The 229,639-nt window shown below is 72.4% G+C and carries 198 protein-coding genes, 3 tRNA genes and 1 riboswitch (2 of these 202 only partly in view); of the genes, 75 read left to right on the forward strand and 126 right to left on the reverse strand.

Annotated features, from left to right (window positions below):
* Nucleotides 1-594: the 5' portion of a stage II sporulation protein M gene (locus BSL84_RS12930; protein ID WP_030036193.1), read on the reverse strand. Its footprint begins 414 nt before the window's first position; only the first 594 of its 1,008 coding nucleotides appear in the window; its start codon is at nt 592-594; its stop codon lies beyond the left edge, outside the window.
* A 110-nt stretch (nt 595-704) separates the two neighbouring features.
* Here BSL84_RS12930 and BSL84_RS12935 point away from each other — a divergent pair, with 110 nt between their 5' ends.
* The gene (locus tag BSL84_RS12935; RefSeq protein ID WP_234363456.1) at nt 705-1,646 is read left to right on the forward strand and encodes an RDD family protein; all 942 of its coding nucleotides are present in this window, start codon (nt 705-707) and stop codon (nt 1,644-1,646) included.
* Nucleotides 1,647-1,650: 4 nt separating this feature from the next.
* Here the strand turns inward: BSL84_RS12935 and BSL84_RS12940 are convergent, their stop codons facing one another.
* Nucleotides 1,651-2,271: a hypothetical protein gene (locus tag BSL84_RS12940; protein ID WP_030029721.1), complete on the reverse strand. Its 621-nt coding sequence runs from the start codon at nt 2,269-2,271 to the stop codon at nt 1,651-1,653.
* 99 nt (nt 2,272-2,370) lie between these two features.
* Complete coding sequence (gene ahcY / locus BSL84_RS12945) at nt 2,371-3,807, reverse strand: adenosylhomocysteinase (protein WP_030029718.1); 1,437 nt, start codon at nt 3,805-3,807, stop codon at nt 2,371-2,373.
* A 302-nt stretch (nt 3,808-4,109) separates the two neighbouring features.
* Here ahcY and lepB point away from each other — a divergent pair, with 302 nt between their 5' ends.
* A complete protein-coding gene (lepB, locus tag BSL84_RS12950; protein ID WP_079273181.1) occupies nt 4,110-4,787 on the forward strand; it encodes a signal peptidase I in 678 nt (225 codons plus the stop codon).
* A gap of 68 nt (nt 4,788-4,855) precedes the next feature.
* Here the strand turns inward: lepB and BSL84_RS12955 are convergent, their stop codons facing one another.
* The 6 genes from BSL84_RS12955 to BSL84_RS12980 all read right to left on the reverse strand — a co-directional run bounded on the left by BSL84_RS12955 (nt 4,856) and on the right by BSL84_RS12980 (nt 10,482).
* The gene (locus BSL84_RS12955) at nt 4,856-5,779 is read right to left on the reverse strand and encodes a cation diffusion facilitator family transporter (protein ID WP_030029716.1); all 924 of its coding nucleotides are present in this window, start codon (nt 5,777-5,779) and stop codon (nt 4,856-4,858) included.
* 73 nt (nt 5,780-5,852) lie between these two features.
* The gene (manA, locus tag BSL84_RS12960) at nt 5,853-7,013 is read right to left on the reverse strand and encodes a mannose-6-phosphate isomerase, class I (protein ID WP_030029714.1); all 1,161 of its coding nucleotides are present in this window, start codon (nt 7,011-7,013) and stop codon (nt 5,853-5,855) included.
* 39 nt (nt 7,014-7,052) lie between these two features.
* Nucleotides 7,053-8,186, reverse strand: a complete 1,134-nt coding sequence (locus BSL84_RS12965; protein WP_075970384.1) for an SIS domain-containing protein — start codon at nt 8,184-8,186, stop codon at nt 7,053-7,055.
* Nucleotides 8,187-8,254: 68 nt separating this feature from the next.
* Nucleotides 8,255-8,437, reverse strand: coding sequence for a Trm112 family protein (locus BSL84_RS12970; protein WP_030032543.1), 183 nt, complete (start codon nt 8,435-8,437; stop codon nt 8,255-8,257).
* 219 nt (nt 8,438-8,656) lie between these two features.
* A complete protein-coding gene (locus BSL84_RS12975; protein ID WP_030032541.1) occupies nt 8,657-10,030 on the reverse strand; it encodes a phosphomannomutase/phosphoglucomutase in 1,374 nt (457 codons plus the stop codon).
* A 77-nt stretch (nt 10,031-10,107) separates the two neighbouring features.
* A complete protein-coding gene (locus BSL84_RS12980) occupies nt 10,108-10,482 on the reverse strand; it encodes a DUF3499 domain-containing protein (RefSeq protein ID WP_075970385.1) in 375 nt (124 codons plus the stop codon).
* Between the two features lie 90 nt (nt 10,483-10,572).
* On the opposite strand from BSL84_RS12980, the gene BSL84_RS12985 reads away from it, so the two are divergent.
* Nucleotides 10,573-11,052, forward strand: a complete 480-nt coding sequence (locus tag BSL84_RS12985; RefSeq protein ID WP_376506614.1) for a metallopeptidase family protein — start codon at nt 10,573-10,575, stop codon at nt 11,050-11,052.
* Nucleotides 11,053-11,077: 25 nt separating this feature from the next.
* Here BSL84_RS12985 and BSL84_RS12990 read toward each other — a convergent pair whose 3' ends face one another.
* From BSL84_RS12990 to BSL84_RS13000, 3 genes are all read right to left on the reverse strand, one after another.
* Complete coding sequence (locus BSL84_RS12990; RefSeq protein ID WP_075970386.1) at nt 11,078-12,562, reverse strand: DUF5719 family protein; 1,485 nt, start codon at nt 12,560-12,562, stop codon at nt 11,078-11,080.
* Nucleotides 12,559-16,224 (reverse strand): glycosyltransferase family 2 protein, encoded by a 3,666-nt coding sequence (locus BSL84_RS12995; RefSeq protein WP_075970387.1) that lies wholly within the window; start codon nt 16,222-16,224, stop codon nt 12,559-12,561. Before BSL84_RS12995 ends, BSL84_RS12990 begins: the two co-directional genes overlap by 4 nt.
* A gap of 238 nt (nt 16,225-16,462) precedes the next feature.
* Complete coding sequence (locus BSL84_RS13000; RefSeq protein ID WP_003983763.1) at nt 16,463-16,726, reverse strand: WhiB family transcriptional regulator; 264 nt, start codon at nt 16,724-16,726, stop codon at nt 16,463-16,465.
* A gap of 627 nt (nt 16,727-17,353) precedes the next feature.
* Between BSL84_RS13000 and BSL84_RS13005 the strand changes: the two genes are divergently transcribed.
* Genes BSL84_RS13005 through BSL84_RS13015 form a run of 3 tightly spaced genes read left to right on the forward strand, consistent with a single transcriptional unit; the run spans nt 17,354 to nt 20,206 of the window.
* Nucleotides 17,354-17,893, forward strand: a complete 540-nt coding sequence (locus tag BSL84_RS13005; RefSeq protein ID WP_075970388.1) for a cysteine dioxygenase — start codon at nt 17,354-17,356, stop codon at nt 17,891-17,893.
* A gap of 58 nt (nt 17,894-17,951) precedes the next feature.
* On the forward strand, nt 17,952-18,911 hold the full coding sequence (cofD, locus tag BSL84_RS13010) for a 2-phospho-L-lactate transferase (protein WP_030030374.1): 960 nt from the start codon (nt 17,952-17,954) through the stop codon (nt 18,909-18,911).
* On the forward strand, nt 18,908-20,206 hold the full coding sequence (locus BSL84_RS13015; RefSeq protein ID WP_045323787.1) for a coenzyme F420-0:L-glutamate ligase: 1,299 nt from the start codon (nt 18,908-18,910) through the stop codon (nt 20,204-20,206). The genes cofD and BSL84_RS13015 overlap by 4 nt, the downstream gene beginning before the upstream one ends.
* 781 nt (nt 20,207-20,987) lie before the next feature.
* On the opposite strand, the gene BSL84_RS13020 is transcribed toward BSL84_RS13015, so the two are convergent.
* Together BSL84_RS13020 and BSL84_RS13025 are read right to left on the reverse strand one after the other, a co-directional pair.
* Nucleotides 20,988-21,995 (reverse strand): DNA-3-methyladenine glycosylase family protein, encoded by a 1,008-nt coding sequence (locus BSL84_RS13020; protein ID WP_075970389.1) that lies wholly within the window; start codon nt 21,993-21,995, stop codon nt 20,988-20,990.
* Between the two features lie 114 nt (nt 21,996-22,109).
* A complete protein-coding gene (locus BSL84_RS13025) occupies nt 22,110-23,489 on the reverse strand; it encodes a peptidoglycan recognition protein (RefSeq protein ID WP_045324254.1) in 1,380 nt (459 codons plus the stop codon).
* A 140-nt stretch (nt 23,490-23,629) separates the two neighbouring features.
* On the opposite strand from BSL84_RS13025, the gene BSL84_RS13030 reads away from it, so the two are divergent.
* From BSL84_RS13030 to BSL84_RS13045, 4 genes are all read left to right on the forward strand, one after another.
* Nucleotides 23,630-24,379 carry a TIGR03089 family protein gene (locus tag BSL84_RS13030; RefSeq protein WP_075970390.1) on the forward strand — a complete coding sequence of 250 codons (750 nt, stop codon included), beginning with the start codon at nt 23,630-23,632 and terminating at the stop codon, nt 24,377-24,379.
* Nucleotides 24,380-24,554: 175 nt separating this feature from the next.
* Nucleotides 24,555-25,793, forward strand: a complete 1,239-nt coding sequence (locus BSL84_RS13035; RefSeq protein WP_030029537.1) for an LCP family protein — start codon at nt 24,555-24,557, stop codon at nt 25,791-25,793.
* A gap of 222 nt (nt 25,794-26,015) precedes the next feature.
* A complete protein-coding gene (locus BSL84_RS13040; protein WP_075970391.1) occupies nt 26,016-27,752 on the forward strand; it encodes an LCP family protein in 1,737 nt (578 codons plus the stop codon).
* Between the two features lie 61 nt (nt 27,753-27,813).
* Nucleotides 27,814-29,529: an LCP family protein gene (locus tag BSL84_RS13045; RefSeq protein ID WP_234363457.1), complete on the forward strand. Its 1,716-nt coding sequence runs from the start codon at nt 27,814-27,816 to the stop codon at nt 29,527-29,529.
* A 254-nt stretch (nt 29,530-29,783) separates the two neighbouring features.
* Here BSL84_RS13045 and BSL84_RS13050 read toward each other — a convergent pair whose 3' ends face one another.
* Entirely contained in the window at nt 29,784-30,809 is a 1,026-nt protein-coding gene (locus BSL84_RS13050; protein WP_045324255.1) for a glycosyltransferase family 2 protein, read from the reverse strand.
* Between the two features lie 301 nt (nt 30,810-31,110).
* Between BSL84_RS13050 and BSL84_RS13055 the strand changes: the two genes are divergently transcribed.
* Nucleotides 31,111-32,490 (forward strand): LCP family protein, encoded by a 1,380-nt coding sequence (locus BSL84_RS13055; protein WP_075970393.1) that lies wholly within the window; start codon nt 31,111-31,113, stop codon nt 32,488-32,490.
* An 81-nt stretch (nt 32,491-32,571) separates the two neighbouring features.
* Here BSL84_RS13055 and BSL84_RS13060 read toward each other — a convergent pair whose 3' ends face one another.
* Nucleotides 32,572-33,108: an acyl-CoA thioesterase gene (locus BSL84_RS13060; RefSeq protein ID WP_030034027.1), complete on the reverse strand. Its 537-nt coding sequence runs from the start codon at nt 33,106-33,108 to the stop codon at nt 32,572-32,574.
* A 214-nt stretch (nt 33,109-33,322) separates the two neighbouring features.
* On the opposite strand from BSL84_RS13060, the gene BSL84_RS13065 reads away from it, so the two are divergent.
* Nucleotides 33,323-34,645: an LCP family protein gene (locus BSL84_RS13065; RefSeq protein ID WP_075970394.1), complete on the forward strand. Its 1,323-nt coding sequence runs from the start codon at nt 33,323-33,325 to the stop codon at nt 34,643-34,645.
* A gap of 35 nt (nt 34,646-34,680) precedes the next feature.
* Here the strand turns inward: BSL84_RS13065 and BSL84_RS13070 are convergent, their stop codons facing one another.
* Nucleotides 34,681-35,763 (reverse strand): sugar phosphate nucleotidyltransferase, encoded by a 1,083-nt coding sequence (locus BSL84_RS13070; RefSeq protein ID WP_075970395.1) that lies wholly within the window; start codon nt 35,761-35,763, stop codon nt 34,681-34,683.
* 613 nt (nt 35,764-36,376) lie between these two features.
* Between BSL84_RS13070 and BSL84_RS36970 the strand changes: the two genes are divergently transcribed.
* The 5 genes from BSL84_RS36970 to BSL84_RS13110 all read left to right on the forward strand — a co-directional run bounded on the left by BSL84_RS36970 (nt 36,377) and on the right by BSL84_RS13110 (nt 39,579).
* Complete coding sequence (locus tag BSL84_RS36970) at nt 36,377-36,634, forward strand: hypothetical protein (protein ID WP_045324259.1); 258 nt, start codon at nt 36,377-36,379, stop codon at nt 36,632-36,634.
* Nucleotides 36,609-37,139, forward strand: coding sequence for a DUF6879 family protein (locus BSL84_RS13085; protein ID WP_075970397.1), 531 nt, complete (start codon nt 36,609-36,611; stop codon nt 37,137-37,139). The genes BSL84_RS36970 and BSL84_RS13085 overlap by 26 nt, the downstream gene beginning before the upstream one ends.
* Before the next feature lie 26 nt (nt 37,140-37,165).
* Nucleotides 37,166-38,014 carry a helix-turn-helix domain-containing protein gene (locus BSL84_RS13090; RefSeq protein WP_075970398.1) on the forward strand — a complete coding sequence of 283 codons (849 nt, stop codon included), beginning with the start codon at nt 37,166-37,168 and terminating at the stop codon, nt 38,012-38,014.
* Between the two features lie 792 nt (nt 38,015-38,806).
* Nucleotides 38,807-39,031, forward strand: a complete 225-nt coding sequence (locus BSL84_RS13105; protein ID WP_075970399.1) for a DUF397 domain-containing protein — start codon at nt 38,807-38,809, stop codon at nt 39,029-39,031.
* Between the two features lie 80 nt (nt 39,032-39,111).
* Nucleotides 39,112-39,579, forward strand: a complete 468-nt coding sequence (locus BSL84_RS13110; protein ID WP_075970400.1) for a hypothetical protein — start codon at nt 39,112-39,114, stop codon at nt 39,577-39,579.
* Nucleotides 39,580-39,639: 60 nt separating this feature from the next.
* On the opposite strand, the gene BSL84_RS13115 is transcribed toward BSL84_RS13110, so the two are convergent.
* The 7 genes from BSL84_RS13115 to BSL84_RS13140 form a co-directional block, all read right to left on the reverse strand.
* Entirely contained in the window at nt 39,640-40,992 is a 1,353-nt protein-coding gene (locus BSL84_RS13115; RefSeq protein WP_075970401.1) for a DUF3987 domain-containing protein, read from the reverse strand.
* 88 nt (nt 40,993-41,080) lie between these two features.
* Complete coding sequence (locus BSL84_RS13120; RefSeq protein WP_075970402.1) at nt 41,081-41,815, reverse strand: Lsr2 family protein; 735 nt, start codon at nt 41,813-41,815, stop codon at nt 41,081-41,083.
* A gap of 480 nt (nt 41,816-42,295) precedes the next feature.
* Nucleotides 42,296-42,646 (reverse strand): hypothetical protein, encoded by a 351-nt coding sequence (locus BSL84_RS36050; RefSeq protein WP_159393517.1) that lies wholly within the window; start codon nt 42,644-42,646, stop codon nt 42,296-42,298.
* Nucleotides 42,647-42,740: 94 nt separating this feature from the next.
* Nucleotides 42,741-43,655, reverse strand: coding sequence for a hypothetical protein (locus tag BSL84_RS13130; RefSeq protein WP_075970403.1), 915 nt, complete (start codon nt 43,653-43,655; stop codon nt 42,741-42,743).
* Between the two features lie 14 nt (nt 43,656-43,669).
* On the reverse strand, nt 43,670-44,020 hold the full coding sequence (locus BSL84_RS36055; RefSeq protein WP_158880237.1) for a hypothetical protein: 351 nt from the start codon (nt 44,018-44,020) through the stop codon (nt 43,670-43,672).
* Nucleotides 44,021-45,021: 1,001 nt separating this feature from the next.
* Nucleotides 45,022-45,186 (reverse strand): helix-turn-helix domain-containing protein, encoded by a 165-nt coding sequence (locus BSL84_RS13135; RefSeq protein WP_324616525.1) that lies wholly within the window; start codon nt 45,184-45,186, stop codon nt 45,022-45,024.
* 79 nt (nt 45,187-45,265) lie between these two features.
* Nucleotides 45,266-45,808, reverse strand: coding sequence for a hypothetical protein (locus tag BSL84_RS13140; RefSeq protein WP_075970405.1), 543 nt, complete (start codon nt 45,806-45,808; stop codon nt 45,266-45,268).
* 138 nt (nt 45,809-45,946) lie between these two features.
* Here BSL84_RS13140 and BSL84_RS13145 point away from each other — a divergent pair, with 138 nt between their 5' ends.
* Entirely contained in the window at nt 45,947-47,122 is a 1,176-nt protein-coding gene (locus tag BSL84_RS13145) for a tyrosine-type recombinase/integrase (RefSeq protein ID WP_075970406.1), read from the forward strand.
* Nucleotides 47,123-47,322: 200 nt separating this feature from the next.
* On the opposite strand, the gene BSL84_RS13150 is transcribed toward BSL84_RS13145, so the two are convergent.
* A complete protein-coding gene (locus tag BSL84_RS13150; protein WP_030031571.1) occupies nt 47,323-48,480 on the reverse strand; it encodes an acyl-CoA dehydrogenase family protein in 1,158 nt (385 codons plus the stop codon).
* 214 nt (nt 48,481-48,694) lie between these two features.
* Here BSL84_RS13150 and BSL84_RS13155 point away from each other — a divergent pair, with 214 nt between their 5' ends.
* A complete protein-coding gene (locus tag BSL84_RS13155) occupies nt 48,695-50,038 on the forward strand; it encodes a UDP-glucose dehydrogenase family protein (RefSeq protein ID WP_030031572.1) in 1,344 nt (447 codons plus the stop codon).
* Between the two features lie 59 nt (nt 50,039-50,097).
* Here the strand turns inward: BSL84_RS13155 and BSL84_RS13160 are convergent, their stop codons facing one another.
* The 4 genes from BSL84_RS13160 to BSL84_RS13175 all read right to left on the reverse strand — a co-directional run bounded on the left by BSL84_RS13160 (nt 50,098) and on the right by BSL84_RS13175 (nt 54,191).
* Nucleotides 50,098-51,177: a membrane dipeptidase gene (locus tag BSL84_RS13160; protein ID WP_079273183.1), complete on the reverse strand. Its 1,080-nt coding sequence runs from the start codon at nt 51,175-51,177 to the stop codon at nt 50,098-50,100.
* Between the two features lie 142 nt (nt 51,178-51,319).
* A complete protein-coding gene (locus BSL84_RS13165; protein ID WP_075970408.1) occupies nt 51,320-52,522 on the reverse strand; it encodes a dipeptidase in 1,203 nt (400 codons plus the stop codon).
* Nucleotides 52,519-53,055, reverse strand: coding sequence for a 5-(carboxyamino)imidazole ribonucleotide mutase (gene purE / locus BSL84_RS13170; protein ID WP_030030490.1), 537 nt, complete (start codon nt 53,053-53,055; stop codon nt 52,519-52,521). The genes BSL84_RS13165 and purE overlap by 4 nt, the downstream gene beginning before the upstream one ends.
* Nucleotides 53,052-54,191: a 5-(carboxyamino)imidazole ribonucleotide synthase gene (locus BSL84_RS13175; protein WP_075970409.1), complete on the reverse strand. Its 1,140-nt coding sequence runs from the start codon at nt 54,189-54,191 to the stop codon at nt 53,052-53,054. Before BSL84_RS13175 ends, purE begins: the two co-directional genes overlap by 4 nt.
* A gap of 200 nt (nt 54,192-54,391) precedes the next feature.
* On the opposite strand from BSL84_RS13175, the gene BSL84_RS13180 reads away from it, so the two are divergent.
* Nucleotides 54,392-54,928: a GtrA family protein gene (locus BSL84_RS13180; protein ID WP_078849300.1), complete on the forward strand. Its 537-nt coding sequence runs from the start codon at nt 54,392-54,394 to the stop codon at nt 54,926-54,928.
* 3 nt (nt 54,929-54,931) lie between these two features.
* Here the strand turns inward: BSL84_RS13180 and BSL84_RS13185 are convergent, their stop codons facing one another.
* Together BSL84_RS13185 and BSL84_RS13190 are read right to left on the reverse strand one after the other, a co-directional pair.
* A complete protein-coding gene (locus tag BSL84_RS13185; RefSeq protein WP_075970410.1) occupies nt 54,932-56,197 on the reverse strand; it encodes an ATP-binding protein in 1,266 nt (421 codons plus the stop codon).
* A gap of 53 nt (nt 56,198-56,250) precedes the next feature.
* On the reverse strand, nt 56,251-56,928 hold the full coding sequence (locus tag BSL84_RS13190) for a response regulator transcription factor (protein WP_030030859.1): 678 nt from the start codon (nt 56,926-56,928) through the stop codon (nt 56,251-56,253).
* 361 nt (nt 56,929-57,289) lie between these two features.
* Here BSL84_RS13190 and BSL84_RS13195 point away from each other — a divergent pair, with 361 nt between their 5' ends.
* Nucleotides 57,290-58,810 (forward strand): peptide MFS transporter, encoded by a 1,521-nt coding sequence (locus tag BSL84_RS13195; RefSeq protein WP_030030860.1) that lies wholly within the window; start codon nt 57,290-57,292, stop codon nt 58,808-58,810.
* A gap of 64 nt (nt 58,811-58,874) precedes the next feature.
* Here the strand turns inward: BSL84_RS13195 and BSL84_RS36060 are convergent, their stop codons facing one another.
* The 8 genes from BSL84_RS36060 to hutU form a co-directional block, all read right to left on the reverse strand.
* The gene (locus BSL84_RS36060) at nt 58,875-60,194 is read right to left on the reverse strand and encodes a hypothetical protein (RefSeq protein WP_159393518.1); all 1,320 of its coding nucleotides are present in this window, start codon (nt 60,192-60,194) and stop codon (nt 58,875-58,877) included.
* Nucleotides 60,191-61,285 (reverse strand): hypothetical protein, encoded by a 1,095-nt coding sequence (locus tag BSL84_RS13205; protein ID WP_075972076.1) that lies wholly within the window; start codon nt 61,283-61,285, stop codon nt 60,191-60,193. Before BSL84_RS13205 ends, BSL84_RS36060 begins: the two co-directional genes overlap by 4 nt.
* A gap of 68 nt (nt 61,286-61,353) precedes the next feature.
* A complete protein-coding gene (locus tag BSL84_RS13210) occupies nt 61,354-62,418 on the reverse strand; it encodes a hypothetical protein (protein ID WP_075970412.1) in 1,065 nt (354 codons plus the stop codon).
* 16 nt (nt 62,419-62,434) lie between these two features.
* Nucleotides 62,435-63,121 (reverse strand): LPXTG cell wall anchor domain-containing protein, encoded by a 687-nt coding sequence (locus tag BSL84_RS13215; protein ID WP_045324278.1) that lies wholly within the window; start codon nt 63,119-63,121, stop codon nt 62,435-62,437.
* 113 nt (nt 63,122-63,234) lie between these two features.
* On the reverse strand, nt 63,235-64,413 hold the full coding sequence (gene hutI / locus BSL84_RS13220) for an imidazolonepropionase (protein ID WP_075970413.1): 1,179 nt from the start codon (nt 64,411-64,413) through the stop codon (nt 63,235-63,237).
* 161 nt (nt 64,414-64,574) lie between these two features.
* Nucleotides 64,575-65,915, reverse strand: a complete 1,341-nt coding sequence (locus tag BSL84_RS13225) for a formimidoylglutamate deiminase (protein ID WP_045324282.1) — start codon at nt 65,913-65,915, stop codon at nt 64,575-64,577.
* A complete protein-coding gene (locus BSL84_RS13230) occupies nt 65,906-67,096 on the reverse strand; it encodes an allantoate amidohydrolase (protein ID WP_030029123.1) in 1,191 nt (396 codons plus the stop codon). Before BSL84_RS13230 ends, BSL84_RS13225 begins: the two co-directional genes overlap by 10 nt.
* A gap of 68 nt (nt 67,097-67,164) precedes the next feature.
* Complete coding sequence (gene hutU / locus BSL84_RS13235) at nt 67,165-68,829, reverse strand: urocanate hydratase (protein ID WP_030029125.1); 1,665 nt, start codon at nt 68,827-68,829, stop codon at nt 67,165-67,167.
* Nucleotides 68,830-68,935: 106 nt separating this feature from the next.
* Here hutU and BSL84_RS13240 point away from each other — a divergent pair, with 106 nt between their 5' ends.
* A complete protein-coding gene (locus BSL84_RS13240; RefSeq protein WP_075972077.1) occupies nt 68,936-70,288 on the forward strand; it encodes a diaminopimelate decarboxylase in 1,353 nt (450 codons plus the stop codon).
* A 14-nt stretch (nt 70,289-70,302) separates the two neighbouring features.
* Here the strand turns inward: BSL84_RS13240 and BSL84_RS13245 are convergent, their stop codons facing one another.
* Complete coding sequence (locus BSL84_RS13245; RefSeq protein WP_030030759.1) at nt 70,303-70,860, reverse strand: TetR family transcriptional regulator; 558 nt, start codon at nt 70,858-70,860, stop codon at nt 70,303-70,305.
* Between the two features lie 119 nt (nt 70,861-70,979).
* Between BSL84_RS13245 and BSL84_RS13250 the strand changes: the two genes are divergently transcribed.
* The gene (locus BSL84_RS13250) at nt 70,980-72,134 is read left to right on the forward strand and encodes an FAD-dependent monooxygenase (RefSeq protein WP_075970414.1); all 1,155 of its coding nucleotides are present in this window, start codon (nt 70,980-70,982) and stop codon (nt 72,132-72,134) included.
* Nucleotides 72,135-72,137: 3 nt separating this feature from the next.
* Here the strand turns inward: BSL84_RS13250 and BSL84_RS13255 are convergent, their stop codons facing one another.
* Nucleotides 72,138-72,980: a MurR/RpiR family transcriptional regulator gene (locus tag BSL84_RS13255; protein WP_030030761.1), complete on the reverse strand. Its 843-nt coding sequence runs from the start codon at nt 72,978-72,980 to the stop codon at nt 72,138-72,140.
* Between the two features lie 142 nt (nt 72,981-73,122).
* Between BSL84_RS13255 and BSL84_RS13260 the strand changes: the two genes are divergently transcribed.
* The gene (locus BSL84_RS13260) at nt 73,123-73,512 is read left to right on the forward strand and encodes a hypothetical protein (RefSeq protein WP_075970415.1); all 390 of its coding nucleotides are present in this window, start codon (nt 73,123-73,125) and stop codon (nt 73,510-73,512) included.
* 676 nt (nt 73,513-74,188) lie between these two features.
* Here BSL84_RS13260 and BSL84_RS13265 read toward each other — a convergent pair.
* The gene (locus BSL84_RS13265; protein WP_030036959.1) at nt 74,189-75,574 is read right to left on the reverse strand and encodes a cystathionine beta-synthase; all 1,386 of its coding nucleotides are present in this window, start codon (nt 75,572-75,574) and stop codon (nt 74,189-74,191) included.
* A 128-nt stretch (nt 75,575-75,702) separates the two neighbouring features.
* On the opposite strand from BSL84_RS13265, the gene BSL84_RS13270 reads away from it, so the two are divergent.
* The 3 genes from BSL84_RS13270 to BSL84_RS13280 all read left to right on the forward strand — a co-directional run bounded on the left by BSL84_RS13270 (nt 75,703) and on the right by BSL84_RS13280 (nt 79,354).
* Nucleotides 75,703-76,719 carry an SGNH/GDSL hydrolase family protein gene (locus BSL84_RS13270; RefSeq protein WP_030036961.1) on the forward strand — a complete coding sequence of 339 codons (1,017 nt, stop codon included), beginning with the start codon at nt 75,703-75,705 and terminating at the stop codon, nt 76,717-76,719.
* A gap of 167 nt (nt 76,720-76,886) precedes the next feature.
* Nucleotides 76,887-78,107 carry an acetyl-CoA C-acetyltransferase gene (locus BSL84_RS13275; RefSeq protein WP_030036963.1) on the forward strand — a complete coding sequence of 407 codons (1,221 nt, stop codon included), beginning with the start codon at nt 76,887-76,889 and terminating at the stop codon, nt 78,105-78,107.
* 431 nt (nt 78,108-78,538) lie between these two features.
* Nucleotides 78,539-79,354, forward strand: a complete 816-nt coding sequence (locus BSL84_RS13280; RefSeq protein WP_030036965.1) for a hypothetical protein — start codon at nt 78,539-78,541, stop codon at nt 79,352-79,354.
* Here the strand turns inward: BSL84_RS13280 and BSL84_RS13285 are convergent.
* On the reverse strand, nt 79,338-79,691 hold the full coding sequence (locus tag BSL84_RS13285) for a hypothetical protein (protein ID WP_030036967.1): 354 nt from the start codon (nt 79,689-79,691) through the stop codon (nt 79,338-79,340). The two genes, BSL84_RS13280 and BSL84_RS13285, sit on opposite strands and share 17 nt — an antisense overlap.
* Before the next feature lie 102 nt (nt 79,692-79,793).
* On the opposite strand from BSL84_RS13285, the gene BSL84_RS13290 reads away from it, so the two are divergent.
* Nucleotides 79,794-80,024 carry a DUF4287 domain-containing protein gene (locus BSL84_RS13290; protein ID WP_030036969.1) on the forward strand — a complete coding sequence of 77 codons (231 nt, stop codon included), beginning with the start codon at nt 79,794-79,796 and terminating at the stop codon, nt 80,022-80,024.
* Nucleotides 80,025-80,139: 115 nt separating this feature from the next.
* Here the strand turns inward: BSL84_RS13290 and BSL84_RS13295 are convergent, their stop codons facing one another.
* Together BSL84_RS13295 and BSL84_RS13300 are read right to left on the reverse strand one after the other, a co-directional pair.
* Nucleotides 80,140-80,988, reverse strand: coding sequence for a Bax inhibitor-1/YccA family membrane protein (locus BSL84_RS13295; RefSeq protein ID WP_030036971.1), 849 nt, complete (start codon nt 80,986-80,988; stop codon nt 80,140-80,142).
* A 209-nt stretch (nt 80,989-81,197) separates the two neighbouring features.
* A tRNA-Leu gene (locus BSL84_RS13300) sits at nt 81,198-81,279 on the reverse strand.
* Between the two features lie 444 nt (nt 81,280-81,723).
* Here BSL84_RS13300 and BSL84_RS13305 point away from each other — a divergent pair.
* Both BSL84_RS13305 and BSL84_RS13310 read left to right on the forward strand, forming a co-directional pair.
* Complete coding sequence (locus tag BSL84_RS13305) at nt 81,724-82,488, forward strand: ABC transporter ATP-binding protein (RefSeq protein WP_107484905.1); 765 nt, start codon at nt 81,724-81,726, stop codon at nt 82,486-82,488.
* Between the two features lie 58 nt (nt 82,489-82,546).
* Nucleotides 82,547-85,099, forward strand: coding sequence for an ABC transporter permease (locus BSL84_RS13310; RefSeq protein ID WP_075970417.1), 2,553 nt, complete (start codon nt 82,547-82,549; stop codon nt 85,097-85,099).
* 80 nt (nt 85,100-85,179) lie between these two features.
* On the opposite strand, the gene BSL84_RS13315 is transcribed toward BSL84_RS13310, so the two are convergent.
* The 9 genes from BSL84_RS13315 to BSL84_RS13355 all read right to left on the reverse strand — a co-directional run bounded on the left by BSL84_RS13315 (nt 85,180) and on the right by BSL84_RS13355 (nt 95,978).
* A complete protein-coding gene (locus tag BSL84_RS13315) occupies nt 85,180-86,568 on the reverse strand; it encodes an SAM-dependent methyltransferase (protein WP_075970418.1) in 1,389 nt (462 codons plus the stop codon).
* Nucleotides 86,569-86,714: 146 nt separating this feature from the next.
* The gene (locus tag BSL84_RS13320) at nt 86,715-88,100 is read right to left on the reverse strand and encodes an NAD(P)/FAD-dependent oxidoreductase (RefSeq protein WP_075970419.1); all 1,386 of its coding nucleotides are present in this window, start codon (nt 88,098-88,100) and stop codon (nt 86,715-86,717) included.
* Between the two features lie 611 nt (nt 88,101-88,711).
* Nucleotides 88,712-89,683 (reverse strand): Ppx/GppA phosphatase family protein, encoded by a 972-nt coding sequence (locus BSL84_RS13325; protein ID WP_030028497.1) that lies wholly within the window; start codon nt 89,681-89,683, stop codon nt 88,712-88,714.
* Nucleotides 89,680-90,222, reverse strand: a complete 543-nt coding sequence (locus BSL84_RS13330) for a DUF501 domain-containing protein (protein ID WP_030028496.1) — start codon at nt 90,220-90,222, stop codon at nt 89,680-89,682. Before BSL84_RS13330 ends, BSL84_RS13325 begins: the two co-directional genes overlap by 4 nt.
* 53 nt (nt 90,223-90,275) lie before the next feature.
* A complete protein-coding gene (locus BSL84_RS13335) occupies nt 90,276-90,764 on the reverse strand; it encodes an FtsB family cell division protein (protein ID WP_030028494.1) in 489 nt (162 codons plus the stop codon).
* An 89-nt stretch (nt 90,765-90,853) separates the two neighbouring features.
* Entirely contained in the window at nt 90,854-92,140 is a 1,287-nt protein-coding gene (gene eno, locus BSL84_RS13340; protein ID WP_030028493.1) for a phosphopyruvate hydratase, read from the reverse strand.
* Nucleotides 92,141-92,412: 272 nt separating this feature from the next.
* On the reverse strand, nt 92,413-93,117 hold the full coding sequence (locus BSL84_RS13345; protein WP_030028492.1) for a transglycosylase family protein: 705 nt from the start codon (nt 93,115-93,117) through the stop codon (nt 92,413-92,415).
* A gap of 3 nt (nt 93,118-93,120) precedes the next feature.
* A riboswitch (cyclic di-AMP (ydaO/yuaA leader) is annotated at nt 93,121-93,291 on the reverse strand.
* 280 nt (nt 93,292-93,571) lie between these two features.
* Nucleotides 93,572-94,525: a transglycosylase family protein gene (locus BSL84_RS13350; protein WP_324616526.1), complete on the reverse strand. Its 954-nt coding sequence runs from the start codon at nt 94,523-94,525 to the stop codon at nt 93,572-93,574.
* A 175-nt stretch (nt 94,526-94,700) separates the two neighbouring features.
* Nucleotides 94,701-95,978, reverse strand: a complete 1,278-nt coding sequence (locus BSL84_RS13355; RefSeq protein WP_030029758.1) for a cytochrome P450 family protein — start codon at nt 95,976-95,978, stop codon at nt 94,701-94,703.
* A 172-nt stretch (nt 95,979-96,150) separates the two neighbouring features.
* On the opposite strand from BSL84_RS13355, the gene BSL84_RS13360 reads away from it, so the two are divergent.
* Nucleotides 96,151-97,338: a globin domain-containing protein gene (locus tag BSL84_RS13360; RefSeq protein ID WP_234363459.1), complete on the forward strand. Its 1,188-nt coding sequence runs from the start codon at nt 96,151-96,153 to the stop codon at nt 97,336-97,338.
* 43 nt (nt 97,339-97,381) lie between these two features.
* Here BSL84_RS13360 and BSL84_RS13365 read toward each other — a convergent pair whose 3' ends face one another.
* The 5 genes from BSL84_RS13365 to mfd form a co-directional block, all read right to left on the reverse strand.
* Nucleotides 97,382-98,446, reverse strand: coding sequence for a MazG family protein (locus BSL84_RS13365; RefSeq protein WP_045323278.1), 1,065 nt, complete (start codon nt 98,444-98,446; stop codon nt 97,382-97,384).
* Nucleotides 98,447-98,474: 28 nt separating this feature from the next.
* Complete coding sequence (locus tag BSL84_RS13370; protein ID WP_030029761.1) at nt 98,475-99,095, reverse strand: SurA N-terminal domain-containing protein; 621 nt, start codon at nt 99,093-99,095, stop codon at nt 98,475-98,477.
* 168 nt (nt 99,096-99,263) lie between these two features.
* Complete coding sequence (locus BSL84_RS13375) at nt 99,264-100,871, reverse strand: protein kinase domain-containing protein (RefSeq protein ID WP_045323279.1); 1,608 nt, start codon at nt 100,869-100,871, stop codon at nt 99,264-99,266.
* Nucleotides 100,868-101,497, reverse strand: a complete 630-nt coding sequence (locus BSL84_RS13380; protein WP_030027795.1) for a hypothetical protein — start codon at nt 101,495-101,497, stop codon at nt 100,868-100,870. The genes BSL84_RS13375 and BSL84_RS13380 overlap by 4 nt, the downstream gene beginning before the upstream one ends.
* Nucleotides 101,498-101,666: 169 nt before the next feature.
* Entirely contained in the window at nt 101,667-105,200 is a 3,534-nt protein-coding gene (gene mfd, locus BSL84_RS13385) for a transcription-repair coupling factor (RefSeq protein WP_030027794.1), read from the reverse strand.
* Between the two features lie 252 nt (nt 105,201-105,452).
* Here mfd and BSL84_RS13390 point away from each other — a divergent pair, with 252 nt between their 5' ends.
* Complete coding sequence (locus BSL84_RS13390) at nt 105,453-106,904, forward strand: DUF2079 domain-containing protein (RefSeq protein WP_079273184.1); 1,452 nt, start codon at nt 105,453-105,455, stop codon at nt 106,902-106,904.
* Nucleotides 106,905-107,008: 104 nt separating this feature from the next.
* Here BSL84_RS13390 and BSL84_RS13395 read toward each other — a convergent pair whose 3' ends face one another.
* Together BSL84_RS13395 and BSL84_RS13400 are read right to left on the reverse strand one after the other, a co-directional pair.
* A complete protein-coding gene (locus BSL84_RS13395) occupies nt 107,009-109,594 on the reverse strand; it encodes an ABC transporter permease (protein ID WP_075970421.1) in 2,586 nt (861 codons plus the stop codon).
* Nucleotides 109,591-110,367: an ABC transporter ATP-binding protein gene (locus BSL84_RS13400; RefSeq protein WP_376500927.1), complete on the reverse strand. Its 777-nt coding sequence runs from the start codon at nt 110,365-110,367 to the stop codon at nt 109,591-109,593. Before BSL84_RS13400 ends, BSL84_RS13395 begins: the two co-directional genes overlap by 4 nt.
* 339 nt (nt 110,368-110,706) lie before the next feature.
* On the opposite strand from BSL84_RS13400, the gene BSL84_RS13405 reads away from it, so the two are divergent.
* Together BSL84_RS13405 and BSL84_RS13410 are read left to right on the forward strand one after the other, a co-directional pair.
* Nucleotides 110,707-112,320, forward strand: coding sequence for an MFS transporter (locus tag BSL84_RS13405; protein WP_234363460.1), 1,614 nt, complete (start codon nt 110,707-110,709; stop codon nt 112,318-112,320).
* Between the two features lie 76 nt (nt 112,321-112,396).
* On the forward strand, nt 112,397-113,233 hold the full coding sequence (locus BSL84_RS13410) for a hypothetical protein (RefSeq protein WP_234363461.1): 837 nt from the start codon (nt 112,397-112,399) through the stop codon (nt 113,231-113,233).
* 283 nt (nt 113,234-113,516) lie between these two features.
* Here the strand turns inward: BSL84_RS13410 and BSL84_RS13415 are convergent, their stop codons facing one another.
* From BSL84_RS13415 to BSL84_RS13425, 3 genes are all read right to left on the reverse strand, one after another.
* Complete coding sequence (locus BSL84_RS13415; RefSeq protein WP_075970424.1) at nt 113,517-114,389, reverse strand: cellulose-binding protein; 873 nt, start codon at nt 114,387-114,389, stop codon at nt 113,517-113,519.
* Between the two features lie 141 nt (nt 114,390-114,530).
* A complete protein-coding gene (locus BSL84_RS13420; protein WP_075970425.1) occupies nt 114,531-117,173 on the reverse strand; it encodes an SUKH-4 family immunity protein in 2,643 nt (880 codons plus the stop codon).
* A gap of 7 nt (nt 117,174-117,180) precedes the next feature.
* A complete protein-coding gene (locus BSL84_RS13425; protein WP_075970426.1) occupies nt 117,181-118,176 on the reverse strand; it encodes an SMI1/KNR4 family protein in 996 nt (331 codons plus the stop codon).
* Between the two features lie 230 nt (nt 118,177-118,406).
* Between BSL84_RS13425 and BSL84_RS13430 the strand changes: the two genes are divergently transcribed.
* Together BSL84_RS13430 and BSL84_RS13435 are read left to right on the forward strand one after the other, a co-directional pair.
* On the forward strand, nt 118,407-118,967 hold the full coding sequence (locus tag BSL84_RS13430; RefSeq protein ID WP_030031719.1) for a YwqJ-related putative deaminase: 561 nt from the start codon (nt 118,407-118,409) through the stop codon (nt 118,965-118,967).
* Nucleotides 118,968-118,969: 2 nt separating this feature from the next.
* On the forward strand, nt 118,970-119,500 hold the full coding sequence (locus BSL84_RS13435; protein ID WP_030031718.1) for an SUKH-3 domain-containing protein: 531 nt from the start codon (nt 118,970-118,972) through the stop codon (nt 119,498-119,500).
* A 792-nt stretch (nt 119,501-120,292) separates the two neighbouring features.
* Here the strand turns inward: BSL84_RS13435 and BSL84_RS13440 are convergent.
* Nucleotides 120,293-121,564, reverse strand: coding sequence for a sensor histidine kinase (locus BSL84_RS13440; protein ID WP_045321772.1), 1,272 nt, complete (start codon nt 121,562-121,564; stop codon nt 120,293-120,295).
* 168 nt (nt 121,565-121,732) lie between these two features.
* Between BSL84_RS13440 and BSL84_RS13445 the strand changes: the two genes are divergently transcribed.
* The 6 genes from BSL84_RS13445 (at nt 121,733) to BSL84_RS13470 (ending at nt 126,854) form a co-directional block, all read left to right on the forward strand.
* Nucleotides 121,733-121,804, forward strand: a tRNA-Gln gene (locus BSL84_RS13445).
* Between the two features lie 110 nt (nt 121,805-121,914).
* Nucleotides 121,915-123,360 (forward strand): bifunctional UDP-N-acetylglucosamine diphosphorylase/glucosamine-1-phosphate N-acetyltransferase GlmU, encoded by a 1,446-nt coding sequence (glmU, locus tag BSL84_RS13450; protein WP_030027112.1) that lies wholly within the window; start codon nt 121,915-121,917, stop codon nt 123,358-123,360.
* A 133-nt stretch (nt 123,361-123,493) separates the two neighbouring features.
* Nucleotides 123,494-124,471 carry a ribose-phosphate diphosphokinase gene (locus BSL84_RS13455; protein ID WP_030027111.1) on the forward strand — a complete coding sequence of 326 codons (978 nt, stop codon included), beginning with the start codon at nt 123,494-123,496 and terminating at the stop codon, nt 124,469-124,471.
* Nucleotides 124,472-124,648: 177 nt separating this feature from the next.
* A complete protein-coding gene (locus tag BSL84_RS13460; RefSeq protein WP_030027109.1) occupies nt 124,649-125,236 on the forward strand; it encodes a 50S ribosomal protein L25/general stress protein Ctc in 588 nt (195 codons plus the stop codon).
* Between the two features lie 105 nt (nt 125,237-125,341).
* A complete protein-coding gene (gene pth / locus BSL84_RS13465) occupies nt 125,342-125,932 on the forward strand; it encodes an aminoacyl-tRNA hydrolase (RefSeq protein ID WP_030027108.1) in 591 nt (196 codons plus the stop codon).
* A 157-nt stretch (nt 125,933-126,089) separates the two neighbouring features.
* On the forward strand, nt 126,090-126,854 hold the full coding sequence (locus tag BSL84_RS13470) for an LPXTG cell wall anchor domain-containing protein (protein WP_030027106.1): 765 nt from the start codon (nt 126,090-126,092) through the stop codon (nt 126,852-126,854).
* Between the two features lie 76 nt (nt 126,855-126,930).
* Here the strand turns inward: BSL84_RS13470 and ppc are convergent, their stop codons facing one another.
* Nucleotides 126,931-129,699 (reverse strand): phosphoenolpyruvate carboxylase, encoded by a 2,769-nt coding sequence (gene ppc, locus BSL84_RS13475; protein WP_030027105.1) that lies wholly within the window; start codon nt 129,697-129,699, stop codon nt 126,931-126,933.
* Nucleotides 129,700-130,068: 369 nt separating this feature from the next.
* On the opposite strand from ppc, the gene BSL84_RS13480 reads away from it, so the two are divergent.
* Nucleotides 130,069-131,049, forward strand: coding sequence for an acyl-CoA desaturase (locus BSL84_RS13480; RefSeq protein ID WP_030027103.1), 981 nt, complete (start codon nt 130,069-130,071; stop codon nt 131,047-131,049).
* Nucleotides 131,049-131,717 carry a TetR/AcrR family transcriptional regulator gene (locus BSL84_RS13485; protein WP_030027101.1) on the forward strand — a complete coding sequence of 223 codons (669 nt, stop codon included), beginning with the start codon at nt 131,049-131,051 and terminating at the stop codon, nt 131,715-131,717. The genes BSL84_RS13480 and BSL84_RS13485 overlap by 1 nt, the downstream gene beginning before the upstream one ends.
* Before the next feature lie 67 nt (nt 131,718-131,784).
* Here BSL84_RS13485 and BSL84_RS13490 read toward each other — a convergent pair whose 3' ends face one another.
* Nucleotides 131,785-132,162 (reverse strand): VOC family protein, encoded by a 378-nt coding sequence (locus tag BSL84_RS13490; protein ID WP_030027100.1) that lies wholly within the window; start codon nt 132,160-132,162, stop codon nt 131,785-131,787.
* A gap of 2 nt (nt 132,163-132,164) precedes the next feature.
* Entirely contained in the window at nt 132,165-133,022 is an 858-nt protein-coding gene (locus tag BSL84_RS13495; protein ID WP_030027099.1) for a trans-aconitate 2-methyltransferase, read from the reverse strand.
* A 161-nt stretch (nt 133,023-133,183) separates the two neighbouring features.
* On the opposite strand from BSL84_RS13495, the gene BSL84_RS13500 reads away from it, so the two are divergent.
* Nucleotides 133,184-133,681, forward strand: coding sequence for a MarR family winged helix-turn-helix transcriptional regulator (locus BSL84_RS13500; RefSeq protein WP_030027098.1), 498 nt, complete (start codon nt 133,184-133,186; stop codon nt 133,679-133,681).
* Here BSL84_RS13500 and BSL84_RS13505 read toward each other — a convergent pair.
* The 13 genes from BSL84_RS13505 to rsmI form a co-directional block, all read right to left on the reverse strand.
* A complete protein-coding gene (locus tag BSL84_RS13505; RefSeq protein ID WP_045321777.1) occupies nt 133,640-134,407 on the reverse strand; it encodes a response regulator transcription factor in 768 nt (255 codons plus the stop codon). The two genes, BSL84_RS13500 and BSL84_RS13505, sit on opposite strands and share 42 nt — an antisense overlap.
* A gap of 736 nt (nt 134,408-135,143) precedes the next feature.
* The gene (gene galE / locus BSL84_RS13510; protein WP_075970427.1) at nt 135,144-136,100 is read right to left on the reverse strand and encodes a UDP-glucose 4-epimerase GalE; all 957 of its coding nucleotides are present in this window, start codon (nt 136,098-136,100) and stop codon (nt 135,144-135,146) included.
* Nucleotides 136,101-136,248: 148 nt separating this feature from the next.
* Nucleotides 136,249-136,941, reverse strand: a complete 693-nt coding sequence (locus BSL84_RS13515; RefSeq protein ID WP_030037382.1) for a response regulator transcription factor — start codon at nt 136,939-136,941, stop codon at nt 136,249-136,251.
* Between the two features lie 125 nt (nt 136,942-137,066).
* Complete coding sequence (locus BSL84_RS13520) at nt 137,067-138,788, reverse strand: PQQ-binding-like beta-propeller repeat protein (protein WP_075970428.1); 1,722 nt, start codon at nt 138,786-138,788, stop codon at nt 137,067-137,069.
* 67 nt (nt 138,789-138,855) lie between these two features.
* Nucleotides 138,856-140,490, reverse strand: a complete 1,635-nt coding sequence (locus BSL84_RS13525) for a PQQ-binding-like beta-propeller repeat protein (RefSeq protein ID WP_030030900.1) — start codon at nt 140,488-140,490, stop codon at nt 138,856-138,858.
* Nucleotides 140,491-140,643: 153 nt separating this feature from the next.
* Entirely contained in the window at nt 140,644-142,446 is a 1,803-nt protein-coding gene (locus BSL84_RS13530) for an ABC-F family ATP-binding cassette domain-containing protein (protein ID WP_030030899.1), read from the reverse strand.
* A gap of 28 nt (nt 142,447-142,474) precedes the next feature.
* Nucleotides 142,475-143,806 (reverse strand): acyltransferase family protein, encoded by a 1,332-nt coding sequence (locus BSL84_RS13535; RefSeq protein ID WP_075970429.1) that lies wholly within the window; start codon nt 143,804-143,806, stop codon nt 142,475-142,477.
* Between the two features lie 185 nt (nt 143,807-143,991).
* Nucleotides 143,992-144,933, reverse strand: a complete 942-nt coding sequence (locus BSL84_RS13540) for a 4-(cytidine 5'-diphospho)-2-C-methyl-D-erythritol kinase (protein ID WP_075970430.1) — start codon at nt 144,931-144,933, stop codon at nt 143,992-143,994.
* Nucleotides 144,930-145,841, reverse strand: coding sequence for a 16S rRNA (adenine(1518)-N(6)/adenine(1519)-N(6))-dimethyltransferase RsmA (gene rsmA / locus BSL84_RS13545; RefSeq protein WP_075970431.1), 912 nt, complete (start codon nt 145,839-145,841; stop codon nt 144,930-144,932). Before rsmA ends, BSL84_RS13540 begins: the two co-directional genes overlap by 4 nt.
* Nucleotides 145,842-145,916: 75 nt before the next feature.
* Nucleotides 145,917-147,365, reverse strand: coding sequence for a resuscitation-promoting factor (locus BSL84_RS13550; protein ID WP_079273444.1), 1,449 nt, complete (start codon nt 147,363-147,365; stop codon nt 145,917-145,919).
* Nucleotides 147,366-147,810: 445 nt separating this feature from the next.
* Nucleotides 147,811-148,692, reverse strand: coding sequence for a TatD family hydrolase (locus BSL84_RS13555; protein WP_075970432.1), 882 nt, complete (start codon nt 148,690-148,692; stop codon nt 147,811-147,813).
* A gap of 10 nt (nt 148,693-148,702) precedes the next feature.
* On the reverse strand, nt 148,703-149,197 hold the full coding sequence (locus BSL84_RS36495) for a hypothetical protein (RefSeq protein WP_030037232.1): 495 nt from the start codon (nt 149,195-149,197) through the stop codon (nt 148,703-148,705).
* Nucleotides 149,198-149,357: 160 nt separating this feature from the next.
* Nucleotides 149,358-150,254, reverse strand: a complete 897-nt coding sequence (gene rsmI / locus BSL84_RS13565) for a 16S rRNA (cytidine(1402)-2'-O)-methyltransferase (protein WP_030037231.1) — start codon at nt 150,252-150,254, stop codon at nt 149,358-149,360.
* Between the two features lie 78 nt (nt 150,255-150,332).
* Between rsmI and BSL84_RS13570 the strand changes: the two genes are divergently transcribed.
* Entirely contained in the window at nt 150,333-152,099 is a 1,767-nt protein-coding gene (locus BSL84_RS13570; RefSeq protein WP_030037229.1) for a phospholipid carrier-dependent glycosyltransferase, read from the forward strand.
* Nucleotides 152,100-152,160: 61 nt separating this feature from the next.
* On the opposite strand, the gene BSL84_RS13575 is transcribed toward BSL84_RS13570, so the two are convergent.
* A complete protein-coding gene (locus BSL84_RS13575; protein ID WP_037666373.1) occupies nt 152,161-152,424 on the reverse strand; it encodes a hypothetical protein in 264 nt (87 codons plus the stop codon).
* Between the two features lie 299 nt (nt 152,425-152,723).
* Here BSL84_RS13575 and BSL84_RS13580 point away from each other — a divergent pair, with 299 nt between their 5' ends.
* Nucleotides 152,724-154,355, forward strand: coding sequence for a penicillin-binding transpeptidase domain-containing protein (locus BSL84_RS13580; protein ID WP_107069587.1), 1,632 nt, complete (start codon nt 152,724-152,726; stop codon nt 154,353-154,355).
* Between the two features lie 21 nt (nt 154,356-154,376).
* Here the strand turns inward: BSL84_RS13580 and BSL84_RS13585 are convergent, their stop codons facing one another.
* Genes BSL84_RS13585 through BSL84_RS13600 form a run of 4 tightly spaced genes read right to left on the reverse strand, consistent with a single transcriptional unit; the run spans nt 154,377 to nt 158,157 of the window.
* Nucleotides 154,377-155,534: a serine hydrolase domain-containing protein gene (locus tag BSL84_RS13585; protein WP_045321786.1), complete on the reverse strand. Its 1,158-nt coding sequence runs from the start codon at nt 155,532-155,534 to the stop codon at nt 154,377-154,379.
* A gap of 28 nt (nt 155,535-155,562) precedes the next feature.
* Nucleotides 155,563-156,336 (reverse strand): energy-coupling factor ABC transporter ATP-binding protein, encoded by a 774-nt coding sequence (locus BSL84_RS13590; protein WP_199838721.1) that lies wholly within the window; start codon nt 156,334-156,336, stop codon nt 155,563-155,565.
* Complete coding sequence (cbiQ, locus tag BSL84_RS13595; RefSeq protein ID WP_030037219.1) at nt 156,324-157,085, reverse strand: cobalt ECF transporter T component CbiQ; 762 nt, start codon at nt 157,083-157,085, stop codon at nt 156,324-156,326. Before cbiQ ends, BSL84_RS13590 begins: the two co-directional genes overlap by 13 nt.
* A gap of 1 nt (nt 157,086) precedes the next feature.
* Nucleotides 157,087-158,157 (reverse strand): energy-coupling factor ABC transporter permease, encoded by a 1,071-nt coding sequence (locus tag BSL84_RS13600; protein WP_075970433.1) that lies wholly within the window; start codon nt 158,155-158,157, stop codon nt 157,087-157,089.
* A 171-nt stretch (nt 158,158-158,328) separates the two neighbouring features.
* Here BSL84_RS13600 and BSL84_RS13605 point away from each other — a divergent pair, with 171 nt between their 5' ends.
* Nucleotides 158,329-158,736, forward strand: a complete 408-nt coding sequence (locus tag BSL84_RS13605) for an SsgA family sporulation/cell division regulator (RefSeq protein WP_030027814.1) — start codon at nt 158,329-158,331, stop codon at nt 158,734-158,736.
* 73 nt (nt 158,737-158,809) lie between these two features.
* Here BSL84_RS13605 and BSL84_RS13610 read toward each other — a convergent pair whose 3' ends face one another.
* Together BSL84_RS13610 and BSL84_RS13615 are read right to left on the reverse strand one after the other, a co-directional pair.
* Complete coding sequence (locus BSL84_RS13610; protein WP_045321789.1) at nt 158,810-161,011, reverse strand: MMPL family transporter; 2,202 nt, start codon at nt 161,009-161,011, stop codon at nt 158,810-158,812.
* Nucleotides 161,012-161,141: 130 nt separating this feature from the next.
* The gene (locus tag BSL84_RS13615) at nt 161,142-161,732 is read right to left on the reverse strand and encodes a TetR/AcrR family transcriptional regulator (protein ID WP_030027812.1); all 591 of its coding nucleotides are present in this window, start codon (nt 161,730-161,732) and stop codon (nt 161,142-161,144) included.
* Between the two features lie 151 nt (nt 161,733-161,883).
* Here BSL84_RS13615 and BSL84_RS13620 point away from each other — a divergent pair, with 151 nt between their 5' ends.
* Entirely contained in the window at nt 161,884-165,153 is a 3,270-nt protein-coding gene (locus BSL84_RS13620; RefSeq protein ID WP_030027811.1) for a S41 family peptidase, read from the forward strand.
* 88 nt (nt 165,154-165,241) lie between these two features.
* On the opposite strand, the gene BSL84_RS13625 is transcribed toward BSL84_RS13620, so the two are convergent.
* Genes BSL84_RS13625 through BSL84_RS13635 form a run of 3 tightly spaced genes read right to left on the reverse strand, consistent with a single transcriptional unit; the run spans nt 165,242 to nt 168,659 of the window.
* Nucleotides 165,242-166,126: an SDR family oxidoreductase gene (locus BSL84_RS13625; RefSeq protein WP_030027810.1), complete on the reverse strand. Its 885-nt coding sequence runs from the start codon at nt 166,124-166,126 to the stop codon at nt 165,242-165,244.
* Nucleotides 166,123-167,049, reverse strand: a complete 927-nt coding sequence (locus tag BSL84_RS13630) for an alpha/beta fold hydrolase (protein ID WP_045321791.1) — start codon at nt 167,047-167,049, stop codon at nt 166,123-166,125. Before BSL84_RS13630 ends, BSL84_RS13625 begins: the two co-directional genes overlap by 4 nt.
* The gene (locus BSL84_RS13635) at nt 167,046-168,659 is read right to left on the reverse strand and encodes a flavin-containing monooxygenase (RefSeq protein ID WP_075970434.1); all 1,614 of its coding nucleotides are present in this window, start codon (nt 168,657-168,659) and stop codon (nt 167,046-167,048) included. The genes BSL84_RS13630 and BSL84_RS13635 overlap by 4 nt, the downstream gene beginning before the upstream one ends.
* Nucleotides 168,660-168,864: 205 nt before the next feature.
* Between BSL84_RS13635 and BSL84_RS13640 the strand changes: the two genes are divergently transcribed.
* Nucleotides 168,865-169,539 carry a MerR family transcriptional regulator gene (locus BSL84_RS13640; RefSeq protein WP_045321807.1) on the forward strand — a complete coding sequence of 225 codons (675 nt, stop codon included), beginning with the start codon at nt 168,865-168,867 and terminating at the stop codon, nt 169,537-169,539.
* Here BSL84_RS13640 and BSL84_RS13645 read toward each other — a convergent pair.
* Nucleotides 169,521-170,324, reverse strand: a complete 804-nt coding sequence (locus BSL84_RS13645; RefSeq protein ID WP_030030993.1) for an exodeoxyribonuclease III — start codon at nt 170,322-170,324, stop codon at nt 169,521-169,523. The genes BSL84_RS13640 and BSL84_RS13645 overlap by 19 nt on opposite strands.
* A 38-nt stretch (nt 170,325-170,362) precedes the next feature.
* Here BSL84_RS13645 and BSL84_RS13650 point away from each other — a divergent pair, with 38 nt between their 5' ends.
* Nucleotides 170,363-170,893: a GNAT family N-acetyltransferase gene (locus BSL84_RS13650; RefSeq protein WP_107069588.1), complete on the forward strand. Its 531-nt coding sequence runs from the start codon at nt 170,363-170,365 to the stop codon at nt 170,891-170,893.
* A gap of 48 nt (nt 170,894-170,941) precedes the next feature.
* Here BSL84_RS13650 and BSL84_RS13655 read toward each other — a convergent pair whose 3' ends face one another.
* From BSL84_RS13655 to galU, 8 genes are all read right to left on the reverse strand, one after another.
* Nucleotides 170,942-172,300 carry a CoA transferase gene (locus tag BSL84_RS13655; RefSeq protein ID WP_075970435.1) on the reverse strand — a complete coding sequence of 453 codons (1,359 nt, stop codon included), beginning with the start codon at nt 172,298-172,300 and terminating at the stop codon, nt 170,942-170,944.
* Nucleotides 172,301-172,409: 109 nt separating this feature from the next.
* Nucleotides 172,410-172,483 (reverse strand) — tRNA-Ala (locus BSL84_RS13660).
* 78 nt (nt 172,484-172,561) lie between these two features.
* Nucleotides 172,562-173,599: a hypothetical protein gene (locus BSL84_RS13665; RefSeq protein WP_075970436.1), complete on the reverse strand. Its 1,038-nt coding sequence runs from the start codon at nt 173,597-173,599 to the stop codon at nt 172,562-172,564.
* 155 nt (nt 173,600-173,754) lie between these two features.
* Nucleotides 173,755-174,366, reverse strand: coding sequence for a GNAT family N-acetyltransferase (locus BSL84_RS13670; RefSeq protein WP_030028541.1), 612 nt, complete (start codon nt 174,364-174,366; stop codon nt 173,755-173,757).
* A 17-nt stretch (nt 174,367-174,383) separates the two neighbouring features.
* The gene (locus tag BSL84_RS13675; RefSeq protein WP_075972081.1) at nt 174,384-174,944 is read right to left on the reverse strand and encodes a MogA/MoaB family molybdenum cofactor biosynthesis protein; all 561 of its coding nucleotides are present in this window, start codon (nt 174,942-174,944) and stop codon (nt 174,384-174,386) included.
* Nucleotides 174,945-174,964: 20 nt separating this feature from the next.
* Nucleotides 174,965-175,444: a cyclic pyranopterin monophosphate synthase MoaC gene (gene moaC / locus BSL84_RS13680; RefSeq protein WP_045321795.1), complete on the reverse strand. Its 480-nt coding sequence runs from the start codon at nt 175,442-175,444 to the stop codon at nt 174,965-174,967.
* Between the two features lie 123 nt (nt 175,445-175,567).
* The gene (gene glp / locus BSL84_RS13685; protein WP_045321796.1) at nt 175,568-176,974 is read right to left on the reverse strand and encodes a gephyrin-like molybdotransferase Glp; all 1,407 of its coding nucleotides are present in this window, start codon (nt 176,972-176,974) and stop codon (nt 175,568-175,570) included.
* A gap of 4 nt (nt 176,975-176,978) precedes the next feature.
* A complete protein-coding gene (gene galU, locus BSL84_RS13690; protein ID WP_030028537.1) occupies nt 176,979-177,881 on the reverse strand; it encodes a UTP--glucose-1-phosphate uridylyltransferase GalU in 903 nt (300 codons plus the stop codon).
* A 91-nt stretch (nt 177,882-177,972) separates the two neighbouring features.
* Here galU and BSL84_RS13695 point away from each other — a divergent pair, with 91 nt between their 5' ends.
* Entirely contained in the window at nt 177,973-178,587 is a 615-nt protein-coding gene (locus BSL84_RS13695; RefSeq protein WP_030028536.1) for a 5-formyltetrahydrofolate cyclo-ligase, read from the forward strand.
* On the opposite strand, the gene BSL84_RS13700 is transcribed toward BSL84_RS13695, so the two are convergent.
* Nucleotides 178,582-181,443, reverse strand: a complete 2,862-nt coding sequence (locus BSL84_RS13700) for a penicillin acylase family protein (protein WP_075970437.1) — start codon at nt 181,441-181,443, stop codon at nt 178,582-178,584. The genes BSL84_RS13695 and BSL84_RS13700 overlap by 6 nt on opposite strands.
* Nucleotides 181,444-181,684: 241 nt before the next feature.
* Between BSL84_RS13700 and BSL84_RS13710 the strand changes: the two genes are divergently transcribed.
* From BSL84_RS13710 to mscL, 7 genes are all read left to right on the forward strand, one after another.
* Nucleotides 181,685-183,256: a potassium/proton antiporter gene (locus BSL84_RS13710; RefSeq protein ID WP_420711147.1), complete on the forward strand. Its 1,572-nt coding sequence runs from the start codon at nt 181,685-181,687 to the stop codon at nt 183,254-183,256.
* Between the two features lie 468 nt (nt 183,257-183,724).
* Nucleotides 183,725-185,158 carry an MFS transporter gene (locus BSL84_RS13715; RefSeq protein WP_079273186.1) on the forward strand — a complete coding sequence of 478 codons (1,434 nt, stop codon included), beginning with the start codon at nt 183,725-183,727 and terminating at the stop codon, nt 185,156-185,158.
* Nucleotides 185,159-185,225: 67 nt separating this feature from the next.
* Nucleotides 185,226-185,540, forward strand: coding sequence for an FmdB family zinc ribbon protein (locus BSL84_RS13720; protein ID WP_030028909.1), 315 nt, complete (start codon nt 185,226-185,228; stop codon nt 185,538-185,540).
* A 76-nt stretch (nt 185,541-185,616) separates the two neighbouring features.
* A complete protein-coding gene (locus tag BSL84_RS13725) occupies nt 185,617-186,450 on the forward strand; it encodes an S-methyl-5'-thioadenosine phosphorylase (protein ID WP_075970438.1) in 834 nt (277 codons plus the stop codon).
* 136 nt (nt 186,451-186,586) lie between these two features.
* The gene (locus tag BSL84_RS13730; RefSeq protein ID WP_324610017.1) at nt 186,587-187,177 is read left to right on the forward strand and encodes a carboxymuconolactone decarboxylase family protein; all 591 of its coding nucleotides are present in this window, start codon (nt 186,587-186,589) and stop codon (nt 187,175-187,177) included.
* 554 nt (nt 187,178-187,731) lie between these two features.
* Nucleotides 187,732-188,139, forward strand: a complete 408-nt coding sequence (locus BSL84_RS13735; protein ID WP_324610018.1) for a hypothetical protein — start codon at nt 187,732-187,734, stop codon at nt 188,137-188,139.
* Between the two features lie 123 nt (nt 188,140-188,262).
* On the forward strand, nt 188,263-188,760 hold the full coding sequence (gene mscL, locus BSL84_RS13740; protein ID WP_030032757.1) for a large conductance mechanosensitive channel protein MscL: 498 nt from the start codon (nt 188,263-188,265) through the stop codon (nt 188,758-188,760).
* Nucleotides 188,761-188,782: 22 nt separating this feature from the next.
* On the opposite strand, the gene BSL84_RS13745 is transcribed toward mscL, so the two are convergent.
* Together BSL84_RS13745 and BSL84_RS13750 are read right to left on the reverse strand one after the other, a co-directional pair.
* A complete protein-coding gene (locus BSL84_RS13745; protein ID WP_030032756.1) occupies nt 188,783-188,995 on the reverse strand; it encodes a hypothetical protein in 213 nt (70 codons plus the stop codon).
* Nucleotides 188,996-189,201: 206 nt separating this feature from the next.
* Nucleotides 189,202-189,948: a helix-turn-helix domain-containing protein gene (locus BSL84_RS13750; protein WP_045321802.1), complete on the reverse strand. Its 747-nt coding sequence runs from the start codon at nt 189,946-189,948 to the stop codon at nt 189,202-189,204.
* A 242-nt stretch (nt 189,949-190,190) separates the two neighbouring features.
* Here BSL84_RS13750 and BSL84_RS13755 point away from each other — a divergent pair, with 242 nt between their 5' ends.
* From BSL84_RS13755 to BSL84_RS13775, 5 genes are all read left to right on the forward strand, one after another.
* The gene (locus BSL84_RS13755) at nt 190,191-190,859 is read left to right on the forward strand and encodes a DUF4097 family beta strand repeat-containing protein (RefSeq protein WP_030031502.1); all 669 of its coding nucleotides are present in this window, start codon (nt 190,191-190,193) and stop codon (nt 190,857-190,859) included.
* A gap of 78 nt (nt 190,860-190,937) precedes the next feature.
* On the forward strand, nt 190,938-191,897 hold the full coding sequence (locus BSL84_RS13760) for an ATP-binding cassette domain-containing protein (protein WP_045321803.1): 960 nt from the start codon (nt 190,938-190,940) through the stop codon (nt 191,895-191,897).
* On the forward strand, nt 191,894-192,679 hold the full coding sequence (locus BSL84_RS13765; RefSeq protein ID WP_030031504.1) for an ABC transporter permease: 786 nt from the start codon (nt 191,894-191,896) through the stop codon (nt 192,677-192,679). The genes BSL84_RS13760 and BSL84_RS13765 overlap by 4 nt, the downstream gene beginning before the upstream one ends.
* 260 nt (nt 192,680-192,939) lie before the next feature.
* Entirely contained in the window at nt 192,940-194,097 is a 1,158-nt protein-coding gene (locus BSL84_RS13770; protein WP_079273187.1) for a low temperature requirement protein A, read from the forward strand.
* A gap of 122 nt (nt 194,098-194,219) precedes the next feature.
* Nucleotides 194,220-195,467, forward strand: a complete 1,248-nt coding sequence (locus BSL84_RS13775; protein ID WP_075970439.1) for a cytochrome P450 — start codon at nt 194,220-194,222, stop codon at nt 195,465-195,467.
* Between the two features lie 144 nt (nt 195,468-195,611).
* Here BSL84_RS13775 and BSL84_RS13780 read toward each other — a convergent pair whose 3' ends face one another.
* Nucleotides 195,612-196,106 (reverse strand): DUF5949 family protein, encoded by a 495-nt coding sequence (locus tag BSL84_RS13780; protein WP_030026603.1) that lies wholly within the window; start codon nt 196,104-196,106, stop codon nt 195,612-195,614.
* A 57-nt stretch (nt 196,107-196,163) separates the two neighbouring features.
* Complete coding sequence (locus tag BSL84_RS13785; RefSeq protein WP_052680525.1) at nt 196,164-196,766, reverse strand: DUF4352 domain-containing protein; 603 nt, start codon at nt 196,764-196,766, stop codon at nt 196,164-196,166.
* 156 nt (nt 196,767-196,922) lie between these two features.
* Between BSL84_RS13785 and BSL84_RS36065 the strand changes: the two genes are divergently transcribed.
* Nucleotides 196,923-197,360, forward strand: coding sequence for a DUF6299 family protein (locus tag BSL84_RS36065; protein WP_159393519.1), 438 nt, complete (start codon nt 196,923-196,925; stop codon nt 197,358-197,360).
* 32 nt (nt 197,361-197,392) lie between these two features.
* Here the strand turns inward: BSL84_RS36065 and BSL84_RS36500 are convergent, their stop codons facing one another.
* The 5 genes from BSL84_RS36500 to BSL84_RS13810 form a co-directional block, all read right to left on the reverse strand.
* Nucleotides 197,393-197,566: a hypothetical protein gene (locus tag BSL84_RS36500; protein WP_199816143.1), complete on the reverse strand. Its 174-nt coding sequence runs from the start codon at nt 197,564-197,566 to the stop codon at nt 197,393-197,395.
* Nucleotides 197,567-197,637: 71 nt separating this feature from the next.
* Nucleotides 197,638-199,725: a SpoIIE family protein phosphatase gene (locus BSL84_RS13795; protein WP_030026600.1), complete on the reverse strand. Its 2,088-nt coding sequence runs from the start codon at nt 199,723-199,725 to the stop codon at nt 197,638-197,640.
* Nucleotides 199,726-199,737: 12 nt separating this feature from the next.
* Nucleotides 199,738-199,995: a hypothetical protein gene (locus BSL84_RS13800; RefSeq protein ID WP_045321813.1), complete on the reverse strand. Its 258-nt coding sequence runs from the start codon at nt 199,993-199,995 to the stop codon at nt 199,738-199,740.
* Nucleotides 199,996-200,020: 25 nt separating this feature from the next.
* A complete protein-coding gene (locus BSL84_RS13805; RefSeq protein ID WP_075972085.1) occupies nt 200,021-201,325 on the reverse strand; it encodes an NAD(P)-binding domain-containing protein in 1,305 nt (434 codons plus the stop codon).
* A 78-nt stretch (nt 201,326-201,403) separates the two neighbouring features.
* A complete protein-coding gene (locus BSL84_RS13810) occupies nt 201,404-202,810 on the reverse strand; it encodes a hypothetical protein (RefSeq protein WP_045321814.1) in 1,407 nt (468 codons plus the stop codon).
* A 150-nt stretch (nt 202,811-202,960) separates the two neighbouring features.
* On the opposite strand from BSL84_RS13810, the gene BSL84_RS37765 reads away from it, so the two are divergent.
* Entirely contained in the window at nt 202,961-204,598 is a 1,638-nt protein-coding gene (locus BSL84_RS37765; protein ID WP_075970440.1) for a glycosyl hydrolase, read from the forward strand.
* Between the two features lie 35 nt (nt 204,599-204,633).
* Here the strand turns inward: BSL84_RS37765 and BSL84_RS13820 are convergent, their stop codons facing one another.
* The 9 genes from BSL84_RS13820 to BSL84_RS13860 all read right to left on the reverse strand — a co-directional run bounded on the left by BSL84_RS13820 (nt 204,634) and on the right by BSL84_RS13860 (nt 216,053).
* Nucleotides 204,634-205,776 (reverse strand): GNAT family N-acetyltransferase, encoded by a 1,143-nt coding sequence (locus tag BSL84_RS13820; RefSeq protein WP_075970441.1) that lies wholly within the window; start codon nt 205,774-205,776, stop codon nt 204,634-204,636.
* Entirely contained in the window at nt 205,773-206,576 is an 804-nt protein-coding gene (locus BSL84_RS13825; protein ID WP_075970442.1) for a lipopolysaccharide biosynthesis protein, read from the reverse strand. Before BSL84_RS13825 ends, BSL84_RS13820 begins: the two co-directional genes overlap by 4 nt.
* Nucleotides 206,577-206,650: 74 nt before the next feature.
* The gene (locus BSL84_RS13830) at nt 206,651-207,934 is read right to left on the reverse strand and encodes a glycosyltransferase (RefSeq protein ID WP_045321485.1); all 1,284 of its coding nucleotides are present in this window, start codon (nt 207,932-207,934) and stop codon (nt 206,651-206,653) included.
* Nucleotides 207,935-207,939: 5 nt separating this feature from the next.
* A complete protein-coding gene (locus BSL84_RS13835) occupies nt 207,940-208,716 on the reverse strand; it encodes a polysaccharide deacetylase family protein (RefSeq protein WP_030031196.1) in 777 nt (258 codons plus the stop codon).
* Nucleotides 208,706-210,850 carry a murein biosynthesis integral membrane protein MurJ gene (locus tag BSL84_RS13840; protein WP_234363462.1) on the reverse strand — a complete coding sequence of 715 codons (2,145 nt, stop codon included), beginning with the start codon at nt 210,848-210,850 and terminating at the stop codon, nt 208,706-208,708. Before BSL84_RS13840 ends, BSL84_RS13835 begins: the two co-directional genes overlap by 11 nt.
* Complete coding sequence (locus tag BSL84_RS13845) at nt 210,847-212,229, reverse strand: O-antigen ligase family protein (protein ID WP_234363463.1); 1,383 nt, start codon at nt 212,227-212,229, stop codon at nt 210,847-210,849. The genes BSL84_RS13840 and BSL84_RS13845 overlap by 4 nt, the downstream gene beginning before the upstream one ends.
* The gene (locus BSL84_RS13850) at nt 212,229-213,764 is read right to left on the reverse strand and encodes an exopolysaccharide biosynthesis polyprenyl glycosylphosphotransferase (RefSeq protein ID WP_420711137.1); all 1,536 of its coding nucleotides are present in this window, start codon (nt 213,762-213,764) and stop codon (nt 212,229-212,231) included. Before BSL84_RS13850 ends, BSL84_RS13845 begins: the two co-directional genes overlap by 1 nt.
* Entirely contained in the window at nt 213,761-214,948 is a 1,188-nt protein-coding gene (locus BSL84_RS13855) for a glycosyltransferase (RefSeq protein WP_045321477.1), read from the reverse strand. Before BSL84_RS13855 ends, BSL84_RS13850 begins: the two co-directional genes overlap by 4 nt.
* Nucleotides 214,949-214,967: 19 nt before the next feature.
* Entirely contained in the window at nt 214,968-216,053 is a 1,086-nt protein-coding gene (locus tag BSL84_RS13860; RefSeq protein ID WP_045321476.1) for a DUF3344 domain-containing protein, read from the reverse strand.
* A 173-nt stretch (nt 216,054-216,226) separates the two neighbouring features.
* Between BSL84_RS13860 and BSL84_RS13865 the strand changes: the two genes are divergently transcribed.
* From BSL84_RS13865 to BSL84_RS13885, 5 genes are all read left to right on the forward strand, one after another.
* A complete protein-coding gene (locus BSL84_RS13865; RefSeq protein WP_030031072.1) occupies nt 216,227-216,475 on the forward strand; it encodes a chaplin in 249 nt (82 codons plus the stop codon).
* A 118-nt stretch (nt 216,476-216,593) separates the two neighbouring features.
* Nucleotides 216,594-217,004, forward strand: a complete 411-nt coding sequence (locus BSL84_RS13870; protein ID WP_030031071.1) for a rodlin — start codon at nt 216,594-216,596, stop codon at nt 217,002-217,004.
* 236 nt (nt 217,005-217,240) lie between these two features.
* Nucleotides 217,241-217,474 (forward strand): chaplin, encoded by a 234-nt coding sequence (locus BSL84_RS13875; RefSeq protein WP_030031070.1) that lies wholly within the window; start codon nt 217,241-217,243, stop codon nt 217,472-217,474.
* Between the two features lie 124 nt (nt 217,475-217,598).
* Nucleotides 217,599-218,783 carry a chaplin gene (locus BSL84_RS13880; protein WP_075970443.1) on the forward strand — a complete coding sequence of 395 codons (1,185 nt, stop codon included), beginning with the start codon at nt 217,599-217,601 and terminating at the stop codon, nt 218,781-218,783.
* 193 nt (nt 218,784-218,976) lie between these two features.
* Entirely contained in the window at nt 218,977-219,324 is a 348-nt protein-coding gene (locus tag BSL84_RS13885; protein ID WP_030029296.1) for a hypothetical protein, read from the forward strand.
* Nucleotides 219,325-219,434: 110 nt separating this feature from the next.
* Here BSL84_RS13885 and BSL84_RS13890 read toward each other — a convergent pair whose 3' ends face one another.
* Nucleotides 219,435-219,674: a chaplin gene (locus BSL84_RS13890; protein WP_030029295.1), complete on the reverse strand. Its 240-nt coding sequence runs from the start codon at nt 219,672-219,674 to the stop codon at nt 219,435-219,437.
* Nucleotides 219,675-219,819: 145 nt separating this feature from the next.
* Complete coding sequence (locus BSL84_RS13895) at nt 219,820-220,269, reverse strand: hypothetical protein (RefSeq protein ID WP_030029294.1); 450 nt, start codon at nt 220,267-220,269, stop codon at nt 219,820-219,822.
* Between the two features lie 276 nt (nt 220,270-220,545).
* Here BSL84_RS13895 and BSL84_RS13900 point away from each other — a divergent pair, with 276 nt between their 5' ends.
* Complete coding sequence (locus BSL84_RS13900) at nt 220,546-220,956, forward strand: rodlin (protein ID WP_030029293.1); 411 nt, start codon at nt 220,546-220,548, stop codon at nt 220,954-220,956.
* A gap of 111 nt (nt 220,957-221,067) precedes the next feature.
* Here the strand turns inward: BSL84_RS13900 and BSL84_RS13905 are convergent, their stop codons facing one another.
* Complete coding sequence (locus BSL84_RS13905; protein WP_075972088.1) at nt 221,068-221,709, reverse strand: vitamin K epoxide reductase family protein; 642 nt, start codon at nt 221,707-221,709, stop codon at nt 221,068-221,070.
* 192 nt (nt 221,710-221,901) lie between these two features.
* Between BSL84_RS13905 and BSL84_RS13910 the strand changes: the two genes are divergently transcribed.
* Nucleotides 221,902-222,669, forward strand: a complete 768-nt coding sequence (locus BSL84_RS13910) for a DUF6227 family protein (protein ID WP_030029290.1) — start codon at nt 221,902-221,904, stop codon at nt 222,667-222,669.
* Between the two features lie 63 nt (nt 222,670-222,732).
* On the opposite strand, the gene BSL84_RS13915 is transcribed toward BSL84_RS13910, so the two are convergent.
* Nucleotides 222,733-224,298, reverse strand: coding sequence for an MFS transporter (locus tag BSL84_RS13915; RefSeq protein ID WP_045321467.1), 1,566 nt, complete (start codon nt 224,296-224,298; stop codon nt 222,733-222,735).
* Nucleotides 224,299-224,361: 63 nt separating this feature from the next.
* Here BSL84_RS13915 and BSL84_RS13920 point away from each other — a divergent pair, with 63 nt between their 5' ends.
* Nucleotides 224,362-225,387, forward strand: a complete 1,026-nt coding sequence (locus BSL84_RS13920; RefSeq protein ID WP_075970444.1) for a helix-turn-helix transcriptional regulator — start codon at nt 224,362-224,364, stop codon at nt 225,385-225,387.
* Here BSL84_RS13920 and BSL84_RS13925 read toward each other — a convergent pair.
* Nucleotides 225,384-226,361 carry a sigma-70 family RNA polymerase sigma factor gene (locus BSL84_RS13925; RefSeq protein WP_075970445.1) on the reverse strand — a complete coding sequence of 326 codons (978 nt, stop codon included), beginning with the start codon at nt 226,359-226,361 and terminating at the stop codon, nt 225,384-225,386. The two genes, BSL84_RS13920 and BSL84_RS13925, sit on opposite strands and share 4 nt — an antisense overlap.
* Before the next feature lie 502 nt (nt 226,362-226,863).
* Here BSL84_RS13925 and BSL84_RS13930 point away from each other — a divergent pair.
* Nucleotides 226,864-227,505 (forward strand): Uma2 family endonuclease, encoded by a 642-nt coding sequence (locus BSL84_RS13930; RefSeq protein WP_045321450.1) that lies wholly within the window; start codon nt 226,864-226,866, stop codon nt 227,503-227,505.
* On the opposite strand, the gene BSL84_RS13935 is transcribed toward BSL84_RS13930, so the two are convergent.
* Complete coding sequence (locus BSL84_RS13935) at nt 227,502-228,320, reverse strand: dioxygenase (RefSeq protein WP_037666333.1); 819 nt, start codon at nt 228,318-228,320, stop codon at nt 227,502-227,504. The two genes, BSL84_RS13930 and BSL84_RS13935, sit on opposite strands and share 4 nt — an antisense overlap.
* 112 nt (nt 228,321-228,432) lie before the next feature.
* Nucleotides 228,433-229,639 carry the 3' portion of an MFS transporter gene (locus tag BSL84_RS13940; protein WP_075970446.1) on the reverse strand. The gene runs 332 nt beyond the window's last position, so 1,207 of the gene's 1,539 nt are visible here — the last part of the coding sequence; its start codon lies beyond the right edge, outside the window; it ends in the stop codon at nt 228,433-228,435.

Here is a 229,639-nt window from a genome sequence, read left to right on the forward strand (position 1 = left end):
GACTCCGAGGTTCGCCATGTTCAGGAAGAGGATCCACAGCACCGGGATCCCCAGGAAGACGCCCAGGACCAGGCACATCGCAGCCGCTTGGGCGTTGTTCGTCCACACCTGGGCGGCGAAGGATCCCGCGGGGTTGCTGGAGTAGTACGTCTCGTACTCGCCGCCCGGCTTCGTGAGCTCCTTCAGCTGTTCCGGGGCGGCGATGGCGCCCTGGACCTCGGGATGCGTCGCTATCCACCAGCCGATGAGCACGCCGAGGGCCGTGGAGATCAGGGCCGTCGGTATCCACCAGCGGCGGCTCCGGTAGACCGCGGCCGGGAAGCCGACGGCGAAGAAGAGCGCCGCGTCGCGCCAGCCGGAGCGGCGGGTGCCCGTGACGGTGGCGCGGGCGCGGGCCACCAGCTGGGTCAGCCGGCCGGTGAGCATGGGGTCGGGGGCGCTGGACTGGACGAGGGAGAGGTGGGTCGAGGTGCGCTGGTAGAGCGCGACGAGTTCGTCGGCTTCCTCGCCGGTCAGCTTGCGGCCCCGGCCCAGGAGCTGCTCCAGGCGGTCCCATTCCGCGCGGTGTGCCGTGACGAAGACGTCGAGATCCATCCGGTGCGCTCCCCTGCCCAGGTCCCCTGGCCGCTGTCTGTTCCTAGTGTGGTCAGCTTGGCAGACTGGATGACGTTGGGGCGGGGGCAGGTCACGTGAGAGGTGCCGTGGTGAGCGATCTGGTGACGGGGGACGCGGTCGTCCTGGGGCTGCGGCCGGCGAGGCTGCCGAGCCGGGCGTTGGCGATCGTGCTGGACCTCGCCGTCTACGTCACCGTCTACGTGCTCCTCACGGTCGGGCTGGCCCTCGCGACCGCGTCGCTGGACCCGGCCGCCCAGGCCGCCGTGGCGGTGGCGAGTTTCCTGCTGCTGCTGGTCGGCATTCCGATCGCGGTGGAGACGCTGTCCCACGGGCGCTCGCTGGGCAAGCTCGCCTGCGGGCTGCGGGTGGTGCGCGACGACGGCGGTCCGATCCGGTTCCGCCACGCGCTGGTGCGCGGGGCCCTCGGTGTGGTGGAGCTGCTGTTGACCTTCGGCACGGTGGCGGCCATCGCCTCGCTGGTGTCGGCGCGCGGGCGGCGGCTCGGGGACGTCTTCGCGGGGACCCTGGTGGTCCGGGAGCGGGTGCCGGGGGCGCGGGTGATGCCGGTACCTCCGCCGCCGCCGTGGCTGGCCGGGCGGTTCACCCAGCTGGACCTGTCGGCCGTACCGGACGGGCTGTGGCTGGCGATCCGCCAGTACCTGACCCGTATGAACCAGCTGGATCCGCAGGTGGGTGCGGCGATGGCGGCGCGGCTCGCGGACGATCTCGTGGCGCGTACGGGGGCGCCGCCGCCGGCGGGGGTGCCGGCCGCGGCCTTCCTGATGGCGGTGGTCCACGAGCGTCAGTCGCGCGATGCCGCGCGGGCTTTCCACACGGCGGCCCCGGCGTCGGCCGCTGCCGTGGCGCCCGGTACGCACCCGGCATCCGTCGCGCCCGTCGCGTACGCCCCACCCGTCGCGTACGCCGCGCCCGCCCCCGCGCCGTCGGCGCCCGTCGCGCCGGCGGCGCCCGTCGCGCCGGCGGCGCCCGTGGAGGTGCCGCACGCCGGCGGGTTCGCTCCGCCGGCCTGAGGGGTCAGCTGTCCTCGAAGGCCGAGGGCGGGGTCTCCAGGTGTTCCAGTTCGACGCCGGGGGCCGAGAGGACGACGTCGCCGGCGATGTGGACCGTGTGGACCTCGCCCGTGTCCAGGGCGGTGACGCGGTATTCGTCCACCAGGAGCGGGCCGCTGTCCGTGGGGTGTTCCTGTCGGGCCGCCAGCGCCCAGGCCTGGTCGACGGTGCGCGGGGCGAGGACCGGATCGGTGAGGGCGAGGAGCCGGACGCGGGTGGCGGGGGCGCCGGGGGTCAGGCGCAGCAGGCGGGCGGTGGCGACGAGGAAGGCCGGGGAGGTGCCGGTGAAGCCGGGGGCGGCGATGTTGCCTTCGGTGGCCTCGGTGCCGGTGGGGTCGGTGCGGACCCAGGTGACGCCGTCGAGGGCGGCCCCGCGGACCTGCCAGCTCGCGGCGTTGACCTCCAGGCGGATGGGGCGGCCGAGTTCGTCGATCGCCAGGTCGACGGAGCCGCGGTGGTCGCCGTCCGGGGTGGTCAGCTGGGAGACGTAGCGCCAGCCGGAGGGCCCGGGGGCGCAGTGGAAGTGCTCCTCGCCGAGGGGGGTGTGGTCGTGCGGGTCGTGGAGCGAGTAGCGGCCGCGGGGCATGGTGCGCACTCTTCTTCGGATCGGGGGGATACGGGGCAGGCCCCCGGCACGTGTGCCGGGGGCCTGCTTCAGGTCCGTCCGCGGTCGATCAGGCGGTGATCAGTAGCGGTAGTGGTCCGGCTTGTACGGGCCCTCGACCTTGACGCCGATGTAGTCGGCCTGCTCGGGGCGGAGGGTGGTGAGCTTGACGCCGAGGGCGTCGAGGTGGAGGCGGGCGACCTTCTCGTCGAGGTGCTTGGGGAGCACGTAGACGTCGGTCGGGTACTCCTCCGGCTTCGTGAAGAGCTCGATCTGGGCCAGGGTCTGGTCCGCGAAGGAGTTCGACATGACGAAGGACGGGTGGCCGGTCGCGTTGCCGAGGTTCAGCAGGCGGCCCTCGGAGAGGACGATCAGGACCTTGCCGTCGGGGAACGTCCAGGTGTGGACCTGGGGCTTGACCTCGTCCTTGACGATGCCGTCGACCTTGGCCAGGCCGGCCATGTCGATCTCGTTGTCGAAGTGGCCGATGTTGCCGACGATCGCCTGGTGCTTCATCTTGGCCATGTCGGAGGCCATGATGATGTCCTTGTTGCCGGTGGTCGTGATGAAGATGTCCGCGATCTCCACGACGTCGTCCAGCGTGGCGACCTGGTAGCCGTCCATGGCGGCCTGCAGGGCGCAGATCGGGTCGATCTCGGTGACGATGACGCGCGCGCCCTGGCCGCGGAGGGACTCGGCGCAGCCCTTGCCGACGTCGCCGTAGCCGCAGACGACCGCGACCTTGCCGCCGATGAGGACGTCGGTGGCGCGGTTGATGCCGTCGATCAGGGAGTGGCGGCAGCCGTACTTGTTGTCGAACTTCGACTTGGTGACGGCGTCGTTCACGTTGATCGCCGGGAAGAGCAGGTCGCCGGACTGCATCATCTCGTAGAGACGGTGCACGCCGGTGGTGGTCTCCTCGGTGACGCCGCGGATCTCGGACGCGAGCTGCGTCCACTTCTGCGGGTTCTCGGAGAGGGTGCGGTTGAGCAGCGTGAGGATGTACGCGTACTCCTCGGAGTCCGCGGTGGACGGGTCCGGGGCCTCGCCGGCCTTCTCGAACTCGACGCCCTTGTGGACGAGGAGGGTGGCGTCACCACCGTCGTCGAGGATCATGTTCGGGCCGCCGGTGGAGGTGTTCGGCCAGGTGAGCGCCTGCTCGGTGCACCACCAGTACTCCTCCAGCGTCTCGCCCTTCCAGGCGAAGACGGGGACGCCCTGCGGGTTCTCCGGGGTGCCGTTCGGGCCCACCGCGATGGCGGCGGCAGCGTGGTCCTGGGTGGAGAAGATGTTGCAGGAGGCCCAGCGGACGTCGGCGCCGAGGGCGACGAGGGTCTCGATGAGCACGGCGGTCTGCACGGTCATGTGAAGCGAGCCGGTGATGCGGGCGCCGGCGAGGGGCTGGGCCTCGGCGTACTCACGGCGGATCGACATCAGGCCCGGCATCTCGTGCTCGGCCAGGGTGATCTCCTTGCGGCCGAACGCGGCAAGGGAGAGGTCTGCGACCTTGAAGTCCATGGGTGCTGCTCCTCATGGTTCGAGAGGTGGGTACGGCTGGTCCGTGCGCCGTCCTGGGGACGGGACACCGAGCACAGTCCGTCGGGGGTCCTCTCTCCCCTCGGCCGGTCGCAGGGACCGCCCGACCCGCCATCAGCAGCGACGCCTGACACTGATGACGAATCTACACCGATCGGCGGCGGCGGCCCCAGTGGACGGAGAACTGATCAGGTGCGGATTGCGGGTCGGGCGGCCCGAGGGCGCCGCGTTTTCGGCCTGCCCGTAGCCTTTCAGCCATTCGTAACGGTGGAGGGGCGGGATTCATGGCGCGCAGGCCTGGGCGGAGACGAGGAATCTGGGCGATCGCCCTGCTGGTGCTGGGGGTGGCACTGATCGGCGGACCGATCGCGGTCACGCTGAGCCGGTTCACGGCGACCCATCAGGCCAGTGACAACATGCGGCCGACGTTCGTGCCCGGGGACCTCATCGTCATGCGCAAGGACACGTCCGGCGTGCGGCGCGGTGACGTGGCCACCTACGACCCCGGCGAGTGGGGGATGCAGGGCCCGTTCCTCGGACGTGTGGTGGCGGTCGGAGGTGACCGCATCTCCTACGCGCCGGGCGACAGCACCCTGACCCTGAACGGCCGGCCCCTCGACGAGGCCTATGTGCAGGCCGGCCCCGGGGACGGCGGGGTGCCGTTCGACGTGACGGTGCCGGACGGCCGGGTGTTCGTCCTCGGTGACAACCGCGGCAACTCCGCGGACTCACGCTTCCACCCGGAGCACGCCGACGGCACGCTGCCCGTCTCTGCCCTGGTCGCGATCGAGGAGGACCAGGAGAGCCCCCTGGTCGTCGCCCTGGGCCTGTCCATGCTCGCCGGGGCCTGTCTGCTGCCCGTGGCGCTCGGGCTGGGGATCGCCTCGCTCGTCGCGCGGCGGCGCAGGCCGGTCGAGGTGCAGGGGCCGGTATGGGGGGCCACGCGGGTGGACGCGCCGTAGGTCCCGTACGTACGCCGAAGGCCCCCGCGGGCTGCTGCTCGCGGGGGCCTTCGGCGTACGTACTACGACTACTCGGTGGCTTCGGGACGGTAGATGTCCGGCTCCAGGTAGATCACGCGGGCGATCGGGACTGCCTCGCGGATGCGGGCCTCGGCGGCGTCGATGGCGTTCGCGACCTCGGTCGCGGTGTCGTTGCCCTCGACGGCGATCTTGGCGGCGACCAGCAGTTCCTCGGGGCCGAGGTGCAGGGTGCGCATGTGGATGACGCGGGTGACGACGTCCCCGTCGACGGCCGCGGCCTTGATCTTCTCGACCTCTTCGACGCCGGCGGACTCACCGAGCAGCAGCGACTTGGTCTCCGCTGCCAGGACGATCGCGATGACGATGAGGAGGACGCCGATGCACAGGGTGCCGATGCCGTCCCAGACGCCGTTGCCGGTCAGCAGGGCGAGGCCGACGCCGACGAGGGCCAGGACCAGGCCGACGAGGGCGCCGAGGTCCTCCAGCAGCACCACGGGCAGTTCGGGGGCCTTGGCCCGCTTGACGAACTGGCTCCAGGTGAGCTTGCCGCGGACCTCGTTCGACTCCTTGATCGCGGTACGGAAGGAGAAGGACTCGGCGATGATCGCGAAGACCAGGACGCCGACGGGCCAGTACCAGGCCTCGATCGGGTGCGGCTCGTGGATCTTCTCGTAGCCCTCGTAGATGGCGAACATGCCACCGACGGTGAAGAGCACGATGGAGACGAGGAAGGCGTAGATGTAGCGCTCGCGCCCGTACCCGAAGGGGTGCTGGGGCGTCGCCTCTCGCTGGGCCTTCTTCCCGCCGAGGAGCAGCAGGCCCTGGTTCCCGGAGTCCGCCAGGGAGTGGACGCTCTCCGCGAGCATCGACGAGGAGCCACTGAAGAGGAACGCCACGAATTTGGCTACAGCGATGGCGAGGTTGGCGGCGAGTGCCGCCACGATCGCCTTGGTTCCGCCCGACGCGCTCATGGGTGCAGGGTGTCCTTCCTGGGGCCGGTGACTACGGCGGCACATTGTTGCAGCCCCTGGGACGGACGCCGCGTCAGACCACCACGGTGGCCCTGAAGACCGTTCCGTTTCCGGACAGTTCGACCTTTTCGCCCGCCGGTACGAAAGCCGATCCGCCGGGTGTGAGCGCCAGTTCGCCGACCTGCACGGAGCCCGCGGTGCACAGCAGGATCTGCGGGGTGCCGTCCGGGAGCACGTGCGGGGCGCCGCCCGGCGCCAGGAGGAAGCGGGAGAGCCTGAACTCGTCGATGGGGGCCTCGTAGACCTCCTCGCCGCCGTCGCCCTCGGGCCGCAGGACGCGAGGGTCGCTCGGCTCGAACCTGACGATCTTCAGCAGTTCGGGTACGTCCACGTGCTTGGGGGTCAGTCCGGCGCGCAGGACGTTGTCCGAGTTGGCCAGCAGCTCGACGCCGAGGCCGTCGAAGTAGGCGTGCGGGACCCCCGCGCCGAGGAACAGCGCCTCGCCGGGCTGGAGTCGGACGTGGTTGAGGAGCATCGCCGCGAGCACGCCCGGGTCCCCCGGGTACTCGTGGGCGAGGGCCGCGTACGTGGCGTACTCGCCGCCCAGGTGTGCGGCGGCGGCAGCGGTCTCGGCGACCGTGACCTCCATCTGCTCGCGGTCCGCGGTCAGTACGGCCGTCAGCACCTCGCGCAGCGCGGCCTCCTCGGGGTGGGCGCGCAGCAGGTCGGCGTACGGCTTGAGGGAGCCCACGCCGAGCCCTTCGAAGAGGTCCGCGGACGCCTGCGGGGAGCGGAAACCGCAGAGCCCGTCGAACGTCGTGATCGCGCAGATCATCTCGGGCTTGTGGTTGGGGTCCTTGTAGTTGCGGTGGGCCGCGTCGATCGGGATCCCGCGCCGCTCCTCGTCCTCGAAGCCCGCCTTCGCCTGCGCGAGGTCGGGGTGGACCTGGAGGGAGAGCGGGGCGCCCGCGGCGAGGATCTTGAAGAGGAAGGGCAGCCCTGGACCGAACTTGGCCACGGTGGAGGCGCCGAGCTCCCCCTCGGGGTCGGCGGCGATGACCTCCGCGAGCGACCTCTCGCCGGCGCCGCGGTCGACGCGCGAGGGGGCGCTCGGGTGGGCTCCCATCCACAGCTCCGCCTGCGGCTCACCGGTGGGTTCGACACCGAGGAGCGCGGGCAGGGCCGTGGTGGATCCCCAGGCGTAGGGGCGGATCGTGTTGGTCAGGCGGTCCATCGTCGTCTTCCTGGATAGATCCGGGCACGTGCGCGGGTCTCAGCTGTGTCCCCCGGAGGCCAACGCCAGGTAGGCGGTGGCGAAATCCGTGACGGCGAGCAGTTCGGCGAGCTGCTCCAGCTCGGCGCCTTCCTCCGGTTCGAGCTCGCTGATGGCCGTGTCGTGGCTGAGGGCGAGCTCGCGTGCGGCGGGTGCCGCGGTGAGGCCGCCGGCCGGCCGGTCGCGCAGCAGGACGACGCGGGCGCGAAGGGCCTGCGGCTCTTCGACGCGGTCGCGGAAGAAGTCGTCGGGGTCGGCTCCGGCGGCGAAGGCGCCGGCGAGCAGGATGCCGTGGGCGGGCAGGGCCTCGGGGAGCGCGGCGGCCAGTGCGGGGCGGCCGGCGAGCTCGGCGAGGGTGGCGGCGAAGCGGCGGCCCGCGGGGCCGGCGCCGGTGCCCTCGCTCCAGATGAGCGGCAGTGAGTCCGCCAGCTCGGCGGCGAGGGTCTTGGCCGGGTTGGAGTAGGTGGCGATGGCGGGCCCGCAGCGTTCGGCCGTCCGGTCGAGGCGGTCCGCGACCAGTTGGAGGGTGTCGGGGGCCGCGGCGATCAGGCCGACCTTGTCGAGGAGCAGCAGCAGGGGCGTCAGCAGGGCCCACAGGGCGCCCGGGCCCGCGGCGGCCGACTCGTCGAACTCCTGGTACGGAGCCTTGGCCATGGGTACGAGGAGCCCGTGCGCGCCGTCCACCGCCTCGCTCAGCGGTGAGCGTTCGGGGGCGACCGCGACGACGGTGCAGCCGCGCCGGTAGGCCTGTTCGGCGAGCAGGGCGAGCCCGGGCTCGGTGCCGTCGGTGGTGGCCACGAGCAGCAGGTCGACGGAGCCGGCCCAGCCGGGCAGGGCCCAGCGCAGGGCACCGGCGGCGTGGGCGACGCCGGTGGGGTCGAGCCGGATCACCGGGGCGGAGGCGCCCGCGAGGGCGCCGAGCAGGTCGGCGACGCCGGTGGCGGCGGTGCCGGGTCCGGCGATCAGGACCGCGCGCGGGCGGCCGTCGGGGCGCAGGCTGGCGATGCCCGCCTCGCTCGCGTGCCGGGCCGCGGTGCGGACTCTGGCTCCGGCCTCGGCCGCGCCGCGGAGCAGGCCCCGCCGGTCGACGCGGGCGAGATCGTCCGGTGCGTCGAGGAGCGACTCGTCGAGCATGGGCGGCCTCCGGCTGTTGGGTGACGGGAACCTGTCTGCGTGTGCTTGCTGTGGGGCGGCCGGCCGGGTCAGGCGGGGCGGCGGGCCTCGTCCACGAGGAGGACGGGGATGCCGTCGCGGACCGGGTACGCGAGGGCGCAGTCCTGGCCGGTGCAGAGCAGCTCGGGGGTCTCGTCGGCCGACTTGTCCTCAAGCGGTGCGTGGCAGGCGGGGCAGGCGAGGATCTGCAGGAGGCCGGCTTCGAGCGGCATGGGGCGGGTTCCCTTCGGGGATGCGGGTGGGGCGTGGTCAGCGTACCGCCGGGGCCGCGCCGGTGCGGCCTGGGGCGGGCCGGCTGCGCAGGGGCTTCGTGGGGCTCCGCCCCCCGCACCCCGCGCCTCAAGCGCCGGCGGGGCTGGAGTTGCCCGCCCGTGGCGCGAGAGCGCGGGCCGAGGGGGCGGGAAGGGCCCGGCCCCCTCGGAAGCAGACGCTCAGGCGCGGATGAGGGCCAGGGCCTCGTCGCGGACGCGGGCGAGGGTGTCCGCGTCACGGGCCTCGACGTTCAGACGCAGCAGCGGCTCGGTGTTGGAGGCGCGGACGTTGAACCACCAGTCCGCGCCCGTGACGGTGAGGCCGTCCAGCTCGTCCAGGCTCACACCCTCGCGGCCGCCGAAGGTCTCCTTCACCGCCGCGAGCCGGCCCGCCTGGTCCGCGACCGTGGAGTTGATCTCCCCGGAGCCCTCGTACCGGTCGTAGGAGGCCACCAGCTCCGACAGCGGGCCGTCCTGGCCGCCGAGGGCGGCGAGGACGTGGAGGGCGGCCAGCATGCCCGTGTCCGCGTTCCAGAAGTCCTTGAAGTAGTAGTGCGCCGAGTGCTCGCCGCCGAAGATGGCGCCCGTCTTCGCCATCTCCTCCTTGATGAAGGAGTGGCCGACGCGCGTACGGACCGGCGTGCCGCCGTTCTCGCGGACGACCTCGGGGACGGACCAGGAGGTGATCAGGTTGTGGATCACCGTGCCGGAGCCGCCGTTGCGGGCCAGCTCGCGGGCCGCGACCAGGGCGGTGATCGCCGACGGGGACACTCCCGCGCCGCGCTCGTCGACGATGAAGCAGCGGTCCGCGTCCCCGTCGAAGGCGATGCCCAGGTCCGCGCCCTCCGCCAGCACCCGCGCCTGCAGGTCGACGATGTTCTTCGGGTCCAGCGGGTTCGCCTCGTGGTTGGGGAAGGTGCCGTCCAGCTCGAAGTACATTTCGGTCACATCGAGCGGAAGGCCCTCGAACACGGTCGGTACGGTGTGGCCGCCCATGCCGTTGCCCGCGTCGACGACGACCTTCAGCGGGCGGATCGACGACAGGTCCACCAGGGACCGCAGGTGGTCCGCGTACCCCTTCAGGGAGTCCTGCTCCGTCACCGTGCCGGGCACGGTGCCCGCCGGGGCCTGCGGGGCGCCGCCCGCGTCCAGCCAGCCCTCGACCAGGGAGCGGATCTGCGACAGGCCCGTGTCCTGACCCACCGGGGCGGCACCGGCCCGGCACATCTTGATCCCGTTGTACCGGGCGGGGTTGTGCGAGGCCGTGAACATCGCGCCCGGCAGGCCGGTCGACCCGGACGCGTAGTACAGCTGGTCCGTGGAGCACAGGCCGATCAGCGTCACGTCCACGCCGCGCGCCGCGGCGCCCCGTGCGAACGCCGCCGACAGGCCGGGCGACGAAGGGCGCATGTCGTGGCCCACCACGATCGCCGATCCGCCCACGACCTCGACGAAAGCAGCACCGAACAGCTCCGCCAGGGACTCGTCCCACTCGTCCGGCACGACGCCACGCACGTCGTACGCCTTGACGATGTTCGAAAGATCTGCGGCCACTGCCTGCCCTCCTGAGGTTCCGTACGGTTCGGCAAACCTACCCTGAACCGGTGGCGGCACCCCAGATGACCCGAGCGTCAGGAATCGGGCGATCTGAGGACGCGCAGGTGCCCGCGACGGGTCTCCCCGGCGGTCTGGCCGCCCCTGCCGGCCCCGCCGGCCCCGGCCGCCCGGCCCGGAGGGCGCGCGGCTTCGCGGACGGCGTTGGCCAGTGCTTCGAGGTCGTCGCCGCTTGGGCGCGACGGACCGGACCCGTCGGACAGGCGGACGACCTCCCAGCCCCGCGGGGCGGTCAGGCGCTCCGAGTGCTCGGCGCACAGGTCGTAGCAGTGGGGTTCGGCGTATGTGGCGAGCGGGCCGAGGACTGCGGTCGAATCGGCGTAGACGTACGTCAGTGTCGCGACGGCAGGGCGGCCGCACGCGGTGCGAGAACAGCGACGTACAAGGCTCACGACGTTGGACGGTACCGCACTCTTGACCGGGCCGCGACGACTCCGCCCGTGCTCGCTCCCCCGTGTCGTGCTCGGAGCTACCCTGCGGGGGTGACGGACACCCCTCTGCCCCCCTGCCCCGCCGAGCCCCCCGCGGGGGGTCGCGCCGAGCCCAGAACGCGCCGGCGGGACCGGCACGGGCGCGGGATGCGCGGTCCGCTGGCGCCTCCGCAGGTGCCGCTGGCGGCGAGCCGGGCGGAGCTGTTCGGGGACCTCGTACGGGACTCGGTGGAGCGGTTGGAGCGGCGCTGGCCGCAGCTGTCGGACGTGGAGTTCCTCGTCGGTGACGTGCCGGGGCCGCCGGGCGGTCCGGACGGCGGGTGGAACGACGAGGCGGTGCCGCTCGGTGCGGTGTCGGAGCCCCGCCAGGGGCGGCCGGCCCGGATCGTGGTGTTCCGCCGGCCGGTGGAGATCCGTACCAAGACGCGCGACGAGAAGGCGGTGCTCGTCCACGAGATCGTGGTGGAGCAGGTCGCGGAACTGCTCGGGCTGACCCCGGAGACGGTGGACCCCCGCTACGGCCAGGACTGATCCGGGCCGTGGCGGGGCCGGCCCGTCACCTGGTCAGGACGGTGAGGTCTTGGGTGGCCTTGGGGACGGACACCGTGGAGTGGTCGTCGGAGAGGCCCTGGACGGTGAACATGGTGATGCCGTCGTTCGGGAGCGACAGGGTGCGGGCCGCGTGGACCGGGCCGCCCGAGAGGGTCTCGACGGTGAGGGCGTAGGAGCCCTTCCCGCCGGCGGGGGCCAGGGTCAGCGTCTGGGTGGTGCCCGCCTTGACCGTGACCTCCTGGGAGGCCGGCTCGCCGCCGCCGGTGCCCGGTGACGCCGTCACCTTGACCTTCGCCTCGGCGCTCGGGGCGGTGAGCGACAGCAGGGTGGTGTTCTCCTCGGGCCGGTTGTCGGCGACGGTGGCGCGGGTGCCGACCGGCGGGGTGGCGGGGATGAACCCGAGTTCCTGCTTGGCACCGCTGCCGCGGACCACGCGTACGGCGGCGACCAGCGGTGCGGCCTTCTTGGCGTCGGTGGGGGTGAGCACCAGCGAGCCGGGCTCGCCGCGGGTGAGGTCCTTGAGGTCCGTCACCGCCGTCATCCCGGCCTTGACGTGCAGTTGCTCGCTGCCGGCCGGGCTGATGGAGCCGCCCGGTCCGGCCAGGCGCACCTTGAGGTCCGCGTCCTCCTCGCCGGGCACGAAGGCGACCAGCCGTACGGAGGCGGCGTCCGCCGGGATGCCGGGCAGCACCAGGGAGCCCGTCGGGTCGGTGGAGGCGGGCAGCCAGTCGGCGCCCACGCCCTCCTCGCCGACCTGCACGGAGGCGCCGACCCGGCCGGCGCGGGTCGTCACGTGGGCGGTGGCGTCGGCGAGCTGGGTCGCGGGGAGGAGGGAGGAGAGCAGGACGGTCTTGGTGGACCTGGGGTCGACGCGGATGTTCTCGCCGGTGCCCGCGTCGAGCTTGGCCATGCCGTCGGGGCCGAAGAGGCTGATGTCGACGACGGCCGCGGCGTCGTCGGGGTTGGTGAGGTGGAGGTAGTCCTCGCGGCCCTTGGCGGTGCTGACCGCGGGGAACCAGAAGTCGGTGCCGGGCGCCGTGCAGCCGACACCGAGGACACCCCTGGCCCGGCCGACCGGGACCTTCGTGGTCAGCTGCGCCGTCCAGCCGGGGGCGAGGACCCCGTCGGCGCTGCCGGTGAGGGCGGGGGCGTCGGCTCCGTTGGCGGTGGCGCCGACGGGCTTGCCGGCTTCCTTGGGTTCCAGGACGGGTTTGGCGTCCTTGGTGGCGCCGAGCAGCCGGGCCGAGCCCTTGCCCTCTCCGGCGGGGGCGCCGGGCGTGAAGGAGGTGTACGTGGTCTCCGCGACGTCCGAGGAACTGGGCCCGGGGCAGACCAGCAGGGACCGCTCGACCGGCATCCGGGCGGAGGCGGCGGCCTTGCCGTCGGAGGCCGTGCCCGCGGGGGCGGGCGCGGTGAGGGCGGCGACGCCGGTGAGGGCGGCCAGCGCCGCGGTCACGGCCGCCAGCGTCAGGGGTGCGCGCTGCTTCACTGCTGGTGGCTCCCGTCAGGACGCTGGTCGTGCCGTGCGTGGACGTCGTGGGGTGGGTACTGCTCGTAGGGCTCGTACGGGTACGGGTACTGCTGCCCGTCCTGGCCGGGGGCCGGCTGGTGCTGCTGCTGGGGGTGCTGCGGGTGCTGCGGGTACGGGGTGTCGTAGGCCGCGCCGCCCTGCTGCTGGTCGTACCCGGTGTGCTGCTGCTCGTACGGGTAGTGCTGCTGGGGCTGCTGGGGTTCGTACGCGTAGCCGCCCTGGTCGTCGTAGGCCTGGTACGCGTAGGAGTCCTCCCCGTACACCGGCTGCGCCGGGATCTGCGCGTACGGGTCGGCGGCGGCGGCGGTCTCCACCGGGCCGGGGGCGGCGTCCGCCTCGGCCTCGGAGCGGAGCCGGCGGGCGCGGCGGCCCTCGCCGGCTTCGCCCGGGCCGGGGCGGGAGGCGGGCTCGGCCTCCTCCTCGGGCAGGTCGTCGTCGAGCTGGGCGCGCCGGCCGGGCAGGGCCATGACCAGCAGGACCAGGGCGAGGAGGCCCTGGGTCCAGTTCCAGGCGGTGCGCAGCAGGGAGTCCTCGTGGACGAGGTCGAGGCGGCCTCCGCCGGCGGGGAGTTCGAAGCCCTGGGCCCAGCCGTCGAGGGTCTTGGCCTTGAGCGGCTTGCCGTCGAGGGTGGCCTTCCAGTCGGCGTCGGCGCGGTCGGCGATGCGCAGCACGCGGCCGGTCTCACCGGCGGGGATCTTGCCGTGGGCCTCGACGGGGCCCGCTGCGACGGGGATCGGGGCCTCGCCCTGCTTGGCGGAGACGATGACGGCGCGCGGCAGCCAGGGCTCGACGCCCCACAGGGCGGTGCCGTCCTGCTGGTGGCGCCGGCTGAGGCCGGGGGTCGCGTCGAGGACGCGGCGGATGTCCTCGGGTCCGCCGGGGCGGAACATCACGAAGCGGATGGCGTAGGCGCTGAGCTGGCTGGACTGGTCGGCTCCGGAGCCGGCGACGAGGTTGGAGACGACCTTGTCGAGGCGGGGGTCGTCGCCGGTCCGGGCGGTGATCTCGGCGTCGCCGATGCGGCCGCCGGGGCCGCGGACGAGGCTGTAGGAGACGGCGGCGGGCCCGTCGACGTCGAGGAGGAGGGTGCGGGTCTGGTTGTCGTCGCCGCCGGCGTCCGCGACGAACGCCGGTACCTGTACGGGGTCGCGGCGCTGGAGGGGGCCGTCGGCGCCGGCGACCATCCAGGTGGCCGCGGCGATGAGCGGGCCCGCGGCGGCGGCGAGGGCGACGAGGGCGGCGAGCGGCTGGCGCCAGCCGAAGTTGCGGGCGGCGACCCGGTGCTTGGCGCCGTCCGCGCCGACGGTGGCGGCGGCGAGGAGGGCGAGGCCGTAGACGAGGGTGGCGGGGCCGGCCCAGGCGGTGCGGTTGGCGAGGACGGCGAGGAGGAGCGCGGCCAGGGCGGTGGCCCAGGCGGTGCGGACGGCGAACTGCCGGTCGGCGCGGAGCAGGGCGGCCAGGGCGGCGAGGACGATGCCGGCGAGCAGCAGGCGGGCGCCGGTGCCGGGACCGCCGGGGCTGATGCCGAGCAGGTCCAGGGCGCCCGCGGAGCCGGCTCCGTAGGGCAGTCCGGCCTCCTGGAGGAAGCGGCCGGGGTGGGTGAGCAGGCCCAGCGACCAGGGGGCGAGGACGAGGAGGGGGACGGTGAGGGTGGCGAGCAGCCGCAGGCCGTAGGTCTTCCACTGCGCGCGGCGCAGGACGAGCGCGGCGGTGCCGAGGAGGAGGGCGAGCGGCCAGACGACCGGGGTGAAGGCGGTGGCCACGGTCAGCAGGAGGGTGTACGTCCACACGGCGCGCCAGCCGCCCCGCTGTTCGGCGGCGGCGGGCTCGCCGAGGCCGAAGGCGGCGACGGCGGAGCGGGCGGTGAGGGGGAGTACGACGGCGAGGACGGCGGTGCCGATGCGGCCGCCGGCCAGGGCGCCGGTGACGGCGGGGAGGAAGGCGTAGGCGGTGGCGGCCCAGGCGCGCAGCAGCCGGGATTCGACGAGGGGCCGGGAGGCGAAGTAGGCGGTGAGGCCGGCCAGCGGCACGGATCCGACGAGCAGGAGGGTCAAGGCGGCGTGGGTGGAGCCGAACAGCAGGGTGGAGAGGGCGCCGAGGGCGGCCAGGTAGGGCGGTGCGGCTGCGGTGGAGCCGGTGCCCACGGGGTGCCAGGCGTCGGTGTGGATGCTCCACAGGTCGAGGCCGCTGCCGGGGGCGGGCAGCAGGGCGCCGCCCATGAGGGAGCCGCCGCCGATCAGGGCGCGGCAGGCGGCGAGGGAGACCAGAAGGAGCAGTCCGAAGAGGAAGGGGCCGGGGTTGCGGGCGATCCGCTTGAGGCGTGCGAAGCGCTCGGTCTCCTGGTAGTCGCCGTCCTCGCCGGGGGCGTTGAGGATGCTGCCTCCGCCGTGGCGGCCGGCGGGGGCGGAGTCGGTGTGGCGGTCGCCGGCGAAGTATCCGGCGAGCTGGTCGGCGTTGGCCCGCAGGGAGGCTCCCGGCGGCGGGAAGAGCGGGCGCAGCTCGGAGGCGGGAACGGCGGGGCGGCGGCGGGCCCTGCGGGCGGCGAGGAGGCGGCCGGGGCGCAGCAGGGTGGCGAGGAGGCCGGTGATCTCGTCGACGGCCTGGCCGGGGGCCTTGCCGATCAGGTAGGCGAGGGTGCGCAGGACGGTGCCGAGGACGACGCGCAGCAGTACGTAGGGCAGGGCCCGGCCGGAGCTGTTGGCGAGGACGGTGTAGACGGCGCCGGCCTTGTCGACGCGGTGCGGGCCGGCGGTGGTGCGGCCGGCGCAGTCGACGGTGCGGCGTTCGCGGGCGGAGGCCTCGGCGTGGCGCATGACGGCGTCGGGTGCGACGAGGACGGTGTGGCCGGCGCTCTGGGCGCGCCAGCACAGGTCGGCGTCGTCGCGCATGAGGGGCAGGCGCCGGTCGAAGCCGCCGAGCTCGTCGTAGACGTCGCGGCGTACGAGCATGCCGGCGGTGGAGACGGAGAGGACGGGGCGGACCTGGTCGTGCTGGCCCTGGTCCTGTTCGCGGCGGTCGAGGCCGGTCCAGCGGCGGCCGCTGCGGGTGATGGTGACGCCGGCTTCGAGGAGCTGCTTCTTGTCGTACCAGCCGCGGAGCTTGGGGCCGATGATCGCGGCGTCGGGGTTCTCGTCGGCGACGCGGAGCAGTTCGGTGAGGGCGTCGGGTTCGGGGGCGCTGTCGTCGTGCAGGAGCCAGAGCCACTGGACGGGTTCGCCGTGGGGGAGCTCGGGGAGGTCGTAGGCGTCGTCGCGCCAGGTGCGGCTGACGGGGTCCCAGCCGCTGGGGCGCTTGAGGTACGGGAGGTCTTCGGGGCTCAGGGTGCCTGCGGTGCGGGCGGATTCGTCGACGGCGGTGCCGAATCCGGTGCGGCGGGCGAGGTGGAGGACGCGTTCGTCGCCGAGGGCTTCGGTGAGGAGTCGCGCGGACTCGTCGGAGCTGCCGGTGTCGGCGGCGACGTGGTTCTGCGCGGGGCGTTCCTGGCCGAGGAGGCCGGCGAGCGTGCGGGGCAGCCAGCGGGCGCCGTCGTGGGCGACGAGGACCGCGGTGACGACGTGCCGGGGGAACTGTGGTGCGTCGGGGGCCTGGTAGGAGGCCGTCGACTGGCTGTGCAGGGACATCGCGGTACGGGCCCTCCGGCCGGGGGTCCGGGGGTGGTGTGCCCTCGGAGGCTGCTGGACAGCGCCTTACCCTAACGGCTGCCAAAGCAGCGGTCCGCCTCCTGCGGGGAAGGTGCAGGAGGCGGACCGTGTGTGGTGCTCGTTGTTCGGCTGTGCGTGGTGCTCGACGGCTTGCCCGGATGTTCGGATATGTCGTGCGGGGTGCTGCGGTGCCGGGCCGGCGGTGCTGCCGGCGGCGTCAGACGGCCGCCTTTTTCAGGCGTCGGCGCTCACGCTCGGACAGGCCGCCCCAGATGCCGAATCGCTCGTCGTTGGCGAGGGCGTACTCAAGGCATTCGGAGCGGACCTCGCAGGCGAGGCAGACCTTCTTGGCCTCACGGGTGGAGCCGCCCTTCTCGGGAAAGAAGGATTCGGGGTCGGTCTGGGCGCACAGGGCGCGCTCCTGCCATCCGAGCTCCTCGTCCGCTTCCTCGACCAGCAGTTCCTGAAACAGCTCGGTCATGTGCGCCCCTCGCTCTGTTGGTGCGTCCCCGTGGTCACGTCGTCACTCATAGCTACGTAACGACACGAGTGAAATTACAAGTGCGTGGCTCCGGGGCAGTCAAGCCGGGATCTGCTATTGGGCCCCTTATTCACTCTGCGGAACCAAGCGTATGCAGAAAGTGTTCATATCGCCAAAAATCGTGACACATGCCATTGGCGTCCTCGGATGTCACCTTCACCCGTTATCCACGCGTCACCTCGAAGCGGGGTTGCGATCGGTTCCGAAGAGCGGCGCAGATCACATTCAGGTCACGACATGGCGGGATCAGGTTTAGCCTCGGCGCAGCGCAGATGCCCCGCCGCGGGTTGCACAAACCTTTCTCCGATCACAGTAACCGGATGAGGTGAAACTTTTACCCCCAAACCGGACATCGGGTTGACAGCCGGACCCCGGACCCGGTCTCCTTGTCCGCATGTCAGCGCCCGCAGCCACCACCCGGACCCCCATTCGTGGGTTCCTGTGCGCTGCCCAGGTTCGCTGTTGCTGTTGCTGCTGTTGATGCCCGTGGAGCCCCGGCTCCACAGAGCTCCGGCCCTCCCCCACAGCGACCGCCAGCACGACTGACATCCGTCGAGGTACATCCCGATGAACAGCACCACCGCCGCCACCGCTCCCGCCGCGACCGCCTCCGCGACCGTCGAGAGCGACCTCCAGATCGCCGGCGACATCCTCTCCGTCCAGCACCTCCTCCAGCCCGCCCGCGAACACCCGGCCACCGTCGCCGAGTTCGTCGGCCTGGCCCGCTCCATCGCCGAGGACCGCGCCTCCTGGGAGCACCTCGTCCGGTACGACGCCACCACGCGCTGGTACCACCGGCTGCGCACCGGCCCCGGCTACGAGGTCTGGCTGCTCAGCTGGGTCCCCGGACAGGGCAGCGGCCTGCACGACCACGGCGCCTCCTCGGGCGTCCTGACGGTCCTGGAGGGCGAGCTCACCGAGCACACCTCCCGCGGGCGGCTCACCCACCGCGCCGGGGGCCAGCGCCTCTTCGCCCCCGGCTACGCCCACGAGGTCGTCAACGACACCCTCGACGGCGCGGTCAGCCTGCACGTCTACTTCCCCGGACTGACCGAGATGCCGATGCACAACTGCTCCCCGGCCGACACCGAGTCCCTCCCCGCCTGACGGCCCGTCGCCCGACCGCCACCCCTCACCGACAGCCTTCGGCTGACACACTGTCCGTATGCGCATTGTTGTTCTGGCCGGCGGTATAGGCGGCGCCCGGTTCCTTCGCGGACTCAAGTCGGCGGTGCCCGACGCGGACATCACGGTCATCGGCAACACCGGTGACGACATTCACCTCTTCGGGCTCAAGGTCTGCCCCGACCTGGACACGGTGATGTACACCCTCGGCGGTGGCATCAACGAGGACCAGGGCTGGGGCCGCACCGACGAGTCCTTCACCGTCAAGGAGGAGCTCGCCGCCTACGGGGTCGGACCCACGTGGTTCGGCCTCGGGGACCGCGACTTCGCCACCCACATCGTCCGCACGCAGATGCTCGGCGCCGGGTACCCGCTGAGCGCCGTCACCGAAGCCCTCTGCGACCGCTGGCAGCCCGGCGTGCGACTGCTGCCCATGTCCGACGACCGGGTCGAGACCCACGTCGCGATCACCGAGACCGGCACCGGCGAGCGCCGCGTCGTCCACTTCCAGGAGTACTGGGTCCGGCTGCGCGCCTCGGTCGACGCCGAGGCCGTCGTACCCGTGGGGGCCGAGCAGGCCAAGCCCGCGCCCGGCGTACTGGAGGCCATCGCCGCGGCCGACGTGATCGTCTTCCCGCCGTCCAACCCCGTGGTGTCGGTGGGCACCATCCTCGCCGTGCCCGGGATCCGCGAAGCCGTCGCCGCCGCGGACGCCCCCGTCGTGGGCCTCTCCCCCATCGTCGGCGGCGCGCCCGTACGCGGCATGGCCGACAAGGTGCTCGCCGCGGTCGGCGTCGAGGCCACCGCCGCCGCGGTCGCCCTGCACTACGGCACCGAGCTGCTCGACGGCTGGCTGGTCGACACCGCCGACGCGGACGCGGTCGCCGCGGTGGAGGCCGCCGGGATCAACTGCCGCGCGGTGCCGCTGATGATGACCGACCTGGAGGCCACCGCCGAGATGGCCCGGGCCGCGCTGGAGCTGGCGGAGGCCTCTCGGTGACGGGCGCGCCCTCGTACGAGGTGCGGGCCGTCGAAGGGATTCCGGAGGTCAGGCCGGGCGACGACCTGGCGAAGCTGATCACGACGGCCGCGCCCGACCTGCGCGACGGCGACGTCCTCCTCGTCACCTCGAAGATCGTCTCCAAGGCCGAGGGGCGGATCGTACGGGCCGACTCGCGCGAGGCGGCCATCGACGCGGAGACCGTACGGGTCGTCGCGCGCCGGGGCCCGCTGCGGATCGTCGAGAACCGGCAGGGCCTGGTCATGGCCGCGGCCGGCGTGGACGCCTCCAACACCGCCCCCGGCACCGTACTGCTGCTGCCCGAGGACCCGGACGCCTCCGCCGCCGCGATCCGCGCCGGGGTGCGCGACGCGCTCCGCGTGGACGTGGGCGTTGTCGTGACCGACACCTTCGGGCGGCCGTGGCGCAACGGGCTGACCGACGTGGCCGTCGGCTCGGCCGGGGTGCGGGTCCTGGACGACCTGCGCGGCGCCGCCGACACCCACGGCAATCCGCTGAGCGCGACGGTCGTGGCGACGGCGGACGAGCTCGCGGCCGCCGGCGACCTGGTCAAGGGCAAGGCCGCCGGACTGCCCGTGGCCGTCGTACGGGGGCTGGCGCACGTCATGGGCGAGGGCGGCTCGGCGCGGGACCTGGTCCGCGCCCCCGCCGACGACATGTTCCGGCTCGGCACTTCGGAGGCGGTACGGGAGGCCGTGACGCAGCGCCGGACCGTACGGGCCTTCACGGCGGAGCCGGTGGACCCGGGCGCGGTACGGCGGGCGGTGGCGGCGGCCGTGACGGCGCCGGCCCCGCACCACACGACGCCGTGGCGGTTCGTCCTGCTGGAGTCCGAGTCCGCGCGGGTGCGGCTGCTGGACGCGATGCGGGACGCGTGGATCGCGGACCTGCGCTCGGACGGCAAGTCCGAGGAGTCCATCGCGAAGCGGGTACGGCGCGGGGACGTGCTGCGGGCCGCCCCGTACCTGGTGGTGCCGTGTCTGGTGACGGACGGTGCGCACCACTACGGGCACGCCCGGCGGGACGCCGCCGAGCGGGAGATGTTCGTGGTGGCGATGGGCGCGGGCGTGCAGAACCTGCTGGTGGCGCTGGCCGGGGAGCGGCTGGGGTCGGCGTGGGTGTCCTCGACGATGTTCTGCCGGGACGTGGTGCGGGAGGTGCTGGAGCTGCCGCCGGACTGGGACCCGATGGGGACGGTGGCGGTCGGCCACCCGGCGGCGGCCCCGCCGCAGCGGCCGGGTCGGGCGGCGGAGGACTTCGTCGAGGTCCGCTGACGCCGTACGCCTGCGGCGGGCCCAGCGGAGCGAACCCGGCCCGCCGCGGGTCTGGACGGGCGGGATCGTGGCGACCTGGGTCCTGTCTGGAGTTCCGGCGCGGCAGGAGGAGCGGCGTCTGGTGGCGTCGAATCCAAGGCGGAGGAGGGAGTCGACGCGGAGCGTCGGCGACTGACGACAACGCCGGAAGCGGCGGTGCCAGACGCCGCAACGCCGCGGGGGGACTCCAGACAGGACCTACGGGGGTGCGGCGAGCCGGCCGCGCCCGGCGCTGCGGGGTGGCGTCGCCGGGCGGGCGGGGCCCGGCCCCGGGCCGCCCGTCACAGCGCGAGGGTCCGAGGGGGTGTCGTCGAAGTGGCGTCGGCCCCCCGTGAGGGCGGGGGTGGCGGGGTCCGGTGCGTGCGCTCGCAAGGCGGAGGAGGGAGCCGACGCGGGCACCCCCTGGGGCGTGTTGCGAAAGTGGCGTCGTCCGCCCGCAGGGCGGTGCTCGCGGTGTCTGGTGCGGTGCCTCGCAAGGCGGAGGGTCGTCCGCGTACCGGTCGTACGCGGGCGACCCCGACAACGCGGCGAGGTGCCGTGCCAGGCGCCGCGAGCCAGACGAGACTTTCGCAACACGCCTAGGCCGTCTCTTCCGGATCTTGCCGGTCAAGCCCGTGTCGTTCGGTGCCGTGCATCGCAAGGCGGAGAGGCTCCCGCGTACTGGACGTACTCGGGTGCCTCGACAACGCGGCGAGGTGCGGTGCCGGGCGGCACGGGTCAGGCAAGATCCGGAAGAGACGGCCTAGAAGCGGCCGATGTCGCTGCGGTACATGCGGGGGGCGCGGCGGGGCGGGGTGCGGCCCGCGAGCAGGATGAGGCGGGCCGCGCGGTGGCGCTGGCCGGCGTAGGGGGCGAGGAGTTCCAGCATGGCGGCGTCGTCGGCGTCCCGGTCGCCGGCGAGGGCGTAGCCGATGATGCCGGGCAGGTGCAGGTCGCCGGTGGTGACGGCGTCGGGGTGGCCGTTGCTGCGCTGAAGGGTCTCGGCGGAGGTCCAGGGGCCGATGCCGGGGACGGCCTCCAGCCGTCGTGCGGCCTCGGGCAGGTCCATCGCCGCCGCCTCCTCCAGGCGGTTCGCGACGCGTACGGCCCGGACGATGGTGTCGGAGCGCTTGGCGTCGACCCCGGCCCTGTGCCAGTCCCAGGAGGGGATCAGCGCCCAGGTGCGGGGGTCGGGCATGACGTACAGGTCCTGCCCGTGGGGGCCGGGGGCGGGCTCGCCGTACTGGCGTACGAGGCGGCGCCAGGCGCGGTAGGCCTCGTCGGCGGTGACCTTCTGCTCCAGGACCGTGGGGATCAGGGACTCCAGCACCAGGCCGGTGCGGGTCAGGCGCAGGCCGGGACGGCTGCGGTGGCTGGCGTGCACGAGGCGGTGGCGGGGGACGAAGACCGTCGGGTCGTCGCCGGCGCCGAGCAGCGCCGGCAGTCGGTCGAGGAGCCATGCGGCGCCTGCGCCCCAGGCCTCGGCACCGATCTCCGTGCCGGTCCGGCCGGTCCGGGAGACGCGGAGCGTGGCCGGGCCTTCGGGGGTTCGGGTGGCGCGCCAGACGGAGCCGTCGGGGGTGGTGCGGAAGGTGGGGTCGCCGGGGCCGCGCCGGAGCGGGCCGAGGGTGAGACCGAGGTCGACGGGGCCGTCGGGGGTCCAGCGGCGTTCCGCGCCCCCGGCGCCGGCGGCGCTCCCCGGCCCCGGCGGTACGTCGGTGCGCCCGCCGCGCACGGCGTTGCGGGTGAGGGGGTCGAAGCGGCCGGCCATGGATCGAGCGTAGCCCGCCCGAACCCCCGTCCGGCCCCGTCCGGCCCCTGGCCCGCCGGCCGGAGGCACGGGCGGGCCGGGGCCGAGGCCCCGGGCCCGGGACCGTGTCGGGGGTCAGGGACGGCCCTGGAGTTTGGCCGAGGATGTGCGGGCCGTCGGGAGTTTGCCGTAGAGCTTCTTGCCGGGGCATTCCGTCGCGAAGCCGTCGCGGTGGCCGGAGATGACGTTCATCGAGACGTTCCGGCCCTTGGGGTAGCGGTTGCCGCCGCCCGACTTCAGGGTGGTCTTCGCGCGCGGGTCCCGGCCGAAGAGGCCGAGCTTCCAGGCGGTGAGGCGGGCGACCGCGTCGACGGCGGCGGCGGGGGGCGCGGAGGAGGTGAAGGTGCCGAGCACCGCCACGCCCATGCTGTCGGTGTTGAAGCCCATGGTGTGCGCGCCGAGGACCGGCTTGGTGACGCCGCCCGCGCGGCCCTCGTAGACCGTTCCGCACTTGTCGACGGCGAAGTTGTAGCCGAAGTCGCGCCAGCCGCTGCTGACCACGTGGTAGCGGTACAGGCTGCGCAGCACCGCGGGGGCGTCCTTGCAGGCGTAGTTGTTGCCTGAGGCGGTGTGGTGGACGAACGCCGCCTTCACGGTGTTCGTGTAGGCGAAGGCCTTCTCGCGCAGCGACTCGTCCGCGCCCCACCCCTTGCGGGTGACGATGCGCGGGCGCGGGCCGATGTACGGGGCGGCCGCCGCGGTCAGCCCGTCGCCGGCGAAGACGGCGTCGGCGGTGGAGTCGGCCTTGTTCAGCTCGGTGATCTCGTTCGCGCCGAGCTGCGCGTGCGGGACGTTCGCGGCGGAGGCCTCGGCCATCTCCATCGTCATGCCGGGCGCCGCCAGCTCGCCCTTGTCGTCGCCCGGGCCGGTGTTCTTGCCGTCCGCGGGCTCGGCGGGCGCCTCGCCCGGGTCGACGAGCTCGATCCGCATGCCGGAGGGCAGCCGGGCTCCCGCGGGGGTGGCCGGGGCGTCCGTCTCCGCCTGGACGCGGACCTCCACGCCGTCGGACTCGCCGACCCACAGCGGGGCGGTGGCGCCGCGGACCCGGCCGGAGCCGCGCTCGGCCGCGTCGGGGTCGGCCGCGTGCTCGCTGTTGTGGACCTCGACGTCCTGCCAGTCGGACCAGGTGGCGGTCCGGACGGAGCGGGTACGAACCTGGACGCGGCCGTTGAGCTGGGTGGTGGCGTCGTCCCAGACGACACCGACCAGCGAGAACGTCTCGACCTCACGGGCGGGCAGGCCCTGCGTCTCGGGACCGCGGGGCGAGGCGCTCATTCCGGGGACGCCGGGGGTGCGGTCCGCCGCGGGTCCCATGGGGGCGAGCGGCAGCGACTGGGTGGACCCGGCCGGGGTGACGGGGACGGTTTCGGCGAGTGCTGGAGTCGGGAGCGCGAGGGGCAGGGCCAGTGCGGCGGCCGTCGCGACGCCGATCGAGGAAGCAAGGAATCCACGCATGGAAAGGATGGTGGGCACGCGCACCATGGGGCGCCATCCGAGATCTGATGCTCCGTCCGCTGCGACCGCCGGTACCCCTCCCCCGTACGGGGGAGCCACAGGCCCCCGTACGGGGGAGGGCCCCGCGTACCCTGTGCCGGGTGAACGCCATCACCCGCACCCCTGCCGACCTGCTGCGATCCGCGCTCGCCGCCGATCCGGGCCGCCCGCTCATCACCTTCTACGACGACGCCACCGGCGAACGCGTCGAATTGTCCGTCGCGACCTTCGCCAATTGGGTGGCCAAGACCGCGAACCTGCTCCAGGGCGACCTGGGGGCCGAGCCCGGTGACCGGCTCGCGCTGCTGCTCCCCGCGCACTGGCAGAGCGCCGTGTGGCTGCTCGCCTGCGACTCGGTCGGGGTCGTGGCGTCGGTGGGCGGGGACCCGGGCGGCGCCGATCTCGTCGTCAGCGGTCCGGACAGCCTGGAGCGGGCCCTTGAGTGCGGCGGCGAGCGGGTGGCGCTCGCCCTGCGCCCGCTGGGCGGGCGCTTCCCGCAGCCTCCGGCCGGGTTCGCGGACTACGCGGTGGAGGTACCGGGGCAAGGTGACCGCTTCGCCCCCTTCGTCCCGGTGGATCCGGAGGGTCCCGCGCTGGAGGTCGACGGCGTGGAGCTCTCGCACACGGCGCTGGTCGGCCGGGCCCGCGAGGACGCGGCGAAGCTGGGCCTGGGCGAGGGGTCGCGGGTGCTGACGGGCCTGGGCTACGACACCTGGGAGGGGCTGTCCGCGGGGCTGTACGCCGCGCTGGCGGCGGAGGCCTCCGTGGTGCTCTGCCGGAACCTGGACCGGCTGTCGCCCGACGCGCTGGCCCAGCGGACCGAGAGCGAGCGCGTCACCCACACGGTCTGACCGCGGCGCGCGGTCCGTCACCCACACTGATCAATTCCGGGAACGCCCGATCTGTCACCCGGACGGCCCTAGACAGGACCCTGCCCCCGGGCTGCTCCGGCGCCCCGGGGGCAGGATCGGCAGTGGCCGTGCTCACCCGTACGGCTGCTCGCATCGGCGAGGGGACGTAACGCCAGTGACGGACAGCGCAGGCATACCGGGCGGCACCCAAGCGGCCGGAGGCGGACGACGGCCTCCGCGGAACCGCAGGCGCCGGCTGCTGCGCTGGATCGGCCTCGGGCTGGCCCTGCTCGTGCTGGCGGGCGCGGCCACCGGCTGGTGGCTCTACAGCAAGTTCGACGGGAACATCACGGAGGACACCTCGGCGGCGGCCGAGCTGGAGCGCTACGAGCGTGAGCGGCCGGCGCACCTGGCCACGGGCGCCCAGAACATCCTGCTGATCGGCTCGGACTCGCGCTCCGGCAGGGGCAACACCGGATACGGGCAGGACCACGGCACCCAGCGCTCGGACACCACGATCCTGCTGCACCTGCCGAAGGACCGCCGCAGCGCGACGGCGGTGTCGATACCCCGGGACCTGATGACCCGGATCCCCGCCTGCACGCAGCCGGACGGGAGCCGCAGCGCGTCCCGGTTCGCACAGTTCAACTGGGCGTTCCAGTGGGGCGGGGCCGCCTGCACGATCCGTACGGTGGAGGCGTTCACCGGGATCCGGATCGACCACCACATCGTCGTCGACTTCAGCGGGTTCAAGAAGATGGTCGACGCCATCGGCGGGGTGGAGGTGTGCCTCAAGCAGCCGGTGAACGACGCCGAGGCCAGGGTGCGGCTGGCCGCCGGACGGCAGACCCTGCACGGCGAGAAGGCGCTGGGCTTCGTCCGCGCCCGGCACAGCCTCGGCAACGGCAGCGACACCGAACGGATGGACCGCCAGCAGCAGTTCCTCGCCGCGCTCGTCAAGAAGGTGCAGAGCAACGGGGTCCTGCTGAACCCGGCCCGGCTGTACCCGCTGCTGGACGCGGCGACGTCCTCGCTGACCACGGACCCGGGTCTGGCCTCGCTGCGCGACCTGTACGAACTCGCGCGGGGCATGCGGGACATACCGACCGAACAGGTCAAGTTCCTTACGGTTCCCCGCAGGCCGTACGCCGCCGACCCGAACCGGGACGAGCTGGTGGAACCGGACGCGGCACGGCTGTTCCGGCAGCTGCGGGCGGACCGCCCGGTCACGGTGGAGCCGCCGAAGCCGTCGGCGACCCCGAGCCGGGACGCGGCGGCGCCCACCCCGACCCCCGCCCCGACCGCGACGGAAGGGGAATCGGAAGGGAATTCGACCGGCGAGGGAACCTCCACCCCCTCCGCGCCCATCCCTACTTTCACAGGAACGACCGCAGGGAACGCGGAGTGCCGGTAAAGCAATCCCAAAGCCGGTGACCGAACCGAGCGGGATGGGCGGTTCGCCCCGTTATAAGGGGAGTGGAATTTCTCACCCACCATGGTTTGCCGCCGAACAGGGCGGATAAGGTGAGCGATCCGGTGCCCGGCCGGACCGGAGATCGGGCACCAGCAGCCGGATCGTTGACCGTGCGCCTTGGGGAGGCGCGTCGCGAGGCACCGACGGAGGATTCGAGCAACCGTGGATGCGCAGAGCCGTGGACGGGCGGACGAGATCGACCCCGCCGACCAGTGGGTGCTCAACCCCCGCACAGGCAACTACGAACTGCAACTGGGTGATTCCGCTGTGCAGCAGCGGCCCAAGGTCGCCGCGCCGCGCAGATCGACCTCGGCCCCCGCTCCCACCACGCCTTCCCCCGGTGTACCCAAGCCGCGCCGCGGCGACGCCCCGCCCGGGGGCCGCAGGGGCGGCGGCCGCTCGCGCAAGGGCGGCGGAGGCGGCGGACGCCGCAAGAAGGTCCTGCTGATCACCAGCGGGACCCTGGCGTTCCTGCTGGTCGGGGGCGCCACGGCGGCGTACCTCTACTACGACCACCTCAACGGCAACCTCAGCGTCACCGACGTCGCGGGCGCGGGCACGGGCGGCTTCAAGAAGGACCAGCCCATCAACATCCTGGTCATCGGCACCGACAAGCGCAGCGGTGAGGGCAACGAGGGGTACGGCGACAAGGACAGCGTCGGCCACGCCGACACCACGATCCTGTTCCACGTCTCGAAGGACCGGACGAACGCGACCGCGCTGTCCATCCCCCGCGACCTGATCACGAACATCCCCGCCTGCCCGACGAAGCAGCCCGACGGCTCCACCAAGACGATCCCGCCGGTCAAGAGCACCCGCTTCAACACCAGCCTGGGACAGGAGGGCCGTGACGCGGGCTGCACCATGCGCACGGTCAAGGAGCTGACCGGGGTCGAGGTCGACCACTTCATGATGGCCGACTTCAACGCCGTCAAGACGCTGAGCACGGCGGTCGGCGGAGTGCCGGTGTGCCTGGAGAAGGCCGTCAACGACGAGGAGGGCTCCCAGCTCAAGCTGGGCCCCGGCGAGCACAGGCTGTCGGGCGAGCAGGCCCTCGCCTTCGTCCGCACGCGGCACGGCTTCGGCAACAACAGCGACCTCGACCGCATCAAGATCCAGCAGCAGTTCCTCGGTTCGATGATGCGTCAGATGAAGTCGCAGGAGACGCTGACCAGTCCGAAGAAGTTCCTGTCGCTCGCGGAGGCGGCGACCAAGTCGCTGGCCGTGGACTCGGGGATCGGCTCCATCGCCAAGCTCACCGACCTGGCCGGCGAGTTGAAGAACATCGACACCAAGAACATCACCTTCACCACCCTGCCCGTGAAGGACAACCCGGCCGAGCCGGAGGGCAAGAAGGCGACCGTCGTCGTCGAGCACTCGCTGGCCGATCCGCTGCTGCAGATGATCCGGGGGGACGTCTCGCTCACGGAGGTCGAGAAGAAGGAGCGGGCCGCGCAGGAGGCGGCCGACGCGGACGCGAAGGCCAAGCAGGACGCCCTCCTCCAGGGCAACCGGGCGCCCGCCGGCGACGTACGGGTGAACGTCTACAACGGCGGCGGACCCTCGGGCTCCGCCTCCACCACGCTGAAGTGGCTGCAGGACACCAAGGGGATGTCCAAGGCCAGCAACCAGGGCAACGCCCCGGCGAAGGTCGGCGCCACACAGCTGGAGTACGCGCCCAACCAGGCCGACCAGGCCCGGGCGCTCGCGGACGCCATGGGGCTGCCCGCCACCGCGCTGAAGATGGGGACGACGGACGCTGCGGCGAAGACCCCGATGAAGCTGACGCTGGGTCCGGACTTCCAGAAGCCGGGCAGCCCGCTGGCGCCTCCCGTTCCGCAGGAGCTGCCCAAGGACGTCCAGCAGGCGCAGGCCGACAAGGCGATCTGCGCCAAGTAGCGGGACGTGGCCGGTCGGACCGGCGCAATGTCGACCAAGAAGGACCTTGAGGGGGATACGCGTGAGGCACAGCGACGTGCGCGGGGAGGGGGCGAGCGCCCAGGCCGACGGGGACATACCCGGCGGCGGGGCGGGCGCGCCCGGCACGGTGCCCCGGCAGCGGGACGGCTCCGGGCCGGCCGGCCCCGGCAGTGCCCGCCCCGCAAGGCGGGGCCGCCGGCGCGTGCTGCGCTGGGTCTCCTCCGTGCTGTCCCTGCTCATACTCGCGACGGCGGCGGCCGGCTACCTCTACTACCGGCACCTCAACGGCAGCATCCAGACGGACGCGCTGAACCTCGGTGAGAACAAGCTGGGCGGTTCCAAGCCCAACGCCTTCGGACAGACCCCGCTGAACATCCTGCTCATCGGCTCCGACGCGCGCGACGACGCGGAGAACCAGGCACTGGGCGGGGCCACGGACACCTTCGACGGGCCGCCGCTCGCGGACGTCCAGATGCTGCTGCACCTGTCCGCGGACCGCACCAACATGTCCGTGATCTCGATGCCGCGCGACACGATGCTGATGATGCCCAAGTGCACCGAGCCGGGCGGCAAGGTGCACCCCGCCAGCAAGGGGCTCGTCCAGACGAACGAGTCGATCCAGCGCGGCGGTCCGGGCTGCACGGTCGCGGCGTGGACCGAGCTGACGAAGATCCCCATCGACCACTTCATGATGATCGACTTCAAGGGCGTGGTCCGGATGGCGGACGCCATCGGCGGCGTCCCGGTCTGCGTCGAGCAGAACGTGCACTCCCGCACACGGGACGGCAAGGGCTCCGGCCTGAAGCTGCCGAAGGGCACGAGCGTCATCCAGGGCGAGACGGCCCTGCAGTGGCTGCGCACCCGCTACGGCTTCGAGGACGGCACCGACATCGGCCGCACCCACGCCCAGCACCAGTACATGAACTCGATGGCCCGCGAGTTCCGCAAGAACGCCAAGCTCAGCAATCCGGTCAAGCTCAACAGCCTGGCCCAGGCGGCGATCGAGGCGATGGTCGTGGACACCGGCCTCAACAAGATCGACAAACTGTTCGACCTGAGCATGGAACTCAAGAAGGTCCCGCCGGGCCGCATCACCATGACCACCATGCCGTGGGTCTACAGCACCAAGCCCGGCCTCGCCGGGCGGGTCGAGCCCAAGGCCGGCGAGGCCGAGGACCTGTTCCGGATGGTCCGCGAGGACATCGCGCTCGACGGCCAGGGCTCAAGCTCCCCGACCGCCTCCGCGTCCCCGGGCGCCCCGTCCGCGCCCGCTCCGTCCGCCCCGTCGACGGGCGCCCAGCAGCCGGGCCCCACCGCCACCGCGGCGGCCACGGCCGCACCGCCCGCGAAGACCGCGGTCACCGTCCGCAACTCGACCGGCGGCAAGGACGGCGCCGAGGCCATGGTCAAGGGCCGGGCGAGTGAGGTCGCGGCCCTGCTGGCCGGCAAGGGCTACACCAAGGTCGTCGCCGACACCCGGACGGGCGCGGAGGACACCTCGGTGATCCGCTACGCCACCGACGCGCAGGCGGCCGACGCGGCCGCCGTGGCCACGGCCCTCGGCCTGCCCGCCGCCTCGGTCCAGAAGTCCGACCAGGTCGCCGGGATCGTCGTGTTCGTCGGCAAGGACTGGCGCTCCGGCAGCACGCCCGCCGCGCCGGCGCCCGCCCCGACCAAGGCGCCGGACTCCGCCCACGCGCTCAACGGCGACAACGACCAGGCCTGCATGGCGATCCAGCCCGGCTTCACCTGGTAGCACCCGGCGCGCACACGAAGGGGCCCCGGCGCGGGCGCTGCGTACGATCGCAGCCCCCGCGCCGGGGCCCCTTCGTAACTCCTAGGGGGTGTCGGCGAAGTGGCGTCGGCCGCCCGTGAGGGCATGGGTGGCGGGGTCCGGTGCGTGTGCTCGCACGGCGCAGGAGGGAGTCGACGCGGGCGTCGGCGACCGACGACAGCGCGGCGGGCGTGCGTGCCGGGCCCCGCCACCCAGACGGGACTTCGACGACACCCCTAGGCCTGCGGGACGCCGGGCAGCACGGCCGGGCGGCGGCTCGCGATGAGCTTGTTCGCCAGGGCGCGCGGGCTGGTCAGGAAGCCGAAGCCCCAGGACAGGTGCATGGTCGCCAGGGCGAGGGGGATCTGCGCCCGCGCCTTCAGCGGCAGCCCCTTGCCGGCCGGGACGGAGCCCGCGGTGATCGCCGCGAGGTAGCCCGCCGGGACGGCGAAGCCCAGCGGGCTGACGGTCACGCCCACGACCACGCCCGCGGCGAGCGCGCAGACGAGGGTCGGCGGGGCCAGGTAGCGCATGTTGATCGAGCCCGAGTGGTAGCGGGCCACCACGTGCCGCCAGCGGCCGTAGTCCTTGTACTGCTTGGCGAGGGCCTTGACCGAGCGCCGCGGGCGGTACTGGACCCGCAGCTCGGGCGAGAACCAGATCAGGCCGCCGGCCTCGCGGATGCGGAAGTTCAGCTCCCAGTCCTGGGCGCGGATGAACTCCTCGTTGTAGCCGCCCTGCTGCTCCAGCGCCTCACGGCGGAAGACTCCGAGGTAGACCGTCTCGGCCGGGCCGGCCTGGCCGCCGGTGTGGAAGGGGGCGTTGCCGACGCCGATCTTCGAGGTCATCGCGGCGGCGACGGCCTCTTCCCAGGCGTTCTCGCCCTCGGCGTGCATGATCCCGCCGACGTTCTGGGCGCCGGTCTCCTCCAGGAGGCGGACGGCGGTGGCGATGTAGTCCGGGGAGAGCATGCCGTGGCCGTCGACGCGTACCACGATCGGGTGACGCGAGGCCTTGATGGCGGCGTTGAGCGCCGCCGGGGTCCGGCCGGTGGGATTCGGGACGGTGTGGACTCGGGGATCCTCGGCGACGAGTTCGGCGGCGATCTCGTCGGTGCGGTCCGTGGACGGCCCGAGTGCGATCACCACCTCCATCTCGCCCGCATACTCCTGTTCCAGGATGTGGCGGACGGACTCGCGGAGGTAGTGCTCCTCATTGAGCACCGGCATGATCACCGAGACTGCGGGCTGCTGGGCGGGCATGTGGTCCTTCAAGGTCGGGTATCGGTGTCACGTTACCGCGTACGGGGGAACCGGGTGCGCGCCGAGTGATCGGTAGGGACAGCTGCTGATCGTATGGGCCTACTGTTCTGTCGCATCAGCGGGCTGAGTACTCCCGACCCGGCCCGGCCGTGACCGGTATCCCTGCTGCCCCGCGGAGGTGTCCGCCGTGCCCCAGCCGCACCGACCCACCCGTCCCGCACGGCCGCCCGAGCCGCCGCGCGCACGGCGCGGCGGTGCCGGCGGACGGGCCCGGCGCCGGGAGGGACGGCCCCGGTGGGGGGTGCGGCTGGCGGCCGGTCTGTCGGTGGCGGTCCTGGGCTCCGGGGCTGTCGGGCACGCCGTGATGACCGGTCTGGACACCGGGATCGAGCGGGTGGACCCGTTCAAGGACATGAAGAACCGCCCACAGGCCGGACACGGCCTCAACTTCCTGCTGGTGGGCACCGACGGCCGGGACAGGATCAGCCCCGAGGAGAAGCGCGAGTACCGCCTGGGCGGGGCGCCGTGCCGCTGCACCGACACGATCATGCTGGTGCACCTGTCGGCGGACAGGGAGCGGGCCAGCGTCGTCAGCCTGCCCCGTGACAGCTACGCCGAGGTGCCCGCACACCGCGACCAGGTCACCGGCAAGGCGCACAAGCCCCACCCGGTGCGGCTGAACGCGGCGTACGCGGAGGGCGGGCCCAACCTCACCGTGCGGACGGTCGAGAACATGACCCGGGTGAAGATCGACCACTACCTGGAGGTCGACTTCACCAGCTTCATGAAGACGGTCGACGCGATGGGCGGGGTGGAGATCTGCACCGCCAAGACCATGCGCGACCCCAGCACCGGCCTCGACCTGGTGCCCGGCACCCACCGGCTGACCGGCGGCCAGGCCCTGCAGTACGTACGCTCCCGCCACGTCGACGGCGCCTCCGACCTCGGCCGGATGCAGCGCCAGCAGCGGTTCGTCGCCTCCCTGATCGAGCAGGCGACCGGGAGCGGGGTGCTGCTGAACCCCGTCAAGTTCAAGGAGCTCAGTTCCACCCTGCTGGGCTCGGTCCGCGCTGACAGGGGCTTCGGCGCGGAGCAGATGCTCGCGCTCGGGCAGGCGATGCGGGACTTCACCCCCTCCTCATCCGAGTTCGCCTCGGTCCCCATCGGCAACCCCTCCTTCCGGGTGAAGGGCATCGGGTCCACCGTGAAGTGGGACGAGCCGAAGGCGGCCAAGCTCTTCGAGGCGCTGCGCCAGGACCGGCCGCTGGCCCCGGCCCGGCCCGGGAAGGCCGCCGGCCGGCCCGCCGCGGTGCCGGTGGACGTGCCGCCGGCGCAGGTCCGGGTGCAGGTGGAGAACGGCACGCGGATCGACGGGCTGGGCGGGCGCGTCGACAGCGCGCTGCGCGCCACCGGCTTCGACACCACCCGGACCCCGGGCAACGGCGCCGGCCGCGACGTCAAGCGCACGGTGATCAGGTACGACCCGCGCTGGGACCGCTCGGCGCGTTCGGTGGCGACCGCGCTGCCGGGCAGTGAGCTGCGGGCGGTCGCGGGCAAGGGCCGGACGGTGACGGTGATCGCCGGCTCCGACTACCGCAGGGTGGTGCCGGTGCGGGCGGAGGACCCCCACCAGGGCGCCTTCGGCGTCGTCAGCGGCGACCAGGTGGTCTGCGGGAACTGACCGGCCCGTACGGGCCCTTGCGAGCGCGAGTGCGAGCGCGGGCGCGAGCCGTACGGGGCGGTGGCCCCGCGGCGGGGGCTCTCAGTCGTCGAAGCCCTGCGCGGCGCGCTCCTCGCGCAGGGCCATGATGGCCTGGCGGCGGGCGAGCCGGTGGGTGCGGCGGATCTGGGCCTCCTGGTAGCGCCGCTCGTCCTGCTCCGTCTCGGGGAGCACGGGCGGGACCTGGCGGGGCTTGCCGTCGGAGTCGACCGCGGTGAAGACGAGGTAGGCGCTGCCGACCTGGGTGGCGGGGGTGGACTCGTTCCACCGCTCGGCGAGGACGCGTACGCCGATCTCCATGGAGGAGCGGCCGGTCCAGTTGCACTGGGCCTTCACGTGGACGAGGTCGCCCACGCGCACGGGCGCGAGGAACGCCATCTCGTCCATGGAGGCGGTGACCGCCGCGCCACCGGAGTGACGGCCCGCCACGGCGCCGGCGGCGTCGTCGACCAGCTTCATGATGACGCCACCGTGCACCGTGCCCAGGAGGTTGGTGTCGTTGGCGGTCATGATGTGGCTGAGGGTCGTCCGGGAGGCGGCGGTCGGCTTCCCGGGCAGCTCGCCCGGTATCTGTGTCATACGCACACCTTAGGGCCTGTATCGAGTTGCCCCGCGGCGTCGCGACGCCCGGCACGCACCCTCGGCGCAGGAGCCGAACGCCGCTCCTTGCTCCACGGGGCAACTCGATACAGGCCCTTGGTTGGATCGCGCAGGCATCAGCTCTGCAACAGCACCGGTACGGAACCTCACCCGGGCTGTCGCAGGCGGTGCCCCGGCAGGCATCCTTGGGCGCATGAATGACTGGCCAGAAGGTCGTGACGACGCCTACGGACGCGGCAGCGCGCGTCCGCAGCCCGAGGGTGTGCAGCGGATGCGGCACGTCCAGCGGCAGCCCCAGCAGCCGGCGCGGCCCCCGCAGCCCGTACAGCCGCCGCGGCCGCAGCGCCCGGCGGGGCCCGTGCCCACGCCCGGCGTCCCTCCGCAGCAGGCGGGCGCGCACGACACGTACGGCGGTTACGACAGCGGCTACAACACCGGCCAGGTGTACGGCTCGCCCTCCGGCGGTGCCCCGGGCCGGCCGGGGGGCCCGGGCGGGCCTTCGGGCCCCGGCGGCCCCGGGCGGGCGTCCGGCCCGGCCCCGGACTGGCGCAGGCGCATCAAGGTCGGCTCGATCGTGCTGGTCTCCGCGCTGCTTGTGACATCCGTCTCCACCTACTTCTGGGCCGACTCCAAGGTGCGGCGCGAGGTGGACCTCTCCAAGGTCATCGAACGGCCGAAGGAGGGCGACTGCACGACCTACCTCATCGTCGGCTCGGACAGCCGCGAGGGCATGTCCGCCGAGGAGAAGAAGAAGCTCCACACGGGCTCGGCCGAGGGCAAGCGCACCGACTCGATGATGATCCTCGCCAAGTGCTCCAGCGGGAACACGATGATCTCGCTGCCGCGTGACTCGGACGTGGAGATCCCCTCCTTCGTCGGCTCCCAGTCCGGCAAGAAGTTCCCAGCGCAGGGGCGACGGGTCAAGCTGAACGCGGCGTACGCGGAGGACGGCCCCGAGCTGCTGGTGCGCACGGTGGAGCACAACACTGGCCTGCGCATCGACCACTACGCCGAGATCGGCTTCGCCGGCTTCGCGAACATCGTGGACGCGCTGGGCGGTGTGGAACTGGACATCGAGCAGGGCTTCAAGGACGAGAAGTCGGGCGCCGACTTCAAGGCGGGCAGGCAGACGCTGAACGGCGAGCAGTCGCTGGCCTTCGTACGCACCCGGTACGCCTTCGCCGAGTCGGACCTCCAGCGGACCAAGAACCAGCAGAAGTTCCTGGCGGCGCTGGCGAACCAGGCCGCGACGCCGTCGACGATCCTCAACCCGTTCGCGCTCTACCCGATGCTGGGGGCGGGCCTGGACACCCTCATCGTGGACAAGGACATGGGCCTGTACGACATGGGCCAGATGTTCTTCGCGATGAAGGGCGTCAACGGTGGTGACGGGGTGTCGATGAACATCCCGATCTCCGGGCAGCGCGGCGGCAACCTCGTCTGGGACAAGGCGAAGGTGCAGCAGCTGGTGAAGCAGATCCAGAACGACGAGAAGGTCACCGTCCGCGGCAACTGACCGCGGGGGCGCCGCCCCGCCTCCCCGGGCCTGAGTCAGGCGTCCGGGGAGAAGCGGATGGCGGCGGCGGGCAGCTCGGCCTCGCACCACACCCGGGCGCCGGCCCGGAGTTCGTTGTCGGCGCCCACGACGGCTCCGTCGCCGACGACGGCGCCGTCCAGCACGGTCCGCGCGCCCACGGCGGCGCGGGCGCCGACGAGGCTGGCGTTGACCTGGGCGTCGGGGCCGATGACGGCGTCGTCGAGCACGATGGAGCCCTGGACGACCGCGCCGGCCTCGACGCGGGCGCCGGCGCCCACGACGGTGCCGCCCGACAGCTTGGCTCCGGAGGCGACCAGCGCGCCCGGCAGGACCAGGGACTCGCCGCGGCGGCCGGGGACGGCCGGGGAGGCGACGACCCCGCGGACGAGGTCGGCGGAGGCCTGGATGATGGACTCGGGCTTGCCGAGGTCCATCCAGTAGGTGTTCTCGGTGACTCCGTGCAGCTTGGCTCCGGAGGCGAGCAGGCCGGGGAAGGTCTCACGCTCGACGGAGACGGGGCGGCCGGCCGGGATGGAGTCGATGACGCTGCGGCGGAAGACGTAGCAGCCGGCGTTGATCTGGTCGGTGATGATCTCTTCGGGCGTCTGCGGCTTCTCGGTGAAGGCGAGCACGCGCCCGTCGGGGTCGGTGGGGACGAGGCCGAAGGCGCGCGGGTCCTCGACCCGGACCAGGTGCAGGGAGACGTCGGCGTCGGCCGCCTCGTGGGCCTGGACGAGTCCGGCGATGTCCAGGCCGGTGAGGATGTCGCCGTTGAAGACGAGGACGGAGGAGTCGGGCCCTCCGGTGAGGCGCTGCCCGGCGTTGCGGATGGCTCCGCCGGTGCCGAGGGGCTCGTCCTCGACGACGTACTCCAGGCTGAGGCCGAAGTCGGAACCGTCGCCGAAGTAGGGCTCGAAGACCTCGGCGAGGTAGCAGGTGGCCATGACGACGTGGGTGACGCCGGCGGCGGCGGCCCTGGCTATCTGGTGGGCGAGGAACGGGACTCCCGCCGTGGGGACCATGGGCTTGGGCGTGTTCACCGTCACCGGACGCAGCCGTGTCCCCTGCCCGCCGACCAGCAGGATCGCTTCCGTCATTGCGTTCTCCCCAACCGATTACGGCGTACGAAGGTCCAAATTTAGCCCATCCGGTGGCGCCCCGAGGCCGGTGCCGGACGGGCCGGCCGGCGCGCGCACGGGACGGGGCGCGGCGGCTGGTATGTCGTGAAAGAACCGGCTGTTCGTGCCGCCTGGCGGCGAACGGGCCGACGCGGCCGGGCAGTTGGCCGCCCGGGCCGCGGGAGGCCCTGCCGGCGCGAAGCAACCCCTACCGGGGCGAACCGGCCACCCGCGGGCGGCCGGTACCGCGCACCCGCAGCACCAGGACGACCCCCGGCAGCGGCCGGGGGTCGTCCTGGTTCTCGCGGCTCGCGGCTACGGCAGGTTCCTCGCCATGACGATCCGCTGGACCTGGTTCGTGCCTTCGTAAATCTGCGTGCTTCACGGTGCATCTGACGCTGACCTGCACGGACACGCCATATATGAGTGCCTCCCCAGAATTCCCCCATGATCACCTGCCGTCTCCCCTGGTCAGATCGCTGTGGTGTCTGCCACCCGTCCTGCCGGGCTCCGGCAGCCCCCTTGACGCCCCTGCGGTACAGGGATGACGCTCGTGCAAGTTGGCGTAAGCCACTCGACACCGGAGGCAGTCATGGCACTACGGTTCATCGGGATTGATCCAGACACCGGGCAGCAGGGCTCCCCCACCGTATGGGTGGACGAGGAGAAGGGGGAGCTGGTGCTTCAGGGCTGGAAGCCAGACGAGAAGCTAGAGGCGGAGTGCGCGGCGTTCGAGGTCCCCGGGCACGCTCCGGGCATCCCGCCGCACGAAGCCGTGATTCGGATTCCGGCCCGTATGGTGCCGATGCTCAGGAAGGCGTGCGATGTCGCAGAACGAGCCGGGCTTTAACGAGCTGCTGGCCGCAGCCAAGCACTCGGCTGTGCACCTGGAGCTGCGCGACTCGTACGGCGTCGGGGATGAGGCCGAGGACTTCGAGACCTGGAAGCGGACGGGCCAACGCGACATCGACCCAGCGTCCGCTTACTGGGCACCGTGGGTTGATTTGATTCGCAGCACGGTGACCCGAGGCGTGATCGTCCGCCGTGCCCGCGTCGTATCAGAACCGGTGACGGATTACATCCGGTACGAGCACGCCGGCACCGTGGTCAACGTCCACGCCGGGGAGCAGGTCCGTTGGCTGCCCAGGCGGCAGGCTTCGGACATCGCGCTTCCCGGGAACGACTGCTGGGTGTTCGACGGAGAGATCGTGCTCTTCAACCACTTCTCCGGAGATGGCAACTGGTCTGAGCCTGGCTGGGAGGTTCGTTCCGAGCCCGCTGTGGCACGACTGGCCTCGACTGCGTTCGAGGCAGTCTGGGAGCGCGGCATCCCACACGAGAAGTACACGGTCTGATCTGACGGAAAACGAAGAGCCCACTCATGTCTGCGTCCCCCTCGTCCAGCGCCCAGGCCGCCCGTGAAGCCATCGCCGCCCGCCTGGGGGGCCTACGCAAAGACGCGGAGCTGACCGGGCATGAGTTGGCTCTTCGATGTGGCTGGAGTCCCGCGAAGTCGTCACGCATCGAGCGGGCCAAGACCCCTGCATCGGCCGCCGACATCCGCGCCTGGTGCAAAGCGTGCGGAGCAGAAGACCAGACAGACGACCTGATCGCGGCGAACCGGCAAGCCGACCAGATGTACGTCCACTGGCAGAAGCTGCACCGGCACGGCATGCGCCGGGCGCAGGAAGAGGTTGTCCCCCTCTACGAGCAGACCCGCCACTTCCGCGTGTACTGCTCGAACGTGGTCCCGGGCATGCTCCAGACCGAGGCGTACGCGGCAGCTCTGCTATCGACCATTGCCGCCTTTCAAGGAACCCCTGACGACTCGCAGACGGCGGCAGCATCCCGAATCGAACGCTCACGCGTGCTCCATGACGGCAGCCACCGCTTCGCTCTCCTGTTGGAAGAAACGGTGCTCCGCTATCGCATTGGCGACGCTGCCGCCATGGCTGGACAGCTCGGCTACCTGTTGGCTGTCATGGCGCTTCCGAACGTGAGCCTCGGGGTCATCCCTTTCACGGCCCAGCGGCGTGTCTGGCCCTTGGAAGCCTTCTATCTCTTCGACGGCCGCCAAGCGAGCGTGGAGCTGCTCACGGCCGCAGTGAACGTCACGGCGCCCAGCGAGGTTGCCACGTACGCCAAGGCGTTCTCAGAGCTGTCCAAGCTCGCTGTCTACGGTGCACCTGCCCGGGCTCTGATCTCGGATGCGATCATGTCCCTCGGTTAGTTCGCGTGCAAGCTCGTGCAAGACCGTGGCCCGCTCCGTTCCCCGGTTTCTAGGGTCATTCCATCGACCTCGGAGGCGATCGGGAGGGCGCGGCGTGATGAAGACGGAACCGAATCGGTGGCAGGAAGAGCCGGTGGTGCTGCCTATGCGGGCGGAGCGGCCCCGGCCTCGTCCCGTACCGGGTTGCCCGGAGTGCGCGCGGCTGGGCCAGCTTCGGAAGGCAGCGGGGCTGGAGGGCGACGGTGCGACGGTCGCGGACTGCAACATCCTGCTCCGGATGCACGGGACCGGGCACTGATGGACATGCAGACGTGGAGAGATGCGAGAACGCAGGCCACGGATGCGGCGGAGTCCATACGCGCGGCTCTCGCCGCCGTGGGAGTGCCCGAGAGCGCCTGGTGCAGCGTCCGGCCTGTGGTGACACACAACGGGCATGCCTACGTGCACCTGGGCATGTCCGCGCTGATGCGGTCGAGCAGATCGCAGAGGCGCTGCGGGTGCCATCGGCTCCCTGAGCCGCTCACGGAATCCTGTCGCCGCCGCCCTCCCGGCGGGAGGCAGGTAGTCCCCCGATCGACAAGCCGTTGAGCAGAGACAGGACGTGTCTCGTCTGGGTTGACGTGCCCAGGCTCCGGCCCGGTCCGCCCCTTGACTGGGGTGCCGCCCTGGGCGGTGAGGGCAACCGCTTCGGACCCGGGGAAGCCGAAGCACCCATTGGAGACTTCCGTCCGTCGCGGGCGGGGGACGGCCGGCTTTCATCCGGCCGTACGGCAGATCAGGAAGGGCACGACGATGACCGACCTGTACGGGCTCCCCATCGAGGGAGCCGAGTTCTCGAAGGCATGCGGCGGCAGCACGCACCCGGACGGCGAGGCGTGCGTGACGCTCGCCAAGATCGGCCCGGACGCGTGGGCCATGGGTGACAGCAAGCGGCCGGACGCCGAGCCGCTGCGGTTCACCACGGCGGAGCTGGACGCGGCGGGCATCGACCCCGCGCGGTTCGACCTCTCCGCCTGATCCCTGAGCACCACCTGACTGACGGCCCCGCCCACACGCCGACGGGCGGGGCCGTCGCCATTCCCCGAAACGGAGCGGCAGTGCACCACCACGGTTACGCATGGGTCGGAGAGAAGAAGGCGTTCGACAACGAGAGCGTCCGGCGACCGCCGCCGGAGCACGCTCCGCCCGCGGGAATCGACGAGGCGTTGAGGGAGCGCTATCGCAATGCGGTGGCCGACTTCCCGGCAACGGGCGTTCCTCCGATTCAGACAGCTCACTGGCTGATGAAACCGGCCTCCATGGTGCGGGGCACATGGGGGGAACCGAAGGAAGCTGGGGAATGGCTCGGCCTCCAGTTGGCGGAGTTCGCACCACGGTTCGCATCGGAAGCGGATCGGGAGGTGACTCGGCTGGTCCTTGTGGTGAAGGCTGCGGTGGAACGGCTGACCTGGGGTGGGGACGTGTCCCTGGGGCACTACCTGAACGGAACCGTCTTTCATTCGGTCGCCCTGGTGACCTGTTCCCCGAACCGTTCCAGCCCCGAACTGCCCTGCCCGCTGAAGTAGTCGAAGCAACGAAAGAAGCCCCGGCCGATTGGCCGGGGCTTGATTCGTTTGGTGGACCGTTCACAGCAGCGCGCGGAAGGGGTTGGAAGCGAGAACGGGCACGGCAGGCCGATTCGCCGGCACCAGTTCCTTGGCTTGCTTGGCGGCCGGGCGGTAGGTGTCCAGTCGGACGACCGGGGCCCGGTTCTCCTCACGCTCCGCGCTGGCCGGCTGCGGCACAGCGTCACCGGAGCTGTCACCGGGGAGCGTGAAGACGGTGGCCGGGCGCCCGGTCTTCCCCGAACGATCCACGGTGACGACGATGCCGGGCAATGCCTTGACCTCTTCGGCGGTGGCTCCCACGTAGGGCAGGATCTGAGAAGAGGTGGCCTGACCGCCGTGCAACTCGATCCGGGCCCGGACCTTCTCTGTCAGGCTGAGCGGTTGCCGCTTCATCTTGGGAGCGTTGGCCCCCTTGGTGATCCGGACCGCGTCCTGGACAGAGCGGCGTACGAGGGTGAATGCGGCCGACAGGATCTCTTCCGTGACGGTCTCGGAGCACTCGGACGCCGCCAGGCAGGCCGCTACCCGAAGGGTTTGTTCGGCCGTTCTCTCGATGAACACCGCCTGTGCTTCGGGCAGGGTCTCACCCAGGATGCGGGCATAGCGGCGGACGATCCGCCACAGCGGCCGTGCGTCCTCGGAGAGTGTGATCACCCGGGGTCGGGCGGTAGCCCAGCCGTATGCGTCGGACAGTTCGGAACCGTCCACCTTCGGCAGACTGATCCGGTCATCGTCCAGCATCGGAACCGACCCGAGCAGGAAGGGCAGGATGCGGTTGTACGACCCTCCGGCCGCCTCCGACTCCCCAACGTACTTGGCCCAGTCAGACGGGGTGATGTGCGAATGGAGAACCATCGCAGGGTCGCGCACTTCCTGCGCTTCATCCTTGGTCGTGTTCCGGACCGTTGCGCCGTCCCAGGCCGCGCGTAGCTTGGTGGTGAACGACGGATCGCGCTTGACCCGCTTCAAGACCTCCGTCCATTCCTCCTCCACCACCAGGGCCCGGACGTCGCGGCCGTGCTCCGTCTCGGCGGTCGCTTCCTGTTGCTCCCACAGGTGATTGACCAGACTGGCCCCGGACGTGATCCCGGATGTGGTGTGCGTGGCAAGGAAGCGTCCCAGGGAGCCGTCCAGAACCTGAATCGCCGCCCGCAGGGCGGTCCCCTTCCCCCTTCCCGTACCGGCGCAGAGCGCGGACCAGACCAGCACGGGCCTTCTGCTGCCACGCGACGACACCTTGACCGTTCCACCGATCGCGGCCGACCACATTGACAGGGCCGCCACGTACACCCCCAGCGGGTCCGTCTCCAGGAATGGGGTGATCTTTCGGACCGCGCGACCGATGGGACCGTACAGAACGGGGATGCTCATGCTGCCTCTATCTCAAGGAGTGTTAGTTGGGTGGCCAGTGGCCGGGGTGGCCGGGCGCACTCGACGCCCGGCACAGTGAGGGCGGCGTTCAGGCCGCTACTGCTTTCCCCTGCGCAGGAGTCCGGTTGGCCAGCTCGTACGCGTGACGGACGTTCAGCGGGACACGCCCCTGAGCGGAAAGGTTCGGCCACCCGTTCTCGCGCGCCCAGCGACGGATCAGCCGGTTCCGCTCCCGCGTGCTCATCCCCGAACGGTCCACCTTCGCCGGCTCGGGAAGCGGGTCACCACCAACCAACTCACCAGCACAGACAGCGTCCTTGAACCGTCCAGGAGCCCGGACGTCCATGCAGGGGACGCCGTGCTCGGCAGCGTCCCGCAGCTTCGTGGCGTTGCGGTCCCCACCTTCACCGACGATCAGCAGGACCGTGCTGTCATCGGCACGGCCAACCACCTCGTAGCCCAGGTTCCGCACCGCCTCACGCGCCGTCTCCCAGTCGTAGCCCGGAACCTCCCCCCCCCCCCCCCCGATCATCACGGACCGCACAGCGTCAGACTCCACCGCTCCCTCAGCCACGTCGTCGCGCTCCGACCCGACAGGCACCACATCGGCCAGCGCCACGGGGTCAGGGTCGGCCGCGCCGTCTTCCGGCGACCCAAGGGCATCCACCAGGTACAACCCGAACGACTCGGCGTGAGATCCGCAGAGGTCCCACGTACGCACTCCCAGGGCCAGCGTGTCTGTGGCCTCTTCCTCGCTCCCATCCTTCGCCAGATGGGCGTCACAAAGCGTCTTGAGAACGGGGATGAGAACCGTCTTACGCATGACGTGAGAATCCTTTGATTCGGGGCCGATGAGGCATGGAGTCGATGAGCCGGAGCGCTGCTCTTGCGGCTGCCGCACTCACCGGTGCGACGTGATCAACCCTGCCAATTCCCTATCACGGAATGATAACGAACAGATTTCGAGTCAATTACTCTCATGAATGCAATTACCGGGGTAATGCCTGATTAGAAAGAAGTGGGGACCGCCCGGGGCGCCTTCCTTCCATCACGTTTGCCAATCAAAATATGGAGCAGAACGGGCCGTTATCCCTCCCCTTCCCGCAGGTGAAGCAGCTCCCCGACTCGTGCATCAACCCGTCACCCCAGGGGCGCTCCTGACCCGTCAGCTGCCACCCAATGTGAACGGCAAGCTCCTGCACACACTCGGAGCACTGTGGATCTGACCAGGGACATTCGACCCCGGGGCGGTGCTTGCCGTCGTGGGTGACGGCGGCACCGGCCTTGGCTGCCCGGCGTGCGCTCACTGGGCATCACCGCCGCTCTGAAACGTCCAGCCGAGCCGCTTCATGCCGTCTGCGGTCAGCCCGAGAGCCGTAGCCAGATGCCGGAATTCCATCTGATGGTTGGCATTAGCTGAGCCGTCCAGGATCTTCCCGAAATAGGTCAGCATCGCGGCCACGGTGGGGATGAACGACTCATCCCACATCGCGGCCTGGGGAGCCTCCCACCATTGCCGCCACTGGGAGCGCTCGGAATTTGACCATTCCCGATTAGTAGGCAGATCGGGAACTGGTAGGCCGTGGTCCCACGGCAGCTCTATCAAACCCTTGAAACGGGAGTATGGGGAATTGGGGTTACGCATCTTCGGCATGGGGGCGACCTCCAGGAGTGATGGCCGGCAGAGCGGAGAGTGAACGGAACGGGCCCCTGCCTGTGCTGGCAGGGGCCCCGGACGGTTCGGGCGATCAGGCTGCGGTGGGCCATTCGACGGCGGCCTTGACGATGCCCTTCGTCGGCTTGGACTCATCAAAGGTGCTGTCCGCCTTCTTGGTGTCCAGCTCGGGGTACCGCACGATCTTGCCGCCGTACAGGTGAAGGGTGTCGATGTAGTCGGCCCGGTACTTCTCCGACTGGCCCTCACGGAAGCCCGAGAACTGGGAAGCGTAGGTGGCAAAGTCCTTATGTCCAGCCACGATGTCCACGCCCGCAGGCATCGCCGTGGTGCTCAGGATCGTGAAGCCCGCCAGACGCGCCACAACACCGTTCGCAGTCACGCCACCGTCGCCGTAGGCAGCAGCGTTGGCGACGGCCGGAAGTTCCACGAGGTAGCGCTTCACGCGAGGCGAGACGACGACGTACCGGCCCGCTGGGATGTCGTTGTCGTCCAGGGCCAGCATCATGTCCAGGATCGTGCTGTAGAGGCTCTGTGGGATGTTGGCTGCGGTCGGCTGGACGTTGGGGAGAGCCGTGGCGCCGTTGGCGATGATGCCGCCCATGAACGTATCGGCCTCCCGGGCAAGGGCGCGGATCATCTGCTGGTTGATCGGGGAGTCAAGGCCCGAAATGGTGAGCTGGACTCGCTCGGCGTCCTCCACGAGCACCTGGAGATATTTCGCCTCAGTGATCGGGAGCTTCTGATCCACGGTCTCCGGGCGCTGCGCCGTCATGCCATCGGGAACCTTGTAGTCCCCGACCGAGGGTCGCAGAAGCGAGTTGATGTGGACCACATCACCCTTCTTCCGGATCTCACCCTCGTACTTGTTATTCGAGACGATCGGGGAAGCCCAAACAAGCAGCGGATCAAACTGAGTCAGCAGGTCGGCGTCCCAAATCTCGGGGACGAAGGTGTGAGTGGAAGCATTCTGGTAGGCAAAGGTCATATAGGTACTCCTGGTTAGCGCTTACGGACATCAAGAGAAGGGCGTCGGACCGCAGGCGGGTCGTATCGGTTGTAGCCAGCTCCAGCGATCGGAGCGAACTTTGGCTCCTGGGCCGCTGCGAGCGGAGCCAGGGCCTTGCCGATTGCCTCGGCCGATGGATTTCCGTTCTCATCAAGGAGCTTGGAAGTATCCAGATAGTCGGTGAAACCGTCACCGAGCTTGATACCGGCCTGGGCGGCCTGGATCCTGACTTCGGCCTTGGCAAGCCTGGTTGCGTACTCGCGCTGCACCTCGGCCCGGACCGCTTCGGAACCGTCGGCCGGCACCTGGGCTGAAGAATGGGAATCAGTCTGTGGGTCGCTCACAGGCGACACCTCCTCAGAATCTAATCAAGGGGGAGAAATAAGGGCCGCTCTCAAGGCGGCCCATCACCCTCACAAGAGGACAACGTAAGAGAAGACACTGCCCCCCTTACCCCCCACTGCGAACGTTGCAAGCAGGAAGTAAGGGGGGAGTCTTCTCTACGTTGTCCCCTCACAGGGAGGTATCCGCAGAGCCTCATAACGACTTAGGAACTGCCCGGCCCGTGGGCCGTGCCAGAGACACACCGCCGAGTGTGCATGGCCCCAGAGGGAATCACCCTCTACCCATGGGGAATAAATGCCAGACTCATGTCCAGCCAGGTACGTTCAATGGGAGCCAGCAGTCCCTGCTGGCCTGGTAGCAGTCCTCCAGAACGGGACGGACCCACTCCGCGATCGGAGCCGGGTGGTCCTCGATGTAGGCAAGGTTCCGGTGCTTACCCACCCAGATGCCATGCGCCCTTAGACGCTCCGTGCGCGCCCTTGCGGGCTTCTGATGTGCCGGACAGTACTTCCGTGGGTTCCCTTGGCGACGAGGCTTGCCCGGGGTGTACAGCGGCTCCCTGCAACCCATCCAGCGACAGCACTCCCAGACTTCACGCTTAGCCTGTTCCTTTCCGCACTTGTGAAAGCCGCCCACTTCAGCCAAGGCGGTCTCTATGTGCTCCGTCTCTTGCGTAGGGACCTCGGAGATGAGTGCTGACAGATGCTTCAACTTGCCTTCAGGGTCGAAGCTTGGCAGAGATGCTACGAGAGGTACGACCAAAGGAACCATTCCAGTGTGAGCCGCCGCTATCCGGTCGAACTCCATTTCTTCTCGTCGCGGCCATGAGGCAGGCCAGTTGTCCCATACTTCATCGCCGTCCGCCTCCAGGAGTGCGTCCGCCTTCCGCTCCAGCCTGCGCCGCTCCCACTCGCCGGACGGGGGGATTATGTCGTTCACCCTAGCCCTCTCAAAACAAGAAAGCCCCCGGTTGCCTCGGGGGCGTCACTGGTCACGCTGTTCACTTCTGCTGGTCTAGCCACTTCTCCAAGTCCGCCGGGCGGCACCGGAGAGATTGACCCACACGCCGGAACGGGATCTGTTCACCTCGCCAGTTGTCGTAGACCCAACTGCGCGGCTTGCTCAGGAACTCGGCTACCTCTGTAACCGTCAACAGCCTTACCAAGATGACCTCCGAAAAAAGGAAAGCCCCCGAGTCGCCTCGGGGGCCGTCGAAATATGAAGTTCGGGAACTGCGGGTTTGGCTAGCTGTCGATGCTCTCCATGGAGTCCAACACGGCCTTGGTCTTGTCGGTCACTTCTCCACCGGCCTTGCCCGCAACGGTGCCCAGGTAGCCATCCCGCCGCGCCTTCTTCAAGTGGTCCTTGATCGTCTCTGGGCGACGCTCGATGAGTCGGGCGAGCCACGGCACCGGCGCCGGGGCCCCACTCTCAGCCATGGCGGCGTACGTCGCAGCCAACATCGCCAGGTATCGGTCTGAGACGCCTTCAGCCGCCAGAAGGCGGCCAGCCGCCTCCCCTGAGGCGTCCAGCGTCCGCGTGACGTCCTCCAGGGTCTTCTGGGCCTTTGGCGCCATCTTGGCCAAGTTCATCGCAGCCGCGATGTCGAGCCTGCGGAGCACGGTCGTAGAGATGCCGCGCACGACGTCGCGAGGCTCGGCGTCATCGGCCGGCTCCACCGTCATGCGCTGCGGGCCTCCTGCGATCGGCCCCACAGGCCACCACATCCGGATCACCCAGCCGCCTTGCTGCTGGGTGATCTCGAATCCGCTCTCGTCTGCTTGCATACCCCGACCATACACCACCGGGAGTGGTCCACCCTGTGTTGACAACCCAGGGTGGACCGTGCGCAGACTGAGGGCCAAGGGGGCTGGCCACAGCAGGCGGGGGCGGGCCCATTTACGACGAGAAGGGCCGGCTCAGACGTGGCAAGGGCATGGGTAGCGCGATCCAAGGACGACCCGAAGAAGTGGACGGCGTTCTGGTACGACCCGGACGGGAAGCAGCGGCAGAAGTCCTTTGAGACCAAGAAGCGCGCCGACGACCACCGGAAGCGGAAGGAACAGGAGCTAGACGCCGGGACCTACCTGGACGACAAGCTGGGGAAGCAGCCCGTGACGGCGGTCTGGGAGCAGTGGACCAACCAAAGGAAGTTGGAGAACAGCACCAAGAAGCAGTACCGCTCGATCCAGAACACGACCCTGGAACCGTTCTTCAAAGCTCGCTTCATCGTGTCCTTGAAGGTCGCGGACATCGAACAGTGGCTCTTGTGGATGGAGCAGGACCGCAAGCTGTCGGCCCGGACCCGTCGTCAGCGGTTCTCGTTCTTCTCCGGGATGATGGACTGGGCCGTCGTCAACGAGATCATCGGGCGCAATCCGTGCAAGAAGATCAGGCACGCAGGTAGCCGCGCCAAGGAGATCCGCGAGCACAAGAGCAACGCCCGGCGGCTGACGACTCGGGAAGTCTTGGCCATGCTGAACGGGGCTCCGCCCCGATACCGAGCGATGCTCTGGCTCATGGCGGGATGCGGACTCCGCATCGGTGAGGCCATGGCGGTCTCGCGCGATCAGATCGACTTCCAGGCTGAGGTCCTGCGCGTCGATTTCCAGATCGCGGAGGACGGCGAATCCGAGTCGGGGAAGAACAGCGCGCTACAGCGGCGGCACATCAAGGCCCGCGACGAGGAGGAGCCGGGGCGCGTCGTGCCCCTTCCGCCGAACGTGGCGTTCGAGCTGCGCAGGCACATCAAGAACCACGGCGTGTGGGGGCCGGAGCGCCTGTTGTTCCCGAACGTGACCCGGACCGGGTACGTGTACGCCTCGTACTTCTACCGGCAGATCTGGCTGCCCGCCCTGACGAAGGGCGAGGTGCCTTACTGCAAGCCGCACTCCATGCGGCACTACTACGGCTCTCGGCTGCTCTATGCGGGCGTCCCTGAGAACGACGTGGCCGACTGGATGGGGCACAGCAGCACGGACGTGCTCCGGGAGCACTATCACTACATCTTCGAAGGGGCCGAGCAGCGCGGACGTGCAGCCATCGCAACCATGCTGACCCCCGGCGCGGACGACCCCACCGAGCGGGCCGAAGTCGCCTGACCCAGCCCATACGGAAGGCCCCCGGCATCACGCCGGGGGCCTTGTCGTTTGTGCAGCTCAGCACCGTTTTTCAGCCCAGGTTCCGCCCAGGATTTCCCCAGCATGACGCCCAGGAAGGGCCCGGAACGGGCCCGAACGGACCGGAAGCCGACCGCCGCTCCCCGATCATCCGAGACGGCGGCTGACCTGCGGAAACCCTGCTACGGCAGGTTCCTCGCCATGACGATCCGCTGAACCTGGTTCGTACCTTCATAAATCTGCGTGATCTTCGCGTCGCGCATCATGCGCTCCACCGGGTAGTCACGGGTGTAGCCGTAGCCGCCGAGGAGCTGGACGGCGTCCGTGGTGACCTCCATGGCCACGTCGGAGGCGAAGCACTTGGCCGCGGCGCCGAAGAAGGTCAGGTCGGCGTCGACGCGCTCGGACTTGGCCGCGGCCGAGTAGGTGAGCTGGCGGGCGGCCTCGATCTTCATGGCCATGTCCGCGAGCATGAACTGCACGCCCTGGAAGTCGCCGATCGGCTTGCCGAACTGCTTGCGCTCCTGGACGTAGCCCTTGGCGTAGTCCAGGGCGCCCTGGGCGATGCCGAGCGCCTGGGCGGCGATCGTGATGCGGGTGTGGTCGAGGGTCTTCATCGCGGTGGCGAAGCCGGTGCCCTCGGCGCCGATCATGCGGTCGGCGGGGATCCGGACGTTGTCGAGGTAGACCTCGCGGGTCGGGGAGCCCTTGATGCCGAGCTTCTTCTCCGGGGCGCCGAAGGACACGCCCTCGTCGCCCTTCTCGACGACGAAGGCGCTGATGCCCTTGGAGCGCTTCTCCGGGTCGGTGACGGCCATGACCGTGTAGTACTCGGAGACGCCCGCGTTGGTGATCCAGCGCTTGACGCCGTTGAGCACCCAGAAGTCCCCGTCGCGCACGGCGCGGGTCTTCATGCCGGCGGCGTCGGAGCCGGCGTCCGGCTCGGAGAGGGCGTAGGAGAACATCGCGTCGCCCTTGGCGAGCGGGCCGAGGTACTTGGCCTTGAGCTCCTCGGAGCCGGAGAGGACCACCGGGAGGGAGCCGAGCTTGTTCACGGCCGGGATCAGCGAGGAGGAGGCGCAGACGCGGGCCACTTCCTCGATCACGATCACGGTGGCCAGGGCGTCGGCGCCCGCACCGCCGTAGGTCTCGGGCACGTGGACGGCGTGCAGGTCGTTGGCGACCAGCGCGTCGAGGGCCTCCTGCGGGAAGCGGGACTCCTCGTCGACGGCTGCGGCGAACGGCAGGATCTTCGCCTCGGCGAGCGAGCGGACCGACTCGCGGAGCATGTCGTGCTCCTCGGCCGGGCGGTACAGGTCGAAGTCGGCAGAACCCGCCAAGATCTCTCACTCCCCAGGGTGACACGCGATACGTGATGCTAACTACCGTTAAGTAACCCAAGCTTAGTGTCCCGGTCACGGATCGCGATATGGACGGGGCACGTGAGTTGCGTGACAGGGGCGGTGCTGCCGGGGCCGCTCCTGGAGACCGTCCCCGCCGGTGGGCCCGACTATGCTCAGTGGCCGCAAACGGCCCCGCACCTCTGGAGCACCCATGGCCCCCCTCAGGATCACTGTGATCGGCACCGGTTACCTCGGTGCGACCCATGCCGCGGCGATGGCCGAGCTGGGCTTCGAGGTGCTGGGGCTGGACGTGGTGCCGGAGAAGATCGAGATGCTGGCCGCGGGCCGGGTGCCGATGTACGAGCCGGGTCTGGAGGAGCTGCTGGCCAAGCACGTGGCCGGGCTGCCGGGCTCGACCGGGCGGCTGCGGTTCACGACCTCCTACGAGGAGGTCGGCGCCTTCGGCGACGTCCACTTCGTCTGTGTGAACACGCCGCAGAAGCACGGCGAGTACGCGTGCGACATGTCCTACGTCGACGCCGCGATGTCCTCGCTGGCCCCGCACCTGACGCGGCCGGTGCTGGTCGTCGGCAAGTCCACGGTGCCGGTGGGCTCCGCGCAGCGGCTGGCGGAGACGCTGGTGGAGCTCGCGCCCGCGGGCCGGGACGTGGAGCTGGCCTGGAACCCGGAGTTCCTGCGGGAGGGCTTCGCCGTGCAGGACACCCTGCACCCGGACCGGATCGTGATCGGCGTACAGGGCGAGCGCGGCGAGAAGGTGCTGCGCGAGGTGTACGAGACCCCCATGTCGGAGGGGTCCCCGCTGGTCGTCACCGACTTCCCGACCTCCGAGCTGGTCAAGACCGCCGCCAACTCCTTCCTCGCCACCAAGATCTCCTTCATCAACGCGATGGCGGAGGTGTGCGAGGCCGCCGGCGGTGACGTGGTCAAGCTGGCGGAGGCCATCGGCTACGACGAGCGGATCGGTGCGAAGTTCCTGCGGGCGGGGATCGGCTTCGGTGGTGGCTGCCTGCCCAAGGACATCCGGGCCTTCATGGCGCGCGCCGGCGAGCTGGGCGCGGACCAGGCGCTGACGTTCCTGCGCGAGGTCGACTCCATCAACATGCGGCGCCGCGGTCACATGGTCGAGCTGGCCCGCGAGGCCGTGGGCGGGTCCTTCCTCGGCAAGCGGGTCGCCGTGCTCGGCGCCACCTTCAAGCCGGACTCCGACGACGTCCGCGACTCCCCCGCGCTGAACGTGGCCGGTCAGATCCACCTGCAGGGCGGTCAGGTCACCGTCTACGACCCCAAGGGCATGGCCAACGCGCGGGAGGTCTTCCCGACCCTCGGGTACGCGGACTCCGCGCTCGCGGCGGCCCGTGGCGCGGAGGTGGTCCTCCACCTCACGGAGTGGCGCGAGTTCCGCGACCTCGACCCGGCGGAGCTCGCCTCCGTGGTGACCGACCGGCTGGTGCTGGACGGCCGCAACGCGCTGGATCCGGTGCGGTGGCGTGCCGCCGGCTGGACGTACCGGGCGATGGGGCGGCCCCGGGCCTGACCCCTGCGGGGTTGTGCGGCCGCCTGGAAGGCCCGGGGCCGCGCCCCGGACCCCGCGCCTCAAACGCCGGCGAGGCTTGTTTTGCGGCGGGACGTGAATTCCGCGTCGCGGATGACGCGCTGGGCGTTGCCCCAGGCCAGCAGGGCGAGGTCCGGTTCGGGCCAGCCTCGGTCGAGGAGTTCCGCGATCAGCCGCGGGTAGCCCGAGGGATCGGTCAGGCCGGTCGGGCGCAGGACCGTCGGCTCGGTGCCGAAGGCGGCGCCGAGTCCGACGCCCTCCGGGCCCGCGACCGCGCGTACGTGGTCCAGGTGGTCGGCCACGGCGTGCAGGGAGTCCCCGGTGCGCGCGCTGTCGAAGGTGACCATCACGAGGCCGTTCGCCTCGCGCACCGCGAGGAGCACCTCGTCGGGCGTGTTGTCCGGATGCGGGTTCAGCGCCGCGGCCGCGGTGTTGGAGATGATCACCGGGGCCTTGGAGGCGCCGGCGAGCCGGCAGGCGGCCGCCGGTTCGCAGCCCGCGAGGTCCAGGAGGATCGCCAGCCGGTTCGCCTCGTGCACCACCTCGTGGCCGAAGGGCGTCAGCGTCTCCTGGGCCCAGGGCGCTCCCGCGGGTGCGAGGAGCCGTACGCCCAGGGCGTGGAAGGCGCGCAGCGCGCCCAGGGAGCCGGACAGGGCGCGGCCCGGCACGGGGCCGAGGAAGCAGGCGATCCGGCCGCGGTTGCGGGCGTCCGCCATGTCGTCGGCGCTGAGTGCGAGGCGGAGGCTGTCGGGGTAGCGGCGTACGAGGGTCAGCGCCGCGTCGATCTGTTCCAGGGTGTCCGAGACGACCTGGTCGGCTGCCGCGTCCGCGTCCGGGCGGCCCTGCGGCGGCACGAGCAGGGACCAGAACTGGGCCCCCACCCCGCCGGCGCGCAGACGCGGGATGTCGGTGTCGACGCCCGTGTCGGGGGTGTCGATGTCGTGGTACGGGCTCTGGCGCAGGGTCCAGACCAGGGTGTTGCACCCGTCGGCGACGGGGTGGACGGACAGCAGCGCGGCGGCGCGTTCGAGGGCGGTCGCCTTCGTCGCGGGGCCGGCGGGAGCGGGGGGCTCCTCGGCCCCGATGCCCACGGGGTGGGGTTCGTCCTGCAGGTCGGCCATGGCACTCGCTCCGGTCTCGGCGGCAGCAGGGAGACGCTGCCACGGTGCCACGCGGGGCGGACCGGACGCCCGGCGGGTGTGGCGATCGGGTGACCCGCGGTCACGCCCCGTCACCACGCCCGGCGCGTCACCGTCCGTCGCGTCACCGCGCGTCGCGTCCCCCGTGCTGGATCACCGCGTTCGACGGGCCCCGGGTGGCCGACAGGTCGCGTGCCACCGCTTCCGCGTCGCGCAGTGCGCGTACGGCGTTGGACCAGGTCAGTTTGGCGAGGTCGGCCTTGGACCAGCCGCGTGCCAGGAGTTCCGCGACCAGGTTCGGGTAGCCGGCCACGTCGTCCAGCCCGGAGGGGGTGAAGGCCGTGCCGTCGTAGTCGCCGCCGATGCCGATGTGGTCGATGCCGGCGACCTCCCGCATGTGGTCCAGGTGGTCGGCCACGGTGGCGGCGGTGGCCACCGGCCGGGGGCGCGCCTCCTCGAACGCCCGGTGCAGGGCCATCGCCTCGGGGGTGGTGTCGAGGTGGTGGAAGCCGTGGGCGCGTAGGTTCTCGTCGGCGGCCAGGGTCCATTCGACGGCCGCGGGGAGGATGAACTTCGGTACGAAGGTGGCCATCGCCACACCGCCGTTGGCAGGCAGCAGCGCCAGCACGTCGTCGGGGACGTTGCGCGGGTGGTCGCACACCGCCTGGGCGGAGGAGTGGGAGAAGACCACCGGCGCGACCGAGACGGCGAGGGCGTCCCGCATGGTCGTCGCGGCGACGTGCGAGAGGTCCACCAGCATGCCGACGCGGTTCATCTCGCGGACGACCTCGCGGCCGAAGCCGGTCAGGCCGCCGTGGCGGGGCTCGTCGGTCGCGGAGTCCGCCCAGTCGATGGTGTCGTTGTGCGTGAGCGTCATGTAGCGCACGCCCAGCCTGTGCAGGGCGCGCAGCGTGGCGAGGGAGTTGTTGATGGAGTGGCCGCCCTCGGCGCCCATCAGGGAGGCGATCCGGCCGGCGGTGCGGGCCTGCTCCATGTCGTCGGCCGTCAGTGCCCGCACGAGGTCGCCGGGGTAGCGGTCGATCAGCTGGCCGACGGCGTCGATCTGCTCCAGGGTGGCGCTGACGGCCTCGTCGCCCGCGTAGTCCGAGCGCACGTACACGGACCAGAACTGCGCCCCGACACCCCCGGCGCGCAGCCGGGGGATGTCGGTGTGCAGGTGGGCGGACTGGTCGCCCGCGATGTCCCGGCGCGCCAGGTCGTAGCGCACCTGTTGGCGCAGCGCCCAGGGCAGGTCGTTGTGACCGTCCACGACGGGGTGCTCGGCCAGCAGCTCGCGCGCCTCCGCCAGGCGCTGCGCCGCGCTCACTTGCCGAATCCGAAGGACTCCGTGTTCGCGACCTTGGTGCGCAGCCGCTTGCCCTTCTCGGTGGCCTGGTCGTTCAGCTCCTGCTGGAAGTCGCGCATCCGGGCCAGCAGCTCCGTGTCGTGGGCGGCCAGCATCCGTACGGCCAGCAGGCCGGCGTTGCGCGCTCCGGCGACGGAGACGGTGGCGACGGGGACGCCGGCGGGCATCTGGACGATCGACATCAGGGAGTCCATGCCGTCGAGGTACTTCAGCGGCACGGGTACGCCGATGACCGGGAGCGGGGTGACCGAGGCGAGCATGCCGGGCAGGTGGGCGGCTCCGCCGGCGCCCGCGATGATCGCCTTCAGGCCGCGTCCGGCGGCCTGCTCCCCGTACTCGATCATCTCGCGCGGCATCCGGTGGGCGGAGACGACGTCGACCTCGTAGGGGATCTCGAACTCGTCGAGGGCCTGGGCGGCGGCCTCCATCACGGGCCAGTCCGAGTCGGACCCCATGACGATGCCGATGACAGGACCTGCGGCGGTGGTGCTCATTCGGTGACCGTTCCTCTGAGGTAGTCGGCAGCGTGGCGTGCGCGCTCCAGCACATCGTCCAGGTCGTCGCCGTAGGTGTTGACGTGGCCGACCTTGCGGCCGTGTTTCACGTCCTTGCCGTACATGTGGATCTTGAGCTTGGGGTCGTGGGCCATGCAGTGCAGGTAGGCCGCGTACATGTCGGGGTAGTCCCCGCCCAGCACGTTCGCCATGACGGTCCACGTGGCGCGGGGGCGGGGGTCGCCCAGCGGGAGGTCCAGGACCGCGCGCACGTGGTTGGCGAACTGGGAGGTCACGGCCCCGTCCTGGGTCCAGTGGCCGCTGTTGTGCGGGCGCATCGCCAGTTCGTTGACGAGGATCCGGCCGTCGGTGGTCTCGAACAGCTCCACGGCCAGGTGGCCGGTCACGCCGAGTTCCTGCGCGATGCGCAGGGCGAGGGCCTGGGCCTCGCCGGCCAGGTCCTCGGGGAGGTCCGGGGCGGGAGCGATCACCGTGTCGCAGACCCCGTCCACCTGGCGGGATTCGACGACGGGGTAGGCGACGGCCTGCCCGTGCGGGGAGCGGACGATGTTCGCCGCGAGTTCGCGGACGAAGTCCACCTTCTCCTCGGCGAGGACGGGGACGCCCGCCTTGAAGGGGGCCTCGGCGTCCTGCGGGGTGCGGACGAACCACACCCCCTTGCCGTCGTAGCCGCCGCGCACGGTCTTGAGGATGACGGGGAAGCCGCCGACCTCGTCCGCGAAGGCGGTCACGTCGTCCGGATCGCTCACGATCCGGTGGCGGGGGCTGGGGGCGCCGATCTCGTCGAGCTTGGCGCGCATCACCCCCTTGTCCTGGGCGTGTACCAAGGCGTCGGGCCCCGGGCGGACGGGGATGCCGTCCGCTTCCAGGGCCCGCAGGTGCTCCGTGGGTACATGCTCGTGGTCGAAGGTGATCACGTCACAGCCGCGCGCGAAGGCGCGCAGCGTCTCCAGGTCGCGATAGTCGCCGATGACGACGTCGCTCACGACCTGGGCCGCCGAGTCCTGTGGTGTGTCACTGAGGAGCTTGAATCTGATGCCGAGGGGGATGCCCGCCTCGTGGGTCATGCGGGCGAGCTGACCGCCGCCGACCATGCCGACTACCGGGAACGTCACTCCTCCAGGGTATCCGCCGGTATTGCGCCATCCGGACCTGGCCCCGGAGGGTGTCCTGGCGCGATCTGCCGGGTGTGCCGTGCGTCGCAGGGCGCCGGAAGGCACAGACGGAGTACCGGGGGGACACTTAGCATGGGTGGGTTGACGGAGAACACCGGACGCCCCGTGAGGGGGCGGTGACCGACAGGACTGGCCTACTGATGAGCACGCAGGGCGGATCTGTCCTCGAACGTCTACGCGGCCTCGTGCGAGAGGTCGCCAAGTTCGGGGCGGTCGGCGGCCTGGGTGTCCTGGTCAACCTGGGAGTCTTCAACCTGATCCGCCACACCACCGACCTGCAGGTGGTGCGCGCGAGCGTGATAGCCACGGTGGTGGCCATCACGACGAACTACCTCGGCTTCCGCTACTTCGCCTACCGGGACCGTGCCCAGAGCGGCCGGACCCGTGAGATGGCCCTGTTCGCCGCTTTCAGCGGGGTCGGCCTGGTCATCGAGAACGGCGTGCTCTACACGGCGACCTACGGCTTCGGCTGGGACGGGCCGCTCGCGAGCAACGTGTTCAAGTTCATCGGCATCGGCATCGCCACCGTCTTCCGCTTCTGGTCGTACCGGACCTGGGTCTTCAAGGCCCTGCCGCCGGCCGCTCCGCCCGCGGCGGCCGAACCGGCGCAGGGGCCGCCGCCCCGGCCGGAGCGCCGGTCCGAGCCGCGGCCGGAGCCGGAGCCCGCGAACAAGTGACGCTCAGCGGACGGTCTTCTCGGCCCGCGCCGGTTCCGGGGCCGTGCGGCTGAGGAACAGCGCGAACACCGGGGGCTGCGTCTGGAGCAGTTCCAGACGGCCGCCGTCGGCCTCGGCGAGGTCCCGGGCGACCGCGAGGCCGATCCCGGTGGAGTTGCGGCCGCTGATGGCACGCTCGAAGATCCGGTTGCCGAGGTCCGGGGGGACGCCCGGTCCCTCGTCGGTGACTTCCAGCACCGCCTGGTTGCCGATCACCCTGGTGCGCAGGGCGACGGTGCCGCCACCGTGCATCAGGGCGTTCTCCACCAGGGTGGCCAGTACCTGGGAGACCGCGCCGGGGGTGCCGACGGCCCGTACGCCCTGCTTCCCGGAGCGCACGATGGCCCGGCCGGCGCTGCGGTAGGCGGGCCGCCACTCCTCGATCTGCTGTTTGACGACCTCGTCGAGGTCGAAGGGGACGGCGGAGCCGGTACGGGGATCCCGCGAGTTCGTCAGGAGCCGCTGCACGACGTCCGTCAGCCGCTCGACCTGGGTCAGGGCGATCGTCGCCTCCTCCCGTACGGTCTCCAGGTCCTCGGTGACCGTGATCTCCTCCAGGCGCATCGACAGCGCCGTGAGCGGGGTGCGCAGCTGGTGGGAGGCGTCCGCGGCGAGGCGCCGTTCGGCGGTGAGCATCCGGCCGATCCGCTCGGCGCTGGCGTCGAGCACGTCGGCGACCCGGTCGAGCTCGGGTACCCCGTACCGCTTGTGGCGGGGCCGCGGGTCGCCCGAGCCGAGCCGTTCGGCGGTCTCGGCGAGGTCGGTGAGCGGGGAGGCCAGCCGGTTGGCCTGCCGTACGGCGAGGAGTACGGCGGCCACGACGGCCAGCAGGGCCACCGCTCCGACGACGGCCAGGGTCCGTACGACCTCCCTGGTCACGGTGGAGCGGGCCTCCTCCACGACGACGGTCTCGCCCTGCTCGCCGCGTGCGGTGCCGCGTACGACGCTGTCGGGGATCGACGCGCCGACCTCGACGGCCGGCTGCCCGGGGACGGCGATGCGGGCGTAGTGGCCGGCGTCGAGCAGTTCGGCGAGGGCTGCGGGGTCGACGGGCTTCTTCTCCAGGACGTTCGCCTCGACGACGCCCACCAGCCGCAGCGCCTCGGACTCGACCCGGTCCTGGGCGCTGCTGGTGATGGTCCGGGTCTCCACGATGACGAGGGAGACGCCGAAGACGGCGATCACGACGAGCACCACGGCGAGCGTGGACTGGATGAGGCGGCGGCGCATGAGGTGGGTCCCTGAGACTGGGGGGTGTCCGGCGGATCAGGGGCGGACAGCCCCTAGCTCTTCTCGAAGCGGAAGCCGACGCCTCGGACGGTGGCGATGTAGCGGGGGTTGGCGGCGTCGTCGCCCAGCTTCTTGCGCAGCCAGGAGATGTGCATGTCGAGGGTCTTGGTGGAGGACCACCAGGTGGTGTCCCAGACCTCGCGCATGAGCTGGTCGCGGGTGACGACCCGGCCCGCGTCGCGTACCAGGACGCGCAGCAGGTCGAACTCCTTGGCGGTGAGCTGGAGCTCCTCCTCGCCCATCCAGGCGCGGTGCGACTCGACGTCGATGCGGACGCCGTGGGTGGCGGGGGGCTGGGCGGTTTCGTTGGCGCCGCGCCGGAGCAGGGCGCGGACGCGGGCCAGGAGTTCGGCCAGGCGGAAGGGCTTGGTGACGTAGTCGTCGGCGCCGGCGTCGAGGCCGACGACCGTGTCGACCTCGTCCGCGCGGGCGGTGAGGACCAGGATCGGGAAGCCGTGGCCTTCGGCGCGCAGCCGGCGGGCCACTTCGAGTCCGTCCATGCCCGGCAGGCCCAGGTCCAGGACGACGAGGTCGACGCCGCCCTGCAGTCCCGCGTCCAGCGCGGCGGGGCCGTCCTCCCGGACCTCGACCTCGTACCCCTCCCGGCGCAGGGCGCGGGCCAGGGGCTCCGAGATGGATGCGTCGTCCTCGGCGAGCAGTACACGCGTCATGTGGGTGATGGTAGTGCGCGGCGACCTGATCGAGAGGCCTGCCTGCGGACCCCTTCCTATCTGGGCTTATGAACCGCCGAGCGCCTTCGAATATGGTCGAACGGTTCCCGGCTTGCCTTGTGATCCATCTCTCAAGTCCTTTCATATGCCGCAGTGTCGTGTCGTATGGTGGCGAGACGCCTGATGCAATACCTCAGGGACCTTTGTGCCGAAAACCAGCGCATAGGTCTCTATTTCTGTCCGGAACCGGACGGGCGGTCCTGTCGAGGACCGACCGGTACGTCCGCTGGTGCCGGCCACCCCCCACCGGGCGCGGATGGGCTCACAAAGCCGAAGCGTCCCGAGCAAGCAAGGATCGACCATGGCTTCCAGCCTGACGACGGCCTCGCCGAGCCCCGCTCACGAGAAGACCGTCCTCGGCCACCCGATCGGCCTGGCCACGCTGTTCCTGACCGAGATGTGGGAGCGCTTCTCCTACTACGGCATGCGTGCGCTTCTCGTCCTGTACCTGGTCTCCGGCGGCGTTGACGCCGCGACCGGCAGCCAGGGCGGCGGTCTCGGCTTCACCGCCGCGACGGCCACGGCGATCTACTCCGTCTACGTGGCCATGGTCTACCTCATGGCCATGCCCGGCGGCTGGTTCGGCGACCGTGTCTGGGGCGCCCGCAAGACGGTCGCCATCGCGAGCTTCGTCATCATGGCGGGCCACGTGGCGCTGGCCGTCCCCGGCCAGCTCGCGTTCTTCCTCGGTCTGCTGCTGGTCGCGGTCGGCTCCGGTCTGCTGAAGGCCAACATCTCCACGATGGTCGGCCACCTGTACAAGGACGCGGACGACCCGCGCCGTGACAGCGGCTTCACGATCTTCTACATCGGCATCAACGTGGGTGCCCTCCTCGCCCCGATCGGCATCGGCATGGTCGGCGAGCTGGTGAACTGGCACCTCGGCTTCGCGCTGGCCGCCGTGGGCATGGGCATCGGCCTCGCGATCTTCCTGCTCGCGGGCCGCACGCTGAGCCCGAAGAGCAGCCTGGTCCCGAACCCGCTGAGCGCCGCCGAGCGCAAGGCCGTGATCACCAAGGTCGTCGCCGTCCTGGCCGTCGTCGCCGTCTTCTACGGCGCCGTGGTCGCGGCGGACATGTTCACCATCAAGTGGGCGCTGTACCCGATCACCATCGCCGGTCTGATCATCCCGGTGGCCGTCCTCGTCCGGATCAAGCGGGACAAGGACCTGTCCTCCGTCGAGCAGACCCGGATGAGTGCCTACATCTGGTTCTTCGTGGCCGCCGCCGTCTTCTGGATGATCTACGACCAGGGCGGTTCGACGCTCTCGCTGTTCGGTGACAAGAACTCCGAGCGGGCCCTGTTCGGCTGGGAAGTCCCCACCACCATCTTCCAGTCGCTGAACCCGCTCTTCGTGGTGGCCCTGGCCCCGGTCTTCGCCGCCGCGTGGGTGGCGCTGGCCCGCCGCAACCGCGAGCCCAGCACCATCGTGAAGTTCTCGGTGGCCCTGGTCATCGTCGGTGCCTCGTTCTTCGTCTTCGCCATTCCGCTGAGCCAGACCGCCGGCAACGACACCAAGGTCACCATGTGGTGGCTGGTGCTCATCTTCCTGATGCACACCATCGCCGAGCTGTGCCTCTCCCCCGTCGGCCTGTCGGTCACGACGAAGATGGCGCCGCAGAAGTACGCCTCGCAGATGATGGGCGTCTGGTTCCTGGCCGTCACCGCCGGTGACTGCGTGACCGGTCTGCTCGGTCTGGCGGAGGTCCGGATGAACGGCGTCGGCGTGATCCTCTTCCAGGCGTTCGCCGCCGTCGCCGCCGGTGGCGCGATCTTCATGTACCGCAAGAAGGTCAACGCGCTGATGGGCGACGTCAACTGACGCGTCCCGCCCCGTGGTAGGCAGCGGCCCGGCACACCGGATGGTGTGCCGGGCCGCCCGCGTGTCAGCGCCTGGTGCCGCGCAGGCGGCGCCACGGCGTGAAGGTGAACACCGCGCCGCCGAGCAGGATCACCGTGCCGGCGACGAGGGCGAGGGCCTTGACGCCGCCCCCGTCCTCCGCACCGGTATCGGCGAGGCCGCCCGAGGTGGTGCTGCCGCCGGTGGTGGTCGGGGAGCCGGAGCCGCCCGGCTGGGCGGTGGTGTCCAGTTCCAGCGAGACGCCGCTGCTGGTCGCCTTGCAGGGGACGTTGATCGGGGTGGAGCCGGGCGCCATGGTGACGTCGATCGTCAGCTGGTCCGGACTGAGCGTCACCTTGCCGGACTTGCCGGGCTTGTAGGTGCCGGTCATGTCGCTGAGGCTGACCGGGGCCTTGTCCGGGATCGGCTCGGCGTTGGCCGGGCCGGAGACCTTGACCGTGCCGCTGTCCGCGCCGCCGAGCTTCACGTCCATCGAGGGCTTGAGGGCTCCGGCGGGCAGCGCCATCGGGGCGGCCATCGCGCCCTTGGCGGTCTTGACGGTGAGGTCGTAGCTGCCGCCGTTCTTCTTCGCGTTGATCGTGACCGGGGTCTTGATGCCGCCCGGGACGACCGCGCCGCAGTCGAAGGACACCTCGACCGCCTTGCCCGGGAAGTCGCTCTGGCCTCCTCCGCCCCCGCTGCCGCTGCCGCCCGAGGTGGTGGTGGAGCCGCCGGCGCCCCCGGTCGCCGTGCCGCCGGTCGCCGTACCGCCGCTGGTGGTGCCACCCGTCGTCGTACCGCCCGTGGTGGTGCCGCCGCTGGATCCGGCCGTGACGTCGATGACGGCGCCGCCCTTGACCTCTCCGACCGGGGCGCACTTGGTGACGAAGGTGCCGAAGGGGAAGGAGACGGCGACGTCGTACTTGCCGGGCGTCAGGCTGACCTTGCCGGCCTTGGTGAGCTTCAGCTTGCCCTTCATCGTGGACATCCGCATGGGTGCCTTCTTGGGGATCGGCGGGTTCTTCTTCTCCCCGACGACCTTCAGCTCCCCGCCCCCGCCCCCGACCGTGATCCAGCCGGTGGGCTGGACGGAGTCCTGCGGGATGTCCATCAGGTCGGTGTTGTTCGAGGCCGGCTTGACCGTCTCCCAGGACACCTCGACCTCGTCGCCGACCTTGGCCGTGGCCGGCGCGGTGACCCTGGCGGTGGTTTCGCCCTCCACCGGGGAGCCGCCGCCGGCCGGCGGCACGCACCTGACCTTGAACGTGGCCTCGGCGGCCTGGGCGGTAGGAGCCGTGATGGCGAGGCCCGCGCCGCCGAGCAGCAGCGCGACCAGGGCCGCGCTCACCCTCCGTCGGTTCTTCACGATGGTCCCTTCGTCGTCGAACGGTTCTCAGACGGTGCGGACGTCTGCGGTGCTGTCTCCGGCGCGCTGTCCGGGGTGAACCACGGCAGGACCGCCGTGGTGGTCTCGGGGGGCCGCGCCGGGCTCCCGGCGGAGCCCGGCCCGGGCAGCCGGGCCGTCACGGCGGCCTCGGCTTCGGCGGGCCGCCGGCCGCGGTGGCGGCCGGCGCCGTGCCCGGTGCGCGGCCGGACCCTGTCGACGACGGCCATGCCGGTACGGAAGAGGGCGGCCGGGACCACCACCAGGAGCAGGCCCCAGAACAGCAGGACCCCGTACGGGCGGGCCACGCCCCAGGGCTGGGTGGCCAGGACGGTCTCGCCGTACTTGAGGGAGACCGTGTAGTCGCCGTGGGCGCCCCCGGGGAGGGTCACGTCGAGTGCGATCTCCGCCTTGCCGCCGGGTGGGATGGTGCCCTTCCAGCGGGCCTCCTCCCACAGCGGGGCGAACACGCCGTGGGCGGTGCCGAGCTGGAAGACGGGGTCCTTGACGGGGGCCGTGCCGAGGTTTCCGACGGTGGCCCTGAACTTCCGGGCGGGCGGCGCGCCGAACCAGGTCAGCACCCCGTCGTCCCCCTCCAGCCGGACCCCGGTGAGCATCGCGAGGCGGCCGGTGCCGGATTCGGCGGGCAGTTCGGCCACCGGATGATCGGTGATCTTCAAGGCGGCGGCGACGGTGGACCGGTCGCCGTTGACGGAGGTGACGTTGACGACGCAGGGGCAGGGCTTCGGCGGTGCGGCGACGGGCAGCCGGGCGGTGAAGCGCCCGTCCTCGGCGACGGAGACCGCCGCCCCGTCGGCGTTGGCGCAGCTGTTGGTGCCGCCGATCATGTTCTGCCCGCACACCAGGAGCATCACCAGGGTCCTGGGCCGCCAGCCGGTGCCCGTGACGGTGAGCTCGGTGCCCTTGGCGGCCTCCTGGAGGGAGAGCGCCACGGCCGGTTTGACCTCGTCCGCGGCGGAGGGGACAGCGGGCAGGAGCGCGAGGGCGCACGCCGCCAGCCCCGCCAGGAGGGCCCGGGCGGTGCGGTCGAGCGCGCCGAGCGCGCCGCGCACCGTGGCCCTGCCCGTGCCTGCGGCTGTGCGGCCGGCTCCGGCGCCGGTTGTGCCGCCGACCTTGGCGCTCACCTGGAGGCTCCCGTCAGTTCGTGTTCGGGTGCGGGTGCGGGGTTCGCCTTTCCGGACGCCGCCGGGGGTCCGCCGCGGGCGCCGTCGTCCGCCGGTTCCCGCCGCGGGCGCCGGCCCCGTACGAGGAGCAGCGCGCCGAGCGCGGTCCCGCCGAGGCCCAGCAGCCCGAGGCCCGTCCGGCCGGCCGCCCGCCACGGCACGCACCAGGCGGAGGCGGTCGCGGTGGCCCGGGCGCCGCCGGGCGCGGTCGCGGTGACCGTGACGCGGACCCGGTCCAGGGCCGGGGCGCCGGGCCAGGGCTCGGTCAGCTCGACCCGCTGCCCGGGGAGCAGTTCTACCGGGGCGGCCCGCGGGCCGGGGCCTGGGACCGCACCGAAGGCGCCTTCGGCGCGGATGTCCAGCTCGGGGGCGAGGGTGACGTTGCCGCGGTTGACGAGGGTGTACGCGACGACCGCGGCCGCGCCCCGGCCCCGTACGGCGACGTCCTCGACGGTGAGGGCAGCCAGGGTGGGGCCGCTGACCCGCAGGTGGACCCGTACGCCCACTTCCCGGCCGTCTTCGGCGGCGATCACGGCGGCGGGGTGGTCGCCGGGCGGCGACGCGGGCGGCACGGTGACGGTGAAGGGGACCACGGCGCGGGTGCGGGGCGGGATCGTCACGGTGGCCCCGGCACCGAAGCTGAACCAGGAACCGGCGCCGTCGGCGGTGTCGTGGGCGTCGGCGGTGTCGTGGGCGTCGGCGGGGTCGTCGGCGTCGGCGGGGTCGTCGGCGTCGGCGGGGTCGTCGGCGTCGGCGGGGTCGTCGGCGTCGGCCCCGCGCAGGGTGACCGTGCGTTCCCGGTCGGTGGTGTTGGTCAGGGCGAGGCGGTCCTCCAGCACGGCGGCGGGGGCGCCCTCCAGGTAGAAGTACGGGCGGGCGGCGGCCGCTCCGGCGGCGGGTTCGGCGGTCCAGCCCGGCTCGTCGGCGGCCGCCGGGCCGGCGGGGGCCGGGTGCAGCGCGGCTGCGGCGAGCAGGACCAGGAGGAGGCGGAGGGCGCGCCTGCGGGTGTGGAGCACGGGCATGGCCGGGGTGCTCCCGTCAGGACCGGGCCCGCCGGCCGCGCCGGGTCAGCCAGAGCACGCCGGCCGCGCCGGTGAGCATCACGGTGGCGCCGAGGGTGCCGAGGGCGAGGGCGGAGTCGGCTGGTCCGGTCTGCGGGAGGGTGTCGGCGGCGGGCTCTCCGCCGGCCTGCGCGCCCGTCCCGCCGCCCCCGCCGGCCGCGGTGACGTCCAGTTCCAGCGAGGGTCCCGGGTTGTTGCCGGGGGTGCAGGTGGTCGTGGTGCCCATCGCCTTGATGGTGAGCACCCCGGCGGTGAAGGTGGCCTTGCCGCTCTTGCGGGGGGTGTAGGTCCCCGAGAGGTCGGTGATCCTGATGGGGGTGTCGGGCGGTATCGCCTCGGGGTTGGACGGGCCGGACACCGGTACGGACACCTTCTCGGCGCCGCCGACCACGATGACGGCACTGGGGCTCATGGCGCCCTTGCCCAGCTCGATGGGGCTGGAGGAGACGCCCTTCTGGAAGGACATGGTCAGCTTGTAGCCGTCGCCCTGCTTGACGGCCTTGATGTCGATGGGTGACACGGCCGACTTGTCCCCGATCGGGGTCTTGCAGTCGTAGGCCACGTCGACGACGGCGGCGTGGGCTGTGGGGGCGGTGAGCAGCACCGCCGATCCGGCCAGCGCGGAGGCCAGCGCGAGCGCGGTGGAGCGTTTGCGGTCGGACACCTTCGTCTTCCCCTCGGGCCACTGACAACTGACGGCACATCAGATCGGTGGCTCAAGGTACGCCCGGGGCCTTGAGGAGGGAAGACGAAGGACGGGCCCGGATCGACCGTTCGTCAGTGGGCGCGGACGCCCTCGCGCCACACCGCGGAGACGAGCGGTACGCCCGGCCGGTAGGCCAGGTGGACGTGGCTGGGGGCGTCCAGCAGGGCCAGGTCGGCGCGGGCTCCCGGGGCCACCACGCCGATGTCCGCGCGGCGCAGGGCACGGGCGCCGCCGGCGGTGGCCGACCACAGGGCCTCGTCGGGGGTCATCCGCATGTCGCGGACGGCGAGCGCGATGCAGAACGGCATGGAGCTCGTGTAGGAGGAGCCGGGATTGCAGTCGGTGGACAGGGCGACGGTGGCGCCCGCGTCGATCAGGCGCCGGGCGTCGGGCCACTGGGCGCGGGTGGAGAACTCGGCGCCGGGCAGCAGGGTGGCGACGGTGGTGGCCGCGGCCTGGGCGAGGGCGTCGACGTCGGCGTCGGTGAGGTGGGTGCAGTGGTCGGCGGAGGCGGCCTCCAGCTCGACGGCGAGCTGCACGCCGGGGCCGTGGGAGAGCTGGTTGGCGTGGACGCGCGGGATCAGCCCGGCGGCGGCGCCGGCGGTGAGGATCGCGCGGGCCTGGTCGCCGTCGAAGGCGCCCTTCTCGCAGAAGACGTCGACCCAGCGGGCGTACGGGGCGCAGGCGGTCAGCATCTCGCCGGTGACGAGGTCGACGTAGCCGGCCGGGTCCTCGGCGTAGTCCGGGGAGACGATGTGCGCGCCGAGGTAGGTGACCTCGTCGGTGTGCGCGGAGGCGATGCGCAGGGCGCGGGCCTCGTCGGCGACGGTGAGGCCGTAGCCGGACTTGGTCTCGAAGGTGGTGGTGCCCTGGCGGCGGGCCTCGTCGAGGTGGCGGACGAGGTTCGCCTCCAGCTCGGCGTCGGAGGCGGCGCGGGTGGCGGCCACGGTGGTGCGGATGCCACCGGCGGAGTAGGCGCGGCCGGACATCCGGGCGTTGAACTCCTGGGTGCGGTCGCCGGCGAAGACGAGGTGGCTGTGGCTGTCGACGAAGCCGGGGATGACGGCGCGGCCGGCCGCGTCGACGCTTTCGTCCGCGGCCGGGACCTGGGCGGCGGGGCCGACCCACGCGATCTTGTCGGCGTCGATGACGACGGCGGCGTTCTCGATCAGGCCGAGGGGGCTGCCGTCGCCGACGGCGGGGTCGTTGGTGACGAGGCTGCCGATGTTGGTGATGGCCGTGGTGGTCACTGGGTTCCTCTCAGAGCCCCGGGGCTCCGCCCCGGACCCCGCGCCTCAAACGCCGGCGAGGCTGGGTTCTCCAGCCCGTCCGGCGTTTGAGGACCGGGTCCGGGCGGAGCCCGGTTTCGGGAAGGGGCGGGGTGGGGGAAAGCCCGCCGCAGGCGGCAGGGTCAGGCGCGGAGGGCCGCGATCGCTTCGGACAGGGCGGACGGGACGTCGGCGACCAGGGTGTGGTGGCCGTCGCGGACCACGTGCCGGCCGGCGACGACCGTGTGGCGGACGTCGGCGGCGGTGGCGGCGAAGACGGCCGTCTCGGCGCCCAGGCGTGGCAGGGGGCCGGCCGTGCGGACGGAGTCCAGGGCGACGGTGGTGAAGTCCGCGAGGGCGCCCGCCTCCAGGCGGCCCGCGTCGGCGAGGCCGAGCGCCGCGTGTCCGTCGGCGGTGGCGGCGGTGAGCAGCGCGTTCGCCGTCCAGTGGCCGCGCGTACGGCTGCGCAGCCGTTCGTTCAGCTCCATCGCGCGGGCCTCTTCGAGCAGGTCGACGACGGCGTGGCTGTCGCTGCCCAGCGACAGGGAGCTGCCGGCCTGCTGGAGCCGGGTGGCGGGGCCGATGCCGTCGGCGAGGTCGCGTTCGGTGGTGGGGCACATGCAGGTGCCGGTGCCGGTGCCGCCGAGCAGGGCGATGTCGGTGTCCGTGAGGTGCGTGTTGTGGACGCCGGTGGTGCGCGGGCCGAGCACCCCGTGGTCGGCCAGCAGCTGTGTCGGGGTGCGGCCGTGGGCGGCCTGGCAGGCGTCGTTCTCGGCGGTCTGCTCGGACAGGTGCACGTGCAGCGGTGCCCGGTGCTCCTCGGCCCAGCGGGCGACGGTGGCCAGCTGGTCGGCGGGTACGGCCCGTACCGAGTGCACGGCCGCGCCGATCAGGGCGTGTTCGCGGGGTTTGAGGGCGCTGACGCGTTCGGCCCAGGCGTCGGCGCTGCCGTCGGAGAAGCGCTGCTGGTGGGCGTTGGGGGCCTCGCCGAAGCCGGAGGACAGGTAGGCGGTGTCCAGGAGGGTGATCCGGATGCCGGCCGAGGCGGCGGCCTCGATCAGGGCCTCGCCCATGGCGTTGGGGTCGGCGTACGGGGTGCCGCCGGGCGCGTGGTGGACGTAGTGGAACTCGCCGACGTTCGTGATGCCGGCCAGGGCCATCTCGGCGTACACGGCGCGGGCGAGCGCGAAGTAGTTGTCGGGGGTGAGGTTCTGGGCGGCCCGGTACATGAGTTCGCGCCAGGTCCAGAAGGTGCCGGAGCCGACCTGGACGGAGCCGCGCAGCGCCCGGTGGAAGGCGTGGCTGTGGGCGTTGGCCAGGCCCGGCAGGGTCAGGCCGCGCAGGACCTCCGCGCCGGGCGGCGGGGTGTCGGTGCCGGTGCGCAGGGCGGTGATCCGGCCGTCGGTGCCGGTCTCCAGGGCGACACCCGGCTCGACATGGGTGCCGAGCCAGGCGTGCTCCAGCCAGTACGTCGTCAGCGGCATGCCAGCCCTTCCAGTACGTCGGCGAGGGCGAGGACGCCGGCCACGCAGTCGTCCTCGGCGGCGAACTCGCGCGGGGAGTGGGAGACCCCGGTCGGGTTGCGTACGAACAGCATCGCGGTCGGGACGGCGGCGGAGAGGATCCCGGCGTCGTGTCCCGCCCCGGTTCCCAGGACGGGGACGGACCCGCCGAGGATGCGGTTCATCTCGTCGCGCAGGGCGTGCTCGAACTCGACGACCGGGGTGAAGGACTCCCGGACGATGTCGAGGTCGATGCCGTCCTGGTCGGCGCGCTCGCGGGCGGCCTTCTCGATGGCGGTGACGACCGTGTCGAGGGTGGCCTGGTCGGCGGCGCGGGAGTCGAGCCAGCCGCGTACGAGCGAGGGGATGGCGTTGACCCCGTTGGGCTCGACGGAGATCTTCCCGAAGGTGGCGACGGCTCCGGCGAGGGCTGCTTCGCTGCGGGCCGCGAGCACGGTCGCCGCGTACGTCAGCATGGGGTCGCGCCGGTCCACGAGGCGGGTGGTGCCGGCGTGGTTGGCCTCGCCACGGAAGTCGAACCGCCAGCGGCCGTGCGGCCAGATCGCGGAGGCGATGCCGACCCGGTCGCCGGACAGGTCCAGGGCGCGGCCCTGTTCGACGTGCAGTTCGACGAAGGCGCCGATGCGGGCGAGCCGTTCGGGGTCGGCGCCGATGGCGTCGGGGTCGTATCCGGCGGCCTCCATGGCCTGGGGCAGGCTGACGCCGTCGGCGTCGCGCAGCTCGTGGGCTTTCTCCCTGGTCAGCTGGCCGGCGGTGAGCCGGGAGCCGACGCAGGCGAGGCCGAAGCGGGCGCCTTCCTCGTCACCGAAGTTGGTGATGGCCAGCGGCCTGGAGAACTCCGCTCCCCTCCTGCGCAGTTCGTCCAGGGCGGCGAAGGAGGACACGACGCCGAGGGGGCCGTCGAAGGCGCCGCCGTCGGGGACGGAGTCCAGGTGCGAGCCGGTGACCACGGCGTCCCCGGCGAGGGGGTCGCCGAGCCAGGCCCACTGGTTGCCGTTGCGGTCGGTCTCGTAGGCGAGGCCGCGCGCCTCGGCCTGCTCCTGGAACCAGGTGCGGCAGTCGGCGTCGGCGCCGCTCCAGGCGTAGCGGCGGTAGCCGCCGGTGTCGGCGTTGCGGCCGACGGGCGCCAGTTCGGCCCACATCTCGTGGAATGACGGCGCCCCGCCGGGGCCCGCGGCCGGTCCGGCCGCGGGGGTGAACTCGGCCTCGCTCACGCGTCGTCGCCCTCGCGCATCGGGACGCGGACGCCGCGCTCGTCGGCGACCGTCTCGGCGATGTCGTAGCCGGCGTCGACGTGGCGGATGACGCCCATGCCGGGGTCGTTGGTGAGGACGCGGCGGATCTTCTCGCCGGCCAGCGGGGTGCCGTCGGCGACGGTGACCTGGCCCGCGTGGATGGAGCGGCCCATGCCGACGCCGCCGCCGTGGTGGATGGAGACCCAGGAGGCGCCGGAGGCGACGTTGACCATGGCGTTGAGCAGCGGCCAGTCGGCGATGGCGTCGGAGCCGTCGAGCATGGCCTCGGTCTCGCGGTACGGGGAGGCGACCGAGCCGCAGTCGAGGTGGTCGCGGCCGATGGCGAGCGGGGCCGCGAGGGTGCCGTCGGCGACCATCTCGTTGAAGCGCTCGCCGGCCTTGTCGCGCTCGCCGTAGCCGAGCCAGCAGATGCGCGCGGGCAGGCCCTGGAAGTGGACGCGCTCGCCGGCCATCTTGATCCAGCGGTGCAGGGACTCGTTCTCGGGGAAGAGCTCCAGCATCGCCTTGTCGGTCTTGTGGATGTCCGAGGCCTCGCCGGACAGGGCGGCCCAGCGGAAGGGGCCCTTGCCCTCGCAGAACAGCGGGCGGATGTAGGCGGGGACGAAGCCGGGGAAGGCGAAGGCGCGGTCGTAGCCGGCCAGCTGGGCCTCGCCGCGGATGGAGTTGCCGTAGTCGAAGACCTCGGCGCCGGCGTCCATGAAGCCGACCATGGCCTCGACGTGCCTGGCCATGGACTCGCGGGCGCGCGTGGTGAAGCCGGCCGGGTCCTTGGCCGCGTAGGAGGCCATGTCGTCGAAGTCGACGCCGACGGGCAGGTAGGAGAGCGGGTCGTGCGCCGAAGTCTGGTCGGTCACGATGTCGATCGGGGCGCCCTCGGCGAGCATCTGCGGGAGCAGGTCGGCGGCGTTGCCGAGGAGGCCGATGGAGAGCGGCTTGCGGGCGTCTCGTGCCTCGACGGCCAGCTGGAGGGCGTGGCGCAGGTTGTCGGCCTTGACGTCGAGGTAGCGGTGCTCGATGCGGCGGTCGATGGCGCGCGGGTCGACGTCGATGCAGATCGCGACGCCGTCGTTCATGGTGACGGCGAGGGGCTGGGCGCCGCCCATGCCGCCGAGGCCGGCGGTGAGGGTGATCGTGCCGGCGAGGGTGCCGTTGAACTTCTTGGCGGCGACGGCGGCGAAGGTCTCGTAGGTGCCCTGGAGGATGCCCTGGGTCCCGATGTAGATCCACGAGCCGGCGGTCATCTGGCCGTACATGGTCAGGCCGAGGTGCTCCAGGCGGCGGAACTCCTCCCAGTTGGCCCAGTCGCCGACCAGGTTGGAGTTGGCCAGCAGGACGCGCGGGGCCCACTCGTGGGTCTGCATGACGCCGACGGGGCGGCCGGACTGGACGAGCATCGTCTCGTCCTGCTTGAGGGTCTGCAGGGTGCGGACCATCGCGTCGTACGAGCGCCAGTCGCGGGCGGCCTTGCCGGTGCCGCCGTAGACGACGAGCTTGTCGGGGTGCTCGGCGACCTCGGGGTCGAGGTTGTTCTGGAGCATCCGCAGGGCGGCCTCCTGCTGCCATCCCAGGGCGCTGAGCTCGGTGCCGCGCGCGGCGCGTACGGGGCGGGGTCCTGACATGGCGGGGTGCCTCCTCCGATGTTGGTAATTCCATTCACATCCTCGCGCCCTGAATAGATTCAGTCAACAGCTGCGGGCGGCGCCGTCGGGTGATGGGATGGCGGACATGGCCGCAGACACGTGGGGCGAGGACGTCGCCGCGCGCCGGGACCTGGTCGTACGGGCCGCCGTCGAGCAGGGACTGGTGGGCGGCTCCGACGCCGCGCCGCCCCTGGTCTGCCTGCTGGACACCGACGGGATCCGGGCCTCCGCCACCGCTCTGACCACGGCCTTCGCGACCGCCCTGGCCCCTGGCACGCCCGTCCTGCACGCCTTCGCCGTGAAGGCCGCCCCGCTCGTCCCGGTGCTGCGGCTGCTGGCGGCCGCCGGGCTCGGCTGCGAGGTCGCGAGCCCCGGCGAGCTGGCCCTGGCGCGGGCGGCGGGGGTGCCGGCTGGCCGGACGGTGCTGGACTCCCCCGCCAAGACGACGGCCGAGCTGCGCGAGGCGCTGGCTCTGGGGATCGCCGTCAACGCCGACAACCGGCAGGAGCTGGAACGCCTCGACGGGCTCGTCGCGCAGGCGCCGACCGCGTCCCCGATCGGCGTCCGGATCAACCCGCAGACCGGCGCGGGCACCATCGACGCGCTGTCCACGGCCACGTCCACCTCCAAGTTCGGCGTCGCCCTGCGCGACCCGGGGGCGCGCGCGTGGCTCGTACGGGCCTTCCTGGACCGGCCGTGGCTGACCCGCCTGCACATCCACTCGGGCTCGCAGGGCGTCCCCCTGGAACTGATCGCGGAAGGCGTGCGGGAACTGCACACCCTGGCCGAGGAGATCAACGCGGCGGCCGGGCAGCGCCGGATCGACACCCTCGACATCGGCGGCGGGCTCCCCGTCGACTTCACCTCGGACGCGACGGACCCGACGTACGCCCGGTACGTGTCCACCCTGCGCGAGGCCGTCCCGGCGCTCTTCGACGGCTCCTACGGCCTGGTCACCGAGTTCGGCCGCTCACTGCTGGCCGAGCACGGGCTGGTGCTGGCCCGGGTCGAGTACACCAAGAGCAGCGGCTCCCGGCCGATCGCCCTCACCCACGCCGGCGTCCAGCTCGCGACCCGCACCGCCTACGCCCCGGCCGCCTGGCCGGTGCGGATCCTGCCGTACGACGCGAAGGGCGCCCCGAAGACCGGCGCCCCGGTGGCCCAGGACGTCGCGGGCCCGGCCTGCTTCGCGGGGGACCTGCTCGCCGCGGCCCGCGAGCTGCCGCCGCTCTCCCCTGGCGACCTGATCGGCGTACCGGACACCGGCGCGTACTTCTTCACGGCCCACTACGGCTACAACAGCCTGCCGCGCCCGGCGGTCCACGGCTACACGGTGACCCCGGACGGCCGCGTCCGCTTCAGCCTCGCCCGCCCGGCGCAGACCGCCGCGGACATCGTGGCGGAGGCGGGCGGCGCCCACGCCGACGCGCTGCTCTGAGCGGTGGCGCCCGCTCAGCCGGCCAGGATGGCCGCCAGGGCCGGGGCCAGGCCCGCGACCAGGTCGTCCGGGGTCAGCGCGGTGACGGCGGGCAGGCGCAGCAGGTAGCGGGTCAGGGCCACGCCCAGCAGCTGGGTGGAGACCAGGCCGGCCGTGCGGGCCGCCCGCTCCGGGCCGAGGGCCGCCGCCAGCGCGGGGGCGACCTGCGCCGCGAACACCTCCCGCATCCGGGCCGCGGCCTGCTCGTTGGTGACCGCCGAGCGCAGCAGCACCAGCAGGGTGTCGTCGGCCGGGTCGCCCTCCCACCGGTCCACGAAGTGGCGCACGAGGGCTGCGGGGAGGTCGCCGGCCGGCACCGCCCCGAGGTCGGGCAGCCGCAGGTCCACGGCCAGGGCGGCGTCGAAGAGCCGCTCCTTGCTGCCGAAGTACCGCATGACCATCGACGGGTCGATGTCCGCGTCCGCGGCGACCGCCCGGATGGTGGTGCGTTCGTACCCCTGGGCGGCGAACCGCTCGCGCGCGGCGCGCAGGATCGCGGCCCGGGTCCGGTCGGAGGAGCGTCGCTCTGTCATACCAACAAGCGTAGGCCAACATCTGTTGGCCAACAACCGTTGACATCCTCGACGGCCGGGCGCACTCTGATGTCAACAGCCGTTGGCCAACAACCGTTGGCAATCTGGAGGAGGGCGTCATGACCAGCACCGCCGCACTTCCGCTCCCCGCCCGCACCGAGGTCGCCGTGGTCGGCGCGGGCCCGACCGGCCTCGCCCTCGCCGTGACCCTGGCGGAGGCCGGCGTCGACTTCGTACTGCTCGACCGGCAGGCGGAGGGCGCCAACACCTCCCGCGCCGCCGTCGTGCACGCCCGCACCCTGGAGGTTTTCGACGAGCTCGACCCGAGCGGCGCGCTGAGCGCGGACCTCGTCGGCCGCGGCGTCCCCGTCTCCCGGTTCGGCATCCGCGACGGCGCCCGGCCGCTCGCGGCCGTCGACTTCGACGGCCTGCCCACGGCCCACCCGTACGCGCTGATGGTCCCCCAGTACGAGACCGAGGCGGTCCTCCTGCGCCGTCTGCGGGCGCTCGGCGGGGACGTCCACCGCCCGTACGAGGTGACAGCCGTCGCCCAGGACGCGGCAGGGGCCACGCTCACCACCGCCACTGGCGAGACCCTGCGTGCCGCGCACGTCGTGGGGGCCGACGGAATGCACAGCGCGGTCCGCGCGGCCGCCGGCATCGCCTTCGAGGGCGGCTCGTACGGCGAGTCCTTCGTCCTGGCCGACGTGGCCATGGACTGGGCTCCGGGCCCCCGCGAGGTGTCGCTCGCCTTCGGTACCGCCGGGCTCGTGGTGATCGCCCCGCTCCCCGGCGGGCGCTACCGGATCGTCGCGACGGTCGCCGAGGCCCCCGCCGAACCGGACCTCGCCTTCGTCCGCGGCCTGCTCGACGAACGCGTTCCCGGCCAGGCGGCCGTCCGCGAACTCGTCTGGTCCTCGCGCTTCCGGATCCACCACCGCGTCGCCGACCGCTACCGGGCGGGCCGGCTGCTCCTCGCCGGGGATGCCGCCCACGTGCACAGCCCGGCCGGCGGGCAGGGCATGAACACCGGCATCCAGGACGGCTACGCCCTCGGGCGCGCCCTGGCCGCCGGCGATCTCGACGCCTACGAGGCCGCCCGCCGGCCCGTCGCCCTGCGCGTGGTGGCCCTGACGCATCGGATGACCCGGGTCGCGACCACCCGGAACCGGGCGCTGCGCGCCGTCCGCAACGCCGTGCTGCCCGTCCTCGCGCGTATCCCGGCACTGCGCGTCCGGCTCGCCACGGAGCTGGCGGAGCTCAGGTACCGCTGAGGCTCACTCCACGAACAGGCCGCGGGAGGCGGCGCGGGTGTCGAAGGCCTCCAGGCGGGCCTGGGCGTCGGGCAGGGCGTCCGCCATCGCCTCCAGCAGGACCCGGCCCAGCAGCATCGGCGCGCACGCCGTGTCGAAGGCCAGTCCGGTCCCGACCGGGGCGGGGATCAGCAGGTCGGAGTGGCGGGCCACCGGGGCGAACGCCGAGTCGGCGACCGTCACCACGGTCAGGCCGGCCGTGCGTGCGCGTTCCAGCGTGTCGACGACCTCGCGGGGGTGCCGGGGCAGGGCGAAGCACAGCAGCGCCGTCGCCCCTTCGTAGAGGGCCGCGTCGATGCGGTCCTCCATCATCGAGCCGCCTTCGTCGAGGAGCCGTACGTCGGGGTGCACCTTGGCCGCGAAGTAGGCGAAGCCGCGTGCCTGCGAGGATGCCGCCCGCAGCCCGAGCACGGGCAGCGGCTTCGAGGCGGCGAGCAGCCGGCCGGCCTCCTCGACCGGCGCGGGGTCGGCGAGCATCTCGGCGAGCTGCCGCAGGTTCTCGATCTCGCCGAGGACGGCCTGCTGGTACTCGTTGTACGAGTCCTCCTGCACGGCGGCGGCCCGCTCGGCGGGTGCCACCTCGCGCAGGTGCCTGCGCAGGGCGGGATAGCCGTCGAAGCCGAGCGCCACGGCGAACCGGGTCACGGAGGGCTGGCTCACCCCGGCCAGGTCGGCGAGCTCGACGCTCGACAGGAACGGCACCTCCGCCGCCCCGCGCACCATGCAGTGCGCGATCCGCCGCTGGGTCGGCGTCAGCCGGTGCCCTTCGAACAGCGCCTGGAGCCGCGCTGCCGGGCTGTCGCTCATGCCGTCCCCCTCCGTCCCGGTGGTTTATTCAGTCACGGAGCACTCTGCATGCGGTTATGCAGCGGGGCAAGCCGGTGCCCGCGATGCGGATAGGGGGGCTGGCCCCAGTGCCGGGGCCTGCGGCGCTTCCTACGGTGGGGGCATGGACGATGCCCACACCCCAGAGCTCAAGAAGGAACTCGACGCGACGTTGAAGGCCCGGCGGGAGCTGGGCCCGGAGTACGAGGCCGCGCTGGTGGACTCGTTCGTCGAGAAGATCGACACGCGGCTGCGGCGCCGGCTGGCGGAGGAGCGGCTGGCCGCTGCCCGCGGCGAGGGCCCGTACGCGGCTGCCGGCGCGGCGGACGGCAACTTCGGCGAACTCTTCGGCTTCGCGATCATCACGCTGGTCCTGGCGATCCCGCTGTCGGCCATCGCGGCCACGCAGGCGGGCTTCAAGGGACTGGTGGTGGCCTGGGCCGGCATCGTGGGGGTGAACTTCATCCACGCCACCCGCCTGCGGCGCGCCCGCCCGGAGGACCCAGCGGCCTGACCCGCCCGCCTGCGGCACCGCTCCGGGGCTCCGCCCCGCACCCCGCGCCTCAAACGCCGGCGAGGCTGCACGCACGACCCCACGAGCCGGCAACAAGCGCCCCAGAGGCGAACCGAGCCACGAAAGAAAGCGCGAGTGAGCCGAAGGGGCGCGCCGGGGAGTGGGGACGAGCGCGCGGAGGAAACCGCGAGGAACGAGCGGTTTACGAGCACGCCCGACCCCACGAGCCGGCAACAGGCGCCCCGGAGGCGAACCGAGCCACGAAAGAAAGCGCGAGTGAGCCGAAGGGGCGCGCCGGGGAGTGGGGGCGAGCGCGCGGAGGAAACCGCGAGGAACGAGCGGTTTACGAGCACGCACGACCCCACGAGCCGGCAAAAGGCGCCCCGGAGGCGAACCGAGCCACAAAAAAAGCGGGAACCGCCGCACCCTCGTGGGCGAGGGGCGGGACGACGGCGGTTCCCGCTGAGGACACGGCCGGGTCAGGGCCGTCCGCGTCCGTGGTGTTCGCGTGTTCCGGGAGCCGCTCCGGGGGGTGCGCGAACACCGTCGGTGGTGTCGGCGGGGCCGGTTTCCCGGTCCCTGCCGACGACCACCACTGTGCCGGAGCCGTGTTAAGGCCGTGCTGCCGCTACGTGTCCGGCCCGTACCGTTTGCGCGACGGCCGGCGGAACGCGGGTTACTTCGCGGTCTTGGCCAGGAAGGCGAGGAGGTCCTGGCGGCTCACGACGCCGGTGGGCTTGCCTTCGACCAGCACGATCGCCGCGTCGGCTTCGCCGAGTACGGCCATCAGTTCCGACACGGGCTCGCCGGAGCCGACCTGCGGCAGCGGGGAGCTCATGTGCTTCTCCAGCGGGTCGGTGAGGGAGGCGCGCTGTGCGAAGAGTGCCGCGAGCAGTTCCTTCTCGACGACGGAGCCGATGACCTCGGCGGCCATGACGTCGGGGTGGCCGGCGCCGGGCTTGACGATCGGCATCTGGGAGACGCCGTATTCGCGCAGGACCTCGATGGCCTCGCCGACGGTTTCCTCGGGGTGCATGTGGACGAGGGAGGGGATGCCGCCCTCCTTGTCGGCCAGGACGTCGCCGATGCGGGCGGCCGGTCCGGCTTCCTCCAGGAAGCCGTGTCCGGCCATCCACTCGTCGCTGAAGATCTTGCTCATGTAGCCGCGGCCGCTGTCCGGCAGCAGGACGACGACGACGTCGTCGGGGCCGAGGCCTTCGGCGGCCTTCAGCGCGGCCACGACGGCCATGCCGCAGGAGCCGCCGACGAGGAGGCCTTCTTCCTTGGCGAGGCGGCGGGTCATCTGGAAGGAGTCCTTGTCGGACACCGCGATGATCTCGTCGGTCACGTTCGGGTCGTAGGCGGTGGGCCAGAAGTCCTCGCCGACGCCCTCGACGAGGTAGGGGCGGCCGGAGCCGCCGGAGTAGACCGAGCCTTCGGGGTCGGCGCCGATGACCTTGACTTTCCCGCCGCTGACCTCCTTGAGGTAGTTGCCGGTGCCGGAGATCGTGCCGCCCGTGCCGACGCCGGCGACGAAGTGGGTGATCTTCCCGTCCGTCTGCTCCCACAGTTCGGGGCCGGTGGTCTCGTAGTGCGAACGGGGGTTGTTCGGGTTGCTGTACTGGTCGGGCTTCCAGGCGCCGGGGGTCTCGCGCACGAGGCGGTCGGACACGTTGTAGTACGAGTCCGGGTGCTCGGGGTCGACGGCGGTCGGGCAGACGACCACGTCGGCGCCGTAGGCGCGCAGTACGTTGATCTTGTCCATGGACACCTTGTCAGGGCAGACGAAGATGCACTTGTAGCCCTTCTGCTGGGCCACGATGGCGAGTCCTACACCCGTGTTGCCGCTGGTCGGCTCCACGATGGTGCCACCGGGCTTGAGGGCTCCGCTCTGCTCGGCGGCCTCGATCATCCGTACGGCGATCCGGTCCTTCACGGATCCGCCGGGATTGAAGTACTCGACCTTCGCAAGGACGGTGGCCTGCAGGCCTTCGGTCACACGGTTGAGCTTCACCAGCGGGGTGTTGCCGACGAGGCTGATCATCGAGTCGTGGAATTGCACCATGTTCTCCAAGGAGGGGACTCCACGGGTTCTCCGGGAGGCACGGCCAGGGTATGCCGAAAGGGATTGGCCGACCGTGTGTACGGGGCAGGTAGGGGTCAACGAGGACCGAGGAGGTGGCCTGAAAGGTGTCCAGGGCGAGAACAGCCCGCCGTATCGCGGCGGGGGCGGCGTACGGCGGTGGCGGCATCGGACTGGTCGGGGCCGCCGCGGTCGGGCTGGTGCTGGCGGAGGTGCAGTTCGCGAAGCGGACGGTGGGTTCCGGGTTGCCGGACCCGCCGCGTGCGGACGGGCTGTACGGGAGTGAGTTCGGCGGCCCGGAGCAGAGTCCGGGCCCGCTGCGGCTGGGCATGCTGGGTGATTCCACGGCGGCCGGGCTGGGTGTGCGGCGGGCCCGGCAGACTCCGGCGGCGCTGCTGGCCTCGGGGCTCGCGGCGGTTGCGGAGCGGCCGGTGGAGCTGCGCAACGTGGCTCTTTCGGGTGCCATGTCGGACGACCTGGACCGCCAGGTGGGGCTGCTGCTGGACCGGGACGCGCCCCCGCCGGACGTCTGCGTGATCATGATCGGGGCGAACGACGTGACGCGCCGGATGCCGCCGACCCAGTCGGTGCGGCTGCTGACGTCGGCGGTGCGCAGGCTGCGGCTGGCGGGCTCGGAGGTGGTCGTGGGCACCTGCCCGGACCTGGGCACGATCGAGCCGGTGTACCAGCCTCTGCGCTGGCTCGCGCGGCGGGTGTCGCGGCAGCTGGCGGCCGCGCAGACCATAGGGGTGGTCGCGCTGGGTGCCCGTACGGTCTCGATGGGGGACCTCCTCGGTCCGGAGTTCGCCGCGAACCCGCGCGAGATGTTCGGGCCGGACTCGTACCACCCGTCGGCGGAGGGGTACGCGACGGCTGCCATGGCGGTGCTGCCGACGCTGTGTGCGGCGTTGTCGTTGTGGCCGGAGTCGGACCGGCTGGACGTGTCCCGGGACGAGGACATGCTGCCCGTGGCGAAGGCCGCGTCGGCCGCGGCGGGGCAGGCGGGTACGGAGGTCACGGCGGCCCGCGGTCCGTGGGTGCTGCTCAAGCACCGCCGTCGTCGGCGGGTGCCGGGCGAGGACCCCGCTCCCGCGGCGTCGGACACGGCGGAGCTCGCACCGTAGGGGGTGTGGGCCCGTACCGGGGCGGGGTGGCGCACCCTTGGTGGTGCGGGCCCCGCCGGCCGGGCCCGTGGGAGCGACCGGCATCACACCCCCAGGCCGGTGACCTCGACCGTACGGGGCGGTAACTTCGCATCCGGTCCCGCAACGACGCACCCCTTGGAGTCCCGATGCCCGAAGCCGTCATCGTTTCCACCGCCCGCTCTCCCATCGGGCGCGCCTTCAAGGGGTCTCTCAAGGACGTCCGCCCGGACGACCTGACCGCGACGATCGTCCAGGCCGCGCTGGCCAAGGTGCCGGAGCTGGACCCGCGTGACATCGACGACCTGATGCTGGGCTGTGGTCTGCCGGGCGGTGAGCAGGGCCACAACCTCGCGCGCATCGTGGCCGTGCAGATGGGCATGGACTTCCTGCCGGGCGCCACGATCACCCGGTACTGCTCGTCGTCGCTGCAGACGTCCCGCATGGCCCTGCACGCCATCAAGGCGGGCGAGGGCGACGTCTTCATCTCCGCGGGCGTCGAGATGGTCTCGCGGTCCGTGAAGGGCTCCTCGGACGGCCTGCCGGACACCCACAACCCGCTTTTCGGCGAGGCGGAGGCCCGTACGGCGGCCGTCGCGCAGAGCGAGGGCTCGTCGTGGCACGACCCGCGTGAGGACGGCCTGGTCCCGGACGCGTACATCGCGATGGGCCAGACCGCGGAGAACCTGGCCCGCCTCAAGGGCGTGACCCGCCAGGACATGGACGAGTTCGGCGTCCGCTCCCAGAACCTGGCCGAGGAGGCCATCAAGAACGGCTTCTGGGCCCGCGAGATCACCCCGGTCACGACGCCGGACGGCACGGTCGTCTCCACGGACGACGGTCCGCGTGCCGGCGTGACCCTGGAGGGCGTGCAGGGCCTCAAGCCGGTCTTCCGTCCCGACGGCCTGGTGACGGCCGGCAACTGCTGCCCGCTGAACGACGGCGCGGCCGCGCTGGTCATCATGAGCGACACCAAGGCCCGCGAGCTGGGTCTGACCCCGCTGGCCCGGATCGTCTCCACCGGTGTCACCGGCCTCTCCCCCGAGATCATGGGCCTGGGCCCGGTCGAGGCGTCGAAGCAGGCCCTGAAGCGGGCCGGTCTGACGGTCGGCGACATCGACCTGTTCGAGATCAACGAGGCCTTTGCGGCGCAGGTCATCCCGTCGTACCGGGACCTGGAGATCCCCCTCGACAAGCTGAACGTCAACGGCGGGGCCATCGCCGTGGGTCACCCCTTCGGGATGACCGGCGCCCGCCTGACGGGCACGCTGATCAACAGCCTGCAGTTCCACGACAAGCAGTTCGGCCTGGAGACGATGTGCGTGGGCGGCGGCCAGGGCATGGCGATGGTGATCGAGCGGCTGAGCTGAGCCGTAGCGGAGGGTAGGGGTCGCGCGGCCGTGCCGATGTGCGGCACCTGCCCGCAGCGGTGGCGAAGCTCAGCGCGACCACGAAGAGGGCGGCTGAGCTGAGCCGTGGCGGAGGGTTTGAGCCGTAGCGGAGGGTGAGGGCGTGCTGACGGGATCTTGTGGCGGGGCAGGCGCCCCTAGGATCTGCGGGCCGTACTGACGCCGCTTCTAATCCCGTCGCGGCCTACCTGTGACCGAATCTCCCCCAGGATGTGACATACGTCCTGGGGGATCGGTGTTTATGCAGGTCACGCACTGCACAGGGGTGAAGGGTGTGACGAACGACCTGTCCATTTCGTGACGTAATGCACTGCACGCCATTCCCAGGCCGGGACACTCTGATGTAGGAAGTCGGGGGATCGAATCACCTCAGGAGTTAGTCAGTGAGCGCCATGTCTCTTGCCCTGCTGCTGACCACTGCCGCTGCCACGGCCGTGGGCGCTGCTGCTCTGCACGCCGTCCACGGTCTGCGCAAGCAGGTCACCGCCCTGCGCGGTGAGCTGGCGGTGCCGGTCCGCACCCGCGGCACGACCGTCCCGCACGCCCGCCACACCGTCGAGTCCCCCGCCGCGGAGATACGAGCCGCCGTGGCCGAGGCCCTGGCCGAGGAGCGTGAGCGCGAGCTGGCCGAGGCGCGCGCCTTCTGGGCCGCGCAGGAGGCCCGGGACGCCGCCGACGCCCCGTCGCTGCTGGGCGGCCTGTCCGGGCTCGGCGAGGACAGCCCGGTCTTCCTGCCCCGGCAGGCCGATCTGGTGGGTCTGGAGCCGGTCCTGGGCGAGGAGGTGCTGGACGAGCTGCCCGGTTATCCCGAGGATTCGGCCGAGCTGGCCGCCGCCCGCCGGCGCCACCCCTCGCACCCGGACTTCGTACCGGTCCAGGCCTCGCACCCCGGCGCCGACCACGAGCGCACCGTGAGCCGGCTGGAGGAGCTGGCGGAGGCCCGTACGGCCCTCGTGGACGTCCGTCCCGGCCCGCTGGGCACGCTGGACGTGTACGTCTTCACGGACGGCACGACGCTGTGCATGACCCCGGGGCACCGGGAGACCGCGGAGCGCCTGGCCGAGGCGCTGCGCTCGGGCACGGCCCCGGTCCTGCTGGGTGGTTCGGGGATCTCCGGCGCCTATGCACTGACCTTCTCCTGCGGTGACTCCGAGGACCCCGACAGCAACGTCTACATCCTCGCGGACCGCGTCATCGCATCGCTCTGATCTCCGCCTGCTCCACCAGCGACACGGCCTCGTCCAGCAGCTCGGACGGGGCCTTCGCCGTGTCCGGTGAGCCGGCCGGGCCGGCCCCGCCGCGCAGGGCCTCGGCGAGGTCCTGTCCGGCCACCGCCACCTGGTCTCCGACGACGAAAAGACCCTCGTCGGGCATCTCCCTCGGCGGCCGCCCGGGCGCCTCCAGCCGCTGCGCGCGTACGGAGAGCTCGCGGGCCAGGTCCAGTGCGGCGGCGGCCGCTCCCTGCTGGAGGCGGCTCTGCGGGGCGGCCCGCAGGCGGTCGGCGAAACGTTCCACGGCGGCGCTCAGGGGCGAAGTGTCAAGCACCCGGCCGACCTTACGCGCCGCCCGGGCACCATTGCCAACGGGCGAACTCTCCGGCACGGTGGCGTGAAGAGAACAAGCACGGCAAAACCTCCGGAGGCGCCCATGTCCGTAGAGTTCTCCGAGCAGACCCACCGCAACATGATCGACAGAATCCCCCTGACCACCGGTCGTGAGGTCTCCGACTGGCTCCGCACCGTCGACGAAGGCCCCTCACTCGTCCGGTTCGAGGAGAAGGTCAGCTGGCTGCGCGGCGCGCACGAGCTGTCGTACGGCCAGGCCAAGGCGATCATCCACGAGTACGACCTGCGCCGGGCCGCACGACGGTTCGGCTGACCATTCCTCCCCCGAGGTCCCTACACACGCGGGAAGGCCCCGCGAGCGGTGTGCTCGCGGGGCCTTCGCCGTGCAGACGTACTGCCGGGGCGGGCCGGGCGGCCCGCCGGTGCTGCTAGTCGTCGCCGGAGAGGATCTGGAAGATGCGCAGCATCTCGATGTAGATCCACACCAGGGTCATGGTGAGGCCGAAGGCCGCCAGCCAGGCCTCCTCGCGCGGGGCGCCGTAGGTCACGCCGTCCTCGACCTGCTTGAAGTCGAGGGCGAGGAAGCAGGCGCCGAGGATGACGCCGATGGCGCCGAACAGCAGGCCGAGGCCGCCGCTGCGGAAGCCGAGGCCGTCACCGCCGCCGAAGACCGCGAACAGGGTGTTCGCGACCATCAGGAGGATGAAGCCCAGGGCCGCGGCCATCACGAAGCCGTAGAAGCGGCGGGTGACGCGGATCCAGCCCATCTTGTACGAGAAGAGCACGGCGGCGAAGACGCACATCGTGCCCAGCACCGCCTGGATGACCACGCCGGCACCGAAGTAGGTGCTGGTGGCCGCGCTGATCACGCCGAGGAACACGCCCTCGAACGCGGCGTAGGCCAGGATCAGGCCCGGGGCGGCCTTCTGCTTGAACGACTGGATCATCGCGAAGACGAACGCCACCAGGGCGGCGCCGATGCCGATCGCGTACGACGTCTTGAGGTTGGCCGGGTCGACGGGCAGCAGCACCCAGGAGAGGGTCGCCGTCACGATGAGCGTGCCGAGCGTCATGGCCGTACGGCTCACGACGTCGTCCATGGTCATCGCGTTGGTGCGCGCCGGCGCCTGCGGCATACCCGTGGCCGGGTCCATCGCGTACGGGTTCGTCGCGTACGGGTTGGTCCCGGCCTGCTGGTGCTGCGCGTCAAAGCCCGCGTAGCCACCGTTGTCGCGGCTGAACCCCCGTCGCGAGAAGACCGGGTTACTGCTCCTCATCTCACTCCTCCGTGGCCACCGAGCGCGGCCTTGCAACAAGAGTAATGCGCTCGCAAAGAAAGCACCCTACTGCTGGAGGAGGATCTTAGGAGAAGGCACGGCGAAGCGCAGGGGATAAACGAGGGCCCCGCGGCTTCCGCGCGGAGGACCTCGTCGCCCGTACTGTCGCCAGTCCGTCGCCAGAGCTGCAGAACTGCGGAGCTGCGGAGTGCCCGGAGCCGGACTTGAACCGGCACGGCCCGAAGGCCAGCGAGGTTTAAGCTCGCCGTGTCTGCATTCCACCATCCGGGCAGGGCGTGGCGGCCCCCGTGGAAAAAGCCTTGAACGCGGTGCCGAGCCTATCGGGAACACCCTCACCACCGACGGGCCGTCTTTCCGATGTTGTCTGATTTTATTGGCGCTTGAGGGTCCGTCAGGCCCCGGAACGCACGGTCGGCCCGTTCTGTACGCCGATCACGACCTGTACGGGAATGACGGGATTTCGATGGCCCGCGCCACCCCTCGCGCCACCCTCCCGCGTCACCCCCGGCGGCCCTGGCCGCCTCCCGCCGCGCGCGGGCTGCCGCCCCTCTCCGGCCGGAGCCCCTGTCATACCAGAGGAGGAGGCGCACGCACCCGCCGTCAGTCTCCGGTGGGCCCGGAAACAGGCACGGCGGCTGATCCGCGGCGGGTAAGGGTGCGGTGAGGATGGAGGGGTCCCCGCACAACAGACCGAGGAGCCGTCCCGTGACCACCATGAACTACGCCCCGCACACCGCCCAGGCCGTGGCCGCGCGCGCCACCGGCCTCTCCAAGGTGTACGGCCAGGGCGAGACCCAGGTGGTCGCCCTGGACAACGTCTCCGTGGACTTCGGCCAGGGACAGTTCACCGCGATCATGGGCCCCTCCGGCTCCGGCAAGTCCACCCTGATGCACTGCGTCGCCGGCCTGGACACCTTCTCCGCCGGCTCCGTCCGCATCGGCGAGACCGAGCTGGGCTCCCTGAAGGACAAGCAGCTCACCCAGCTGCGCCGGGACAAGATCGGCTTCATCTTCCAGGCGTTCAACCTGCTGCCCACGCTGACGGCCCTGGAGAACATCACGCTTCCCATGGACATCGCGGGCCGCAAGCCCGACAAGCAGTGGCTCGACACCGTCGTGGACATGGTCGGCCTCTCCGGCCGCCTCGGCCACCGGCCCACCCAGCTCTCCGGCGGCCAGCAGCAGCGCGTGGCGGTCGCCCGCGCCCTCGCCTCCCGCCCCGAGATCATCTTCGGTGACGAGCCGACCGGAAACCTGGACTCCCGCTCCGGCGCCGAGGTCCTCGGCTTCCTGCGCAACTCCGTCCGCGAGCTCGGCCAGACCGTCGTGATGGTCACCCACGACCCCGTCGCCGCCTCCTACGCGGACCGCGTCATCTTCCTCGCCGACGGCCGGATCGTCGACGAGATGCTCAGCCCCAGCGCCGACGGCGTGCTGGACCGTATGAAGGCCTTCGACGCCAAGGGCCGCACCAGCTGATCCCGGGTCCCGCCCCGGCCCTTCCTCCAGACTTCCAGCCCCAGGACTGAGATCCCCCATGTTCCGTACCGCCCTGCGCAACGTCCTCGCGCACAAGGCCCGGCTGCTGATGACGGTGCTCGCCGTCACCCTCGGCGTCGCCTTCGTATCCGGCACCCTCGTCTTCACCGACACCCTCAAGAAGTCCCTCTCCGGCCAGTCGGCCAAGAGCTACGACGGCGTCGCCGTCTCGGTCACCTCCTTCGGCCAGGGCCGCAACGAGCAGGGCCTGAAGGAGGGCGAGCCCGGCCTCGGACAGCAGACCGTCGACAAGATCAAGGCGCTCCCGGGCGTCGACTCCGTCTCCGGCCGCGTCTCCGGCTTCGCCGGCGTCGGCGACGAGGACGGCAAGCTGATCGGCGCCGGCTGGTCCAACCAGGGCGCCAACTACACGCCCGTCAAGGACGGCAAGAACCCGCGCTACGCCTTCGTCACGGGCGCCGGTCCGGCCAAGGCCGACGAGGTCGCCCTCGACAAGGCCACCGCCGACAAGGGCGGCTACAAGGTCGGCGACAAGGTCCGCGTCGCGACCAACGGCCCGGTCAAGGAGTACTCCCTCGCCGGCGTCTTCACGACCGAGGACGGCGCCGTCCAGGCCGGCGGCAGCCTGGTTCTGTTCGAGACGACGGTCGCCCAGGAGCTCTACCTCAAGCCCGGCTACTTCCAGGAGCTGTCGGTCGCCGCGAAGAGCGGCGCCTCCGCCGACAAGCTGCTCGCCGACATCAAGCCGCTGCTCGACGAGAAGACCACCAAGGCACAGACCGGCGCGGCGCTCGCCGCGGAGCAGGCCAAGCAGATCGAGAAGGGCCTCAGCCACCTCAGCACGATGCTGCTCGTCTTCGCCGGCATCTCGCTCTTCGTCGGCATCTTCCTGATCTACAACACCTTCACGATGCTGGTCACCCAGCGCACGAAGGAGCTGGCCCTGCTGCGGGCCGTCGGCGCCAACCGCGGCCAGGTCATGCGCTCCGTGCTCGCCGAAGCCCTCGTCGTCGGCGCCGTGTCGGCCGCCGCCGGCCTGCTCGGCGGCATCGGCCTGGCGCTCGGGATCCGCTCCGTCATCGGCTCCCTCGGCGCCAAGCTGCCGGGCGGCGCCCCCGTCATCGCCCCGGGCACCATCGTCGCCGCCCTCGTCATCGGCGTCGTCGTCACCACCGTCGCCGCCGTGCTGCCGGCCTGGCGCACCGGCCGGATCGCGCCGGTCGCCGCCATGGGCAGCGCCCACCTGCCGGCCACCTCGAAGTCCCTGCTCGTCCGCAACATCCTCGGGTCGATCATCAGCATCGGCGGTATCGGCCTGGTCTTCCTGGGCGTCTCCACGGGCGGCGACACGGGCCGCATGACCATGGGCGGCGGCGCCTTCTTCATGCTGATCGGCATGATCGTGCTGCTGCCGCTGCTGTCGAAGCCGGTCATCGGCGCCGTCCGCCCGCTGCTGCAGAAGGTGTTCGGCGTCCCCGGCAAGCTGGCCGCCCAGAACGCCGTCCGCAACCCGCGGCGCACCGCCGTCACGGCCGCCTCGCTGGCGATCGGCCTGACCCTCGTCACCACGCTGTCCGTGCTCGGCATCACCATCGGCAAGGTCGTCGACCGGATGAGCACCGAGAAGCTCAAGGCCGACTACCGGGTGTCGATGTCCTCCGACGCGGGCAGCCTCGACAAGTCCGTGGCCGAGACCCTGGCCAAGGCCCCCGGCATCAAGGCGGTCTCCCCGCAGACGGCCGGCTACTTCCTGGTCGACGGCGACTTCCGGGCCGCCTCCGGCGTCAACCCGGCCACCATCGGCCAGCTCCTCAACGTCGAGGTCCTCAGCGGTTCGCTCGACAGCCTCGGCAAGGGCGAGGTCGCCGTCGCCGAGAAGACCGCCAAGAAGCAGAACTTCACCGTCGGCCGGCCGATCAAGCTGACGTACGACGACGGGCAGGAAGCGTCCGTGACGGTCGGTGCGATCTTCAAGGACATGGAGGGCCTGCTCTCCCCCTACGTCATCGACGACAAGATCCTCAGCTCGCACAGCGAGGAGACGTACATCCCGGAGGTGTACGTCAACGTCGAGGGCGGGGCCTCCAAGGCCGCCCAGCAGAAGGTCGTCGACGCCCTCGGCAAGAACCCGGCCATCACCGTCGCCACCCAGCAGGACATGCGCAACGAGATGGGCGGCCTGATCAACACGATGCTGAACATCATGTACGGCCTGCTCGGCATGGCGCTCGTCATCTCGGTGCTCGGCGTGGTCAACACCCTGGCCATGTCCGTCTTCGAGCGGACCCAGGAGATCGGCATGCTGCGGGCCATCGGCCTCGACCGCAGCCGGGTCAAGAACATGATCCGCCTCGAAGCCGTGGTGATCTCCCTCTTCGGAGCCGTCCTCGGCGTCGCCATCGGCATCTTCCTCGCCTGGGCCGTCGGCTCCACGCTGGCGAAGTCCATGCCCAGCTACGAGCTGATCCTCCCGTGGGACCGGATCGGGATCTTCCTCCTGCTGGCCGCCGTGGTCGGCGTCCTGGCCGCCATGTGGCCGGCCCGCAGCGCCGCCCGCCTGAACATGCTGACCGCGATCAAGACCGAGTAGCGGAACGCGGGAACCGGTACGGGGAGGGGCCCCGGGGCGATATCGCCCCGGGGCCCCTCGCGTCGTCCGCGCGGGAACGGTCAGGGGGTGTCCGGGGGTGCGCCCCAGGTGCGGGGCCGCAGCGGCAGACCCGAGTCCCCGCGGCCCGCGGACCGCACCGCGAGCACCTGGTTGACCCCGAGGCGGCCCCGCTCGAAGCCGAGCGCGGACGCCGCCATGTAGAGCTGCCAGACCCGGACCCGGCCGGCCGAGGTGAGGGCCGCGGCCTCGTCCCAGTGCCGCTCCAGGCGTGCCACCCAGGCGCGCAGGGTCAGGGCGTAGTGCTCGCGCAGCGCCTCGACGTCGCGGACCTCGAAGCCGGCGCGTTCCAGTTCGGCGACGGTGGTGCCGACCGGGGAGAGCTCGCCGTCGGGGAAGACGTACGCGTCGATGAACTCGTCCACCCGGTAGGCGGATTCGTCGGCCTCGGGCGGGCGGGCGATCTGGTGGTTGAGCAGCCGGCCGCCGGGGCCCAGCAGGGCGTGCAGGGTGCGGGCGTAGTCGCGGTAGCGGGTGGCGCCGACGTGTTCGGCCATCCCGACGGAGGAAATGGCGTCGTAGGGCCCGTCCTTGACGTCCCGGTAGTCCTGGATGCGGATGTCGACCAGATCGGCCAGGCCCTCGTCCGCGGCCTTCTTGCGGGCGTACACGGCCTGTTCGCGCGAGAGGGTGATGCCGGTGACGCGGGCGCCGTACGCGCGGGCCGCGTGCAGGGCCATGGAGCCCCAGCCGCAGCCGACGTCGAGGAGCCGGTCCCCCGTCTTCAGGCCGAGCTTGCGGCAGACCAGGTCCAGCTTGTCGTGCTGGGCCTGCTCCAGGGTCGAGCCGGGGGTCCAGTAGGCGCAGGAGTACACCATGGAGGGGCCGAGGACCAGTTCGTAGAAGTCGTTGCCGACGTCGTAGTGGTGGCTGACGGCCTGCCGGTCACGGCCCTTGGTGTGCATGGGGCCGCCGCGCCGCGCCGCCTCCTCCGCGGGTGGCGGGGGCGCCGGCAGCGGGCGGGCCAGGGTGAGGAGGTCCCGTACGGCGCCGCGCGTGTCCGCGTCGCGCAGCAGGGCGGCGGTGTCGGCGGCGGCGCCCGCGGCGGCCGAGGCGCGCCGGGGCAGGAGGGTGCGCAGTGCGGTGAGGCGGGACGGGGCGGGGGCGGGGGCCGGTTGCCGGTCGCGTTCCCAGAGCAGGCCGGCCACCCGGTCCAGCAGCTCGAACAGGTCGCCGTCGACGGTCAGGTCGCCGGCCACCCAGGCGCGGGCGAGGCCCAGTTCGCCTGGCTTCCACAGCATCCGGCGCAGGGCGCGGCGTCCCCGGACGACGAGGACGGGGCCGCCGGGCGGCCCGGCCTCGCTTCCGTCCCACGCTCGGATGCGCACGGGCAGGGGGCCGCCCAGCAGGGTCTCGGCAAGAGCGGCCAGCCGCGGAGCGGCGTCGGTCATGGCGCACCTCCACAAGGTTCCGACCCATCCGTCTACCCATCCGCGGCCCCGGGTACGCCGAAGGGGCCGCCCGCACCACGGATGGCGGGCGGCCCCTTCGGGGTCGTACCTTCGGCCGGCTCAGCGGCCGGACTCCCGACGCGGGGTCAGGAGGCCTTGGCCTTCTCGGCCGGGGCAGCGGCGGCGGCGGGGGCCGGCGCCGGCTTGGCGGCCTCGTAGAACTCCTCGCGCGGGGTTTCCAGCGCACCGAGGGAGACGACCTCGCGCTTGAGGAACATGGCGAGGGTCCAGTCGGCGAAGACGCGGATCTTGCGGTTCCAGGTCGGCATGGCCATGCCGTGGTAGCCACGGTGCATGTACCAGGCGAGCCGGCCCTTGAGCTTGATCTTCGTCTTGCCCATGACGATCATCGCGACGCCCTTGTGGAGGCCGAGGCCCGCCACCGCACCCTTGTTGGAGTGCGAGTACTCGGCCTGCGGGAAGCCCCGCATGCCCGCGATGACGTTGTCGCCGAGGACCTTGGCCTGGCGCAGCGCGTGCTGGGCGTTCGGCGGGCACCAGGCGTTCTCGACGCCGGCCTTGCGGGCGGCCATGTCCGGAACCTGGGCGTTGTCGCCGGCGGTCCAGATGTAGTCCGTGCCCTTGACCTGGAGGGTCGGCTCGGCGTCGACGTGGCCGCGCGGGCCCAGCGGCAGGCCGTAGCGGGCCAGGACCGGGTTCGGCTTGACGCCGGCGGTCCACACGATGGTGTTGGAGTCGACCTCAAGGCCGTTCTTCAGCACCACGTGGCCGTCCACGCAGGAGTCCATGGAGGTGTTGAGGTAGATCTCGATGCCGCGGGCCTCAAGGTGCTCCTTGCCCCAGGTGCCGAGCTTGGGCCCGACCTCGGGAAGGATCTTGTCGGCCGCGTCGACCAGGATGAAGCGCATGTCCTCGCGCTTGATCGTGGAGTAGTACTTCGCGGCGTCGCGGGCCATGTCCTCGACCTCGCCGATCGTCTCGGCGCCGGCGAAGCCGCCGCCGACGAAGACGAAGGTGAGAGCCTTGCGGCGGACGTTCTCGTCCGTCGTGGACTCGGCCTTGTCGAGCTGCTCAAGTACGTGGTTGCGCAGGCCGATGCCCTCCTCGACACCCTTCATGCCGATGCCCTGCTCGGCGAGGCCGGGGATCGGGAAGGTGCGGGAGACGGCGCCGAGGGCGATCACCAGGTAGTCGAAGGGCAGCTCGTACGCCTCGCCGACCAGCGGCGTGACGACGGCGACCTTGCGGTCCTGGTCGATGCTGGTGACCCGGCCGGTGAGAACCTCAGCCTTGGGCAGCACGCGTCGCAGCGGGACGACGACGTGCCGAGGCGAGATGCTGCCTGCGGCCACTTCGGGGAGGAAGGGCTGGTAGGTCATGTACGAGCGCGGGTCGACGACCGTGACGGTCGCCTCGCCGTAGCGCATCTTCTTCATGATGCGCTTGGCTGCGTACAGGCCTACGTACCCACCCCCTACAACGAGGATCCTGGGACGCTCCGTGGTGCTCATGAGAACGAGTATCCAGCACCCAATGGGGTGTTGCTCGTGAGCCCCTTCACAAGGAGTCGGGAGGGCTCTGCTACACTCCGCCGCCCACGTGACGGACGTCATGGCGGGCAACGGGAACCAAGGGTGCGCAGGAGTCGTTGTTCACCCGTCCTGAACTGGCCTCCAAGGCCGAAACCGGAGTAGACCACCGGGTTCGTGGATACCTACCGGCGACGCTCTCCGACCGCCGCGAATCGCACGAACGCCCACCCCCGGCGCCCCCGCGAGCCCCGGAACGGCCCGAAGCGGCCCGCCGGTGAGCCGTCCGGCACATTTTCCTTGTGAAGAACTTCACGAAGTTGGTCCGCGCAGGAGGACCCAAGGCCCCTGTAAAGGCCTCTCCAAGGTCCCGAAACAGGCACATCACCCCCCGGTTCCTCCGTCCCGGCGGCGCTGCGTGTGGGATCCACGGGGTCAGACCCCGCGATGACCTTTCATCCGTTGGCCCCCGCCGCACGCTCCAGGCCGGAGGTCGTCGCGTCGTGGCGAGGTCCGGGGCGGCACCCGGCCCGGAACACGGCAGCGGCGCCGCGGTGGAGTCACCGGAGCGCCGCCGCACAGCCGTGCCGCGGTCAGGACCGCTGCTTGTCCGCCTCGGCCTCTTCGGCGGTCTTGATCGCGATTCCGTCGAGGATGTCGTGCTCCGAGACCACCACCTCCGAGGCGCCGGTGCGTTCCATGACGGCCAGCAGGACCAGCGCGCCCGCGCCGATCACGTCCACCCGGCCCGGGTGCATCACGGGGATCGCCGCGCGCTCGGCGTGCGTGGCCGTCAGCATCCGCCCGGTGATCTCACGTACCTGCTCGTAGGAGATCCGGGAGTGGTGGATCTCCGACGACCGGTACTCGGGCAGCCCGAGGGCGATCCCGGCGACGGTGGTCACCGATCCCGCCAGGCCCACCAGGGTGCGCGCCTCGGCCAGCGGGACCGTCTCGGACGCCAGGTCGAGGGCGGCCTCGATGTCGGCGCGGACGGCCGCGATCTGCTTCTCGGTCGGCGGGTCGGTCACGGCGCCGTCCACCACGAGGTGGCGCTCCGTCAGCCGGACGCAGCCGACGTCCACGCTGCGGGCGGCCCGTACGTGCTCGTCGCCGACCACGAACTCGGTGGAGCCGCCGCCGATGTCGACGACGAGGAACGGCCGCTCCAGGTTCTCGTGCGCGGTCAGCTCCATGGTGGCGCCGGTGAAGGAGAACTCCGCCTCCTGGTCGCCGGAGATCACCTCGGGCTCGACGCCCAGGATCTCCACCACGCCGCGCACGAAGTCGTCACGGTTCTCGGCGTCGCGGGAGGCTGAGGTCGCCACGAAGCGCACCCGCTCCGCGCCGAACTCCTCGATGACCGCCGCGTACTCACGGCAGGCGGCGAAGGTGCGCTCCAGCGCCTCGGGGGCCAGGCGTCCGGTCTTGTCCACGCCCTGGCCGAGCCGGACGATGATCATCCGCCGGTCCAGTTCGACCAGCTCGCCCGTGGCCGGGTCGCAGTCCGCCACGAGCAGCCGGATGGAGTTGGTACCGCAGTCGATGCCCGCGACCCGGGTCACTCGGACTCCTCTTCCTTCTTCTCGCCGCACGGCGTGACGCAGGCGCCCTTGGCCCACCACTCGGGCAGCATCGCGAGGGCCTCGTCGCCGAACGGGTTCACGCCGGGGCCGGCGGCCAGCGAGTGGCCGACCAGCACGTGCAGGCACTTGACCCGGTCCGGCATCCCGCCGGCGCTCGGGAAGCCCTGAAGCACCTCGATGGCGTCACGGCGGCGGATGTAGTCCTCGTGCGCGGCCCGGTAGGCGGCGGCGAGTTCCGGGTCCTCGGCGAGCCGGGCCTGCATCTCCTTCATCACGCCGTTGGCCTCCAGCGTGCCGATGGCGGAGGCCGCGCGCGGGCACGTCAGGTAGTACAGCGTCGGGAAGGGGGTGCCGTCGGGAAGCCGCGGCGCGGTCTCCACCACGTCGGGCTGGCCGCAGGGGCAGCGGTGCGCGATGGCGCGCAGCCCGCGCGGCGGGCGGCCGAGCTGCTGCTCGAACGCCTCGATGTCCGCGTCGGTCGGCTCGGTCCGGTCGGTCTGGGGCGGGGGCGTCTGCATGCCTGGAGGAAGTCTCTTCGTTCTCGTGGATGGGTGCTGCGGTGGTGCCGTGCTCAGTCGCCGGGGCGGTCGGCCTTGTCGACGCCGTCCCAGACGTTGGAGTACCAGGGGCGGTCCGAGCCGGCGTGGCCGGTCCGGTGCGGCTCCGGGGGCTGGGCCCCGGGGTCGCTCATGATGTAGCCGACCTCCCCCGGGCGCAGGTAGTGCAGGTGCTTGCGCGCCTGTTGCTCCGCGTAGGCGTCGTCCTGCCAGCGGGCCTTCTCGTCGCGCAGCCGCTCCAGGCGGTCCCGCGCGGCCGCGGCGGCCCGCTGCTGCTCCGCGATCTCCGAGCGCTGGGAGACGTACTGGCGCATCGGATACGCGAGGGCGACCACCAGCGTACAGAGCACGAGCACCAGGAGGGCGGCCCTGCCGGTGAGGCGGCTGCGGCGCACCTGCCGGCGCGACTGCGAGCGGTAGACGTGGGCCGCGGTCCGCTCACCGAGCTGCTTGAGCCGCGTCGCCGTGGAGAAGGTGGAGAACCGATCCCGGTTCCCGGCCATTGGTCCGCCTCCCCTTTGTACGCACTACGCAATACGTCCCCGCACACGGTACGGGACCGAGTGCGGGGACGTACGGAGGCAGAGCGTGATTAGCCCTTGAAGCGCGGGAAGGCGCTGCGGCCCGCGTACACCGCGGCGTCGTCGAGGATCTCCTCGATGCGCAGCAGCTGGTTGTACTTGGCGACGCGGTCCGAGCGGGCCGGGGCGCCGGTCTTGATCTGGCCGCAGTTCACGGCGACGGCGAGGTCGGCGATGGTGACGTCCTCGGTCTCGCCGGAGCGGTGGGACATCATGCACTTGAAGCCGTTGCGCTGGGCCATCTCGACGGCGTCGAGGGTCTCGGTCAGCGAACCGATCTGGTTCACCTTCACGAGCAGGGCGTTCGCGGAGCCCTCCTCGATGCCGCGGGCCAGGCGCTCGGGGTTGGTGACGAAGAGGTCGTCGCCGACGATCTGGACCTTGGCGCCGAGGCGGTCGGTGATGGTCTTCCAGCCGGCCCAGTCGTCCTCGAACAGCGGGTCCTCGATGGAGACGAGCGGGTACGCCTCGACGAGCTCGGCGTAGTAGTCGGTCATCTCGGCGGCCGAGCGGGACTGGCCCTCGAACTCGTACTTGCCGTCCTTGTAGAACTCGGACGCGGCGACGTCGAGCGCGAGCGCGATGTCCTTGCCCGGGGTGTAGCCGGCCTGCTTGATCGCCTCGATGATGAGGTCGAGCGCGGCGCGGTTGGACTCCAGGTTCGGGGCGAAGCCGCCCTCGTCACCGAGGCCGGTGGACAGGCCCTTGGTGTGCAGGACCTTCTTGAGGGTGTGGTAGACCTCGGCACCCCAGCGCAGCGCCTCGGAGAAGGACTCCGCGCCGATCGGGGCGATCATGAACTCCTGGATGTCGACGTTGGAGTCGGCGTGCGACCCACCGTTGAGGATGTTCATCATCGGAACGGGCAGCAGGTGCGCGTTCGGACCGCCGAGGTAGCGGAAGAGGGGGAGGTCCGAGGCCTCGGACGCGGCGTGGGCGACGGCGAGCGAGACGCCGAGGATGGCGTTGGCGCCGAGCGAGCCCTTGTTGTCGGTGGCGTCCAGGTCGAACATGGCCTGGTCGATCAGGCGCTGCTCGGTGGCGTCGTAGCCGACGAGCTCCGGGCCGATCTGCTCGATGACGGCGAGGACGGCCTTCTCGACACCCTTGCCCATGTAACGGTTGGGGTCACCGTCACGGAGCTCGATGGCCTCGAAGGCACCGGTGGAGGCGCCGGACGGAACGGCAGCACGGCCGGTGCTGCCGTCGTCGAGGCCCACCTCGACCTCGACCGTGGGGTTGCCTCGGGAGTCCAGGATTTCCCGGGCTACGACGACGTCGATGGACGGCACGAGCATCTCCTTCTGGGATGTGACGCTGGGTGTGCGGTGGCGTCAGGCCGTGGGATGGCCTGGCCGACTAGAGCCTAACCGGATCCGGGCACTCGCCCTGCCGACCGCCCGGGTCCTGGGACGAAAAAGGGCCCGAATACCCCTCTTCCCGGACATAGAGCCCTGGATGACGGGGGTTCCGCTGCCGCACACACCGCCGCCCGGCGCGTGGGGGGAGGGGCGCCGGGCGGTGGGAATTATGCGCGTTGTGTACGCTTTCGCGGCTCTCGCCGCGGTGGTCAGCTGAGCTTCAGCTTCTGCCCCGGGTAGATGAGGTCGGCGTCCGAGACGATGTCCTTGTTCAGCTCGAACAGCTGCTGCCAGCCGCCCTTGACGCCGTTGGCCTCGGCGATGGTGCCCAGGGTGTCGCCGGGCTTGACCTCGTACGAGCCGTTGCCGGTCTTCGGCGCGGCCGGGGCCGGGGTGCGCTCGGAGCGGGTGACCGGGGCCTCGGCGCGCTTGGTCTCCTTCTTCGGCGCGGCCTTGGTCTCGGTCTTCCTGGTCTCGGTCTTCTTCGTCTCGGCCTTCGGCTTGGTCGAGGCCGGGGTCTCGGAGGAGCCGCCGGTGTACGAGGAGTTCGACAGGCCCTTGCCGCAGTGCGGCCAGGCGCCCTTGCCCTGCTTCTTCAGGACCTTCTCGGCCACGGCTATCTGCTGCGCCTTCGAGGCCTGGTTGGCCTGCGCGGCGTACGACTTGCCACCGAAGGCCGCCCACGTGGAGGACGAGAACTGCAGCCCGCCGTAGTAGCCGTTGCCGGTGTTGATGGACCAGTTGCCACCGGACTCGCACTGCGCGACCTTGTCCCACTCGGACGCGGTGGCGGCGCTGGCGGCGCCCGCGGTCATCAGCGGGGCGGCGACGGCCACGCCGGCGACACCGGCGAGCGTGACGATGCGGACGGCCTTGGAGCCGCGACGGTGCTTGCCCTTGCCGGAAAGCAGCATGAGGTTTCTCCTCACCGACGCCTACGAGGTGAGCTGTCGGGTTCGGGCCTGTGAGTGCCCGGCGATGCGACTGGCGCACCGCTTAACCCCAAGCCGGTTGCGTGACCGTCTCTCAACGGCCGCTCGCGGCACCTACCTTGGTTCCCCCGCTCCTGCCTTCGGCGCTTGACGCGACGACTGTTCCCCCCGTCCGCCGGCAGGACTCGGCGATGCGGTCGAAGGAGCTCGCGGTGGCGAGCGATTCAGAAGGTAGACACAGCTCTCCCCGATGTTCAACGAGGAACATCGGGGAGAAAGGGCCCCTACTTGCGCTCTGCGAAGTGGTGTTTGCGCAGGTGAGACCGGGGTTTGCGGAAGCCCCCGGGCGGGACACGCCAGTTGACCCGAAGAGACACATGTCTCACTTGCAGAAAACCGACAATCAATGTCTTTCCGGGCGAACCAACTGTCCTTATTACGTGGTTAGATCCAGGTTCTGACCGGGCTTGATCAGGTTGGCGTCCTCGCCGATGACCTGCTCGTTGGCCGCGTAGAGGCCGCTCCAGCCGCCCTTCACACCCTTGGCGACCGCGATGGTCGCCAGGCTGTCGCCCGCCTGCACGGTGTAGACGGGGTCCGACGCGGCGTCAGCGGGGGCGCCCTCCTCGGGGGACGGCGCGCCACGGTGCTTGCCGCTGCCCTCGGCCGGGGTGGCACCCGGGGTCGCGGGGGTCTCCGGCGTCGCGGGGGCCGTCGGCTCGGTCGGGGACGGGCTCGGCGTCGCCGGCGGGGTGGTGGGCGCCGTCGGGTCCGCCGGGTCCGTCGGGAGGACCGGGGTCGTCGGGTCGGCGGGGCTCACCGGCGGGGTCGTCGGGTCGGTCGGGGCGACCGGGGTGCCCGGGTCGGCCGGAGGCGTCGTGGGGACGTCGGGCGCGGGCATGACGGGCAGTCCGAGGGACGGCGCGTCGGGGATCAGGAAGGGGGTGCCCGAGGGGCTGGGGGTCTCCGCGGTCGAGAGCCCGAAGTCCGTCGCCGGCTTGCCGCCCGTGGTGGAGGGCACGGCGTCGTCGGGGCGGGACGGCGCGGGGCCGACCGCGGTGGGGCTGCCGGGCAGACCGGGGTCCACGACCGCGGCCGGACCCTGCTGGTCCAGGCCGGCGGAGGCGGCGCACAGCGGCCAGGCCTGCGGCCCCTGGGAGGCCAGCACGCGCTCGGCCACCGCTATCTGCTGCGAGCGGCTGGCGAGGTCGGCCCGCTCGGCGAAGTCCAGACCGCCGGCGTTCTGCCACTGCTCCTGGGTGAACTGGAGGCCGCCGTACGCACCACTGCCGAAGTTGGCGCTCCACGAGCCGCCGCTCTCGCACTCGGCCACCTTGTCCCAGGTGGCGGTGTCGGCAGCGGTGGCGCTGGTGGCGGCGAGCAGCGGCATGGCCAGCGCTGAGCCAGTGACTCCGGCTGTGACTACCAGCGCGGGGACCTGGCGGGGTCGTCTGTGACGGCCGTTCCCGGAGAGCATGAGGGATCACCTTTCGCATAACAGCCTGGTAACGGCAGAACCTAGCGGCCTTCGAACGATTGTCACAAGTTCAAGCGGAATCTGACTTTTAATCAGATCCCGCGCAAGTGTTTTGAACTGTGAAGCGAACGGGAAGGGTGCGCAGCCCTCGCATGATCAAACCCCCACGCCAGCGCAGGTCTTGGGATGGAACGGCAAGTTCCAGATCGGGAAGGCGGGTCAGCAGGGTCGCCAGGGCGGTCTGCCCTTCGAGCCGGGCCAGCGGCGCGCCCAGGCAGTAGTGGATGCCGTGCCCGTACCCGAGGTGCTGGTTGTCGGTCCTGGAGAGGTCGAGGGCGTCCGGGTCGGCAAACCGCTCGGGGTCCCGGTCGGCGGCGGCGAGGACGACCAGGACCGGATCGCCGGTCTCGACGCGCTCGCCGCCGAGGGTCAGCGGTTCGGTGGCGAAACGCCACGTCGCGAGCTCAACGGGGCCGTCGTAGCGCAGGAGTTCCTCGACGCCGGTGGCCAGCAGTCCGCTCTCCCCGGCGGCCAGGGAGCTCTGCAGGCGCTCGCGCTGGGCGGGGTTCATGAAGAGGGAGTGGAGGCCGTTGCCGATCAGGTTCACGGTCGTCTCGAAGCCGGCGAAGAGCAGGATGAAGGCCATCGCGGTGGCCTCGCCCTCGGTCAGATGGTCGCCGTGGTCGCTCGCCCGGATGAGGTCGGAGATCAGGTCGTCACCCAGATCATCCCTTTTACGGTGGATGAGTTCGCCGAGATAGGTCCGCATCTGCTTCACCGACCGCGCGACCCCGCCCCGCGGACCTCCGCCGTGGCGGATCATCATCCCGGCCCAGTCGCGGAAGTCGTCCTGGTCCTCGCGCGGTACTCCGAGCATCTCGCAGATGGCGTAGATGGGAAGCGGGAACGCGAACTCGTGGATGAGGTCCGCCTCCCCCCTCCCCGCGAACCCGTCGATCAGGTGGTCGGTGAGCGCCTGCACCCGCGGGGCGAACTCGGCGACCCTGCGCGGGGTGAACGCCTTCGACACCAGACGCCGCAGCCGGGTGTGGTCCGGCGGGTCGATGTTCAGCAGATGCGTCATCAGCTCCGCCTTGCGCTCCCCCGGGATCCCGGTCTTGCCCTTGGCGTGCGCGGGCTCCGCGTGGTGCGCCGGATTCTTGCTGAGCCGCTGGTCGGCGAGGGCCTGGCGGGCGTCCGCGTAACGGGTGACGAGCCAGGCCTCGACCCCGCTGGGGAGCTTCGTACGGTGCACCGGGGAGTGCTCGCGCAGCCATGCGTAGGCCGGGTAGGGGTCGGTCGCGAACTCCCACGTGAAGAGTTCGGGCACCGGGCCGACGGAGGGAGTGGACGACTGATCGCGCATGTCCCCGACAGTAGCCGCCGCGCACCGGCGGTCCGGCGCGGGCCGCGGGCCGCCATCCCATATGACTGCTTCGCCGAGGCTGTCCGTAGATCGGACGGTGCTTGACCTCGGCCCGCCCGCGACTTCTACTTTCGGTCGTGTGGACGTGAGGATCTTGAAAAGCAGTTTCGCGGTGGTGGAGAGACGGGCCGAACACGCCGTCAAGTTCTTCTACTCGCACCTGTTCTGGCACAACCCCGGAGTCCGGGACCTCTTCCCGGCCTCCTCCGAGGACATGGAACGCCAGCGGGACCGGCTCTTCGCCGCGCTCACCCACGTCATCTCCCGGCTCGGCGACGACGAGACCCTCCGCCCCTACCTGCGCGACCTGGGCCGCGACCACCGCAAGTTCCTGGTCCGCCCCGAGCACTACGCGGTCGTCGGCTCCAGCCTGCTCGCCGCGCTCGCCGAGACCTCCGGCGAGGCCTGGACCCCGCAGGTGGAGAAGGCCTGGACCGAGGCGTACCAGGTGATCGCCGACGCCATGCTCGCCGGGGCGGACGCGAGCGAGGACCCTCCGTGGTGGGACGCGGAGGTCGTGCGCCACCTCCAGTACGGGCAGGACATCGGCGTGGTGACCCTGCGGCCGCACACCGCCTTCCCCTATCTCCCCGGCCAGTACACGAGCGTGAGCACCGCCCGCGTCCCCAGGACCTGGCGGACCTACTCCATAGGCAACGCGCCCCGCCCCGACGGCACCGTCGACCTGCACGTCAGCCGGATCGACCGCGGCCGGCTCAGCACCGCCCTGGTCCGCGAGACCCGGCCGGGCGACGTGCTGCGCCTCGGCGCCGCCGGCGGGCAGCTGACCTTCCGCCGCTCCGACCGCCCGGTCAGCCTGATCGCCGCCGGCACCGGCTGGGCCCCGATCCGGGCCCTGCTGGAGGAGCTCGCGGCCCGGCCGCCCGAGCAGGACGTACGGCTCTTCGTGGTGGCCCGGGACGGCGCGCACCTCTACGACCGGCCGCTCATCGACGCGTACGGCGCATCCTGCGGCTGGCTCGACGTCACCTACATCACCCCAGCCCCCGGCCGGCACCGCAACGAGGCCACCGAACGGCTCGCGACCGCCCTCGGCACCCGGGGCCTGTGGCCCGACCAGGACGTCTACCTCAGCGGGCCGGGGCCGTTCGTCGACGAGACCGCGCACCTCCTGGAAGGGCTCGGCGCCCTTCCCGGCCGCCTCTTCCACGACCGCGTACCCGGCGCGGGCGGCGAGCACGGGCAGGGCGGCCGCCCGCTGGGCTTCGCCGAGTGGCTGCTGAACCGCCCGGCGCCGCACTGGCACGACCCCTCGGCCCGCGCCCCGAGGGAGTACTGAGGGCGCGGGGGCCGAGGCCCGGGGCCCGCGACCCGGGGGCGGCCTACTCCGTGGGGGTTCCTACACCCTCGGCGGCCCGGATCGCGTCGCGGTAGACGCGGGCCGCCGCGCGCAGCGCGGTCTCGGGGTCGACCCCCTCCGCCTCGGCGCGCGCCGCCAGTTCCAGCAGTTCGTAGCCGATGCCGTCGCCGCGGGGCAGTTCCACGGCCACCCCGCCCGTACGGGCCCGGCCCGCGAGCTTGGCCGCGAGCGCCAGGCCCGGCTGGCCCACCGGGATGCCGTCGGTGACCGACTCCCGCTGCTTCTCGACCGCCTTGGTGCGCTGCCAGTGCGCGTGCACGTCCTCCGGGGTCTCGGCGGCCGCGTCGCCGAAGACGTGCGGGTGCCGGTGGATCAGCTTCTGCACGAGGGCTCCGGCCACGTCGTCGATGGAGAAGGCCCCCAGGCCCTCGCCGTCGGAGCCGCCGTCCTCCTCCCCCTCGTCCTCGGAGCCCTCGTCCTCGCGGACGGGGACGCCCTCCTCGGCGATCCGGGCGTGGAAGACCACCTGGAGCAGGACGTCGCCGAGCTCTTCGCGCAGTTCCTCCCGGTCGCCGTCCTCGATCGCCTCGACGAGTTCGTACGCCTCCTCGATCGCGTACTTGGCCAGGCCGCGGTGGGTCTGCCGGGAGGTCCACGGGCACTCCCGCCGGACCCGGTCCATCACCTGGACCAGGTCGAGCAGGCGGGCGCCCGGCAGGTCGTAGGAGCCGGGCAGCAGCTCCAGGTCGGGCATGGCGACCCGGCCGGAGCCGGCCAGCCGGGCCAGGCCGTCGGTGAGCCGCTGATCGCCCTCCCCGGCCGGGAGCACCACGACCGTGCGGCCGCCCGCGCAGTCCTCGACCAGCTCGTGCGCGTCGGGGACCGTGTACTCGACCTCGACGCCCGCCTCCCGCAGGTACGGCAGCTGCGGGTGGCCGGGGTCGGCGCACAGCACCCGGTCCGCGGCGTGCAGGATCTGCCACGCCGGCCAGGACAGCACGCCGGGGGCGACCCGGTGGCTGGTGGTCAGCAGGACGATACGGCCGGTGGGCTCGGGGGCGGCGGTGGGCCGGGAGTGCTCGGTCACCCTCCGAACCTACCTCCGCCGCGGGGCGTCAGGCTCCGGCGGGTGCCTGCTCGGGGCGGGTCCGCTGGGTGATCCAGGGGGTCTCCACCGGGCCCAGTCCGACCTGCTGCGCGTCCCAGGCCCCGTAGCGCGGGTTGACCTCGATGTGGAGGGCCTCCGACGCCTTCGCCAGCGGCTCGATGATCTTGTCCTCGCCGTAGCGCTCGCTCAGCTTGCCGAGCAGCAGCTGGAAGCGCACCTCCTCGTCGATCTGCCCGGCGGCGAGCGGGACACGGCCCTGGAGGGCGGCCTGCTCCAGCTCCGCCGCGCCCCTGCCGCCCTCCTGGGCCCTGCGGGCCTCCTCGACCTCCTTGGTGGAGACCGAGATGCCGGCGTCCTTCGCGGCCCGCTCCAGCACCCGGAGCTGGATCATCTTGCCGAGTTTGATCCGGTCCAGCTGAGGGGTGTTGGAGATGAGGGTCGCGGCGTGCTCGGAACGGTTCTGCGCGGCGCGGACCTCGCCCACCTGGGCCTGGACCGCGGAGGTGGTGATGCGTTCGCCGCCGACGACGGCCGCGGTGCCGGGCCGGGTCTCGCCCGAGCAGGCGGACAGCAGGGGCGCCGCCACGAGCAGGGCGGCGGAGACGGAGAGCGCAGTGCGACGGTGCAAAGGAGCCTCCAGGGCCGGGAGATTGTGCGTCGGTGCACAAGGGCCGTGCGGTGATCGATGGTATGCAGTAAGGGTGGCCCGGGCCACCGGTTCGACCAACGATTCACGGGGTGTCGGGGGCACGTTTCGTGCCCGCCCGCGTGCCGTCTCACCGCCGAGCCGGGCCCGTCAGCGGACCTGGCTCAGCCACTGCAGGGTGCGGCGTATCTCGGCCGGGAAGGGGTGGGTCGGGCCATGCAGCCGCTCCGCGTCGAACAGCAGCCGGGCCAGGGCGTCGTGGGCCGCCGGGCGGTCGCCGAGGGAGAGCAGCAGGTGCGCGATCCGGCGGCGGATCTCCAGGGGCAGGGCCTGGTCCGGGTTGGCGTAGCGGTTCTCGAAGTACGGGAGCAGCGAGCGGTACTCCGCCAGGGCGGCGGCCGGCTCGCCGAGCTGTTCCAGGCACTGTGCCGCGTCGTAGCGGAACCGCAGGGACTGCGGGTCGCCGGCCGGGAACTCCTCCGCCAGGCGGCGCAGTTCGGGCAGGGCGCGGCGGTACTGGCCGTCGTCCATCAGGGTGGCCGCGTACTGCTTGCGCAGGGAACGGACCACCGGTGAGTGCTCGCCGTGCTCGGCGGCCGCCGCCGGGAGGATCCCGCCGAGGATGTCCACGGCCTGGGTGAGCCGGCCCTGGTCCAGGAGCGTGCGGGCCTGGTCCACGGCGCCCGGGATGTCGGGCTTCTGCGGCGCCGACACCGGCGCGGGGGTGTGCGTGGGCGTCGGCGCGGACGTCGGCGGCACGGGGGTGCCCGTCGGCGTGGAGGCCGGCGCGGTCGGCGGCGGGGTGCTCGGACGCGGCGGGATCACCGCGGCCCGGTCCGGCCAGGGGGCCTGGGGGCGGACGAAGGGCCGGGTCGGGTCCAGCGGGCGGGCCGGGCCGCGGCCGTCGCGGGCCGGCAGCAGCGGGGCGAGGGCCTCGTACACCTCCTGCGCCGAGGACGGCCGGTCCTGCGGGTCCTTGGCGAGGAGGCGCATCAGCAGCGCCTCCAGCTCCTGCGGGACCTCCGGGCGCTGCGGGCGGACCGGGACCGGGGCCTCGTACAGGTGGCGGTGGAGCACGCCCAGGGCGGTGGACCCGGCGAAGGGGACGTTGCCGCTGAGCAGTTCGTACAGGAGCACGCCGAGCGCGTACAGGTCGGTGTACGGGCCCACCGCGCCGCTCATCGCCTGCTCGGGCGCCATGTACGCGGGACTGCCGATCGGCGTGCCGGTGCTGGTGAGGCGGGTGGTGTCGGTGTCCATCACGGAGGCCACGCCGAGGTCGAGGACCAGGACGGTGCCGTCCGGGCGGACCATCACGTTGCGCGGCTTCAGGTCGCGGTGGACGATCGGCACCGCGTGCACGGCCGACAGCACCGAGCACAGCTGTGCGACGACCGCGACCGCCCACTGCCACGGGTACGGGCCGTGGGCGGCGAGGTGCGCGGCGAGGTGGTCGGCGAGGTCGGAGCCCTCGACGTAGCCCATGACGAGGAACAGCTCGTCGCCGTCGCTGCCCGCGTCGTGGACGGTGACCAGGCCGGGGTGGTCGACCTGGGCCGTGACCCGGCATTCGCGCACGAAGCGGCGGCGCAGCTCCTCGGCGACCGTGCCGGGGCCGGCGACCTTGTCGGGGCGCAGCAGTTTGACGGCGACCCGGCGGTCCAGGCGGCGGTCGTAGGCCGTCCACACCTGGCCCATGCCGCCCTGACCGAGGATGGTCGCCAGCTCGTAGCGGTCTCCGATGAGGCGTTCGGTCACTGCTGCGGATCCCGGAAGGCGGTCTGGTTCGGGTCGTGGGGGCGCCCGCCGGGCGGCGGGGTCTGCTTGCGCAGCAGCTCGCTCAGCTCGTCGAGTTCGGCGCGGACCTGCCCGATGCGCGGCGGCGGGGTCGGCTGCGGGGGCACCTGCGGGGCCGGCGTCTGGCCCGAGATGACGGTGGGGGCCTGGGAGGCGTGCGGGTAGCCGTAGGACGGGGAGGCCTGCTGCGGGTGGCCGTAGGAGGTGGGCTGCCCGGGGTACCAGGGCGCGGGGGCCGCGGCCCTGACGGCCTCGTGGTGCTTGATGTCGGCGACGAGGAAGTACACGCAGATCGCGAAGCCGGTGAGGATCGAGCCACCGGCGCCGAGGTTGCCCTGCCAGCCGTCGACGTCGGGCGTCGGGTCCATCTGGATCAGCGTCATCCAGACGACCGCGAGCACGCCGCTGAGCACGAGCAGCCCCCAGTCCCGGGACTTCCGGGTGACCAGCGCGAGCCGCAGCATCGAGCCCCAGGCCAGGAAGCCGCAGCTCAGGACGGGCAGCAGCATGAACACCACGCGCAGTGCCACCACGCCGCCCGAGGTGGACTGGGGGGCGTGCTGCGGCGGAAGGCCGGGGCCGTGCATCGCTGCTCCTGACGGGCCGTGCGGAAGAGGTTTCGGGTCTGAGGGTATACAGCGTTCCCGGCCATCAGTGAGGGGATGCGCGCAACCGTTGCAGGGTCGCAGCAAGCCACCCGCCGGCGCGGGGTCCGCGGCCGCGGAGCGCATGCTCCCCGGCCGCGGGGGGTGGCGGCTATGAGCCGAGGATGGTGGTGAGGAACTCGCCGGTCCAGGCCAGTAGTTCGCGGCCGACCACCGGCTTGCCGCCGATCCGGCCCGCCTTGGGGCGCGGGACCAGGATCTGCGAGGTGGCCGGCTTGAGGACCGTGCCCGGGTAGAGGCGCTTGAGCCGCAGCTCCTGGGACTCGCGCAACTCCACCGGGCCGAAGCGGATGTTGTTGCCCTGGAGGGTGATGTCGCCGACCCCGCAGGCCCGCGCCAGCATCCGCAGCCCGGCCACCAGCAGCAGGTTCTCCACCGGTTCCGGGAGCTTGCCGTAGCGGTCGGTGAGCTCTTCGCGGACGGCCTTGACGTCCGCCTCGGAGGCGGCCGACGCGATGGACCGGTAGGCCTGCAGGCGCAGCCGCTCGCCGGGCGCGTAGTCGTGCGGGACGTGCGCGTCGACCGGCAGCTCGATCTTGACCTCCAGCGGCGGCTCCTCCTCCACGCCGCCCTCGACCGCGGCCCGGTAGTCGGCCACCGCCTCGCCGACCATGCGGATGTACAGGTCGAAGCCGACACCCGCGATGTGGCCGGACTGCTCGCCGCCGAGGAGGTTGCCGGCGCCGCGGATCTCCAGGTCCTTCATCGCCACGTACATGCCGGCGCCCATCTCGGTGTGCTGGGCGATCGTCGCGAGCCGTTCGTGCGCGGTCTCCGTCAGCGGCTTCTCCGGCGGGTACAGGAAGTAGGCGTAGCCGCGCTCGCGGCCGCGGCCGACGCGGCCGCGCAGCTGGTGCAGCTGCGAGAGGCCGAAGTTGTCGCCGCGCTCCACGATGAGGGTGTTGGCGTTGGAGATGTCGATGCCCGACTCGACGATGGTCGTGGAGACGAGGACGTCGAACTTCTTCTCCCAGAAGTCGACGACGACCTGCTCCAGCGCCTGCTCAGACATCTGGCCGTGCGCCGTCGCGATCCGCGCCTCGGGCACGATCTCGCGCAGCTTGGCCGCGGCCCGGTCGATGGACTCGACCCGGTTGTGGATGTAGAAGCACTGGCCCTCGCGCAGGAGTTCTCGGCGGATGGCCGCGCCGATCTGCTTCTCCTCGTACGGGCCGACGAAGGTGAGCACCGGGTGCCGCTCCTCCGGCGGGGTGGTGATCGTCGACATCTCGCGGATGCCGGTCACCGCCATCTCCAGGGTGCGCGGGATCGGTGTCGCGGACATCGTCAGCACGTCGACGTTGGCGCGGAGCTTCTTCAGCTGCTCCTTGTGCTCGACGCCGAAGCGCTGCTCCTCGTCGACGATGACCAGGCCGAGGTCCTTGAACTTCGTCTCCTGCGAGAACAGCCGGTGGGTGCCGATGACCACGTCCACCGAGCCCTCCCGCAGGCCCTCCAAGGTCGCCTTCGACTCGGTCTCGCTCTGGAAGCGGGACAGCGCCTTCACGTTGACCGGGAACTGGCTGTAGCGCTCGGAGAAGGTCCCGAAGTGCTGCTGCACCAGCAGCGTCGTCGGTACGAGGACGGCGACCTGCTTGCCGTCCTGGACGGCCTTGAAGGCGGCCCGGACCGCGATCTCGGTCTTGCCGTAGCCGACGTCGCCGCAGATCAGCCGGTCCATGGGGACCGACTTCTCCATGTCCTCCTTCACCTCGGCGATCGTCGTGAGCTGGTCGGGCGTCTCCGCGTACGGGAAGGCGTCCTCCAGCTCGCGCTGCCAGGGGGTGTCGGGGCCGAAGGTGTGGCCGGGGGCGGCCATGCGCGCGCTGTAGAGCTTGATGAGGTCGCCGGCGATCTCCTTGACGGCCTTCTTCGCGCGCGCCTTGGTCTTGGTCCAGTCGGCGCCGCCGAGCCGGTGCAGGGTCGGGGCCTCGCCGCCGACGTACTTGGTGACCTGCTCCAGCTGGTCGGTGGGAATGTAGAGGCGGTCGCCGGGCTGGCCGCGCTTGGCGGGGGCGTACTCCACGAGCAGGTACTCGCGGGTGGCGCCCTGCACGGTGCGCTGGACCATCTCGACGTAGCGGCCCACGCCGTGCTGCTCGTGCACGATGTAGTCGCCGGCCTCCAGGGTCAGCGGGTCGATCGTCTTGCGGCGGCGGGTCGGCATCCGGCCGAGGTCCTTGGTGGCGGTGCGCTGCCCGGTCAGGTCGGTCTCGGTGAGCACGGCCAGGCGCAGGGCCGGGTCGACGAAGCCGTTGTCGACGGATGCGCAGGAGACGTGGACCAGGCTCGGCTGCAGGGTGCCGAGGTCCGGCTCCAGCCGGGCGGCGATGCCCTCGCCGGCGAGCACCTCGACGGTGCGGGCGGCCGGGCCGTGGCCCTCGGTGAGGTAGACGACGTGCCAGCCGTCGGCGATCCATCCCTTGGTGTCGGCCAGGGCGCGGGCGGTGTCGCCGCGGTAGGCCTCCGGGGCGTGCATGCCCAGCTTGAGGGTGTCGGCGGCCAGGCCGGTGTCGTCCGCGGCGAACGGGGAGACCGACCACCACATCATGCCGAGCTCGCGGGCCCGGTCGCGGACGTCGGCGATGCCGCGCAGCGAGGCGGCGCCGACGTCGATGGGGGCGTCGCCGCCGCCTGCGGTGGCCGCCCAGGACGCCATCAGGAACTCCTGGCTGGTCGCGACGAGGTCGGCGGCCCGGGTCCGTACCCGCTCGGGGTCGCAGACGACGGCCATCGCCCCGGCGGGCAGTACGTCGATCAGCAGTTCCATCTCGTCGACGAGGACCGGGGCGAGGGACTCCATGCCCTCCACCGCGATGCCCTCGGCGATCTTGCCGAGCAGTTCGCCGAGCTCCGGGTGGGCCTCGGCGAGGGCCAGGGCCCGCTCCCGTACGGCGTCGGTCAGCAGCAGCTCACGGCAGGGCGGCGCCCACAGGCCGTGCTCGGCGATCTCCAGGGACCGCTGGTCGGCGACCTTGAAGTAGCGGATCTCCTCGACCTCGTCACCCCAGAACTCCACGCGCAGCGGGTGTTCCTCGGTGGGCGGGAAGACGTCGAGGATGCCGCCGCGCACGGCGAACTCGCCGCGCTTCTCGACGAGCTCGACGCGGGCGTACGCGGCGGCCGCCAGTGCCTCGGTGACCTCGCCGAGATCGGCGGTCGCGCCCTGCCGCAGGCTCACCGGCACGAGGTCCCCCAGCCCCTTGACCTGCGGCTGGAGCACGGAGCGGATGGGGGCGACGATCACGCTGACGGGCCCGGCGGCCGGGTCGTCCTTGCTGGGGTGCACCAGTCGGCGCAGTACGGCGAGCCGGCGGCCCATGGTGTCGCTGCGCGGGCTGAGCCGCTCGTGCGGGAGGGTCTCCCAGGACGGGTAGTCGGCCACCTCGTCGGGGGGCAGCAGGGAGCGCAGCGCGGCGGCCAGGTCCTCGGCCTCACGGCCGGTGGCGGTCACCGCCAGCACCGTCCGCTGGGTCTGCCGGGCCAGCGCGGCGATGGCGAAGGGGCGCGCGGCGGGCGGTCCGACGAGGTCCACGTGCATGCGGTTGCCGTCACCGGCCGCGGTGACCGCCTCGGTGAGGGCGGCGTCCCGGGTGACGGCGTCGAGCAGTCCGTGCAGGCTCATGAGGAGGCATTCCGTCCGGTGAAGGTCTGGTCTGGGGGCGTCTGAGGGTCTGGTCCGGTGGCGTCAAGGGGCAACGCGAAGCACCCGACACGTCGTACGGGCCGGGGGTTCCCACCCTACGACGGCGCCCGCGGCGGCGCGCGAGGGATTCGGGTCACGGCGCGGGCCCGGGCCCTCCTCACCCTTGTGACGTTGCTCCCGCTTTACGATGTTGACGTAACCACCGTCTGAGCTCGCCGCGTCCCTGTCCGCATGAGTTCACGCCGAACGGCCGAGGAGCACGAGTCCGTGACGAGCGATGCCATAGCCCGCCCGGCACCGGCCGACCAGGCCCCGCCCCGGGCGGCCGCGCCCCGCTGGGCCGGGCCCTGGCTGGTGGCCGGCGGGCTGTTCCTCGTCTACCTCGTGCTGTCCGTCGGCCGGTTCCGGCGCATGGACTGGGCGTCCTGGGACCTGGGGATCTTCGAGCAGGCGATCCGGGCGTACGCCCACCTCCAGGAGCCCGTCGCGGACCTGAAGGGGCCGGGCGCCAACATCCTCGGGGACCACTTCAGCCCGATCATCGCGCTCGTCGCGCCCGTCTACCGGGTCTTCCCCGGCCCGATCACCCTGCTGGTCGTGCAGGCGGCGCTGTTCGCGCTGTCCGCCGTCCCGGTCACCCGGGCGGCCGGACGGCTCCTGGGCCGGGCCCGGGGGATCGCCGTCGGCGTGGCCTACGGGCTGTCGTGGGGCGTGCAGCGTGCGGTGGAGTTCGACTTCCACGAGATCGCCTTCGCCGTGCCGCTGCTGGCCTTCGCCCTGGAGGCGGTCCTGGCCCGGCGCTGGCGGGCCGCCCTGCTGTGGGGGCTGCCGCTGGTCCTCGTCAAGGAGGACCTGGGCTTCACGCTGGCCGCGCTGGCCGTGGTGGTGGCCTGGCGGGCCCGCGGCGCCGGCCGGCGCACCGTGTGGACGGCGCTCGGCATCGCCGCGGGCGCATGCGTGTTCGCCGTACTGGTGTTCACCGTGTTCATACCGGCCTTCGCCTCCGACGGCTACGGCTACTGGCACAAGATCGACGGCGGGGGTCCCTTCGCCGGCGTCGGCACCAAGCTGGCCACGCTGGGCTGGGTGCTGATCCCCACCTCCGGCCTCCTCGCCCTGCGCTCGCCGCTGCTGCTGGTCGCCGCGCCCACCCTCGGCTGGCGGTTCCTGTCCGGGGACGACCACTACTGGTCCACCGACTGGCACTACAGCGCCGTGCTGATGCCCGTCGTCGCGCTCGCCCTGGTCGATGCCGTCGACACCGTCCGGCGCGGCGACCGGCCCTGGCTGCGCGCCTACGCCCTCCAGATGCCCACGGCGGTGCTCGCCGCCTCCCTGGCCCTGGCCATGACGAGCATGCCGACGGCCAAGCTGACGGAGGCGTCCACCTACGCCAAGCCCGACCGCGCCGTCGCGATCGAACGGCTCCTCGCCCGGATCCCCGACGGGGCCACCGTGGAGGCGGACACCACCCCGCTGACCCGGCTGACCTCCCGCTGCCGCGTGCTGTGGATCGGCGGCAGCAAGGGCGTCGTACCCGACTGGATCACCATCGACAACGGCAACAAGTGGGCCGGCGAGGACCCGACCGGCTACGCCTCCCAGCTGCACCCCGGCGAGCGGTACACCCTGGTGGGCGAGGCGGGCGGGGTCGTCCTGATGCGCCGCGACAGCACCGGCTGAGCGGCCCCGTACCGGCTGAGCGGTCCCGTACGGGCGCGGAAAGGCGCGGGCCCGGGACTCACCGTCCCGGGCCCGCGCCTCCCCCCGTACGAACGCGGCGCCGGCTACTCGCTCGCGATCGCGTTCAGGACGTTCATCCGGCCCGCCCGGAAGGCCGGGACCAGTGCGGCGAACAGGCCGACGAAGGCCGATGCCGCGAACACCCCGATGATCGTCGGCCACGGGATCTCCAGGACCTCCAGGCCCTCCAGCGCCAGCAGCTGCTGCGCGGTGGCCCCCCAGCCCATGCCCAGCCCGAGGCCGAGGAGGGCGCCGAAGAGGGCGATGACCACCGACTCCAGGCGGATCATGCGGCGCAGCTGGCGGCGGGAGAGGCCGATGGCGCGCATCAGGCCGATCTCGCGGGTCCGCTCGACCACCGACAGGGCCAGGGTGTTCACGACGCCCAGGACCGCGACGATGATGGCGAGGCCGAGGAGGCCGTAGACCATGTTCAGCAGCTGGCCGACCTGGTCCTTCAGGGCCTGCTTGTAGTCGGCCTGGTTGCGCACCACGTACTGCGGGTACTCGGCCAGGGCCGCCTTGACCGACTTGTAGGCGGCGGCGTCGGACTGCCCGTCCTTGGCGGTGGCGAGCAGCATGAAGGGCAGCGGCATCCGGTCCGCGGGCACGTTCGCCCGGGCGGTCTCGGTGCTGATGTAGGCCATTCCCTTGTCGAGGTTGCCCTCGTCGCTGGTGATCGCGGCGACCTTCAGCTTGACCGTCTTGCCGCCGGTGAAGGCGACGGTCATCTCGTCACCGAGCTTGATGCCGTGCTCGGTGGCGTAGAGGGAGCCCACCGACATGGAGCCGTCGCCGTAGGCCGCCGCGTGCTCGCCGGCCGTCATCTTGCGCCGGAGGTCCTTGGCGTACGTCGGGTCGGTCGCGCCGAGGCCGGTCTCCTCGGTGGTGCCGTCGGGCGCGGTGAGCTTGGCGTCCACCTGGCGGTAGGCGGTGACGTGGTCGAGTCCGGCGGTGGCGCGCAGGGCCTGCTCGGCCTGCGGCAGTACGGGCTGGCCGGACTCGGACTGGACGATGTAGTCCGCGCCGACCGACTTGTCGAGCTCGTCGGTCGCGGAGGCCACCATCGAGGAGCCGACCACCGACAGGCAGGCGACCAGCGCGAGGCCGATCATGAGGGCGGCGGCGGTGGCGCCGGTGCGGCGCGGGTTGCGCAGGGCGTTGCGCTCGGCGAGCCGGCCCACGGACCCGAAGGGCCGCAGGACCACGCCGGAGAGCACCCGCACCACGCCCGCGGCGAGCAGCGGGCCGATCACGATGAAGCCGATGAGGGTGAGGACGACGCCCAGGCCCAGCCAGAGGGATCCGGCCCCGGCCTTCTCGGCGGTCGCGGCGAGGTAGAGGCAGGCGCCGCCGATGCCGGTGAGGACCAGGCCGAGGGCGGCGCGGACGCGGCCGGCCTTCTTGTCGCCGGGGGTTCCGGACTCGCGCAGGGCGGCCATCGGGGAGACCTTGCCGGCGCGGCGGGCCGGGACGAAGGCGGAGACGACGGTCACGACGACGCCGAGGACGATGCCGACGACGGGTGTGGTCCAGGCGATGGTCAGGTCGTCGGTGGACAGCTGCATGCCCATCTGGCCCATGAGGGCCATCAGTCCGACGGCCAGGCCGACGCCCGCCGCGACACCGAGGACCGAGCCGACGACGCCGAGCAGGAAGGCCTCGACGACCACGGACTTCAGGACCTGTCCGCTGTCGGCGCCGATGGCACGCATCAGGCCGATCTCACGGGTGCGCTGGGCGACCAGCATGGAGAAGGTGTTGAAGATCAGGAAGATGCCGACGAGGAAGGCGATGCCGGCGAAGCCGAGCATCACGTACTTCATGACGTCGAGGAAGGCGCCGACGTCCTTGCGGTTGGCGTCCGCGGCCTCCTTGGCGGTCTGGAGCTTGTAGGCGTCGGCGCCGACGGCCTTGCTGACGTTCTGCTTGAGCTGCTCGTCGCTCACCCCGTCCTTGGCGGTGATGTTGACGTGCGTGAAGGAGTCGGCGGAGCCGAGCAGCGACTTCTGTGCGGTGGCCGTGTCGAAGTAGACGACGGCCGCGCCCGGGTTGGTCACGGTGAAGGCGGCGATGCCGGTGATGCGGGCGCGGATGTCGCCGGTGATGGCGATGGTGCGCAGTTCGTCGCCGAGCTTCAGGCCGTGCTTCTTCGCGGTGTCGGCGTCCACCATCACCTCGGTGGGGCCGCGCGGCGCCTGACCGGAGGTGATCTTCATGGACTTGAGCTCGTTGTCGCTCCAGTTGCCCGCGATGGTCGGGGCGCCGGTGGTCGAGCCCATGTTCTCGTTCTTGGCGTTGACCACCGTGACGGCCATCGAGACGACGCCGCCCTCGGCGCTCTTGACGCCCTCGGCCTTCTTGACCTGCTCGACGACCGTGCCCGCCAGTGTCTCGGGCTTGCCGCGGTCGGGGGTCCCCTCCCCGCTCTCGGCCTCCTTGGGGCTGACGGTCACGTCGGAGTTGGTGACGGCGAACAGCTTGTCGAAGGTGGTGTTCATGGTGTCGGTGAACACCAGGGTGCCGCAGACGAACGCGACGGAGAGCAGGACCGCGACGGCCGACAGCGCCATCCGCCCCTTGTGCGCGACGAAGTTGCGCCGCGAGGTCTTCAGGACGGTGTTGCTCATGAGGTCCGCCCGCGTGCGTCGAAGTCCTTCATCCGGTCCAGGACCTGGTCGGCGGTGGGCGCGTGCATCTCGTCGACGATCCGGCCGTCGGCCAGGAAGATGACGCGGTCGGCGTAGGACGCGGCGACGGGGTCGTGGGTGACCATGACGATGGTCTGGCCGAGCTCGTCCACCGAGCGGCGCAGGAAGCCGAGGACCTCGGCGCCCGCCCGGGAGTCCAGGTTTCCGGTCGGCTCGTCACCGAAGATGATCTCGGGGCGGGCGGCGAGGGCGCGGGCGACCGCCACGCGCTGCTGCTGGCCGCCGGACAGCTCGGTCGGGCGGTGCTTGAGCCGGCCGGCCAGTCCCACGGTCTCCACGACCCTGTTCAGCCACTCCGCGTCGGGCTTGCGGCCCGCGATGTCCATCGGGAGGGTGATGTTCTCCAGGGCGTTGAGCGTGGGCAGCAGGTTGAAGGCCTGGAAGATGAAGCCGATCCGGTCGCGGCGCAGCCGCGTGAGCTTCTTGTCCTTCAGGCCGGTGATCTCGGTGTCCTGCAGGTGGATCTGCCCGCTGGTCACCGTGTCGAGGCCGGCGAGGCAGTGCATCAGCGTGGACTTGCCGGAGCCGGAGGGGCCCATGATCGCGGTGAACTGGCCGCGCATGATGTCCACGTCCACGTCGTCGAGGGCGACGACACGGGTCTCCCCGGAGCCGTAGGCCTTGACGACCTTCCGTGCCCGGGCCGCGACGGCAGCATGCCCTCCAGTACCCCCGTGCCTGGTTTCGGTCATTGCCGTTGTCACGGTCTGTCTCCTTCTTCGAATGCGTGCGTCTGCGTCACCGCGCCGCCTGGATGGAGTCTGCGGCTGCGGGGCCCTACGGCGCGCTGGTGCCCGTAGCCGTATCGACCCGGGGGTTAACCCCACCCGCGCCCCCGGTTCGTATGCTCCAGTTAAGGAGAGACCGGGCGCCCCCACCTCCTCCGCCGGGAGGAAAGAGCCCTGGCCCGTAGTGCGGAGGACCCCCTAGGGGTTGTCCGCCCTTCGGACGACCCGGCCTGGGGGATACCGCCCGCGGGGCCGCGATGAGATGGTGTCCCCCGCAACTACGTGCAAGGGGAAGGGATCTCGGTGCCCGCTGCGGACAGCACGGACGGAAGCCCGGCCGGCATACCCGGCGGGCCTACGGGCGCCACCCCCGGTGCGGCGGTTTCGGCCAAAGACGCGACCGCCGCCGGGACCACCCCGCCCGCCGGACGCCCCGCGGCGCCCGTGGTCGCCTCCCTGATGCTCGGCATGGCCCTCGTCGCCCTCGACAGCACCATCGTCGCCACCGCCGTCCCGCAGATCGTCGGCGACCTCGGCGGCTTCTCCGTGTTCTCCTGGCTCTTCTCCGGCTACCTGCTCGCCGTCACCGTCACCCTGCCGGTCTACGGCAAGCTGTCCGACACCTTCGGCCGCAAGCCCGTCCTGCTCTTCGGCATCGGCCTCTTCCTCCTCGGCTCGCTGCTGTGCGCGTCCGCCTGGAACATGGCCGCCCTCATCGCCTTCCGCATCGTCCAGGGCCTGGGCGGCGGCGCCCTCCAGGGCACCGTGCAGACCCTGGCCGCCGACCTGTACCCGCTGAAGGAGCGCCCGAGGATCCAGGCCCGCATGTCCAGCGTCTGGGCCACCTCGGCCGTGGCCGGCCCCGCCCTCGGCGGGCTGCTCGCCTCCTACGCGCACTGGCGGTGGATCTTCCTGATCAACCTGCCGCTGGCAGCCCTCGCCCTGTGGATGATCAGCCGCCACCTGACGGAGCCCGTACGCTCCCCCGGCCGTCGCGGCCCGGTCGACTGGGCCGGCGCCCTCGGCGTCTTCTGCTGCGGCGGACTCCTGCTCCTCGCCCTCGTCCAGGGCGGGGTCGCCTGGCCCTGGCTGTCCGCCCCCTCACTGGGCCTGCTGGGCGGCAGCGCCGTCCTGGCCGCCGTCGTGGTCCGGGTGGAACGGCGGGCCGAGGAGCCGATCCTGCCCGGCTGGGTGTGGCGCCGGCGCACCATCGCCGCCGTCAACCTGGCCATGGGCGCCCTCGGCCTGCTGATGGTCGCCCCGATGGTCTTCATGCCGACCTACGCCCAGTCCGTACTGGGCCTGGGACCCGTCGGCGCCGGACTCGTCATGTCGGTGATGACCCTGAGCTGGCCCGTCACCGCGGCCCTCAGCCAGCACGTCTACCGGCGCATCGGCTTCCGCAACAGCGCGGCCGTCGGCATCGGCCTCGCCGCGGTGGTCCTGTTCGGCTTCACTCTGCTCCCGTACCCCGCCCGGCCCTGGCAGCCCGCCCTGATCATGCTGCTGCTCGGCGCCTCCCTCGGCCTCTTCCAGCTCCCGCTGATCGTCGGGGTCCAGTCCACCGTGGGCTGGACCGAACGCGGCACCACCACCGCCTCGGTGCTCTTCTGCCGCCAGGTCGGCCAGAGCGTGGGCGCCGCCCTGCTCGCCGCCGTCGCCAACGCCACCATCGCCGCCCGCCTGGCCGACGCCCCGGTGGGCGGACTGCCGCACCACCTCGACGACGTCGCCAAGGCCCTGGAGCACCCCGACCTGCTTCCCCGCGCCGCCGCCGACCACCTGCGCGAAGCCGTGGCCGCCGCCGTGGAGCACATCTTCCTCGGCGCGACGGCCTCCGCCGTGGCCGCCCTGCTCGTCCTGCTCCTGGTGGCCCCGCGCCGGTTCCCCGTCCTCCCGGAACTGCGGGACGACTGAGGCCCGCCGTGTCGCCTTGTCATGACCAGGGCAGTCGGCGACGCTCGTACGCAGCACCGACATCCGGGGGGACACCATGGCACCAGCACTGTGCGCACTGCTCTTACTGGCCGCGCTGGCCGGCCCGCTCGCCCTGCGGCTGCGCCGCAGCCCGGCCTTCGTCACCGGCCGCGACGGCCGGCTCTCCACCTCCACGGCACTCGCCCTGGCGTGGACGGTGATCCTGGTCTGGCTCCTGCTCACCGTGCTCGGCTACGGCCTCACCGCGGGCGGCGGCGTGACGTGGTTCGGCGGCACCGACGGCCCGCTGTCCCCGCTGACCACGGTCTACCTGCCCCTGCTCGGCGGCCCGTACCTGGCCCTGATCGCCGCCAAGACGGTGGTCGGCCTGCGCGTGGCGCACGGCACCCTGGCCAAACCGGCCGCCCCGCCCACCGCTTCGGGCCGCCGCCCGCTGCGGGAGCTCATCGCGAACGACAGCGGTCGCACCGACCTCGTCGACCTCCAGTACGTCACGCTCAACGCGGTCACGATGCTCTACGTCGTCCTCTTCTTCCTCGCCGACGTGGGCGCGGGCCTCCCCCGCCTGCCCGAGGAGATCTGGGCCCTGACCGGCGCCCCGGCGGGCGCCTACCTCGTCAACAAGATCGCCACCCGCCCCAACCCGGTGATCACCGCCGCCTCCGTCTCCGGCGACCACCTCACGGTGGAGGGCGGCGGCTTCGCCGACGCCCGCCTCACCGTCGACGGCACCCCGCTGGAGGCCCACCCCGACCCGGTGACCGGCACCCTGACGGCCACCCTGCCGCCCTCGGCGACACCGCCCTTCACGGTGGTGGCCACGTCCCGCGGCCTGCGCAGCGACCCGTACCGCTACGAGGCCCCCACCCTCCCGGCCCAGCAGCGCCGGTGACGACGCCGGGCAGCGCGGGAGCGCTGCGCTCCGCGGTGGCGGCTGGGAAACCTGCTCTACCGATCGGCCGACCCGGGACGGGGGCGGGGACGGGGTGGGTGCTGTCCGGGACGTAGAACGTGATGTGTTGGCGCGGCAGGAGCCCGTACGGACCACTCCGGCCAAGGCGCCACAAATCATGCAGTCCCGGCCGGGACCCACGCCGGCACCGGCCCACCACCGACCGCCCGGCCGGGGCACCGGGCACCGTCAGGCCCGCCCGGCCAGGGCAACGGCAGGCGCGTCAGCCCTCCGCAGGAGCACGGCCCGTCAGCGTGGAGAGGCTGGCCTTCACATGGGCCATGTGCGCCCGCATCTCCTCCTGCGCCGCCTCGTGCTCCCGCAGCACCCGCTCCGTCTCCCGGCCGATCCGCTCCTGCGCGACCCTCGCCTGTGCCACCAGCTCCGCGGCCCGCGCCTCCGCGTCCTCCTGACCGTGCCGCGCGGCCTCCTCCGCCTCCGCGTGGCCCCGCCGCGCCTCCGCCAGCCGGGCCTGCGCGGCCCGCTCCGACTCCGCGTGCCGTGCGTCCGCCTCCGCCTCCCGCGCCGCCAGCTCCCGGCCCGCCGCCTCCCAGCGCTCGCTCTGCTCCCGCTCCCGCTGCACCCGCGCCGCTTCCGCCTGCCGCCTCACCTTCGCCAGTACCGCCGCCGCGTCCGCCCGCCAGGCGGCGGCGTCCTGGCGCGCCCCGGCCCGCAGTTCGTCCGCTTCCCGCTCCGCCCGCGCCAGCCCCTGCCGGGCCCGTACCTCGGTCTGCTCCCGCACCGCCTCCGCGTCGCCGCGCGCCAGTTCCGCCACCCGCTCGGCCCGCGCCCCGGCCGCGTCCAGCGCCGCGGCCGCGTCCGCCCGCGCCTCCGCCCGTACGGAGGCCGCCTCCTCCTCCGCCAGCACCAGGATCCGGCGGGCCCGTTCGCCCAGTTCGTCGTACGTCTGCGGGGCGAGCGCGGCCACCGCCTCCCGCAGCCGGTCCGCCTCCGCCTCCATCTGCCTGGCCAGGACCGTCAGCCGCGCCACCCGCTCCCAAGCCTCGTCACGGCTACCGGAGAGCCGGGCGAGATACCGGTCGACCTCTTCGATGCGGTAGCCACGACCGCGCACGGTCGCAAAGGGTGCACTCATCCTGGATGCGCCTCTCTCGCGGGGATTCCCGTCAAGGATGCGCCATTTGCTCCCTGAAGCCCGAATGGCCGGGCCGAGACCCCCTCCGAGGGTCCCGACCCGGCCACTCACGCTCACACCGGCACCGCTGTCAGACGGACCTCACAGCAGCCCGTCCCACATCTGCTCCAGCAGCACCGACCACCAGCTCTCCGGCGACGACAGCGCGGCACTGTCCAGCCCCGCCAGATTCGCCTGGAAGTCGACGGTCCAGCGGCCCGCCTGCTCCGGCGTCAGATGCTGGCGCAGCCGCCACATGTGGCCCAGCATCGCCAGCGAGCGGACGAACTGCGGCAGGCTCGAATTCACGAACTGCGGCGGCACCGGGGCGCCGCCCGGACCGCCCTCCACCGGCACCGCGACGATGTGCGCGGTCCCGTACTGCACGCACAGCGCCTTGCCGAAGTCGCTGCCGATCACGAGGTACGAGCCCGCGTCCGACGCCGGCTGCACCTGCCGCTGCGCCGCCAGCTCGGCCAGCGTCGGCACCGGCTGTCCCGGCACCGCCTGCGCCCAGAAGAACGGCCCGAAATCGACCGGCAGGCCCGCCCACATCAGCGTCTGCGCCACGATCTCCGGCACGCCCTGACGGGAGACCGCCCGCTGGTCGAACCGGAACACGCCCTGCGGACCGAACGCCGCCGCCAGCTCCTGCCCGATGGCGTCCAGCGGGATCGCCGGCTGCAGCGGAACCTGCGGCAGCGGCGCCCGTACCGGCGCGGGGCGTGCCGGACCGTCGGCGACCTGGTGCAGCTCGCCCTGATGGGTGAGCAGGTGCCGCATGCCCTGCTGCCGGCCCGCGTGGTCCTGCCCGTACGGGGCCACGCTGGTGATCCGCACCTGCGGCCACGTCTCCCGGATCATCCGGGCGCAGTAACCGCCGGGCAGCTCACAGGACTCCAGCTCCGTGTGCAGCTCCAGCACCTGCTGCGGCGGCACGTTCATCGCGCGCAGCTCGTAGAGGATCTGCCATTCCGGGTGCGGGGTACCGGGCGCCGAGCGGCGGATGAGCTGCTGCTCGGAGCCGTCGGGAGCGCGGTAGCGCAGCACGGCCTGGTAGCCGGGGCCGACCGTGGGCGCACCGGTCGGGGCCTGCGGCTGCGCCGCGGGCCCGCCGGGCGGCGGTCCGGGAGGACCGGGAGGCTGCGGCACGCCGGGACCCGCGAGCATCGTCGCGGCATGGTCGAGCCCGCCGCCGGGGGCGCCGGGGGCACTCGGCGGACCGGGGGGCTGGGGTACGCCGGGAGTCGCGAGCATCGTCGCGGCGTGATGGGCACCGCCGCCGGGGGCCCCGGGCGGGCCGGGCGGGCCGGGCGGCTGCGGAGCACCGGCCCCGGGGGCACCGGGCGGACCCGGAGGGGCCGGCGGCTGACCCGTCACAGCCGGACCCGCCAGCATCGTCGCGGCATGGTCCAGCCCACGACCCAGCGACCCAGGAGCCCCCGGCGGACCGGGAGGCGCAGGCGGCTGACCCGGACCACCGGCACCCGGAGCACCGGGCGGACCCGGAGGCGCCGGCGGCTGACCCGTCACAGCCGGACCCGCCAGCATCGTCGCGGCATGGTCCAGCCCACGACCCAGCGACCCAGGAGCCCCCGGCGGACCGGGAGGCGCAGGCGGCTGACCCGGACCACCGGCACCCGGAGCACCGGGCGGACCCGGAGGCGCCGGCGGCTGACCCGTCACAGCCGGACCCGCCAGCATCGTCGCGGCATGGTCCAGCCCACGACCCAGCGACCCAGGAGCCCCCGGCGCACCCGGCGCGCCGGGAGGGCCGGGCGGCGTCGACGGCTGCCCCGCAGCCGGAGTACCGGCGGAACCGGGCCGCGAGACCTGGGCCTTGCTCGTCGGCGCGTCCGCGATGTCCTGCGGCGAGGACCCCAGCGCGGGCACGATCGCGGTCCGCGGCAGCTGGCTGCCGCCCGGCATCAGCGTCGTCTTCGCCTCGGAGGCCACACCGGAGGACGGCGGTGCGTCCTCCAGGTCCGACCCGGACAGCGGCGGCGCGAACACGGTCGCGGGCAGCGGCACGGACGCGTCGTCGGTGCCGGAGTTCACATCGGTCCCCGCCCACGGCGTGGCCCCCGTCGGCACCGCGGCGGCAGGGGTCACCGGAACGCCGTCGTTGGCCGTCGGCTCGTAGGGGATCTCACCACCGCGCCGCAGCGGCACCGCGTCCGCGGCACCCGGTACGGCGGCGGGAGCATCGGCGGAACCGGACTCCGCCGAAGCCGAACCCGAAGCCGAACCCGAAGCCGCTTCCGAGACCGCCTCCGACCGCGACTCCGACCCCGACCCCGACCCCGGCTCCGCGTGGGCGTCCGCCTCAAGGGCCGGCGCCGGGGCCGCAGCGGCCGGCGCGCCCGGGATCCCCGCCCGGTCGGCCGCCTCCTGCAGCCACTCCGGCGGACTCAGCATGAACGAGGTCTGCTCCGAGTCGATCCGCGGCGGCGGAACGGAGGCCTGCGCGGCCGGCGCCGCGGCCGCGGCCCCGTACTCCTCCTCGTACCGGCGGATCACCTCACCCACCGGCAGCCCCGGCCACAGCGTCACCTCGCCGCTGTCCCGGGCGATGACCAGCCGCTGCCGGCCGCCTCCCGACACCGGACCCGCCGCCCGGTCCTCCGCCCACACCACGAACCCGAGCCCGAACTCCCGTACGCGCACCTCCCGGTGCTGGTACGCGGGCACGTCCCCGTTGATCCACTCCTCGGCGCGCTCCTGCGCCTGCGCAAACGTCACCATCGCGCCGTCACCCCTCATCCGAACCGGTACGCGCCACCGGAACCGAACGTGCGAATCCGCCGTCCACCATCAGACCGGCCACCGTCTCCAGTTCCGGCGGGTTACCCGCCAACCGCTCCAGGAAGGAGTCGAAATCACCGCCGCACGGCAGCAACAGCCGCTCCACGCGCTCCTGCACCGACCATCCGTCCTGGTCGCGTGCGTCGTCGTACGGGGAGAACCACACCGATCCGATGCCCTCGCCCCTCACCTTCAGGGCGAGCAGCCCGCCCTGTGCGAAGGCCACGCACAGGTAGTCCTTCGTGAGGTGGTCGCGCAGGCACTTGTTGACGTACACCAGGTCATTGATCGCGGCCTCCTCACGCACCGTGAAGAAAGGCTGGTCGACCAGTACGCCCAGATCCACGTCCAGGCCCGCGCCGACCGGCGCGCAGCCGCCCGCGGCCTTCAGGAACGAGCGGTACGCCTCGGGCAGCCGGTAGCCGAGGTCCTCCTCGACCCCCTGCACCTGCTCCTCGCCGACCGACACCACCGACTTCGGCAGCCCCAGGTGTACGGGGCGCACCTCCTGCAACGGCCGCGTCCCGCGCTTCTCGTGGTCGACCGACGTCGTCACCAGACCCGCGTGATGCCGCAGCAGCGCCTTCACCTCGACCGGCACCAGCTCCATGCGCCGCGAACCCGCCACGTGGTGCCAGGTCCAGCCGTGCGGCGTGGCCACCGGCCCGACCGTGTCCCACAGCTCGTGCCCGGCGGCCTTCATCGCCGCGTTCGCGGACACGTAGTCCGTCAGCCGCAACTCGTCCACGCCGAAGCCCTCGGGCGGTTCGGCGATCTCCACCGCCGCACGCGCGTAGGCGGAGAAGTCCGGATACCCGTCGCCGTCCATCCGCACTCCGTGGGGATGCCGAGCGGCCCGGACCGGGTCCGGGAAATGCACGACCTGCCCCGAGTAAGCGGCGTTGGGTGGCGCGGCCTGCTGCCCGAGCCGACCTGTCGTCATGGCGGTAGCCCCCTGCTGGATCTGGCTGGTTCACCACAGCCTATGCGCTGGGGCAAGAGGCTCCTCCGCCCGCGACCCGCACACCAGCCCGAGGGCCAGGAACATCCGAATTGATACGAAAATTCGACCCCGCTTCCGTATGACAGATGACATTTGGCAGGCTGTCCCCGCAGCACGGGGGCGTGCGCGAAAGCGGTCACCACCGCCGCCACGGGAGGGAAAGCGCGACCATGCAGAACACGGCAACACGTACGGATCCGGGCGACGGCACCGCCGGAGCGGCCGGCACACCCGCCGAGACGGGCGGCCCCGCCGGCGACCCACGCCTGCGCTGGAGCAGCGGTGACGGCCGGCCCACCCCACCCGTCCTGCGCTTCCGCCGGGACGGCATCCTGCCCACCGTGGCCGCCGCCCTCTCCGTACGCGGCGAGACCCTGACCGGGACCGCCGGCAAGGCCGACCAGCCGCCCGTGCTCCACCCCCTCGTCCAGGACTTCCTGGACACCCTCACCAGCGGCCAGCGCGAACGTTTCACCGGCCGATGTCCCGAGGCGATACTGCTCTCGCGCCACCTCGCCGCCGTCGAGGGCGCCCGCTCCCGGCGGGCCTCCCGCAAACCCCTCTCGCCCAGCGAGGCCCGCCGCTCCCTCAAACACGCGAAGATCACCGCCCGGCGCATCCGCGAGGACGGCGACCCCCTCCACGGCAGCTACGCGCCCCCCTGCCGCTCCTGCGACGCCCTCCTCGCCCACTTCGGCGTACGCTCCGTCGACCTCACCCCAGCCGAGTAGCCATGACGACCACCTCCGCCTCCTACGACCGCTCCTCCACCACCCGCTTCCCCGTCGCGGTGGACTCCGCGCTGCGGACCGCCGGGTGGGAACCCGGCCGCTGGGACATCAAGCAGGCCGAGTACTGGGCCGACGCCCTGCGGGACCACACCACCCCCGGCGGCCACCGGCACACGGTCTTCCCCGCCGCCGTCGAGGCCTGGGCCGAGTTCGGCGGCCTGACCGTCACCGCCCCCGGGCCGGGCCGCCAGATCGCCCCGGTCCCCGTGCGCATCGACCCCCTCACCGGCCTCCACCTCGCGCGCACCTTCGCCGACCTGGGACGGGCCCTGTCCACGGAGCTGTGCCCGCTCGGGGTCGAGGCCGACGGCGGGTCCCACCTCGCCCTCGACCGCGAGGGCCGGGTCTACGGCATCGACCACACGGGTGACTGGTACCTCGGGGCCACGGTGGACGAAGCCCTCACCCTGCTGCTGACCGGGCTGCAGCCGACCCGCCTCTCGCCTCCGGCGGGGGTGGCGGTCTCGGGGTAGCCCCGGGCCGTTCCGCTCCCGCGGGGGTGGCGGTTTCGGGCGTCGGCCCGGGCCGGTGGTGCTGGGGCTCTGCCCCAGACCCTTCCGCTCCCGCGGGGGTGGCGGTTTCGGGGTAGCCCCCGGGCCGGTGCTGCTGGGGCTCTGCCCCAGACCCTTCCGCTCCCGCGGGGGTGCGGTTTCGGGGTAGCCCCCGGGCCGGTGGTGCTGGGGCTCTGCCCCAGACCCCGCGCCTCAATCGCCGGCGGGGCTTAGGTGGTGTGGGGCGGTGCCCCGCCGGAATGTCTCCTCGGCTCGCGCGGTACTGCATATCTCGGAGGCGGGCCGGTGGTGCGCGCTCGTCCTGCGGGGACACTCCACCGTGTCCCCACCCCACGGTGTGGCTCCGCCAGTACTCGGTAGCCGCCGAGGGGGCTTTGGGGACACCCCCTCGTCGCGGTTGGAGCGGGGACGGGGAGGGGTGTCCCCGCAGGACGAGGCGTCACCGCCGGGCACCGTGGTGATCGCTCGCGCTCGCCGAGCCGAGGAGACACCCCTGCCCGGCCCCGCGACCGCCCGCACCACACCAGCCCCGCCGGCGCTTGAGGCGCGGGGCCTGGGGCAGAGCCCCAGCACCACCGGCCCGGGGGCCACCCCCAAACCGCCACCCCCGCGGAAGCGAAAGGGCGCGGGCCCTGGGGCAGAGCCCCAGCACACGGCCCGGGGCCACCCCCAAACCGCCACCCCCGCGGGAGCGGAAGGGCCCCAGCACACCGGCCCCGGGCCGCGCCCGAACCGCCTCCCCCGCGGGAGCCCTCAGGCGAGGGGGAGGACCGCCGAGACTCGGAAGCCGCCCGATTCCGTCGGGCCCGAGACGAACACGCCGCCCAGCCCCAGCACCCGCTCCCGCATCCCGACCAGCCCGTTCCCGCCGCTCGGGAGGCCGACCCCGTCCGCCGCGCCCTCGGACGGCCCGTTCTCCACCTGCATCGCGACCTCGCCCTCCCGGTGGGCGACCCGCACCACGACCCGTGCCCCCGGGGCGTGCTTGTGGCAGTTCGTGAGCGCCTCCTGCACCACCCGGTACGCCGTCTGCTCCACCTCCGCCGCGTACGCGCCCATGCCCTGTACGACCATCTCCACGGCCATTCCGGCCGCCCGCGACTGCCCGACCAGCGCCTCCAGCTCCGCGAGCGAGGGCCCGTCGTCGGCGCCGCCCACGAGGGCGACCGGACCCGCCTTCGCGGCGGGCGCCGCCGCGGCCGCCGCGACGGCCACGGCCGGCTTCGGCGCCGCCCGGAGCACGCCGAGCATCTCCCGCAGTTCCGTGAGCGCCTGCCGTCCCATGTCCCCCACCAGCGCCGCGTTCTTCGCGGCCCGGGCCGGGTCCTTCACCGCCACCGCCTCCAGCGCGGCCGCGTGCACGACCATGAGCGACACCCGGTGGGCGACCACGTCGTGCATCTCCCGTGCGATCCGGGTCCGCTCCTCCGTACGGGCCCACTCGGCCCGCTCCTCCGCCCGGTCCGCGAGCAGCGACAGCTCCCGCTCCAGCGAGTCGGCCCGTTCCTGCAGGCTCTCCATCAGCCGCCGCCGGGCGCCGATGTAGAGGCCGAGCAGCACCGGCGGCACGGTCAGCGCGACCGCGACGAATCCGGACAGGGCGACGACCAGCGCCGGCTCGGCCTCAACGTCGCCGCGCGTCTTGAGGTACATCACGATGAAGGTCGCCACCAGCGACATCGAGGCGAGCGCCGCGATGATCCGCCGCGGCACCTCGGACGAGGCGAGCGTGTACATGCCCACGACGGACAGAAGGAACCCCGTCTCGGCCGGTGCGACGGCGATCCCCACGAGGACCACCGCGATCGGCCACCGCCGCCGCAGCACGAGCACGGCCCCCACCGCGGTCCCGAACAGCACCCCGACGGGCACGGGGATGCCCGCCTGGTGCGCGAAGCGGATCCCCTCCCACGCGCACTCCGCGGCGGAGGCCGCGGCCAGCGCGACGTCCACCACGGCATCCCGGCGCCGCGCCCACCACAAAGGCGGACCGGCACGGCCTTGCTCTTCCCCCGTACTGGTCATGCCGTCCAGCGTACGCAGCCGCCCCTACAGACCACCGACAGAACGGGCGCCGCCGCGAACTCCCGCACGGCACCGATCTTTAGCGTCGCATCGGAGGCCGGTGGTGCGGCATAGTAGGTGCCGACGACTCGACCACAGCGAAGCAATGTCCGGTCAAGTCGTACATGATCCCCTGTGGTGTAATTGGCAGCACTGAGGCTTTTGGTGCCTTATGTCCGGGTTCGAGTCCTGGCGGGGGAGCTTTCGCATCTTCGGGTCCTGACCGCAGCGGTCGGGACCCGGCTTCGTTTCGGGCGCCCGGGCCCCCGGTATCCTTCACGGGTCCACCCCCGAAGCCGAAGGGCACACCCGTGAGCGCCAACCGCCCGGCAGCCGTCGTCGTACTCGCAGCGGGTGAAGGCACCCGCATGAAGTCGGCCACACCCAAGGTTCTGCACGAGATCTGCGGGCGCTCGCTCGTCGGTCATGTCGTCGCCGCCTCCCGCGAGCTGGACCCCGAGCACCTCGTCGTGGTCGTCGGGCACGCCCGGGAGCAGGTCACCGCACATCTCGCCGGCATCGACGCCGACGTCCGCACCGCCGTCCAGTACGAGCAGAACGGCACGGGCCACGCCGTCCGCATGGCCCTGCAGGAGCTCGGCGGGCCCGTCGACGGCACTGTGATCGTGGTCTGCGGCGACACCCCGCTGCTGACCGGGGAGACCCTGGGCCGGCTGGCGCGGACGCACGCAGCCGACGGCAACGCCGTCACCGTGCTCACCGCCGAGGTGCCGGACTCCACCGGCTACGGCCGGATCGTGCGCGACGCCGGCGGCGCCGTGACCGCGATCGTCGAGCACAAGGACGCCACCGACTCCCAGCGCGCGATCCGCGAGATCAACTCGGGCGTCTTCGCCTTCGACGGCGCCCTCCTCGCCGACGCCCTCGGCAAGGTCCGCACCGACAACAGCCAGGGCGAGGAGTACCTCACCGACGTCCTCGGCATCCTGCGCGAGGCCGGGCACCGCGTCGGGGCGGCCGTGGGCAGCGACCACCGCCAGATCCTCGGGATCAACAACCGCGTGCAGCTCGCCGAGGCGCGCGCCCTGCTGAACGCGCGCCTGCTGGAGCAGGCCATGCTCGCGGGCGTGACGGTCGTGGACCCCGCCAGCACCCTCGTGGACGTGACCGTCACCTTCGGACAGGACGCGGTCGTGCACCCCGGCACCCAGCTCCTGGGCGCCACCCACATCGCCGAGGGCGCCGAGGTCGGCCCCAACACCCGGCTGCGGGACACGCAGGTGGGTGCGGGCGCGCGTGTCGACAACACGGTGGCCGAGAGCGCGGTCGTGGGCCCGCAGGCGAGCGTGGGGCCGTTCGCGTACCTGCGCCCGGGCACGAGCCTCGGGGCGAAGGCGAAGGCCGGTACGTACGTCGAGATGAAGAACGCGACGATCGGCGAGGGCACCAAGGTGCCGCACCTGTCGTACGTGGGCGACGCGACGATCGGCGAGTACACCAACATCGGCGCGGCGAGCGTCTTCGTGAACTACGACGGTGAGCACAAGCACCACACCACCGTCGGCTCGCATTGCAAGACGGGGTCGGACAACATGTTTGTGGCACCCGTCACCATCGGGGACGGGGCCTACACGGCCGCCGGGTCCGTGATCACGAAGGACGTGCCCCCCGGCGCGCTGGCCGTGGCCCGCGGCCAGCAGCGGAATATCGAGGGCTGGGTGGCTCGCAAGCGTCCGGGAAGCGCTGCCGCGACCGCGGCGCAGTCGGCGGCCTCGGAGGACTCCGAGCGCCCCTGAGGCGAACTGACCGGAAACAGGTACGTCTCGAACGGCGTACCGTGATAGGTGCACGCAATTCGGCTGGCTCACCGTGTGCGGGACGGACGCACATGGGGGCGAGCAGCTTCAACACGTCTGAGGAGACAGTGCTGTGACCGGGATCAAGACGACCGGCGAGAAGAAGCTGATGCTCTTCTCCGGCCGCGCCCACCCCGAGCTGGCCGAGGAGGTCGCGCACCAGCTGGGAGTCGGCCTCGTGCCGACCAAGGCTTTCGACTTCGCCAACGGTGAGATCTACGTCCGCTTCCAGGAGTCGGCGCGTGGCGCGGACTGCTTCCTGATCCAGAGCCACACGGCTCCGATCAACAAGTGGATCATGGAGCAGCTGATCATGATCGACGCGCTGAAGCGCGCGTCGGCGCGCTCCATCACCGTGATCATCCCGTCCTACGGGTACGCCCGCCAGGACAAGAAGCACAAGGGCCGTGAGCCGATCTCGGCGCGTCTGGTGGCGGACCTGCTGAAGACCTCGGGTGCGGACCGCATCCTCACGGTCGACCTGCACACGGACCAGATCCAGGGCTTCTTCGACGGCCCGGTGGACCACCTCTCGGCGCTGAACGTCCTCGCGGACTACGTGGGCGCCAAGGTGGACCGTACGAAGCTGACGATCGTCTCCCCGGACGCCGGCCGTGTGCGCGTGGCGGACCGCTGGTGCGACCGGCTGGACGCGCCGCTGGCGATCGTGCACAAGCGCCGCGACAAGGACGTCGCCAACCAGGTGACGGTCCACGAGGTCGTCGGCGAGGTCAAGGGCCGCGTCTGCGTCCTGGTCGACGACATGATCGACACCGGTGGCACGATCTGCGCCGCGGCCGAGGCGCTCTTCGCGCACGGTGCGGAGGACGTGATCGTGACGGCGACGCACGGCATCCTGTCGGGCCCCGCGGCGGACCGCCTGAAGAACTCCAAGGTGAGCGAGTTCGTCTTCACGAACACCCTGCCGGACCCGTCCGACCTGGAGCTGGACAAGATCACGGTGCTCTCGATCGCCCCGATGATCGCGCGTGCGGTGCGCGAGGTCTTCGAGGACGGTTCGGTGACGAGCCTCTTCGAGGAGCAGCAGTAGTCGCTGCCGCGTAGATCCTTTTGAAGTGCGGCCTTCCCGCCGGGTAGACTCATGAAGTTGCTCGGCGAGGGAGGCCGCACTTCTGTGTGCGGACACTCCGTTATCGACGCGCTCTTCGTAGCAGGCCGTTCAGGCCGGGTGACTGTGTCCTTTTCCATCACCCCACGAGGAGTGAGCATGTCCGAGGTCAAGCTTTCCGCCACCCTGCGCGACACCTTCGGCAAGGGTTCCGCCCGCCAGGCCCGTCGTGACGCCCTGACCCCCGGTGTCATCTACGGCCACGGCACCGCCCCGAAGCACGTCAACGTCGAGGCCCACGGCCTGATGATGGCGCTGAAGACCCCGAACGTCCTGCTCTCCCTGGACATCGCGGGCGGCGGCAACGAGCTGGTCATCCCGAAGGCCGTGCAGCGCCACCCCCTCAAGCGCACCATCTCGCACGTCGACTTCCTGATCGTCAAGAAGGGCGAGAAGGTCGTCGTCGAGGTTCCCGTCGTGACCGAGGGCGACCTGGCCGCCGGCGGCAACCTGCTGGAGACCCTGCTGACCTCGATCTCCGTCGAGACCGAGGCCACCCACATCCCGACCGAGATCACCGTCTCCATCGAGGGCCTGGAGGCCGGCGCCACCGTGCACGCCTCCGACCTGAAGCTGCCGGCCGGCACCGCTCTGGCCGTCGACGGTGAGACCGCCGTCCTGCAGGTCGTCGCCCCGCAGGCCGAGGAGCCGGCCGCCGACGCGGAGGCCGAGGGCGCCGAGGCCTGAGCCTCGCCCCTTCCTCTCAGCAGTTGCTGACCGACCGCCGTCCGGCTCCACTGGAGCGGGACGGCGGTCGTCTTCGTTCCGGGCGGTACGGGTAAGGAGCTTTTGATGTCGGACGACGCGGCGCCCTGGTTGATCGTGGGTCTGGGCAATCCGGGTGCGGAGTATGCCGGGAACCGCCACAACATCGGGTTCATGGTGGTCGATCTGCTGGCGGAGCGGATCGGCGGGAAGTTCAAGGCGCACAAGGCGCGAGCGCAGGTGGTGGAGGGCCGGATGGGTCCGCCGGGGCCGGCGAACCGGCGGGTGGTGCTGGCGAAGCCGATGTCGTTCATGAACCTGTCGGGTGGCCCGGTGACGGCCCTGCGGGACTTCTACAAGGTGCCGTCGGAGCGGATCGTCGCCGTCCACGACGAGCTGGACATCGACTACCCGACGCTGCGTCTGAAGCTGGGCGGCGGGGACAACGGGCACAACGGCCTGAAGTCCATGACGAAGTCGATGGGCGCGGACTACCACCGGGTGCGGTGCGGCATCGGGCGGCCCCCGGGCCGTATGCAGGTCGCGGACTTCGTGCTGAAGGACTTCTCCTCCACGGAGCGCAAGGAGCTGGACTGGTTCGTGGACCGGGCGGCGGACGCGGTGGAGTGCCTGGTGGCGGAGGGTCTGGAGCGCGCGCAGTCGGCGTACAACGGGTAGTGCGTCACGCATCTTCACAGGGGACAAGCAGCCCGGAGCAGGTCAGTTCGTGGCAAACGTGTACGCCTGGCTCTTGACCGGGGCGGTGTCGCGTCAGCATGCTTGCGCCGCCGCCCCCCATGGCCCCATGTTTCCCTCCCTCCCCAGAGGTGCCTCGATGCTCCGTTCCCGTAAGCGCTGGGCGGCTGTTGCCACTGCGCTGCTCCTCTCCGCGTCCGCCGGCCCGGCGTTCGCCGCCGACTCCTACGAGGTGCCGCTGCACCAGGCGAAGGACCTGCCGATCTACGCGGCGCAGTTCAAGGGCAAGCCCGGCGAGACCTGCGCCTCCATACCCGCCACGAAGGACGGCTGGCACTTCATCGCGCCGGGCAGCCCCAACGAGGTCTCCTTCGTCAAGCTGACGGTGAAGTTCGAGCCGGGCGGCGAGCAGGTCATCACCACCTTCGGTCCTCCGAACGAGAACCACGCGTACGCGGCTTCGGAGCCCGGCGCGAAGCTGGTCTCCGCGGTCGCCCTGGTCGAGGGCACCACGGGCGGCGGCAAGAAGCTGGAGTGGTTCAACCTCTCGCACACCTGCCCGTCGACGGCGACCACCGAGCCGACGCCTTCGCAGTCCTCCACCACGCCGGCTCCGTCGACCTCGACCTCCGCTTCGACGTCGCCGAGCTCCAGCACGTCCGCTTCGCCGTCGGCGTCGGCTAGCACGAGCGCGAGCCCGTCGTCGTCGGGGAGCACGTCGCCCTCCTCGTCCCCGTCTTCTCCCGTTCCGTCCGCGTCGGCCTCGGGCGGTACGCCGGGTGGTGACCTGGCGAAGACCGGTTCGGACGCTCCGGTCGGGCTGCTCGCCACGCTGGCGGCCGCACTGGTCGCGGCCGGTGCGCTCCTGCTGGTCCGCCGCCGCAGGTCGGGCGCCGAGGGCTGATCCTCCCGGTGACAGCAGAGGGGTCCCCCGCGCCGGTCGGTGCGGGGGACCCCTCTTGCGTGGGTGGGGCGGTGGGTCAGCCGGTGTTGCGCAGACCCGCCGCGACGCCGTTGACGGTGAGCAGCAGGGCGCGGGCGAGCAGCGGGTCGGCTGCCTCGCCGCGGGCCGCGGCCGCCCGCTGGCGGGCCAGGAGGGAGACCTGGAGGTAGGAGATGGGGTCGAGGTAGGCGTCGCGTACGGCGAAGGTCTGCTGGAGCACGGGGTGGGAGTCGAGGAGCTTCTCGCCTCCGGTGATGCGCAGGACCTCGCGGACGGTGAGCTCGTGCTCGGCCTCGATGCGGGCGAAGACGTGCTTCAGGTGGTCGGGGACGAGGGTGTCGACGTAGTGGCGGGCGATCCGCAGGTCGGTCTTGGCCAGGGTCATCTCGACGTTGGACAGGAAGTTGCGGAAGAAGTGCCAGCGCTCGCCCATCTCGGTGAGGGCGTCCTCGTGGCCGGCTTCGCGCAGCGCCTTGAGGCCGGAGCCGACGCCGTACCAGCCGGGGACGATCTGGCGGGACTGGGTCCAGCCGAAGACCCACGGGATGGCGCGCAGGCCGTCGAGGCCGGCTCCGGAGTCGGGGCGGCGGGAGGGCCGGGAGCCGAGGTGGAGGTCGGCGAGCTGGTCGACGGGGGTGGCGGCGAAGAAGTAGGCGGGCAGGTCGGGGTCTTCGACGAGTTCGCGGTAGGCGGCGTGGGCGGCGTCGGAGACGGTGTCCATGGCCGCGTCCCAGCGGGAGAGGGCTTCGTCGGACTGGCGCGGCGCGGTGTGCAGGGCGGAGGCCTGCAGGGTGGCGGCGACGGTCAGTTCGAGGTTCTCGCGGGCGAGGGAGGGGACAAGGTACTTGTCGGAGATGACCTCGCCCTGTTCGGTGACCTTGATCTCGCCTTCGAGGGTGCCCCAGGGCTGGGCGAGGATCGCGTCGTGGGAGGGGCCGCCGCCGCGGCCGACGGTGCCGCCGCGGCCGTGGAAGAGGCGCAGGCGGACGCCGTAGCGGTGGGCCACGTCGCGCAGTCGGCGCTGGGCCCGGTGGATCTCCCACTGGCTGGTGGTGATGCCGCCGAACTTGGAGGAGTCGGAGTAGCCGAGCATGACCTCCTGGACGTCGCCGCGGAGGGAGACCAGGCGCCGGTAGGAGGGGTCGGCGAGCATTTCGTCGAGGATGACGTCGGCGGCGCGGAGCTCGTCGGTGGTTTCCAGGAGCGGGACGATGCCGATCCTGGCCCAGCCGGCGTGGAGGTCGACGAGGCCGGCTTCGCGGGCGAGGACCGCGGCGGCGAAGACGTCGTCGGCGCCCTGGCACATCGAGATGATGTAGGACTCGATGACCTCGGGGCCGAACTTCTCGAAGGCGTCCTTGACGGCGGCGAACACGCCGAGGGTCTTGGCGCCGGCGGCGTCGAGGGGCGCGGGGGTGGGGGCCAGCGGGCGGCGGGAGCGGAGTTCCTTGGCGAGGAGCTTCTGCCGGTAGTCGCGGGGCATGTCGGCGTAGCGCCAGGACTCCTCGCCGAGGCGGTCGAAGAGCTGGCCGAGGGCGTGGTGGTGGGCGTCGGCGTGCTCGCGTACGTCCATGGTGGCGAGCTGGAGGCCGAAGGCGGCGAGGGTGCGGATGGTGCGGTCCATGTGGCCGTCCGCGAAGAGGCCGCCGCGGTGCTCGCGCAGGGAGGTCTGGATGAGGGTGAGGTCGGTGATCAGCTCGGCGGTGCCGAGGTAGTCGCGGCCTTCCTCGTGGGGGATGCCCTTGGCCAGGCGCTCGCGGGTGTTGAGGAGCTTCTGGCGGATGCAGGTGGCCTTGAGGCGGTAGGGCTCTTCGGCGTTCAGCCGCTTGTAGCGGGGGCTGATCTCGGGGAGGCGTTCGAGGTCGGCCTGGAGGGAGGCGAGCAGTTCCTCGGTGGCTCCGGTGTAGCGGATGGAGTTGGACAGCAGGCTGCGCAGGAAGTCGACGAGTTCGAGGGCGTCGGTGATGCCGTGTTCGTGCTGGAGGATCAGCACGTCGCGGGTGACGTCGGGGGTGACGTTGGGGTTGCCGTCGCGGTCGCCGCCGATCCAGGTGCCGAAGGTGAGGGGGCGGGTGCCGGGGGGCAGCTCGATGCCGACGCGGCGCAGTTCGGCGGCCAGGTCCTCCAGGACGTCGCCGACGGCGCCGGCGTGCAGTTCGTCGAGGTAGTAGATGGCGTTGCGGGCCTCGTCGGCGGGCTCGGGGCGGACGACGCGCAGCTCGTCGGTCTGCCAGACGAGGTCGATGTTCTCGGCGAGGCGCAGGTCGTGGCGGCGGCGGTCGCCGGCGCCGGTGACGGGCTCCTCCAGGAGGGCCGCGATGCGGCGCAGCTTGTTGAGGACGCTGCGGCGGGCCGCCTCGGTGGGGTGTGCGGTGAAGACGGGGCGGACGTTGAGGTTCTTGACCGTCTCGCGCAGGTGCTCGGGGTCTGCGTCCTTGAGCATGTCGGCGGTGCGGGCGAGCAACCCGCCCTCGGCGGCGCGGTGGGCGCGCAGTTCCTTGCCGCGGTGGACCTGCTCGGTGATGTTGGCGAGGTGGAAGTAGGTGGAGAAGGCGCGCACGAGCTTGGCGGCGGTCTCCAGGTCGGTGTCGCCGAGGAGGGCGGCGGCGGCCTCGCCATCGGTGCGGGTGAGGGCGCGGACGCGTTCGACGAGGTCGAGCAGGTCCTGGCCCTCCTGGCGTACGAGGGTCTCCCCGAGGAGGTCGCCGAGGCGGCGGATGTCCGCGCGCAGTTCCGCGTTGGCGGTGGCGGCCGGGGTGGCGGGGGCCTGCTGGGCGGCCAGGGGGGTCTTGTCAGCACTGCTCACAGGTGCGGCTCCTTGCAGTGTTCGAGCGCTACTGGGCGGTGGGCTCCCGGCCGTACGCGGCGTGGACCCTCGGACTCCGTCCGGGGGACCGCCGCCGGTGAGGTGTGGCTCGGGCTGCCCGTGCGGACCGCGCTGTCCGACGGGGAACAGGATAGGTGTCCGACCCGTGTGCCTGGGCAAACGTCTCATAGGCCGAGTCGTCCGGGGTCGGCCGACCGGCGGGGGCGCGGGCGCACTCCGGTTGCCGTGGCCGCGCTCCTCTTGTCCCCGGCCCGGGCTTTGCCATACTTACGATGCCGTAGGTTACGGACCCGTAGGGTTTCGTGGCCGCGAGCCTGCCGACTTCCCTCACCCCCCAGGGGACCCTTCATGACCACCAGTCCCGATCTGAAAGAGGGTGCGTCCGCGCCCTCCGAGACATCCGTGCCGTCCGCGACGCTGGGCGGCGAGAGCAAGCGGTCGATCGAGCAGATCGCGCTGCTCCTGTTCATCACCGTCCCCTTCGTGGCGCTGCTGGCGGCGGTGCCGCTGGCGTGGGGCTGGGGGGTGAGCTGGCTGGACCTGGGCCTGATGGTGTTCATGTACTTCCTGGCCTGCCACGGGATCACCATCGGCTTCCACCGCTACTTCACGCACGGGTCCTTCAAGGCGAAGCGGCCGCTGCGCATCGTGCTCGCGGTGATGGGTTCGATGGCGGTGGAGGGTCCGCTGGTGCGGTGGGTGGCCGACCACCGCAAGCACCACAAGTTCTCGGACCACGAGGGCGACCCGCATTCGCCGTGGCGGTTCGGTGAGACGGTGCCGGCGCTGATGAAGGGCCTGTGGTGGGCGCACATCGGCTGGCTGTTCGACGAGGAGCAGACCGATCAGCAGAAGTACGCCCCGGACCTGATCAAGGATCCGGCCATCCGGCGGATCTCGCGGGACTTCATCTTCTGGACGATCTTCTCGCTGGCGATTCCGCCGCTGGTGGGCGGCCTGGTGACGATGTCGTGGTGGGGGGCGTTCACGGCGTTCTTCTGGGGCTCGCTGGTGCGGGTGGCGCTGCTGCACCATGTGACGTGGTCGATCAATTCGATCTGTCACGCGGTGGGCAAGCGGCCGTTCAAGTCCCGGGACCGGTCGGGCAACGTGTGGTGGCTGGCGGTGCTGTCGTGCGGCGAGTCGTGGCACAACCTGCACCACGCCGATCCGACGTCGGCCCGGCACGGGGTGCTGCGGGGGCAGGTCGATTCCAGTGCGCGGCTGATCCGCTGGTTCGAGCAGCTGGGGTGGGCCACTGACGTGAGGTGGCCGTCCGCGGCCCGTATCGACGCCCGACGCAGGGAAAACCGGCCGAACGCGGCATGATGGGGGGCGTGGCGATCGACGGCGGTACCAGCAGCGACAAGCCCAGGCGTGGCCGCCGGGTGCGGATGACGGGCGCGGAGCGGCGCCAGCAGTTGCTGGACATCGGCCGGGCCCTGTTCGCGGAGAAGGGTTTCGAGGGCACGTCGGTGGAGGAGATCGCGGCGAAGGCCGGGGTGTCCAAGCCGGTGGTGTACGAGCACTTCGGCGGCAAGGAGGGGCTGTACGCGGTCGTCGTGGACCGGGAGATGCGCCAGCTGCTGGACGGGGTGACGGGCGCGCTGACGGCGGGGCATCCGCGGGAGCTGCTGGAGCAGGCGGCGTTCGCACTGCTGGACTACATCGAGTCGTACACGGACGGTTTCCGGATCCTTGTGCGGGATTCGCCGGTCGCGCAGTCGACGGGTACGTTCGCGTCGCTGATCAGCGACATCGCCACGCAGGTCGAGGACATCCTGGGGCTGGAGTTCAAGGCCCGCGGTTTCGATCCGAAGCTGGCGCCGCTGTACGCGCAGGCGCTGGTCGGGATGGTGGCGCTGACGGGCCAGTGGTGGCTGGACGTGCGCAGGCCGAAGAAGGCCGAGGTGGCGGCGCATCTGGTGAACCTGGCGTGGCACGGGCTGGACGGCCTGGAGTCGAAACCGCAGCTGGTGGGACGCCGCAAGAGCTGACGTCCCCTGCGGCGTGGCGTCGCCCCGCCACCGGTGGTCCGGCGGCGGGGCGACGCGGCTCCGCGTCTCAGTGGCCGGGCTGCGCTTCGTACGGTTCCAGGAATTCGAGCCGGTTGCCGACGGGGTCCTCGGAGTAGAAGCGGCGGTGGCCCGGCAGGTTCTCGTCCCAGACGACCTTGGCGCCGCGCTCCTCCAGTCTGTGCGCGTACTCCTCGATGCCGGTCACCCGCAGGCCGGGGTGCGCCTTGCGGGCGGGCCGGAAGTCGTCCTCGACGCCGAGGTGCAGCTGTACGGGTCCGGCGGCGAACCAGCAGCCTCCGCGGGCGGCGAGAACGGGCGGTTTGGGGATCTCGGTCATGCCCAGTACGTCGGTGTAGTAGGCGCGCAGCCGGTCCTCCGAGTTCGGCGGTGCGGCGAGTTGCACGTGGTCGACGGCGGTGAGCACGGTCAGGCCTCCCTGCGGGCTACGGCGAAGATCCTTCGGAACGGGAAGACGGTTCCGCGCGGCCCGCTCGGGTAGGCCGCGCGCAGCCGGTCGCGGTATTCGGTGAGAAAGGCGTCGACGGCTTCGCGGTCGTCGCCGAGGGCGGTGAGAACGGGTCGCAACGCTGTGCCCTTGACCCACTCCAGCACGGGGTCGGGGCCGTGGAGAAGCTGGTGGTAGGTGGTTTCCCAGACATCGGCGGTGCAGCCCAGCGCGGTGAACCGGGCGAGGTATTCGGCGGGTTCGAGGAGGTGGATGTAGCGCGCGCCGTGTCCGGCGAGGCGGGAGCGCCAGCGCGGGGTGTCGCACTGCTCGGCGAGCAGGGCGTGGCTGGGGGCGGTGAAGTTGCCGGGGATCTGGAAGGCGAAGGTGCCGCCGGGGCGCAGGCCGTTGATCCAGGTGCCGAAGGAGCCGGGGTGGCCGGGGACCCACTGGAGGGCCGCGTTGGAGACGATCAGGTCGTAGGGCTCTTCGGGAAGCCAGTCGGCGATGTCGCCGCGGCGGAAGTCGAGGCTGCCGCCGCCGGCGGTGGGGCCGGCGTGCTGGTCGGTGGCGCGCTGGAGCATCTCAGGGGAGAGGTCGAAGCCGGTGATGGCGGCCTCGGGCCAGCGGGTGGCGAGGAGTTCGGTGACGTTGCCGGGGCCGCAGCCGAGGTCGGCGATGCGGGCGGGCCGGTTGGGGAGTTCGGGTATGCGGGCGAGCAGGTCGAGGAAGGGCCGTGTGCGGTGGCCCGCGTGCCGGAGGTACTGCTGGGGGTCCCAGGTGGGTGCGGACGGCGCGGTGGACGTGGGGGTCCCTGCACGCGCGGTATCGGAATACATGTTCGAGCCTCCCTGCTGGCGGGGCGGTCGGAAGCGGAATCTGTTCCGGCCCCCTCCATGCCCCATGCTCACTTCATTTATATCTCGATGTCAAGATACTTGTGATCGAGATACTCGGTATGAAGAGACTTCACATCGACAGATCCCTTACACTGAGCGGCATGGAGGACGAGGTCGACCGACTGGTGGCGGCATGGCGGCGGGAGCGCCCTGACCTCGACGTGGAACCGCTTGAGGTCCTGAGCCGCGTGAGCAGGCTCGCGCGCCATCTCGACCGTGCCCGCAGGCTGGCCTTCTCCGAGCACGGCCTGGAGCCCTGGGAGTTCGACGTCCTGACGTCGCTGCGACGCGCGGGCGCCCCCTACCAGCTCTCCCCCGGCCAGTTGCTGACCCAGACCCTCGTCACCTCCGGCACCATGACCAACCGTATCGACCGGCTCGCCAAGAAGGGCCTCGTCGAGCGGCTCCCGGACCCCAACGACCGCCGCGGGGTCCTGGTGCGGCTCACCCCCGAGGGCCGGGACCGCGCCGACCAGGCCCTCGCCGGGCTGCTGGCCCAGGAACGGGCCATCCTGGCCCAGCTCTCGCATAGCCAGCGCGGCGATCTCGCCGGACTGCTACGCCAGTTGACCGCTCCGTTCGACAACATCCCCGGCTAGGTCGGCGGGTCGTACGCCGGCCCGCCGGGCCAGGGCCACCGCGGCCAGGGTGGAGTGCACGCCGAGCTTGCCGAGCACGTTCTGCATGTGCGTGCGGACGGTGTGCGGGGACAGGAACAGTCTGGCCGCCACGTCCTTGCGGCCCAGCCCGGCCACCATGCAGCGCAGCACCTCGTGTTCGCGCGGGGTGAGGGACTCCACGAGCCGTTCGCTGTCCGTACGGTGCTTGCGCGCCGCGGTCAGTTCGCGGAGCACTCCGGTGAGCAGGGCGGGCGGGAGGTGCGTCTCCTCCCGCAGCACCCCGCGGACGACGGCCAGCAGGCGCGAGAGCGAGCAGTCCTTGGCCACCCAGCCCGAGGCACCCGCCTGCAGGGCGAGGGCGGCCCGGCGCGGCTCGTCGCGCTCGGCGAGGACGACCGTACGGACCCCGGGATGGGCGGCCCGTACTCCGGCCACGAGCGTGATGCCGTCCGCGGCGGGCGGCGGCGGCCCGGCCCCCGGCTCCCGCCGGCCCGGCACGGCCCCGGGGGCGGCGCCGAGGTCGGCGTCGACCAGCAGGACGTCGAAGCGGCGGCCCTCGGCCACCGCGCGTTCGAGGCAGCGCAGCGCGGCGGGGCCGCTGCCGGCCGCGGACACGTCCACGTCCGGCTCGGCCGCGAGCGCGGCTGCGAGCGATTCGGCGAAGATGCGGTGATCGTCGACGACGAGAACCCGGATACGAACCACAAAACCCCCAAGGGTAGGGGAACGGACGGCGGCGGGTACGGCGCCAGGACCGGGCGATCCGCAGGCCCCCGGCCGCCGCCGAGACATATCTGCACTACCCCGGACCGGACGCCGTACCCGACTTGTCTCGACCCCTGAACCAACACCGGCCCCCACCGGTGTCACGCATCAGCGTAGGGCCGGGGGCGGCTCGTGGTTGGCCGAATAGCAGAAGTTTTCCCCGCGGTTCTGGGGAGTGTGCGGGGTGAACGGGCTCGGCCGTGGCTGGAAACCGCCTGAATCGGGGGCCGTGGGGCGACTTCTGCGCGGGCGCGTGCCATGGGCAGTTGCACGGAGGGCATTTCACCCGGCGCGCACACGCCGGGCGCCCGCGCACAGCGCCCACCCAAGGCGCGCACCCCCAACACACACGCCCCCGCCGAGCACCGGCCCATCCCCGCCCGCCCTCGCCGACACCGCTGCACCGGCGAGTGAGCCGAAGGGGCGCGCCGGGGAGTGGGGGCGAGCGCGCGGAGGAAACCGCGAGGAACGAGCGGTTTACGAGCACGCACGACCCCACGAGCCGGCAACAGCCGCCCCGCAGGCGAACCGAGCCACGAAAGAAGGCGCGAGTGAGCCGGCAAAAGGCGCCCGTCCCGGAGGCGAACCGAGCCCGCGAAAAAAGGGGGAACGAGCGGTTTACGAGCACGCACGCCCTCACGAGCCGGCAACAAGCGCCCCGGAGGCGAACCGAGCCCTAAGAACGGGCCCGGGCGAAGTTCCAGGCGTCCTGGATGATGCCGGTGAGGTCCGAGCGGTTGGGGGTCCAGCCGAGGCGGTCGTGGGCGGTGCGGGCGGAGGCGACCAGCATGGCCGGGTCGCCGGCGCGGCGCGGGGCGATGACTTCGGGGATCTCGCGGCCGGTGACCTTGCGGACGGTTTCGATGACCTCGCGTACCGAGAAGCCGTTGCCGTTGCCGAGGTTGCAGATGAGGTGTTCTCCGGCGGTGGCGGAGCGGAGGGCGGCGAGGTGGGCTTCCGCCAGGTCGGCGACGTGGATGTAGTCGCGTACGCAGGTGCCGTCGGGGGTCGGGTAGTCCTCGCCGAACACGGAGATCGACTCGCGTTCGCCGAGGGCGACCTGGAGGACCAGGGGGATCAGGTGCGTTTCGGGGCTGTGCCGTTCGCCGTACTGGCCGTAGGCGCCGGCCACGTTGAAGTAGCGCAGGGACACGGCGGCCAGGCCGTGCGCCACACATTCGCCCGCGATCATGTGGTCGACGGCGAGTTTGGAGGCGCCGTACGGGTTGGTGGGCGCGGTCACGGAGGCTTCGGTGAGCAGGCCTTCGGTCGGCTCGCCGTAGGTGGCGGCGGTGGAGGAGAAGACGAGCCTGCGTACGCCCGCTTCGCGCATGGCGGTGAGCAGGGCGAGGGTGCCGCCGACGTTGTTCTCCCAGTACTTGCCCGGGTTCACCACGGATTCGCCGACCTGTGAGGAGGCGGCGAAGTGGAGTACGGCTTCGTAGGAGGGGTCGAAGTGTCGGGCGGCGTCCTGGATCCGGCCCTCGATGAAGGTGGCGCCCGCCGGGACGCCGACGCGGAAGCCGGTGCTGAGGTCGTCGAGGACGGTGACTTCGTGGCCGGCCTCCAGGAGGTGGGCCGCGACCACGCTGCCGACGTATCCGGCGCCACCGGTTACCAGGTACTTGCTCACTCGCCTACTGCCTCTCGCGGGGGACCATGCGCGTGTACGTGCGCATGCTTCGGGCACTGGCTTACCCGATGTGGCACCCGCGGGGGAAATCGGCGGCCTGAGCGGTGGCCGACGGCAGCCTCACCGGCGGCCCTCCCCGGCCGCCCGCTCAGGTCTGCGGCGAGGTGGGCGGCGGCTCGGGGAGGGCCCGGTCGAGGAGGCCGGTTCGGGCGGCCAGCGCGGCCGCCTCCAGCCGTGATCCGACGCCCAGCTTCATCAGGACCCGCTGTACGTGCGTACGGGCGGTGCTCGGTGCGATCGCCATCCCGGCGGCGATCAGCCGGGTGTCCTCGCCTTCGGCGACCCGCACCAGCACTTCCACCTCGCGCGGGGTGAGCAGCCGCAGCAGCCGGCTGCCCTCGTCGTCGGGCTGGACGGCGGGGTTGAGGAGTTCCGCGAAGGCGCCTTGGAGGAGTTGGGGGGCGATGGCCGCTTCTCCCGACCTCGCCTTGGCCAGCGCCCGCTCGACGCCTTCGATGCGCTCGTCCTGGCGTACGTATCCGCAGGCGCCGGCGGCGAAGGCTGCGGCGATCCCGCGCGGGCTGGGCACCGGGCCGAGGACGACCACGGCTGTCTGCGGGCGTTCCCGTTTGATGCGGACGACGGGTTCGAAGGCTCCGGGCTCGGCGGGGTTGGCGGTGCCGAGGAGGCAGACCTCCGGGGCTCGGCTGATGACGAGTTCGGCGGCGCCGGCGGCCGGGGCCGCGGCGGCCAGTACCCGGTGGCCGCGCAGTTTCAGGGCAGAGGCCAGCGCCTCGGCCAGCAGTCGGTGGTCGTCGACCACCACGACGCGTACGCCCATTGAGGACCACCCCCCACCCTTCTGACCCGGCAAGCTACACGCTTGTTCGACGGCGTGAAGGGGTTACCGCGCAGAAGCCCCCGAACGGTACGGACCGTTCGGGGGCTTCGGTGGTGCTGTGCGAGTCAGCTCGCGGTGTACGAGACGAAGAGGTACTCCGGGTCGTCCGAGTACGGCTTGCTGACGTTCTGCTTGGCCATGAAGAGCTTGCCGTTGCGGTAGCGGAACTCGGAGGAGAACTCGGGCGAGAAGCTGGTCTCGATGCGCCGGAGGTCCCTGTCGGCCGGGTTCTCCATGAGGAGGGTCTCCTTCATGGTGCTGCCGTCGATGCTGACGATCTGGCCGCCCTTGTCGTACGGGGGGACCTTGTAGGCGATGATGTTCGACCCGTCCATGCGCAGCGGGTAGATGGTGTACCGCTCGCCCGCGTCGGCGCGGTCGGTGGTCTGCTTGCCGGTCTCCAGGTCGAAGGAGAGCAGTTCGTTGGTGCGGCCGCTGCTGGACTGGCCCTGGTGCTCGGCGGAGGGTACGTAGATCTTGCCGTTGCCGACGACCATGTTCGAGCACTTCTCGACGTCGGTGGAGGCGCACTTGGCGGCGAAGGTGCCCGCGGCGAGCGGGATGCGGGCCTTCAGCTCGCCCTTGGGGTCGACGACGAAGAGGTCGCTGACGCCCTTGCCGCCCTTGGCGTTGTCGCCGACGTCGGCACCGACGACGAAGGGCTTGGTGGAGACGATGTGCGCGTACTCGATGCCCTCGGACAGCTTGTACGAGGCGGTGGGTGCGCCGGTGGCCGGGTCGAGGATCTGTGCGTGCAGCGTGTAGTTGGGGTGCCGGCCGCACTTGCGGATGGCACCGAGGGCTTCGCCGCCCGCGTAGCCGGTGTCGCGGCAGCTCTCGCCGTCGACCTTGGGCTGCCACAGGTTCTTGCCGTCGGCGAGGTTCCAGGCGGCGCCGCCGCCGGAGACGCCGCCTGCGGCGACGGTCTTGCCGCTGATGGTGATCTCGGAGAACTGGACGGGCTTGTCGCCGCCGTTGGCGCTCTTGACGTTGCCGGACCAGACGAGCTTGCCGGCTTCCAGGTCGATGACGCCGACCTCGGTGCACGGCGGGTACTTGTTCTCGGGCGTGGACTGGGCGGGCCTGAAGAGGACCGCGCTCTTGTTCTCGCTGATGTGGTGGGTGGCGCCGCAGATCTCGCCGTTGAGGGGGATCTCCCACTTCTTGGCGCCGTCGACGAGGTTGTAGCCGACGACCTTCGACACGTCGGACTTGACGTAGGTGGTGTCGGTCAGCCAGGAGCCGTTGGCGGAGACCAGGTCGGTGACGGCGGGGGCCGGATGGTTGTAGAGAATCTTCGACTTGGGGTTGCCGGGTACCTTCTCGCTGCCGGGCGTGGAGGGCTGGTTCTTGTCGCCGCCCGGGGAGGTGCTGGGGTCGCCCTGCGCGGTGGTCCCGCCGCCTGCGTCGCCGGAGGCGTACCAGAGGCCGCCGCCGACGATCAGGACGATGGCCAGGAGGGCCGCGCCGACGATCGTCAGCTGGGTGCGCTTGTCGCCGCCGGTGCCGGCCGGCGGGGCGGGGGGCACGGGCGCGCTGTACGGGGCGGGCGCGGGCTGCTGCGGGTAGCCGTAGCCGGGGTCGGCCTGCGGGTAGCCGTACGCGGGCTGCGCGGCCGGCGGCTGCGGGGCGGCCGCGGGCGGTCCGGCAGGCGGGCTGGGCGGTCCGGCAGGCGGGCTGGGCGGTCCGGCGGGCGGCGTGGGCGCTCCGAACCCGCCCGGCGCGGGATCCTGCGGCGCTCCGAAGCCGCCGGACGGCGGCTGGTTGGGGGGCGGCGGGGTACTCATCGGTTGCTGTTGCCTCTCGCTGGGCGGCTCGTCGGGCGGATCGTCGGGCGGGTCGTTGGACGGTTTCTCACTTGCCGAAGACCATCAGGAGCTTCTCGTCCTTGTCCTGGGCGAGCAGGCGGGAGGTGGAGATGAAGAAGCGCCCGTCCGCGTAGTCGACCTGCGGGGAGTAGAAGGAGCTCTCGATCGGTGCGGAGGGGCCCGACGGGTGGCGCAGGAGTGCGGTGGGCGTGCTGCCGTCGGCCGGGATGGACAGGACCTCGCCGCCCGTGTTCGCCTCGGCCTTGCGGTAGGCGATCAGCTGGCCGTTCGCGGCCTTCACCGGTTCGAGGGTGCGGCCCTCTCCCGCCGGTACGCGCCACTTGGCCTTGCCGGTGGTGAGGTCGAAGGCGACGATCTCGTTGGCCTTGCCGATGGCGGCCTTGGTGGGCAGGTAGAGGGTGCCCGCGTCGGCGACGGCGGTGGCGCAGCCCTGGAGGCTGTCGTCGTAGCTCATGCTGCACTCGGTGGAGAAGCTGCCCTCGCCGGAGAGCGTGGTGCGCTGCTTGCCGTCGGGTCCGAGGACGACGACGGAGTTCTCCTTCGAGGAGGCGTTCTTGAGGTGCAGGACGACCGGGTCGACCGAGTAGACGCGGGAGACCTTCCAGCCCTTGGGGAGGCGGTAGGTCCAGGTCTTCTTGCCGGTGGCCGGGTCGGCGTCCTGGATCTCGACGGTCATGTCGGCGTCGTTGCAGGTGGCGATGCCGATCAGTTTGCCGCTGCCGGCGGCGTAGGCGCCGGGCACGCAGCCCTCGGAGGGGCTGCCGAAGAGCTTCTCACCGGTGCTGATCTTGAAGGCGGTGGCGCGGGTGAGCCGGTTGACGGTGACGACGTCCCCGGTCATGGCCAGGCTGGGGTCGAGGAACATGTCGAAGGCGCTCTCCTTCGCCACCTCCTTCGACCAGCCTTCCTTGCCCGCCTTGAGGTCGACCATCCGGATCTGGTTGCAGTTGGCGGTGTCGGAGGGGCCGTCGGCGTACATGACGACGGTCTTGCCGTCGTCGGTGGTCGCCCGGGTCGTGCCGCAGATCTTCGCAGGGAAGGTGATCGTCCACTTCTCTTTGCCGTCGGCCACCGCGTAGCCCTTGATCGTCTTGTCGACGGTCTTGGCCACGGTGTCGCCGACGACCCACTGCCCCTTGGCGGGCACCCCGGCACCCGGGCCGTCGATCTTGGTGGTCTTGAGCCAGAGGACCTTGTCCTCGCCCTGCTTGCGGCCGGCGTTGAGGTCCGTCTGCTGGTTGCCGCCGGGGCCGCTGCCGTCGCCCATGTCCACGGACGGGGAGGCGGAGGGCTTGGCGTCGCCGGACTCCTGGGCCACGGGCTGCTTGGGGTCCTCGTCGCCGCCGAAGGCTACGTAGCCGACGCCGCCGAGGACGAGGACGGCCGCGACCGAGGCGGCGACGATCAGCGTCAGCTTCTTCTTCGGCGGCATACCGGGCGCGCCGGGTGTGCCGGGCGCGGGCGGCTGCAGGTTGTGGGCCGGGTACGCCGCGACGGTGGGCGGCTGCTGCGGGTAGGGCTGCTGGTGCCCCGGGGCGGGCTGCTGCGCGTAGGGGTTCTCGCCCTGCGGGTATCCGTAGCCCTGTTGCGGGGGGCCCGGCAGGTGTCCGTAACCGGAAGGGGTCGGTGGCTGGTTCGGCGGCTGGGGCGGCTCGGTCATCAGCGCACTTTCGGCTTCGGGGGGTCGGGGAGTTTGACCTTTCTATCACTGACGCCGCGCATACAACGGACCGGTCCGCCCCCTGTTCCCAAGGGAGGACCGGCCCGTGATGCCCTCGTTATCCGGCCAGTTGGCTCCGAGGACCGGCGGAATCTACGCCTCCTCGGCCAGCTCCAGCCAGCGCATCTCCAAGTCGTCCCGGTCGGAGAGCAGTTCGCGCAGCTCCGCGTCGAGCTTGGCCACCTTGTCGTAGTCGGTGGAGTGCTCGGCGATCTGGGCGTGCAGGTTTCCCTCGCGGTCGGCGAGCTTGTTCAGCTGCCGCTCGATCTTCTGGAGCTCCTTCTTCGCGGCGCGCGAGTCCCCCGAGGAGCTGGACTTGGCCGCGGCCGCGGCCGGTGCGGGTGCCGGGGCGGCCGCCTCGATCATCCGCTGCCGGCGCTCCAGGTACTCGTCGAGGCCGCGCGGCAGCATGCGCAGGCTGGCGTCGCCGAGCAGGGCCATCACCGTGTCGGTGGTGCGCTCGATGAAGAACCGGTCGTGGGAGATCACGATCATCGAGCCGGGCCAGCCGTCGAGGAGGTCCTCCAGCTGGGTCAGGGTCTCGATGTCGAGGTCGTTGGTGGGCTCGTCGAGGAAGAGGACGTTGGGCTCGTCCATCAGCAGGCGCAGGATCTGCAGCCGGCGGCGCTCGCCGCCGGAGAGGTCGCCGACGGGCGTCCACTGCTTCTCCTTGGTGAAGCCGAACTGCTCGCACAGCTGGCCCGCCGTCATCTCGCGTCCCTTGCCGAGGTCGACGCGGTCGCGGACGCGCTGGACGGCCTCCAGGACCCGCAGGGACGGGTCGAGTTCGCCGACCTCCTGGGAGAGGTAGGCCAGCTTGACCGTCTTGCCGACGATGACCTTGCCCGCGGCGGGCTGGGCGTCGCCCTGGCTGCGGGCGGCCTCGGCGAGGGCGCGCAGGAGGGAGGTCTTGCCGGCGCCGTTGACACCGACGAGGCCGACGCGGTCGCCGGGGCCCAGGTGCCAGGTGAGGTGCTTGAGGAGGGTCTTGGGGCCGGCCTGGACGGTGACGTCCTCAAGGTCGAAGACGGTCTTGCCGAGGCGGGCGTTGGCGAAGCGCATCAGCTCGGACTTGTCGCGCGGCGGCGGGACGTCGGCGATGAGCTCGTTGGCGGCCTCGATGCGGTAGCGGGGCTTGGAGGTGCGGGCGGGGGCGCCGCGGCGCAGCCAGGCGAGCTCCTTGCGCATCAGGTTCTGCCGCTTGGTCTCCTCGGTGGCGGCGATGCGTTCGCGTTCGGCGCGGGCGAAGACGTAGTCGCTGTAGCCGCCTTCGTACTCGAAGACCTCGCCGCGCTGGACGTCCCACATGCGGGTGCAGACCTGGTCGAGGAACCAGCGGTCGTGGGTGACGCAGACGAGGGCGGAGCGGCGCGTCTGGAGGTGGGCTGCCAGCCAGGAGATGCCCTCGACGTCGAGGTGGTTGGTGGGCTCGTCGAGGATCAGGAGGTCCTGGTCGGCGATGAGCAGCTTGGCGAGGGCGATGCGCCGGCGCTCGCCGCCGGAGAGCGGGCCGATGACCGTGTCGAGGCCCTGGTTGAAGCCGGGCAGGTCGAGGCCGCCGAAGAGTCCGGTGAGGACGTCGCGGATCTTGGCGTTGCCGGCCCACTCGTGGTCGGCCATGTCGCCGATGATCTCGTGGCGGATGGTCGCGGCGGGGTCGAGGGAGTCGTGCTGGGTGAGGACGCCCATGCGCAGGCCGCCGGACTGGGTGACGCGCCCGCTGTCGGGCTCCTCCAGCTTGGCGAGCATGCGGATGAGGGTGGTCTTGCCGTCGCCGTTGCGGCCGACGACGCCGATCCGGTCTCCCTCGGACACGCCGAGGGAGATACCGTCCAGCAGGGTACGTGTGCCGTACACCTTGCTGACTGCCTCGACATTGACCAGATTGACGGCCATCAGACGCGCTCCAGGGAAAGGGTGTGGATCAGCCCCTCAGCCTAACCCTCCGGACCGTGGCGGACCGTTCCACCAGGAAGGCGCCGCCCAGCGCCATGGCGATCGCGGCGGGTGCGGTGACCGGGACGGCGACGAGGGTGGCGGTGTGGCCGTCGAGGAGGCCGCCGAGGCCGGTCATGGAGACCCCCAGGACGCCGAGGAGGCACAGGGTGATCCCGAGGGCGGCGACGGGGCCGGCGGCGGATCCCGTGGGCCCGGCCGGATGGGCGGGCGCGGGGGCCTCGAAGCGGCGGAACAGGGCCACGAACAGGCCGGTCAGCGCCGCCGCGGCCAGGAGCCGTACGGGGACCTGCGCCCACCAGGCTGCGCCGGCGGGGGCGGGGAGGTCCCTGCCGAGGGCGAGCTGGGCCCCGTACACGGCGAGCATCGCGGTGAGGTGCCAGAGGAAGGCGGTCATGGCGACCCCGTTGGCGGCGACGACCGTCCGCCACACGCGGGGGCGCCGCAGCCAGGCGCCCGCTGGCCGGGCGGCGAGCTGTACGGCGCCGACGAGCCACAGGCCGTGGCAGAGCAGGGCGAGGGTGGGCGGGGCCATGTTGGAGACCTTCTCGCCGGGCATTCCGACCATGGACAGCGGGTACGGGCCGCAGGCGACCAGCAGCACGGCTCCGGAGAGTCCGCCGGCGGCGAGGAGGGCCGGCCGGCGGATCCGGCCGTCGGCGCGCAGGAAGCCGAGCTGGTGGACGGCGAGCCAGACGAGGGCGAAGTTCAGGAACTCCACGTACGGGACGCCGAGCGCGAAGCGCAGTACGTCGACGAGCGCGGCGGCGCCGGCCAGCGCGGCGAAGGCCGCCCAGCCGTGGCGTTCGTGGAGCTTCAGCAGCGGCGGGGTGAAGGCGACCATGGCCAGGTAGATCCCGATGAACCACAGCGGCTGGGTGACCAGCCGCAGCGCGGCGCCGGTCAGGGTGCCGCCGCCGTGGCCGGCGAGCTGCACGGCGAGCGCGACCACCGCCCACACCAGGACGAAGGCGAGGGTGGGGCGCAGCAGCCGGCGCAGCCGGGCCCGCAGGAAGGCGGCGTAGACGGAGCCTTCGCCGCGGCGGGCCAGGGAGCGGTAGGAGAGCGCGTGCGAGAAGCCGCCGACGAAGAAGAAGACGGGCATGACCTGCAGCGCCCAGGTGAGCGGTTGCAGGGCGGGCACGAGGGCGAGCAGGTTCCCTATGCCGTCCGTGCTGACGGCGGCCATCAGCCAGTGCCCGGCGATGACGGTGCCGAGCGAGGCGACGCGCAGCAGGTCGACGTACCGGTCGCGGTCGGCTGGGGTGGCGGCGGCGATGTCGCGTGCGCTGGCTGTCATGGGACCACGGTGTCCGCGACGGGGTGCCCCCCGACAGGGCGCGGATACTCAACTCCGGCCTAGGTACCGCCCCGCGGGCGGGCCTCGAACGCCGACGGGGCCGGGCGGGGCCGGGGATTTCAGCCTCGCCGGCGTTCGAAGGCGCGGGGGTCCGGGGGCGGCGCCCCCGGCAGCGGTCCGTGGGGTCAGGACGGCAGGGCCGTGGCGCCCGGGGCCGGGGAGGTCGCCACGCGGGTGGCGCGGCAGGTGCCCGAGGCTTCGAGGGCCGCGGCCGCCTTCAGGGCGGCCTCCTCGTCGGTGACGAGGAAGGCCGTCGTGGGGCCCGAGCCGGAGACCAGGGCGGCCAGGGCGCCGGCGGCGAGCCCGGCGTCGAGGGTCGCCCGCAGCGAGGGCCGCAGCGACAGGGCGGCCGGCTGGAGGTCGTTGGCCAGGGTGGCGGCCAGCGCCTCCGGGTCACCGGAGGCGAGGGCCGCGAGGAGGGCCGGGGAGGCCTGCGGCTCCGGGACCTCCGTGCCGGCGGTGAGGCGGTCGAACTCGCGGAAGACGGCCGGGGTGGACAGCCCGCCGTCGGCCACCGCGAACACCCAGTGGAAGGAGCCGGCGGGGACCGGGGTGAGGACCTCGCCGCGGCCGGTGCCGAGGGCGGCGCCGCCGACGAGGCTGAAGGGGACGTCGCTGCCCAGCTCCGCGCAGATGTCGAGCAGTTCCTCGCGCGGGGTGTTCAGGCCCCACAGGGTGTCGCAGGCCAGGAGGGCCGCGGCGCCGTCGGCGCTGCCGCCCGCCATGCCGCCCGCGACCGGGATGTTCTTGGCGATGTGCAGGTGGACGTCCGGGGCCAGGCCGTGCCGGGCGGCGAGGATCTCGGCGGCCCGCGCGGCGAGGTTGGTGCGGTCCAGCGGGACCTTGTCGGCGTCCGGGCCCTCGCAGGTCACCGTGAGCGCGTCGGCCGGGGTCGCCGTCACCTCGTCGAAGAGCGAGACGGCGAGGAAGACGTTGGCCAGGCCGTGGAAGCCGTCGGGCCGGGCCGCGCCCACCGCCAGCTGGACGTTGACCTTCGCCGGGACCCGTACGGTGACGGGCGCCGTGCGCGTGCTCTCGACGCGCGTGGTCTCGGGGCGCGTGCTCACAGGGCGGGCCTCTCCGGTGCGGGCTTGTGCTCGGCGATCGCGGCGAACTGCTCGACGGTCAGGGACTCCCCGCGGGCCTGCGGGGAGACGCCCGCGGCGACCAGCGCGGCCTCGGCGCCTGCCGCCGAGCCGGCCCAGCCGGCCAGGGCGGCGCGCAGGGTCTTGCGGCGCTGCGCGAACGCGGCGTCGACGACGGCGAAGACCTCTTCCTTCGAGGCACTGGTCTTGATCGGCTCGATGCGGCGTACGAGGGAGACGAGCCCGGAGTCGACGTTCGGCGCGGGCCAGAAGACCTTGCGGCCGATGGCTCCGGCGCGCTTGACGTGCGCGTACCAGTTGGCCTTGACGGAGGGCACCCCGTAGACCTTGTTGCCGGGCTCGGCGGCCAGCCGGTCGGCGACCTCCGCCTGGACCATGACGAGGGTCCGCTCGATGCTCGGGAACCGGTCGAGCATGGTCAGCAGGACGGGCACGGCCACGTTGTACGGCAGGTTCGCCACCAGTGCGGTCGGCGGCGGGCCGGGCAGCTCGGTGACCAGCATCGCGTCGGAGTGGACCAGCGCGAAGCGGTCCTGCTTCGCCGGCATGCGGGCTTCGATGGTGGCGGGCAGGGCGGCCGCGAGGATGTCGTCGATCTCGACGGCGACGACCCGGTCCGCGGCCTCCAGCAGCGCGAGCGTCAGCGAGCCCAGGCCGGGACCGACCTCGACGACCACGTCGTCCGGGCGGACCTCGGCGGTGCGCACGATCCTGCGCACCGTGTTGGCGTCGATGACGAAGTTCTGCCCCTTCTGCTTCGTCGGACGTACGCCGAGGGCGGCGGCCAGCTCCCGGACGTCGGCGGGGCCGAGGAGGGCGTCGGGGGTGCTGGGCGCGGAATTGTCGGGCTGCTGCTCTGCGGTGCTCACCGGTAAAGCGTCTCAGATCGGCCGAGCGGTCCCGACGACGACGTGGACCTGCCGCGCCGGACGGGGCCCCGCGGCCTACGAGGTCAGCCTGCGGCCGCAGTGCGGCCACGGGCTCGCGCCCCGCTGCACGTAGAGCTTCTTCGCCCGGTAGGTCTGCTCGGCGGCCGGGGCATCCTGGGGGCGGCCGCTGCCGCCGAGGCCCTGCCAGGTGCGGACGTCGAACTGGTACAGGCCGCCGTACGTCCCCGAGGCGTCGGTGGCGGAGGGGCGCCCGCCGGACTCGCAGCGGGCCAGGGCGGCCCAGTTGAGGCCGTCCGCACCGGAGACGGAGCTCGGCAGCGGCCTGGTGCCGACCCGGACCAGCTGGGTGACGGGCTCGCGCACGACCTCGTCGGCGACGGCGCGGGGCTTCTGGCGGACCCCGTTGACGGTGCGCAGGCTGTAGGTGACCCGGCGCGCCCCGGGCCGGCCGGCGCGCTCGACGACCATGGTCCCGGCGAACAGGTCGCCGTCCTCGACCCGCTCCGTCTCGAAGGGGATGCGCTCCTCGCGGACCTCGCGGGTGCCGGTGATCCGGAGCACGGTGACGGTCTGGCCGTCGCGCGGGAAGGCGGTGGGCGGCACCGAGGTGGTGTCCTGGCCCCGGAGGGTGATGCCGGCCTGGTCCAGGGCCTCCTGGACGGTGGCGGCGTTGGTGCGGATGGTGCGTTCACGGCCGTCGGCCATGAAGGTGACGCTGCGCTCGGTACGGACGCTGAGGGTCAGGCCGGCGCGCGGTACGGCTGCGGTGCGCGGGGCGGAGAGGTAGGCACCCTCGGCGCGGATGCCGAACTGGCGCAGGGCGCCCTCGACGGTGCGGGCGGTGGTCCAGACCTGGCGCTGCTGCCCGTCGAGGGTCAGCCTCAGGGGGCGGCCGTAGCGGACGACGACGTCCTCGCCGTCGTCGAGGGGTTCGCCGGGGGCGGGGGCGACGAGGTCGTGGGGGCCGATGGCGAGGCCTTCGGCGGCGAGCAGGTCCTCGACGTCGCCGGCGAAGGTGTGCAGCTCCCGCGGGACGCCGTCCACGGTGAGGCGTACCGATTTGTCGGCGGCGACGAAGGCGGTCGTGCCGCCCGCGAGGAAGGCGACGACCAGGGCCTGCGGCACGATCCGCCGCCAGGTACCGGTGGCGGCCGCGGGCGGGGTGGGGCCTAGGAGCACCGGTCCCTCGGCCCGGCGGCGGCCGGTGCCGGCCGGGGGCTCCTCGACGGCGGTACGGCCGCGGGGCCGTCGGCCCGCGGCGAACCCGTCGGCGAGGGTCGGCGTCGGCGCGGGGGCGCGGCGGCGGCCGGTTCCCGGGCCGGATGCCGGCCCGGGCCGTTCGCCGTCCCGGCCCGCGGTGTCCGGGCGGGCGGCGGGGACCGCGGCGCGCCGGCGGCGTACGGCCGGCCGGTCGTCGACGCGGGGGACGGGGGCGGGGACGGTGACGGCAACGGGGACGGCGGGCTGGGTGTCCCAGGAGGAGGGGCCGGTGTCGGCCGGCACGGGGTCCACGGGCCCGGGACCGGCCAGCCCGTGCCCACCGGCCCAGGGATCCGCGGGCCCGGGACCGGCGAGCCCGGGAACCGCCGGCCACGGATCCCCGGGCCCTGGGTCGGCGGGCCCGTGCGCGCCGGCCCAGGGATCACCGGGCCCCGGATCACCGGACCAGGGATCACCGGGCCCGGGATCGGCGGACCGGGGATCAGCCGGCCGGGGATCCCCCGTGCCGGAATCGGCGGGCCAGGCGGGCCAGGCCGGCCACGCCGGGGATCCGCCCCCGTACGCCTCCGGGACGGGAGCGCCCCGGCGGTGACTGCCCTGCGTATCGCTCACGACGCTCGCTCCACTGCTGATCCGGCACCCGCGGGTCGGGGGAGGGCACCTTAACGGAGGAGGCGTCACGGAACAAAGTCGTACGACTACCCTACGTGTCGACCGGATGGGCCGGTCAGTAGTCGAAGGCGCGGGCGGTGTTGGCCGCCAGGGCAGTGGCCATCGCGTCCTCGTCGATGCCGCGGACGGCGGCCATCGCGCGCACCGTCAGCGGAATGAGGTACGGGGCGTTCGGCCGTCCGCGGTACGGCGCGGGCGTCAGGTACGGCGCGTCCGTCTCGACGAGCACCAGCTCCAGCGGGGCCACGGCCAGCGCCTCGCGCAGCGGTGCGGCGTTCTTGAAGGTGACGGTTCCGGCGAAGGACATGTAGTAGCCGGCGGCGGCGCACTCGCGGGCCATGTCGGCGTCCCCGGAGTAGCAGTGGAAGACGGTCCGCTCCGGGGCGCCCTCCTCGCGCAGGACGCGCAGCACGGCGGCGTGGGCGTCACGGTCGTGGATGACGAGGGCCTTGCCCTGACGCTTGGCGATCTCGATGTGGGCCCGGAAGGAACGCTCCTGCGCGGCCATGCCCTCGGGCCCGGTACGGAAGTGGTCCAGGCCGGTTTCACCGACGGCCTTCACATGGGCCAGGGCGGCCAGGGCCTCGATCTCGGCGAGCGCCTCGTCCAGGGCGGCGTCTCCGCCGCCGGCCCGGGCGCCCTGGCGGGACCATCCGTCGGGATCCCCGTGCACGATGCGGGGGGCTTCGTTGGGGTGGAGCGCCACAGCGGCGTGGACGTTGTCGTGGGCGGCCGCCGTCTCGGCCGCCCACCGGGAGCCCTTCACGTCGCAGCCGACCTGGACGACGGTGGTCACGCCGACCGAGGCCGCCTTGGCGAGGCCCTCCTCGACGGTCCCCGACTGCATGTCCAGGTGGGTGTGCGAGTCCGCGACCGCCACCCGGAGGGGTTCGGGCAGCGGCGGCGGTGCGTCCTTGGAGGCGGAGGAAGGGCTCATGGGGCCGATCTTATGACCGGCGGAAGAACCCCATCAGCCGGGAGACCAGGCCCCCGCGCTTCTCGGCCTCGCTGACGGCGACGGGTCCGGGGGCGTCGTGGAGTCCGGCGGCCCGGCGCGGCTCGGGGGTGCGGGGGACGTTCGCTCCGGCCGGCACCGGTCCGGCGATGCCGGGCGCGATGCGGTGGTGGTAGAGGTGGTCGATCATGCCGAGCACCGAGGAGACCTGGCCCGCCCGCATGATCCGCACGACGTGGCCGCCGCAGTTCATGCAGGTGGGGTTGGACAGAGGGGAGGGCACCCGCTCGCCGCCGATTGTGTAGATGATGAAGGGCTCGCCCCGGCCGTCGACGTGGTGCTCGATCCGGTACTCCTGCTCCCAGCCGTACGCGCAGCGCATGCACGCGAAGGAGTAGGCCTCCTGCACGGTCTCCACGTCGGGGCCGGAGAAACGCGCGGGGGCCGACGCCTGGACCGGTACCGGGGTGTCTGCGATCTCACTCATGCCAGCTCCTCTTGTTCCACTGGTGCCTCTGCCAGTGGACGCCTCTTCGGGCGGGAGCGCATCAGGCCCGGTCCAGTGTTGGACGACCTTTGGGCCACTCATGCCCGAAGCGCCCGGCGCACGGTCTGAGCTTTGCCTTTCAGGTTATCCCTTTACCCGTTCACGGCGCCTTTCGTGCCGCGTTCTTTGCCGCCACGACGGCGTCGAAGACGTCGCGCTTGGGTACGCCCGCCTCGGCGGCGACGGCCGCGATGGCCTCCTTGCGGCGCTCCCCCGCCTCCTCGCGGACCCGTACCCGGCGCACCAGCTCCTCGTCGTCCACGTCGCCGGGCCCGGCCGCCGGGGCACCCTCCACCACGACGGTGATCTCCCCGCGCACGCCCTCCGCGGCCCAGGCGGCGAGCTCGCCGAGCCCGCCGCGCTTGACCTCCTCGTACGTCTTCGTCAGCTCGCGGCAGACCGCGGCCCGCCGCTCGGCGCCGAAGACCTCGGCCATCGCGGCCAGGGTGTCGTCGAGCCGGTGCGGGGCCTCGAAGTAGACGAGCGTGCGCCGCTCGCCCTCGACCTCGCGCAGCCGGCCGAGGCGCTCGCCGGCCTTGCGCGGCAGGAAGCCCTCGAAGCAGAACCGGTCCACGGGCAGCCCGGACAGCGCCAGCGCGGTGAGCACGGCGGACGGCCCGGGGACGGCGGTGACCTTGATGTCCTTCTCCACGGCGGCGGCGACCAGCCGGTAGCCGGGGTCGGAGACCGACGGCATGCCGGCGTCCGTCACCAGCAGGACGCGCGCGCCGCCGGCCAGGGCCTCGACCAGTTCCGGCGTGCGGGCCGACTCGTTGCCCTCGAAGTACGACAGGACGCGCCCGGTGGTGTGCACGCCGAGCCCCTGGGTCAGCCGGCGCAGCCTGCGGGTGTCCTCGGCGGCGACGACGTCGGCCCGCTCCAGCTCCGCCGCAAGGCGCGGCGGGGCGTCGGCGAGGTCGCCGATGGGGGTGCCGGCAAGGACGAGGACGCCTGCCGGGGAGGTGGGCTCGGTACCGCGGGGCTGGTCAGTTGTCACCCGCCCATCCTCTCAGTCCCGCAGCCCGTCACCCCACGCCGCTGGGGCGCACACAGATCTCTTCCCTACGATGTGCCGGTGACCAGTACCGCGACGCCGCCGCCCAGCCCCGCGGGGGCCCTGTCCTCCGCAACGGCCGGGGGCGCAGAAGAGCCGTCCACCTGGCTGCGCGACCTGCGCCGCTTCGGCTACGCGCGCGCCGGCGCGTCGCCGCACGTGGACGTCCGCACCCGCCTGGTGCCCCCGTACACCAGGCCGTCCCGGCAGCTGTGGATGACCTTCGGGCTTCCGCCCGAGGTATGGGGGACCTGGCAGCGGATCGTTTCGTGGGCCGGGCCGCTGCTGGTGGCACTGGTCGCGGGCGTGCTGCGGTTCGTGCACCTGGGCAGCCCGAAGGCGGTGATATTCGACGAGACGTACTACGCCAAGGACGCCTGGGCCACGATCAAGCAGGGCTACGAGGCGAACTGGCCCAAGGACATCGACAAGTCGATCCTCGCCAACCCGGACGGGGTCGCCCTGCCGGTGGACCCGGGCTACGTCGTGCACCCGCCCGTCGGCAAGTGGGTGATCGGGCTCGGCGAGTGGATGTTCGGCCTGACGCCGTTCGGCTGGCGGTTCATGACGGCCGTGCTCGGCACCCTGTCGGTGCTGATGCTGTGCCGGATCGGGCGGCGCCTCTTCCGCTCGACGTTCCTGGGCTGCCTGGCGGGCGCGCTGCTGGCGGTGGACGGCCTGCACCTGGTGATGAGCCGCACGGCGCTGCTGGACCTGGTGCTGATGTTCTTCGTGCTCGCCGCGTTCGGGGCGCTGCTCATCGACCGGGATCGGGCCCGGGCCCGCCTCGCGGACGCGCTGCCGGTGGACGAGGAGGGCCGGACGCGGCCCGACGCGAGGATCGCCGGGACGCTGCGGCTCGGCTGGCGCCCGTACCGGATCCTGGCCGGGGTCTGCCTGGGGCTGGCCGCGGGCACGAAGTGGAACGGCTTCGTGATCCTGGCCTTCTTCGGCATCCTCACCGTGCTGTGGGACGCCGCCGCGCGCCGCACCGCGGGCGCGGGCGCCCCGTACGCGGCGATGCTGCGCCGTGACGCGCTGCCCGCCTTCGTCTCCACGGTGCCGGTGGCGATCGTGACGTACGTGGCCTCGTGGTCGGGGTGGATCCTCAGCCCGGACAACGGCAAGGGCGGCTACCTGCGCGACTGGGCGGCCAAGAACGACCGGGACAGCTCGCTGTCGTTCCTGCCGGAATGGGTGCGCAGCCTGTGGCACTACGAGACCGAGGTCTACAACTTCCACGTCGGCCTGACCTCGGGGCACACCTACGAGTCCAACCCGTGGAGCTGGCTGGTGCTGGGCCGGCCCGTCTCGTACTTCTACGAGTCCCCCGAGCCCGGCACCGACGGCTGCCCGGCGACGGCGGCGGGCAAGTGCGCCCGCGAGGTCCTGGCCCTGGGTACGCCGCTGCTGTGGTGGGCGGGCTGCTTCGCGCTGCTGTACGTGCTGTGGCGGTGGTTCTTCCGCCGTGACTGGCGGGCGGGCGCGATCGCGTGCGCGCTGGCCGCGGGCCTGCTGCCCTGGTTCAACTACCAGGAGCGGACGATCTTCTACTTCTACGCGGTGGTCTTCGTCCCGTACCTGTGCCTGGCGGTGGCGATGATGATCGGCGCCCTGCTGGGCCCGGCGGGCTCGACGGAGCGCCGCCGGGCCCTGGGCGCGATCGGCGCGGGTGTGCTGGTCCTGCTGATCGTGTGGAACTTCATCTACTTCTGGCCGATCTACACGGGCCAGACCCTCCCCATGGACTCCTGGCGCGGCCGCATGTGGCTGGACACCTGGGTCTAGCAGGCAGAACGACGGGCCCGGCACCGAAAGGTGCCGGGCCCTCGTGCGTTGCGGGGCGGCGTCAGCGGGAGGCTTCGCAGGCGGTGTTCGCCGTGTCCTTGCTCGCGCCCACCGCGGTGAGGCTCGCGACGCAGCTGGTCTGGTTGCCGATCCGGCCCTCGTAGCACGCCTCGGCGGCGCCGTCCGCGGCCTTCGGGGCGTGCTGGGCGACGTACTGCTCGCAGGCCTTGACGTCGGCCTGGGCGGACGGGGCGGCGGCCACGGCGCCGCCGAGGGCCAGGGCCAGGCCGGCGAGGATGCCGGGGATACGAGCCGACGGACGCATGCGGATGCACCTGCTCTCTCGGTCGGTCGCGCGATCCGCGGATGCGCCGGACCACGGGCGGGGGCGGCGGCGCGAAGCGGGCTCCGAGGCGGGCGACCGGCTCGGCGCATCGGTCATCCTCGCCCTTCCGACGCTAGAACAGAGCCGGGGTGCCTGCATGTCGGCCCGTCAGGACGGCTCCGCTTTAGCGAGGTTCCGGTCCGGTAACGAGCGCGCATCGGGCGAATGCGCAGAGTAAGGTCGACGCCAAGGGCCTTTGAACGCGTTCAGGGGTCGCGGGTCGCGGGGGAGGACGAGAAGTGAACGGGGCGGCAAAGGGAGCCATCATCGGCGGGGTGTTCCTCGCGATGGTCGGCGGTGCCGGATACGGGGTGTACGCGCTGGTCGGCGACGCGGGCGGGGGCGGCGGCGCGGACGAGGCCGCCGCCCTGTCCGAGGGCAGCGGGCCGGTCAGGGAGAAGGAGGCCGAGGCGGCCGCGAAGGCGTTCCTCGCCGCGTGGGCGGCCGGGGACGAGCGGCGGGCGGCCGACCTGACCAACAACGCCGCCGCCGCGCAGACCGCGGTCGGGGGTTTCCGGACGAAGGCGCACGTCTCCAAGGCCGTGATCACCCCCGGCAAGGCGAACGGCACGACCGTGCCCTTCAAGGTCGAGGCGGAGATCACCTACGAGGGCACGACCAAGCCCCTGGCCTACGACTCCCAGCTCACGGTGGTGCGCGGCCTGACCACCGGCAAGCCGCTGGTCGACTGGCAGCCCTCGGTGATCCACCCGCAGCTGCAGAAGGACGAGCAGCTGCGCGCCGGCGCGCCCGCGAGCCCGCCCGTCAAGGCCGTGGACCGCAACGGCGAGGAGCTGACCGCGGAGAAGTACCCCTCCCTGCGCCAGGTGCTGGACGAGCTGCGCCAGACCTACGGCGGCAAGGCGGGCGGCAGGGCCGGGGCCGAGGTGTGGATCGAGCCGGCGGCGAAGGACGCTCCCCGGCGGACCCTGCTGACTCTGGTCGAGGGCGAGCCCAGCACCCTCAGGACGTACCTCGACGCGAAGGTTCAGGCGGCGGCGGAACAGGCGGTCGCCAGGTTCCCGGAGGCGTCGGTGGTCGCCGTGCAGCCGAGCAGCGGGCACATCCTGGCCGTCGCGAACAACCGCAAGGACGGCTTCAACGCGGCGATGAGGGGCAACCGCGCCCCCGGTTCGACGATGAAGATCGTGACGGCCGCGATGCTGTTGGACCGCGGCCTGGTGGCGGCCGACAAGCCGGCGGAGTGCCCGAAGACGGTGACCTGGGGCCGGGAGTTCCACAACCTGAAGAACTTCGACCTGCCGCCCGGCACCAGCTTCGCCACCTCCTTCGCCCGGTCCTGCAACACCGCCTTCATCAAGCAGATCAAGCCCGTCGACGACGACTCGGCCCTGCCGAAGGAGGCCGCGGAGGTCTTCGGCATAGGCCTCGACTGGAAGACCGGCATCAAGTCCACCGACGGCAAGGTCCCGCCCGCGACGGGCGCGTCCGCGGCCGCCGCGTACATCGGGCAGGGCCAGATCACCATGAACCCGCTGAACGTCGCGTCGATCACCGCGACCGCCCGTACCGGCGTCTTCCGCCAGCCCCTGCTGGTCTCGCCGGAGCTCGACGGCCGGACGGTCGCGACGGCCAAGCGCCGGATGAAGTCCTCCGTGCAGCAGCAGCTCGTCTCCATGATGAAGCTGACGGCGGCCGGCGGCACCGCGAGCGGGGCCATGGCCCCCGTCCGCGGCTCCGACAAGGGCGCGAAGACCGGCTCGGCGGAGGTCGGCGGGGCCGACGCCAGCCCGGACAGCTGGTTCACCGGCTTCAGCGGCGACGTCGCCGCGGCCGCGATGGTCGAGGGCGGCGGCCACGGCGGCGAGGCGGCCGGCCCGATCGTGGCGACGGTACTGAACGCACGCTGACGGCGCGGAGGAGCGTGAGCGTCAGAGGGCCGACCGCAGGGCCCGTACCAGGGCCTGGGCGCGGGGGTCGGCGGTGACCGACTTGGCCAGGGCGTTGGTGACGTAGCCGAAGCCGACGCCGGCCTCCGGGTCGGCGAAGGCCAGGGAGCCGCCGCGGCCGGGGTGGCCGAAGGAGGCGGGCGAGAGCAGCGGCGAGGCCGGGCCGTGCAGCATGTAGCCGGCGCCGAAGCGGGTGTTGACGACCAGGACCCGGTCGGGGCCCGCGGAGCGCTCCCGGGCGGCGAGTGCGGTGGTGGCCGGGGTGAAGATCCGGGCGCCGTCCTCGACCACGCCGATGGTGGCCCCGTAGAAGCGGGCCAGGGCGCGGGCCGTGCCGATGCCGTTGGAGGCGGGCAGTTCGGCGGCCCGGTAGGCGGGGGCGTTCTCGTCGGGCAGCGGATCGATGGCGGCGAAGGCGCGGCGGGTGAGGGACGCGGGGTCGGCGTAGGCCTCGGACACGTTCCTGCGCGGCCTGGTCCGCAGCATCCCGGCGCTCTCCGGCGGATCGACGGGTGCCACCCGGCCCACCCGGCCGGCCTCCGCCTCCGGCAGGCCGATCCAGAAGTCCAGGCCGAGCGGCTCGGCGATGTCCTCCGCCAGGACGGATCCCAGCGTGCGACCGGTCGCCCGGAGCACCAGCTCGGACAGCAGCCAGCTGTAGGTCTGCGCGTGGTAGCCGTGCCCGGTGCCGGGCTCCCAGAAGGGGCGCTGCGCGGCGACGGCGCGCGGCCCGGACACCCCGTCCGCGGCCTCGGCGGCGGTCAGCCCGCGGTCCAGGGCCGGTATGCCCGCGCGGTGCGCGAGGAGGTCCCGTACGAGGATCCCCTCCTTGCCGCCGGCCTTGAACTCCGGCCAGTACGTGCCGACCGGCGCGTCCAGGTCGAGCAGTCCGCGCTGGTGCAGGAGCAGCGGGACGGCCGCGGCCACGCCCTTGGTGGCGGAGCGCACGATCTGCGCGGTGTCCTCGGTCCACGGTTCGGTGCCGTCGGCGTCGCGGGTGCCGCCCCACAGGTCGACGACCTTGCGGCCGTCCCGGTAGACGGCCACGGCCGCGCCCCGGTCCCCGAGCACCTCGAAGTTGCGTACGAACGCGTCTCTGACGGGCTCGAAGCCCTCCGCCACCACACCCTGGATGTCCACGTGCGGTCCAACAAACCCGGACGGGTGCTTATGCCACCGATACCGAACGCGGGTCGAAGCCGAAGGGGAGCTCCAGCCGGTGGGCCCGCATCAGCGCCTCGTCGCACAGCAGGTCCTGGGTGCGGCCGTCCGCCGCGATGACGCCCTCGCTGAGGACGACCGAGCGCGGGCACAGCTCCAGCGCGTAGGGCAGGTCGTGGGTCACCATCAGCACGGTCACGTCGAGGGAGCGCAGGATGTCGGCCAGCTCGCGGCGCGAGGCGGGGTCGAGGTTGGAGGAGGGCTCGTCCAGGACCAGGATCTCCGGCCGCATGGCCAGTACGGTCGCCACGGCCACCCGGCGGCGCTGCCCGAAGGACAGGTGGTGGGGCGGCCGGTCGGCGAAGTCCGCCATGCCGACCTGGTCGAGGGCGGCCGTGACCCGCTCCTCCAGCTCCGCGCCCCGCAGGCCGGCCGCCGCCGGTCCGAAGGCCACGTCCTCCCGCACGGTCGGCATGAACAGCTGGTCGTCGGGGTCCTGGAAGACGATGCCGACCCGGCGCCGGATCTCGGCCAGGTTGCGCTTCTCCACGGGGAGCCCGGCCACGGCCACCGAGCCGACCCCGCCGGCGAGGATGCCGTTGAGGTGCAGGACGAGGGTGGTCTTGCCGGCGCCGTTGGGGCCGAGCAGGGCGACCCGCTCGCCGCGCCCGACGGTCAGGTCGACGCCGAAGAGGGCCTGGTGGCCGTCGGGGTAGGCGTAGGCGAGTCCGGTCACTTCGAGGGAGGGGACGGGCGAGGGGGTACTGGTCACAGGGTCCATCCCATCAGACAGACGGCGAGGGCCGTCACCGGGAGCGCGGCCGCGTAGGCCCACTGGCCGCGGGTGGCCACGGCCTCGTCGATCACCGGCATGGAGCCGGCGTAACCGCGGCTGACCATGGCCAGGTAGACCCGCTCGCCGCGTTCGTAGGAGCGGATGAAGAGCGCTCCGGCGGTCTTCGCCAGCACTCCCCAGTGCCGGATTCCGCTCGCCTCGAAGCCGCGCGAGCGGCGGGCGACCGACATGCGGCGCAGCTCGTCGCCGATCACGTCGGCGTAGCGGATCATGAAGGAGGCGATCTGTACGAGCAGGGACGGCAGCCCCAGCCGCTGGAGGCCCAGCAGCAGGGCCCGCAACTCGGTGGTCGAGGCGAGCAGGACGGACGCGGCGACGCCGAGGGTGCCCTTGGCGAGGACGTTCCAGGCGCCCCACAGGCCGGAGACGCTGAGTGACATGCCCAGTACCTCGACCCGCTCGCCCTCGGCGACGAAGGGCATGAGCACGGCGAAGGCGACGAAGGGGACCTCGATCAGCAGCCTGCGCAGCAGGAGGCCCGCCGGGATCCGGGCCGCGGCGGCGACCCCGGCGAGGAGGAGGGCGTACAGGCCGAAGGCCCACACCGCCTCCCGCGGCGTGGACACGACGACGAGGACGAAACCGAAGGTCGCGGCCAGTTTGCAGTGCGGGGGCAGGGTGTGGACCGGCGACTGGCCCGGGCGGTAGAGCCTGTGGGCGTGGCCGGCACCCATGTCAGACGACCGGGGTGGAGGTCGCGGCGGTGGTGGCGGCCGGGTCGTCCGTGCGGCGGCGGCGCACCGCCCAGAAGATCCCGGTGCCGGCGGCGACGGTCACGCCGACGCCGATGACGCCGGCGAGGCCGCCGGAGAGGCGGGCGTCGTCGACGTCCTCGACGCCGTAGTCGGCGAGCGGCGAGCCGGCGGCGGCGTGCTCCTGGACCTTCTCGTCGATGCCCTTGTCGGCGGCGACCTTCTCCAGGCCGTCGGGGGCGGCGGAGGCGTAGAAGGAGACGAACCCGGCGAGGACGAGGGCGGTGACCAGGCCGGTCGCCCACACCTTCTTCGTCGAGCCGGCTCCGGCCCCCGCGGACGCGGCGGCGGGCGCCGCGGCGGGCGCGTCGACGAGGACGCCGTCGACGCGGAGCTTGAGCGGCGCGGCCAGTCCGCGGGCCCCGTGCACCAGGTCGGGCCGTACGGCGATCACGGCGCCCACGGTCGCGGCGGTGATGACGCCCTCGCCGATGCCGATGAGGACGTGTACGCCGAGCATGGCGGTGAGCACCTTGCCGAGGGGGACGTCGGTGGTGCCGCCGACGGCGTAGAGGGCGGTGAAGGCGGCGGCCGAGGCGGGTACCGAGAGCAGGGCCGCCACGAAGCCCGCCGCGGTCACGGAGCGGCGGGTGGGCGGCAGGACACGCAGGAGGCCGCGGAAGAGCAGGTGCGCGGTGACGACGGTGACGACGCCCATGACGGTGATGTTCACGCCGAGGGCGGTCAGGCCGCCGTCGGCGAAGAGGATGCCCTGCATGAGCAGGACGACGGACACGCAGAGCACGCCGGTGTAGGGGCCGACGAGTATCGCCGCGAGCGCGCCGCCCAGCAGGTGGCCACTGGTGCCGGCGGCGACGGGGAAGTTGAGCATCTGTACGGCGAAGATGAAGGCGGCGACGAGTCCCGCGAGCGGCGCGGTCCGCTCGTCGAGTTCGCGGCGGGCGCCGCGGAGGCTGACGGCCACCGCCGCGGCCGCCGCCACTCCGGCGGCCACCGACACGGGTGCGTTGATGAATCCGTCGGGCACATGCATGGAGTGGGCTCCGCTTCTTATACGGCGGTCTTTAACCGTTCAAGAATAGTGCCCAGTTGCAAACCATTGGCAAGAGCGAGCCCGTCACAAAAAGCGTCGCGCACTTTCGTGGGAATGTGCGAGGCTGGAGGACAAACGGACGGGTTTGTTCCGATTCGAGGAGTCTGGTCGATGTCCGCCACCGCCGAGAATCCCCCAGCGACCACGACCGCGACGACGACCGCGGCACCCGTCGAGGAGCGGGTCCGCGCCCGTGTCATCACGGACGACCCCCTCTACCGGGCGATTCCCGTCGCCCTGCGCTTCGCCCCCGCGGAACCCCTGGCCGTCCGGATCGTGTTCCCCGCAGGCCTGTCGCCCGAGGGCACCGAGAACGAGTGGGTCTTCCCCCGGGCCCTGCTCGAAGCGGGCCTCCAGGCTCCGACGGGGACCGGGGACGTACGCGTGTGGCCCTGCGGCCGCGTCCAGGCGGTCGTGGAGTTCCACTCCCCCGAGGGTGTCGCGGTGGTCCAGTTCGACATCGCGGCCCTGCGCCGCTTCCTGCGCCGTACGTACGCCGCCTCCGCCCCCACCCGGTAGGCGCAACGGCCCCGGCCCCGTACTCCCGAGTCGTCGGGGGTACGGGGCCGGGGCGTTCCGGCGCGGTGGTCGGTCAGGCGTTGACCAGCTCGCGGTCCTTGTCCGGTCCGTCGCCCTGGGCGGTCCGGGCTTCGAGGTGCTTGCGCAGGCTCTCACCCTCCACGTCCACGTTCGGCAGCAGCCGGTCCAGCCACTTGGGCAGCCACCAGGCCTTGTGGCCGAGCAGCGCGAGCACGGCCGGGACGATGGCCATGCGGACGACGAAGGCGTCGAAGAAGACCGCGACGGCGAGACCGAAGCCGATCATCTTGACCATCTGCTCGCTGGCCCCGATGAAGCCCGCGAACACCGCGATCATGATGACGGCGGCCGCCACGACGACCCGCGCGCTGTACTGGAAGCCGGTCACGACCGCCTGGCCCGGGCGCTCGCCGTGGACGTACGCCTCGCGCATGCGGGTGACGAGGAAGACCTCGTAGTCCATGGCCAGGCCGAAGACCACGCCGACCATGAAGATCGGCATCATCGACATGATCGGGCCGGTCTGCTCCACCCCGAAGACCGAGCCGAGCCAGCCCCACTGGAAGACCGCGACGACCGCGCCCAGGGCCGCGACGACCGAGAGCAGGAAGCCGAGGGCCGCCTTGAGGGGGACCAGGATCGAGCGGAAGACGAGCATCAGCAGCAGGAAGGCGAGGCCGACGACGAGGGCCAGGTAGGGCAGCAGCGCGTCGTTCATCTTCTGCGAGAAGTCGATGTTCATCGCGGTGGCGCCGGTGACGAGGACGTCGTCGCCGCTGCCGTCGCGGATCTCGTGGACCAGGTCCTCGGTCTGCGTCGAGGACGGCCGGTCCTTCGGGACGACGGTGATCACCGCGGCGTCGCCCGCCTCGTTGGAGGTCGCCGGCATGACCGCGGCGACGCCCTTCAGACCCTTGATCCGGTCGACGGTGGAGTCGGCGAGGGCCTTGTCCCCGTCGACGACCACCATCAGCGGGCCGTTGAAGCCCGGGCCGAAGCCCTCCGACAGCAGGTCGTACGCCTGGCGCTGGGTGGTGGAGACCGGCTGGGCGCCGTCGTCGGGCAGGCCCATCTCCAGCTTGCTCGCCGGGACGGCGATGACGCCGAGGCCGATCACGCCGGCCAGCAGCACCATGACGGGGCGGCGCAGGACGAAACGGGCCCAGCGGGTGCCGCCGTTGGCCTTCTTCTCGGCGCCGGCCGGCTTGCCCTTGCCGAACAGCCTGCTCTTCTGGCCCGCGGGCAGGACCTTCTTGCCGGCGAAGCCGAGGATGGCCGGGACCAGGGTGAGCGCGACGAGTACGGCGATGACCACGGTGCCCGCGGCCGCGACGCCCATCTTGGTCAGCATCGGGATGTTCACGACGGCCAGGCCCACGAGGGCGATGACGACGGTCAGACCGGCGAAGACCACGGCGGAACCGGCGGTTCCGGCGGCCCGTCCGGCGGCCTCGTCGCGTTCGCGGCCCTCGGCGAGCTCCGCGCGGTAGCGGGAGACGATGAAGAGGGCGTAGTCGATGCCGACCGCGAGGCCGATCATCGTGGCGAGGGTGGCGGTGGTGTTGCCGAGGTCCAGCACGTTGGCGAGCGCGGTGATGGAGGAGACGCCGATGCCCACGCCGATGATCGCGGTCAGCAGCGGCAGGCCGGCCGCGACGAGCGAACCGAAGGTGATCACGAGGACGATCGCGGCGACGAGGATGCCGATGATCTCGCCGGAGCCGGTCTCGGGGGCCACCATCAGCGCGTCACCGCCGATCTGCACGTTCAGGCCCGCGGCCTTGGCGCCGTCGCCGGACTCCTTGAGCGCGTCGCGGGTGGCGTCCTTCAACTCCATGCCGCTGACGGTGTACTTGGCGCTGACGTAGGTGGTGGAGCCGTCCTGGCTGACGGCCTGCACCTCGTACGGGTTGACCACGGAGGCGACCTGCTCCGCGCCCGGGCCGGTCTTCAGCCCGTTGACGATCTTCTCGACCTCGGCCTTGGGGCCGGGGTCGGTGACCTTCGCGCCCTCGGGGGCCTTGACGACGATGCGCGCGGTGGCGCCGTCGGCGGCCATGCCCGGGAACTTCTTGTCCAGCAGGTCGAAGGCCTTCTGGGCCTCCGTGCCGGGTATCGAGAACGATCCGGAGGTCGGGGCGGCCGCGGAGGCGGCGCCGAATCCGGCGGCGAACAGCAGCGCCACCCAGAGGAGGGCGACGAGCCCGCGGCGCCTGAAGGCGCCCCGGCCGAGTCGGTAGAGGAAGGTGGCCACGTCGGTGGTTCTCCCGTTCAGGTCGTGGGATGGATCCGGAGGGATCAGGGCATGGGGAGCCGGCCCGACGACGAGAGCGGCGTGTCAGGAGCAGCAAGCCGGCACGGATGCCGGGGACTGGGGCGGGGGCTCAGACGCCGAGGGCGGGGAAGACCACGGCGTCGATGAAGTCACCGAGGAACGCCCGGTCCACCGGCCGGTCCTCGATCAGCGGGAGCGCGATGAACGCGCCGATGAGCATGTGCGGTACGAAGCCCAGCGCCGGGCACCCCGGGGCGATCTCGCCCCGGTCCACCGCGCGCTGCAGCATCACCTGCAGCCCGGTGATCTCCGGGTCGACCAGGAGGTCCCGCAGCGCCTTGTGGAGCTCCGGGCTCTCGTGGACCGCATGGGCCAGGCCCCGCATGAGCGCGGTGTCCTTGGCCATCTGCGCGTCGTCCGAGTGCTCCACCATGAGCGCGAAGTCCCCGCGCAGGCTGCCCGTGTCGATTTCGCGCAGCGAGACGGGCTGCGTGCATCGCAGGGCCTTGGCGACCAGCTCCGGCTTGCTCCCCCACTGGCGGTAGAGGGTGGCCTTGCTGGACTTCGTACGGGCGGCGACCGCGTCCATGGTCAGCGCCTCGTAGCCGACGTCACGCAGGAGGTCGAGGACCGCCTCGTGCAGTTCGGCCTGCCGTTCGGGGGTGATCCGGCTGCGCCGGGCCGCCATCGCCTCGGTCATCTCCGTGCCTCCGTCCGAACGAAACTGTTCCGTACGCTCAAGACGATACCCCTCCCTCAAGCGAAACGAAACCGTTCCGTTTCGCTTGAGGGGGTGGCGTGGATCACCAGTACGAGTTGCCGCGCCCCCCTCACGCGGAAAGCATTGGGGGGTGAGTCACGACGTCGCGTACCTCCGATTCCCGCACCTGCACGACGACCTCCTGTGTTTCGCCACCGAGGACGACCTCTGGGTCGCCCCGCTGGTGCCCGACGGCCACACACCCGGGCGGGCCTGGCGGGTCACCGTGGACCGGACCCGGGTCGGCCACCCCCGCTTCTCCCCCGACGGCCGCCACATCGCCTTCACCACCTGGCGCAGCCTCGACCCCGAGATCCACCTGGCGCCCGTCGACGGCGGCCCCGCCCGCCGCCTGACCTACTGGGGCGCCACCGACACCCGCGTCTGCGGATGGGACCCCGACGGCAACATCCTGGCGGTCTCCTCGCACGAACAGCCGTTCTCCTACTTCTCCTGGGCCTACAAACTGCCCACCGACGGCAGCCCCGGCGGCCGCCTGCCCTGGGGGCCGGTGTCCGACATCCAGGTCGCCGACGTCGACGGCGAGCACAGGAGCCTGCTGCTCACCGGCAAGCCGCCGCACGAGCCCGCGGCCTGGAAGCGCTACCGGGGCGGCGCCATGGGCCGGCTCTGGCTGCACGGGCGCCAGCTCCTGGAAGGCCTCGAAGGACACCTGGACGCCCCGATGTTCGTCGGCGGCCGGATCGCCTTCCTCTCCGACCACGAGGGCGTCGGCAACCTCTACTCCTGCCTGCCCGACGGCACCGACCTGCGCCGCCACACCGACCACGACGAGTTCTACGCCCGGCACGCCTCCAGCGACGGCTCCCGGGTCGTCTACCAGTGCGCCGGGGACCTCTGGCTCGTCGACTCCCTGTCCCCCGACGCCGCTCCGCGCAAGCTCCAGGTCCGCCTCGGCGGCCCGCGCGCCGGCCGGCGCACCTACCAGGTGCCGGCCGCCAGCCACGTCGACTCGCTCTCCGTGGACGCCACCGGGCGGGCCAGCGCGGTCGTGGTGCGCGGCAGCCTGTACTGGCTGACCCACCGCGACGGCCCGGCCCGGACCATCGCCGACACCCCGGGCGTACGGGTGCGGCTGCCGGAGATGCTGGGCAGCGGCGGACAGGTCGCCTACGTCACCGACGCCGAGGGCGAGGACGCGATCGAGATCGCCTACCTGCCCCGGGCCTCCGGGGAGCGGCAGCCGCGCCGGCTGGCGTCGGGCGGGCTGGGCCGGGTGACCGAACTGCTCGCGGACCCGGACGGGGAGCGCCTCGCCATCGCCTCGAACGACGGACGGCTGCTGCTCGTCGACGCGACGGAGGAGTCCGACGGCGAGGTCACCGAGCTGATCCGGTCCGTCAACGGTCCCGTCACCGACCTGGCCTTCTCCCCCGACGGGGCCTGGCTGACCTGGTCGCACCCGGGGATCGGGCGCTCGCTGCGGCAGATCAAGATGGCCCGCATCTCCGGGCCCGGCGCGCGCACCGTCGTCGACGTCACCAACGGCCGCTTCGTCGACGAGAATCCGGTCTTCACCCGCGACGGGCGCTACCTGGCCTTCCTGTCCTGGCGCGGCTTCGACCCGGTGTACGACGTGCACACCGGCGACCTGTCCTTCCCGCTGGGCTGCCGCCCGTACCTGGTGCCGCTGTCCTCCGCGACCCCCTCGCCCTTCGCGCTGTCCGCCGAGGGAAGGCCCGCGGCGGGCGGACTGGACCCGGGCGAGGGCGAGTCGGAGAACACGGGCGAGGGCGGCACCGTGACCGTGGAGGTGGAGGGGCTGGAGAGCCGGGTCACCCCCTTCCCGGTCAGTGCGTCCAAGTACTCGGCCCTGTACCCCGTCCACGGCGGCGGGCTGGTCTGGCTGCGCTGGCCGATCTCGGGCGCGCTCGGGGAGACCTTCGCCAACCCCAACGACGTCAGCGGCAAGCCCACCCTGGAGCACTTCGACCTGACGAAGGCCCGCAAGAGCGAACTGGCCTCGGGGCTGGACTGGTTCGCGGTGAGCGGCGACGGAACCCGGCTGGTGATCAACGACGACGGAGACCTGCGCGCGGTCCCCGCGACCGAGTCCGGTGACGGCGACTCCACGGTCTACCTGGACCTGCGGCGCATCCTGCACGAGGTGGACCCGGCGGCCGAGTGGCGCCAGGCCTTCGAGGAGGCCGGGCGGATCATCCGCGCCTACTTCTGGGAGCCGAACCTGTGCGGCATCGACTGGGACGGGATCCTGCGCCAGTACCGCCCCCTGGTCGAACGGGTCGCCTCACCCGACGAGTTCGCCGACCTGCTGCGCGAGGTCCTCGGCGAGCTCGGCACCTCCCATGCCTACGTCTCCCCCGCCCGCCGCAACGAGGGCCCGCCGCACTACCAGCGGGCCATCGGCCTGCTCGGCGCCAACCTGGTCCCCCGGGACGGGACATGGGTGGTCCGCAGGATCCTGCCCGGCGAGTCCTCCGACTCCAAGGCCCGCTCCCCGCTGGCCGGTACCGGCATCCGGGAGGGCGCGGTGCTCACCCACGTCGACGGCCGGCCCGTGGACCCGGTCACCGGCCCCTACCCGCTGCTTGCGGGGGCGGGCGGCACCACGGTCGAGCTGACGTTCCAGCCGGAGGAGGGCTCGGGCCGCTCCCGCCGGGTCGCCGTCGTCCCGCTGATCGACGAGCGGCCGCTGCGCTACCAGGACTGGGTTGCCAAGCGCCGGCAGGTGGTCCGGGAGCTCAGCGGCGGCCGGTGCGGCTACCTCCACATCCCCGACATGGGCGGCTCGGGCTGGGCCCAGTTCAACCGCGACCTGCGCGTGGAGATGTCCCGGCCCGCGCTGATCGTGGACGTACGCGGCAACGCGGGCGGCCACATCAGCGAGCTGGTGGTGGAGAAGCTGACCCGGTCCATCCTCGGCTGGGACCTGACGCGCGACGCGCAGCCCGTCAGCTACGCCTCCGACGCGCCCCGCGGCCCGATCGTGGCACTGGCCGACGAGGCGACCTCCTCGGACGGGGACATGATCACCGCGGCGTTCAAACTGCTGGGCCTGGGCCCGGTGGTGGGCCAGCGCACCTGGGGCGGGGTGGTCGGCATGACGGGCCGGCACACTCTCGGCGACGGCACGGTGATCACGGTGCCGATGAACGCCGCCTGGTTCCCCGAGTACGGCTGGTCGGTGGAGAACCACGGTGTGGAACCGGACTTCGAGACCCTGCGCACCCCGCTGGACTGGGCGGAGGGGCGGCACGCCGGGATGGACGACGCCGTGCACCTGGCGCTGGAGCTGCTCGAACAGGACCCGGCCGCGATGCCGCCCGGCTACACGGACGTACCGGACCGGCGTCGTCCGAAGCTGCCGCCGCGTGAGTGAGCGGCGGCCACGGCGCAAGGGCGCCAGGGCGTGGGGCGCGACCGTCCGTGACGGCCGCGCCCCCTTCTCGTGCGCCGGGTGCCGGCGGTCAGTGGCTGCGGGCGCGCTCCTGCTCGTCCGCGGCGCCGCCCGCCCCGACGAGCCCCTTGGAGACGCCGGAGAGGCGGGGCTCGAAGCGCTTCATCTCGCGCCGCCCGACCGTCGCGATGATCCCGGGCAGGTAGCCGCGTACCCCCTGCATCCCGCGCAGCCACCACTGCGCGTACACGTGCGGGGAGCGCCGCTCGATGCCCGCGACGATCCGGTCGACGGCCGGGCCCAGCGGATAGGTGCGGTTGGACGGCCACGGCAGCCGCTGCCGCAGCTCCCGCATGACCTCGTCCTGGTCGGCGCCGCGCACCATGTCGGTGTCGGTCCACGACAGGTAGCCGACGCCGACCCCCACGCCCTTGTGGCCGACCTCGGCGCGCAGGCAGTGGGCGAAGGCCTCGACGCCGGACTTGGAAGCGCAGTAGGCGGTCATCATCGGCGCCGGGGTGATCGCGGCGAGCGAGGCGATCTGGAGGAAGTAGCCGCGGCTCCGGGCCAGCGCGGGCAGGAAGGCCCGGGCGGTGACGGCCCCGCCGATCAGGTTGACCTCGATCACCCGGCGCCAGGCGGCGGGGTCGGATTCCGCGAACGGGCCGCCCGCGGCGACGCCCGCGTTGGCGACGACGATGTCGACCTTCCCGAAACGCTCCTCCACCTCCTGCGCCACGCGCGCCATCGCCTCGTGGTCGGTGACGTCGGCGTGCCAGTGCTCGCTGTCGGTGTGCAGCCGCTCGGAGACCTCCTTGAGGGCGTCCGGCTCCAGGCCCACGAGCGCGATCCGCGCGCCGCGTGCGGACAGCTTGCGGGCCAGCAGCTCGCCGACCCCGCGGGCGGCTCCCGTGACGACGGCGACCTGGCCTTCCAGACTCCTGCGAGCACTCACGGTGTCTTCTCCTTCTCGGTGGTGTCGAGATAGCGCGCGGTCAGTTCGCACACGGCGCGGGTGACGGCCTCGGGAGCCTCGATCGGGGTCATGTGGCCCGTGCCGGTGAGCTCGGTGAGGCCGACGCAGTCCGGCAGGGCAGCGGCGAGCCCGCGGGCGTGGACGATCGGCGTGAGCCGGTCGGCGGTGCCGCCGAGCACCGCGGTGGGGACGTTCAGCCGTGCCACGTCGGCGTCGAGGTCCAGCCCGGCCAGCACCCGGGACCAGGCGTGCCGCACCCCGGTGGGGCAGGCGTGGACGATACGGGCACACGCCTCGACCTTGTCGGGCGCCGAACCGGGGCCCATGGTGGCGTACTTCAGGACGGAACGGGCGACGGGCGTGACCGGCCCGAGGGGAGCGCGTGATCCGAGGAACGCGCCGGTGATCCGGGTCCGGGTGCGCCCGGCGCGTACGGGCAGTACCCGCGCCTGCGCGACCAGCGCGGAACTGCCGGTGCTGCACAGCAGCGCGGCCGCGGCGTGCTCGGTGAACTCCGGCCGGGCCGCGGCCGCCATGATCGTCATGCCGCCCATGGAGTGCCCGGCGAGGACCGCGCGCTCGCCCGGGGCGAGGGTGGCGCCGAGCACCGCCACGAGGTCGTCCGCGAGCGCGGTGGTGCTGTGCTCCCGGGCGGCGGGGCTGCGGCCGTGTCCGCGCTGGTCGTAGGCGACGACCCGGTGGGTGGCGGCCAGGGCCCGTATCTGCGCGGCCCAGAAGGCCGTGGAGCAGGTCCAGCCGTGGGACAGCACCACGGGCGGCGCCCCCTCCTCCCCGTGCACCTCGACGTGCAGGCGGGCCCCGTCGGCGGAGACGGCGACGAGCTCGCGCCGCGGGGCGGGCGGGGCGTAGGGGCCGGCGGTGACGTGCGCCGGGCGGCTCACGCGGCGCTCTCGGCAACCGTGCCCGCGCCGGCCTCGGCGGCCTCGGGTGCGCCGGCCTGGGCGGCCTCGGGTGCGGCGGCAGCGGCCACCGGCACCCGCTCCCTCACCCGCACGACCTCGTACTCCGCCAGGTCGACGCTGCGCGTCTCGCGGCGGAACTCGCCGGTCGTGCCGGGCCAGACGGTGGTGTTGCGGCCGTTCTCGTCCAGGTACCAGCTGGTGCAGCCGCCGGTGTTCCAGACGGTCCGCTCCATCCGCGCCTGCACCCTGCGGTTCCAGGCGTTGACGGCGGAGGGGCGGGCGGCCAGGGCGACCCGTCCGCCGCTCCCGCCGAGGACGGTGAGCTGGCGCAGGTAGTCGGCCATGTAGTTGAGCTGCGACTCGATCATCAGGATCATCGAGGTGTTCCCCAGCCCCGTGTTCGGGCCGATGATCGTCATCCAGTTGGGGAAGCCGGCCGCGGTCGCGCCGCGCAGCGAGGCCATCCCGTCCTTCCACGCGACCGCGAGGGAGCGGCCGTCGGCGCCCACCACCCGCTCGGCGATCGGCAGGTCCGTGACGTGGAAGCCGGTGCTGAAGACGATCGCGTCGGCCTCGGCCTCCGTCCCGTCGGCGGCGACCAGGACCGAGCCCCGGACCTCCTTCAGCCCGGAGGCGACCAGGTCGACGTTCGGGCGGGCCAGCGCCGGGTAGAAGGTGCTGGAGAGCAGGATCCGCTTGCAGCCGATCCGGTAGGAGGGCGTCAGCTTGGCGCGCATCGCCGGGTCCTTGACCGACCGGGCCATGTTGGCCTTGGCCAGTGCCTCGACGAAGCCCAGCTGGTTGGGCCGCTTGGTGAAGGCGCCGACCTGGAGGTCCCGGACCGCCCAGGTAAGCCCGCGGCGTGCCGCCTGGGTGAAGGGCAGTTGGCGGTGCAGCCAGCGCTCGACCGCCGTGATGGCCCGGTCGGTGCGCGGCATCACCCAGGCCGGGGTCCGCTGGAAGAGGGTCAGGCGCTCCACGTCGGGGGCGATGGCGGGCACGATCTGGACGGCGGAGGCGCCCGTACCGATCACGGCGACGCGCTTGCCGCGCAGCTCGTAGTCGTGGTCCCAGCGCGCGGAGTGGAAGACCTTGCCGGGGAAGCCCGCCAGGCCCGGGATCTCCGGGAGCTTCGGCTCGGACAGCGGGCCGGTGGCCGACACCACGACGTCGGCGGTGAGCTCCCCGCTCTCCGTCTCGATCTCCCAGCGCAGTTCGGCCTCGTCCCAGCGCATCATCCGGACCTCGGAGTCGAGCCGGATGTGGGGGCGCAGCCCGAACGTGTCGGCGACGTGCTCCAGGTACGCCCGGATGTGCGGCTGCCCGGAGAAGGAGCGGGGCCAGTCGGGGTTGGGTGCGAAGGAGAAGGAGTACAGGTGCGAGGGGACGTCGCAGGCGCACCCCGGGTAGCTGTTGTCGCGCCACGTGCCGCCGACCGAGCCGGCCCGCTCCAGGACGACGAAGTCGGTGATCCCCTCGCGCCGCAGCCGTACGGCGGCGCCCAGGCCGCTGAAGCCGGAGCCGATCACCGCCACGCGCACGTGCTCGCGCGTCCTCCCCGTACCGCCCGTACCGCCCGTACCGCCCATGTCCGCCGCCTTCCGCCTCATCGCAGTCCCAGCCACGCAACGCCGCACACAACATCGAAACACTGCCAGCAATCACTGGCACAATCGGGAGGGTAGAGCAGCCCCGTACCCATGGGTAGGGGCTGGACCCGGAAAGTTACTGCGGGTACACCCTCCGGACACCCCCGGGGTCAGCCCGTAGGCTGCTTCCGTGGCGAAGGACGAGATGCGGGCGAGGACGGTGCGCGAGTACCGGACCGAGGAACTGGCCGAAGCGGCCGGCATACCGGTGCGCACCCTGCGCTTCTACCGTGAGCGCAAACTGCTCCCGCCGCCCCGCCGCGAGGGCCGTATCGCCTGGTACGACGACCACCACCTGGCGCGCCTGCGCACCATCGCCGGCCTGCTGGAACGCGGCCACACCCTCGGCGGTATCGCGGAGCTGACCGTCGCCTTCGAGAAGGGCCGCGACGTCGGCCAGCTGGGCGAGCTGCTGGGCATCGGCGGGTCGGAGGAGACCCCGGTGCGGCTCACCCCGGAGGAGCTGGCCGACTACTTCGAGGGCGAGGTCACCCCGGAGAACCTGGCGGCCTCACTCGACCTGGGCTACCTCGCCGTCGACGGCGACACGATCGTCCACGTCAGCCGCCGCCTGCTGGACGTCTCCTCGGCGCTGGTCCGCGAAGGGGTTCCGCTGGCGGAGGTCCTGGAGACCGGGCGGCGCGTCCGCGAGCACGCGGACGCGCTGGCCCTGCTGTTCACCGAGCTGATCTCGCGACACATCGCGCCGGAGGCGCTCACGCGGCTGCGCCCGCTGGCCAAGAGCGTGGTCGAGGCGGAGCTCACGATGGCCATGGACCGTCTTTCGGCCTCCGCGCCGGGTCAGGCTCCGAGCTCGTAGACGACGGTCACGGGCGCGTGGTCGGACCAGCGCTCGGGGTGCGTCTCGGCCCGCTCGACGAAGGCCTTCACAGCCTTCGCGGCCAGCCCCGGGGTCGCCACCTGCAGGTCGATCCGCCAGCCGGCGTCGTTGTCGAAGGCCCGCCCGCGGTAGGACCACCAGGAGTACGGCCCCTCGGTGTCGGGGTGCAGCTCGCGCACCACGTCGACGTAGCCGGCCTGCGCGTACACCTTCCCCAGCCACTCGCGCTCCTCGGGGAGGAAGCCGGCGCTCTTGCGGTTGGTCTTCCAGTTCTTCAGGTCGGCTTCCTGGTGGCAGATGTTCCAGTCACCGCAGACGACGACCTCGCGCCCGTCGGCGGCGGCCCGCACCCTCAGCTCGGCGAGGTAGGCCAGGAACTCCCCCATGAACCGGTACTTCTCGTCCTGCTTCTCCGTCCCCGCCTCACCGGAGGGCAGGTAGAGGCTGGCCACGGTCACACCGGGCAGGTCGACCTCCAGGTACCGCCCGGAGGCGTCGAACTCCGCGCTGCCGAACCCGACCCGCACCTGCTCGGGCGCGCGCCGCGTGTACAGCGCGACCCCGGCGCGCCCCTTCACGGCGGCCGGGGCGAAGACGGTGTGCCAGCCCTCGGGAGAGCGCACCTCGTCCGGGATCTGCCCCTCCTCGGCGCGTACCTCCTGCAGGCAGACCACGTCGGCGTCCGTTCCCGCGAGCCACGCCCCGAAGCCCTTCTTGGCGGCGGCCCGAATCCCATTCACATTCACGGAGGTCACAGTGAGCATCCCAGCACCTTAGCGGGATGGTTCCGTACGATGTTCGGATGTCTCATGGGATCGACCTCCGCACCGTGCCGTACGACCACCCGGACGCGGTCAAGCTCAACGACCAGGTCCAGCTCGAATACCAGGTGCGGTACCAGGGCGAGGGCGACGCCACCCACCTGGACCCGGCGATGTTCGCCCCGCCGCGGGGCCTGTACATCGTGGCGTACGACACGTCGGGCGCCCCGGTGGCGACCGGCGGCTGGCGCAGCCAGGAGCAGAACGACGAGGGCTACTCGGACGGCGACGCCGAACTCAAGCGGATGTACGTCGTCCCGGAGGCCCGCGGCCTGGGCCTGGCCCGCCGCATACTGGCGACGCTGGAGGAGGACGCCCGCGCGGCGGGCCGCCTGCGGATGGTCCTCGAAACGGGCGACCGGCAGCCGGAGGCGATAGCCCTCTACCTCTCGGCGGGCTACACCCCGTCGCCGAAGTTCGGCTTCTACCGCTTCTACGACTCCAGCCGCTGCATGGCCAAACCCCTCCAGACGTCCAGCCCCGCCGCACCCCCCAGCCCCGCCGGCGTTTGAGGCGCGGGGGTCCGGGGCGGCGCCGCCGGCAGCGGCGCCGCGGCCGCCCTACCGCGGGAGCCAGACGGCCCGGTCCGTCCCCCACCGCGACGGCCCGCCGCCCCACTCCCCGCACGGGCTGACCGCATGCCGCAGCACCCCGTACCCCGACCCCGTCTCCCGCAGCCACGGCTCCGCCGAGTACTCCGCGGCGCGAGCGCACCCGTCCCCACGAGCCGGCGGCAGCCCCCGCACCAGCCACGACCCCGTTCCGGCCAGGGAGAACCGCAGCCCCTGCCCGCCGCCCCCGGCCAGGGCCCGCATCACGCCGGCCGCCACCAGGTACCCCGTGCCGTGGTCCAGCGCCTGCGCCGGCAGCACCCCCGGCGTCCCGTCGGGCCCCGCACACGCGGCGGCGATCCCGTAGCCCGCCTGCACGAGCGAGTCGAACCCCCGCCGCCCCGCCCACGGCTCCGGCGCCCGCCACCCCCACGCGCACAGTTCGGCCACCACCAGGCCCGGCCACCGCTCCAACAGCTCCCGCGCCCCGAGCCCGTGGCGTTCCAACGCCCCGGGCCGGTACCCGGTCACCACCACGTCCGCCTCGGCCAACAGCCCCTCGAACACCGCCCGGTCCCCGGCCCGCGCCAGATCCAGCAGCGCCGACCGCTTCCCGAAGCCGGTGTCCGCGTAAGCGTCGTCCGCCTCCGGCAGGCCCGGCGGGTCGATCCGCAGCACGTCCGCGCCCAGCAGCCCGAGCGTGCGCGTGGCGACGGGCCCGGCGATGACCCGCGTCAGGTCCAACACCCGCACGCCCGCGGCGGGTCGCCCCTGCGGAGCTCCGCCGAGCACCCGCACCCGCGCCCCGGTCGTGCGTACGGTCTCCACCAGCGGCTGCGGAGCCCCGTACCGCTCCGCCACGGCGACCGCGAGACCGCCCGCCCCGTACGCGAGTTCCTGCACCTCCACGGCCGTCCGCCCGGCGACCTCGGCGCGCAGCGCCTCCGGTGTCGCGGACGGCAGCCGCAGCGCCCGTACGAGCGCGGCTTCGTGGTGCGGGTAGTTGGCGTGCGTGCGGACCCAGCCGTCGGCGGCCCGCCAGAAGCCGGACAGCGGCGCGAACACCATCGGGGCCCGGCCGGCGACCCGCAGGTGCCGCTCGCTGACGAAGGCCGTGGCGACCGCCCCCTCGTCCACCACGAGCGACGGGCGATCCCCCGCCGAACCCCCGGCCCGCACCGCGCCGAGCTCCCCGGCCGCGAGCCCGCAGACCGCTACGGCCGCCCGCGCCAACTCCCGTACCGGCAGCGGCCCTTCCCCGAGGTTCCCGCCCCCCACGAACCGGACCCGTTCCACGAGCTCCGGTGCGCCGCCAAGCGCCTCCCAGGCCTGGCCCGTCCCGAAGTCCCGCTCACCACCGATCGTCATGCACGCATCATCGCCCAACCACCCCGGGAAACGCCGAGATCCCGCCCCGCCTTTCGGCGGAACGGGATCTCGTGACGATCCTTGAGAGCTACTCAAGAACTGTCGTCTGTGGACCTGTGGGGATTTGAACCCCAGACCCCCTCGATGCGAACGAGGTGCGCTACCAGACTGCGCCACAGGCCCTTGCGACGTGTGAAACATTAGCACCCCTGCGCCGGTGCTCCAAAACGCGTATCCGGGGAGGTCCGCGCAGGTCACCGATCACTCGTTCGCGGCGCGCGGGCGGTCCTCGTTCTCGTACTGGTCGAAGAGCGGGGTGCGGCCGCGGCCCTGGCCGCGGGGGCGGGGGTCCTCCTCGGCCGGGGGCTGAGCCGGGGCGGGGACCGCGGGCTGGGCGCGCAGGCGGGGCTCCGTCGGCTCGGCCGTGCTGGAGCGCGTCGCGCTCCAGGCGTCCGGGGTCACGGGGCCCGTGGCGCGGGGGGCGACCGGGGCCGTCACGTACGTCGGCAGCGGGACCGGGACGGGCTCCCAGCTGTCACCGCGGGCGGGGCCGCGTTCGCGTTCGCGCTGCTGGTCCACCCACTCGGCGTGGTCGGTCTGCTCGACCAGCGCGCGACGTCCGGCCTCCTGCGGGGAGACCGGTGGAGCGGGGTCCGGTTCGCCGGCCGGGTCCGCGCCGTCCTCGGGGTGCCGGCGGCGCGGGCGGTCCTCCCGAAGCTGTCGGGCGGCCGCCTCGGCGCGCCGCCGGTCCATCGTGAACTCGTAGCGCCGCCGCTCCTGGACCCGCAGGTGGGCGATGTACGCGCTCAGCAGGAGGGCGGGTACGGCGGGGGCCCACAGGTAGCGCAGGCCGCCCACGGCGGCGACGACGGCGCCGGCCGTGAAGACCAGGAAGAGGAGTGCGGTGGTGCGCCGGCGGCGCGCGAGGACCTGGAGGCGTTGTTCCCGCCGGGCCCGCTCCGCCCGGTGCTCCCGCTCGGCGGCCGCCGCGCGCGGCTCCGCCCTGGTCGGGGACACGCCGAGGGCCCGGGCGTCGGCGTCGACGGAATTCACCGTTTCCGTCGCGGCGTCCGGGTCCGCGTGGGGCTGGGGCTCCGCCTCCTCGTCACCGCGCTCACGCAGCCCCTTGGCGTAACGGCGCTCCATTCCCGCCCGGCCGGAAAGCAGCCGAATGGCGGTGGAGAAGCGTTCCGTCGGACGGGCTTCGTTCAGCTCGTCCTGCCTCCGGAGCCACATGGGCACCAAGTAGGCGGCCCAGGCCCCGACAATGACTGCGTAGATGAGGCCGCTGCTGCTCACACCTCACACCGTAGAGGGACGCGGGCGAGGGGATCGGCCAATTGGGCCGGTGTGTCGCGCGATCTCGCTGATATCACGGACTTTTTTTGTGATTCTTCGGATCAGGTTATGGGCGAATCGGTTACCTCGGGCCATTAATTCGAACAGATATTCGTTTATCGATTCGGCGGGGACGGCGAGTGGCGCGAGCGGTGCCAGCGGCGCAGCAGCCCCTCCGGCACCTCCTCCGCGGTGATCGCGTAGACGAGGTGGTCGCGCCAGGCGCCGTCGATGTGGAGGTAGCGCGGACGCAGCCCCTCCTCGCGCAGGCCCAGCTTCTCCACGACCCGCCGGCTCGGCCCGTTCTCGGGGCGGATGCACACCTCGATCCGGTGCAGGCCGACCTTGCGGAAGCAGTGGTCGACCGCCATCGCGACCGCCGTCGGCATCACGCCGCGGCCCGCCACGTCGCGGTCCACCCAGTAGCCGATGTGCGCCGCGCACATCGAGCCCCAGGTGATCCCGGCGACCGTCAGCTGGCCCACCAGCCGCCCCTGGTACTCGATGACGAAGGGCAGCATCCGGCCCGCGTTCGCCTCCGCCCGCAGGTGACGGACCATCTGGCGGTACGTGGGCCGCTGGATCACCGGCCCCCACGGGGCGGGCGGCGGGATCGTGGCCTCCCACGGCCGGAGCCAGTCGCGGTTGCGCTGGTTGACCTCCCGCCAGTCCTTCTGGTCGCGCTGTCGTATCGGCCGGAGCGTGACATCGCCGTCGGTCAGGACCACGGGCCAGGTGGGGCCGTTCAGCTCGGGCTCCCGGAGGGTGCCGCCGGTCTGGGGTGGTCTCCGCCGCGGATCTGGTCGACCGCGTGCGGCAGGATGCGGGACAGGACCGCGAGGCCGTCGCGCACCCCGCCCGTGGAGCCGGGGAGGTTGACGACGAGGGTGCGCCCGGCGACGCCCGCCAGGCCCCGGGACAGGGCCGCGGTCGGCACCTTCGCCAGGCCCTCGGCGCGGATCGCCTGCGGGATCCCCGGGATCTCGTAGTCCAGCACGCGCGCGGTGGCGTCGGGGGTGCGGTCGGTGGGCGAGATCCCGGTACCGCCGGTGGTCAGGATGACGTCGTAGGCGGCGGCCACGCCCTCGCGCAGCGCCTGCTCGACGGGGTCGCCGTCGGGCACGACCCGCGGGCCGTCCACGGTGAAGCCGAGCGCCTCCAGGGCCTCGGCCAGCAGCGGGCCGCCCTTGTCGGCGTACACGCCCTGCGAGGCCCGGTTGGACGCCGTGACGACGAGCGCCCGGCCGAGGCTCCCGGCCGGGGGCGGGGCGGCCTCCGGCGCCGCCGCCGCGTGGTGGCTGTGCACTTCGCCGCCGCGCGGGGCGTTCACGAGCGGGTCCAGTCGCCGGACTTGCCGCCGGTCTTCTCCTCCACCCGGACGTCGGTGATGACGGCGCCCTTGTCGACCGCCTTCACCATGTCGATCACGGTGAGTCCGGCGACGGCGACGGCGGTCAGCGCCTCCATCTCGACGCCCGTGCGGTCGGTCGTCTTCACGGTGGCGAGGATCTCCACGGCGTCGTCGGCGACCGACAGGTCGACCTTCACGCCCGAGACGGCCAGCGGGTGGCACAGCGGGATCAGGTCGGGGGTCTTCTTCGCCCCCATGATCCCGGCGATGCGCGCGGTGGCGAGGGCATCGCCCTTGGGCACGCCCTCGCCGCGCAGCAGCTCGATCACCCGGGGGGAGACGAGTACGCGTCCACTGGCGCGCGCCGTCCGGGTGGTGACGTCCTTCGCGGAGACGTCGACCATCCGGGCCGCACCGGCCTCGTCGATGTGGGTGAGCCTGCTCTCGGTACTCATTGCTGCGCCGCTCCGCTCTGGGCCCCCGGGGGCCTGTGTGGTGCGACACACGCTACCCGCACGGGCCGCCGGAGGGGTGCCCCGGGGGAACGGCTCCGGGCGCGCCCGGACGCCGGTCGCGGCTCAGCCGAGCAGGACCACTTCCAGCTCGCTTCCCGGCTCGACCGAGGTGACGTCCTCCGGTACGACCATCAGCGAGTCGGCGTGCGCCAGTGCGGCGATCAGGTGGGACCCCGATCCGCCGACGGGACTGACCGTGCCGGTCTCGGGGTCGTACGCGCCGCGCAGGAACTGGCGGCGGCCGGCCGGGGAGCGCAGTGCCGTGTCGGCCTTGAGCACGGCCCGTACGCTCGGCCGCCGGACCTCGGACTCCGGCAGACCCATGAGGGCGCGGATCGCGGGGCGCACGAACAGCTCGAAGGAGACGTAGGAGGAGACCGGGTTGCCGGGCAGCGCCAGCAGCGGGGTGTGGTCCGGGCCGATGGTGCCGAAGCCCTGCGGCTTGCCGGGCTGCATGGCGAGCTTGCGGAAGTCGATGCGGGTCGCGTCCACGTCGACGTCCGCGTCGCCGTCACCCGGACCGGACGCGGTGGACGTACCGGACGCGGTGGATGTGCCGGACGTGCCGACCGAGGAGAGCGCCTCCTTGACCACGTCGTAGGCGCCGACGCTGACGCCGCCCGTGGTCACGAGCAGGTCGGCCCGGATCAGCTGGTCCTCGATGGTGGAGCGCAGGGTGTCGGCGTCGTCGGCGACGGCGCCCACCCGGTAGGCGATGGCGCCGGCGTCCCGGGCGGCCGCCGCCAGCGCGAAGCTGTTGGAGTCGTAGATCGCCCCGGCGGTGAGCGGCTCGCCGGGCTGGACCAGCTCGCTGCCGGTGGACAGGACCACCACGCGCGGGCGCGGCCGCACCCGGACGGTGCCGCGCCCGATGGCGGCGAGCAGGGCGATCTGGGGCGGGCCGAGGACCGTGCCGGCCGCCAGTGCGAGGTCTCCCGCCTGGACGTCACTGCCGCGCGCGCGGACGTGCGCCCTCGCCTCGGCCGCGCGGTGCACCCGTACCTCGCCGCCCGCCCGCTCGGGTGCGGCGCTGGCCGGGGTCATCCCGGAGGCGGCGCCGCCTCCGGTGCCGCCGTCGGTCCACTCCACCGGTACGACGGCTTCCGCACCGGGCGGCAGCGGGGCGCCGGTCATGATCCGGGCGGCCTCGCCGGGGCCGACGGTGGGCAGTTCACCGCTGCCCGCCGCGACGTCCCCGATGACAGTCAGCACCGCGGGGAACTCCTCGCTCGCGCCCTGGACGTCGGCCGTTCGGACGGCGTAGCCGTCCATGGAGCTGTTGTCGAAGGGCGGGAGGGCGACGGGCACGGTGACGTCTTCGACCAGGACACAGCCCTGGGCGTCCAGCAGCTGGAGCTCGATCGGTTCCAGCGGCCGGACGGCCCCGAGGACGTCCGCGAGGTGCTCGTCCACGGACCACAGACGGTGGCCGTCCGCCGGTCCCGGATGCTGCGGTGCGGAACTGCTCAAGGTGCTACATCTCCTCCGTGACGTAACGGTGAAGCCAGGTGCGGAACTCGGGGCCCAGGTCCTCACGCTCGCACGCGAGGCGGACGATGGCCCGCAGGTAGTCGCCGCGGTCCCCGGTGTCGTAGCGACGGCCCCGGAAGACCACGCCGTGCACCGGGCCGCCCACGCTCTCGTCGGCGGCCAGCTTCTGCAGGGCGTCGGTGAGCTGGATCTCCCCACCGCGGCCCGGCTCGGTCTCCCGCAGTATGTCGAAGATCGCGGGGTTGAGGACGTAGCGTCCGATGACCGCGTAGTTGCTGGGGGCGTCCTGGGGCTCCGGCTTCTCCACGAGACCGGTGATGCGGACCACGTCCGCCTCGTCGGTGGCCTCGACGGCGGCGCAGCCGTAGAGGTGGACGCTGGCCGGGTCGACCTCCATGAGGGCGATGACGGTGCCGCCGGTGCGGGCGTGGATGTCGGCCATCTGACGCAGCAGCGGGTCGCGCGGGTCGATGAGGTCGTCGCCGAGGAGGACGGCGAAGGGCTCACGGCCGACGTGCGGCTCGGCGCACAGCACGGCGTGGCCCAGGCCCCGGGGGTCGCCCTGGCGGACGTAGTGCATGGTCGCGAGGTCGCTGGACTCCTGGACCTTCTTCAGCCGGTCGTCGTCACCCTTGGCGATGAGGGCGGACTCCAGTTCGTAGTTGCGGTCGAAGTGGTCTTCCAGCGCACGCTTGTTACGCCCAGTGATCATGAGGACGTCGTCGAGTCCGGCCGCCACGGCCTCCTCCACCACGTACTGGATGGCCGGCTTGTCCACAACCGGGAGCATTTCCTTCGGGGTCGCCTTGGTCGCCGGAAGGAAGCGGGTGCCGAGGCCAGCGGCCGGAATGACGGCCTTCTTGATCACGGGGTGCAACATAGTCATGGCCAGAACGATAGTGGGTCCTGCCGAACGCCCGACGAGTGCATGGCTGCTAGGTCCGCATATGCCCTGATTCGAAGGAAATTTGATTCTCGTGGCAGAGAAACCTCCCCCGGCGTCCGCCAAGTCCGAGCTGCGCCGTGAACTCCTCGCGGCCCGTCGCTCCTTGTCCCCCGACGCCCGCGCGGCGGCGGCCGCCGCGCTCGCCGTCACCGCCCTCGAACTGCCCGAACTGGCCGGTGCGCAGACCGTCGCGGCGTACGTCTCGGTCGGCGGCGAGCCCGGCACCCGCGAACTCCTCGACGCCCTGCGGGCGGCCGGGAAGCGGGTGCTGCTCCCCCTGCTGCTGCCCGACAACGATCTCGACTGGGCGGCGTACGGGGGCCCCGGCAGCCTCTCGGAGGCCGCCCACCCGGGGAAGATGCGGCTGCTGGAGCCGTCCGGTCCCGCGCTCGGTCCGGACGCGGTGACGGGGGCCGACGCCGTACTGCTGCCCGGCCTCGCGGTGGACGGGCGCGGCATGCGGCTGGGCCGTGGCGGGGGGTCGTACGACCGGGTGCTCCAGCGGCTGGAGCGGGCCGGGGCCCACCCGGCGCTGGTGGTGCTCCTCTACGACGACGAGGTGGTCGCGCGGGTCCCGGAGGAACCGCACGACCACCCCGTCCAAGCGGTGGCCACCCCGTCGGGGGTGCGCCGCTTCAGCTCATGAGGCCGCCGGCTTGAGGGTCAGGGTGTCGACCGTGGCCTTCTCGACGGCGTCCTTGCCGAAGGGCCACTCCAGCAGCTCGCCCTTGGCCCACATCTGCGTCTGGTCCGTGTAGTGGGAGTTGTACGCGTGGCCCGAGGCGCCGGTCAGGTTGATCCAGCGGGACTTGTCCAGGTCGCTGAGGTTGACGACCATCCGCATCGACGGCACCCAGGTGACCCCGTAGCCGCTGGAGGCGTTCCAGCCGGTGGCGTTGACGGTCGCCTCGCCGCCGCCCACGTTCCACGGGCCGCGGTTGAGGAGCCACTGCATGAAGCCGGGACCCTCGGTGCCGATCGTCTGGTTCTTCAGGTTCAGCTGGTGCAGCCGGCCCCAGCTCCAGGTGGACTGGTCCTTGCCGAGCTTGGCGGTCAGCTCCCAGCGGGCGTCCGCCATGGCTCGCGCGAACAGCTCGTCGCGGGTGGTGGTGGCCGGCTTGTTCAGGCCCTTCGCGGGCGCGCTCCACCACGCCGACTTCTCGTCCTTGACCAGGCGGCGGACCACCTCGAACCACCGGTCGCCGCCGTCGGGCTGCGCGGAGTCCGCATCACGGGTGCCGCATTCGCGGACCGTCTTGGACAGGTCGTCGGCCGGGCCGGTGCCGTTGCCGAGGACGTTCATGCAGCTGCCCTCGATCCGCAGCTCCTTGGGCATCTTGTCGCCGAAGGACAGCTTGAGGATGTTGCGCCAGACCGCGTTGAAGTAGGCCGCGGCCGCCGAGTCGGACTCCTGCGTGTAGTTCCAGCCGTCCAGCAGCTTCTGCGCGGCGCGCACGCCCGGGTCCGAGATCTGGATCTTCGACAGCATCGGGGTCAGCAGCGCGGCGATCTCGCTGCTGTTGTCCATCTGCATGGTGCGCATGTCGTCGGTCGAGATCTTCCCGCCGTCCTTGATCTTCGCCTCGATGAGGTCGTTGATCCGCTGGCTGCGGGCGCCGTATCCCCAGTCGGTGGTCAGCAGGTGCGGGTACTTGCCCGCGCCGGTCCCGCCCTCGGCGACGGCCTGGTTGGCGGTGACGACGTAGCCGCGCGAGGGGTTCAGGTCCCAGGGCAGCTCGCTCTGCGGGATGTAGCCGGCGTTGCCGTCCCGGCCGCCCTTCCAGGCGTACTTGGAGTCCCAGCCCGGGGCGGGCATCCGGCCGTCGCCCTGGCCGCGGACCGGGATGCGGCCGGGGGCCTGGTAGCCGATGTTGTTCTTGTTGTCGGCGTAGATCAGGTTCTGCGAGGGCACGTCGAAGTCGGCGGCCGCCTTGCGGAAGTCGTCGAAGTTCTTGGCCTGGTTGAGCTTGAAGACGGCGTCCATGGTCCTGCCGGGGTCCAGCGCGGTCCAGCGCAGGGCGATGGCGTATCCGTCGCCGCGGTCGGGGGCGGAGACGTCCACGGGGGCGCGGGTGCCGACCGTGCCGAGCTCCTCGCTGCGGTCGGAGACGAGCGGGCCGTTGTTGGTGGTGCGGACCGTGATCTTCTTGCTGGCGCCGCCCGCGACCTTGATGACCTCTTCGCGCAGGCCGAAGGGGAGGACGCGGTTGTCGTAGACGTAGCCCTCGGGCTTGATCTGTTCGAGGTAGAGGTCGGTGACGTCGGCGCCGAGGTTGGTCATGCCCCACGCGATGTCGTTGTTGTGGCCGATGACGACGCCGGGCATGCCGGAGAAGGTGAAGCCGGCCACGTCGTACTTGCACTGGGCCGAGACGGTGCGGCAGTGCAGGCCCATCTGGTACCAGACCGAGGGCAGTTGCGGCGACAGGTGCGGGTCGTTGGCGAGCAGGGGCTTGCCGGTGGTCGTGTACTTGCCCGAGACGACCCAGGAGTTCGAGCCGATGCCGCTGCCGTTGGGGCCGAGAATGGCGGGGACCTTCTCCAGGGTGTCGGCGAGGGCGCTCAGCTGGGTGCGCAGGCCCACGCTCGCGCCCTGGGCGGTGGCGTTGCCGGCGAGGCCGGTGGGGTCGCCGGCGCCCGCGGCGGTGGAGGCCTGGGACGCGGCGGCGCCGCCCGAGCCGCCGGCGGAACCGGAGCCCGAGCCGGTGCCACTGCCACTGCCCGCGTTTCCGGTCTGGCCCTGGGGGGTGTACTTCCCGCCGTCGACCTTGCCGCCCTCGACGACCGGCTTGTTGCGGTCGAAGGGGTAGGGCGGGTAGAGCTCGGCGATCTGCGCCTGCGAGAGCTTGCCCGTCATCAGCGCGCGGTCGATCTCGTCCTGCATGTTGCCGCGCAGGTCCCAGGCCATCGCCTTGAGCCAGGCCACCGAGTCCACCGGCGTCCACTTCTCGGGGGCGTAGCCGTCGCTGAGCCGCAGGGCGGCGTGCTCGACGGAGAGGTCCTTGCCGGACTTGCCCTTCAGGTAGGCGTTGACCCCGTCGGCGTAGGACTGCAGGTTCTTCTTCGTCTCGGCGGAGAGCCTGGTGTCGTACTCCTCCTGCGCGACCTGGCGCCAGCCCAGCGTGCGCAGGAAGGCGTCGGTCTCGACCTGGCCGGCGCCGAACATCTCCGAGAGCCGCCCCGAGGTCATGTGGCGGCGTACGTCCATCTCCCAGAAGCGGTCCTGCGCGTGGACGAAGCCCTGCGCGCGGAAGAGGTCGCCGTCGTTGTCCGCGTAGAGCTGCGGAATGCCGTTGGCGTCGCGCTTGACCTCGACCGTCCCGGTCAGGCCGGGCACGTCGAGGGAGCCGGTCGTCTGGGGGAAGGAGGCGCGCACGCCGTCCACGCTCCAGTACGCCCCGTAGCCGAGGCCCGCGACGAGACCCAGGACGAGTACGAGCACGATCAGACGGGCGCGTCGTCCCTTCTTCTTGGCGGGAGGAGCGGTTTCGTTGGCGGGCATCGCTGTCCTTAGAGGGGCAGGGTGGTCCTGGGAGTGCTGGGAGCAACCATAGGCGCAGGACCGACTGCGTTGATCCGCCAGGGGTGGAGGCCGTGTGGAGGGCATGTATCGCACGACGGCCCGGGCGGCGGCCCGGAAACGATCCGGCGACGGGTCCGGCGGTCCCGGAGACAGGGGCGAAACACCGTTCACAATGTGGTTATCGCGTAAAGGGCGCGTCAAAGATTAGGTAAGGTAACGAATTACTTGCCGAACTTGCCGCCGGGAGGATCGATCCACCGGGCGCATTGAGGAGGGCCGCCCGCTGACTGTCCACACGCTCAATGAGCTCCTGCTGGTCTGCTCGCTCGTACTGCTCGTCGCGGTGGCCGCGGTGCGGCTCTCGTCCCGCAGCGGCCTGCCCAGCCTGCTCATCTACCTCGGCATCGGCGTCGCCATGGGCCAGGACGGGATCGGCAACATCGGCTTCGACAACGCCGAGCTGACCCAGGTCATCGGCTACGCCGCCCTCGTCGTGATCCTCGCCGAGGGTGGTCTGGGCACCAAGTGGAAAGAGATCAAGCCGGCCCTGCCGGCCGCGATCATGCTCTCACTGGTGGGCGTCGCGATCAGCGTGGGCGTGACGGCGGCGGGGGCGCACTACCTCGTCGGGCTGGAATGGCGCCAGGCGCTGCTGATCGGAGCGGTCGTCTCCTCGACGGACGCGGCGGCCGTCTTCTCCGTGCTGCGCAAGGTCCCGCTGCCCTCCCGGATCACGGGCGTCCTGGAAGCCGAGTCGGGCTTCAACGACGCACCCGTCGTCATTCTGGTGGTGGCCTTCTCCACGGTCGGCCCGGTCGACGAGTGGTACGTCCTGCTCGGCACGATCGCCCTGGAGCTGGCCATCGGCGCCGCGATCGGCCTGGCCGTGGGCTTCGTCGGCGCCTACGGCCTGCGGCACGTCGCACTGCCCGCCTCCGGCCTGTACCCGATCGCCGTGATGGCCATCGCGATCACGGCGTACGCGGCCGGCGCGATGGCGCACGGCTCCGGCTTCCTCGCGGTCTACCTGGCGTCGATGATCCTGGGCAACGCCAAGCTCCCGCACTGGCCCGCCACGCGCGGTTTCGCCGACGGGCTCGGCTGGATCGCCCAGATCGGCATGTTCGTGCTGCTGGGCCTGCTGGTCACCCCGCACGAGCTGGTCCGGGACTTCTGGCCCGCGGTGGTGATCGGCCTGGTGCTGACGATGGTGGCGCGGCCCCTGGAGGTCTTCGTCAGCCTGCTGCCCTTCCGGATCCCGTGGCAGGAGCAGGTCCTGATGTCGTGGGCGGGCCTGCGCGGCGCCGTGCCCATCATCCTGGCGACCATCCCGATGGTGTCCGGGATCGAGGGCAGCGACCGCGTCTTCAACATCGTCTTCGTGCTGGTCGTCGTCTACACCCTGGTGCAGGGGCCGACCCTGCCCGGGCTGGCGCGCAGGCTGGACCTCGGGCAGGGCATGGAGACCGCCTCCGACCTCGGCATCGAGTCGGCTCCGCTGGAGAAGCTGCGCGGGCACCTGCTGTCCTTCGCCATCCCGGCCGCCTCCCGGATGCACGGCGTCGAGGTGAGCGAGCTGCGGCTGCCGCCGGGGGCGTCGGTCACGCTGGTCGTCCGGGAGGGCAAGAGCTTCGTGCCGGCGCCGTCGACCGTGCTGCGGCGCGGTGACGAGCTGCTGGTGGTGGCCACGGACCCGGTCCGGGACGCGGCGGAGGCGCGGCTGCGGGCGGTGGCGCGGGGCGGCAAGCTGGCGGGCTGGCTGGGGACGGGCAACGGCTCCGCCCACCGTTAGGGTCTGCATCGAGTTGCCCCGCGGCGTCGCGACGCCCGGCACGCGCCCTGCTCCACGGGGCGACTCGATACAGACCCCAGGGCGCATGGCGCCGCTCCATCAGAGCGGCGCTCTCGTCCGGCCGGATGGTGCGAGACAGGACCGCCCTTGTCCCGACATGTACGGTCTTTCGGGCGCGGAGCTCCCGTCAATCACAGGTGGAGAGTCGCCTTGTCGGCACAATCACAGGGCGTGATATCGGCTTCCCCTGTACGATGAAGGCACAACAGATCGAACCAACTCTGCCTGACGCAGAGCTGGCGCGACCGCAAAGCGGCCGTGGCCCCCGCAGTGGGCGCCCAGGTATCACTCGGTTATGCGCAAGAGGACAGCTCTCGGGGCTCCCAACACGTACGGGTGCGACCGCTCACAAAGCACGGCACCGTCCGCAGACGGGGATGCTCTACCAGGCAGCGGAAAGGCAAGGCCGTGACATCCGCGGTCACGTCCGACAAGTCCGCCCGCCCCGGCTACGGGCAGCTCCTGCGCACGCCGGGCGCCCTCGGCTTCGTACTCCCCGGCTTCGCCGCCCGGCTCCCCTTCGGCATGCTGACCATCAGCATCCTGCTGCTGGTGCAGCACACCACCGGTTCCTACGGCAGCGCCGGCATCGTCGCCGCCGTCACCGGCATCTCGATGGCCCTCTCCGCCCCGCTGATGGGCATCTTCACCGACCGGTACGGCCAGAGCGCCGTGCTGGTGCCCGTGGTCCTCGCGCACGCCGCCGCCGTCACCGGCCTCGCCGCCCTGGCCCTGGCCGACGCGCACGTCTGGGTCCTGGCGCTGGCCGCGGTCCCGGCCGGCGCCTCGGTGCCGCAGGTCGGCCCGATGGTCCGCGCACGCTGGGCGGCCCGGCTTGAGGGCTCGCCGCTGCTGCCGACGGCCGCCGCCTTCGAGTCCGTCACCGACGAGTTCACCTTCGTCGTCGGCCCGGTCCTCGCGACCGCGCTGTGCACCGGCGTCCACCCGGCGGCCGGCCTGGTCACCGAGGCCACGCTGACCCTGCTCGGCGGCCTGCTCTTCGCGGCCCGGCGGGCCTCCCAGCCCACGACGCACGCCCCGTCGGCCACCGGCGAGAAGCGCGCCTTCGCTCTCTCCCACCCGGGGCTGCGCGTCCTGATTTTCGCCTTCCTCGGGATCGGCGCCGTCTTCGGCGGCATGCAGGTCTCGCTCGCCGCCTTCTCCAACGAGATCGGCAACCCCGGCGCCAACGGCCTGCTCTACGGCGTCTTCGCGGCCGGCAACATGATCGCGGGCATCGCCATGGGCGCCGTCGCGTGGAAGATCGGCCCGCGCCGCCGGCTGGTCCTGGGCTACGCCGGCCTCACCGCCGCCGCGTCCGTCCTGTGGGCGGCGAACTCGGTGATCCTGCTGGGCGCGCTCGGCCTGGTCGTCGGCCTGTTCATCGCCCCCGCCCTGATCACCGGCTACACGATGGTCGAGCAGCTGGTCCCCGCGAACGCCCGGACCGAGGCCTTCACCTGGCTGACCGGTTCGATCGCCTTCGGTCAGGCCATCGCGGTCATCCTGGCCGGCCGGCTGACCGACGCGCACGGGGCCTCGTACGGCTTCCTGGTGCCGATGGCGGCCACCGCGCTGGCGCTGGCGACGCTGCTGGCGCTGCGGGCGAAGCTGGCCCCGAAGCCCGCGAAGGCCCCGAGCCGGATCGTGAACGCGTCGGCGTCCGCGCCCGCGCCCGCTTCCGCGCCTGGTGTCGCGCCCGGTGTCTCGTCTGCTGTCGCGCCCGGTGCCGAGGCCGCCGGACCGGCCGCCGTGAGGCCGGCCGCCGCCCCCTCGCAGGCCCCCCGTAACCGGGTGAACGAGCGTGGGATGGGTCACCGCGTGCCGGTGACGGTGGACTGATCCGCCGGAATACGTCACCATGGAGCGTCGTTAGCACTCATTGAGTGAGAGTGCCAGGAGGAAATTCGTGCCGACCTACCAGTACCAGTGCACCGAGTGCGGTGAGGGCCTTGAGGCCGTGCAGAAGTTCACCGATGACGCGCTGACCGTGTGCCCGAACTGCGACGGACGCCTGAAGAAGGTGTTCTCCGCGGTCGGCATCGTCTTCAAGGGCTCCGGTTTCTACCGGAACGACAGCCGTGGCGCCTCGTCGAGCAGCACCCCCGCCTCGAAGCCCGCCGGCTCGTCGTCGTCCTCGACGTCGACCGCCGCCGCCGCTCCCGCCGCCTCGTCCTCCTCGACGTCGTCGAGCACGAGCAGCAGCTCCACGTCGGCCGCCTGACCGCTCCTTCCCGAGGCCCCGCCCGCCCCCACACCGGGCAGCGGGGCCTCAGGCATGCCCGGTTAGGGTGAGCGGCATGGTGAACGCAGAGATCGGTGTCATCGGCGGCTCGGGCTTCTACTCCTTCCTGGAGGACGTCTCCGAGATCCAGGTGGAGACCCCGTACGGGCCTCCGAGCGACTCCCTGTACGTGGGTGAGCTGGGCGGCCGCTCGGTGGCCTTCCTGCCCCGGCACGGGCGCAGCCACACGGTCCCTCCACACAAGATCAACTACCGGGCGAACCTCTGGGCCCTGCGCTCGGTCGGTGTCCGCCAGGTGCTGGGCCCGTGCGCGGTCGGCGGCCTGCGAGCCGAGTACGGGCCGGGCACGCTGCTCGTTCCCGACCAGCTGGTCGACCGTACGAAGTCCCGCGCGCAGACCTTCTTCGACGGGGAGGCGCTGCCGGACGGTTCCATGCCGAACGTCGTGCACACCACCTTCGCCGACCCCTACTGCCCGGTGGGCCGGTCCGTGGCGGTGGCCGCGGCGCGCGGGCGGGGCTGGGAGCCGGTCGACGGCGGCACGATGGTCGTCGTCGAGGGGCCCCGCTTCTCGACCCGGGCGGAGTCGCGGTGGCACGCGGCGGCGGGCTGGTCGGTGGTCGGCATGACGGGGCACCCGGAGGCGGTCCTCGCCCGTGAGCTGGGGCTCTGCTACACCTCGATGGCGCTGGTCACGGACCTGGACGCGGGGGCCGAGACCGGGGAGGGCGTCTCCCACACGGAGGTGCTGAAGGTGTTCGGCGAGAACGTCGGCCGCCTTCGCGAAGTCCTTTTCGACGCGGTGGCGGCGCTGCCGCCCACGCAGTCCCGCGACTGCCTGTGCACGCACGCGCACGACGGCTGGGACCTGGGCATCGAGCTTCCGTAGTCCGGCGCCACGTGCAGGGCCCAGACGCCCGGGTGCCCGGATGCCCGGATGCCCGGGTGTCCGGGTGTTGTCACATCCGGGGCGGCTGTCCTGTCTTCCTCTGTGAAGGCCCCATCGGGACAGTCCGCTCCGGGAGATGACAGTCGTGCCCCGTATCTCGCTCACCCCGCCCCGCACCCTGCTGACGCGCATCGGCGCCTGGTACTCGCGACGCACCTACGGCAAGGTGCTCGACCCCGTCCAGGGCTACGGGCACAACACGCGCGTGCTGTTCTCGTACGTACGCCTGGAACAGCGGGCGGCCAAGTGGAACGCACTGGACGCCGGTCTCAAGCACCTCGCCGTGATGGCGTCGGCGGCCCGCATCAACTGCTCGTGGTGCATGGACTTCGGCTACTGGGAGGGCCTTGAGCAGGGGATGACGGCGGAGAAGATCGAACGGGTGCCGCGGTGGCGGGAGGCCCGCGAGGTGTTCGACGAGCTGGAGCTGCTGGTCATGGAGTACGCCGAGGCCATGACCGAGACGGAGCCGACGGTCACGGACGAGCTCGCCGGGACCCTGGTCGCACGGCTCGGGGAGGCGGCGTTCGTCGAGCTGACGGCGGTGGTCGCACTGGAGAACTGGCGCTCGCGCGTCAACAGCGCCTTCGGCCTGACCAGTCAGGGCTTCTCGGAGTCCTGCCGGGTGCCGGGCGGGCGGGCGGGGGCGCCGACAACGACGGCGTGAACACCGACTCCCCCGGCTCCACCGGATCCCCCGGCTCCGTCGGCACCTCCGGCTCCGTCGGCTGCTCCGGCTCGCGCGGTGCCCGGGGCTCGTGCGGCTCCTGCGACGGGGGCGGGGGTCCGTCACTCCGGAGGGTGAGCGGGTTGTCCACAGGCTGGGGACCGTCCACAGGCGCGGGCGGGATCCCGGAGGGAGGCCGGATCGTGGGGTGTGTCCGGACGGCGGGTCCGGGCACAGGAACTCTCCCCGTCTGGTGGTGACTCGTCATGTCCCGTCCGCCCATGCCCTCTTCGTACTCCCCCGTTCCGGCTTCCCCCGCTCCGGCTTCCTCCGCTTCCACGCCCTGCGCCCCCGCGTCCCGCGCTCGTACGTCCTGTGCTCCTGCGTCCTCTTCCGCGTCCTGCCTGCGGGGAGCCTGTGCGGCTGCGGACCCGGCCGTCCCTGCGGGCCTGCCCTCCCGTTCCCTGCCCGTGGGTGCGACCTCCTCCACGTGTCCGCCCCTGCGTCCTGTCCCGCCGTTCCCGCCGCTGCGGGTGGGGCGGGGATCCGGCCGGTTGCGCCGGGCGGTGCGGCGCCGGCGGCGGGCCGCCTCGGCGGCCCTGGCCGTCGTGGCGGCGGCGGTGGCCGTGGGAGGCACCGAGGCGCAGGCCTCGCGGGGCGCGCCGCCGCCTGTGGTGAAACCGCCGCCCGCGGCGGTGCGGATGGTCTCGGCGCCCGTGCGCATCGCGGACGCCGCGACCGTACGGCTGCTGCGGCCCGGGGACCGGGTCGACGTGGTCGCGGCGGAGCGGGAGCAGCCGCCCCGGGTGGTGGCTGCGGGGGCCAGGGTCGCCGAAGTACCGGCCACGGAGCGGGAGGCGGGCGACGGTGGCGCGCTGGTGGTGCTGTCCGTACCGCGGGAGACGGCGCGGGCCCTGGTGGGGGCGGGCGCGATGACGCGGCTGGCGGTGACACTGTGCTGACCCGCACGCACGATCAGTCAATTCACCTCAAAGTGAAGGCCGATTGGACACACCGCGCCCGGACTGCCGTAACTTTCGGAACCGTTGGCTCCGTGTTCGGCTCCTGTGAAGAAGGGCTCAGCGATGAGCGAGAAGAAGGAAAGCGTGCTGGCGGGCTTCAAGGCCTTCCTGATGCGCGGCAACGTGGTCGACCTCGCGGTGGCCGTGGTGATCGGCGCCGCGTTCACGAACATCGTGAACTCGGTGGTCAAGGGGATCATCAGCCCGATCGTGGGCGCGGTGGGCACGAAGAGCCTGGAGGGCTACAAGTCCTGTCTGAAGGCCCCTTGCGGGGTCGGCGCCGACGGGCAGCCGACCGGGGTCGAGATCTTGTGGGGGTCGGTGCTGAACGCCACGCTGACCTTCGTGATCACCGCTGCGGTCGTGTACTTCCTGATGGTGCTGCCGATGGCGAAGTACCTGGCGCGTCAGGAGGCGCGCCGCAAGGCCCGCGAGGGGGCCCAGGAGATCGTCGAGATCACCGAGCTGGAGGTCCTCAAGGAGATCCGGGACACCCTGGTCGCGCAGCGCGCGGGTGGCGGCGGTGTGGGCGGCCAGGCGGGTTCCCGCGACGGGTTCTGACCGGGCCGGCCGGCCCGGCCGGTCAGATGTGGTGCGGTGGCTTCTCGTCGAGGAAGCGGGCCAGGTCGGCCGCGCTTGATCCGGTGGACGGCCGCTCGCCCCAGCCGCGGTCCGTGTCGTCGGACGACTGCTGGTCCAGCGGGTCGTCGAAGTCGATCCGCGGCTTCGGCCGGGGCGGCCGAGCCTGGGGGCCGGGGTGCGGGGGCTGCGGGCCGGAGGCGGGGGTGCTGCTCATGCCTCCAGGGTACGGCCGCCGGTGGGAGCCACCCGGACCTGATCACCGGTCCTTCGGGTCGAGGAGCCACGGGCCGGTCACCGTAGCCGCTGGTGGGGCGGATCTGCGGACAGCGCTCGTGCACCGGCCGGTTCGGCCTCGGCCGTGCGCTGCCCGGCCGGCGGTCCGGGCGCGGGGGGATCCGCCCGTGGCTCAGGTCCGCCCCGTCAAGCCTCGGCGTCTGCGCCGCCCGAGGGCGTTTGCGCCTTCACGTGGAGGACGTCGCGGGCCTGCTCCGCGGCACGGGCCAGGCTCTCGGCGACGAAGTCGAGGAAACGGGCGACGTTCTCCAGGCGGACGGCGGCCGGGGTGCCCGGGCCGAGGACGCCCGCGCCCTGCCGCGCGATGTCGACCTGCTGGTTGAGGGAGCGGACGCTGGCGACCATCGACTGGTACCAGAGGTTCTCGTCGATGACGTAGCGCTCCCGGCGCCCCTCGTGGCGCTCTCTGCGCACGAGGGCCTGGCTCTCCAGGAAGGCGATCGACTTGGAGACGGACGCCGGGCTGACCTGGAGGCGCTCGACGAGTTCGGCGGCGGTCATGCTGCCGGAATCGGCGGTGAGGAGACAGACCATCACCCGTGCGGTCATCTTGTTGGACAGCCCCGACTGCATCATCACAGTGGTGAACCGCTCCTCGTACTCGGCCACCGCCTCCGGGTCGCGGCCGTGCGGCAGGGCGGCCGGCCCCGCGCCGCGGGACGCGGCGGGCTTGCGCCGGCGGGCGCGGCGCTCGGTGGCGCGGTGGGCCGCCTCCGCCCGGTAGCCGGCGGGGCCGCCGTTGCGCATGACTTCGCGGGTGACCGTCGAGGTCGGGCGGTCCAGGCGCCTGGCGATCTCGGCGTAGGCGAGGCCGTCGGCCACCCCCAGGGCGATCTGCCGGCGTTCCTGCTGGGTGAGCCTGCCTCCCGGCATCGGGGTCTCCTTCTGTGGTCCGCGGAGACTCCAGCATAGCGTTCACTCGCCTCCCATTGCAACGGAAGGTCATGCTCCGTTGCCTTAATCGGCACGCCAGTTGCAATGATTACCCGCCTTCTGCCTGCAGAAATGCCGAACTTACGCAACGAAGCAATTGCCGAGACTGCGAACGCAACGTAGCTTTTCACTCATCGGAAACGCGGCCGCAAGGGCGCCGCGGACCACGAAGGAGAAGCATCGTGCAGCAGTTCGCCACCACCGCCCCGATCGCCGCCGTCCTCGACGTCCCCGCCGGACGCATCCGGTTCATCGCCGCCGACCGCGCCGACGCCACCGTCGAGATCCTCCCGGCCGACGCCTCCAAGGGCCGCGACGTGAAGGCCGCGGAGCAGACCACGGTCGACTACGCCGACGGCGTCCTGCGGATCACCCACGCGGAGCCGAAGAACCGGATCCTCGGCACCCCCGGCTCCGTCGAGGTGACCGTCCAGCTCCCCGCCGGCTCCCGCGTCGAGGCCAGGACGGCGAGCGCCGAGATCCGCGGCGTCGGACGGCTCGGCGACGTCACCCTGGACAGCGCGCACGGCACGGTCAAGCTCGACGAGACCGCCGGCGCCCGCCTGACCCTCCAGGCCGGCGACATCACCGTCGGCCGCCTCGGCGGACCCGCGGAGATCAGCACCCAGAAGGGCGACCTGCACATCTCCGAGGCCGTCCACGGCCCGGTCGTCCTGAGCACACAGGCCGGCGACATCTGCGTCGGCGCCACCCGCGGCGCCTCCGCCACCCTCGACGCCGGCACCTCCTACGGCCGCGTCCGCAACACCCTCAGGAACGACGGCAGCGGCACGGACCTCGCCATCCACGCCACCACCGCCTACGGCGACATCACCGCCCGCAGCCTCTGACCCCCCGCCCCGATCCGCAGCCCCGATCCACAGCCCCGATCCGCAGCCCCGATCCACAGCCCCGAAGGAGCCAACACCATGACCGACCCGGCCATCGCAGCACGCGGGCTGCGCAAGTCCTACGGCGACAAGAAGGTCCTCGACGGCATCGACCTGGCCGTACCGGCCGGCACGGTCTTCTCCCTGCTCGGCCCGAACGGCGCCGGCAAGACCACCGCCGTCAAGATCCTCTCCACCCTCGTCACCGCCGACGCCGGCGAGCTGCGCGTGGCCGGCCACGACCTGGCCACCGATCCGCAGGCGGTCCGCGCCGCGATCGGCGTCACCGGCCAGTTCTCCGCCGTCGACGGCCTGATCACCGGCGAGGAGAACATGCTCCTCATGGCGGACCTGCACCACCTGTCCCGTAAGGACGGACGCCGGGTCACCGGCGAACTCCTGGAACGCTTCGACCTGGTGGGGGCCGCGAAGAAGCCCGCCGCCACCTACTCCGGCGGCATGAAGCGCCGCCTCGACATCGCCATGACCCTGGTCGGCGGCCCGCGCGTCATCTTCCTCGACGAGCCCACCACCGGCCTCGACCCCCGCAGCCGCCACACCATGTGGCAGATCATCCGCGAACTCGTCACCGGCGGCGTCACGGTCTTCCTCACCACCCAGTACCTGGAGGAGGCCGACCAGCTCGCCGACCGCATCGCCGTGCTCGACGACGGCAGGATCGCCGCCGAAGGGACCGCCGAAGAGCTCAAGCGGCTCGTCCCCGGCGGACACGTCAGGCTCCGCTTCACCGACCCGGCCGCCTACCTGGCCGCCGCCCCCGCCCTGCCCGGGGCCGCCCGCGACGACGAAGGCCTCTCCCTGCAGGTCCCCAGCGACGGCAGCCAGCGCGACCTGCGCTCCGTACTGGACCGGCTGGACCGGGCCGGCATCGAGGCCGACGAGCTGACCGTCCACACCCCCGACCTCGACGACGTCTTCTTCGCCCTGACCGGCAGCGCCGTCGCCCTCCCCGCCCAGCCCAAGGAGAACGCCCGATGAGCTCGCCCGCCCTCGCCGTCCGCGACTGCTCGACGATGCTGCGCCGCAACCTCCTGCACGCCCGGCGCTACCCGTCCCTGACGCTGAACCTGCTGCTCACCCCGGTGATGCTGCTGCTCCTCTTCGTCTACATCTTCGGCGACGTCATGAGCGCGGGCATGGGCGGCGCCGACCGCTCCGACTACATCGCCTACGTCGTCCCGGGCATCCTGCTCCTGACCATCGGCTCCTCCGTGATCGGGGCGGCGGTGTCGGTCGCCACCGACATGTCCGAGGGGATCATCGCCCGCTTCCGGACGATGGCGATCCACCGGGGCTCGGTCCTCGTCGGGCACGTGCTCGGCAGCGTCCTGCAGTCGGTCGCCGGTGTCGTCCTCGTCGGCGCCGTCGCCGTCGCCATCGGCTTCCGCTCCAAGGACGCCACCGCCCTGGAGTGGCTCGCCGCCTTCGGCCTCCTCGTCCTGTTCGCCCTCGCCCTCACCTGGATCGCCGTCGGCATGGGCATGGCCAGCCCCAACGCGGAGGCCGCGAGCAACAGCGCGATGCCGCTGATCCTGCTCCCGCTCGTCTCCAGCGCCTTCACCCCGATCGAGGCCATGCCGGGCTGGTTCCGGCCGATCGCCGAGTACCAGCCCTTCACCCCCGGCATCGAAACCCTCCGGGGCCTGCTCCTCGGCACCGAGATCGGCCACAACGGGTGGCTGGCCCTCGCCTGGTGCCTGGGCCTCGCGCTGCTCGGCTACCGCTGGTCGGCCGCACGGTTCGGCCAGGACCCCAAGTAGCCGCGCGGCAGCGCGTGACCCGCCCGCCGCACCAGGGGCGGCGGACCCGACACCGTCGGCGTCCGCCGCCCTTCCGCGCGCCCGGCGCCCCGGCGCCCGCCCGGGGCGCCAGGGGATGTCGTCGAAGCCCCGTCTGGGTGGCGGGGCCCGGCACCCCCGCCCTCACGGGCGGCCGACGCTACTTCGACGACACCCCCTAGGACCGCCCGGACAGCGCGCCCGACCTGCCGGAAGGCGGGACCTCTGGTCTTCTGGCCGGTATGGCCTACTCCCCGATGACCGCCCGCAGCCGCGAAGAGCACCACCGCACCGCGACGCCGCTGGAGCTGTTCTTCGACCTCTGTTTCGTCGTCGCGATCGCCCAGGCGGGCGCCCAGCTCGTGCACGCGCTCGCGGAGGGCCATCCCGGTACCGGGGTGATCGGCTACTTCTACGTCTTCTTCGGCGTGTGGTGGGCCTGGATGAACTTCACCTGGTTCGCCTCCGCCTACGACTGCGACGACGTGCCGTACCGGATCGCGACACTCGTCCAGATCGCCGGCGTGCTCGTCTACGCGGCCGGGGTGTCCGAGGCCTTCGGCGAGAACGACTGGACGGTCGCCGTCGTCGGCTACATCATCATGCGCGTCGCGCTGACGGCGCAGTGGCTGCGGGCCGCCGCCGGGGAGAGCGGCGCCGCCCGCGCCGCGGCACTGAAGTACGCCGTCGGGCTGGTGGTCTGCCAGGCCGGCTGGGTCCTCCTGCTGTTCGCACCCGAGGCCGCCCAGCGCTGGCTGTTCCTGGTGCTGGTCGCGGCCGAGCTGATGGTCCCGGTGATCGCCGAGCGCGGCCACCAGACGCCCTGGCACGCCCACCACATCGTCGAGCGGTACGGGCTGTTCACCATCATCGTGCTCGGCGAGACGATCGCGGCGAGCACGGTGGCCGTGAAGTCGGCGCTCGACGAGCACGAGGCCCTCGGCCTGCTGCTCCCCATCGCCGCGGGCGGGCTGCTGATCGTGTTCGCCGCGTGGTGGATCTACTTCGCCGTACCGATGCACGAGCACCTGACATCCAACCGGGAGGCCATCCCGTGGGGCTACGGCCACCTGCTGATCTTTGCGTCCGGTGCGGCGATCGGTGCGGGCATCGAGGTGGCGGTCGAGCACGCGGTCGGCAAGGCGCACGTCTCCCAGGTCGCCGCGAACGCCGCCGTGACCGTCCCGGCCGCCGCCTTCCTGTTCATGGTGTGGTTCCTGCACTCGCGCCACTTCAAGCACGGCCCCGCCCAGCAGCTGGTCCTGCCGGTGGCCGCCCTGGCCACCCTCGCCTGCACCTGGACGGGTGCCTACGCCGTCCTGTACGCGGGGCTCGTCGGGGTGGCCGCGGTCACCGCGGGCGTGGTCCTCGCCGAGCGGCCCGGCGCCGCGCCCCGGTAGCGGCCGGAGCGGCCGGAAGCGGGCAGGTGGCGGCCGGAGCGAGGACCGTCACTCCGGCGCCCCCGCGGGCGTTCTCCAGCGCAGAACGCGCAGGACGAACCGCACCGACTGGAGGCCCGGCCATGACACTCCCGGCGCAACGCCACGCCACCGACCCCGGCAGGGAGTTGGCCGAGCCAGGCTTCTGGCAGCAGCCGCCCGCCCACCGGCTCGCCGCCTTCGCCCGCCTCCGCGCCCGCGATGAGCCGGTGTTCGTACCCGAAGGGGCCGGGCACTGGGCCCTCGTCCGGCACGCCCACGTGCAGGAGGCCAGCCGGCTGCCCAAGGTGTTCGCCAGCGCTCCGGGCGTGACCACCCCGGAGCCGGCCCGCTGGGTCCGCGCCCTGTTCGGCGACTCGATGGTCAATCTCGACGGACCGGACCACGCCCAGCTGCGCAGGATCGTCCAGCGGGCCTTCACCCCACGCCTGCTGGCCGCGGCCGAGGCGGACATCCACGCCGTCGCGGGCCGCATCGTGGACGACGTCCTGGCCGACCGGCCCGACGAGTTCGTCTCCGCGGTCGCCTCCCGGCTGCCGCTGGAGGTCATCTGCAACATGATGGGCATCCCCGAGCGCCACCGCGCCGAGATCGCCGACCGGGTCAACCACGCCTCCGAGAACATCGGCGTGGAGCGCGGCCTGGCTTCCCGGCTGCGGATGCCCGGCCGGGGGCTGCGCGCGCTCGCCCGGATGCAGCGGATGGTGGCGGGCATCGGCCGGGAGCGGCGCAGGAACCCCACCGACGACCTGATCTCGGCGCTGGTCTGCGCGAACGTCGACGGCCAGGCCCTCGGCGCGCGCCAACTCGGCGCGTTCTTCTCCCTCCTGATGGTCGCCGGGGTGGAGACCACCCGCAACGCCATCACCCACGGGCTGACCCTGCTGACCGACCACCCGGACCAGCGGGAGCTGCTGCTCTCGGACTTCGAGGAGTACGCGGACGGCGCCGTGGACGAGATGATCCGGCACTCGACGCCGATCATCCAGTTCCGCAGGACGGTGACCGGCGAACACACCCTGGGCGGACGCGACTTCCGGCCCGGCGAGAAGGTGGTTCTGTACTACGCCTCCGCCAACCGCGACGAGGCGGTCTTCACCGACCCCGACGCCTTCGACATCACCCGTTCGCCCAATCCCCACCTGGGCTTCGGCGGCGGCGGTCCGCACTTCTGCCTGGGCGCGCACCTGGCCCGGGTGGAGATGAAGGCGCTCTTCCGCGAACTGCTGACGCGGCCGGTCGGACTGCGCGCGGTGGGTCTGCCGGACCTGGCGGGCTCGAACTTCGACAACCGGGTCCGCTCGCTCAGGTTCGCCTTCGAGCGGCCCTGACGGGCGGCGCCTCGGGAGTACGGGCGACCGGCCACCGGGCAGGCTGGGGGCCCGGCGGCCGGAGCGGGTGGGGCGGGTGGAGCGGGGCCCGGGATCAGCGCTGTCCGTCCCGGCCCTGGGCCGCCGCCGGACGCCCCCTGGCGGCTACTTCTGCAGGCGCCGCACGGAGAGCACGCAGTGGGCGCTGCCCGTGAGGACCTCCTCGTCGCCCGCGAAGGCCTGCAGGGTCGCCGCGTCGACCGGCCGCCCCGGGACCGCCTCGGGCCAGGCGCGCGTGGCGAAGAGGAAGTACGCCTGCCCGCTCTCGTCCGCCGCGGCGACCCACTCGTCGGGGGCGGTGCACTGCGCGTTCATCCCGGGCAGGGTGAGTGCGATCTGGTTGCCCTCCAGCAGGATCTGCACCGGGAAGCCGGCCGGGTTGCGGGTGCCGTCCATGACGACGTCGCCGATCGGCAGGCCGATCTCCTCCAGCAGCCCGCGGGCCGCCGCCTCACCGGCCTCCCGGCCACCCGGGCCGTCGCCCAGGGTGTAGGCGAGGAGGTACGGGATGTCGTGCGCCTCGGAGGGGTCGCCGATCCAGGCGAGCACCGAAAGGGTGCCGAGCTGGGACCGGTCGATTTCGGCTTGAGTAGAAGTCATGCGCCGCACCCTAGTGGTCCCGCGCCCGGGCCTTTCACGGCCTTTCACCCGGGCGGGCTAGACGACCCAGAATCCCTCTCCGGAATTCGCCCGGATGTTCGCGTCCTGGTATTCGAGCCGCACAATGCGGGCGTTTTCCGGGACTTCGAACACCACCCATCCCTCTGCCCGCTCACCGACCTCCAGGGAATCGAAGACGATCGGTTTGCCGGTCGTCAGCTCGCCGGTGGGCACCACCGGGTGGCGCTGCCCCGCGCCGTCGTGCGCCCACATGCGTCCGAGCGCCCCGTACGAGGCACCGCCCACGTTGACGAAGGACATCGAGGCGGCCACCCAGCGCTTGCCGGCGGGCGGGGCGAAGTTCTTGTCCGCGCTGATCGCGGGGTTCACGTAGGCGCCGAGCACGACCTCCAGGTGGCGTCCGACCTGCGGGCCGTGCACCCGTACGGCATCGCCCACATGGGCGGCCTCGGCCCCGGCGCGGACAGGGGCGCCCTCCCCGCCCGGAGCCCCGTCGTCCACCACGGCGGCCGGCCCCGCGGCCGGGGCGAGTCCGGCCCCGTCGGAAGCGCCCTGGCACGCGGTGGCACCCAGCAGCAGCAGCGGAAGCAGGGCGAGGGTGGGAAGGCCGGTCAGGGCAGGGAGGGCGGGCTGGCGCATGCAAGATCCCTTCGGACACGTATTTCGGCCAGTTTCACGCGCCCGGGCAGCCAATTGCTCCCAACGACACGAGCGCGCGGAGCGGGTTCGCACGGCCGCCTGCCAGCACAATGCGTTCCGGGCGGAATCCCGCCGTCCGCACCCCTTGGAGGAAGAATGCGCATCCCCGCCCGCCGAATGGCCCTGGCGGCCTTCTCGGCACTGGCCGCCAGCACGCTGTTCGGCGCTCCGGCCGCCGCCACCGTTTTCAATCAGGGTGTTTCCGTACATCACGACGCCTTCGTCGCGGCGGACGGCACCGTCACCCTTTCCGGTTCGTACCACTGCGAGCAGGCGTCACCCGAGGGGGCGATGCAGATCAAGGCGACCGTCAGGCACGAGGGCGGCCGGCTGAGCATCGGCGCGGAGCAGCCCGTATGCGACGGCAAGGAGCGCCGCTGGGTGGCGACGGCCCCGGGCCGCTGGGTGGACGTGCGCCCCGGCCACGCCGTGGTCACCGCCGAGCTGCAGGAGATCCGCCTCTCGGGCCTGATGCCGAGGTCGGTCACCACGGTCGCCGAGGCCACCGCGGACGTCGAGATCCGCCGGCACTGAGCCGGTGCGGCGCGCGCTCCCGGTGGCCGCCGCTACCGGGACCGGCACTCGGGGGCGACGCCCGTCATCGACATGAAGGCCACCGTCTGGCAGCCGGGGTCCGCGTGCGGCCGCCCCGTCGTCCAGTCCACGACCGTCGGCACCCCGGCGGCCAGCAGGAGCGCGGCGAGGACGCCGGCCACGGCGCCCCTGCTCAGCCTGCGCACAGTACGTTCCGTTCCATGGTCGGCATCATCGCGCCGGCCCCGGCCGCCCACAACTCGGCGTACCCGGTCCGTCACGCCGTGCCGCGCGGGCTGCCGCCGACGTCGAACTCGCACCACACCGCCTTGCCGTCGCCCCGGGACTCCACACCCCAGTGCGTGGCCAGGGCGTCCACCAGCAGCAGCCCCCGTCCCGTGGTGGCCGCCTCACCCGGGGTGCGCCGGCGCGGCCACACGCTGGAGCGGTCCTTGACCCACAGGCGGATCCGCCGCACCGGCTCCGGCAGCACCTCCATGGTCAGCACCGCCCCGCCGTCGGTGTGCAGCAGGGCGTTGACGAGCAGTTCGCCCGCCGCGACCTCCACGTCGTCGGCCAGTTCCGGCATGCCCCAGTCGCGCAGGGCCTGGCGCAGGGCGTAGCGGGCCTCGGACAGGCCCTCCGGGTCGGCCTGGTGGATGTACTGATGGATGCGCGGCGCCCGGTGGGTGCCGGGGTCGGGGGCTCTGCGCAGCACCAGCAGTGCCACGTCGTCCCCGGAGCCCCAGCGCTCCCACAGCCGGTCCGAGAGGTGGTCGGCGAGCGCCCCGGCGTCCTGCGGGCCGCTGCGTACGGCGTGGGCGAGGGCGTCCATGCCGGCGGTGATGGTCGTTCCGGGCTCCTCGACGAGGCCGTCGGTGCACAGCACCAGCGTCTCGCCGGGGACCAGGTCGAGCTGGGTCTCGGGGAACTCCTCGTGTTCGAAGGCCGAGGCCAGCCCCAGCGGCAGGCCGCCGCGCACGTTGGGCCAGCCCGTTCGGCCGTCCGTGTGGCGGATCAGCGGGCCGAGGTGGCCGGCGCGGACGGCGCGTACACCGCCCGTCTCCAGGTCGACCTGCGCGTACATGCAGGTGGCGAAACGTTCGGTGTCGAGCTCGGCGAGGAAGCGCGAGGCCCGTGCCAGCACGGTGGACGGCGGATGGCCCTCCCCCGCGTACGCCCGCAGCGCGATCCGCAGCTGGCCCATGATGGCCGCCGCGTGCGTGTCGTGGCCCTGTACGTCGCCCACGACGATGCCGACCCGGTTGCGGGGCAGCGCGATCACGTCGTACCAGTCCCCCCCGACCTCCCGCCCGCTCCAGGCGGCGTGGTAGCGGACGGCGATCTCCCCGCCGGAGATCTCGGGGATCCGTCGCGGCAGCATGGCCGCCTGCAGGCCCGTCGCGAACTCCCGCTCCTGGTCGAAGAGGAGCGCCCGCTGCAGCGACTGGGCCACGATGCCGGCCAGGCCCAGGCAGAGGTTGCGCTCCTCCGGGGTGAACTCCTCGCGCCGTCGGTAGAAGAGGACCAGCCCGCCGATGGCCTTGGCCTGGGCGATCAGCGGCAGGTAGGCGGCGGCGTCGAACCGGATACGGCCGAGGTAGTCGGCGAGGAGCGGGAACTCGCGGCCGAGGTCGGTGAGGGAGGTGACGAAGCGGGCCTGCCTGGTCAGCACCGCGTGCGAGAGCGGGAGCGAGCCGTCGAGCCGCGTGAACCGGCGCTCGCTGAGGATCTCCAGCGACTCCCCGCTCAGCGCGATGATCTTCATGGTGCCGCCCTCGACCAGCCCCAGGGCCAGCCCGTCGGCGCCGAGCCGTTCCAGGGCGCCCGCGCCGGTCAGCGCGGCCGTGACGTCGTCGACGGTCACCGCCCGCGAAAGGGCCTCGGTGGTGCGCTGCACGATCGTCGTCTGCTGGGCGCGCGCCGCCTCCAGCTTGCGCAGCAGCGTCGCGTGGGCGAGCTCCGCCGCCGCGTCCCGCACGATCCCGGCGATGCGCAGCGCCTGCCCGTCGCCGTCGCGTACCACCCGGCCCGTGGTGTGCGTCCACTGGTCGCTGCCGTCGCGCCGGTGCACGGTGAAGTACGCGCCGAACGTCTCCCCGCCCTCCGCCAGGACGCGGGCGATGGTCTCGCGCAGCCGGGCCGCGTCCTCCGGCCGCATCCGCAGCGCGGCGCCCTCCGCGGTGCCGTCGTACTCCTCCGGCTCCAGGTCGAAGACGGCCATCGCGGCCGCGTCCAGCGCCACCGTCCCCGTCTCCAGGTCCCACTCGAAGCTGCCCATGCCGTTCAGCGCGAGCCGCTCCCCGGCGTCGGTCACGGGGGTCCGCCGGGCCGGCCCGGGTCCGTCGCGCTCCGCCGCTGCCACCCTCCGCACCCCCTAGCGGCCGGGCCAGCACGGCTGGGAGATCAGCCGCTCCCACTCCTCGTCCGGGTGGCCCGGGAGGGTGCGCCCGGCCTCCCGCCAGCGCCGGACGACGGAGAGGTAGATCGTGGGCTGGTCGGGGGCGGGCGCCGGGGCGTACGGCGCCGCGTACGGGGGCCGCTCGTGGCCGGCGGTCCGGGCCGTGGCGGACTCTTCGCCGCGACTGGCGGGAATGCGTACCCAGCCGCGGCCCTGTGCTCGCTCCGTGCTCATCACGGACCCCTTCTCCCCGCGGATCTCACCGCAGGTACGTCTTCGGATGTCCCGGTGGTGGTACCCCCGGACCCTGCCCGGGGGAGGCAGCCCGGACGGGCCGGACGGCACCGGGGGAGCCCGGCCGCGGCCCCCGGGCACCGAGGCGCTTGCGGACTCCTCTCACCAGTCTCCCCGCCGTGAAGCCCGCACCGTGCACGAATCGCATGGAAGGGCCGAATGAGGGAGCCGCCAGCAGCCCGGCGAAGAACAGCCCGGGCCACGAGGACTCGAAGCCGGGCCCCAGCTCGGGGCTGCGGCCGCCGCCGACGGTCGCCAGCGCGGCGCGCAGCCCCGCGTCGAGCATGTCCAGCCGGTCCAGGTCCGGGGCGAAGCCGGTGGCCGCGATGACGTGGGCGACGTCCAGGACGACGGATTCACCCTGGGGTGTGGTCAGGCCGAGCCGCGTCCGCCCGCCCACCGGGACCGCCCGGTGCAGCCGGTGACCGAGCAGCGCGGGCACGCGCCGCTCGAAGCGGTCCCGCAGCCACCAGGCGCCCGCCGGTCCCAGCGCCGTCGCCGCGATCCGCTCCCGGGTGGGCGCGGGCAGCCGGCGCACCGCCCAGGGCAGCTCCGACCAGACCCAGCTGCGCCAGCCCGTGCCGAGGCCGCTGTGCGGGTCGCGCAGGGCGCGCAGCGGGGGCCGGCTCAGCGGCTGCGGAACGGTGTTCCAGTTCAGCCGGGAGCGCCGGGCGACCAGGCACGGCCGGGCGCCCTGCTCGGCCAGCAGGGCGGCGGTCTCCAGGGCCGCCTGCCCGGCCCCGAGCACGGCGACCTCCCGGCCGGCGAAGCCGGACAGGTCGCGGTGGCCGCTGCTGTGCGAGTGGTGGCCGGGCGGCAGCCCCCGCAGTGCCTCGGGGAGCTGGGTGAAGGGCATCACCCCGACCGCGACGGCGACCGTGCGGGCGAGCAGCGGCGGCCCCTCCGCGGTGCGGACGCGGAAGCCGTCGCCCTGCGGGGTCACCTCCGTGACGGTCACCTCCTCCACCTGCGGCCCGGCGTGCCCGGCGAACCACATCCCGTACGCGCTGAACGTGCCGATGGGCAGCGGAGTGCCGTGTTCCGCGACTGTCCCGAGGGAGGCGCAGTACTCGGCCAGCGTGTACCGCCCGTCCGGTGCGGACAGGTTGGAGGACCACGGCTCCGACTTCAGGTACATGCCCTCGGGCATGTGGTCGCGCCAGGAGGCCATGGGCCGCCCCAGCAGCCGTACGCCCAGTCCCGCACCGGCCGCGTGTGCGGCGATCGACAGCCCGTACGGGCCCGCGCCGATCACCACGAGATCGTCGATCCGCGTCACGGCCGCTCCTCCACCCTGATCGTCACCTGCGGGTCACCTGACCGGCCCCGCCCGCCTGTTGGAGCCCGGTCAACGGCTCACCAGTTCGTCCGGCTCGGCCGAGGCCTCCGGCGGGGCGGGTCGGGACACCGACCCGGCGGAGGTCCCGCCCTGCTGTTCCCGCCCGCGCTGCCGGGGCGCGCGGACGACCGCCCGCGCGGTGCGCCGGCCCTGCGCCGGGACGCCGCGCAGGGCCCGCGCACCCTTGGCCGCGCCGCGGCCCAGGAACGCCGCGAGCATCGCCAGGAACGGCCGGACGTCGTCCCCTGCGAACCAGGCCGCCTCGACCCGCCCCCGCTCGGCGGCGGGGCCGGGGACAGGCGGCGCGGGGGCCGCGGGGTCCGCGGCCGGGCGGCGGCGCGGCAGGGACCGGCCCCGGACCGCCGCCAGCAGCGCGTAGTTCTCGGCGACGAACACCCGGCCCGCGCCGCCCGAGGGCCGCGGGACCCGCTGGTCCGTCAGGTCCAGGTACATCGCCTGTACGACGTCCAGTCCGGCCGTGTCCGTGAAGAGCCTGAACTGCGCGCCGGGGCGGGGGTTGAAGTCCACCAGCCGGAAGACGCCGCGCTCGTCCCGGCGGAAGTCCAGGTCCAGGATCCCCTGGTAGCCGAGGCGTTCGGCCAGCTTCAGCGCCGCCTCCTCCACCGCCGGATCCGGCAGCCAGCGCCCCACCGCCGTCAGGCCGGTGCGCACCGGCCAGGACAGCTCCTTGCGGCCCGAGCCGGCGAGCAGCGGACGCCCGCCGCGGGTGAAGGCGCCGTGGAAGAACCAGTCGGTGTCCGGTCCGGCCGGCAGGAACCGCTGGAGCAGCAGCCTGCTCCCGGCCTCGGCGGAGCGCTCGTACAGCCGGCGCGCCTCGGCGGTGGTGTGCACCAGCGTGGTGCTGCGCAGTCCGTCCGCCCCGGCCGGCAGCAGCCAGGGCCGGCTCCACTTGGCGACCACGGGCAGGCCCAGCCGCCGGGCCGCCTCGGCCGCCTCCGTGCCGCTCGCCGGGACCACGGTCTCCGGGTGCGGGACGTCCCACCGCGAACAGAGCCGGGACAGCTCGGCCTTGTCGGCCACCCGGGCGGGCAGGTTGTCGGGCTGATGGGGCATCCGGAAACGGTCGCGGAGCATCGGGGCGATCCGGGACACGGCGATGGCGCTCAGGTCGTCCATCGCGACGAGCACGGCCGGACGGCCGATCCGCTCCGACACCCCTGCCAGGCAGTCCAGCAGGGCCTCGGGCGCCTCCGGGTCCAGCCCGCCGGCCGGCCCGGGGTGAGCGGCGCGCAGGTACCGAGAACGCCCCATGGGTCCTCCCCCGGCCTCGACGACGGCATGGACCTCCACGCCCTTGCGGCCGAGGGATCTGACGGCGCCGAGGGTTCCGTGGTGGAACGGATTGCGGTCGAGTCTGAGCACAACGGCGGGCACATGGTTGGCGAACGCGTGCATGGCAACGGTGTCTTTCACCTAGTCGGACCAAGCGGGGGTGGTGGGCAGCTGCTAATGGCCTACTCGGCAGTCACCGAACAGGCCGTTCGTCGGATGTGATGCCTAACGTCTTGGGCAAGCACACCGATTCAGGAAAGCTCGGGAGACGCCATGCCCAGACCACGCCGCCGACTGGCGGGCACCTGCATCGGGACGGTCACGGCCGGACTGCTCGCCACCGGTGCCGCCCTCGCGACGCCGGACGAGATCCGTGCCGAGGACTCCGGCACCGCCATGGGTGCCTATCTCGACTACGGGCCGGACGGGGTGGCCCGCATCCCGTACCTCTCGCGCTGGCTGGGCGGCAGGGACATCCGGGTCGGCCACACCTATCTCCCGGGTGACCAGTGGGCCGGCATCGAGGGCAGGGTCTCCTTCCTGGAGGACTGGGCGCGGTGGCGTCGCGCGGACGGCGACCGGATGTTCGTGCTCAACGTGCCCATGCAGGCGCGCAACGAGGCACGGGTGCCGGACGAGCAGGTGGCCCGGCTGATCCGGGCGGGCGCGCAGGGCCACTACGACGCGCACTTCCGCAGGCTCGCCGAGCGGCTGGTGTCGCTGGGTGTCCCCGACACCGTGATCGTGCTCGGCTGGGAGATGAACGGCGTCACCTACACCCACCGGTGCCGCCCCGACCCGGCGAACTGGAAGGTGTACTGGCGGCGCATCGTCGAGGTGATGCGCTCCGTGCCCGGCCAGAAGTTCAAGTTCGACTTCGCGCCGAACAGGGGTACGGACGCGATCGGCTGGACCAAGTGCTACCCGGGCGACGACGTCGTCGACATCATCGGCATGGATTCGTACGACCAGGGTCCCGGGCAGTCCTTCGACGACCAGATCTCCCAGCCGTACGGGCTCCAGAAGCACGTCGACTTCGCGCGGGCGCACCGCAAGGCCATCTCCTACCCGGAGTGGGGGCTGTTCCGGCGCGGTGACAACCCGGAGTACGTACGGCGCATGCTGGCGTGGATCGAGCAGAACAAGCCGCTCTACCACACCATCACCGACTACTGTCCGCACGGCGTGTGGCAGTGCAAGCAGAATCCGGCGTCCGCGAAGGTCTTCCGGTCGGCGCTGACGCCCGAGGTGCCCGCCCCGGTGACCCCGACCCCGGTCGTACCGACGCCGGTCGTGCCCACGCCCGTGGTGCCGACCCCCGTGGTGCCCACTCCGGTCGTGCCCACGCCCCAGGTCCCGACCCCGCAGGTCCCGACCCCGGCAGTCCCGACCCCGCAGGTCCCGACCCCGGCAGTCCCGACTCCGCAGGTCCCGACCCCGGCAGTCCCGACCCCGCAGGTCCCGACCCCGGCAGTCCCGACCCCGCAGGTCCCGACCCCGGCAGTCCCCACCCCACAGGTCCCGACCCCGGCAGTCCCGACCCCGCTGCCCGAGCCCTCCACCGCCGCACCGAGTCCGATCGTGCCGACACCCGCCGACTCCGGCACGCCGGAGCCGGAACCGGAGCCGAGCCCGGAGCTTCCGGAGCCCGGCACGCCGAGCCCCGAAGTGCCGAAGCCCTCGCCGGCGGCGCCCTCCCCCGTGACGCCGGCGCCCGTCACCCCGAGCCCGGCCGTGCCGAAGCCCGAACCCACCCCGTCCAGGCCGCAACCGCAGCCGCAGCCCCCGGTCAACAGCATGCAGTGGTGCGTACCGATCAACTTCGGCGAGTGGCTGTCCAAGCTCGTCGGCAAGCAGTCGGTCTGCGTCAAGATCGACCTGGGGGAGGACTCCGGCTACTGGCCCTTCTAGGGCGTGCGGGACCGAGCGGACACGGCCAGGAGGGGTCATCGCACCCGCAGTTCGTTGAGCCGCGCCCGCCAGTCCCTGGCGGCCGGCAGCGCCTCCCGCAGCGCCTCCACCGCCCGCTCGCGTCCCGTCACCTGCGACTCGTGCAGCCGCAGCAGGGGCGCGAGCGCGCTCGTGGCCATCAGGAAGCGCTGGTTGACCACCGTCGCCGGCCGCCAGTGGTTCTTGTACGGCTCGTTGCCCCGCAGGAAGCTCACCACCGGCCGGCCCTCCTCCAGCGCCCGTCCGGCCTCGTAGCGCAGCAGCAGCGTCGCCACGTCCACCTTGCGCGCCCGCAGGTCCGGGTCCGCCCCGTAGAGGTAGCCGCCGCTCAGTCCCGCCGACAGCAGCGTGACGTTCGCGGCCACCACCTTCCCGTCCAGCCGGAACTCCGTCAGCCGGCCCTCCCCCGTCCGCACCATCCGGCGGGTGGCCCGGGTCAGGTGCTCGGCGAAGCGGGGCCTCAGGTGCTCCGGCGTCACCCCGCGACCGCGCCACTGCTTCTCGTGCAGCCGCAGCAGGTTCCGTACGGCGTGCGGCACCTCCTGCTCGGTGGCCTCGTGCTCCTCGATCCCGGCCGCGTCGGTCTTGCGCAGCTTCGCCCGCACCCGCTGGGCACCGGAGGCGGGCATCCGCTTGACGAGTTCGTCGAACGGCAGGGCCGGCAGCTCCATGCACGTGGAGTCGGCGAGCCGGCTGCCGACGCCGGGCCACTGCCGGTACAGCTCCTCCGCGGCGGCCCCGGGGCGGACCTCCCGCAGGTCGATCACCGCGCCCCGGGCGGCCCGGTGCAGCCCGTGGGCCAGTGCCGGGACGACCTGACCGGCGTGTTCGGCGGCCACCAGCACGTCGGAGTAGTCGGTGATGGGGCCGCCGAGGGGCACCAGCAGGGGAAACGGCCGGTGGACGAGCATCAGGGCGGCCGCGCCGACCAGTTCACCACCGCGCCGGACGAGGACGATCCGGAGCCGGCCGTCCTTCCCGTACGCCAGCCACCAGGAGTGCAGCCAGGCGTGGCTCTGGAAGGGGGTGGCGCTGGGGCAGGCGCGGACAAGCCGGTTCCACTGCTCCTCCAGCGCCGCGAACTGCCGGGGGTCGCGGCACAGCGTCACCGACAGGGCCCCGGCCGAGCCCGCGCTCATCGAACGGACTCCTTCTCCTTGGCCGAGGCCGGCTCGCCCTGCGCGGGCAGGGTGGCGTACTCCTCGGCCGGCGCCTCGGCCGGCGCCTCGGCCACCTGCTCCGCCACGGGCCGGGCCACCGGACCGGCGGCGGGCGCGGTCGCGCCCCCCTCGGGGCGGCGCGCGCGGCCGGGCCGGGCCAGCAGCCACAGGCCGCCCAGCAGCCCGCCGGCGCACATCCCCACGGCGCCGCTGATGGCGGCGGACGGGGAGGCCGGGTCGGCGGGGGCCACGGCCTGGTTGAACAGGAGCAGCTGGACACCGGTGTTCTTGGCGGCCTGGTTGCTGCTCAGCGACAGGGCGTCGGCGACCGCGTTCGCGATGTCGGCGGCCTCGGCGGGGCTCGTGGAGGTACCGGTGATGGCGATCATCGGGGACTCGGGGGAGGTCTCGGCCCGTACCTGGGTGCGCAGCTGACGCGCGGTGATGCCCGCGCGGGGCTGCGCGTAGGCGAGGGTGGCGCTGCTGGTGGCGATACGGGCGTACGCCTGGGCGAAGCCGAGGGCGGTGGCGGGCTCGGTGGTGTCGTCGGGGACGGCGACGACATAGCTGGTGGCGGCGTACTCGGGGGCCTTGAGCACCCCGTACGCCCCGCCGGCGGCGAGCCCCAGCGCGGCGCAGACGGGCAGCGGCCACCACACGGGGGGCCGGGTGAAGCGCCGCCTGGGCCTCTTGCCGGAGCGGTGGTCCGCCTTCTTCTCGGCTTTCTTCTCCGCCTTCTCGGATGTCTTCCCGGACGTCTTCTCGGCGCTGTCGGACATGGTCGTGCTCACTTTCTGGAGGGAGGTGGTGGTTCCTGTGGGTCCCGGCCGGGACCCCTTCGGGTGCGTGGGGGTCAGCCGCCGGCGCGGGGCGTCTGCCGGGGTGAGCCGGGACCGGGCACCGTCAGCCCCGCCGGCGGCCGCTGCGCGGGGCTGACGGTGTCCGGTGCGGGGTCCGGTGCCTGCGGATCCGGTGCACGGCCCAGGCCCGTCCCCGCCCCGCGCGGCGCGGCTGCCGCGAGGGCGAGGTCGTACACGTCGAGCAGCCGGCGCGCGCTGCCGGCGATGTCGTAGCGGCGTACGACCGGCGGCGGGGGCAGCCGGCGCGCGCCGGCCTCCATGTGTCCGCGCAGCGCGGCGACGAGCTCCTCGGTGCCGGTCCCGATGCGGCGGGCTCCGGGGGCCTGCGCGGCGGGCAGGTCGTCGACGGCCGGGCAGGTCACGTGCAGGACGGGGAGCCCGGCGGCCAGCGCCTCGACGACCGCGAGCCCGAAGGCCTCCTCCCGCGAGGGCGAGACGAAGACGTCCATGGCGGCCAACAGGGCCGGGATGCCGGGAGTGCGGCCGTCCGTGCTGTCGCCCAGCGGGTCCCGCTCCCCCAGCAGGTGGATCCGGCTCTGCGCGCCGAGCTCGGCGGCCAGCCGGCGCAGCCCCGCCCGCTCGGGACCGTCCCCGGCCAGCAGCAGGTGCGCGCCGGGCAGCGCCGCCACGGCCCGGACCAGTACGTCGAAGCGCTTGCCGGGGACCAGCCGGCCGACCCCGCCGACCACGAAGGCCCGCTCCGGCAGCCCGGTGCGGGCCCGGGTGGCCCGGCGGACGTTCTCGTCGAAGCGGAAGCGGACTGCCTCGATGCCGTTCGGTACGACGTGGACCCGGGCGGGCGGCACCCCCCAGCCCTCCAGCCGCGCGGCCACGGTGTCCGACACGGCCACGGTCGCCGCGCCCAGCCGTTCACTGGCCAGGTACAGCGACCGGACCCCGCCCGAGAGGGGACGGCCCTCGATCTCGCCCTCGCCGAGGGAGTGCTCGGTGGCGACGGTCGCCGGGGTGCCCGCGAGGCGGGCCGCGAAGCGCCCGTACACGCAGGCCCGGTACAGGTGCGTGTGTACGAGGTCGTACCGGCCGCGCCGGATGAACCGCGTCAGCCTGGGCAGTGCCCCGAGGTCGCGGTTGCCCCGCATCCCCAGGTGCACGACGCGTACTCCGTCGGCGCGCAGCCCTTCGGCCACCGGGCCGGGGTTGGTCAGCGTCAGCACGTCGCACCGCATCGGCATGTGCCGTAGCAGGAGCCGCAGTTGCTGCTCGGCGCCGCCGACGCCGAGGCCGGTGATGACGTGCAGTGCCCTGACCGATTCCATCGCCTTCACCGGGACACCGCCCGCCGCAGCTCCCGGACGTGGTGGCGCAGGTGCTTGGCCCGCAGCCGGAGACCGCGGTCGGCCTGGCTGACGTGTGTGCGCGGCAGGGCGTGCGGGCCGGTGAGGCCCCCGGGGTCGATGGCGCAGGCGTAGCCGTAGCCGGCCGCCCGGGTCGCCTCGACGACGCGCGCGTCGAGGTGCCCGTACGGGTAGCAGAAGCCCTCGGGCAGGGCTCCGGTCAGCTCGCGCAACAGGTCGCGGCTGCCACGCAGTTCCTGCTGGAGGACGTCGTCGGCGACCACGCGGAGGTCCTGGTGGAGCAGGCCGTGCGAGCCGATCTCCTGCCCGGCGGAGGCGACTTCGCGGATGCCCTCGGCTGTGAGCAGGGACTTGCGCGGCCCCAGCGGGTCCCACACGTTGTCCACGCCGAGCCGCCCGGGGAGTACGAAGAGGGTGGCGGTGCAGTCGTGGCGCCGGAGCAGCGGCAGCGCGTGGGTCAGGAAGTCGGTGTAGCCGTCGTCGAAGGTCAGTCCGACCAGCCCGGCTCCCCCGCCGGCCGCCCTGGCCCGCAGCAGCTCGCCGACCGACACCCCGCGCAGGCCCCGGGAGCGCAGCCACACGAGCTGTGCCTCCAGGGCGCGGGGGGTGACGGTGATCCCGTACGGGTCCTCGGCGGGATCGGTGAACTCGGCGACCGAGTGGTACATCAGGACCCATGGTGATGCGGTCCGGCGGGCGGGGACCACCAGGGCGGCGGGGGCCGTGTCGGTGTCAGCGGGCATTGCGGAACCTCTGCGTGAACTGGGAGAGCTGGGCGGGCAGGGCGGTGACTTCGAGGGCGCGTATGGCGGTGCCGGTGGCGCAGAACATGGCCGGCACCAGCAGGCAGCCGAGGGCTGCGCTGAGCAGCGGGTCGGGGATCATCGGCCCGGCGATCCACCCGGTGGCGCAGGCGGCTGCGCCGGCCACGGCGAGGCGTCCGATGCCGGCGGCGACCCGGCGGACGTGGATGGCGATGATCCGCGGGCCGAGGCCGGTGAGCAGCAGGGCGGCGGCGGTGGAGATGCCGGCGGCGTTGGCGGCGGCGATCCCGTAGGTGCCCCACCAGTGGACGGCGAAGGCTCCGGCCACGATGTTGACGAGCAGTCCGGCACTCATCGCGAGCGCCGGGAACCAGGTGGGCCGGGCGGTCGAGAAGAAGGGCCGGGACAGTGCCCCGACGAGGCAGTGGCCGAGCAGTCCGAGTCCGTAGACCCGCATGACGGAGGCGGTGGCGAGGGTGTCCTGGTGGGTGAAGGCGCCGCGTTCGAAGAGGACCTGGATGATCTGCGGGGCGTATCCGATGACGAGCGCGGTGCCCATCAGGACGGCGAGGGAGGCCAGTGCCAGGTCCCGTTCCACCCGCCGGCGGGCCTTCTCCCGCTCGCCGCCGGCCATGGCCTGGGCGACGACGGGGAAGGTGACGGTGCAGAGCATCAGCGACAGCACCATCGGCATCTGCGCGACCTTCTGCGCGTAGTTGAGGTGGGAGATCGCCCCGGGCGGGAGGGAGGCGGCCAGGAACCGCTCGACGAGGACCTGCGACTGGCGGAAGACGGCGAAGAGGATGACGGGGGCGATGACCCCGAAGGCGATGAGGGTGGGGCGGTCCCGGTCGCGCTGGCTGCGCGGGGCGGCGGCCCGCTTGGCCCGGGACGGTCCGAAGCCCACGTGGCGGATGAAGGCGGGGAGCTGCACGAGCGCCATCAGCAGCCCGCCGGCGGCGACGCCCGCGGCGGCGGCCCGTACGCCCCACAGGGTGTGGAGGGCCACCATCGTGCCGATGATGCCGACGTTGTACGAGACGTAGATCGCGGCGGGCGGCAGGAAGCAGCGGTGCGCGCGCAGTGCGGCGCTGAAGTAGCCGGCGAGGCCGAAGGAGAGCACGGTCAGCGCGGTCAGGCGGGTGCATTCGACGGCGAGTGCCGGGTCGGGCAGGCCGGGGGCGAGGACGGAGACGACGGCCGGGGCGGCGGCGACGAGGACTGAGGCGACGACGGCCAGTAAGACCAGGAGCCGTGTCAGGGTCGCCCCGACCAGCAGCCGTACGGGGTCCTGCGCGCGGGCCTCGCTGCGGGTCAGTCCGGCGCGGCCGGCGGCCCGGCGGGCCAGGGCGTGGCTGAAGGCGGGGACCATCAGGAGCGCCATGGCGTCCTCGATCAGCAGCGTCGAGGCCATCTCCGGGACGGTCCAGGCGATGAGGAAGGCGTCGCTGGCGTGCCCGGCGCCGAAGAGGTGCGCGATGGTCTGGTCGCGCACCAGCCCGAGCAGGGATCCGGCGGCGGTGAGCCCGGCGGTGACGGCGGCGGCCTTGGCGAGGAACCGTCCCAGCGGGGCGCCCGCGGCGGGCTCGGCGGACGCCTCGGCCCCACCGCGGCGGCCGCGTCCGGACCGGCTCCCGCCGGAGGCGGCGGGTACCGCGGACCCGGCCGGGTCACGGTCGCGGCGGACACCGCCGAGCCGCCTGCCACCGGGCGTGGAGCGTGCGGAGGCCGCGGCCGGGCCGTCCGCGTCACGGGGCTGCCCCCCGCCGCCGTGCGGCCCGGCGGAGGTGTCCTCGCGGCGGGCGCCGCCGAGCCCGTCGGCCGGTGCGCGGGCTCCGGGGGCGTCGGCGGACGCGCTCGTGGTGCGCGCCGCGACGCGCGCGCCGAGCCCCACCGGTGCCCCGCCGGGATACCCCGCGGCGCCGAACCGGGTTTCGCGTACGGCGGACTCGCCGCCCGGCAGGCGTCCGGCGACGAAGCCGGGGTCGGACGGGACCGGTGCCCCGCCCCGCCCGGTGCGGCCCGGGTCGCCGCCGGGCGTCGCCGGGACGCGGGTGGGGCCCGCCCCGGCCGGGGGGCCGGGGGCGGGCCGCCAGGGCGTGGTGCCCGTCACCGGCCGCTCGAAGTCTCGGGGGCCGGGACCCCGCGCAGCTGACCGGCACCGCCCGGGTACGGGCCCGGGGAGGTGAGCGCCCACCAGGCGGCGAGGCCGATGATCACGCCGGTCAGGACGGTGGACGGGCCGCCGATGTCCGCGTAGAGGAAGTCGGTCAGCTGCCACACCAACAGCCCGGTGGCGATCAGCCCGCAGTCCCTCGTCCGCGCCCCCGCGCCGGAGGCGAGCCGCCGCAGCCCCGCGACCAGCAGCGCCGCCCAGCCGCCCGCCAGCGCGATCAGCCCGATGAGGCCCTGTTCGCTCAGGATCAGCAGGTACATGTTGTGCGGGGAGAGCAGTGGCTGGCGGATGTACGCCTGGCCGGCGCCGGCGGTGTCGCTGCCGGAGGAGAGCCCGAGCGAGGCGTGGCCGTCGCGGTGGGCGGGGAAGCCCTTCAGGCCGACGCCCGCCGCGGGCCGCTCGCGCCACATCGACTCGGCGGCGGCCCACATCGTGTAGCGGTCGGTCACCGACTGGTCGGGGGCGCTGGAGACCTGGGTGATGGAGGTGAGCCGTTCGGCGACCATCTCGGAGCCGACGCCGAGCCCGCCCACCAGGACCACCCCGGCGGCGGCCAGCGCGGCGAGGACGGTCAGGGCCCGCCGGATCCCGGCCAGCGCCATCACCAGCAGTGCCGCGCCGAGAGTGGCGATCCAGGCGCCCCGGCTGAAGGACAGCACCAGCGGCAGGACGAGGACGAGGGCGCAGCCGGCGGCGATGCGCCTGACGCGCTGCGGCAGTGCGGGGGCGAGGGCGGCGGCGGTGGCGACGACCAGTCCGTAGGCGACGACCGTGGCCATGCCCATGACGTCGCCGGGGCCGAAGGTGCCGACGGCCCTGATGTCCTCGCCCTGGTAGGAGGCGCCGGTGTGGGTGGCGTACTGCACGACTCCCACCGCGCCCTGCACCAGCGCCAGGACCACGAAGCAGCCGGACGCGATCCGGAACTCCCGCGCGTCGCGTACCAGCAGCACGACGGCGGCCGGGACGAGTACGAAGACCTGGAGGTAGCGGACGAAGCCCGGCAGGGCCGCGTACGGGTCGCCCGCGGTGACCGTCGCCACCGCGAGGCCGACGGCCGGCGCCCCGAGGACGAGGACCCCCAGCGGGGTCAGCGGCCGTACCCGGCCGCGCAGCGCCTGCACGGCGCAGACGAGGACGAGCAGCAGCGAGGCGGCATCGGCCGGGCCGACCTTGCCGGAGGCGGTCGCGTCGCCGGCCGGCAGCGGAGCGAGCAGGAACAGCACGGTCGCGGCGAGCGGCAGCAGCGGCCAGTGCCGCCGCAGCCGGCCGGGGACGTCCGGCGGGGCCCAGTGGCCGGGGGCGGCGAGGCTCATCAGCTGCCCCCCAGCCGGAAGCGGAAGAAGGAGGCCGCGGTGCGGGCGAGGATCCACAGGTCCTGCCACAGCGACCAGGTGTCGATGTAGTGGTTGTCGAAGCGGGCCCGGTCCTCGATGGAGGTGTCCCCGCGCAGGCCGTTGATCTGGGCGAGGCCGGTGATGCCGACGGGCATCCGGTGGCGGGCCTCGTAGCCGGGGTGGACGGTGGAGAACTTGGCGACGAAGAAGGGGCGTTCGGGGCGCGGGCCGACCAGGCTCATGTCGCCCCGGACGACGTTCCACAGCTGGGGCAGTTCGTCGAGGGAGGACTTGCGCAGGAAGGACCCGACCGGGCTCATGCCCCGGTCGCCGGCGACGGTCCAGCGGGTGGCTGCCTCGTGCTCGTCGGCGCGCAGCGTACGGAACTTCAGCAGGGTGAAGGGGCGCCCGTAGAGGCCGACCCGCTCCTGGCGGAAGATGACGCCGGGCCCGTCCCAGAGGCGTACGGCGGCCGCGCACAGCAGCATCACGGGCGCGGCGGCGACCAGGGCGAGGAGGGCGAGGCCGGAGTCGATGACGCGCTTGGCCCAGCGCTCCAGCGGGCGGGCCGGGCGCGGCAGCAGCGGCTGGACGGCATATCCCCACAGCTGGTCGGCGGGGTTCGCCGGCCGCATGCCGGTGACCTTGGCGGTGCCGGCCGGGTCGGCGAGCCAGAGCCGGCAGCCGTGGTCGTGGAAGAGCCGGACCAGGGAGGCGGTGCGCTCGTCGGCTTCCGGGGGCCGGGTGAACACCGCGTGCCGGACGGAGTTCTGGATGACCGCGCGCCGGATGTCCTCGTGGGTGGCGAGGAGGGGCAGGGCGCCGGTGTCGCCGTCGGCGGCGGCCGCGGTGCCGGCGAGCCCGACCGGGCGCAGGCCGTATTCGGGACGGTTGTGCAGGGCCGCCGCCACGGCGGCCGCCCCGGCGCCGGGTCCGACGACGAGGGTGGAGGCGGGTCGGCGCAGGGCTGCGCGGCGGTGCAGCTGGTTGGCGACGCCGCGGCCCGCGCAGACCAGTACGGTCTGCAGGCACACCGCGGTCAGCAGCACGCTCCAGCCCATGGCGCGGGCGGGGGCGAGGGCGGCCGTGACGGCGGCCGCGGCGCACCACAGGACGGCGGAGCGCCCCACCAGCGCGGGCAGTTCGAGGACGGCGGAGGGGGCGAGCCGCGGCCGGTACAGGCCGGCCTGCGCGTGCAGGGCGACGAGCAGGGCGGGCAGCGCGGCCAGGGCGGGCGCGGCCGCGGTGGTGTGCAGCGCCGGTCCGGGCAGGGTGGCCGCGGTGACCACGGCGGCCAGTGCGTCGGCGGTGAGCAGGGGGAGCACCCGGCTGCCGCGGCGGACGCGCCGCGGGCGTACGGCGGACCGGGCCTGTTCGGCCCTGGGTCCGCGGGGCGGGTGGATGGCGGTCGCGGAACGGCGGGCCGCCGCGTGGGGCGCGGGCGCGAAGGCGCTGCCGCCGGGCCCTGTGCCGCCCTGCCCGGTGTGCCGGGCGGGTGCGCTGTCCATCGTCATCGGCTGATGCGCTCCTGGTTCAAGGGCCGGGGCCTGCCCAGCAGTTCGTGGTACAGGCCGCTGACCGCGTCCGTGGTCCGCCGCACGTCGAAGTCGGTCCGGGCGTGCTGCCGGGCCTGGTCCCCGAGTTCGGCGAGGAGCCGCGGCTCGGCGAGCAGCCGTCCCAGGGACTTGGCCAGTGCCGTCGGGTCCTCCGGCGGCACCAGGCACAGGCGTCCCTGGCCGGGCGGCAGGCTCTCCCGGGCACCGCTGACGTCGGAGACCAGGACCGGTCGGCCACAGGCCATGGCTTCGAGCGGGGCGAGCGCCATGCCTTCCCACCGCGACGGCAGTACAACGAGATCGGCCGCCCGAAGCCACGGTCGGATGTCGGCGGCGGCGCCGGCGAAGTGCACTCCGGGCGGGGCGGTGTGGCGCAGCCGTTCGCTGTCGGGGCCGTCGCCGACGAGGACGAGGCGGGCCGCGGGGACGGTGGCGAGCACCTCCGGCCAGGCCCGCAGCAGGATGTCCTGGCCCTTCTGGGGGCAGATCCGGCCGACGCAGACCGCGAGCGGCCCGTCGGCCGGGAAGGACGGCGGCAGCGGCAGGGCGGCGCGGGACTCGGCGCGGTCGCGGTCGGCGTCGGGTGCGCCGGGCCGGAAGTGGTCGAGGTCCACGCCGTTGCGGATGACCGTCCAGCGGGCGTTGACACCCTCGCTCTCGCCCGCGCGGCGTTCGGCCTCGCTGACGCAGAGCACCCGGTCGGCCCATCGGGCCGCGTACCGCTCCCAGCGCAGGGCGAGCGCGGCGGTGGCTCCGCCGACGGCGTCGAAGGACCAGGCGTGGGGCTGGAAGACGGTGGGGAGCGAGCCGCGTGCGGCGAGCCGTCCGGCGAGTCCGGCCTTGGCGCTGTGGGCGTGCAGGAGGTCGGGGCGCAGGCGGCTCAGCAGCCCGCGGGCGCCGGCCACTTCGGCGGGGAGGCGGGGTCCCGGGGACCGTCCGGCCCGCCAGGTGAACACCTCGGCCCCGGCGGACCGGGCCGTGTCACCGAGCGTGCCGCCGGGCGGGCAGCCGACGACGGCGCGGATGCCCTCGGCGGTCTGGGCGCGGACGAGGTCGGTGACGACCCTGGCCACACCTCCGTCGACGGGCTGTACGAGGTGGAGGACGGTGGTGGGCTGTGCCGCCCGGGAGTGCGTGGGCACGTGGAGTGGTCTCCTGCGTTCAGCGGCGCGCGTCTGTCTGAACGAAGAGCACGCCGAGGAAATGACCCTGACTTTCGCCCGTGAACGTGAAGTTCAGGCTGCGGGCGCCACCGGACAGGGCGGGACTCAGGTCGAACACGTCCGCGTCATATCCGAGATTGTTCATATGATCCGGCTGCCGCACGAACGGCTGGCCTCCGAATTCCGTGATCGTGGAATTCATAACATCATTAAAAGGATTTTCTCCGTCGCTCAGGTTCACCCGGCGGCCGCTGTCGGCCGTCACGGTGAGTGAGTCCCCGAGGGTTCCGCGGTCCCCGTCGTATCCGACGACGCCGACCTTGCCCGCCGAGCCGGCGGGCGCGTCCAGGCCCTTGACCTCGACCGTTCCGTCACCTGCCCGGGCGGCGAGCGACTCGAAGCCCTCCCAGAGCGAGATCCGGCGCAGCGGCTCCTTCGGGTGCTCGTAGGCGACGACGAGCGTCCAGCCACCCCAGGCCCCGACCCCGGAGTGCCCCATGGCGATGTTCAGCTGCGCGACCGTCCACATACCGGCGCCACCGCTGCGCACCAGCGGGGTCACGTCCGCGGACGCCTGGTAGGCATCGCTGCCGGCGTCCGTGCGGTGGCCCATCACCGTGTCGGCGAGGACCTCCTTGTAGGCCCCGCCCGGCTCGGCGACCAGCACCCGGCCGTTGTCCTCCGGCGGCTTCTGCTCGCCCACCCGCAGGTTCCCGCCCCAGTAGAGCCGGGCGTACGAGACCTTCGCACCCTGGGGGATCTTGAGCTCGGCGCGGGTGGAGTTGTAGGTGTCCGGGTCCTTGTCGACCTCGCTGTAGAACATCTCGAACTCGCTGTTGACCCCCGCCGCGCCCCGCTTGACCTCGGCGCACGGCTCCGCCTGCGGCGCCTGCTCCCTGCGGCAGCTGATGCCCGAGTTCGAGGCGCGGACCAGCCCGCCGTGCTGCACGGCCTGGTAACGCTGGGTGAACGGGACCCGCGGCAGCTCCCTGGGAGAGGGCGCGGCCGCCGCCGGTGCGTTGACGGAAAGTGCGAGGCAGGACAACAGGCCGAGCGCGCCGAGGATTCTGCCGGAGGAACCCATGACCCTGTCTCCATTTCCGATCAAGGGGGCAAAACAGGAGTGAACTTTGTCAGAAATCGGGCTGGAAATCACGCCGGACTCGCTCGTACGGCCTTTTGGGCGATAACACGCACCCCCGCAACGGGCGGGTCGTTAAGAGGGCACCATTGTTCGAACCGAAAGGAAATACGCAGATGAAGAAGAGGCTGCTGCGCGGCACCACCGTCGCCGCCGCGGGTGTCGCCGCGCTGATCGGCGGCGCGGGCCTCGCCTCCGCGCACGGCGGCGCGACGGCCGAGGGCCTCGCCGCCGGCTCCCCGGGCGTGGCGAGCGGCAACCTGGGCCAGGTCCCGGTCCACGTCCCGGTGAACGTCTGCGCCCTCACCGTGAACCTGGCCGGCGCGCTGAACCCCGCCTTCGGCAACACCTGCGTGAACGCCTGAACGTCAATCGCGCCGCCCGAAACGGCTGCATCCGGGTGAAGCCACGCAACCCGAGCCGGGTCGCGGCCGTTGATCCGGGTGCTCCACTACCGGGCAATCCTGCAAAAAAGGGACGACAATGATCAAGAAGATGATGGCCTCGGCCGCGGTTGCCGCCTCGGTCGTGGGCATGGGTGCCGCGATGGCGCCGCAGGCGATGGCGGTCGGCAACGACAACGGCATCAACACCGTCAACGGCAACAACTCCGCGCAGATCTACGGCAACCAGGCCACCTACGGCAACATGAGCCCGCAGATGGCGCTCATCCAGGGCTCCTTCAACAAGCCCTGCATCGCGCTCCCCGCGAAGGCCAACGTCCAGTCCGTGCTGGCCCTGGTCAACGTCGGCGTCCAGGACATCCCGGTCCTGTCCAGCCCGCAGAACCAGCAGTGCACCGAGAACTCCACCCAGGCCAAGGGTGACGAGGCCCTCTCGCACATCCTCAGCAACATCCCGGTCCTCTCCGGCAACGCCTCCGCCGGCAGCTGACCGCCCCCGCGCACGCGAGGCCGCCGCACCTTCGGGTCGCGGCGGCCTCGCCGCTTGTCGGGCCGGAAGCGTCACGCAATTCAATGGCGCAAATAGCCCGACGACCGGATACCGGAATTCGCGCAGCATCGGGGTGAATCACCGGACCGCCTCCCGAAAGGCCCGGTTTCTTTTCCCACGGCGACTCGTTGTTGATTCTGCAGCGGATACGCCGCTGCGGGAAGGATCGAAAAGAAATGACGTACAAGAAGGCTGTGGTGCTGGCCGCCGGCGCTCTTATGGCCGCTGGTGCCGCCTCCCCCGCCATGGCCGACGCGGCGGCCGACGCCAAGGCCGCGGGCTCCCCGGGTGTCGCCTCCGGCAACGTCGTCCAGGTCCCGGTCAACATCCCGGTCAACCTCTGCGGCAACAGCGCCAGCCTCGTCGGCGTGCTGAACCCCGCGTTCGGCAACACCTGCGTCAACGCCTGACGCAGCGCCTGCGCCCGCAAGGGCAGGCAGACCTCCTCGGAGTGGCCTCGGAGTGCACGGCGGTGCACTCCGAGGCCACCTCCGATTCACCACCGGCGCCTGCCGGTAGACAGGGTAAGGACCCATGCGACAGGTACTGAGCCGACAGGTTCTGGGCAAGGGCATGCTCACGGCGGCAGCCGCGTCGAGCCTGCTGTCGATCGCGACCGGCGCGGCCTGCGCGGCCTCCGGTACGGCCGAGGCATCGCATTCGCCGGGCGTGCTCGCCGGCAACAGCGTCTCGGTGCCGATCACCCTCTCGCCGAACGTGTGCGGCAACAGCGTGGACGGCGGCGCGGCGCTCAACCCCGCGATGGGGAACACCTGCGCCACCGGCTCCGGCTCGCACACCGGCGAGGGCCAGGACTACGGGCGCTACCTGAGCCCGGAGCACGCCGAGGCCTTCGAGCGCTACCTCGAAGAGCGCCCCGGCCGCCACGCCGTCCCGGAGCAGCGGCAGGAGCAGCGACACGAACAGCGGCAGGAACCGCGGCGCTACGAGGTGCCGCGGCAGGAGGTGCCGCAGCAGCAGGCCCCCCGGAAGGAGGGCCCCCGCCACGCCAAGCCGCGCCACGAGGAGCCGCGCCACGAGGGCAGCCACGGCGGCCCAGGCGGCCCCGGCGCACAGCAGCAGGGCCCGCAGGAGGAGTGCGACGACCACCCCGCACCGCCCCCGCCGGCGCACCACGCCCCGCCCGCGCCGGAGCACCCGCACCCGATGCCGCGGCCGGTGGAGGAACACCCGGCCCCGCTGCCCGGCCCGGGCCCGGTCCAGGAGGCGCCCGCACCGCCCGCGGAGCAGCCCGTACCGCTCCCGGAGCCCGCACCCGCGCCGCAGCCCCCGGCCGAGGAGGCGCCGAAGCCGCTTCCCCAACCGCAGCCGCCCCTCGACGAGGAGCCCCCGCACACGCTCCCCGCCCCGGCGCCCGGCCCTGCCCCCGTGTCCGAGGAGGAGGCGCCGCCCGCGCCGCCGCACGGCAGCCACCCCGTGGAGCGCCCCGCCCCGGCCCCCGGCCCGGAGGCCGCACCTCCCGCGGACCAGCCGCCGGCCGCCCCCGGCGGTGACACCTCCGTCCACCTGCCGCCGGCACCGGCGCCCGCCCCCGCCCCCGCGCCGCTGCCCGCCCCGGTGCCCGTGCCGGCCCCGGCCGAGGCCGGGGCTCCCGTACTGGCCGAGACCGGCGCGGGCCAGCCCGCGGCCGCGGCGGTCCTCGCGTCGGCCCTGATCCTGGGCGGCGCCATTCTGTACCGGCGCTCGCGCGCCGCCTGACCGGCAGTACCCGTAACCGGGCAGTACCGGTAATCGGAAGAAATATCGGCCGGAGAATCCCTCGTGGGATTCTCCGGCCGCTGTCATGTACCCGCTTTCCGTTTCCACGGGGGCCGGGAATCGTTACGCATGGCGAAAGCGGCGCGCCGGTCGCCGCTGACGCCTCTGTCCACGAAAGAAGAGGATTTCGATAATGAAGCTCACGAAGGTCGCCGCTGTCGTCGTCGGCTCCGTCGCCGCCCTCGGTGCCTCCGGTACCGCGTTCGCCGCCGAGCCGGCCGCCGCGATGCCCCCCATGAGCCTGACCGGCGGGGTGACGCAGACCCTTGACGCCGTCGCACCCGTCACCGAGAACCTGCCGCAGACGGTGGGCAACGGGCTGGCCGAGCAGGGGGACACCGTCAACAAGGTCGTGGGCACGGCCCAGCAGGTCAACCGGGCCCGCAACGACGTGCCCGGCACCGTCCTCGGCCTCGCGAACGGCGCCACCCAGGCGTCCCCGATGCTGGGCGGCGTACAGCTCAACGGCGGCAAGGGCTGATCCGTCCCGGACCGTCCGTGCCGGGCAGGTCCGTCCGGCACCCGCTGCCGACATGACTGTGGGCGCCACCGGCAAGGCCGGGGCGCCCACAGTCAGTTGTACAACCGACCTCAGTCGTTGACGCAGGTGTTGCCGAACGCCGGGTTCAGCAGGGCGATCACGTTCACGGTGTTGCCGCAGACGTTGACCGGGACGTGGACCGGGACCTGCACCAGGTTGCCGGAGAGGACGCCGGGGGAACCCACGGCCGCGCCCTCGGCCGACGAGTCGGCGACGGCGGAGCCGGCGGCACCGGCCGCGGCGAGACCAGCGGTGGCCAGGACCAGGGCGGCCTTCTTGGCAGAGTTCATGGGAAGTGCACCTTCTGTTCGACGTTCCGCCCCGCTCCGGGGCTCACACCGAGCGAAACGGTCCACACTCCCAGACGACACGGTTCTGCGCACGATCAGACCTGTTCGGCTCAATCGCCGTCGCCGTGTTGCCGTCCGGGGACGGTTACGGAACGGCGGGGAGCTGGAGATCCGGGAGCTCGACGTCGGGAACCTCGGCGTCGGGGACCTCCGGCACGAGGTCGACGGGAGCCGCCGGATCGGGCAGCGGGGGCAGCTCGGGGACCTCGACCCCCGGGATCTCGGGCAGTTGCACGCCCGGGATGCTCGGCAGGTTGATCTCCGGGAGCTGGATCTCGGGCAGCTTGATCTCGGGCAGCTCGATCGCCGGGATCTTGATGTCCGGCAGGGTGATGCCCGCCGGGAGCAGCGCCTTGATCTGTTCGAGGAGGCCGTTGACGAGGTCGTCGATCGGGCCGGCCGGGGCCGCCTTCGTGGACACCGTGCCGGAGCCCGAGTCGGCGGCGCTCGCGGGGGCCGCCGCGCCGGTCAGTATGACGACGGCGAGCGCCGAGGGGACGAGGAGGCGGGCGCGGGACGGCTTCGTGCGGTGCATGGGGGTTCCTTCACGGGGGGACACGGGGACACGCGAGCGGGCCCGTCGGGTTCGCTCTTCACTCACCGTGCGAACACCTTCCACGGAGCGCAACAGGAGCGGGGGCGGCTGGGGCCGCGTACGGGCTTCGCGCATGTGTCCGCAGGCGGCTCACCCGGGGTGGGGAAAAGTCGGCGACGCGCGGGCCGTTTGAGTGAAGCAGCGGAACCAACCCCCTGACCGGCCGGTTGATCAGGGCGCTCCATCAGCGGGCACTCGTGCGACAAAAGGATCAAGATGTTCAAGAAGTTCATGACCGCCGCCGCGGTTTCCGCCGTTGCCGTCGGCGCGGGCGCTGCTGCCGCGGCCCCGGCCATGGCCATCGGCAACGACAACGGGGTCAACACCGTCAACGGCAATGGTGCCCAGCAGATCTACGGCAACCAGAAGACCCAGGGCGACCAGAGCCCGCAGCTCAGCCTGGTCCAGGGCTCCCTGAACAAGCCCTGCATCGGCCTGCCGGCGAAGCTCAACGCCCAGTCGCTGGTCGCCGCGCTCAACATCGGCGTCCAGGACATCAACGTCCTGTCCAACCCGCAGAACCAGCAGTGCACCGAGAACTCCACCCAGGCCAAGGGCGACGAGCCGCTCTCGCACATCCTCAGCAACATCCCGATCCTGTCGGGCAACGCCTCCGTCGGCAGCTGACCTCCGCTCCCCCCACCCCGGGGGCCGGGCCGACGAGCCCGCGCGGTGACGTGACAGGGCCCCGGCAGCGTCCAGCTGCCGGGGCCCTCGCACGCGCCGCGCACGCGGCGGTCAGCCGGTCCAGAAGTCCCACCACCGGGTGAGGATCAGCATTCCGATCACCCCGATGTGCAGGGCGGGCGGGGCCCAGCCGAAGTCGATGAAGAAGACCCGCAGCGGGCGGGGGGCGGGGAGCACGCCCGTACGGACGTTGTGTGCGGTGACGGCCCAGAACATCAGCAGGGTCGCGACCCAGGCCAGGGTGCACCACAGGCAGAGCGCGTTGATCTCGTAGAGCGACTGGGCCATGAGCCAGCCGCAGAAGCCGGTGCCGAAGGCCGTGCCGGCGTTCAGTCCGAGCCAGAACCAGCCACGGTAGCGGGCGCCCGCCAGCAGGCCTGCGCCGGCACAGACGACGACGGCGTAGGCGACCAGTCCCAGCATGGGGTTGGGGAAGCCGAAGGCCTGCGCCTGCTCGCTCTGCATCACGCTGCCGCAGGAGACCACCGGGTTGAGACTGCAGGCGGGCTTGAAGTCCGGGTCCTCCAGCAGGAGGAACTTGTCGAGGGTGATCACCCAGGAGGCCAGCACCCCGGCCGCGCCGGTCACCGCCAGCAGCCACGCCAAGCCCCTCGGGGCGGCGTCCCGTTCGTCCTCGTGTGCACTGCGGGGCCGTCCCTGTTGGCGCGGGACGCCCACTGTATTCGTTGCCATGCGGCCCATACTCCCCCGCCTCCACCCAGAGCGGGTCCAACCATGCCCATTCGTACGCAAGTTGACCTGAAGGTGTGGCGGGAACCCCCGATGCTTCCCGGACGTTTTACCGAACCCCGGACGTGATGTCAGAGCCAGGGGTTACGTTGAGCTTCCGCGAAGTGACAAGCTGCGACGGCCTGGAGACCCACCTTGAGCGATCCGTACGAGACAACCGAGGCGCACCTCGACCGACTCCTCGGCCGCGCCCTCAACTCCTTCGACCTGCCCGACCGGCTGGTCGAGCGCCTCGCCACGGCGCTCGCCCACAGCTCTTCGCTCTGCACCACCCACCACAACCCGGTGGCGGGCGTCTGGCGGGAGACCCGCCGGCACACCTACCTGCTGGCCGACGGCGGCTCGGTCTCCCTGTGGGAGCTGTCGTACCGGCTGGAGGGCGACCGCGCCGAGCGGCACGAGGTCTTCGCGGGGAAGGGCGAGATGTGCCTGGCGGTGGCCCGGCTGTTCGGCGAGGCCGCGGCCGAGGCGGCCCCCGGCCCGCCGCCGCTCCCGGGTGAGGAGGAGCACGACGGCCCCGGCGCGTTCGGCGCCCTGTTCACCGCGAAGGGCCCGTCGGTCCGGTACCGGGAGTACGCGGTGCAGGAGTCCGCGGACCACGCCCGGCGGGTGCTGCGCCGCGCGGAGAACCGGGACCGGCCCGGCGAGGGGGTGGCGGCTCTGCTGCGGGCGGCGTACGCGCACCACATCACGCAGGCGTTCGGCGCCCGGCAGTTCCTGCCGGACGGCCGGGGTGCCGGCTTCAACCTGTACGAGCACGCCTTCGTGCTGCTGGACGGCAGCGAGCTGAGCCTGTGGGAGGTCGAGCACACGGCGACGCCCGACGGCCGCCACATGTGCGAGGTGTACGAGAGCGAGGCCGCCGCGCGCGGGGCGATGGAGCTGCGCGCCCGCGTCGGCTGACCGGTACGCGGACGGCCGTGCCCGCCCGGGAGGGGCGGGCACGGCCGGGGGAAGCTCGCGGCCTCAGAGGGCGGCGGGCACCTTCTCCGGGGTGCCGTCGGTGTGCTCGGCGGCGCCTTCGCGGTCCTCCATGGGGATCGCCTTGCGCGGCAGCATGAACATCACCATGGAGATCACGACCAGCACGCCCACGACCCACCAGAGCGCGCCGCGGAAGGCCTCGACGTAGGGCGGGCCGAGAACCAGGTCGTCGTCGATCAGCCCGAAGAAGACCACGGACGTCAGGGCGAGGCCCAGCGCGTTGCCCATCTGGCCGGTGGTGTTGATCAGCCCGGAGGCCGAGCCCGCGTCGCGGCGCGGGACCTCGGACAGGGTGGTGTCGTTGAGCGGGGCGACGATCAGACCCATGCCGACGCCCATGAGGATCAGCGGGGCGGCCATCTGCCAGGAGGCGATCTCCAGGCCGTAGTGCTCCGACTCCCAGATGTAGAGGATCAGGCCGGCCGCCATGACCAGGGCGCCCGCCTGGAGCACCTTGCGGCCGAAGCGCGGGACGAGCTTCTCGACGGAGAGGCCGGCGGCGACCGAGACGGCGATGGAGAAGGGGATGCCGGTGGTGCCCGCGCGCAGCGCGCTCCAGCCGAGGCCCATCTGCATGTAGAGCGTCCAGACCAGGAAGAAGATGCCGGTCGCGATGCCGAAGGTCAGCTGGACCGCGATACCGCCGGCGAAGCTCTTGACCTTGAAGAGGGACAGCTCGACGAGCGGTGAGCCGTCCTTCCTGATCTTGTACTGCTCGTACCGGAGGAACGCGGCGAAGACGAACGGCGACGCGATCATGCAGGTGAAGCCCCACGCCGGCCAGCCGTTCTCGCGGCCCTGGGTGAGCGGGAAGATCAGCATGACGAGGGCGAGGGTCGCGAGGACGACGCCGACCAGGTCCAGTCGCAGCGCCTGGGGCGCCTTGGACTCGCTGATGAACTTGCGGCCCAGGATCACGCCCGCGATGCCCACGGGCAGGTTGATCAGGAAGATCGGGCGCCATTCGAGCCCGAAGAGGTTCCACTCGGTGAGCAGCGCGCCCAGCATGGGGCCGGAGACGGCGCCGAGGCCCACGATCGCGCCGAACATCCCGAAGACCTTGCCGCGTTCCTGCGGGGGGAAGGTGACGTGGATGATCGCCAGCACCTGCGGCACCATCAAGGCGGCCATGGCGCCCTGGAGGATGCGGGAGGCGACGAGCATGGCCGGGTCGGCCGCGATCCCGCACAGCAGCGAGGCGGCGGTGAAGCCGGATATGCCGATGAGGAAGAGGCGCTTGCGCCCGTAGATGTCACCGAGACGGCCGCCGGTGATGAGACCCGCGGCGAAGGCGAGCGCGTAGCCGGCGGTGATCCACTGGATCGCGCTGGTGGAGGCGCCGAAGTTCTGGCGCATGGTGGGTATCGCGATGTTGACGATCGTGACGTCGACCAGGTCCATGAAGGCCGCGGTCATCACGATGGCGAGCGCCAGCCAGCGGCGGCGGTCGGGGGGCGTGCTGGGTGCGTCGGGGGCTGCGTCGGTCCGCTCTTCTTGTACGGGCCCGTTCTCTCTTTCGGGCGATGTCTGCGGCGTCTCGGTGGTCATGAGGAGAAACCTAGACGGGATCTAGGTCAGTGTGTGTCCTATTTCGCTGGCAATCTGGAGTACATGACCGACACACCGGCACGGCTGCTGTCCCTGCTGTCCCTCCTCCAGACCCCGCGCGAATGGCCCGGGAGCGAGCTGGCGGAACGGCTGCGGGTGAGTTCACGGACCATCCGGCGCGACATCGAGCGGCTGCGGGAGCTCGGCTACCCGGTCGAGGCCACGCTCGGCGCCGAGGGCGGCTACCGGCTCGTGGCCGGAGCTGCGATGCCGCCCCTGCTGCTCGACGACGAGGAGGCCGTCGCCATCGCGGTGGGGCTGCGGGCGGGGGCCGGGCACGCGATCGAGGGGGTCGAGGAGGCCTCCGTACGCGCTCTGGCCAAGCTGGAGCAGGTCCTGCCGTCGCGGCTGCGGTACCGGGTGGGCGCGCTGCAGTCGGCGACGATCGCGCTGACGCGGGGGGACGGGGCCAGTGTGGACCCGCGGACGCTGACGACCATGGCGTCGGCGGTGGCGGGGCCGGAGCGGCTGCGGTTCGCCTACCGGGCCCGGGACGGCGCCGAGTCGCGGCGGCTGGTGGAGCCGTACCGGCTCGTCAGCACGGGCAGCCGGTGGTACCTGGTCGCCTACGACATGGAGCGGGAGGACTGGCGGACCTTCCGGGTGGACCGGGTGGCCGACGCCTTCGCCACGGGGGCGCGGTTCGCGCCGCGGGAGCTGCCGATGGACGCGGAGGAGTTCGTACGGCGGGGGCTCGGCTCACGCGGCGCGCAGACGTACGCGGTGGAGGTGGCCTTCGAGGCGGGGGCGGCGGAGCTGCCGGAGTGGCTGCGCGCGGCCGCGGTGCCGGGCGGGGGCGCGCCGGCCGTGGTCCGCTTCGAGAGCCGGGACGCGCCGGAGTGGCTGGCGGCCCGGCTGGCCCTGACGGGCCTGGCCTTCACGGTGCGGGAGCCCGGTGCCCTGGCGGAGGCGGCCCGCACCCTCGGCGAGCGCCTGAGCGGGGCCGGCTCCCCACAGGGGGGAGCCCCGGCGCCTGGGGGGGATAGGCACCGGGGCTCGTTCGGGGGCTCGACGGCGGACAGCCTTTAGGCCACCGCGTCGAAGCCGGTGTCGCGCGCCATCCGCTTGAGCTCCAGCAGGGCGTGCTTCTCGATCTGTCGGATCCGCTCGCGGGTCAGGCCGTGCTGCTTGCCGACCTCCGTCAGGGTCCGCTCACGGCCGTCGTCGATCCCGTACCGCATCTTGATGATGGACGCGGTGCGCTGGTCGAGCTTGCCGAGCAGGTCCTCCAGTTCCTCGCTGCGCAGCAGCGAGAGCACGGACTGTTCGGGGGAGATCGCCGAGGTGTCCTCCAGGAGGTCGCCGAACTGGGTGTCGCCCTCGTCGTCCACCGACATGTTCAGGCTGACCGGGTCGCGCGCCCAGTCCAGTACGTCGCCGACGCGCTTCTCCGTCGAGTCCAGCTCGGCGGCGATCTCGGCGTGCTCCGGGTCGCGGCCGTTCTCCCGGTTGAACTCGCGCTGGACCCGGCGGATCCGGCCGAGCTCCTCGACGAGGTGGACGGGGAGGCGGATGGTGCGGGACTGGTCGGCGATGGAGCGGGTGATCGCCTGGCGGATCCACCACGTGGCGTACGTGGAGAACTTGAAGCCCTTGGTGTAGTCGAACTTCTCCACGGCACGGACCAGGCCGGCGTTGCCCTCCTGGATCAGGTCGAGGAGGGGCAGGCCGCTGCGCGGATAGCGGCGGGCGACGGCGACGACGAGGCGGAGGTTGGAGCGGATGAAGACTTCCTTGGCCCGCTCCCCCTCGGCGGCCAGCGCCTGGAGTTCCTCGCGGGTGGGCGCGTCCCCGTCGCGCTCCGTCGCGCCGTCGAGGATCTGCCGGGCGTAGACACCGGCCTCGATGATCTGGGAGAGCTCCACTTCCCTGGCGGCGTCGAGGAGCGGGGTGCGCGCGATCTCGTCCAGGTACATGCCGACCAGGTCGCGGTCTGCGATCTCCCCGCCCACAGCGCGTGCGCTGCTCGTGGACTGACGGCGGGCGACGGCGCGGGTTGCCATGCGTGCTCCCTTGCGATGAGTTCGGTCGCGGTGCGGCTGCCGGACGGCCACCGGTGGTGCGGTGGTGCGCCCTCGGACACTCTCCCGAGTGCCCGCTTCCGAAGGAAACAACGACTGGAAACGGGACAGAATTCCCACGTTGGTCCCTCTTTTCCGAGATCTTGCAGTATCCTGCCCCGCCACGAGAGGGGGCCGGAGATCACGGATCTCGAAGAGGTGCAGGTCAGGCCCACGACGGGGGCGGATCCGACCCCACTCGCGGACTCGCGTCCGTGAGACGGCCGTCACGCTCGGCACCACCGCGTTCACTCGTAGCGGCGGCGCCCCGGCTGCACTTCCACCCCTGAGGACGGCCCCTGCGGGCCGGTGGTTGCCTGGACACCCGTGCGGGTGAGGCCCGGGCATGTTCCGGCGGCACGGGACAAGGCCTCCGCAGCGTCGGGTGCGTCGCTTGTGCCGCCCGGTCGGCGACGCCCACACTTGAGGAGGAGGTGCTGCACCCATGACCGCTCTCGCCAATGAGCCGACGCCCGAGGCCCCCGGTCCGTACTCGGAACTGGACGAGGCCCTCTGGCTCGCATGGCAGGCCGCAGTCGAGAAACTCCCCGAGGGCTTCCACGCCGAGATCATCGAGGAGTCCATCGAAGTGTCACCCACCGGTCGTTACTCACATGGCAGGACGGCCAACGATCTACGCGACGGGCTCGTGCTGTTCCTGGCCGGGAGTGAATACGCCGCCAGACAGGACATGAACGTCATCCACGGCCGCAAGGTCTTGATCCCCGACGTCTTCATCGCGCCGAGGGACACCCCGGAACACGTCACCGAGGACGGCATCGGCATCAGGGCCTCGGCCGTGGAGATGGTCGTCGAGGTCGTCTCGCCCGGGCGTACCAGCGTGTCCCGTGACCGAGTCCGCAAGCGCCGTGCCTATGCACGCGCGGGCATCCCGGTCTACATCCTGATCGACGATCACGACGAACGCGGCATGGTGACCGTGCTGACCGCCCCGGACCCGGAGCAGGCCGTCTACGACGACGAGGTCCGGGTGCCGTACGGCACGGCGGTCACCATCCCCGAGGGCCCCGCCAAGGGGTTCGCCATCGACGAGTCGGTCACCGGGCCCTTGAGGTCCACCCCTTAGCCGAACTGCAGGCTGCGCTTCGACAGGCCCATCCAGAAGCCGTCCACCGGGTCGCGGCGGGCTGCGAGGTCACCGGTGGCGTCGGCCGCGCCGAGGGTGACGAAGAGCGGGGCGAAGTGTTCCGTACGGGGGTGGGCCAGGCGGCCGGACGGGGACTTGGCCTCGAAGTCCAGCAGGGAGTCGATGTCGCCGGCGGCCAGCGCCTCGTGGCCCCACGCGTCGAACTCCGCGGACCATGCGGGGACGCCCGGGCCGGGGTGGCGCAGTGCGGCCAGGTTGTGGGTGAAGAAGCCGCTGCCGACGATGAGGACGCCCTCGTCGCGCAGGGGCGCGAGGGTCCGGCCGATGGCCATCAGGCGGCGGGGGTCCAGCGTCGGCATGGATATCTGGAGGACCGGTATGTCGGCCTCCGGGAACATCTCCACGAGCGGCACGTACGCGCCGTGGTCCAGGCCGCGGTCCGGGATGTCCTGGACGGGGGTGCCGGGGGTCCTGAGCAGGGCGCGGACGGAGGCGGCGAGCTCCGGGGCGCCGGGGGCGTCGTAGCGGACCCGGTAGTAGTGCTCGGGAAAGCCCCAGAAGTCGTAGACGAGCGGGGTGGGTTCGGTGGCGCCGAGGGCCAGGGGCGCCTCCTCCCAGTGGGCGGAGACCATGAGGATCGCGGTGGGGCGCGGCAGGTCCGCCGACCAGGCGGCGAGCTGGCCGGGCCAGACCGGGTCGTCGGCGAGCGGCGGCGCCCCGTGGCTGAGGTAGAGCGCCGGCATACGCGTCTCGCCGGGGGCCGTGGGGGCCTGGGATGCGGGGGCCGGGGTCATGGTGGCGCTCCTTCGTCGTCGTTCGGGGCTGCCTGGAACAAGACTAACCCCACTTGGTTCAAATTTGAACCAAGTGGGGTGTGCAGTCATTCCCGTGGGGCGGCGGCCCCGGTCAGTGGGCGATCACCGGGACCTTGAACTCGGCGTCCTCGGCGGAGCCGGTGCCGGAGGCCACCGGGTCACCCGCGCCCGGACGGCCGGTGTTGATCAGGGTCAGGGCGACGGCCGCGCTGGCGACCAGGATGCCGACCGCCCACCAGATGGCGGAGGAGTAGCCCTCGACCATGGCCTGCGCCTGGACCAGCTGCGCCGCCGGGCCGCCCGCCGCGGCTTCCGCGGCGTGGTCGGTCAGGTAGGCGGTGGTCGCCGAGGCGGCGATGGTGTTCAGCAGCGCGGTGCCGATGGCGCCGCCGACCTGCTGCGAGGTGTTGACCATGGCGGAGGCGACACCGGCGTCGGCCGGGTTCACCCCGTGGGTGGACAGGGACATGGCCGGCATGAAGGCCGTGCCCATGCCGAGGCCGAGCAGCAGCTGCGCCGGCAGGATCAGCGCCGGGTAGGAGGAGTCGACCTCCAGCTGGGTCAGCAGCAGCATGCCGGCGGCGGCGACCATGAAGCCCGGGCCCATCAGCAGGCGCGGTGCGACGCGGGTCATCAGGCGGGCGCCGATCTGGGTGGAGCCCAGGATCATGCCCGCGATCATCGGCAGGAAGGCGAAGCCGGTCTTGACGGGCGAGAAGCCCTTGACGACCTGGAGGTAGTAGGTGAGGAAGAGGAACAGGCCGAACATCGCGATGACGGCCAGGCCGAGGGAGAGGTAGACACCGCCGCGGTTGCGCTCCAGCAGGACGCGCAGGGGCAGCAGCGGGGACTTCACCTTGGCCTCGACGAGGACGAACGCCGCGAGCAGGACCGCCGAGGCGATGAACATGGCCACGGTGACCGCGTCCGACCAGCCGGCCGACTCGGCGCGGGTGAAGCCGTACACCAGGGCCACGAGACCGGTGGTGGACAGGAGCACGCCGGGGATGTCCAGCGGGGCGCGGTTGCGGGAGCCGGCGGGCTCGCGGATGACCATCCAGGCGCCGACGGCCGCGACGACCGCGAACGGGATGTTGACGAAGAAGGTCCAGCGCCAGTTGAGGTACTCGGTGAGGAAGCCGCCGAGGATCAGGCCGACGGCGCCGCCGCCGCCCGCGATCGCGCCGTAGATGCCGAAGGCCTTGGCGCGCTCCTTGGCGTCGGTGAACATCACCGCGAGCAGGGACAGGGCCGCCGGTGCGAGCAGGGCGCCGAAGACACCCTGGAGGGCGCGGGCG

It is taken from the genome of Streptomyces sp. TN58, from assembly GCF_001941845.1.
Lineage (GTDB): Bacteria > Actinomycetota > Actinomycetes > Streptomycetales > Streptomycetaceae > Streptomyces.

Coding starts and splice junctions, on each gene's coding strand:
- BSL84_RS13350 (WP_324616526.1), bottom strand. CDS start 94,525: ATGCCGCTGCTCGCCGCCACCAGCGCCACCGCTGCCGACACCGCCACC.
- BSL84_RS13420 (WP_075970425.1), bottom strand. CDS start 117,173: ATGGTGACGTTTGCGCAGGCGCAGGAGCGCGCCGAGGAGTGGATCAAC.
- BSL84_RS12955 (WP_030029716.1), bottom strand. CDS start 5,779: ATGAGCGCGTCGGGCGGAACCAAGGCGATCGTGGCGGCACTCGCCGCC.
- BSL84_RS13190 (WP_030030859.1), bottom strand. CDS start 56,928: ATGACGCGTGTACTGCTCGCCGAGGACGACGCATCCATCTCGGAGCCC.
- hutU (WP_030029125.1), bottom strand. CDS start 68,829: ATGTCAGGACCCCGCCCCGTACGCGCCGCGCGCGGCACCGAGCTCAGC.
- BSL84_RS36050 (WP_159393517.1), bottom strand. CDS start 42,646: ATGCCGAAGATGCGTAACCCCAATTCCCCATACTCCCGTTTCAAGGGT.
- BSL84_RS13515 (WP_030037382.1), bottom strand. CDS start 136,941: ATGGGCGTACGCGTCGTGGTGGTCGACGACCACCGACTGCTGGCCGAG.
- BSL84_RS13575 (WP_037666373.1), bottom strand. CDS start 152,424: ATGCGTCCGTCGGCTCGTATCCCCGGCATCCTCGCCGGCCTGGCCCTG.
- BSL84_RS13645 (WP_030030993.1), bottom strand. CDS start 170,324: ATGCTCACTGTGACCTCCGTGAATGTGAATGGGATTCGGGCCGCCGCC.
- BSL84_RS13655 (WP_075970435.1), bottom strand. CDS start 172,300: ATGACGATCGGTGGTGAGCGGGACTTCGGGACGGGCCAGGCCTGGGAG.
- BSL84_RS13245 (WP_030030759.1), bottom strand. CDS start 70,860: ATGACAGAGCGACGCTCCTCCGACCGGACCCGGGCCGCGATCCTGCGC.
- pth (WP_030027108.1), top strand. CDS start 125,342: ATGTCGGACGACGCGGCGCCCTGGTTGATCGTGGGTCTGGGCAATCCG.
- BSL84_RS13845 (WP_234363463.1), bottom strand. CDS start 212,229: ATGAGCCTCGCCGCCCCCGGCCACTGGGCCCCGCCGGACGTCCCCGGC.
- BSL84_RS13860 (WP_045321476.1), bottom strand. CDS start 216,053: ATGGGTTCCTCCGGCAGAATCCTCGGCGCGCTCGGCCTGTTGTCCTGC.
- BSL84_RS13380 (WP_030027795.1), bottom strand. CDS start 101,497: ATGCACGGCCCCGGCCTTCCGCCGCAGCACGCCCCCCAGTCCACCTCG.
- BSL84_RS13305 (WP_107484905.1), top strand. CDS start 81,724: ATGAACTACGCCCCGCACACCGCCCAGGCCGTGGCCGCGCGCGCCACC.
- BSL84_RS13760 (WP_045321803.1), top strand. CDS start 190,938: ATGACCGACCCGGCCATCGCAGCACGCGGGCTGCGCAAGTCCTACGGC.
- BSL84_RS13120 (WP_075970402.1), bottom strand. CDS start 41,815: ATGCGTAAGACGGTTCTCATCCCCGTTCTCAAGACGCTTTGTGACGCC.
- ahcY (WP_030029718.1), bottom strand. CDS start 3,807: ATGGACTTCAAGGTCGCAGACCTCTCCCTTGCCGCGTTCGGCCGCAAG.
- BSL84_RS13195 (WP_030030860.1), top strand. CDS start 57,290: ATGGCTTCCAGCCTGACGACGGCCTCGCCGAGCCCCGCTCACGAGAAG.
- BSL84_RS13600 (WP_075970433.1), bottom strand. CDS start 158,157: ATGCATGTGCCCGACGGATTCATCAACGCACCCGTGTCGGTGGCCGCC.
- BSL84_RS13750 (WP_045321802.1), bottom strand. CDS start 189,948: ATGCCGGGAGGCAGGCTCACCCAGCAGGAACGCCGGCAGATCGCCCTG.
- BSL84_RS13725 (WP_075970438.1), top strand. CDS start 185,617: ATGGTGAACGCAGAGATCGGTGTCATCGGCGGCTCGGGCTTCTACTCC.
- BSL84_RS13700 (WP_075970437.1), bottom strand. CDS start 181,443: ATGCCCGCCAACGAAACCGCTCCTCCCGCCAAGAAGAAGGGACGACGC.
- BSL84_RS13210 (WP_075970412.1), bottom strand. CDS start 62,418: ATGCCCGTGCTCCACACCCGCAGGCGCGCCCTCCGCCTCCTCCTGGTC.
- BSL84_RS13480 (WP_030027103.1), top strand. CDS start 130,069: ATGACCACCAGTCCCGATCTGAAAGAGGGTGCGTCCGCGCCCTCCGAG.
- BSL84_RS13395 (WP_075970421.1), bottom strand. CDS start 109,594: ATGAGCAACACCGTCCTGAAGACCTCGCGGCGCAACTTCGTCGCGCAC.
- BSL84_RS13240 (WP_075972077.1), top strand. CDS start 68,936: ATGGCCGCAGACACGTGGGGCGAGGACGTCGCCGCGCGCCGGGACCTG.
- manA (WP_030029714.1), bottom strand. CDS start 7,013: ATGGACCGCCTGACCAACACGATCCGCCCCTACGCCTGGGGATCCACC.
- BSL84_RS13315 (WP_075970418.1), bottom strand. CDS start 86,568: ATGACCGACGCCGCTCCGCGGCTGGCCGCTCTTGCCGAGACCCTGCTG.
- BSL84_RS12995 (WP_075970387.1), bottom strand. CDS start 16,224: ATGTCCCTGCACAGCCAGTCGACGGCCTCCTACCAGGCCCCCGACGCA.
- BSL84_RS13255 (WP_030030761.1), bottom strand. CDS start 72,980: ATGAGCGACAGCCCGGCAGCGCGGCTCCAGGCGCTGTTCGAAGGGCAC.
- BSL84_RS13105 (WP_075970399.1), top strand. CDS start 38,807: ATGACCGACCTGTACGGGCTCCCCATCGAGGGAGCCGAGTTCTCGAAG.
- BSL84_RS13435 (WP_030031718.1), top strand. CDS start 118,970: ATGACGACCACCTCCGCCTCCTACGACCGCTCCTCCACCACCCGCTTC.
- BSL84_RS13870 (WP_030031071.1), top strand. CDS start 216,594: ATGATCAAGAAGATGATGGCCTCGGCCGCGGTTGCCGCCTCGGTCGTG.
- BSL84_RS13800 (WP_045321813.1), bottom strand. CDS start 199,995: ATGAGCACGGAGCGAGCACAGGGCCGCGGCTGGGTACGCATTCCCGCC.
- BSL84_RS13275 (WP_030036963.1), top strand. CDS start 76,887: ATGCCCGAAGCCGTCATCGTTTCCACCGCCCGCTCTCCCATCGGGCGC.
- BSL84_RS13635 (WP_075970434.1), bottom strand. CDS start 168,659: ATGGGCGGTACGGGCGGTACGGGCGGTACGGGGAGGACGCGCGAGCAC.
- BSL84_RS13885 (WP_030029296.1), top strand. CDS start 218,977: ATGAAGCTCACGAAGGTCGCCGCTGTCGTCGTCGGCTCCGTCGCCGCC.
- BSL84_RS13185 (WP_075970410.1), bottom strand. CDS start 56,197: ATGCGCCGCCGCCTCATCCAGTCCACGCTCGCCGTGGTGCTCGTCGTG.
- purE (WP_030030490.1), bottom strand. CDS start 53,055: ATGAGCACCACCGCCGCAGGTCCTGTCATCGGCATCGTCATGGGGTCC.
- BSL84_RS13485 (WP_030027101.1), top strand. CDS start 131,049: ATGGGGGGCGTGGCGATCGACGGCGGTACCAGCAGCGACAAGCCCAGG.
- BSL84_RS13345 (WP_030028492.1), bottom strand. CDS start 93,117: ATGCTGCTTTCCGGCAAGGGCAAGCACCGTCGCGGCTCCAAGGCCGTC.
- cofD (WP_030030374.1), top strand. CDS start 17,952: ATGCGCATTGTTGTTCTGGCCGGCGGTATAGGCGGCGCCCGGTTCCTT.
- BSL84_RS13765 (WP_030031504.1), top strand. CDS start 191,894: ATGAGCTCGCCCGCCCTCGCCGTCCGCGACTGCTCGACGATGCTGCGC.
- BSL84_RS13935 (WP_037666333.1), bottom strand. CDS start 228,320: ATGACCCCGGCCCCCGCATCCCAGGCCCCCACGGCCCCCGGCGAGACG.
- BSL84_RS13335 (WP_030028494.1), bottom strand. CDS start 90,764: ATGGCCGGGAACCGGGATCGGTTCTCCACCTTCTCCACGGCGACGCGG.
- cbiQ (WP_030037219.1), bottom strand. CDS start 157,085: ATGGGTGCCGGCCACGCCCACAGGCTCTACCGCCCGGGCCAGTCGCCG.
- BSL84_RS13020 (WP_075970389.1), bottom strand. CDS start 21,995: ATGGCCGGCCGCTTCGACCCCCTCACCCGCAACGCCGTGCGCGGCGGG.
- lepB (WP_079273181.1), top strand. CDS start 4,110: ATGGCGCGCAGGCCTGGGCGGAGACGAGGAATCTGGGCGATCGCCCTG.
- BSL84_RS13810 (WP_045321814.1), bottom strand. CDS start 202,810: ATGCACGCGTTCGCCAACCATGTGCCCGCCGTTGTGCTCAGACTCGAC.
- BSL84_RS36495 (WP_030037232.1), bottom strand. CDS start 149,197: ATGAGTGAGATCGCAGACACCCCGGTACCGGTCCAGGCGTCGGCCCCC.
- BSL84_RS13390 (WP_079273184.1), top strand. CDS start 105,453: ATGAGTTCACGCCGAACGGCCGAGGAGCACGAGTCCGTGACGAGCGAT.
- mscL (WP_030032757.1), top strand. CDS start 188,263: ATGAGCGAGAAGAAGGAAAGCGTGCTGGCGGGCTTCAAGGCCTTCCTG.
- BSL84_RS13650 (WP_107069588.1), top strand. CDS start 170,363: ATGTCTCATGGGATCGACCTCCGCACCGTGCCGTACGACCACCCGGAC.
- BSL84_RS13070 (WP_075970395.1), bottom strand. CDS start 35,763: ATGACGGAAGCGATCCTGCTGGTCGGCGGGCAGGGGACACGGCTGCGT.
- BSL84_RS13930 (WP_045321450.1), top strand. CDS start 226,864: ATGACCGCTCTCGCCAATGAGCCGACGCCCGAGGCCCCCGGTCCGTAC.
- BSL84_RS13180 (WP_078849300.1), top strand. CDS start 54,392: ATGAGCACGCAGGGCGGATCTGTCCTCGAACGTCTACGCGGCCTCGTG.
- BSL84_RS13640 (WP_045321807.1), top strand. CDS start 168,865: ATGCGGGCGAGGACGGTGCGCGAGTACCGGACCGAGGAACTGGCCGAA.
- BSL84_RS13000 (WP_003983763.1), bottom strand. CDS start 16,726: ATGACCGAGCTGTTTCAGGAACTGCTGGTCGAGGAAGCGGACGAGGAG.
- BSL84_RS13470 (WP_030027106.1), top strand. CDS start 126,090: ATGCTCCGTTCCCGTAAGCGCTGGGCGGCTGTTGCCACTGCGCTGCTC.
- BSL84_RS12940 (WP_030029721.1), bottom strand. CDS start 2,271: ATGCCCCGCGGCCGCTACTCGCTCCACGACCCGCACGACCACACCCCC.
- BSL84_RS13925 (WP_075970445.1), bottom strand. CDS start 226,361: ATGGCAACCCGCGCCGTCGCCCGCCGTCAGTCCACGAGCAGCGCACGC.
- BSL84_RS12965 (WP_075970384.1), bottom strand. CDS start 8,186: ATGCTCGACGAGTCGCTCCTCGACGCACCGGACGATCTCGCCCGCGTC.
- BSL84_RS13785 (WP_052680525.1), bottom strand. CDS start 196,766: ATGCGCCAGCCCGCCCTCCCTGCCCTGACCGGCCTTCCCACCCTCGCC.
- BSL84_RS13615 (WP_030027812.1), bottom strand. CDS start 161,732: ATGACCGAGGCGATGGCGGCCCGGCGCAGCCGGATCACCCCCGAACGG.
- BSL84_RS13905 (WP_075972088.1), bottom strand. CDS start 221,709: ATGGCAACGAATACAGTGGGCGTCCCGCGCCAACAGGGACGGCCCCGC.
- BSL84_RS13825 (WP_075970442.1), bottom strand. CDS start 206,576: ATGTCCGACAGCGCCGAGAAGACGTCCGGGAAGACATCCGAGAAGGCG.
- BSL84_RS13050 (WP_045324255.1), bottom strand. CDS start 30,809: ATGCCCGCCCAGCAGCCCGCAGTCTCGGTGATCATGCCGGTGCTCAAT.
- BSL84_RS13880 (WP_075970443.1), top strand. CDS start 217,599: ATGCGACAGGTACTGAGCCGACAGGTTCTGGGCAAGGGCATGCTCACG.
- BSL84_RS13440 (WP_045321772.1), bottom strand. CDS start 121,564: ATGACCAGTACGGGGGAAGAGCAAGGCCGTGCCGGTCCGCCTTTGTGG.
- BSL84_RS13260 (WP_075970415.1), top strand. CDS start 73,123: ATGGACGATGCCCACACCCCAGAGCTCAAGAAGGAACTCGACGCGACG.
- BSL84_RS13830 (WP_045321485.1), bottom strand. CDS start 207,934: ATGGAATCGGTCAGGGCACTGCACGTCATCACCGGCCTCGGCGTCGGC.
- BSL84_RS13775 (WP_075970439.1), top strand. CDS start 194,220: ATGACACTCCCGGCGCAACGCCACGCCACCGACCCCGGCAGGGAGTTG.
- BSL84_RS13225 (WP_045324282.1), bottom strand. CDS start 65,915: ATGCCGCTGACGACGTACTGGCTGGAGCACGCCTGGCTCGGCACCCAT.
- BSL84_RS13460 (WP_030027109.1), top strand. CDS start 124,649: ATGTCCGAGGTCAAGCTTTCCGCCACCCTGCGCGACACCTTCGGCAAG.
- BSL84_RS13140 (WP_075970405.1), bottom strand. CDS start 45,808: ATGCAAGCAGACGAGAGCGGATTCGAGATCACCCAGCAGCAAGGCGGC.
- BSL84_RS13915 (WP_045321467.1), bottom strand. CDS start 224,298: ATGACCACCGAGACGCCGCAGACATCGCCCGAAAGAGAGAACGGGCCC.
- BSL84_RS13250 (WP_075970414.1), top strand. CDS start 70,980: ATGACCAGCACCGCCGCACTTCCGCTCCCCGCCCGCACCGAGGTCGCC.
- BSL84_RS13535 (WP_075970429.1), bottom strand. CDS start 143,806: ATGACAGCCAGCGCACGCGACATCGCCGCCGCCACCCCAGCCGACCGC.
- BSL84_RS13835 (WP_030031196.1), bottom strand. CDS start 208,716: ATGCCCGCTGACACCGACACGGCCCCCGCCGCCCTGGTGGTCCCCGCC.
- BSL84_RS13820 (WP_075970441.1), bottom strand. CDS start 205,776: ATGAGCGCGGGCTCGGCCGGGGCCCTGTCGGTGACGCTGTGCCGCGAC.
- BSL84_RS13290 (WP_030036969.1), top strand. CDS start 79,794: ATGTCCGTAGAGTTCTCCGAGCAGACCCACCGCAACATGATCGACAGA.
- BSL84_RS13895 (WP_030029294.1), bottom strand. CDS start 220,269: ATGCACCGCACGAAGCCGTCCCGCGCCCGCCTCCTCGTCCCCTCGGCG.
- BSL84_RS13500 (WP_030027098.1), top strand. CDS start 133,184: ATGGAGGACGAGGTCGACCGACTGGTGGCGGCATGGCGGCGGGAGCGC.
- mfd (WP_030027794.1), bottom strand. CDS start 105,200: ATGAGCCTGCACGGACTGCTCGACGCCGTCACCCGGGACGCCGCCCTC.
- BSL84_RS13520 (WP_075970428.1), bottom strand. CDS start 138,788: ATGAGTACCCCGCCGCCCCCCAACCAGCCGCCGTCCGGCGGCTTCGGA.
- BSL84_RS13415 (WP_075970424.1), bottom strand. CDS start 114,389: ATGAGTGCACCCTTTGCGACCGTGCGCGGTCGTGGCTACCGCATCGAA.
- BSL84_RS13355 (WP_030029758.1), bottom strand. CDS start 95,978: ATGCGCGATCAGTCGTCCACTCCCTCCGTCGGCCCGGTGCCCGAACTC.
- BSL84_RS13430 (WP_030031719.1), top strand. CDS start 118,407: ATGCAGAACACGGCAACACGTACGGATCCGGGCGACGGCACCGCCGGA.
- BSL84_RS13495 (WP_030027099.1), bottom strand. CDS start 133,022: ATGTATTCCGATACCGCGCGTGCAGGGACCCCCACGTCCACCGCGCCG.
- BSL84_RS13865 (WP_030031072.1), top strand. CDS start 216,227: ATGAAGAAGAGGCTGCTGCGCGGCACCACCGTCGCCGCCGCGGGTGTC.
- moaC (WP_045321795.1), bottom strand. CDS start 175,444: ATGAGTACCGAGAGCAGGCTCACCCACATCGACGAGGCCGGTGCGGCC.
- BSL84_RS13530 (WP_030030899.1), bottom strand. CDS start 142,446: ATGGCCGTCAATCTGGTCAATGTCGAGGCAGTCAGCAAGGTGTACGGC.
- BSL84_RS13850 (WP_420711137.1), bottom strand. CDS start 213,764: ATGACGATGGACAGCGCACCCGCCCGGCACACCGGGCAGGGCGGCACA.
- eno (WP_030028493.1), bottom strand. CDS start 92,140: ATGCTCGTGCCGTCCATCGACGTCGTCGTAGCCCGGGAAATCCTGGAC.
- BSL84_RS13090 (WP_075970398.1), top strand. CDS start 37,166: ATGTCTGCGTCCCCCTCGTCCAGCGCCCAGGCCGCCCGTGAAGCCATC.
- BSL84_RS13920 (WP_075970444.1), top strand. CDS start 224,362: ATGACCGACACACCGGCACGGCTGCTGTCCCTGCTGTCCCTCCTCCAG.
- BSL84_RS13770 (WP_079273187.1), top strand. CDS start 192,940: ATGGCCTACTCCCCGATGACCGCCCGCAGCCGCGAAGAGCACCACCGC.
- BSL84_RS13160 (WP_079273183.1), bottom strand. CDS start 51,177: ATGGCCGACCTGCAGGACGAACCCCACCCCGTGGGCATCGGGGCCGAG.
- galU (WP_030028537.1), bottom strand. CDS start 177,881: ATGACTATGTTGCACCCCGTGATCAAGAAGGCCGTCATTCCGGCCGCT.
- BSL84_RS13085 (WP_075970397.1), top strand. CDS start 36,609: ATGTCGCAGAACGAGCCGGGCTTTAACGAGCTGCTGGCCGCAGCCAAG.
- BSL84_RS13890 (WP_030029295.1), bottom strand. CDS start 219,674: ATGAACTCTGCCAAGAAGGCCGCCCTGGTCCTGGCCACCGCTGGTCTC.
- BSL84_RS13060 (WP_030034027.1), bottom strand. CDS start 33,108: ATGACACAGATACCGGGCGAGCTGCCCGGGAAGCCGACCGCCGCCTCC.
- BSL84_RS13115 (WP_075970401.1), bottom strand. CDS start 40,992: ATGAGCATCCCCGTTCTGTACGGTCCCATCGGTCGCGCGGTCCGAAAG.
- BSL84_RS13155 (WP_030031572.1), top strand. CDS start 48,695: ATGGCCCCCCTCAGGATCACTGTGATCGGCACCGGTTACCTCGGTGCG.
- BSL84_RS13525 (WP_030030900.1), bottom strand. CDS start 140,490: ATGACCGAGCCGCCCCAGCCGCCGAACCAGCCACCGACCCCTTCCGGT.
- BSL84_RS37765 (WP_075970440.1), top strand. CDS start 202,961: ATGCCCAGACCACGCCGCCGACTGGCGGGCACCTGCATCGGGACGGTC.
- BSL84_RS13605 (WP_030027814.1), top strand. CDS start 158,329: ATGTCCGCCACCGCCGAGAATCCCCCAGCGACCACGACCGCGACGACG.
- BSL84_RS36970 (WP_045324259.1), top strand. CDS start 36,377: ATGGCACTACGGTTCATCGGGATTGATCCAGACACCGGGCAGCAGGGC.
- BSL84_RS13780 (WP_030026603.1), bottom strand. CDS start 196,106: ATGACTTCTACTCAAGCCGAAATCGACCGGTCCCAGCTCGGCACCCTT.
- BSL84_RS13330 (WP_030028496.1), bottom strand. CDS start 90,222: ATGCAGACGCCCCCGCCCCAGACCGACCGGACCGAGCCGACCGACGCG.
- BSL84_RS36065 (WP_159393519.1), top strand. CDS start 196,923: ATGCGCATCCCCGCCCGCCGAATGGCCCTGGCGGCCTTCTCGGCACTG.
- BSL84_RS13310 (WP_075970417.1), top strand. CDS start 82,547: ATGTTCCGTACCGCCCTGCGCAACGTCCTCGCGCACAAGGCCCGGCTG.
- BSL84_RS13590 (WP_199838721.1), bottom strand. CDS start 156,336: ATGGACCCTGTGACCAGTACCCCCTCGCCCGTCCCCTCCCTCGAAGTG.
- BSL84_RS13425 (WP_075970426.1), bottom strand. CDS start 118,176: ATGACGACAGGTCGGCTCGGGCAGCAGGCCGCGCCACCCAACGCCGCT.
- BSL84_RS13730 (WP_324610017.1), top strand. CDS start 186,587: ATGACAGTCGTGCCCCGTATCTCGCTCACCCCGCCCCGCACCCTGCTG.
- BSL84_RS13320 (WP_075970419.1), bottom strand. CDS start 88,100: ATGAGCACCACGGAGCGTCCCAGGATCCTCGTTGTAGGGGGTGGGTAC.
- BSL84_RS13400 (WP_376500927.1), bottom strand. CDS start 110,367: ATGACCGAAACCAGGCACGGGGGTACTGGAGGGCATGCTGCCGTCGCG.
- BSL84_RS12970 (WP_030032543.1), bottom strand. CDS start 8,437: ATGCCGCTCGAAGCCGGCCTCCTGCAGATCCTCGCCTGCCCCGCCTGC.
- BSL84_RS13900 (WP_030029293.1), top strand. CDS start 220,546: ATGTTCAAGAAGTTCATGACCGCCGCCGCGGTTTCCGCCGTTGCCGTC.
- BSL84_RS13745 (WP_030032756.1), bottom strand. CDS start 188,995: ATGAGCAGCACCCCCGCCTCCGGCCCGCAGCCCCCGCACCCCGGCCCC.
- BSL84_RS13230 (WP_030029123.1), bottom strand. CDS start 67,096: ATGTGGGCCGAACTGGCGCCCGTCGGCCGCAACGCCGACACCGGCGGC.
- BSL84_RS13130 (WP_075970403.1), bottom strand. CDS start 43,655: ATGACCTTTGCCTACCAGAATGCTTCCACTCACACCTTCGTCCCCGAG.
- BSL84_RS13555 (WP_075970432.1), bottom strand. CDS start 148,692: ATGAGCCCTTCCTCCGCCTCCAAGGACGCACCGCCGCCGCTGCCCGAA.
- BSL84_RS13295 (WP_030036971.1), bottom strand. CDS start 80,988: ATGAGGAGCAGTAACCCGGTCTTCTCGCGACGGGGGTTCAGCCGCGAC.
- BSL84_RS13025 (WP_045324254.1), bottom strand. CDS start 23,489: ATGCGTGGATTCCTTGCTTCCTCGATCGGCGTCGCGACGGCCGCCGCA.
- BSL84_RS13280 (WP_030036965.1), top strand. CDS start 78,539: ATGTCTCTTGCCCTGCTGCTGACCACTGCCGCTGCCACGGCCGTGGGC.
- BSL84_RS13005 (WP_075970388.1), top strand. CDS start 17,354: ATGAACAGCACCACCGCCGCCACCGCTCCCGCCGCGACCGCCTCCGCG.
- BSL84_RS13875 (WP_030031070.1), top strand. CDS start 217,241: ATGACGTACAAGAAGGCTGTGGTGCTGGCCGCCGGCGCTCTTATGGCC.
- BSL84_RS13065 (WP_075970394.1), top strand. CDS start 33,323: ATGAATGACTGGCCAGAAGGTCGTGACGACGCCTACGGACGCGGCAGC.
- BSL84_RS13410 (WP_234363461.1), top strand. CDS start 112,397: ATGGCACCAGCACTGTGCGCACTGCTCTTACTGGCCGCGCTGGCCGGC.